Source organism: Oceanobacillus sp. M65 (genome assembly GCF_052246275.1).
GTDB classification, from domain to species: domain Bacteria; phylum Bacillota; class Bacilli; order Bacillales; family Amphibacillaceae; genus Oceanobacillus_B; species Oceanobacillus_B jordanicus.
On the sequence record NZ_JBQQCJ010000002.1, the window covers coordinates 576,713 to 807,398 of the forward strand.

The following is a 230,686-nucleotide window of genomic DNA, read 5'->3' on the forward strand; positions in this document are numbered from 1 at the left end:
TGAGTAGATAAACGTATACGCTGCCTCAAATCCAACCTCTTCAACTAACGTCATTGTTTCCTCAAATTGTTCATCTGTTTCATTTGGGAACCCAACGATTATGTCAGTTGTTAATGTCGCATTTGGCATTGCTTCACGTATTTTCCTTACAAGTTCAAGGTATTCCTCTCTCGTATACTTTCGATTCATTTTCTTTAAGATCTCACTGCTTCCTGATTGTACTGGCAAGTGAATATGATCTAGTAAATTACCACCTTTGGCCAATACTTCAATTAGACGGTCGTCAAAATCGCGTGGATGGGAAGTCGTAAAGCGCACCCGCGGAATATTAATTTTGTGCATGTCATCCATTAAGTCACCAAGACCATAGGTTAAATCTTCAAAATCTTTACCGTAGGCGTTAACATTTTGCCCCAGCAATGTTACCTCCTGATAGCCTTGGGCAGCAAGGTGACGTACCTCTTGTATAATATCCTCAGGTCGTCGACTTCTTTCTTTTCCTCGGGTCATGGGAACGATACAGTAGGTACAGAATTTATCGCAACCATACATGATATTTACCCATGCTTTGATTTTTCCTTTCCTTGCTTTAGGAAGATTCTCTATAACATCGCCTTCTTTTGACCACACTTCTACAATCTTTTCTTTGCCAAACATTGCTTCTTTCACTAAATGTGGCAAGCGATGAATGTTGTGCGTTCCAAAGATGAGATCCACATGCTGATGCTTCTTCAGTATACGGTTTACAACAGATTCTTCCTGTGACATGCAACCGCAAACACCTAGAATAAGATCAGGCTTTTCTAATTTTAAAGGTTTTAAATGGCCAATCTCACCGAACACTTTGTTTTCAGCATTTTCTCTGATGGCACAAGTGTTTAGTAGAATAATGTCTGCTTCATTTGTATCAGAAGTTGACTCATATCCCATTTCGGTTAAGATACCCGCCATCACTTCTGTATCGTGTTCATTCATCTGACATCCATATGTACGTATTAAAAATTTCTTTCCTTCACCAATTCGCTCCATGTCCTCAGGAATAGCAAAATCATAGTGAACGTTTACTTTATCCCGGCCACGCTTTCGAGCTTTATTTAAGTTAGGTGGTTCATAAGTAGTTTCAAAGTATTTTGCAAAATCAGCACTTGTTTTTTCATGTAAAGGTTTTTCCAGTCCGGATTTTCTGTCCGTGGCATCTGCCTGATTGACTATTTGCGACTGTTCTTTTCGTTGCTGTTCGTTCATTTAAAAGACCCCTTTCATGTTTCCACACCAAACTATACCTATACAATATTACAGTATAAATGCTACAAGCAAAATATACAATATTATTGAACAAAAGCGTAGAGCGACTGTAGTAAATCAACTGAGATAAAGGAATTATGCCCCTGCAAAAGGGGTATGTCGGCGTTGGCTGGCAAGGCCGATTTTAGTCCGACCTACTTTAATTTAAAAATCGATAATGACTTTCACCCTCCGGGTATAAGTGCGACTAGGCCTCTGGTTTACACCAGTCGGCAAGTCTTCTTTATCTTATGGCGATTTGCGAAGTAGACTAGTTTTTGGCGATCGAAGCTAGAGGATCAAAAGCATGGAGCACTTTTTCATCTTTTTGGCAAAGTGCTTGTATTAAAATTGTCCCACCCCATACTTTCTCCCTTAAACTATCTCTTTTAAGCTTATTTCTACCATAATAAAAACCTCCCTAAATTGCGGGAGGTAATATCGGTTATTCTATTTATCTCGGTTCTACAATAAGTTTAATGGCTGTTCTTTCTTCATTATCAATCATAATATCCGTAAATGCTGGTATACAGATTAAATCCACTCCACTTGGAGCTACGAACCCTCTTGCAATAGCTACAGCTTTTACCGATTGGTTTAGTGCACCAGCACCAATTGCCTGGATTTCCGCTGTGCCACGTTCTCTTAGGACATTCGCGAGTGCGCCCGCTACTGAATTTGGACTTGATTTAGCTGAAACTTTTAATACTTCCATTACTAGTACCTCCTTTATTTGCTATTGTAGTTCTATTGCTACTATATTCTTGGAGATGTTAGCTTATTACAGTATGGACAAATAATTCACAGATTCAAAGACTAGCCAAAAAATGGGTGATCCTCATTAATCATGATCCGTTCTACTTTAGTTGCTTTCCCACTATTCTTATCAATTGAAACAACGAATCCATTTAATTGTGTTCTTCCCTCTTTCGTAATTTCAAAACGTACCGGCATAGATGTAAGAAATCTTTTCATAACAGCTTCTCTATTTACTCCAAGGATTCCATCATATGGCCCTGTCATCCCAACATCTGAAATATATGCTGTTCCCCCTGGTAAAATACGTTCATCTGCTGTTTGTGTATGTGTATGCGTACCAACTATAGCACTTACCCTTCCATCCACATACCATCCCATCGCTTGCTTTTCACTTGTAGCTTCACCGTGAAAATCAACAAAAATAATATTCGTACGTTGCTTTGCCTCTTCAATTAAAAGGTCCATTTTTTGAAATGGATCATCTATAACAGGTAGAAAAGTGCGGCCCTGCATATTAATAACTGCTATTTCCGTACCATTTACATTCAAATAAACAATACCCTTCCCTGGATTATTTTCAGGAAAATTCGCAGGACGTATCATATATTTTGCGTCATCAATAAACTCAAAGATTTCTTTCTTATCCCATGTGTGGTTACCCATGGTAACGACTTGTGCGCCCCATTCTAGAAATTGCTTGTAAATTTTTTCTGTAATGCCCTTTCCGGAGGCAGCATTTTCACCATTGATAATTGTCACGGTCGGGCGATATTTCTCTTTTAATTTCGGTAAGTAATCCTGTACCATGTCTCTTCCCGGTGAACCTACTACATCACCAATAAATAATATCTTCATAAATAGTTCATCCCATCTCTATTAGTTATATTTAGTTTTTCATATAAACTTTCTATTGTCAAAACGTAGCCATTTTCTAATCCCTTTGGTATGAAAGGCAACTTTAATTGGCCACAACCCAACCAGATAACTTTTTACCAAACAAAAAAAGCGGTCATTGACCGCTTTTTTTGATAGGCTATGCATTATTTTGCATATTCAACTGCCCTGGTTTCTCTGATTACCGTAACTTTTATGTGTCCAGGATAATCAAGTTCACCTTCAATTCGTTTTCGAATGTCTCTAGCGATACGAACCGATTCGATGTCATCAATTTCGTCAGGTTTAACCATGATTCTTATTTCTCTTCCTGCCTGGATAGCAAAAGATTTTTCTACTCCCGTAAAGGATTCAGATATCTCTTCCAGTTTCTCCAGCCTCTTAATGTAATTCTCAAGTGTTTCACTTCTTGCACCAGGTCTAGCAGCAGATAGTGCATCCGCAGCAGCAACCAGGACAGAAATGATGGAGGTAGGTTCCTCGTCACCATGGTGGGAGGCAATTGAGTTAATGACAACTTCGTGCTCTTTGTATTTCATCGCTAATTCTTTTCCAATCTCAACATGGCTACCTTCTACTTCATGGTCAATTGCCTTTCCGATATCATGAAGTAATCCGGCTCTTCTAGCCAATGTTTCATCTTCTCCTAATTCAGCTGCAAGCAATCCAGATAAGTAAGCAACTTCTGTTGAATGCTTAAGGACATTTTGTCCATAACTTGTCCGGTATTTCAGTCGACCAAGTATTTTAACCAGATCCGGGTGAAGACCATGCACACCAACTTCAAATGTTGTTTCCTCACCGATCTCTCTAATATATTCGTCCACTTCACGTCTGGATTTATCAACCATTTCCTCAATTCTTGCAGGGTGAATTCTACCATCCTGTACAAGTTTTTCAAGTGCCAAACGGGCAGTCTCACGACGAATTGGATCAAATCCAGATAGAATTACCGCCTCTGGGGTGTCATCTATAATAAGATCAATTCCAGTTAATGTTTCCAGTGTACGTATATTACGTCCTTCTCTACCAATTATACGCCCCTTCATTTCATCGTTTGGAAGATTCACTACAGAAACGGTTGTTTCCGCAACGTGGTCTGCTGCACAGCGTTGCAGGGCAAGGGAAAGAATATTCTTCGCCTTTTTGTCTGCTTCTTCCTTCGCACGATTCTCAGCTTCCTTGATCATTAGTGCGGATTCATGCGCAACATCTTTTTCAATACGCTCTAAGATAACCTGTTTTGCCTGGTCGGTCGTGTATCCTGAAATGCGCTCAAGCTCTGTTTGCTGCTCCTGCTTCATAGCTTCCACTTTGCTTTCCATTTCTTCAATTTGTTGTTGTTTTTCTGTTAGTGACTGTTCTCTTTTCTCTAACATGAGCTCACGCTTGTCTACTGTATCACTTTTTCTGTCCAGATTTTCTTCTTTTTGCATCAGACGATTTTCTTGCTTTTGTACATCTAAACGACGTTCTCGTAACTCGTCTTCTGTCTGCTGACGAAGCTTGTGATTTTCATCCTTCGCTTCAAGAAGTGCCTCTTTTTTAGCGGCATCTGCATTTCGATGTGCCTCATCCACTATTTGTTTAGCTAAGGTTTCTGCACTGGAGATCTTAGCTTCAGCAATAGATTTACGAATCAGATAACCAACAACAATACCGACGATTAGGAGCAAAATGGAGATGATTATAAAGATAGGATTGTCCATAATTTCACCTCCTATTGCTATTAAGTTTTACAAATCATTATTGTCGGCATGTACCGTTTTCAAATGCAAAAGAACAATAATTCATATAATATAAATTATAAATTTATACATATTTAATTTTAATTGTCTATATAAGGAATGTCAAGGAAACGTCACAAACTATTTCCTTGCCCTAATAGGAAATAAAAGAAACGCTTTTATTTCTCTTACTTAATAGGAAGTAATTAGCTCGATAGAACCTCTTTTTACCACTCTCATAACTAAAATATAGCCATATAGGGAAAATACTAAACTGTAATACTCAAGCTTAAACCTTATAAAGAAAACCGGACATATTCGAATTAGCTTCGAAATATCGTCCGGCATTAGTTTAATAGAACACTACTAAATTTTTCATTTCCTGCTTACACATCAAAACTTTCCTGGCTAACCTCTTCAGCTTCTTCAGGCTCTTCATCCAACTTATAATGTTGACGGATTGCTTCGTGGATTTCAGTCGTTATGTCTGTGTTTTCCTTTAGGAATTGCTTCGCATTTTCGCGACCTTGGCCTAACCTTTCTTCATTATAGGAATACCAAGCACCGCTTTTCAGTACAATGTCCAGATCTGAACCAATATCAAGGATCTCCCCTTCTCTGGATATACCTTCACCATACATAATATCTACTTCCGCCTGTTTGAAAGGTGGAGCTACTTTATTTTTCACTACTTTAATTCTAGCTTTATTCCCCATGATATCGTTGCCTTGCTTCAATGTCTCTGCACGGCGAACTTCTAGTCTTACAGATGAATAGAATTTTAGTGCACGACCACCTGGTGTAGTTTCAGGGTTACCGAACATAACACCTACTTTTTCACGAATCTGGTTAATAAAGATAGCAGTTGTTTTTGACTTGTTAATTGCTCCAGATAGCTTTCTGAGTGCCTGTGACATAAGACGAGCTTGAAGTCCAACATGGGCGTCACCCATTTCACCTTCTATTTCCGCTTTCGGTACAAGGGCAGCAACTGAGTCCACTACGACGATATCTACTGCACCACTTCTCACAAGTGCCTCAGCTATTTCCAGTGCTTGTTCCCCAGTATCTGGTTGTGATAACAGCAATTCATCAATGTTAACACCAAGTGCTCTTGCATAGATTGGATCAAGTGCATGCTCTGCATCAATAAAAGCAGCCTGTCCACCTTTTTGCTGAGCCTCTGCAATGGCATGTAAAGCAACAGTCGTTTTACCTGAAGATTCCGGGCCATATATTTCAATAACACGTCCGCGCGGGTATCCACCTATTCCTAATGCAACATCTAAAGCAAGTGATCCACTTGGAATGGTTGCTATCTTCCTTTGTTCTTGCTCCCCAAGTTTCATTATTGATCCTTTACCAAATTGCTTCTCTATTTGTCTCAACGCCATATCTAACGCTTGTTTTCTATCGCTCACAACGTACTCCTCCTTCAGTTCTTCTATTTACATCATACATTGTTTTTTACCTTTTGCCAAGAAAAAAACGAATAAATGTTCCCTTTTTTTAATATGGTTCTTTTGGAAAAAATAGCATTTTACAGTATGAAGGCCAAGCTAGAATTAAATTAACTCCTCATACAACCTACTCAATAGTGGAATTTAAATAATTAAAAAGAAATTCTAATCCCTTTATTGTCGCCCGATGTCTTACTGAATTGCGATCACCATGAAAATGATAACCTTTGGTTTCAGAGCGTTTATTTATGTGGTCGTATATAGAAACAAAGACAGTACCTGGTTGGTGGTCCTCTATTGAAATAGGACCCGCAACTCCAGTAAATGAAATTCCAAATGAACTACCCAGCAAACCACTGACCTTCTCAGCCATCTGTTCTGCACAAGCTTCAGATACGGTCCCGTCTTCTACGAGGACTTCCTCTGATATTCCAAGTACTTTCCTTTTTACATCCGTGTCATAGCATACAATTGAACCTTTACAGGCAGCTGAAGCACCAGAAATAGAGACGAGTTTATCAGTAAACATTCCGCCCGTCAGGCTTTCCGCTGCAGCGATCGTCTTACCACTAGATTTGAGTAAATCTATTATTTGTTGCTCGATCGTTTGCTCATCGACACCAAAAAGATATTCCCCGAGTCGATCCTCTACTTGTGCTTTTGTTTGTTCTAGTAAAGAATTGGCTTCTGTTTCGGAGTTATGTCTGGCAGTCAGCCTGATTACAACACCACTTTCTTGCGCTAGCGGTGCGAGAGTAGGGTTGCTTTGATTTTGAATTAAATCATATAATTCATGCTCAAGCTGGGACTCTCCGATTCCGATAAACTTTAAGATCATTGATTTGATAACTTGCTTTTCACCAGTCAAATTCTGCAAATAAGGGAAAACAGAAGTACTGGCCAAATGCTTCATCTCTCTTGGGACTCCTGGGAGAAAAACCCATGTTCTCTCTTCATGAGTGACAATCATACCAGGTGCCATCCCAGCATGGTTTTCCAATACGCTAGCTCCTGCAAAAACTCGCGCCTGCTTCCGATTATTCGGTGTCATATTGGTTCCGCGTTTAGTGAAAAAAGCTGTTATTTTATCCATGGAAGGCTCATGTTCTACAATGTCCATACCACTCATTGCTTGGAACGCCTCTCTTGTTAAATCATCATCTGTCGGACCCAATCCCCCTGTCACAATAATCACATCTGAACGAGCATGGGCTTGGTTGAATACTGTTTTGACACGCTGCAAGTTGTCTCCTACAACAGTGTGATGGTAAACATTAAGCCCGAATAAAGCTAGTTGTTGAGATAACCATTGTGCATTTGTATTCGAAATTTGTCCGAGCAATAATTCCGTGCCTACTGCAACAATCTCTGTTTTTAATTGTTTCATCACTTCGAATCCCTCATGACATGCCAATTTTTCATGAAGTAGTCAACTCCCGAAACAATGGTAAAGAATAGTGCAGCATAAAGCATTACCGTACCAAACGGGAAGCCTATGTAGGAGAACGGGAACTGATGTAGAAGCAAAATTGCGATTGCGACCATTTGTGTTGCTGTTTTAAGCTTCCCCATGCTTCCAGCAGCAAGTACTATACCTTCCCCGGCTGCGACAAGTCTTAGCCCTGTAACTGCAAACTCCCTACTTATAATGACAATAACAAGCCAAGCTGGTGCCATCCCCATTTCCACTAATAGTATTAACGCTGCTGAGACAAGAAGCTTATCAGCAAGCGGGTCTAAAAACTTACCTAGATTTGTTACGAGGTTATGCTTACGTGCATAATGGCCGTCAACCCAATCCGTAGCAGCTGCTAAAATGAAAAGCAAAGCCGCTATGAAATCTGATACAGGTAGAGATGTTTCCCCAATATCCCAAGTGCCCCAATTAAATGGAATACTTAACAATAGAATAAAGATAGGGATTAGAAAAATTCGAGATAGCGTAATTTTATTAGGTACATTCATTCGTAAATCCTCCTATTATGTTTACTATTAGTGTAAGTTAAGTGATAAAACCCTTCCGTCAGTATAAAAGGGAAGGGCTTCTCTACAATTATTCTGTTTCCTGGTTAATTTCCAGCCAAATATCCTGACGCACTTTTGCATTCGCATCAACCGGATATTCCATCTCCACTCCATTTATCGTAATGGTTAAATTAGAGGCATTTCCGATCTTAAAGAATATGCGTTCTTTTCCACTTAAGTCAATTTCTAATGGGGATTGGTCACCGGTAAACATTCCTTCTTCAAAAAATGTCTCCCCATCTTCAGATTCTACAAGAAGCCAAGTATCGCTTGCTGCTTCCAATGTTGCTGTTATTTCATCCCCTGCGTTATCTAATGCTACAGTTGAGACAGGTGTAGATCCAGTCCCCTCTTCCACTACAGAAAAAGAAGGCTCTGGCTGATTTTCTTCCTGTTCTTGTTCATTTGTTTCTTCCTGATCCGCATCGTCAGTAGTAGACTCATCTTCATTGCTTTCATTATCTTCATTACCAGATGCATTCTCTTGTGAATTTTCTGGGTTGGTTATAATAATGTCTTCTTCCTCGCTTGGCGCATTACTTTCATCATTCCCCATGGATTGCTTAATAAAATACCATGCGGCAAAAAGGATACCTATAACAAGTATAACTGTAATAATTGTTGGCAGAATGGAAGAATGGGAACTGCTTTTCTCCGTATTTCCAGATTTCCTTGTCCGTTGCATACGAGTAAATTGTACTTCTTCTTGTTCTTCTGTTTTAGGAACTTCTTCTTTGTACTCCTCTAATAATTCATCTGGATCAAGTCCTACCGCGTTGGCATATTCCTTAATAAACGCACGTGCATAAAACTTACCAGGAAGGATTTTCATATTCCCTTCTTCAATCGCCATGAGGTAACGTTTCTGTATTTTGGTAGATTCTTGAAGACTTTCTAAAGAGATATTCTTCGCTTCTCTCGCTTCCTTTAACCGTACACCAATTTCCATATATAAACACCATCCATTTTAAAAATCAAACATTGTAAAGCCATTGTCCTGGCTAAAATCCTGCCTTTCGATAGGCTCATATGTAATTACTTCATCTTCATGGCTTCGAAGTTCAATGATGTAATCAAAATCATCTATTTTATACTCCGTCGCCTGTACAAAAATATCTGGATGCTCAACCACCTTTATAGATGGAAGCTGCATCACTTCTCGTATTAACTGCCAATGTTTCTCATTCGCTCTGTTTTTTGAAACAACACCATCAATAATGTATATATTATCGGGGTTATATTCACCTTCAATCAGTTTGCTGCGCACCGTCTGCTTTAGTAATGTGCTTGATACAAACAACCATCGCTTGTTTGCACAGACACTTGCTGCCACTACTGATTCCGTTTTGCCAACACGAGGCATTCCTCGAATACCAATTAGTTTATGTCCTTCTTGTTTATATAATTCCGCCATAAAATCGACTAATAAACCAAGTTCATCTCTCACAAACCGAATTGTCTTACGGTCATCAACATCTCTATGAATGTACTTCCCGTGTCGCACGGCTAATTTATCACGCAGTTTTGGCTTCCTGATCTTTGTCACATTAATTGTATCCATTGTTTGCAAAATTGTCTTTAGTCTTGTAATGTTTTCATCATATTTAGAGAGCAGAAGCATCCCTCTCCTGGAATTCTCCACTCCATTTATTGTGATAATGTTGATTGACAACATTCCTAGCAATGAGGAAATATCACCAAGTAACCCAGGTCGATTTATTTGGATTTCATATTCAAGATACCATTCTGTTCTCTCCATAAGATTACTCCTTAGTAAATAACTTCCTAAAATCTATCATGTCAATCCCTCTCTATATAATAAATGATTTTTACGTAAGTGAAAAGAGATTATCATCCATATGTGTAAATAAAGTTAGAAAAGTGAAAAGCGCCGCTTAGAAAAGTAGCACTGGAAGTGGAGTAAACATGGAAATTATACTCACAATAGAGGAAAAGGAAAAAGGAATTGTACTATTTCTCTACAATTCCTTTTTCTTCATTATTTTTATTTGCTTATTACTTTTGAACAAGCTTAATCATTGTGTTTGCAAGTGCTTGTTGTTCCTCTTCATTAGCAGCGTTCCATAGTTCACGCAACACAGCTTCTTCTTCATTCTTAGCTTCTACGCTTTGTGAAAGGTAATCGCCTACTTCTTGTGCTACACTTTGAATTGTCTTTTCACTCATACCCTGTTGCTGGGCCTGCTGTAATTTATCCGATAAGAAACCCTTCCAGGAATCAAAATTATCCAATACTGACATACAGATGCCTCCTTCCATGTTATACACCTATAGTATTTGATGAAAAGCAGGCTTTATACATGGAACTTGTTAGATCACCAGCCACCAGTCATATTAATAATTTCACCATGAATATAAGGAGAGTGCTTATCAAGTAAAAATGCGACTAAATTTGCTATTTCTTCAGGTTTACCAGCTCGTCGTAATGGGATCTCATCCAATATGGCTTCTCTCTCGCCCTGGTCTAGTTGTGCATTCATTTTTGTTTCAATAAAACCCGGGCTTATCCCATTAACTGATATCCCTGTTGGTCCTACCTCTTTTGCAAGTGCCTTAACAAAGCTGTTTTGTGCACCTTTTACGGAAGAGTAAACCACTTCATTGCTAGCACCTTCTCTACCCCAAATGGAAGTAATAAAAATGATATTACCCTCGTTTTTTTGAATCATAGAGGGGAGTAGATGCTTGGTAAGCAACCAAGGAGCTTTGACGTGTATGGATAACATCTCATCCATTACCTTATCCGGCGTTTGCTGGAAGACCCCATAATAGGCATGGCCCCCAGCATAAATGACACTATCTACCGAATAAGCGAGTTGGTTCATAAAATTCTGTATACCTTCTGGTTCTGCCAAATTCGCCTCGATTATATCTAAAACAGCTTCTGAATTATGCCGCCTTCTAAACTCGTGCAATCTTGCTTTGTTTTGGTAACCATGCAAAAGAAGCGTATAGCCACTTCGTACAAGTTTTTCAGCAATTGCCACTCCAATATCTCCACTTGCCCCTATAATTAATACATTCTTCCCCATTATATCTCCTTATTCTCCTGTAATCACATGTACAGCTAATTGTTGTTCTGAAATCCATTCTTTTAAGAATCCATTGGCATCTTCTAATGTAAGCGCCTGTATTTCCGGGATAATGTTAAAGAAATCAATTCCTAGCATGTGGTAATGCGTGTATTTACTTGCAATAAATTCCAAGGAGTTCATTGCTCTTAATAATTGCCCAATCTTTTTCTTTTTCATACGGCTAAAATCGTCTTCTGCCAGGTCATTATTTCTCGTAGAAAGCAACATTTCTTTCACTTTACTTGAAAAAGCTTCAGGTTTCTGTGCATTACTTCCAATAAGGGTATAACCAAAATTTCTTTCAAGGTTGGTTTCATAAAAGAAACTATCATCAATTAACTCTGATTGATACAACTCTTGATAAAAGTCCCCACCTTTAGAGAAATAATGATCCATAACCATGCTTTGCAAAAGTTCCCTTTTTAAAAATTCATTCTTCGTCAATGTAGAAACAGAGTCTTTAATCCCAATCGTACATTTGGGTACTGACACGGACATGGTTTGCCTTGCTTCTGGCTTTGCCACTTCCATCTTTTCTTCTGGAAATTGTCGTTTAATTTCATCCATTTTTTGAAATGTTTTTGCATTCTGATTGGCTTCAATTAGTTCCATCATCGAACTGGGATCAAAATTACCAGCTAAAAAGAAAATCATATTCTCCGGATGATAAAATGTATTGTAGCATGTGTATAAATCATCTTTGGTGATGGTATGAATCGAATCTACTGTCCCTGCTATGTCAATGTTTACAGGGTGTTCTTTAAACATGCTTTTAATCGTGCCCATAAACGATTGCCAATCCGGCTGGTCATCATACATCTTAATTTCCTGTGCAATGATGCCCTTTTCCTTCTCGACTGACTCCTCCGAAAAATAGGGATCTTGGACAAAATCTAATAGTGTTTCTACGTTTTTTTCAATATGATTCGTTGCCGAAAACAAATAAGCGGTTTTTGTAAAAGAAGTATAAGCATTTGGTGAAGCACCCTGCTTACCAAAGTCTGCGAATACATCTCTATCTTTTTTTTCAAAAAGCTTGTGTTCTAAAAAGTGGGCAACCCCTTCAGGAACGGTAACTGCCTCATCTGAACCTATGGGTGTAAAGGTTTGGTCAATGGATCCATAATTAGTGGTAAAGAGACCATATGTTTTTGCCATCTCTGGCCTTGGCAATAACAAAACGGTCAGTCCATTATCCATCTTTTTCGTGTATAGCGTTTCGGATATCTCCTCATAAACTTGCTTATTCATTTGTTTCACCGTCCTTGCTTGTTAACAGATAAAGAGTGTCAGCTTCCACTTTCTCAGCTGCTGAGATGACTTGTTCACGGTTTACTGCTTTTATTCCTTTGATTAACTGCTCAGGAGTTCTTTCTTTCCCAGCAAGAACCTGCTGGTAAAGCAATTCAACTAAGCCTTGCGGATGGTCCATTGTTTCTCGTAATTGATTAACAATAAGGTCTTTGGTCTCTTCCAATTCCTCGTCGGTGAAATCCCCTTTTTTCATGGCTTCTAGCTGCTCATTCATGATGTCTCTTGCCTGTTCGTAATCCTTTGGTGCGATACCACTAAATACGATTAAGAGACCTTTCTGACTCTCCAGACGCGAGGAAGCATAATAGGCCAAACTATTTTTTTCTCTAACGTTAATAAATAATTTAGAGCTCGGAAAACCTCCAAACATTCCATTAAACACCTGTAAGGCAAAATATTCGTCATCATGATACGTACAATTTGTACGGTACCCAATGTGTAGCTTGGCCTGCTGGATATTTTCCTTTTCCACCACTTCTGTTAATTCCCCAGAATTATTTTTATTAGTGGGGCTTACTTGCGTAGCCTGAGTATTCACTTGCTCACGCTTTAGCTTTGCGACAAGTTGCTGCTTTAATGTTTCTTCGTCAAAATCTCCCTGTACATACACATCCAGCTGGTCTTCTGAAATGGCTTTCTTATAATAGGTGTATAAATTTTCAGGTGTTATTTCCTCAAGATCTTCTTGGTAACCATGTACATGGAGGGCATATGCTTCTCCTTTACACATTTCATCAATTAAGCGCATGTTTGCATAACTCATTTTGTCATCTTTAATGGCATGAATCTTCTGTTTTAGTGTATCCTTCTCACGTTTAACTACTTTTTGGTTAAATGCATCATTCTCTGCATTTGGATTAAAAAGAAGTTCACTTAGTAAGGATATGCTTTCCTCTACAATTTTTGATTCATCCGGTATAAACTTCTCGTTTGGCACTTCCAAGCGGAAGCTTATAATATGTTGCTCTCCTTTTTTTGAACCATCGACCGAGAGTACAGCACCATATAAGTCATCCAATTTTCTTTGTAGTTCCTTTTTACCTGGATAGTTAAGCGTCCCTTGTTGCAAAATATACGGTAGTAATGCTCTTTTCGTGATCGTGTCTCTTTCTAGCGACGCTTTCAGCTTTACAACAATATTAATTGTTTTGTATTTCTTATTATGGATAAAATGTAAGTTTAGTCCATCTGTATGGACGACGTTTTCTTCAACAGCTTCCATCCTGTTTCCTCCCGTTCTTTTTATACGTAGCATTCTAGAGTACGTTGATTATTCTGTTCAATTTTACCAATTGTAATCCATTATAAAATAAAAAAATCTGACTTGCTACTAAATGCAAGTCAGATTTCTGAGCAGATTTTATCTGCTTCCTTTTATATATGGTTCCCCATTAGCTCTAGGAGCTTCAGAGCGACCGATAAATCCAGCCAGAGCTAGAATTGTCAGTACATATGGTGCGATTAATAAAAATACCTGTGGAACATCAGCAAGCAACGGAATTCCCGCGCCGATCACACTTAAACTTTGAGCGAATCCAAAAAACAATGCTGCGCCCATCGCGCCAAGTGGATGCCACTTACCGAAAATAACTGCTGCTAAGGCCATAAATCCTTGTCCAACGATAGTAGCGTGTGAGAAATTTAGTGCAATGGTTAAGGCAAAAACAGAACCGCCCAATCCACCAAATGCTCCAGAAATAATGACAGCCACGTAACGCATCTTCGTAACGCTAATTCCATTGGTATCTGCAGCCATCGGATGTTCTCCCACCGCCCGCAGTCTTAAACCAAATGGTGTTTTATACATAATATACCAGCAAACTAGCGCTAATATAATGGATATATAGGAGATAACATAGATACCTTCAAAGAAGATAGGCCCTAAAAATGGTATGTCTGATAAAAACCAAATATCTGTTGTGTAAAAAGGTTGAGTGACCATATCGGTCTGTCCCTTACCGTAAAATTGTTTGGTTAAAAATATACCGAGTCCTAGTGCCAAGAAATTAATAGCTACACCACTTACAACCTGATCTGCTCTAAAAGAAACAGCTGCTACAGCATGTATCACGGAAAAAATTGCGGAAACGACCATGGCAACTAGGATGGAAACCCATGGTGTCCATGGACCTAAAACATCTGTGAAAGTTAAATTAAACACAATCCCAACAAACGCTCCCATTACCATTAGCCCTTCAAGGCCAATATTAACGACACCTGATCTTTCACTGAACACTCCGCCTAGCGCTGTAAAAATAAGTGGCGCAGAGAAGAAGAGTGCTGGTGGAATAACCTGTGCTAATAACTCAATAACCCCCATCTATTTCTCCCCCTTTTTTAAACGAAGCAATACCCAGCGAATAATATAGCTTGATGCAACAAAAAAGATAATGAGTGCAATGATAATATCAACTAACTCGTTTGGCACGCCAGCTTCTGTCGGCATGTTCAACGCTCCTACCTTTAATGCACCAAAAAGAAACGCAGCTAAAATGACTCCAATCGCTGTATTCGCCCCCAATAGAGCAACAGCTATTCCATCAAATCCAAGGTTTGTAAAGCCTGAACTTACAGACATGTTACCATAGGTCCCAAGCCCCTCCATTGCTCCAGCAAGACCTGCAAATGCTCCTGATATAACCATTGCGAGGATAATATTGCGTTGAACATTCATACCTGCATATTTTGAGGCATGCTGGTTATAACCAACAGACTTCAATTCATAGCCAATAGAAGTTCGTTCAATTAAAAACCACATAATGATAGCTGCGAATAATGCAATTAAAATCCCATAATGCATTCTTGAGAAAAAAGTTAGGTTCTGCAACCATTCTGATGAAAGAGAAGCGGTTGCAGCAATTTTATCTGTTTTATCCTGATTATCAGATAGGACAGAACGAATTAAGGCATTTGAACTGTATAAAGCTACATAGTTAAGCATGATCGTAACGATAACTTCATGTACTCCTAGTCGCGCTTTTAAAAGACCTGGAATAAAGCCCCAAATTGCACCAGCCAAAGCAGCAACGATAACCGCAAATGGAAGATGAATATACATTGGTAAATCAAATGTAATACCTACCCAAATTGCTGCAAGCCATCCCACAATAACCTGGCCTTCTGCTCCGATATTAAATAATCCAGTTCGAAAAGCAAATGCTACGGCCAGCCCGGTAAGGATATATGGCGTTACTTGTCTGACTGTTTCACCTACAAAATACATATCACCAAAGGCGCCTTCCCATAATGCAGCATAGCCCTCAATAGGGTTATATCCAAACCCGATCATAATAATAGCACCGGATAGAAGACCAATTAATACTGAAATAACCGGAACCAAGATGTTAAACATTTTATTCGAGGTCATTTACAACACCCACCTTTTCTTCCGAACTTCCGGCCATCAGTAGTCCCAATTTTTGTTCGTTTGTTTCTTCAGGTTTCACATTAGCTACAATTTCACCATCAAAAACAACTGCAATCCGGTCACTTACATCAAGGATTTCATCCAGTTCAAAGGAGACTAGTAAAATTGCCCGTCCTTTATCTCTTTCTTCAATCAGCTTTTGATGAATAAATTCAATTGCTCCTACATCAAGACCTCGAGTAGGCTGTGCGGCAATTAAGAGATCAGGTGAACGGTCAACCTCACGACTGATAATCGCTTTTTGCTGGTTTCCACCCGATAGTGCACGAGCTTTTGTATAAACACTAGGCGTTCGAACGTCGTATTCTTTAATCAATTTTTCGGCTTTATCATAAATTTCTTTGTAGTTTAAAACTTTGTATTTAGAATATGGTTTTTTATAATAGGTTTGGAGCACAATGTTTTCGCCTATTGGAAAATCTAGAACTAAACCAAACTTATGCCTATCTTGTGGAATGTGTCCAACTCCGCTTTCCGTCACTTTACGGGGTGATAAATTTGTAATCGCTTTTCCATTTAACTCGATGGAGCCTTTTTGAGCTTTTTTCAATCCCGTAATGGCTTCGATTAATTCACTCTGCCCATTACCATCTACTCCCGCAATTCCAACAATTTCACCAGCACGGACTTCTAGGTTTAATCCTTTTACCATATCAACTTTGCGTGAATCCTTCACATGTAAGTTATTCACCTTTAATATTGTCTCTTTAGGCTGTGCAGGTGTTTTTTGTGTCTTAAACGAAACATCCCTACCGACCATTAAGGAAGCCAATTCATCAACAGACGTATCCGCTACATCGACTGTGCCAATACCTTTTCCTTTTCTTATTACAGTACATCGGTCACATATTTGCATAATTTCTTTTAATTTATGTGTTATTAGAATGATAGATTTCCCTTCTGCAATTAGAGACTTCATAATCTGCATAAGTTCAATTATCTCCTGTGGTGTTAATACAGCAGTAGGTTCATCAAAGATAAGTACATCTGCTCCACGGTATAAGGTCTTCAAGATTTCTACCCGCTGTTGCATTCCAACCGAAATATCTTGGATCTTCGCTCTTGCGTCCACCTTTAAACCATATTTATTGGATAACGCTTGTACTTCTTTTTCTGCTTTTCGTAAATCGATTTTCCCCATGGAGGTCGGTTCAGCACCTAAGATAATATTTTGCGTTACGGTAAAAGGCTCTACAAGCATAAAATGTTGATGCACCATACCAATACCATGGTCATTCGCGACATTTGGATCGGTCATGTTTACTGGTTTCCCTTTAACACGGATTTCTCCTTTTTCCGGGTGATATAATCCAAAGAGTACATTCATTAATGTTGATTTCCCTGCACCATTTTCTCCTAGCAATGCATGAATTTCCCCTTTTTTCAGCTGTATGGTAATATCATCATTGGCTATAATTCCTGGAAATTCTTTACGTATATTTAACATTTCAACAACATAGTCCACCAAAAATCAACCTCCTTATGAGCAGAATTATCTGAATAAAATCTTTATACTTAAAACGAAGATCGCCAACTGAAGGAGCGGGATACTACCCTTCAGTTGAAGATCTTCTTAATAGAACACGACATCATCGCATAAGTTAAATTCACAATCTTGATTTAATAGTGAAAAAGGCTGTCTATCAGCCTTTTTCACGTTTTCTATTACCTTATAATTCTTCTTCGAATGCTTTTAGTTCGTCATGAGTTTGAGGAACTGTAACATCTCCATTAATGATTTTTTCTTTCCACTCATTAACTGCTGTTGCAATTTCTTCTGTGTATGCTTCTTCATTTGTTTCAGCAATCCCGATTCCTTCATCTTCAAGTCCAAATACGAGTACTTCCCCTCCAGGGAACTCTCCGTTAAGACCTTGGTTACTTACTTCGATAACGGAAGTATCTACACGTTTCACCATAGAAGTTAATGTTACGTTGTGATCACCAATTGCACCTTCTTCATATTGGTCACGGTCAACCCCAATTACATAGATTTCTCTCTCTGGATCTTTTTGTTTTAAATCTTTAGCCTGTGCAAATACACCATTCCCAGCAGCTCCTGCTGAATGATAGATTACATCTGCTCCATCATTGTACATACGTGTTGCAATTAACTTACCATCTGCAGCAGAACTGAAGTTACCTACATATTGAATATCTACTTCAATATCAGGGTTTACAGATTTAGCACCTGCTACAAATCCTGATTCAAATTTATTAATTAATGCAGAATCTACGCCACCAATGAAGCCTAGTTTATCTGTGTTAGTTTTCATTGCTGCAGCTACACCAGTAAGGAATGAACCTTCATGTTCCGCAAAGGTAATACTCGCTACATTCGGTGCTTCTACTACTGTATCGACGATCGCAAAGTCATTATCTGGGTTTTGTTCTGCAATTTCAGCAATTGCATCTTCAAGTAGAAAACCGATTCCAAATACTAGATCATAGTCATTACGAACAAGACGTGTCATGTTTGGAAGATAATCAGACTCATCTTCTGATTGTGCATAGTCGAATCCATCTGCTTTTGATAGATCATGTTCTTCTCCCCATGCTTGTAACCCTTCCCATGCAGATTGGTTAAATGATTTATCATCAACCCCACCTTCATCTGTTACCATTCCGACAGTATAATCTGAAGAACCCTCTTCAGAAGATCCCTCAGACGACCCTTCACCTTCGCTATTACCACTCGATTTTTCATCACTTCCACCACATGCAGCTAATACAAGACCAAGACTTAGCAATAATGCAAACAATAAAATAAATTTACGATTCTTCAACATTGTTACCCCCTGTTTTCTTTAATATTGTGAAAATTAAGCGCGCAGTTATCTCGTTAACTATCACCTCCCCAAATGCTTTCTATTACGATTGGTTACATTCTTTTACGTAACACGTGGAAACTAAATACATCGGAACGAAAATAGTTTGCAGAATAGAGGACTGGTTCGTCTGTTTCCGTATAGTGCATTTGCTTTAACAGTAATAGAGATTGCTCTGGTTCACAGTTAAGAATACTGTAAATCCTTTCATGATAACTAACTGGTTCGATATAGGTTACAGCATAAGCGACACGCTTATCTGTATACTCCTCAAGTAATTGAAACAGTGAATCTTCTTCATGCACTCTCTCCAATGGAATTAAATGTGAAGGTATTTTATCAATACAGAAAACCACTGGTATATTATCGGCAGTTCTTACTCGCTCAATTTTTGCAAGAATATCAATTTGCTCAGGAGCAAATCTGTTTCTTTCTTCATCTGTTGGTTCTAAAAACTCTGTTGTCAAATATTGAGAGGCTGCCTTTTTACCTGATTGTTCAATCATATCTGTGACACTATTTAACTGTTCAATGCCAGAGGAAAATATCGGCTTTTGATTAACGAATGTTCCCACACCATGTCTTCTTGTAACAATATTATCTTCTTCTAGAATGCGTAATGCTTCCCTTAATGTTGCTCTAGATACTCCTAAAAGCTTGGATAATTGAAATTCAGAAGGAAGCTTTTGCTTTTCTTTATATTTACCGCTTTCAATATCCCGTTTAATTTCATCGATTACTTGAAGGTATAAATGCCTAGCATCGATTTTAATAGACATGAAGAGCTTCCCCCATTCTCTCCGGTATGTAAAGTCTAGAGAGTTCAGACCTCTGACGTTTGACATATCTCTCATTTATTCGAGATAAATCATACCATTAATAGAAGAATAAATAAATAGTTATAGGACAAATTCCTTAAATAATTTGCTAATAATTCGACGTTTTTCTACAATAAGCCTTTATATATCACACAAAAACCAGTTTTCAAGATGAAAGCGTTTCCTTTGTTTAGTTCACTTAACACTTTTATTACCTCGATGTTATAAGATGATTACCTTTATACTACCTTATGTAATAAGATCTTTTTGGGGTATGGCAACTAACAAAGTATATCTCCATCTAAAAACACAGCAGGTCACTATTGATAGCGCCTGCTGCTTATTTTTAATATATAAATAGATTCTACTAAGAAGATTTTTCTTCTGAATGTGTTACGAGTACTGTACGTGGCTTACTTCCCTCATATGGGCCAACTATCCCTCTGTCTTCCATCGCATCTATTAACCTTGCAGCCCTTGTGTAGCCTATTCTGAACCTTCGTTGCAGCATGGACACACTAGCGCTTTGCATTTCAGTAATTAATTGGACAGCATCGTCAAATAATTCGTCACTGACTTCTTCACGAACCTCGTTCGTATCATCTGGAATCATTTCCTCTTGATACGAAGCTTTTTGTTGATCAATACAATGATCAACTACTCTTTCTACTTCTTCATCTGAAAGAAAAGCACCTTGTACACGGGTCGGCTTGGAGGCACCAACTGGGAGAAATAACATATCACCTCGTCCAAGTAATTTCTCAGCACCGCCAGAGTCTAAAATTGTTCTAGAATCGGTTTGTGAAGAAACACTAAATGCAATCCTAGAAGGAATATTAGCTTTTATCACACCTGTTATAACATCAACAGAAGGACGCTGTGTGGCAATAATCAAATGAATGCCGGCCGCACGAGCCATTTGCGCCAAACGGGTGATCGCATCCTCTACGTCATTTGAAGCAACCATCATTAAATCTGCTAGTTCATCGACCAATACTACAATGTACGGAAGATTTGGCTGTGTATCCTCTGTGCTTTGATTAGACTTTCTTATATATTCGTTATATCCTTCAATATTACGCGTGCCCGTATCCGAAAACAACTCATATCTTCTTTCCATCTCGGAAACTACTTTTTGTAAAGCTCTTGATGCTTTTTTCGGATCTGTCACGACTGGTGCCAATAAGTGAGGGATCCCGTTATAAACATTTAATTCCACTTTCTTAGGGTCAATCATCATCATTTTAACTTCATGGGGTTTAGTCCGCATAAGAATAGTTGTAATAATGCCATTAACACAGACACTTTTCCCACTACCGGTTGCACCTGCTATAAGCATATGCGGCATTTTATTAAGCTCTGCTACTACGGCTTCTCCCGAGATATCTCGTCCAAGTGCAAACAACAATTTTGCACTTGGGTTCTGTAACGTTTTATCTACCACTTCGCGTAGGCTTACCATTGCAACTTCTTGGTTAGGCACCTCTATACCGACTGCTGATTTACCTGGAATAGGAGCTTCAATTCTTATATCCTTTGCTGCAAGGGCGAGAGCCAAATCGTCATGTAACCCAACAATTTTACTTACCTTTACACCAGCTTCAGGGTACACTTCATATTTCGTTACAGCTGGCCCGACATGAACCTTTGTGACTCTTGCTTTAACTCCAAAACTATGAAAAGTCTTTTCTAGTTTTCTAACAGTTGCCTGGATCTGAGACTTTTCCTGTTGCTGTGAGTTATTAGCAGGCTCTGCTAGCAACTTAGGAGATGGGAGTACATACTCATGATTCTCCGGCTCAGTCATTGGCATATTTCCCATAATATCGTCTACACTAGTATCTTCTTTTTCAGCAACATCCGTCTTTTCCTGAGGAGCATCCTGTTTTGATAGTTCTGAAGCAGCGTATGTAACATCAGTGAAGTCCTGGATTACCGGCTCATTTTCATATGCCTGTAACGGAACTTCTGTTACTTCATTCGTATCAAGTTCTTCGATTTCTTTATCCTGTTTACGTTTGCGTTTTGCTTCCTTATTATCTGCTGCTTTATCTTTATAGTTGCTTATCACTTGTGCTAATTTTTTTCCAAACTTGGAAAATAAATCTCCAATCGAGTATTCTGTCATAAAGATTACGCCGATTAAAATAGAAAACACGGAAACAATTTTTGCACCAACTAAGGAAAATAAATAATAGCAAAAGGTAAAGAGTAATGCTGCAACCATGCCTCCCCCAAGCATAGAGCTACTCGTCTGCCCATTTAAACTGGAAATAAAATTATCCCAAGAAGCAGCCATTATGGAGACATTACCATTTTGCACAACTTGCTCGTATGCTTGTATATGTGTCAGCAATAAGACGCCACCAAATACAATATAGAAGCCTACCAATCTTTTATTAGTTAAATCCGGATATCTTCTTTTGACAACCAGCAACACACCAGTTATGAGTAATAAAAGAGAAGCAACAAAATACCAGATTCCGAAAAAGAATCGAAATACATGTTCTAACCCACCAGGAATTGCACCGTCGCTAATTGCACCTGCTCCACTACCAAGTATTGCTAGAAAGATAAACAGTAGACCTAATAGTTCATATTTTAGTTGTTTTTTTAACTTACTGTTTCTTTTTTTTCTTTTTTTTGCCATTTTTTCACCTCTGTTCTATCACGCATTATGACGATTAAACCCCTGCCGCTTACCGACAAGGGTTATTTCTTTATTTTCTCTATTATACCATAAAAAACCTCTCTAAGATAAAATCGTTCCGGGGCTATATGAGTCATTCATAAAATCATGTGGATCAGTGGAAAGCAATTGTAACAACTGATACGATCCATCTTCTTTTTGCTCTACATACATGCTCTTCCCCTGAAAGACAACACAATGCCGATTTGCAATAGCTTCATCCTGCTGAGGAAAAATTTCTTCTTGAGACAATGGTGTATATAGGATCATTGAATCACCTGATTTTCTTCTGGTTTCGGACCTATCATTTCGTTAATCTTCTGCATAGCTTCTTTTACCCCACCAACGCGATCAATCAAGCCATACTCTACAGCATCTGTTCCCACTACATTCGTACCAATATCCCTTGTTAAATTTCCTTTGTCGAACATGAGGTCCTTAAATTTCTCTTCCTTAATATTCGAATGGCTGACAACAAAATTAATAACTCTTTCTTGCATCTTGTCTAGGTACTCAAAGGTTTGTGGTACACCAATAACCAAACCGGTAAGCCTTACAGGATGTATGGTCATCGTCGCTGTAGGTACAATGAAGGAGTAATCTGTGGCAACGGCTATAGGTACACCGATGGAGTGACCACCACCAAGTACAATGGAGACAGTCGGCTTAGAAATAGATGCAATCATTTCAGAAAGGGCAAGCCCTGCCTCTACATCCCCGCCTACCGTATTTAGCAATATAATTAATCCTTCTATTTTAGGGTTTTGTTCAATTGCAATCAGCTGCGGCAATAAATGCTCGTACTTCGTTGTTTTGTTTTGAGGAGGTAGTTGTATATGTCCCTCTACCTGACCAATGATGGACAGCACATGTATATTGGAGTCAGGAGCTTGCGGAACACTTGATTGTCCCAGCTGCTGAATCTTTTGCACCAAAGCAGAAGAGTTTTGTTGACCATCCTGATTTTGATCTTCTTTTCTACCTTCTTTATTCATTTACGAACACTCCTTATCACTAGTAACTATTCCTAGTATGAACGTAAATGAATAACTCCATGCAAAAAACAAAATACCAGCTAGGAGCTGGTATTTTGCACTACATATCGATTTTTTCTTTTAAAAGGTTTCGTTCTTCATCTGTTAACGGGAGAAGAGGAAGCCTCACACTACCTGTTTCAATTCCTTTCATTTGTAGTGCAGCTTTTACAGGTGTAGGGGATGGTGATGCAAACAAGGCACTCATAACAGGAACTAATTTCCTGTGTTTGGCTGCAGCCTGTTTTACGTCGCCGTTTAGATAAAGATTTACCATTTCCTGCATTTCATTGCCGACAATATGAGAGGACACGGAAATAATTCCATCTGCTCCAATTGAAAGCATTGGGAGTGTCATGCTGTCATCTCCGCTATATAGACTAAAATCGTCACTTGTGTTCTCAATAATTTCGGCTGCTTGATCAAGGTCACCTGTTGATTCTTTAACTGAAACAATATTAGGGATTTTACTTAGTTCAATAATCGTATCAGCGGTCAGTTTTACAACAGATCGACCAGGAATATTATAGAGCATCACCGGGAGTGTTGTGGCATTTGCTATCGTTTTAAAATGCTCATACATGCCTCTTTGATTCGGTTTATTGTAGTAAGGAGCCACAAGCATAACAGCGTCTACACCACATTTTTCTGCTTCTTTGGTTAATTGAATAGAGGCTGCAGTGCTGTTACTACCTGTACCAGCAATTACCGGGACTCGCTTTTTTACAACTTTAACTACATGCTTAAAAAGATTTACTTTTTCATCCACTGATAAAGTTGGTGATTCTCCCGTCGTTCCAGCAATAACTAAACCGTCAGTGCCGTTCTCAAGTAAGTATTCAATTAGTATGTCAGTCTGATCATAATCAATCTCTCCAGTATGATCAAAAGGGGTCACCATTGCTGTTAAAACACGACCAAATCTCATTTCTATCACCTTTCTCTTTCTTGTCTTATCTAGGATTGTTTCTGTAAACCGCTAAGCTCAAATACCTCATGCAGTGCATTTACTGCAGCTTTTAAGTCCTTATTGTTAACAAGTACCCAAATCGTTGTGTGACTGTCTGCTGATTGCAGGATCTGTACTCCGGCGTCAGTAAGTGCCTGCACAATCATGGAAGCAACACCAGGAACCCCTGTCATCCCTGCACCGACTGCAGAAACCTTAGCACAGTTTTCCGTAATTTCTGGATAAAATCCAAGTGTTTTAAGAATGTGCACAGCCTTCTCAGTATGTCTATCGGGAACTGTATAGGCTACTCCTGTTGGAGAAATATTAATAAAATCTACAGAGATTCCGGATTCCGCCATTGCTTTAAAAACTTCTGACTGCAAGCGGTACGCTTCTTCCTTGGCTTGCACTCTTATCTGAGTTATCGAGGATATGTGTGCAATACCCGTGATAAGCCGTTCTGTAACATCCATGCCTGCTTCCTGCACCCTTGATGATGTAACAAGCGTTCCTTCCTCCTGAGAATATGTGGATCTAACACGCATCGGTATTTTGGATTGCATTGCTATTTCAACTGCCCGTGGGTGAACAACCTTTGCCCCCTGGTATGCCAAGTTACAGATTTCCGTGTAGGTTACTACATCTAACGGGCGAGCAGTTTCCACTACCCTTGGATCTGCGGTCATAATACCATTCACATCTGTGAAGATTTCAATGCGCTCTGCTGCGAGTGCGGCTCCCAGGGCGGCGGCTGTTGTGTCACTGCCACCACGACCAATTGTGGTTATTTCACCATCTTCAGTCTGTCCCTGAAATCCAGCAACAACTACTACATCATGATTTTCCAGTTCCTTAATAATTCTTTCAGGATGTACTGCTTTAATTCTTGCCTGATTAAAATCATTATTTGTAATAAAACCTGCCTGCGCACCCGTTAGCGCTGTAGACGAAATATGTTGTTTTTTCAGTTCATTAGATAATACGACCGAGGAAATGACCTCCCCACACGAAAGAAGCATATCAATTTCTCTAGCAGAACTTTTCCCAGCAGGATAATTGACCAGACCCAACAATGTATCCGTTGCATAAGGGTCTGGCTTTCTACCTAGAGCTGAAACAACAACCACAAGTTTATATTCCAGCATTAATGCATTTTTTATATGTTTTACTACATGTTTTCTATTTTCTTCGGATTGGACAGATGTTCCACCGAATTTCTGAACAACTATTTGCATTGTAACACCTCAAGTACTATAGCCATTTATTTTCAACTAATGTTTCCGCAATTTGCACAGTATTCCAGGCAGCACCCTTCATAAGGTTATCGGATACGATCCACATGTGGAACCCATTCGCTAAGTCTGGATCCTTTCTAACACGTCCGACAAAGACTTCTTCCCTATTCGCTGCACTTAATGGGGTTGGATATGTTTGTGTCTCTGGATTATCTTCTAGAATAACACCCTCTGCTTCGTTTAATACTTTTTGAATATCCGCTGCAGTTAAGTCATCTCTATTTAATTCTACATACACACTTTCGGCATGCGAAGTGAAAATCGGTAAACGAACACACGTAGCCGCTACCGATAATTCGGGTGCATGCATGATTTTCTTCGTTTCATTAATCATTTTCATTTCTTCAAAAGTATAGCCATTTTCTTGAAAAACATCAATTTGAGGCAAGGCGTTAAACGCGATTGGATAATGTTTTTTATCCCCTTTTACTGGTAAGATCTCAGCGTGCATTTCTTCCTTGTTTAAATGGCTTGCTGTCTGATTTTCCAGTTCCTTATTGGCAGTCATGCCAGCACCAGATACGGCCTGGTAGGTAGATACAATTACACGACTGAGGCCAAATGCTTTTTGTAACGGTTTTAATGCTGCCACCATTTGAATAGTAGAGCAGTTAGGATTAGCAATAATTCCTTTATGATTTGATAGGTCTTCTTTATTTACTTCTGGCACAACAAGTGGCACATCTTTATCCATTCTATACGCACTCGTATTGTCAACCACAACCGCACCATGTTTAACCGCTTCTGGAGCTAGTTTCTTTGAAATAGAACCACCTGCAGAAAATAACGCTATGTCTACACCTGCGAAGCTCTCAGGTAATGCTTCTTCCACTGTGACTTCTTCACCATTAAATGATATTTTTTTACCTGCGGATCTGCTTGAGGATAAAAGCTTTACTTGATCTATTGGAAATTTCTTTTCTTCTAATAGTTTTATAATTTTTTGACCTACTGCACCTGTTGCTCCTACGACGGCCACGTTGTATGCTGCTTTATGCGACATCCCCATTTCTCCCTTCACTCATAAAAAATATTTCTCTTCTAGCTTTTTATTCTACCACAATCTAATCGATATGCGGAACAATAACAGGCTGTAGTTGTCTATGTTCCAAAGCAGCCTCTACTGTTTCGCTTAGAAGATCCATTTTGGCAACTAGTGAGTTAGGTTTTTGATATGGGTCATCCTGTCCGTATGGGATGAAGTAGATGTATTTGCTAGCCATAAGCCGCATAAGGTTAACTCCATTTAGACCAAGTGCATCATTAGTAGAGATTCCCAGGACCACAGGACTTCTATTACGCATTGTCGCTTTAGCAGCCATTAACACAGGTGAGTCCGTTAAGGCATTTGCCATCTTGCTTAATGAATTTCCCGTTAGCGGGGCAATTACCATGCAATCAAGTGGAGCAGTTGGGCCAAGTGGTTCTGCCTCCTGCATAGTGGAAATAACTCGTTTTCCTGTTATGGCTTCAATTTTTTCAATATGATCTTCTGCTTTTCCAAACTTTGTACTTGTGTTTCGCACCGTATACGTTACAATCGGCACAACCTCTGCCTTTTGTTGCATTAACTTTTCCAACTGTGGAAAAACTTGGTCATATGTGCAATGAGAACCCGTAACTCCAAAGCCAATACGTTTTCCTTCTAAACTCATAAATAATACCCCTTTTCTACTAATTTCCTATTCTTGCGTGTTTTTTTGAAGAAATTGTTTTATGACGTCCGCCAATATCCTACCCGATGTTTTTGGTGCCACAATACCTGGTAAACTTCTTGCTAAAATTGCTTTAATGCCTCGCTGCTTTGCATAATCAAAATCTGTTCCACCTGGTTTTGATGCTAAGTCGATAATTATTGCATGGGTCGGAAGATGCTGAATGGTTTTTCGATCTATAACAGCTGCAGGGATCGTATTGATCACCACATCGTACTCATTAGCATAGTCTGCCATTTTATCAAGATGAATAGCAGTTAGTGCCATTTCTGAAATTCTAGCAAGTTCAGCGCTACTTTTGGTTGCTACAGAAACCTTCGCACCCAACGCAGCAAACTTGTTGGCAATCGTTTTACCCACTCGACCAAATCCGGCAACCATGACACGAGAACCATGGATGGTATAGTCAGTATGTTCTATTGCCATCATAATGGATCCTTCTGCTGTTGGTATGGAGTTGTAAATCGCAACATCGTCTCTGTTTAATAAAGGGATTAATGAAATATCTTCTTCTGTCGTTACTTTCTTCAAATAATCACTTGAAATACCCGTAAAAATGATAGCCGTATCCTTTAATTTCCCGAACCATTCTGGCGCTATGTGGATCGTCTCATGTGAAAATACTGTTTCTACGTTTCCTGTATTATCTGTCCCTGTAATTGGTAAAATGAGGACATCAAGCTCTTCTGGTTTTAGCTCACTAAACTCCAATTGTTTTAATCCAGTAAAACCCTGTTCCAATTTATCAAAGCCGACAAGATTTATGTTCGCACCTGGAATAGCCTGTAATTGACGAATCAACTCCAGATAACGGGCGTCGCCTCCTATTACTGCAATTGTATGACTCATTATAATGAACACCCTCCAAACATCGAGTTCCTTGAATTATTTCTATATAGCTTATGAAACGGAAGAATGTTAGTGATTGGTTATTTTTAAAAAACAGGAAAAAGGCTGATACCCTCCTCTTCGGGCCAGCCTTTTTAGTGAATTTTAATTCTTATTTAATACCTTAACCGAGCCTGTTTGTGTCAATAATAATCATGTCTTCCCCAATCTTTTTTATTGCATCCCACTTAATTTTCGTTTCCTCTCCCTCTTTTTTCAAACCAAACCATTTATAATTTGGTATGATAAAGGATTCAATTTGGCCCGTATGCTCATTTATCTCGAGGTCTGTTTGTCCAAGTACTCCCAATCTTGAGCCCTCATTCACATCCACAATTTCTTTTCCACTCATATCCTTATAGCGCATTCTTGTCATCCTCTCAACTTATCGTTATTGTTCTTACATAAAGCTACACTACCGTCTTAATACGTTTATGTAGCATGCTAGAATTAACTTAATGAAAAAACACGTTAGGAAAAAGCTTATCCTTATTATTATAGTTACCGACATAAAAAAAAGAACCTATGGATTACATAGGTTCTCCTGATGGAGCAATTAGAGCACTTGAAGATGGTTTTTCAAATACGATGTTTATTACATTTCTAATCGATTCATGGTCCACAGCATCAATTTCATGTATCATGTGGTCCATCGTTCTGTGGCGTCCTAGAAGCAACTCGTTTTTACCGTTTCGACTCATTCGGCTATTTGTACTTTCCAAACTTAGTAAAAGATTTCCTTTTAATTGCTCTTTATTGTTTTTTAGTTCTTTATCGGTAATACCATCTTGAATTAGCTTTTCCACTGTACTATCAATTGTCTTCCTTAATTGCGGTAATTGATCTTTACCAGTTCCAGCATAGATAGTAAGCATACCATTATCCAAGAAAGAAGAATGATACGAAAATACCGAATAGGCAAGTCCTTGCTTTTCTCTAATATCTTGAAACAGTCGGGAGCTCATACTACCGCCCAGAACATTATTCATAATAATAAGGCTGTAAATTTGCTCATGGCCTGTTTGAAGTCCGTCATAGCCAAGGCAAAGATGCGCTTGTTCCGTATCTTTATGACGCTCAAGCTTATTGGTAAGGAATTTAGGTTTAATTAAAGAGCTTGGCTGGTGATTTGATTCATAGGAACCAAAATATCCATCTACCTTATCAATAAATGCACTATCTACATTACCTGCGATAGAAACCACAACGTTCTCTGGATTATAAGCTTCCCGCATATAGTCTCTTAAAGATTGGGGCTTAAAAGAACGCAAGTGTTCCTCTGTACCTAAAATAGGATAGCCTAGAGGATGGGTCCCATATGAAGCTGTTGCAAGCAGGTCATGCACGATATCATCAGGTGTATCTTCATACATTTTTATTTCTTCATAAACCACTTTCTTTTCTCTTTCCATTTCCTCTTCATCAAATGCAGAGTTAAAGAACATATCAGCTAAAATTTCCAACGCAAAGTCTTTATGAGTATCAATGACCTTGGCATAATAGCATGTGTATTCTTTTGAGGTAAAGGCATTGACCTGCCCACCTATCGAATCAAATGCCTCAGCTATATCTTGTGCTGAGCGGGTTTTCGTTCCTTTGAAAAACATGTGCTCCAAAAAGTGTGAAATACCGTTATTTTTCTCTGTTTCGTTTCTCGATCCAGTTAATACCCATATACCTATCGTAACAGACCTTACAGCAGGTACGTTTTCGAGGACAACCCGCAAGCCGTTCTTACTTTTGTGTTTTTCAATCAATGTACTTCCTCCTATGCTAGATATGTAAGATGAACGCCAAATTGGTTATCTTTCCGGGCTGACTAATTGTTCCATAGTACCTAGTTTATACCCTTTATCCTTTACAGAATCTATCAATTCATCAAGCCCCGCAGCCGTTGCAGCAGTAGGGTGCATTAGAATAGTTGCTCCCGGATGCAACTTACTATTCACTCGGTTAATCATAACAGATACTGTTGGATTCTTCCAATCAATCGTGTCTACCGTCCAAAGCACGGTCTCCATTTTTTGGCTGTGTGCAGCATCCACAACATATTGATTATAACTGCCACTAGGTGGGGCAAACCAAGCAGGTGTAATTCCAGTTATCGCTTTTAAAATATCATTTGTCTGGCTTATCTGTTCAACCATTTGCTGTGTAGTCAAGTTTGCCATATTAGGATGATTATAGGCATGATTTCCGATTAAATGGTTCTGATTCTTTATCATCTTCACCAAATCAACATTTTCCTTTGCCCATTTCCCCTCAATAAAGAAAGTAGCTTTGATGTTCTTATCTTTCAGTATGGCTAATATTTGGGGGACATATTCTGTTCCCCAGGAGACATTGATTAATAAAGAAACCATCTCTTTTTCCGGGTTACCACGGTATATTGGTGATGATGGCAAATCTTCTAAAGAAACCTTTGGTGCTATCTGCTTATAAACGAGTAAAGCGTCATCAAATTCTCCCTTTTCCCTCATTCGTTCATACGATTTAGTAACATCTACTTCAAGGCCATTACGCCCCGGTGTTTTCTTCCATACGTCATCAATATATGGGTCAATAGGTTCTTCCTCATATGCTTTCGCCTGCTTTTCTATTTCCTTGTATAAAGCATTATTTGGTTTTGCAGTTTGCATAAAGGTTGTACTACTTTCCATTGAGAATGGATTATAAGTAGTATTGAATGAAATCGTAACTATAATTAAAAAAACAATTACATGTATGATTTGTCGTACGTGATACATACTTACCCCCTCCTATTTCAAACTTATGTTGAAACAGGACAAGGTATGCTTAAACTATGTAAGTAGTGAGCAGTGACTTTTTTCTTTTCAAACAAAAAAAGAGAAGCAATGGCAATTGCTCCTCTTTGTTATTTGAAACAGCTGTCAGAACAGCCATCTAAAACAGGCACTATTCAATTAAGAATTTGCTTTTTCCTGTCTTTCTTTTTCCTCTTTTAATACTGCTTTTCGGGAAAGATTTACTCTGCCTTGGTTATCAACTTCCTTAACCTTAACCATGATCTCATCCCCAATTGATACAACGTCTTCCACTTTATTAGTACGTTCTTCAGCTAATTCAGAAATATGAACTAGTCCATCTTTTCCTTTAAACAATTCAACAAACGCACCGAACTTTTCAATACGTTTAACTGTTCCAAGGTACATTTGCCCAACCTCTACTTCTTTCACAAGGTCTTCGATGATCTTTTTAGCTTTTTCATTCATCTTAGCATCTGTTGATGATATAAACACACTTCCGTCTTGTTCTATATCAATTTTCACACCAGTTTCATCAATGATTTGATTTATTTGCTTACCGCTTGGCCCAATAACATCACGGATCTTATCTGGATTGATGGACATCGTAAGGATTTTCGGTGCATATTCAGATAATTCTTCTTTTGGCTCCTTAATCGTAGCAAGCATAGAATCAAGAATTTGCATTCTTCCTTTTTTGGCCTGGTTAAGTGCTTCTTCAAGAATCTCTCTTGATAAGCCATCAATTTTAATATCCATTTGTAAGGCCGTTACGCCTTTAGATGTACCGGCTACTTTAAAGTCCATATCCCCAAGTGCATCTTCCATGCCTTGAATATCTGTTAGGATAGAATAATCTTCACCAGATTTAACTAGTCCCATTGCGATTCCAGCTACAGGTGCCTTAATTGGTACACCAGCTGCCATCATTGCAAGTGTACTTGCACAAATACTTGCCTGTGAAGTAGAACCGTTTGATTCCAACACTTCTGAAACAAGGCGGATGGTATAAGGAAAGTCCTTATCAGATGGGATAACCTTTTCTAACGCACGTTCTCCTAATGCACCATGACCAATCTCTCTTCGGCCTGGCCCTCTTATAGGACCTGTTTCTCCCACACTATATTGAGGGAAATTGTAATGATGCATAAACCGTTTAGACTCTTCTAAATCAAGCCCGTCCAAGATTTGCACATCACCAAGTGCTCCCAATGTACATACACTTAGTGCTTGTGTTTGCCCACGTGTAAATAATCCTGAACCATGTGTTCTTGGTAATACATTAATCCGTGAAGACAATGGTCGGATTTCATCTATCTTTCGGCCATCTGGGCGTACTTTTTCCTTCGTGATTAATCTGCGGACTTCCGCTTTAACCATTTTATCCAGCACAGATTTAACCTGCTTCAAAATGTCAGCATCTTCTTCATTTTCATAGGACGCAAGAACATCCTCTTTCACCTTACTAATAGCATCTTCTCTAGCATGCTTTTCTTTTACCTGAATAGCTGCTATAAGACTTTCCGAAGCTTCTTTTTCTATCTTCTTAGAAAGTTCTTCATCTAATTCAAAAAGCTTCACTTCAGACTTTTCTTGTCCTACTGCTTTTACGATCTCTTCTTGGAATTCAACTAGACGAATAATTTCTTTATGCCCAAACATGATAGCTTCAAGCATAACTTCTTCAGGTACTTCATCTGCTCCTGCTTCTACCATGTTGATTGCATCTCTTGTTCCAGCAACCGTTAGTTCAATATCGCTTTTTTCTTCTTGTTCAATGGTTGGATTGATAATAAATTCGCCGTCAACTCGGCCAACGTTTACACCGGCAATTGGCTCTGCAAACGGAATATCAGAGATGCTTAACGCAATGGAAGATCCGATCATAGCAGCAATTTCTGAAGGACAATCCTGGTCAACACTCATAACTGTGCTAATAACCTGAACTTCGTTTCGGAAACCGTCAGGAAATAAAGGTCGAATCGGACGGTCAATAAGACGTGAGGAAAGGATTGCTTTTTCACTTGGACGTCCCTCTCTTTTTATAAAACCTCCCGGTATTTTCCCAACTGCATAAAGACGTTCTTCATAGTTTACGGTTAATGGGAAAAATGGCAGATCTTTCGGTTCCTTTGAAGCTGTCGCAACAGACAGAACAGATGTATCGCCATAATGCATCATGGCAGCACCATTCGCTTGCTTTGCTAATTCTCCGATTTCAACGGTGAATTTTTTACCTGCAATTTCTGTAGAAAATATTTGCTTCTCTTCTGGCATTTGTAGTACTCCTTTCAATGAAATCAAGCTCCATATGAGCTTTTGTAGCTTAGTTAATATTCATCACGGCGCTTATAGCAAACAAAATGCTAGCCGTTATAAAAAACACTCCAATTATTATATTATAGTTTATAAGCAGGAATGTAAATTTTATGTAGAAAAATCTTGTCATAATATAGTAGTTTCTTTATTCCTTTATGCAAAAACCACTTATTTATCACCAGTATCTAGGGTTAAATGAAAAATTTTTACTTATAAAAAAAGCAGGATTTCTCCTGCTTTTTGAATAATTATCGGCGTAAGCCAAGGTTTTTAATTAATTCACGATAGCGGGTAACATCTTTATTACGTAAGTAGTTAAGTAAATTACGACGTTTACCAACCATTTTCAAAAGACCTCTACGTGAGTGGTGATCTTTTTTGTGAACACGAAGATGTTCATTTAGAGTTGTGATTTCTTCCGTAAGTACAGCAATTTGTACTTCTGGAGAACCAGTGTCACTTTCATGAACCTTGTATTCATTAATAATTTCATTCTTACGTTCCTGTGTGATTGCCATATGGCGCACCTCCTGTAATTGTATTTAATCCCCATTCCCCTAGCAGTCGTCGGAGTTACGAATTGCCAAGCGATGGTTTTACGTTGTTAATACTACATGTTTTTATTTAAAAATGCAAGTAAAAGATAGTTAGAAGCAAGGTCGCTTATGAATTAAAGTACTTTCTAACTTTCTTTTCATCCTCCGCAATTTCGCTCACTAATTCTTCTACCCCGGAAAACTTCTTTTCTTCCCGAATAAAGGTATACCACTGGACTCTCAGCTCTTCTTCATACAAATCATTGTTATAATCAAAAATGTTTACTTCCAGAATCGGTTCTACCAATTGGTCCGTAAAGGTTGGTTTGAAACCTAAACTAGCCATTCCTTCATAAACTTCATTTTTATAAAGAACCTTTACTGCATAGACGCCGACCTTGGGCAACAACGTTTCATCGCTCACCGCAATATTTGCTGTTGGATAGCCAATGGTTCTGCCACGTTGCTCCCCTTTAACTACTAGACCTGTAACAGATAACGGTCTTCCAAGTAGTCTTGCTGCCTCGTCCATATCTCCTGCCTTTAGAAGATTACGAATTTTAGTGGAGCTAATCTTTTCTCCATCTATTACTACTTTATCCACTTGCGTTACGGTAAACGCTCCGGCCGCATGCTCTTGTATGGTTTGCATGTTTCCTTTTCCTTTGTGTCCATAAGAAAAGTCAAAGCCTGCTACCATATGCTTGATACGAAGCCCTTTTAGGAAATGATCCACAAACACTTGAGGAGTCAAGGATGCAAGCTCTTGATTAAACTGAATAATGTAAAGTCTATCCACCTCAAGCTTTTGCAGAATTTCTTGTTTTTCTCGAATTGGAGTAAGATATTTTACGTGCTGCACATCTTTTTTTAAAACAACAGAGGGGTGTGGATGAAAGGTAATTACGGCACTTTCCATCCCTCTTTCCTTTGCTTCTCTTACAGCTGTTTGAATGACTTTCTGATGCCCTTTATGTATTCCATCAAAAAAGCCGATGGCCGTAACCGTTTCAGGTAGTTCATTCAACACCATAGAATGTGGATATGTTAATTCAAATGTTCTCATATTCCTCACCTGCACTTTATCCGTTAAAAACACGAACGGGTTTTATTTCCATTGGTTTATCCGGATGGGTTTGATATATTGCCAATAATTCTTGGTTAAACATCATTACAAATGGCTCTTTCATTATTTTATCAGGTTTTGAGAGTTTTTGCCCGTTTCGTACTTTTATCGCTGTTTGTTCATCAACATGATAATAGTCCAGATGCTCTAGCCCTCTTTGAGCAGGCAATAATACAGATTCTGGATGCGAGACCTTTAGCTTTTCCTCAATTTGTTCAAATGTCACGGTTTCTTCCTTAGGGAAAGAAGCAACCTGTGTCCTTTCAAGATGGGCCATATGGGCCGGGTATCCTAATTTTTTTCCAATATCCACACAAAGCGTGCGTATATAGGTTCCTTTGGAGCATACAACTTCAAAGGTAATACTCTCCCTCTCCTCACATGACGAAATCTTTGAAATGGAGAAAATTTCAACCTGGCGTGTTGGTCTTTCCACAACTTGTTTTTCTCTTGCATATTCATACAGTTTTTTTCCTTTAACTTTTACTGCAGAGTACATTGGTGGTACTTGGGTGATGATACCAGTAAACGCTTTTAGCACTTCATCAATCTGATCTTCAGTTGGAAATACAGTAACAGGTTTCTCTTCTATTACACTGCCATGCGCATCTTCTGTTTCTGTAGAGACACCAAGTTTGAGCTCTGCCACATACGTCTTTCTTGTATCTGTTAAAAAGGGGACGATTTTCGTTGCCTGCCCAACACATATTGGTAAAACACCTTCTACCTCAGGATCTAACGTACCAGTGTGGCCTACTTTTTTGGTTTGTAATAATTTCCGAAGCTTAAATACACAATCATGGGAAGTCATTCCCTTTGGTTTCCACAATGGTAAAATTCCATTCATTTTCTCACCTCCAATATATACATACAACATACAGAAAGGTTTTATTGCTCCATTTTAAGCACTAAATCTTGATTGCATTAAATTTTAAAGCTTGATTTTAAGTTTTCTACGCACATGGAAAAAATCTGACTCGCAAACAAGGAGTCAGATTATCCATCAAGCTTATTTATTTAAATCACGTAGTATTGTTTCAATTCTATTTCCATATTCAAGTGCCTCATCGAATTCAAACAAGAGCTCAGGTGTTTTGCGAAGGCGAATTCGTTGTCCTATTTCGGAACGAATAAATCCTTTCGCTTTAGCAAGTCCCAATAGTGTGTCTTGTTTTTGATGTTCATCACCTAATACAGAGATGAACACTTTTGCTTGTTGTAAATCTCCCGTTACTTCAACGTCTGTGACCGTAACAAATCCAACTCTAGGATCTTTTATTTTTCTGGTCAAGATTTCTCCAAGCTCTTTTTTCATTTGTTCTGCAACGCGGTTTGCTCTTAATTCTGCCAACTTTTTCACCTCTTTAAGAAAAGCTTCATGCTTCAATTAGAAAACTACAATCACTCGTCTTACCGTACATTTTTTATAGTCCCGATGAACGAAACATCTAACAATGAAGCCTACATCCGTTCAACCGTAGTTTGTGTTCTTTCAAGTTCAACGAAGGTGTCAATAATCTTCATCACTTCTTGCATAACCTTTTCCGAATGAACGTAATCATTAGAAATGGTTACAATGCCAAGCTTTGTTCGTTGCCATAGATCGTGGTAATCAAGTTCTGTTACCGCTACATTAAAGGTGTTCTGGAGCTTTGCGAGCAACCTTTTAAGCACAGACCTTTTTTGCTTAAGCGAATGCCCGTCGTACAACATACACTCTACTTCAGCATAAACGATCATTTGCGTTCTATTTCTTCCATTACATATGCTTCAATAATATCGCCTTCTTTAATATCATTGAAGTTCTTTATTGTAATACCACATTCGTAGTTTTGTGCTACTTCTTTCACATCATCTTTAAAACGTTTTAATGCATCAATTTCTCCTTCAAAATGAACAACACCATCGCGAATTAACCGAATACCGGCATCTCTTGTGATTTTGCCTTCTGTTACGTAGCTACCAGCAATCGTACCAATTTTAGATACTTTAAAGGTTTCACGAACTTCTGCTTGACCCGTTACTTTTTCTTCATATTCTGGGTCGAGCATTCCCTTCATAGCAGCTTCTACTTCTTCAATTGCTTTATAAATCACACGATGTAGACGTACATCCACTTTTTCAGATTCTGCAGCCTTTTTAGCATTTGCATCTGGTCTTACGTTAAACCCAATAACAATAGCATTTGAAGCTGAAGCTAAAATAATGTCAGATTCTGTGATTGCACCAACACCAGTATGAATGATCTTAATATTTACGCCTTCCACCTCAATTTTTTGTAAGGAAGAAGCTAATGCACCGGCAGAACCTTGTACATCTGCTTTAATAATAATATTAATTTCTTTCATTTCCCCTTGCTTGATTTGTTCAAACAAGTCATCCAGACTAACTTTGGTTTGTTCACTTCTGTTTTCCTGGATTTGCTTTTGTTGACGGGCTTCACCAATTTGTCTTGCTTTTTTCTCATCGGTAAATACAAGGAACTGATCTCCAGCTTGTGGTACTTCATTTAAACCGGTAATTTCCACAGGAGTTGATGGTCCTGCTTCATTTACCCGTTGTCCAAGATCATTTACCATTGCACGAACACGTCCATGTGTATTACCAACTACGAGGGAATCCCCAACATGTAACATACCATTTTGTACGAGTAATGTAGCAACAGAGCCACGACCTTTATCAAGCTGTGCATCAATTACAGTACCAAATGCATTCGCTTTAGGGTTGGCTTTTAATTCTTCTATTTCAGAAACAAGAACAATCATTTCTAACAAGTCGTCGATACCTTCATTTTTTATTGCAGAAAGGTTTACAAAGATCGTGCTGCCGCCCCAATCTTCCGGGATTAGTTCATATTCGGTTAATTCTTGCATAACACGATCCGGATTGGCGCCTTCTTTATCCATTTTGTTAACTGCAATAATGATTGGTACTTCAGCTGCTTTTGCGTGATTGATTGCTTCCACAGTTTGTGGCATTACGCCATCGTCGGCAGCCACCACTAAAATAGCAATATCCGTAACTTGAGCACCTCTTGAACGCATACTTGTAAAGGCTGCGTGACCAGGGGTATCAAGGAATGTGATTTTCTTGCCATCATTTTCTACTTGGTATGCGCCGATGTGCTGTGTAATTCCACCTGCTTCACCAGCTGTAACTTTTGTATGACGGATCGCGTCAAGTAAAGTGGTTTTCCCGTGGTCTACGTGTCCCATGATCGTAACAACAGCAGGACGTTCCACAAGATCTGCTTCTTTATCTTCTTTGAGGTATTTATCAAAGTCGGTATCTTCTAAAATTATTTCTTTTTCCACTTGAACATCAAACTCGCCACAAATCAACTCAATTGCATCATCATCTAGGTCCTGATTTTTTGTTGCCATAACACCTAGGAACATTAATTTCTTAATAATCTCGGAAGCATCTTTGTTTAGTTTAGCAGCAAGGTCACTTACCGTGAGTGTTTCACTATAAGTAATGTGCTTTGGTGTTTCTTTTACTACAGGTTGTCTAGGGACTTGTTGATTCCCTTGTTGATTCCCTCTTTTATTCCCTTTTTGCTTTTTGTTATGCAGATTTGAATTTCCCGTGTTTCGCTGTTGATTGGAATTCGGTTTATTTTTCCCTTTATTCCCTTGATTATGATTCATTTTGGCTCCTGATGTATTCGATGTATTCGAATTCTTATTTTGCGCACCAGCATTAGCTGATGTCTGATTTGGTTTATCAGATGTCTTTGGTTTTGAGCTGAACTTTTCATCCAGCTTACTAACGGTATCAGCTGAAATAGTAGACATGTGGTTAGACACTTCTACCTTAATTTCTTCTAAATAATTGATGACATCTTTACTAGGTTTATTTATCTTTTTTGCATATTCATATACACGCATTTTACTCATACGTTCACCCCCGAATTTAATTACCCGAGTAACGACTGAATTTTAGTAGCAAATCCTGCATCTAAAATAGCAACAGCTACTCTTTGGGATTTTCCAATAGCATGTGATAGTGTCTCTCTATCATCCACTATTTCATATGGTACATTATATGATTTGCACTTGTCTGTGAGCTTTTTCTTCGTTTGCGGCCCTATATCGCTAGCCAACAGAATAAGCTTTGCTCTATTTTGCCGAATATCCTTCACAATTGCCTCTTCTCCCAGTGAAATCTTTCGAGCACGGTAGGCAAGCCCAATCATATTTAAGTAAGAATTATTGTTATTATTAGTCATGTTTTTTACCTTCAACCAGTTTTATTAAGTCCTCATAGATTGACGAATCTACTTCTGTATTCAGCTGGCGATTTAAAACACTGGTTTTCTCAGCTTGGCGGATGATTTCAGGATCCCTTGTTAAATAAGCTCCACGCCCATTCTTCTTTCCTGTTTCATCCACAAATACCTCGCCATCCTTATTACGTACAACGCGGACAAGCTGTTTCTTCGGTTTCATTTCGTTCGTTACAACACATTTTCGCTCAGGTACTTTTCTTTTTTGCACTATTGGACAGCCCCCTACTCGAACAAGTCTTCCTCAGTGTCTGGTAGAACCTCTTCCTGCTCTTTTAATAAGCCCTCTTCATTCGCCTCAGATTCACTCTTGATATCAATCTTCCAGCCAGTAAGCTTAGCTGCAAGACGAGCATTCTGACCACGTTTTCCAATAGCTAATGACAACTGGTAGTCCGGGACAATTACCGTGGTAGCTTTTTCTTCCTCATTAACAAGCACATCTACTACTTTCGAAGGGCTCAGCGCATTGGATACATATACTACCGGATCCTCTGACCACTCTACCACGTCGATTTTTTCACCTTTGAGCTCATTAACAATTGCTTGAACACGCTGTCCCTTTTGCCCAACACATGATCCTACTGGGTCTATTTCTGGGTCTGGTGCATGGACAGAGATTTTAGAACGATCCCCTGCTTCGCGGGCAACGGACTTAATTTCCACGATACCTTCATAAATTTCCGGTACTTCCATTTCAAACAGACGCTTTAAAAGGCCTGGATGAGACCTTGAAATATATATTTGCGGTCCCTTGCTCGTATTTTCTACTTTGGTTACAAATACTTTCAAACGGTCATGAACGTAGTATTCTTCTGTTGGCATTTGCTCTGCCTCAGCAAGCTTCGCCTCGATTTTACCAAGGTTTACATACACAAAGCGTGGATCTTTACGTTGAATAATCCCTGTCATTACATCCTCTTCGCGGTCAGCATACTCGGAAAAAATCACTCCACGTTCTGCTTCTCTAACACGTTGTGTTACGACTTGCTTTGCTGCCTGTGCTGCAATTCTACCAAAGTCTTTTGGTGTTACTTCAACTTCCACAACATCTTCAAGTTCGTAATTAGGGTCAACCTTTTTCGCTTCTTCAAGTGAAATCTCTTCTTGAATGTCTTCTACTTCCTCTACAACTACTTTTCTGGAGAAAACACCCATTTTACCCGTTGCTTCATTTAGTTCCACACGGACATTCGTTGCGGATTTAAAATTCTTTTTATATGCAGAGATCAAGGCTGCCTCCAATGCTTCTAGAAGAATACCCTTATCAATCCCTTTATCTTTTGCCAAATAATCAATCGCGTCAAACAACTGATTGCTCACGTTCTTTTCCCCCTTCTAAAACATTACAGCAAGACGTGCTTTTGCTATCTTATCGTATGGTAGTTCTACTTGTTTTTTTCTTGTTTTCACCTTGTACTCTATTGTTAAGAGATCGTTATCAAAGCTTTTTAGAATACCTTCATATTCTTTCTCGCCTTCAATCGGCTCGTAAAGTTTCACAAAGATATTGTTGTCAACATTATTTTTAAAGTCTTCTTGTGTCTTTAATGGCCGCTCCACCCCAGGGGAAGATACTTCTAGAAAATACGCTTCCTTTACTGGATCCGTATTATCCAATTTCTCACTTAATTCTTCGGAAACCTCACCACATTCCGTGATGTCTACACCGCCTGGTTTGTCGATATACACACGTAGAAACCAATTCTTTCCTTCTTTAACGTATTCAACATCAACAAGTTCCAGGTTTTTAGGTTCCAAAATCGGCCGCAATAATTCCTCTGTTGTTTTGATTACTTGAGAACTCAACATTCATCCTCCTTTATTCAGTTGTTTTGCTGCCTGTCAGCTAATTGCTGTCATTTCTGATAGTATGAACCATCATACTACTTTTCATTTGATCATACTGTAAATCAATAGAAAACCCCTGCCGAATTCTGTGGCAAGGGGGAGTTTACGCGAAGTTGAAAAGAAGTATGAAGAAAGAGTGGGCGTTTACCCACTCTTTTAACCGTTCGTATCAATACTTACCAAAAAATAGTATATCATAAAGGGAAACCTATTGCAAGATAGTGGGTACGTTAGTAATATAACCGTAATTGCTTCCTCTTAAACGAAAATTCTTTCGTCATTATCTTTATCGGAAAATAGCTCAAGAGCCTGTTGTAAATTCCCTGTTGTTTTTACTTTATCTCCAAAAGAAACATCAAACGCTACAATTTCTCTTACTATATCAGGTCGCAAGCCAGTAATAATTGTTTGACATCCCATCATCGATACACCATCAAGTAGTTTTAAGAAATGATGAATCGCTTCTTTGTCCATTTCTGCAATTCCTGAAAGGTCTAAAAGCAATTTCTCAACATGGTTCTTGCCAATTTCTACTAGAACTTTTTCTTCGATGATTCCTGCTCGATAAGTATCAATGGTGCCAATTAAAGGTAAAATGCTTATGTTATTGGAGATTGGGATAATTGGTACGGATAAGTTTTCGACGAGTTTCCGTTCCTTTTCCAGTAATTCATCCTTGTAATCAGAATAAGAGATAAAGAAGCCTTGAAAGAACTCGTCAATCAACTTATTAATTTTAATGACCATTTCATATGAATTCTCCGTAATTCTCTTCATATTATGTGCTTGCTCATATTCATACAAGAAGCTCCAAAAAGCTTTTCTTATAGCTTTAACCCATTCAAGTTTAAATGAAAGTGTAAGAGAAGTTTTTGCCCAGGCAACCCCCTCTTTTTTAGCGAAGTTTATCACATCTTGCTCCTGATTATTTACAATCATGAGAATCAGATTATAGGCATTATCCACCAAGTGAATGCCCCCAACAACCTTTATCTCCTCTAATTTTTCTATATCAATTGATGCTTCACTTAGTAATAGGGCTTCAAGTTCTTTTCTTTTTTCTATAATAAAACGCTCTAATTCATTTTTATCATTGAAAATATAACTCATACAGCTGCATCTCCTTCAAGTCTCGTATAGTATAAGCAATGTGTAAATTCATTGAATATTCTGTACTGATTATACCACAATCTCTGGCAACCACAAAAAAGAAATAGGCAGTAGCCTACTTCCTTTTTGTGGAAAGCACACAGATTACCTATCTGTAATTTCCCCATTTTTTAGTTATTAAAACAATGATAATTGATTTTTTTCTGCCATACCCTCAAGACAACCGTGGTTATCCAGATATTCTAGTACCGTTTTAGAAATTTTACTTCTTTCACGTAAATCTTCTTTTGAAAGGAATTCCCCTTCTTCCCTAGCTTTTACTATATTAAGAGCAGCGTTTGTACCTAAACCATCTACCGCGTTAAATGGCGGTAATAAGGAATCGCCATCGACAATAAACTCTGTTGCACTAGATTTATAAAGATCAACCTTATTCAAATGAAAACCTCGTTCACACATTTCCAATGATATCTCCAACACAGTTAGGAGACTTTTTTCTTTTGGCGGGGCATCATTTCCTTTTGCAGTAATAGAATCAATACGCTGTTTGATCGCAGCAGGTCCTTTGATCATCGTATCTAATTCAAAGTCGTCAGCTCTTACAGTAAAGTAAGCTGCATAAAAGAAGATTGGGTGATGAACTTTAAAGTAAGCAATTCGGACAGCCATTAGCACATAGGCTGCTGCGTGAGCCTTAGGGAACATGTATTTAATTTTTTTACATGAGTCAATATACCAATCTGGCACACCATGCTTTTTCATTTCTGTAATCCATTCATCTTGAAGTCCTTTTCCTTTTCGGACAAATTCCATGATTTTAAATGCCAAAGAAGCTTCCAAGCCTTTATGCATTAAATAAACCATGATATCGTCACGACAACCAATTACATCTGGGAGTTCACATATCCCATCATTAATCAGTTCTTGCGCATTACCCAACCAAACGTCTGTGCCGTGTGAAAGACCAGAAATAATAACAAGTTCAGCAAATGTGCTCGGTTTTGTATCCTCGAGCATCTGTCTAACAAATTTTGTCCCAAATTCCGGCACTCCTAACGTACCTGTTTTACAGTAGATTTGTTCCGGAGTAACACCTAACGATTCCGTACCTGAGAATATTTTCATGACATCAGGATCATCTGTCGGAATTGTTTTCGGGTCAATTCCACTTAAATCCTGGAGCATCCGTATTACTGTCGGATCATCATGCCCTAAAATATCAAGCTTAAGCAAATTATCATGAATAGAATGGAAATCAAAATGTGTTGTTCTCCACTCACTTTTACGATCATCTGCAGGGAACTGTATCGGTGTAAAGTCAAAGATTTCTTTATCATCTGGCACAACAATAATGCCACCAGGATGCTGACCAGTCGTACGTTTAACACCAGTTGTTCCCTGTACTAGCCTATCTACCTCAGCATTCTTATATACAAGTTGTTTATCAGAAGCGTAACCTTTGACATATCCATAAGCGGTTTTTTCCGCAATCGTTCCAATTGTACCTGCTCGGTAAACATTATCAACACCGAACAATTCTTTTGTGTAGTTGTGCGCTTGTGGTTGATATGCCCCTGAAAAATTCAAGTCAATATCAGGAACTTTATCCCCTTTAAAGCCAAGGAATGTCTCAAATGGAATGTCCTGTCCATCTTTTGTAAGGGGGATATTACAATGCGGACAATCCTTATCATCAAGATCAAATCCGCTTCCCACAGATCCATCTGTAATAAACTCATGGTGATGGCACTCTAAACAAACATAATGAGGTGGGAGTGGATTCACTTCTGTAATTTCCGTCATTGTCGCAACAAAGGAGGAGCCTACTGAACCACGAGAACCAACAAGATAGCCGTCATCGAGAGACTTTTTCACAAGCTTGTGGGAAATGAGGTAAATAACTGCAAACCCGTGCCCGATAATACTTTCCAACTCTTTCTCTAGTCGATCTGTAACAATTTGGGGTACTGGCTCGCCATATATTTTCTTTGCCCTGTTATAACAAAGGTCACGCATCTCCTGATCAGCACCTTCGATCGTAGGTGTGAAGAGACCATCTTTAACTGGCGAAATTTCTTCCAGCTCACCCGCTATTTTATTTGTGTTTTCAACGACTATTTCGTTTGCCTTTTCCTCACCAAGAAAGTGAAATGCCTTCATCATTTCAGTTGTAGTGCGAAAAGGTGTATCAGGTAATGTTTGACGGTTTAGCGGATTTCCTGCTTGAGCAGCTATTAAAATTTGTCGATAGACTTTATCGTGATCATCCAAATAATGGACATTCCCTGTAGCTACGACAGTTTTACCCAAACGGTCTCCCATCTCAACAAGTTTCTTTATTATATCTAGAATCTGGGCTTCATTTTGGACAAGATCTTTTTCTATTAAATGTGCATAGTTTGCAGGTGGCTGTACTTCAATGTAATCATAAAATTCTGCAACACTCTCCGCTTCTTCCGCAGATTTCTGCATCATCGTTTCAAAAACTTCCCCTTTATCACATGCAGATCCAAGGAGTAATCCCTCACGATATTTTTTCAAAAGCGATCTCGGTATACGAGGAACCCGGTAAAAATAGTCAATATGAGCATGGGAGACGAGTTTGTAGATATTCTTTAAACCTACTTCATTTTTTGCCATTATGGTGCAGTGAAAAGGTCGCGAGCGCTGGTAAGCATTGCCTTCTCCCATATGGTTATTCAAATGAAGATGATTTGCAATTTCTTTTTCCAAAAGCTTTTGCACTAACTTCCATAACAAATAGCCTGTGGCTTCGGCATCGTAAATTGCTCTATGGTGTTGAGTCAATTCAATATCTAAATGCTTACACAAGGTATTCAGACGATGGTTTTTAAGTTCTGGGAATAAAAATCTTGCAAGTTCTAACGTATCCATTACGGCATTCTGAGCTTTTGGATAATCTATTTTTTGCAAGCCTTGATTTAAAAAGCCCATATCGAAGCTTGCATTATGAGCAACCAAAATATCATTTCCCATCCACTTATGGAAATCTTGAAGAACACTAGATATTTCTGGTGCATCCTTTACCATGTCATCCGTAATCCCAGTCAAATCTGTGGTTGTTTGAGACAGGGGATGGTGAGGATTTGCAAAGGATTCAAATCTGTCGATAATTTCCCCATTGTGAACCTTTACTGCCGCGAGCTCGATGATGGAGTCATATACTGCAGACAAACCTGTCGTCTCCACGTCGAATACAATATAATTGGCACTTGCAAGGTCAACATCTTGTTCGTTATAGGCAATTGGAACCCCGTCATCTACGAGATTTGCTTCAACACCATACAAAACTTTTATACCATGTTTCTGACCAGCAGCATGGGCATCAGGGAAGCCTTGAACACCTGCATGATCGGTAATGGCCACTGCTTTATGTCCCCACTTCGCAGCCTGGGCAATTAAGTTACCTGGTGATACAACTGCATCCATTTGACTCATCGTGCTATGTGCATGCAGCTCTACCCTTCTACTATCTTCGGGGGCCTCATCCATACGAATCGCTACTTTTATCTCTTGAATGTCATTTGCCATCATGGCAAGCTCGTTGGTGTACATATCCGTTTGAATGCTACCACGCGCCTTGACCCACATTCCTTTTTTTACTGTATCGAATTTATCAGCATCCTCATCACCTTTTGAGAACATTTTAATTTGTAAGGAATCTGTGTAATCTGTTGCTTTAATAATGAGTAGACTTCTACCAGAGCGAAGCTTGCGTATATCAACATCAAAAATATAGCCCTGAATGGTTACACGTCGTTCTTCATCCTGGATTTCCTGCATTTGAAGAGGTTCATCCTGTATCTTATAACCTAAAGTTAGTGGACGGTTGTCCTGCTGTATTTTCTGGGTATCTCTTTTCTCTTTTTCCTGGACAGTCTTAAGAACAAGCTTCTGATCCTCTAAAGCTTTTTGCTCTTTAAATTTTTTCAATGCAGCTTCTTCGGCTTTAACTTCCGTTTCGATGGGATAATAACGTATACCAGCCTTTAAGCAAAACTCTTTAAAATCTTGGTCAAGGCGTTTTTTTAGCGCAGAACCTTCTGCTTCGTTTCTTACAGTTAACATAATCTTATTATTGTTAACTTGGGGTATTTGTTCATGAATTAGATCCTTATACGCAGGAGATATGTCTGTTTTGCTACCAACAAACTGTTTCCAGTATCCCGTAATTGTCTCTTCATCACAGTTGTTGTCTCCCGTTAAAATGGTTAATTCTGTTGTAGCTACATGTTCAAAAGTATCGTTTAATTTACCAACCAAGAGTTGATAAACCTGCAATGGCAGAACACGTTCAACAAAAATATGAAAATGCCATTTTTTTGTTTTCTTATATATTTCAAGTTTTTCTAGATAACTTTCATTAAAAAAGGCTTCTACATCTTCTACAGCTATTTGCAGCTGTTTTAAGAGTAAACGCAATTTTTCTTTTTTTGTTAAGTCCATCGTATATCCCCCTGTTACAGCTGTGCTTCATTTTTACTCCTGAACATATTTTACCAAAAAACCGTGGTAAAATCAGCGAGAACCTTTGTCAATTTAAAGACAAAGGTTCTCTCCTTTTGTTATATTAGTATTTGTTTTATAAAATAATTAGAATGTATTTTACTACGTTCAAGGTAAACTCCATTTAGTAATCATATAACCTTCGAAAGTTTTCCGTGAGCAGCTGGTGAGCTTCATTGCACGAAACACTGCAGGGAGTCACCTATGATTAGTAAATTTACATTTATAAAAATAGTCGTTGAATATCGTTCCAGGTTACGACGATCATTAGTAGCATAAGTAGTGCGAAACCGACGAAGTGAAAGATACCTTCTTTTTCAGGAGCAATTGGTTTGCCTCGGATCGCTTCAATTCCTACAAATAGTAGTCGACCCCCATCAAGTGCTGGAAGTGGAACGAGGTTAACTATACCAAGATTAATACTTAGGATTGCTGTCCATAGAAGGAAATTCATGAAACCAGTTTGAACTACCTGATCTGTAGCATCATAAATTCCAACAGGTCCAGATAGCATGTCAATGGAAACCTGCCCTGTAACGAGCATAGCAAGATTCGTTAAGATTAATTTTGTTGTGTCATACGTTTGGGTGATACCATATTTTAGTGTACCAAGTACTGATTTTTCATAGGCCAGGTTTACACCTAATTGGCCAATTGTTTCTTGACCATCTATTCCCTCAACTTTTACTGCATTAGGCGTTACAGTTAGTGGTAGCTGTTCACCATTACGTTCTATGACAATATCCAGTTCCTGTCCCGGATTTTCTCTAACAATTGTTGTAAACTCGTCCCAAGAGGATACCGACGTATCTCCTATTTGGACCACTTCATCATTCTCTTGTAGTCCTGCTGTTTCAGCTGGGCTATCTTCGAGAATTTTACCCATTTTTGCTTCATCAACAGGTGCCCCTTGGATGAGACCAAGAATGAAGAAAATTACCATTGCCAAAATAAAGTTCATCATAGGGCCAGCAAACAATTGCATTGCCCGTTTTCCAATACTCTTAGAAGCAAATTGGCGGTCGTATGGGGCAATTTGTGTCTCTTTTTCTTCCATAACAAAGAATGCTTTACGGTCTACTTCAAAGTGTAGTTTTTCATCATGCTCATCTGGCTCATAACCCTCGATAACCAAACGGTGATCCAAGTCTGCGTGTTCTATCTCGACAATCCTCGCATGGGGATGCTTAGACTTATTATCCACGATAATACGGTTTACTTTTCCTTGCTCGTTAAATTCAAGTCCAACATGGTAGCCTGGTTTTAAATCAATTATCTCTGGGTCTTCTCCTGCTACACGCACATAACCGCCAACCGGTAATAGACGTATTGTATATACTGTCTCATTGCGGGTAAAGGCAAAGATCTTTGGACCGAAACCAATAGCAAATTCTCGTGCCAACATGCCAGCACGTTTTGCAAATATGAGGTGGCCCCATTCATGTATAAATACGAGTAGCCCAAACATGAAGATAAATGCGATAACTGTGTTCAATAAAAACACCTTCCTTTAACCCGATATCAATAGATGATATTCAGGAGATTGCCATTATTTTGTATGGATGACTTTTTTAGTATACGATGGCCGAGTCATAAATATTTCTAAAATTATACAAAGCCTATGAAATGCAAGACTGGTAAAACAAATAACATACTGTCAAAACGATCTAAGATACCGCCATGACCAGGCAGTATGTCACCCGAGTCTTTTACACCATAATGCCGCTTGAACGCGGATTCTACAAGATCCCCAATTTGACCAAAAATAGAGGCTAGTACTGTTACCAGTACCATTACTAACATAGAATGATGTTGAATTGGACTAAATACATGGAATATAACTGCCACAATACATGCGAGTATTACACCACCAATAGCCCCTTCGACTGTCTTATTCGGACTGATCTTTGGCCAAAGTTTTTTCTTTCCAAATGCTCGTCCGAAAAAATATGCTCCTGTATCTGTTGCCCAAATAACAAGAAACACATACACAATCGTAGCCAGCCCATCATCTATATAATTTCTTGTTTCAATAAGGAACGAGAAACCCATTCCTACATAAATAGTCGAAAGTAAAATAAAACCTGCATGGTCGAAAGAAAATCTATTCTTTACAAGCACTGTGTAGGATAATAAAAGCAATACGACTAACATAATAACATCTGATTTATGGAAAAATGCTTCTGGTATCGAGATAAAATCAAATCCAGCAGAAGGAAGCATGAGCATCCAAAGTAATAGTATTCCCAACGCTGAAGATACAGAATACTTTCCAATTTCCCTCATTCGCATCAGCTCAATTAAGCCTATTGTAGCCATGATATATACAAGTATTTCGAATGGTAATCCACCAAAGATTACAAATGGGACAAAGATTATAAGTGCGACAATTGCTGTCAGTATTCTTTGTTTCATAACGCTATAATCACCTAAATTCCTCCGTAGCGGCGCTTACGCTGCTGATATTCATGCAGTGCTTCAACGAAAACATCCTCGCTAAAGTCAGGCCACAGCACGTCAGTAAACCAAAATTCTGTATAGGCCAATTGCCAAAGCAGAAAGTTACTCAACCTTTGCTCTCCACTTGTACGGATTAATAAATCCGGGTCGCTTAATCCTTCTGTATACAAATAATTGGAGAAAGCTTTTTCATCCAACGAATCAAGCGTAATCTTCGAGCAATCGATATCTGTCATGATTTGCTTAATAGCCTGCATGATTTCATACCTACTACCATAATTTAATGCAAAATTTAATAATAATCCATTATTATTCTTTGTTTTATCCTTTGCATACTGTACTGCTTTCTTTGTATGGGCTGGGAGTGCATCGAAATCTCCAATTGTTTCTATTCGTACATTTTTCTCCATTAATTCTGGAAGGTAAATATGTAAGAATTCCTTTGGTAGTTTCATTAAAAAATCTATTTCTGATTTCGGTCTTTTCCAGTTTTCTGTGGAAAACGCATATAATGTGAGAACTTTAACGTTATAGTTACTCGCAGCGCGTACAACTTTCATTACTGCATTTACGCCTTCCTTATGCCCCGCAATTCGTGGGAGTGACCGTTTTTTGGCCCACCTGCCATTCCCATCCATTATGATTGCAACATGGTTTGGAATATTTTCTATATCCTTATGTTCTTTATGATCATCTGTTTGTTTCGATTTGAAAAAAGGAAGTTTCATTGACATCTTATGTCCTCCGAATGCAATTGATTATCCATACCCTCACGCACATAATATATGTGTATGCGTGAATCAATACATTCTATTCAGTATAGGTGGTATGAATTATCATTATATCATTAAAAGCCAAGAGAATTATATCGGAATAAAGGAATACGTTATGTAATTTTTAAATTGAATCCTTCATTCTAATTCATCTCATACATCTTTTAGTTTTTTTTATAATTCTTTTCTATTTGTTTACTGGTATTCATTTACCTACTAGTAAACCTCCCTCCCCTTCACTATATCATGATTTAAACAGATATGATACGGGGACTACTTCTAGATATGATCCAGCATAACAGTTGGAAGAAAAGAAAAGCCCCCTTATAAGAAGAGGGCTATTACAACTTATTGAACAGAAAAGGGTATGAGTTAAACTTCCGTAATTTCTTTCTCTTTATCCTTTGCAAGTTGATCAATACGAGCAATGTGCTGGTCTGTTTCTTTTTGTACATCATCCTGTGCAGCTCGCACATCATCTTCAGTTAGATCATCTGACTTTTTCAGTTGATCATTCGCATCTCTGCGGATATTGCGAATTTGAACACGAGACTCTTCCGCATATTTTCCAACAACTTTAATTAAGTCTTTACGGCGTTCTTCCGTCAAAGCAGGAATATTAATACGAATCACATTTCCATCATTAGATGGGGATAATCCTAAATCTGCTTTTTGGATTGCTCTTTCTACTTCTTGGATCGCTGATTTATCATATGGTGTAATAACAAGCAATCTAGCTTCTGGTGCATTAACTGAAGCGAGTTGATTTAATGGAGTGGAAGCACCATAGTAATCGACATAAACGTTATCCAGAATCCCTGGATTCGCTCTACCTGCACGGACAGTAGCCAAACTTTTTGAAAAAGCCTGTACTGCCTGTGACATTTTATCCTTCATATCTTTCATAATTGACTCTGACATTTTTATTTCCCCCTTATTGTTGTACCAATGTTTTCACCTTGGACAACGCGTTTTATGTTGCCTTCTTCTGTGATTGAGAAGACAATTAGTGGAATATCATTATCCATACAAAGAGTTGAAGCAGTTGAATCCATTACACCTAAGCCTTCATTTAGCATTTCCATATAGGACAGTTGCTCATACTTCTTAGCATTTTTATTTATTTTTGGATCATCCGTGTAGACACCGTCAACATTATTTTTGGCCATTAGAATTACTTCTGCCTCGATTTCCGCAGCTCGTAACGCGGCTGTTGTGTCTGTAGAGAAATACGGGTTACCAGTACCGGCCGCAAAGATCACAACTCGCTTCTTCTCTAAATGGCGAATAGCTTTTCTTCTTATGTACGGCTCTGCAACTTGACGCATTTCAATGGAAGTCTGTACTCTTGTTGGAATACCAATGTTTTCCAATCCGTCTTGCAATGCCAGTGAGTTCATGATGGTAGCAAGCATCCCCATGTAGTCTGCTGTTGCCCGATCCATTCCCATTTCACTGCCGACTTTTCCTCGCCAAATGTTTCCACCGCCAACAACGATCGCTATTTCTACATCTAGTGCTGAAATTTCTTTAACTTGTTCGGCGACTGATTTTATTATCTTTGGTTCAAGGCCATAACCCTGTTCTCCACTTAAAGCTTCTCCGCTTAACTTTAGTACAATTCTTCGGTAACGAGCTGTTGTCATAATAACCTCCATGAATAAATAAGATTTTTTAGGGTTTCTACCACTAATAGGTCTTTGTTTGCTTTTTTGTTGCACATATAAACAACAGAAGCAAAAGAAGAGTAAAGTAATTTGGAGAAATAGGGAACAACGAGTGCTCCCTATGTGGTTTATTATTTTTTAATTTGGCTCATTACTTCATCAGCAAAGTTTTCTTCGCGTTTTTCCATTCCTTCTCCAACTTCATAACGGATGAAAGTTTGAACAGTAGCACCTTTATCAGCTACAATTTTCTTCACTTTTTGGTCTGGATCTTTAACGAAGCTTTGTTCTAAAAGACAAATTTCTTCAAAGAATTTACCAAGACGACCTTCTACCATTTTTTCAACGATATTAGCAGGTTTTCCTTCGTTTAACGCTTGTGTTTTTAATACTTCGCGCTCATGATTTACTTCTTCTTCAGATACTGCATCACGAGATACATAACGAGGGTTAACTGCAGCTACGTGCATAGCAACATCTTTTGCAAGATCTTCGTCTGTTGTACCTTCAAGTAAAGCAAGTACACCAATACGTCCACCCATGTGTAGGTATGAACCAAATGCATCATTATCTGTTTTGGTTAGAACTGTAAAACGACGTAGAGAGATTTTTTCTCCAATTGTAGCAACAGTAGAGTTGATATATGTTTCTACTGTATCGCCATTTCCGTGAAGTTCTTGTTGAAGTGCTTCTTCAACAGTTTCTGGCTTCTGGTTAACAATATGTTTACCAAGATCTGCTAACAAATTTTTGAACTGATCATTTTTTGTAACGAAATCTGTTTCACAGTTTACTTCAAGTAGTACAGCACTATTATCTACAACTTCAATGTAAGTAGATCCTTCTGCAGCAATACGATCTGCTTTTTTAGCAGCTTTAGAGATACCTTTCTCACGAAGATAGTCTACCGCTTTATCAATATCGCCTTCAGTTTCTTGAAGTGCTTTTTTACAATCCATCATTCCTGCACCTGTTTTTTCGCGTAGTTCTTTAACCATTTTTGCAGTAATTGCCATTATAATTCCTCCTTGTATTAAGTCATTTTCTAAGTTTTTTGCTTTAAAAAAGGGCGATAAAAGGCTCTTATCCTCTTATCACCCTCACCTTTTACTTGAATTTACTCTTGATTTGATTCAGCAGCAGTCACTGCTTCTTCTTCAGCCTGCACTTCTTCTGTTTCTTCGCCTTGTTTCACTTCCAAAATAGCATCTGCCATTTTAGATGTCAAAAGTTTTACTGCACGAATAGCATCATCGTTTGCAGGGATTACATAATCGATTTCGTCTGGATCACAGTTAGTATCAACGATTCCGATAATCGGAATGTTTAACTTGTGAGCTTCTGCGATAGCGATGCGCTCTTTACGTGGGTCGATAACGAACAATGCATCTGGCAATTTAGTCATTTCTTTAATTCCACCAAGGAATTTTACTAGACGTTCTTTTTCTTTTAAAAGGTTTACTACTTCTTTTTTAGGTAGTACTTCAAAAGTACCATCTTCTTCCATACGCTCAATGTCTTTAAGACGGTTGATACGTTTACGGATTGTTTGGAAGTTAGTAAGTGTTCCACCCAACCAGCGCTGGTTTACATAAAACATACCAGAACGAGTTGCTTCGTCACGGACAGAGTCCTGTGCTTGTTTTTTTGTACCAACGAAAAGTACAGTCCCGCCATTTGACGCGATTTCCTTCACGTAATTGTACGCTTCATCAACCTTTTTAACTGTTTTTTGTAGGTCAATGATGTAGATGCCGTTACGCTCTGTAAAGATGTATTTTTTCATCTTTGGATTCCAACGGCGAGTCTGATGTCCGAAATGTACACCAGCTTCAAGTAGTTGCTTCATAGAAATTGCTGACATAATATCTTCCTCCTAAGGTTTTATTCCTCCGTTCAGGTCATCTTTATATAGAGACTGTTATACAGCACCCACTATACAAATCACGGAACGTGCGTGTTTTCGTACCTCGTTCATTAATATATGAACATAGTATTTACACCAAAAGTTAATATATCATACCGTTCGCCTCTAAGCAAGTATTATTCACCATTTTTTGCATACAATTTTATAATAAGCTCAACTTCTGTCTTGCCGCAGTCCAATTGCTTTGCAATTTCGGTATTGCTTTTTCCCCTATGGTGCAATTGGAGTATCCTACTTTGCAAGGATGCTTCCACTTGATCTTCCTCAATTGGGGCTGGTGGAGTATACGATGAATTCTCTTGTTCACTGTAATCATAGTTTGCTTGAGAACGAACGGGTTCATAAGCAACTCCCTTAGGTACAGAAGTTGCCATATCTTCTTCGCTACTTATTGCTTCCTGTAATCGATCATTTTCCTCTTTTACTTCTTGAAGGTATGTTTCCAATAATGTGACTAACTCTTCTGTTTGTGTATCAGACTTTGGCTGGGATCTTTGCTTAAAAAGCTGAAATATAATAGTGAGTGTCACGATATGTAATAAAAAACTAATAATCAGTAAAAAAGATTCCATATAATTATAATTCTCCCTACTATCCGTTGAAATCTATCCTCTTTCCTAAAAAAGGGTGGTCATTTTTGTTTATAGATTGCTGTTCCTGCTCTTTCTCATTCTGTTCGGAGCTATTAGTACGTTTGTCTTCCTTTTTAATTTTCTCCGTGGTTTCAGACCTAGTCACCTGTTTTCGCTTTTCCAGTTGTTGTTTTAACTGCACTCCAGCTAAGGACTCTTGAAAATGCTGGTTCTGTTTCATTTGTTGTTCTTGCATTTTACCTGCATCCTGTGTTCTTGGCAAGGCTACCTGCATTTCTATAGAACGCCAACTCATAACCACACTTCCCTTTTTGGGAGCAATCCCTGAATTAGCTGAATAATGGATGTGTTACGATTTCGTTCTTGTTCATCTCTAATCTTACATAATGCGAATCTGACTTGATCGCTTTTTTATATTTCCCAAAAGCAATCCTGACGTTACGGTAAAGATTTTGCCTAACAGTAATGGAGGCCGTTTGTTCATTTCCTAGTGTGACTTTAACCATTTTAAGACTTTCCGTGACGGTGGCAAGTTCATTACAAGCTTTTTCATAAAGATTGCGCTGCCTTAGTTTTGTAATGCGTAATTTTGCCTCGCTTGTTGTAAGAGATGTGTTTTCCATCCTTTTACCCAGTATAGAGAGTTTCGCTATCTCATCTTCTAATTCCTTCTTTTTTCTAACTAATACTTGCTCTTTTTCCAAAGCTAGCTTGTTTATACCAAGGGAAATCTCTGTTTTTATAAGTAGTCTGTTGCCAACATCCATCGCTTCCACAAATTTACCCGCAGATACACTGCCACCAATAATATTACCTTTTTGGCAATAGACCTTTTCACCTGCTGAACAAGTACTGTGAAGAATGGAGTTCTCTACAAAAATATCCTTTTCTGCCACCACGCTGCCCTGATTAATATACCCAACTCTGACTGTTTCTCCTGCTACTACGGAACCTTCCTTCTGACCTGCAAGTCCTTCTGCAATATAAACTGTCCCACCTGCAATGATGGTGGCCGCTTCCACTAGACCATAAATTTTGATGTCTGCTGTAGCCTTAACCGAAAACCCTGAGGGGACATCTCCATGAATAATAATGGTCCCAACAAAGTCAAGGTTGCCGTATTTCATAGAAAGTGTCTCATGCACTTCATAGACTGGATAAACATGTAACGTATTACCCATTATGCTCAGTTGCCCTTCCGCTTCCGCATAGAAAGATTGGTCTTCCTGATGAAACACCACGTTTTTACCTGGTTTTAATAAAGCCGTCTTACCTGGCTTGGCTCTTATTTTCTTGTTGAAAATGTTAATTCCATCTTCCTCATTTGTAGGTGGTTTTAATGTAGCAAGCTTCTGTCCAGTTGTTGCGGCAGGAATCCGCATAATATTGCGGAAATTTGCGTTGGAATCGCGATCTATTTCCGTAGTAAAGTTAGAATGATAGACAATTTCCCCGTCTATTCCATTTATTGCTGGCTTACCTTCTGCAATCGTAATAGGAAAAGAAAGATCCTCTTTGGCTATAAGTTGTTGAAAATAAGTTTGGTTAAGTCCATAGTGAATTTGCTTCTCTTTCATAAAGGTAATTAAGATTTCCTCATCTACCTTTAATTCCCTGTACATCTCCCTATCAAGACAATCCAATTCAGCAGATAAGCCATCCTTCTCTAAAACGACTTGAAAGCATTCTCTTAATTGTTTCATCACTTCTTCTCCTTATCCTGTTTTTAAAGAACGTGTTCAAAAGGAGGATATAAAGACCGAGGTCGGCTAAAACCACAACGTCCTATTGCAACGCCGACACTAACACGTCCTATGCGTCGAAGTTCAAGGCTGCGTAGCTTTGAGTACCGGGCTTACACAGGATGTGTTGACTTCTGTGTTGTCCACAGGACGTGGACGGTTTTAACAGAAGTTCAGTAGTACCGATGTGTCATTTATACCGGACTTTCTGAACAACCTTTTAAAGCATAAGTGTTAAACTTCGACTCAGGCATATAGATGTAAGAAGAATGGTTTGTTAGTTGACAGCCTGGATTTTTTTGAGCGTACTTCTTAATTTGACGATAGACTTTTTATGAATCTGTGAGATACGGGAAGTAGTCAGGCCGAGTACCTGGCCAATTTCCGTTAAAGACAACTCATCTTGATAAAACAAACTGATCACCATTTGTTCATTTTCATTTAAACTGCTAATACCTTGTGCTAGTTCTTTCTTTAATTCATTTGAAAGAACATTGAGCTCAGGTAAAACCGTTGTTTCATCAGGTACAGCATAGCCGATTCCCTCTTTTAATTCACTTCTTCCATCTTTTGGTTTTTCTTCGATGGATAGGACATTCGCAAATAATGAATCATTTAAGATGGTTTCCACTTCTTTCACTCCCAGTCCAGCCTTTTCAGCTATCTCTTCCATTGTCGGCATGCGTTGGAGTGCTTGTTCAAGTGAATGGGTTAGCTGCTCCAGTTTTTTCGTTTTTTCACGTAATGATCTAGGAAGCCAGTCTTCTCTTCTCAACCCATCCATAATTGCTCCTCTGATACGGAAGGATGCATATGTATCAAACTTAAGATCTCGAGCTGGTTCGAACTTTTTAAGGGCATCATATAATCCGAGCAATCCAAAACTCTTAACATCATCCCTATTTACACTACTCGGCAAATGACTGGAGATTCGATCAGTATGGTAGCTTACAAGATACATATATGTTTGAATGAGTTCATTTGCAGCATCGTTATCCTTTCGGGTCTGCCAATCATGCCACAACTTTTGTTCATGAGAAGACTTGTTCACCGTCATCTTTAACTCCTCCCTCTCTATTATTAAACCAACTAGCTTCAATTAAATCTGTTGTTCCTCTTTACTAGCTTTTTTTATTTTCAATTTACTTGTTTCAGGATTAAACTCTATTGTTCTCCCCACGTTACCACCCGTATCGGCTGCGATAACAGGAATGTGCAAATCTTGTAAAATAGCTAAAACTGCTTCAGAATTTCGTGGGCCAATTCGCATAATGTCAGAATTAGAAGTGAAGTGAAACATTTGTGCCCCACCAGCCAGTTTTGCTTTTAATGCATACTTTCTAGCACCCTCGTCAATTAATTTATTAACTAGGATCGGGATGGCAGTATCTGCATATTTATAAACATTTAGCTCAGCCTGTTTTGCCAAATTAGAATCTGGTAGAAGGACGTGGGAGAGTCCTGCTATCCGCTTAACATCATCATAAATTACTACACCTACACATGATCCAAGTCCAGATGTCCTGATAACACCTGGTGCTCTTACCATATTTAAATCTGCTATACCAACTTTCACTATAGAGTTAACCTCAATCATATTCCGTAATTCCTAATGCATGAAATAACTTAGTGAGTGAAGCTGGATCAGGTATTAGCAAGAAATTCCCCTGAACACCTTTTTGCTCTTCTTGTTCATTAATCTTGGTATCAATGATGATGGCATAATCTGAGACCTGCGATAACTCTAATAACCCTACTGTCAAAATAGCACCGGCCATATCAACACTTAAATAAGGTACAGATGGCTGCATATTGATACTAGTAAAATCAGACAACGCGGATAAATAAGAACCAGTCAAAATATTACCCGCTTCCTGCAATGCAGAGATAGCAAACTCGTTGGCTGACTCCCCGAGTAAGTTCCCTTCATTACCAGGTACTATTTCATTAATCAAGAATTCCGCCTCTTCAATAGATAATATAAAATACACTGTCCCAGGTGCTTCTCCCTTTATTCGGAAAAACACTGCAGCAATTAGTTCATCAGGCCCTCCAATTAATTCCATTACTTCATCAAAACTTACCACCTTAACTGAAGGGACTTGCATATCAATTTTCTTATTAAGTAATTTTGCCATGGAGGTTGCTGCATTTCCTGCTCCAATATTACCTATTTCTCGAAGCACATCTTTTTGTACGTTGGTTAGGTTTGTAAAGTCGTTCATTTGTTAAGACCCTTCCACTCCATGTAATTCCTTCATTTGATCAACCGTTAAAACCTTCTCAAGATCAAGAAGAATGAACAATCGATCTTCCATTTTTACAACACCTTCTATATAGTCTACATCTACAGTTCCAATTACTTCAGGTGGTGGCTCGATTGCCTCTTCAGAAATATCCATTACATCATTGGCAGCATCTACGATCAAACCGACTTCCATGTCTTCCAAATTAATAATAATAATTCTAGTAGATTCATTGTATTCTGTTGCTTCGAGATTAAATCTGACGCGCAAGTCAATGACTGGTGTTACAACTCCTCGCAGATTTATCACACCTTTAACAAAGTCAGCAGTTTGAGGCACTCTAGTAATCGGGAGCACCCTTTCTATTGCCCCTACTTGCTGTACTGATACTGCATACTCTTCATTTTGCAATTGAAATATAATAACTTTTCTATTAAGTGAAGTTCCTGTTTCCATTTTTCACGCCTCCGATTTGCTTTTTATATTTTGATAATAAACCTAATTGGCAATTCTAAAAATACTTTTCGACTATGAAACAGTCTATATACTCTTATACGTTCACCAGATTTTCAAGCGTATCAGCAACCTGGTTTAATGCCACAATGTGATTAACACAGTTCGTCTTAACCGCAGATTTTGGCATTCCATAAATAACGGCTGTCTTTTCGGATTCCGCTATGGTTATTGTAGAAGTATCTTTCGTTTTCATCCTCTTAATTCCGTTAGATCCATCGCTTCCCATTCCCGTTAAAATAACGGCAATTTTGTTTGTTTGATCTAAGTCACCTACAGATTCAAACAACACATCAACAGAAGGCCTATGCCCGTTAACTGGTTCTTTTTGAGATAATTCCACAACCATCGTTATTCCACGTTTTTTAACATGCATATGGTAATTGCCAGGAGCAATATATGCTGTCCCATCCTCAAGGACTTCACCATGAACTGCCTCTTTGACATGAACTGCTGACATTGAATTCAGACGCTCTGCAAGAGACTTGGTAAAGCCAGGAGGCATATGCTGAACAATCAAAATCGGTGCTGAAAAATCAGCCGGTAGACAAGGTATTACTTGTTGCAAAGCGCGTGGCCCTCCCGTTGACGTACCAATGGTTACAATCGTTCGGCTATATGTCTGTTTCCCGTTTTGGACAGGAATGTCAGTAGATTGTATCGTAGACTCTTCAGGTTTTTCCGTAATAGATACACCAGACGCTGCTATTACTTTACTAATAATTTCTTGTGTTATCTGACCATTCTCTATCGATAAATTTCCTGAAGGCTTCGTTATAAAATCAACTGCTCCATTAGAAATTGCCTGTAAGGTTTTGTCTGCCCCCTCTGCAGTAGCGCTCGATAACATTACAACAGGAACAGGGCATTCACCCATAATGTACTGAAGTGCTGTAATACCATCCATTACAGGCATATGAATATCCAATGTTACAACATCTGGTGACAACTTTTTTATTTTCCTAATCCCGTCCTCACCATTACGGGCTGTAGCAATTACTTGAATACGTTGGTCTGATTCCAGCATATCCTTAATAACCTTACGCATAAATGCAGAATCATCAATTACCAGCACACGAATAGATTTCATAATTCGTTACCTCTCTGTCATCAGTTGTTTTAGTTTTTGTAGGAAAGTCTTACGGCCAGATTGTTGAAAATCGTGCGGTAAATTATCCGTATAATGATAGGCTAGTTGTTTCATAGCCTTACTAACAGGAGCATTTTCATTATATATAGTATAAGGAATCTGCCGAATAACGGCTTGGGATACATGCTTATCATCAGGTAATATGCCCAGTGCATTCAGATTAACCTCAAGAAAACGCCTCACCACTTCACGGAACCGCTGTAAAGCCCGTTCACCTTCTTTTGTACTTGAAGCTCTGTTCATAATAACTTTCATTGGCATGTCCGGGTTGTTGGATACGATATGTTTAATCATGCCATACGCATCTGTAATGGATGTTGGCTCTGGAGTAGTTACAACAATACATTCATCAGAGGCCAAAATAAATGACATGGTATCCTTAGTGGCGCCCGCGCCCATATCGAAAATAATATAATCATAGGAAGAAACTAGCTTATGATACTGTTCAAAAAAATAATCTCTGCTTTCTTTATTAAGTGAAAACAATTCATTCAGCCCTGATCCACCTGCAATGTATCCTAACCCCTTAGGTCCCGCTTCAATGATATCTTCAATTCTTTCATAATTTTGCAAGAGGTTAACAATTGACTTTCTTGCCGGCACTCCCATTAAAATGTCTATATTCCCCATGCCGATATCCAAATCGAATAAAAGGACACGATTTTTCTGACTAACTAACTCTAATGATAAATTGAGTGCTACATTAGACTTGCCTACACCGCCCTTACCACTAATAATAGAAACAGTTTTTGCTTGTTTTAAATCATGCGAAGATTTATCTTGTTTCAGCTTTTTGCGAAGACTTGATGCTTGATCCTCAAACATCTCGCAAACCGTCCACAATATAATCACTAATCAGCGAAGGAGACAATTTTAATAGATCTTCAGGAACGTCCTGTCCATTGGTTGCGTACGCAATTCCAGTCTGTTTGCCAAGTGAAATATTGAGAAAGCTACCATATTGTCTGGTTTCATCAGTCTTTGTGAATACTACTTCTTTGATACCAATCTGAGAAAACTGGTCATAAATGGTAGTAATATCTTCTGCTTTTGCCGTTAGAGCTAGTACGAGATACGTATCCATCTCCCACTCAGGACGAGTGGTTTCCTTTAGCTGTCTTATATACTGTTCATCTCGGAAATTTCTGCCGGCTGTATCAACAAGAATGACATCGTAATTAGCATATTTTTCAAATGCTTGCCTAAAGTCATCTGCTGTATACGCAACTTCCATTGGCACATCTAATATCTTGGCATATGTTCTCAATTGCTCTACAGCTGCAATACGATACGTATCCGAGGTTATAAGCGCAACTTTCTTCTGGTCCTCTAACATACATTTAGCTGCGATTTTAGCGATGGTTGTTGTCTTCCCAACCCCTGTCGGACCTACAAACTGTGCAATTTTCTTTGTATCCTCTATGCCTTTATATGGAAATCCAGAAAGCTCTGTCTTTAAAACCGTCGCTAAGGTGTTAACTATATCACGATAATTTACATTTTCTGGTTCTAGATCGCTTGCCTTATCCATTACTTTATCTACAAGCTGTTTGGCAAGAATTGGCTCTACTTCTTGTGCAATTAAGCCTTCATAAACAAGTCGATAGTTCATTGGATAATGACTGGTTTCATCTGTTGAGTAATGAAGCATTTTTTTTAGTTGCTTTATTTCCTCCAAGACAAGGTTATCAGAGTCTTTTTTAGGACCATCTTGCTTGTTTTCAGTTTTTGTTGTATTGGCTACTTTGTCTTGAATCATCTGGTTATTGCTTGGTCGAATTGGATCTGGATCATGTGCTGCGACCACTTCGATTCTGCTTTTTTTAAAAAGTCCTAAAAAGCCTTTGTGTTTTACCTCTTTGGAATTTAAGATAACAGCTCCTGTACCTAATTCTTTCCTTACCTGCTTCATTGCTTCTGGCATGGTTGCCGCTGTATATTTTTTTACCTTCATTGAATATTCACCACCCCTACGCTTTGTACTTGTACTGTTGGCTCCAATTCATTATAAGATAGCACTACAACCTGTGGAAGGAAACGTTCAACCAGCTGTTTCAAATACATTCTGACAGCTGGAGAGCAAAGTACAATTGCAGTCTCTTCCTGTAACGATAACTTTTCAGCTTCATTGTGCAGGGATTTTACAATTTCTTGTTGGGAATCAGGGTCCAACGCTAAATAATTCCCATGCTCTGTCTGCTGAATGTTTTCCGCTATAAGTTTCTCGACTTTCCCTGAGACAGTCAATACCTTCAACGAAGAATCATCTTCTGCATATTGCTTAGTAATCTGTGGGGATAAAGCTTGTCTTACATATTCCCCTAGTAGTTCCGTATCATTTGTTAATTTTGAGAAGTCTGCTAAGGTTTCAAAGATTACTGGCAAATTTCGTATGGAAATATTTTCTTTTAAAAGTTTTGCCATTACTTTCTGAATGTCTCCAACAGATAAAGGCTCTGGGGTAACTTCCTCTACTAATATTGGATAGCTTTCTTTTAGGTGATCGATTAATTGTTTTGTTTCCTGACGGCCTAGTAAAACATGTGCATGTTTCTTTATCACTTCCGTAATATGGGTGGATACAACAGATGGTGGATCCACAACAGTATAACCGGACAATTCTGCTTCATCTTTCACGTCTTCGTTTATCCATTTAGCAGGAAGACCAAACGCTGGTTCTTTAGTATCGATACCATCGATGTCATCATCTGCTATATCAGGAGACATGGCAAGATAATGATCGAGCAACAACTCCCCTTCTGCCACTTGGTTTCCCTTAATTTTCATCTGATATTCGTTAGGGTTTAGTTGGATGTTATCACGAATGCGAACAACTGGTATAACAATTCCTAATTCGATTGCCAATTGTCGGCGGATCATAATAATTCTGTCCAACAAGTCTCCACCTTGATTCGTATCTGCTAAGGGTATTAAAGCATAACCAAATTCAAATTCAATCGGATCCATATTAAGTAAACTAACCACATTCTCTGAAGTCTTCATAGCACTGCTTTCTGTCTGCACCTCTTCTTCCACTTCATCAACCTCCGGCTCTTCAGCCTGTTTCAATAACAAGTATCCACTTAATGCAAGCACTCCGGCTATGACTGTAGTAAGGAAGAAGTTAATTGGTGTTAAACCAAGCAAGAAGATCGTCCCTGCTGCAATAAATAATAGCTTTGGATATTGTAGTAGCTGACCTGTAACATCACTTCCAAGGTTCCCTGTACCTGCCACACGTGTTACAACTATCCCAGTTGCTGTTGCAATTAATAAGGCGGGTATCTGACTAACAAGCCCATCCCCTACAGTCAATCTCATATATGTATTAATTGCTTCTTGAAACGGCATGTCCATTTGTACCATGCCAATAATGAGGCCAAAAATAATGTTAATGAGAACGATGATTATACCAGCAATAGCATCACCTTTTACAAATTTACTAGCTCCATCCATAGAACCGTGAAAATCTGCCTCATTTTCTACCTTTTCCCGCCTTGCTTTTGCTTGCTGCTCAGAAATCAGTCCAGCATTCAGGTCGGCATCAATACTCATTTGCTTTCCTGGCATTGCATCAAGCGTAAACCTTGCTGCCACTTCTGATACACGTTCTGAGCCTTTAGTGATTACAAGAAACTGAATGATTACAAGTATAATAAATACAACGAAACCTACAAGAGGATTATCACCGATAACAAATGTACCAAATGTTTCTACGACCCCGCCTGCCTCAGCTTCAGAAAGAATTGACCTGGTAGTAGAAACATTTAACCCTAAGCGGAAAAGTGTTAAAAGCAGCAAGAGAGATGGAAATATGGAAAACTGCAATGCTTCCTGTGTGTTCATTGATACAAGTATAACGATTAGTGCAAGGGTTATATTACATAAAATAAAAATACTTAATAGCCATCCCGGTAGTGGAATGACAAGCATTACGATTATTAATATAACACCTAAAAGGACGGATAAATCACGAGCTTTCATTATTGTCTCTCCTCATTGCTTAAGCTTTTTTCTCTAGTTTATATACATACGCCAACACTTCAGCCACTGCTTTGAAGAACTCTTCTGGGATGATATCCCCGATCTCTGCTGCTTTATATAGGGCACGGGCCAGTGGTTTATTCTCTACTGTGGTTACCCCATTTTTCTTAGCAACTTCTTTTATCTTCATTGCAATATCGTCTGAACCCTTTGCGACAATGTACGGTGCGTCTGCTTTGGTCTCATCATACTTAATCGCTATGGCAAAGTGAGTCGGGTTCGTGATGACAACATCTGCGTTAGGGACCTCACTCATCATTCTGCGCGTTGCCATTTGACGTTGTCTTTCTTTTATTTTGGACTTTATTAATGGGTCCCCTTCAATATTTTTGTATTCATCCTTTACATCTTGTTTAGACATCTTCATATTCTTTTCAAAATCGTAACGCTGGTAAGCATAATCGAAAACAGCAAGAAAAAGAAGAGCAATGGTCGCTGATATAGCCATGATAACCGTTACCTGACCAAAGAAGGCTAGCGCACCATCCACCGTTTTAAACGATAGCATCATCATTTCATCTTTATTTATCCAGATCACAAGAAATGTGATGGTGCCGATAAAGACAATTTTTAATAATGATTTCAGCAATTCAACAAGTGCTCGGATGGAGAATATTCTTTTAGCACCTTGAATTGGATCTATTTTCTTCAGATCAAATTTTAAAGGCTCTGTTGTAAACAAGAATCCAATTTGCAAAAAATTAGCCGCCAACCCAGCTATTATCGAGATTACCATAATAGGCGCCAGCATTTTGGCAGCTTCAATCGCTGCACCGGTAAAGACTTGATGAACTGTGTTTTCCGTAACATCCCATTGAATGTATTCCGTAAAAGAATGTGTAAAGAAATCCATCATACTATTCTTTATCGAGCCACCAAAAACAATGAGAATAATAAAGGTAAAAAGCAGCAATATTGCTGTATTAATATCCTGGCTCTTCGCAACCTTCCCTTTCTTTCGCTCATCTTGACGCTTTTTCGGAGTTGCTTTTTCGGTCTTTTCACCTGCAAAAAATTGTAAATCAAGCCTTAGCAAGTTACGCACCCCCGAATAATTGCATCAGTCCCTGCATTGTTTGGAACAGATATGTAAATAATTTTTTAACAAGTACAATATAGAGACTTAGAAAAACGAATAAAGTTAGGAAACTTACAAGTATCTTTAGTGGAAGTCCTACTACAAATACATTTAGTTGCGGGACTGTTCTCGCTATAATACCAAGTGCGACGTCAACTAAGAACAGGCAGCCAACAATTGGTATGGCAATTTGGAAAGCGATCAGAAACATCGTATTAAACGTATCGATAACAAAATCAGCAATAGATTGGTTGCCAAATGGTATAAATGTATCTACAGGAATGAACGAATAACTATTGTAAATTCCGTCTATTAATAAATGATGCCCGTCTACAGCCAATAAAAAGAGTAAGGAAAAGATATAAAAATATTGACCCGTTAATGGACTTTGTGCGCCAGTTTGCGGATCAATAACATTAGCTATTGCAAATCCCATCTGAAAATCTATAAACCCACCAGCGATTTGAACTGCTGAAAGAATGATGTATGCAATTAGACCAATCAATAGTCCAACCAATACTTCTTTTATTAAAAGAAACAAGTACAATTCATCGAAAGTAATATCTGTGGTGCCAATTGTATAAAACATAATAAAAGCTAAAAAGAAACTAAGGCCTATTTTAAATGGTGTTGGTATAGTTCCGTAAGCAAACAGTGGCAACGTGACAAAAAAGGCTAGCACTCGAACAAAGACAAGAATAAAAACTGGCAAGCTATTAACATTAATTAATTCAAGCATGGGTTACCCTACAAACTGATTTAAATTTTGAAATATGTCGGAAGTAAATTTAACCATTTCTGTAAGCATCCATGGTCCAAAAAAAATGAGCCCAACCAATACAGCTACAATTTTCGGAACAAAAGCCAAGGTCTGTTCCTGTATTTGGGTTGTCGCTTGAAAAATACTTACCAGCAAGCCAACAGCAAGCGCTAGTATCAACAATGGGCCTGTGATTAAGAGAATGGTATACACTCCCTTTTCTGCGAGGCCTAATACAAATTCACTGCTCACCAAAATCACCTACTTTTCTTAAAATATCCAACTTAGAAACTATCCAACAGAGAATGTGTAATCATATACCAACCATCAACTAATACGAATAGTAGAATTTTGAATGGCAGGGAGATCATTACAGGTGGCAGCATCATCATCCCCATTGACATAAGGACACTTGCAACAGCCATATCAATAATCAAAAAAGGAACAAAAATCATGAATCCCATTTGAAAGGCAGTCTTCAATTCACTGATCGCAAATGCTGGAACAAGGGTTGTCAGCGGTATCTCCTGAACTGTTTCTGGCTTTTCTAGCTGTGCATAATTCATAAATAAAGCAAGGTCTTTCTGGCGTGTATGCTCTGCCATAAAGTCTTTCATCGGAGCACTCGCTCTATCATAGGCCTCATCAAGGGTTATTTCTTCATCAAATAATGGTTGAAGTGCTTCATCATACACCTCACCAAAAATAGGTGCCATAATAAAAAAGGTTAGAAATAAGGCAATACCAATAAGCACCTGATTTGGTGGCATTTGTTGCGTTGCAAGTGATGTTCTTACAAATGACAAGACTATAATGATTCTAGTGAAACTCGTCATCAATATTAATATACCTGGCGCAAGAGACAAGACTGTTAATAGAAGTAATAGTTTTACAGATGTCGCTACATTCGAAGGATCCGAACTAGAAAACATGTCTACGAATTCATTCATGTCTATCTTCCTTTTGCTTTTGCTGTTGAATCAATTTGTTGCGATTGTTCTTTAGCTTTTTCAATTCACCCGAGAAAAGATCTTTAAAATCTGATCCATCTGATTTCATAGTTGATGTTGTAGACTTTCCTTTTGATTGAAATAGATCTGCAAGAATTCCACCTGTGCCTTGCTGTGCTTCATCCTGCCTTATCAAATCTGCCTTCACATTTGCATCTGTGATTTCCTGTAAAAGTTCAACATTATCGCCCACACCAAGCAGGTAAAAACGATCCCCTAAACGTACAATTTGCACAGATTTATTTTGTCCTACTGATACACCACCAAGGCTTTCAAGAGCTCTTACCTTTGTAAATAACTTGTTTCTCTTATTCAAAAACTTTAAAAGCACATAGATAAGTGCCAATACTAATACTAAAGCAAAGAACATTTTTATAAGATCAAACAGCATGGACCCATTTTCTTCCACTTGCCCCTGTTCTACCTGCTCTTCTTGATTGTTTCCTTCTTGTTCAGTTGGGCTATTTTCTCCCTTCTCTTCTTCATTTAGCCAGTCCGTCACATTAGAAGAACTAGCAGAGACTTCGTTAGATAGAAAAGAAAAGGAGAAAATCGCGATGAAACAGATAACTAGACTTATTTTTTTAATTAACATACTCACTCGTTCCTAATTCAAAGCCTTTTGTATTGCTTCAATAACCCGGTCTGATTGAAATGGCTTAACGATAAAATCTTTCGCTCCTGCTTGGATGGCATCAATTACCATCGCTTGCTGTCCCATTGCAGAGCACATAATTATTTTTGCACTTGGATGCTTTGCTTTAATTTCCTTTAACGCGGTTATGCCATCTTTTTCAGGCATCGTGATATCCATTGTGACTAAATCAGGTTCTAATTCGTTATATTTTTCAACAGCTTGTACACCATCTTGTGCTTCCCCCACTACGTCAAAACCATTTTTAACTAAAATATCTTTAATCATCATTCTCATAAAAGCTGCGTCATCTACAATCAAGATGCGTTGTCCCATTTAAAAATCCCCCTTCAGCAAAATGTTATTTAAGTCTGCGTAACCTATCTGACTGGCTTAGGATATCTGTAACCCGTACACCAAAGTTTTCATCAATTACCACTACTTCTCCTCTAGCAATAAGTTTTTCGTTTACTAGAATATCTACAGGCTCTCCAGCTAATTTATCTAGCTCTATAATAGATCCAGCAGATAAATCCAGAATATCCCGGATCGTTCGTTTCGTTCTTCCTAACTCAACCGTTACTTTTAAAGGAATGTCCATCAACATATCCAAGTTACGATGTTCTGATTTGTTTAATTCTACAGGCTCAAAGTTAGAAAACGCTGCAGGTTGGACGGCACTATGTTGATTTGCGGTATTTCCTAACATGCTTGGATCCTCTTGATGATTTGTCTCATATTGATGTTTCACAGGCTCTTTCGTCTCGGTTTCAAAGCTTCTTTCTAGCTCTTCTACCGTCACAGCGGCTTCTTCCTCAGCTTTTCCATTGAGCAATTCATCCACCAATCCCTTTGCAAAGCTCATCGGCATAAGTTGCATAATATTAGAATCTATTAGATCGCCAACTTTGAGCTCAAAAAAGACCTTTACATAGGCATCTTCTGTAAATCTAGCTTTGGTGTCATCCTCGGGGTCCGCTAATAGTATATTGGGTGGTGAAATATCAACTTTCTTGTTGAAGACTGTTGACATGCTTGTTGCAGCAGCTCCCATCATTTGGTTCATTGCTTCCTGGACAGCGCTCAAATGAATTTCATTTAATTCCTCAGCAGGAGAAGTTCCATCTCCCCCTAACATAATATCAGAAATAATCGCTGCATCTGGTGATTTTAGTACAAATACATTTTTCCCAGTAAAGCCATCAATATAGCTTACTTCAACGCTGACTGGTTCAAAGTTAAACTCTTTTTCTAGATCTGCCTTCTGAATTACAGATACGGTTGGTGTTGTAATATCTACTTTTTGATTTAACAAAGTTGATAGTGTCGTAGCAGAACTCCCGAAGGATATGTTGCCAATCTCTCCTAATGTATCTTCTTCAATTGTAGTTAAAGACTGATGTACAGGTGAAGTGACTTCAGCATCGTCTGCATCATCTTCGCCAATCTTCAATAATGCATCAATTTCATCCTGTGACAGCATTCCATCATTCATCATCTATGTTCACCCCTTTTATTTCTTCCATTACTTGCACTGACAATTTATTTTTTAGCTTGCCAGGCTGTACATAAAATTTTGGCTTATCATTAACTTCCAGTATAAGTGGTTGATCTATTGTTTGATCTAGCCCAATTACATCATTTGGTTTAAGATTAAGAAATTGCTCAATGTTTATGTCTGTAGTCCCCAACAAAGTCTTTGCTTCTACTTTTGCTGTTTCCAAGTTCGTAGACAATTTATTGTATGCTTCATCGTCTCTTTCTTTAGTCGACGTCTGCATCCAATAGTGGACAGATAACTTTGAAATAATGGGCTCAAGCACGATATGTGGAATACAGATGTTAATTAACCCACTCGTATCACCAATAGCTGTGTTTAAAGAGACTACAACTACCGTTTCATTTGGTGAAACCATCTGTAAAAACTGTGGATTCACTTCGAATTCTTCCATTACAGGATCAATTTCTACAATAGAAGCCCACGCTTCTTGCAAGTTTACAATTGCTTTTTCAAATATTTGTGACATTAGTATCGTTTCAATCTCCGTCAAGTTGTCCACTTTATTGGCACTATACCCTTTGCCCCCGAGTATTCTGTCCAGCAACGCATAGGCAATATTTGGGTTAATTTCCATAACGATCCTTCCCTCAAGCGGAGCAACACTATATGTATTAAGTACTGTCATTTTTGGAACTGATCTTATAAATTCTTCGTATGGGATTTGATCTACTGATGCCACATTGATATTCACATATGTCCGCAATTGAGCAGAGAAAAAAGTTGTAAGCATCCGAGCATAGTTTTCGTGGATTCTGGAAATGCTGCGGATCTGATCTTTTGAGAAACGTAGTGCTCGTTTAAAGTCATAAACACGGACTTTTTTTTCTTTATCTTCTTTTTTAAGCTCTTCTGCGTCCATTTCACCTGACGTGATAGCAGACAAGAGGGCATCTATCTCATTTTGCGAAAGAACTTCATCTACCAATTAACTCACCTCCATGTTGGAGTATTACATCTATGTTTACTGCAAAATCTTATTGATTGTATAAACATCGGTAATTTTTCCATCTGTCATAACTTCATTTAACTTTGTTTGGACGGTTTCTTCTAATTCAGATAAACCTGCTTTAAAATCCTCTTCACTCAACACGGCTAACTCTTTAATAAGGATATTTTTAAGCTGGAAATCTCGTTTAGCAATTTCTTCCTTGGCATCTTTACTATCCGTTATAATCTGGAATTGAATCCGTACAAAGCTGCCGTCATCCAGATCTGTTGTTACTTCAGGTGACTCATAGGAATACTCCACAATATCATCGATCGTTTTCGCTTCACCTTCTTTTTCATCATTGAAATTAAGGATAACTAGGAAAGCTACAGCTGCTCCAACAATCAGTATTGCTATGGAGGAAAGCATCACCTTAACTAACTTACTCATTTTTACCATCACCTGCTTTATTTAATGATTGTTGCAAGCCGATTTTCTTATAAAATTCTGTTGCTAGTTCAATTACCGTCTGTTCCCTGTCTTTTACAACAACCTTTTTACCGTTTAACAATGTTATCGTAGTGTCAGGAAATGATTGAATCTGTTCGATCATTAACGCATTAAGCGTAAATGTTTCATTATTTAAACGTCTTAACTCAATCATAAAATGGGCGGGAGTGCCAAGATACGGCACTCCCTACCTCCTTATCGTTTTAGATTTACTAGTTCCTGAAGTATTTCATCCGATGTTGTAATAATACGTGTATTTGCCTGGAATCCACGTTGTGCAGTAATCATCTCTGTAAATTCTTCTGAGAGATCAACGTTCGACATTTCCAGTGAACCACTTACGATGGATGCAGTTCCTTCTGTTTCAGGAGCAACTATACCATTGTACCCAGCATTTTCACTATTAAGGAATAAGTTACTTCCGGACTTTTCTAAACCAGCGGCATTCGAGAAAGATGCAATCGCGATCTGACCAGCTTCTTGAGGGTCGCCCTCTTCATCAATATAGGAAACTGTTCCGTTGCTTTGAACACTGAAGCTTTGTGCAGTATCCGGAATACTTATATTACCGTCCATACCTTGTAGGTAATAACCTTGTGGATTAACAATAGCTCCTTCACTATCTAGGTAAAAGTTTCCTGCTCTTGTGTAAAACGTTTGATTACCATCCTGAACAACAAACATTCCGTCCCCTTCTAAAGCAAAATCCAGTGGACTGTTGGTAGTCTGTCTAAAGCCTTGTGTGTGAATGTTGTCAATTGTTCCAAGCTGTGAACCAAGCCCTACCTGGGACGGGTTAACTCCACCTCGTGTGTCAGTTGCAGCTTGTGCACCGGCTGTCGTTTGGCTCATCATATCCTGAAAGGTTACCCTTCCTTTTTTAAAGCCTGAAGTGTTTACATTGGCAATATTATTTCCAATTACATCTAATTTTGTTTGAAAGTTTTTCATACCTGAAATCCCAGCATACATAGAACGTAACATTTATCATTTCCCCTTTTTGGTTATATCGTTTTACGCTGTATCTATCCTTCAACAGCGGTTTGGCTTCCCAGAAGGGTCCAGCCTATTTATCCATCAGTATTGTTCCATTAATGTTTGTGAAAATTCGACTTGTCGCTTCCTGCCTGTTCATAGCAGTTACAACCGTATTATTTTTTGCACTTACAAGTAGTGCTGCTTGCTCTGTAATGACCAACGAATCTGTTATTCCTTTAGCTTTTGCTTCTTTTACTTTATCGTTTATTTTTTCCCATTGTTTTGTATCAATTTCAATGTTTCTCTCTTGAAGCCGCTCCGAGGCATGCTTACTAATTTTTAAACCTGTCTGTTCTGTAAGAACATCTTTAAAATTAACGTCCGATTTACTACTTGCCTGCCTTACAGGCGTCGCTACATTCAGGGCATGCTGGTGCGGCAATTGATGAATTCGATGATCCATATGCTCACATCCTTTTTTGTGCCATTATGCTTCTTCTTCCACCTCTTCGGTTGGATCACTTACTTGAATAGCAGCATCTGCGTAAATTTTGTCCCCGTTTTTCAGTTCTAAAACAGCCCAACCCTCATGCTGACTCACTGAAACCACTTGACTTGAAATCTCTTCCCCTTTTTCCCCTGTTTCTTCATCTACAGCCCGATAGCTTACTTCCTTTCCAATCATATGACTGTACTTAATGACAGGAGAAATCATTTGACTCTCTACAAGACTATCTATTGAGTTTGCCATATTCATTGTCTGCTCTAGCGAAGAAAATTGGGCCATTTGCGAAATAAACTGCTTGTCATCCATGGGGTTGCTCGGGTCCTGATTCTGTAACTGTGCCATAAGAATCTTTAGAAATTCATCTTTTCCTAAATTTGTGCTCGGTGTTCTTGCACTGCTTTGATTTTTCAAATACAATGACGGGTCTAGGTTAACGGGCATTTTTTCCACCTACACTTTCTCATTCATTAATAATTCGTGAAACTGAGTTGCAAAATCATCTTCCGCATGACTTTCTTCATCCTGCCTAGTATCTCCAGATCGATCTTGTTGTTGATCAGAATGCTGGTTATCCTGTTCCTCTTGGAGGTTTTGGCTTTGTTGAACAGCCATATCCTGTTTCTCAATCACCACTTGGTGTGGAGAGAACATATTACGTAGTTGATGAATATTCCCTTCCATCATCTCTTTTGTTGCCTGAGAAGAAACAAGTATTTTTACCGTCATTTCTCCGTTTATCTGTGTTAATTTCACCATCATGTCTCCAAGATTTTCTGGTCGTAATGAAATGGACAGCTGTGTTGTTCCATTGGATTTAGCAGCAAACTTGCTTGATTGGATTAATTGCTGAAACTGCTCCAGTAATTGTTTATCCGGTGACTTCGTAGATTGGGTAGAATTAACATGGATAACAAGCTGTTCTACCTGGCTCATTGGTCCGCTTATGACAGATGCAGTATTGCTAAGGCCCTCTGTTTTTAAAGTAGGTTGTGCGTGCTGTTGCAATGCGCTTGAAAGCCACTTGGCAATATCACTAGTGGTGACCTTTGAATCAGTGTTGTATTGATGTTTTGTAGCCATCTGATTTCGCTTTTCAAAGGATTGAATTAGATCCTTCCAGACCCCTTGTAAACTAGTACCGTCTTTTTTCATAAGGTTAAGCACCGCGTCCCCACTGTTCGCTGCGCCTGTTTTCTTTTCAAGCGAAGTCCATTGCTGCAACAGTTGTAATAATTTTGGTGCTGCCTTTTCAGCATCTTCTTTAGAAGTTATTTGCGATAAAACAGGAGCTACTTCACTTAACAGCTGAACAAATTCGTTAAATAATGGTGGTAAATTCATCATCTCATCGAGTTTCATTCCAACTTCAAGTTTTTCTTGGTTATTCTCCGATTCCATTAGGATGGTTAGCAGATCCATGAGCTTTTCCTGTTCTTCCTCGGTCAATCGAATTTTCTCTCCGTTGTTTTTCTCTTCACCAGACTGAAATATAAGCGATAAAGCAGGTTGTATAGATTTGGTCAGCGTATCCTGATCAGACGCTGTTGCTAGTTCAGTAGCCTTGTTATTACTATTCTGTTCTGCTAATAGAATCATCTCTTTTAAACCAGTTGCTTCGTTACCATGCTCACCATTTAGCATTGATTGAAATAAATCACTTCTGCTAGAGGTCTTCTCGGAGGCAGCAGGTACTTTTACAGATTGTATTTGCTGAACAAACATTCCGATTGCATTCATTAAGTTTCACCCCCTTTCAAATTATCTAGTTTCCAGCATCTATGAATATTTTTGTTAAATCTGCCGCTTTAGCTGGTTCCATTTCTGCCAAAATGGCGCCTCTTACTTTATTTGAAACTTCTTCTAATATAGAGACAGCTGTTTGATTATCTAAATCCTGCATGATTAGAGCAGCCTGTTCACTGTCCATGTCTTTAAAAGAGCTTGCGATTGTAGTTATTGAACTATTTTCTGATTCACTATCAGCCTCCACCTCAGCAGTAGCTTCATTCTGTTTATTACGATTTTCTAGAATTACCGCTTCTTCTTCTAATCGATCAATCGTTGTTTCCATATCCTGTACTTGCTGGTTAAGTTGCTCAATCTGCTCATTTTTGGCAGCCAGCTGCTCTGAAGTTTGATCTGATGTTTGTTCTACTGACTCCCCTTCTGGCGATTCTATAAGCGAGGACACAACTGGAATATTACTTCCTTTTTCCTTTACCCAGTCCATTACGTTTACTCCTGCCATACTAAAGGCAATTACCGCAATCACGACTGCAATCAATAGCGGAATTACGATTGCAAAAAGAAACCAGAGAAATGGATTCATTTTCTTTTTTTCTGTTTTTAGGTCTTTTTCCATGTCATCACCTGTTTATATGACTTAAATATTGCTGTATTGAGACTTCATCCATCGAGGATTTCTCCATTTTCTCCTGGATAGCTTTTTTCTCTTCCTGTCTCATTTCAATAATCTTATCGAATTTCTTCATTTCTACATGTGCTTCAGTAAGTAAACTCTGCTTCAATTCCATATCATTTCTCGCATTCTGAACGGCATTTTGCATGTCCATAATTTGCTTATTTAATCGCTCGATATATGCATTTTGCTCTCTTATTTTATCAAGCGTTATAGCTTGTTGAATTGCATCTTCATAATCTTTTTCAGCGTTTTCCTTCTTCTTTAATAACTGGAACATTTTTGTGGCGATATCCTCGAAAAATTCTGTTGATTGATGGTAGGCCTTTTGCGCATCATTTTTTTCTTGTTCTCGGACATTACGAATCTTTGATAAAGCTAGTATTTCCGCCATTAATTCATGCCTCCATTTAATAATGCTGTCATTTGTTCAATTGATTCGGTACGTGATAATACTTCATGAACATCCTGTTTTAAAAAGGACTGTATCTTAGGTTGATAGGAAATTGCTCTGTCGATCATTTGGTCAGTGCCCCGTTTATAGGCACCAATGTGAATTAATTCGCTATTCTCTTCATATTTTGCCATTAGCGAGCGAATTTCCTGCGCTATTTGTTTGTGGGAAGCTGCAGTAATTCCATTCATTACACGGCTAATCGACTTGAGAACATTAATTGCGGGAAACTGGCCACGCTCTGCCAGTTTTCTATCCATAACAAAGTGACCATCTAATATCCCTCTAACCGTGTCTGCTATCGGTTCATTCATGTCATCACCGTCTACCAATACAGTATAAAAGGCTGTAATGGTTCCGTTTTTGTTTGTACCTGTTCGCTCGAGTAATTTAGGAAGGGTGGCAAATACAGAAGGGGTATAACCTTTTGTAGTTGGTGGTTCTCCTGTAGCTAGTCCAATTTCTCGTTGGGCCATCGCTACCCTTGTAACAGAATCCATCATGAGGTTCACGCTATATCCCTGATCCCTGAAATACTCACTGATTGCTGTTGCTGTATAGGCACCCTTTATGCGCATTAAGGCGGGTTGATCTGATGTGGCTACCACAACAATCGATCTCTTAAGCCCTTCTGACCCTAGATCTTTTTCTATGAATTCTCGAACTTCTCTGCCTCTTTCACCAATTAGTGCGATGACATTTATATCTGCGTCACTATTTCTAGCAATCATTCCTAACAGTGTACTTTTCCCAACACCACTACCTGCAAATATTCCAATACGTTGGCCTTTTCCTACTGTAAGAAGGGAGTCTATAGCCTTCACCCCTACCTGTATTGGTTCGGAAATGGGTGGCCTCTCCATTGGATTAGGCGGAGCCTGGTCGGTTAAGTACCGGGTTAATCCTTTTGGAAGTGAAGAATGGTCCAGTTTCTCTCCTAGTGAGTCAACGACATTACCAATTAAACCTCTTCCCACTTTTATACTTAGAGGCTTCCCAGTCGATTCTACAAGACATCCAGGTCCGATTTCATTTACTTCTGAATAAGGCATAAGAATTATTTTTTCATTATTAAAACCAACAACCTCTGAGAGGATCGGAGAACGGTTCTCAGATGAATGAATATAGCATACTTCCCCTATATTGGCAGCAGGACCTTGTGACTCAATCATCAATCCAACCACTCGAAGCACTTTTCCATAACGTTTATATGTGTCTGCTTGTTCTACTGCTGATAGGTAGTCTGCGATATTCATTGCTTTTGCTCCAATACAATTTCATGTAATACTTCTCTAATTTGCTTTAACTGTGTATCAATTCCAATATCCAATTCACCAAACGGGTGCTGGATACGACAACCGTTTTCTTCAACAGTGTCCTTTATATAAATTGCGAGCTTTGTGTCATCATCCAAAATTTGTAACAGTTCTTCCTTTTGCTGGACTACAAACTCGTAATTTGCAGGATTAAGGTAAATCGATATGATAGATTGGTCCTTTAATTCCTTAATTGCTTTATTTACGATGTGTAGAAAAGAGGTAGGCTCCTCTGTGATCTTTTGATCAATTATTTTCTCAGCGGTATTTAACGCGATATTTATAATTTCATCTGTACTTTTTTCTACTGTTTGCTGAAACTCTTTCATTGCCCGTTCTGTTAACTGGTTCAACTCATCTAACTTTGTTTGGTATACCAACAGACCTTCATCTCTACCTGAATTAAACCCGTCTTGGTATCCATCGTTTTTTGCTTGTTCGACTAATTTTTTCTTCTCTTCTTCCCAGTTTAGCTTCGCTTGTTCGATCTCATCATGTGTCTGCTGTAGCATTTTGGCAGTGTTTTCCTTCACTTCTTCAAAAGTTTGTTGTGCCTCTCGAAGTTCTGCCTGCACTTGTTCTTCTGTCTCTTCTCCTGCTACTACATCATTTCGTGTTATGACTGGTTTGATTTTGATTACCTTGCCACCCGTCACGCTAGAATCAGACAATGATATCATCTCCTCCACCTCTTGCAATGACAATCTCACCTATATCTTCTAATCTTCTAATAGAGCCAACAATTCTTGTTTGTGCTTCCTCTACATCACGTAAACGTACTGGCCCCATATATTCCATCTCTTCTTTAAAGGACTCTGCCATCCTTTGTGACATATTTTTAAACACAATATCTTTCACTTCATCACTAGCTACTTTAAGTGACAATCGTAAATCGTCATTTTCAACTTCTCGTATTACCCGTTGAATTGCTCTGTTATCAAGAATTACAATATCTTCGAACACAAACATACGTTTTTTGATCTCATCAGCAAGCTCTGGATCTTGTATTTCAAGAGCATCTAAAATCGTACGTTCTGTACTCCGATCTACTCCATTGAGAACTTCTACGACAGCTTGGATTCCACCCGTTTGTGTGTAGTCCTCTGTTACAGAAGAAGAGATGTTTTTTTCTAAAACTTGTTCAACCTGTGTAATGATCTCGGGTGATGTAGAATCCATTGTAGCAATTCTTCTTGCAATATCTGCCTGCATTTCTTGTGGCAGTGCTGATAAAATTTGCCCGGATTGCTCTGAATCTAAATAAGAGAGAACAAGTGCAATTGTTTGCGGATGTTCGTTTTGAATGAAATTTAAGACTTGCTGTGGATCTGCCTTTCTCGCAAAGTCAAATGGTCTCACCTGCAAGGAAGATGTAAGTCGATTAATTATATTAGAAGCTTCCTGGCTTCCAAAAGCTTTTTCCAGAACTGTTTTTGCATACCCTATCCCCCCCTGTGAGATAAAGTCCTGAGCTACTGCAATTTGGTGAAATTGGTCTAAAACATCGTCTTTTAAAGAATTATCTACTTTTTTAACTGAGGAAATTTCCAAGCTGAGTTTTTCAATTTCCTCTTCTGTCAAATGTTTGTACACCTGAGCAGAAACATCCGGGCCTAAGGAGATCAAAAGTATCGCTGCTTTTTGCCTGCCTGTTAAGGCGCCTTTTTGTCTTACCATTTAATCCCCTCCTAATCTTCCCCGATCCAGCTTCGTAAAAGTTTCGCGAAATCTTCCGGCTTATCTTTTGCAATTTTTTCTAATTGTTTTTTACGGACATCTGCCTCTGTCTGTTCATTTTCAGGTAATTCTGGAATCTCGGCAGGTATTTCTTCTGAGATATAGCTCTCTTCTATAATTTCTTCTTCTCCACGATTACGCAACAACATAACAACCAATACAATAATAATTAGTAGTAATGCTCCTCCTGCTATATACATCCAAGACGGAATACCAGCAGATGTGGCCGCAGCGCTATTCGTTTGTTTTCCACTAAATTCTTGGAACGTGATGGATACATTTTCTCCTGGCGCAGCATTAGCTGGCTCAAATTCTGCATCAACCGTAGTGGTCACAATGGAACTTAAAATAGAAGAAATACCTTCTTCAACAGTTGTTTGTTCCTGCTGAGTTAAATATTCAACGGTTTCGCCATCGTCATTTTTAACATTGTTAACAGCTACCTGTATCCCAAGATCACGTACTTTATAAGGACTTTCTACAATCTCTCTTTGAATACGGTTGTATTCATTGTTTACTGTTTCCTTAACTAGCTCATAATCTCCGTCTTCGCCTTCTTCAACACCTTCATAATTAGCTATGTCTTCATCACCAGTTCCAGCATTCCCACCAACAGGAGGGTTTCCACTATACGTTTCTTGGATTGTTTCAACGCTAACTGGCAGACCTTCCATATTTTCCTCATCAGCAGGTTCTACAAGATTTTCCGTTCTGTTTTCTTGTGTAAAATCAATATCAGACGTTACAGATACGATTACATTTTCGCCACCTACCATAGCACTAAGCATCTGTTGTAATCTCTTTTGGATATCTCGTTCTATGTCCTTCTTAACGGATTGCTGATATGTATGTGCATCCTGCGAGCCACCAGCAGTCTGATTGTTTCTATCAAAGTATTCAAAGTACTGGTTCATAATAACGATGTTGTCCGCCGGCAGATTCGGTACTGCTTTTGACACTAAGTGGTAAAGCGACTCTATTTGGTTTCCTTCAAACTGATATCCAGGCTGCGTATTCAAGACTATGGATGCACTGCCTTCTTGTGCTGCGTCGCTAACAAAAACGGGATCCTCAGGCATATTAATCATGACCTCGGCATTTTCAATTCCATCAATCCCTTTCATTAAGTTAGCCAATTCGGTTTGCATCGCATCCAGTTTCATTACGTTAAACTCGTTGTCTGTTACTCCCCAAGATGCATTCTCACTGAAAAAGGAATAATCGATGTTCCCACTATTTGGTAAACCCTGTCCGGCAAGATCAACAAGTAGTGAATCCACTCGCTCTTCTGGAACATTTACAGTTGTTCCGCCGTCTTGTAATTCATATTGTATGCCTCTTGTATCAAGTTCTGTTTTTATTTGCCCTACTTCCTGCAAGGAAAGGTTGCTATATAATGGAACCAACCTGGACCCGGGCGACAAAAATAAGATCCCACCAATCAGTAGGATGACTAGTAATACAGATCCAAGAAAGACGCCCTTTTGTGTATTGGAGCGTTTTTTCCAGAATCCAGTTGTTTTTTCTTTCCAGTTCATTATCTTCTCTTTCATATATTCCCCCACCATGATGCCAAAATTGATTCAAACATTTACTACATTGTCTAGATTTTGTAAATTTTAAGGATTCGAAATCCATTATTATTTCTGAAATTAGAATGTTTGTTAAGAAGTACACAAGTATACTCTTGCTTTTGAAGCGAATGGACCTTAAACCTGCATCCTCATTATTTCATTGTAGGCATCTATAGCTTTACGTTGCATTTGTACGCTTGTTTCTAATGTAATGCTTGCTTTTTGTGCAGTTATCATTACGTCATGCAAATCATCAATTTGGCCATTGGCAAGTGCTTCTGTCTTGTTATCTGAAGCAATCTGGCTATTATTTACGTTATTAATTGCTGCTTTTAATGTATTTGCAAAACTTTCCTGCGCCTGTCCTGGTGATACTGCAGGTTTTGTAATCTGTTGATCCGCCATAGTTCCTAGCGTTATGTTATTTATCATTATTTAAAACTCCCAGCATAATTATTTACCGATTTCCAATGCTTTCATGAGCATACCTTTGCTTGCATTCAATGAAGTTATATTTGCTTCATAGGACCTAGTAGCACTCATTAGGTCAACCATTTCTTTTAATGGATCAACATTTGGCATTTCAACATACCCGTTATCATCTGCGTCTGGATGTGTTGGATCATATACTAATTTAAAAGGGGTTTCATCTTCTGTAATCCCAGTAACCTTAACACCATTGCCGGTATTGTTTTGCGATGTTCCAGATGCTTTATGTAAAAACGATTTAAAACTTCCGCCGTTTGGCTCTACCGTAACCATTTTCCTTTTGTATGGCTCGTATTCCCCATTTTCGTTAATTGTCGCTCTTGTAGTCTGAGCGTTTGCAATGTTTGAAGATACAACATCCATTCTAAGGCGTTGAGCAGTAAGAGCACTCGCACTTGCGTTTATTGAATTAAAAATGGACACTTATTAGCTACCTCCCTGTAAAACTTTTTGCAGGCTTCCAAACTTACCATTTATCCGATCTACTAATGCCTGATAATAGATTTGGTTTTTGGCAAGTTCTGCCATCTCCTTGTCCACATCAACGTTATTTCCGTTACTATTGTAGGATGTATTGTTATTTGTAATTATTTGGTAAGATGAATCAGAAGTACCATTAAAAGATAAGTGCTTCTCGTGAGTCTTTTTTGCTTGTACGCTCGTTGACATACTGTCGTTTAATATATCTTTGAACACTGCATCCTTTGCTTTGTAGTTTGGTGTGTCAACATTCGCGATGTTGTTTGATATAGTCTGGTTCTTTGCTGACGCGTATTGCAATGATTTTTCCAAAGTGGAAATAGTGCCTCCAAATAAGTCCATCCATTTCCCTCCTTAACCTTTTTATCAACGGTCATAAATATTAATATCCTACGAATATTGTAATTTATAAATACTGCAAAGTCTATCACTTTTCGACATTTTCCTTATTAAGAACATAATATAGTTAAATATAACTAGGTCTAATTTATCAATAAGATCGTATTTTGTTTGTTAATTTTCCATAACTTTTCTTTTTTCTCGAATTTCTATTGCTAATTCGTCGAATTTGATCGAAAACAGCAATTAATTTTTTCATTTTACAGATTATATTTACCCGCACAAAAAAAGCCCCATAAGACTAAAGTCTTACAGGGCTTTTTTGTTTTATCTTGAACGAAGTTTCTCAAGCTCAACTAGAAACTTACTGTTTAACACTTTAATATATGTTCCTTTCATTCCTAACGAACGAGATTCAATAACACCAGCACTTTCAAGCTTTCTAAGTGCATTTACGATAACTGATCTGGTGATACCTACTCGATCTGCAATCTTACTTGCAACAAGCAAGCCTTCGTTACCATTCAGCTCTTCGAAAATGTGATCAATAGCTTCTAATTCACTATATGAAAGAGAGCTTATTGCCATTTGCACAACTGCTTTACTGCGCGCTTCCATCTCTATTTCTTCGGTTTTCTCGTGTAGAATTTCCATACCTACTACTGTTGCACCATATTCTGCAAGCAATAGATCATCATCATTAAAGCTATCTGTTAACCTCCCAAGTACCAATGTACCAAGGCGCTCTCCGCCTCCGATGATCGGAACAATCGTTGTTAAACCTGTTTTGAACAATTCACGATTTTCTACAGGGAATACAGTTTGCGGACTGTCAATATCCAGGTTTGGAGTGGTCTCATGAATGTTAAACAACCCTTCCGTATATTCTTCTGGAAATTGTCTTTGTTCTAGCATATCTTTCATACGTTCATTTTCTATTTCTTGGTTTATTGAAAATCCTAATAATTTACCTCTTCTACTTAGAATATACACATTCCCTTTAATTACGTCACGTAAAGAAGCAGACATATCATTAAAATTCACCGATTTTCCTGTTGCTTTCTGTAGCATTGCATTAATTTTTCTTGCACGTCCTAATAGTTCCATTAATAATCCTCCATTCAATTGTTTGGTATTATAGTATAAATTGACTTAAGTCCTTGTTTTTAGCAATAGTACTTAGTTTTTCATCCACGTAAGTTGGGGTTATTTCAATTTGCTCCATATTAATATCAGGCGCTTCAAATGATAAGTCTTCTAGAAGTTTCTCTAAAATGGTATGCAATCTTCTAGCACCGATATTATCAGTCTCTTGATTTACCTGATAAGCAATCTCAGCTAGTCTTTCTATAGCTTCGTCCGTAAAAACAACATTTATACCCTCTGTTTGCAACAAGGAAGAATATTGTTTGAGTAAAGCATTAGACGGCTCACCAAGTATACGTTTGAAATCTTCAACTGATAGTTTATCTAATTCCACTCTAATAGGAAACCTTCCCTGAAGTTCAGGAATGAGATCACTTGGCTTTGCCATATGAAATGCACCAGCTGCTATAAAGAGCATGTGATCTGTCTTTACAGGGCCATGCTTTGTGACCACAGTTGATCCTTCCACAATTGGCAGGATATCTCTCTGAACACCTTCACGCGACACATTTGCTGTGTTATCCTGCTTTCCGGCTACTTTATCAATTTCATCGATAAAAATAATTCCGGATTGTTCTGCCCTTTCCACAGCAATTTGGGCTGCTTCTTCCAAATCGATCAACTTCCCCGCCTCTTGTTGGGTCAGAACCTTTCTTGCCTCTGATACAGGTAGTTTACGCTTTTTCTTTTTCTTTGGCATGAATTGACCAAATGCGTCTTGCATATTCATCCCCATTTGTTCCATTCCCGAACCTTGGAGCATGTCAAACATGGAAGGCGGAAGTTCCTCAATTTCAACGGAAACCATATGATCCTCTAGTTCACCTAGCGCTAACTGGTGCTCTATGCGTTTTCGTTTGTTTTTAATTTCCTCATCATTTTCTGCATTCGTTTCGCTTTTGTCACTGTCATCATTGCCAGAAAAGAGCATTTCAAAAGGATTTTTCATAGAGGACTCTTTTTTAGCCTGAGGAACAAGTAATTTCACTAATTGTTTATTTGCTTCCTCTTCAGCCTTTCCCTTAACCTCTTTCATTTTCTCTTCTTTTACCATGCGCAATGACATTTCAACAAGGTCCCTGATCATGGATTCTACATCTCTTCCAACGTAACCCACTTCTGTGAACTTGGTCGCTTCCACTTTTATAAAAGGGGCGCCCACCAACTTCGCTAACCTTCTGGCAATTTCCGTTTTACCTACTCCCGTAGGTCCAATCATCAGAATATTTTTAGGAACTATTTCATCCTTTATCGAGTCATCAAGTTGCATTCTTCTATAGCGGTTGCGCAAAGCTATTGCAACAGATCGTTTTGCACTTCCCTGACCGATTATATATTTATCCAATTGACTGACAATCTGTTTCGGAGTGTAATCAATACCCATTGTCGAAAGGCCTCCTTTTAGTCAAGCACTTCTAAGGTTATCTGATCGTTCGTAAACACACAAATTTCTCCCGCTATTTCTAAAGCTGATCTTGCAATTTCCTCTGCAGTTAGATGATCCGCTTTTCTGGCAAGCGCTCTACCAGCACTTAATGCGTAATTCCCACCAGATCCTATGGCGAGTATGCCATCGTCAGGTTCAATTACTTCACCTGTACCAGAGACTAAAAACATATTTTCTTTATTCATTACAATCAGCATGGCTTCCAGTTTACGAAGAACTTTATCACTTCTCCATTCCTGTGCCAATTCAACCGCAGCCCGAGCTAGGTTACCATTAAAAGCTTCTAGTTTTCCTTCAAATTTTTCGAATAGCGTAAAAGCATCTGCCACAGAACCAGCGAAGCCAGCTAGAACTTGACCACGAAATAATGTACGTACTTTTTTAGCCTTATGTTTCATAACAACTGCGTTTCCTAGGGTTACTTGACCGTCACCACTCATTGCGCATTGTCCTTTATGGCTGATGGCAAATATAGTCGTTGCATGCATCTCGTTTGCCAAAATAATCACCTCTTCTAATCGTTTGATTGATTATTTGCTCTTGGGTGGCTGTTCATATAGACACTTCGCAAATAATCCTTTGTAACGTGTGTATAAATTTGTGTAGAAGACAGATTTTCATGACCCAAAAGTTCCTGCACACTACGCAAATCCGCCCCCTCATTTAATAGATGGGTCGCAAACGTATGCCGTAGCTTATGGGGGTGAACATGGACTGTTAACGCAGCCTTTTCAACCATTTTATTAAGGATTAATCTAATCCCTCTCGCCGTTATAGGATTTCCACGTGCATTTAAAAAAACAGCTTCGTTCTGCTGTTCCGCCTTTTTCAACAACGCTGGGCGCCCTTCAGTTATGTACGTTTCCAAAGCGATTTCTGCAAATCTTCCAAATGGAATGTACCGTTCCTTTCTCCCCTTACCTCGAACAAAGACAGTGCCAATTGAAAAATCAATATCTTGAAGCCTCAACCCCTGACATTCACTCACCCTCATGCCTGTAGCATAGAGCAACTCAATTAATGCCTGATTCCGTTGTCCTGTCGGTTCATTAAGGTCATTAATCTCAAAGAGCTTTTCAAGTTCCTGTTTATATAAGAATCCAGGAACTGGGCTCTCGGTCCTCGGTAGGGATATGTGGACAAAAGGGTTGGAGAATAAGACATTCTCTCTTTCTAAATATTTATAGAAACTTCTCAACGTTGAAATTTTGCGGGAAACAGATCTCCGGCTTAGCTGTTTGTTATATAGCATCGTTAGATATATTCGTACAACTTTCTGGTCTACATCTCCCAGATCAGTGATGCCTTCCCCTTGCAGAAAAGCGAAAAAAATTTCCAGATCATTCTGATAATATTTCACAGTATAAGGGGACGCATTCTTCTCAATCTGTAGATAGGATGTAAATGCTTTAATTGCTTCATCAAAATTAAGCAAAACTTCACCCCATTGATTAGCGAATAAATCATATCATAGAAAATCGTGTAGTGCAATAAATTTAACAAAATTGCAACAAAATTCTGAATTACCGATTATGCAATCGTGTTTTTCAATGATTTATCCTGTGTCATAGCAAATGAATGCTTTACAAGTAAGGTTTTGACTGTCAAGGTATTACACTTACCAAGGCGTAATTATATCTGTTTCCATCTAAATAGTCAACAATCTTGCCTTGAAACAATACGAATACTTATTTTAACCAGTCTTCACCTAACATTTCACCATTATAAATGATAGTTCAGCCATTCCTTTTTAGTGAACTGGAAGGATTTTTTAGAAAATAGTCTATAGACACAATCTTCTCTTCATAATATTGCCAAATTATTACTTCAGTATTCCTAACTCATTTATTTTTTCTTTGGTTTTATCCGTTCCTAATTTATATACATTACGATAAACGGTAATAAGATGATCATCATAGCTATTTCTTTCTTCATCTGCTCCCCATTCATCAAAAGGCTTGGATAAATACTCAACTGAGTTTTTTGCATTTTTGTTCTCTTCTAGAAAAAGTTCCCGTAATTCTTCAACCTCATCATGAGTTGCCACAATTTCATATTCAGTGGATCTATCCGGTATGGACATCTCATTAATTTCCTTTTCTGTTATTTTTACGAAATAATGTTGTTTACGGTCCATTGGATTACCTCCTTTTGTTTTCTATTACGAAGGTTCCCTATTTAATGAATTTAGAAACGCCTAAAGAAAAACTGGGCTTAAACTTCATGAACCAAACAAAAAACTGCCCGTTATTAGATACGGACAGTTAAAGACCTTCTTGTCTAGGCTTGCGCTGATTCCTTATATTCACAATTTGTACATTGGATTTGTGTTTCCTTCTTACTTTTCTTTTCGACTAATAAGGCGTCACATTTTGGACATGGTCTTGAGATTGGTTTATCCCATGAAAGGAAGTCACATTCCGGAAATCGATCGCAACCATAAAAGACGCGTCTTTTTTTGGATTTTCTTTCCACAACGTTGCCTTCTTTACATTTCGGGCATTTCACACCGATTTCTTTAAGGATAGGCTTCGTGTTTCGACATTCTGGGAAATTAGAGCATGCTAGGAATTTTCCGTACCTTCCCATTTTATAAACCATCTCATGCCCACAGTTCTCACAGTCAATGCCAGCTGGCTCATCACGGATTTCAATTTTTTCCATTTCTTTTTCAGCAGTTTCTAGTCGCTTTTCGAAACCTTTATAAAATCCGTCAATAATGGTAATCCACTCGGTCTTACCTTCTTCAATTGCATCAAGGTCCCCTTCCATTTTAACTGTGAACTCCACATCAATAATTTCAGGGAAAAACTCTTCGACAAGCTCTAATACAATGGTCCCAAGCTCTGTTGGGATAAAACGTTTGTTATCAATTGTTACATAACCTCTTCGCTGTATCGTATCAAGGGTTGGTGCATAGGTTGAAGGTCTCCCTATTCCTAACTCCTCCATAGTACGAACAAGCCTTGCCTCCGTATAACGTGGTGGCGGCTGAGTGAAATGCTGATTCGGCTCAATTTCTTCTGCCATAACATTCTGTCCTTCGTGAAGGTCCGGTAAAAATTTGTTTTCTTCTTTTTTATCATCATCGGTTCCTTCCACATACACCTTCATGAACCCTTTGAACTTCACTTTTGATCCAGTAGCCCTAAATTCCACTTTATTATTTAGCATGTGAACGGTCATAGTATCCAAGACTGCGGGAGCCATTTGGCTAGCAAGAAATCGTTCCCAAATCAATTTATAAAGTCGAAGCTGATCTCTCGATAAGATCGCTTTTAACGATTTTGGATTACGTAAGGCTGAAGTTGGTCGGATTGCTTCGTGTGCATCCTGAGCTCCTTCTTTCTTTTTGGCAGGTTTACTTGTCCCCAAGTACGCTTCCCCGTAATTTTCTTCTATATATTCTTTTGCTTCCTTCTTCGCTGTATCAGAGATACGTGTTGAATCAGTACGCATATACGTGATAAGTCCAGTGATACCACCTGATTTTTTTCCTAAATCTATACCTTCGTACAATTGCTGTGCTACCATCATGGTTTTCTTCGCCCGGAAATTCAGCTTTCTGGCAGCTTCCTGTTGTAAAGAAGAAGTAGTAAATGGTTGAGATGGATTTCTTTTCCGTTCTCTTTTATTTACTTTATCAATCTTAAATGCTTTTTCATCTAGCTTACCAAGAATTTGTTTGACATCATCTTCTGTCTTTAACTCTTGTTTCTTACCATCAACGCCATAAAAAGACCCATTAAACACTTCATCGTCCTTTTTAAAGCTTCCTTCAATTGACCAATATTCCTCTGGTTGGAAGTTTTCAATTTCTTTTTCTCGATCAATTATCATTTTAACAGCTACAGATTGAACACGGCCTGCACTAAGTCCTTTTTTCACTTTTTTCCAAAGTAATGGACTGATGTTATAACCGACCAGTCTATCTAGAATTCTCCGTGCTTGTTGCGCATCTACTAAATCTGTATCAATACTTCTCGGATTTTTAAAGGATTCTTTAATCGCTTCTTTCGTAATCTCATTGAATACGACACGACACTTCGATGTCTCATCAACATTTAGAATGTGGGCAAGGTGCCAGGCAATTGCTTCCCCTTCTCTATCGGGGTCGGCCGCAAGATAGATTTTTTTAGCTTTCTTTGCTGCAGAGCGCAATTCTTTTAGTACATCGCCTTTTCCGCGTATCGTAATATACTTTGGTTTATATTCATCTTCTGTATCAACGCCCATCTGACTTTTTGGCAGATCACGTATATGTCCCATTGATGCTTTCACTTTATATTTCTTCCCCAAATAACGTTCAATCGTCTTCGCTTTTGCCGGCGATTCTACGATTACTAGATAATCTGACATTATATTTCCTCCCACAATGAGGTTACAACTAATTTAAATTGGAAATCTTCACTAATAGTAAATATATACGTTTCATTTGTCAAACATACAATTTAATGAATGGTATAACATTACCTTCTTTTTCTTACCATTATCCCTTCCATACGGAAGCTAAATGTGTCCCTTGATCGTTCCAGTCTTCTAGGATACATTGTGCATCTATTACAAGCTTTGCACCTTCTTGTATCATACGATGGCAACCTTTTGTTTGTGCCACTAATGGAGACCCTGGCAGGGCATATACTTCCCTTCCCTGATCTAATGCTTGATCTACTGTAATTAATGTACCACTCTTCTCAGTAGCTTCTATCACTAGCGTTCCAAATGTCAAGCCACTTATAAGTCGGTTACGTTCAGGAAAATGGTGTCGACTGGCTGCTACGTTGGGAGGGTACTCAGAAAGGACTATACCACTTTTACAAATTTCTGTAAATAAATCTTCATTTTCCTTTGGGTAGATATGTTCAAAACCACTACCGAGTACAGCAACTGTTTTTCCGTTTTGAGCTAATGCTACCTTATGGGCATAGGTGTCTATTCCTTTCGCCATCCCACTTATAATAACCCAGCCTTCCTCCACTAAAGGCTTCACTATAAAGTTTGTTTTTTGTTTTGCTTCACTTGTTGGTCTTCTAGTTCCAATAACACTTATGCAAGGAGAGCAAGATAACAATTCATTATTGCCGATTGTATACAAGACTAGTGGTGGGTCTTTTATTGTTTTTAACATGAAGGGGTAAGCTTGATCAAGAATGGTAATGATAGAGCATTGTGTTTTATCCTGTTTAATTTGTTCAATGAGGACGGGGTTATGAAGGTCATGATAAAGAGGGACTGCTTTTTGTTCGGGGATATGGTAAATTTGGGTTAATTCTTTAGGGGAAAGATAGTAAATCTCTTTTAGTTCCGTGTCTTTTTGGATAATATACTGCATTATACGTCTTGTAATGCCTTTGCATCTTGATAGATGTATTAACCTGTTACTGCGCCGACTCAATTTTAACATCCTTTCATGGAGAAAAAGCCCGGGAATTTCTTTATTCCAGGGCTTCTTCACTATCAAATTTTTAATGTGTTTTACACTTCTCTTTTAAACCATTTTCTTCCAATACACGAATCATGGTCTCGCCCATTACAGCAGGTGTTTCTGCAACTTGGATACCGCATTCATTCATCACGCGGATCTTTTCGTCAGCAGTACCTTTTCCTCCAGAAATAATGGCACCAGCGTGTCCCATTCTTTTTCCTGGAGGGGCTGTAGCTCCACCAATAAACCCTACTACAGGTTTTTTCATGTTGGCTTTCACCCACTCTGCTGCTTCTTCTTCAGCAGTACCACCAATTTCACCAATCATTATGACGGCTTCTGTTTCACTATCTTCATTAAATGCTTTTAGTGAATCGATAAAGTCCGTACCATTTACTGGGTCTCCACCAATTCCTACAGCAGTGGACTGACCATAGCCAGCTTCAGATAATTGATGCACGGCTTCATAGGTTAATGTTCCTGAACGGGAAACGACACCAATATGACCTTTTTTATGGATATAGCCAGGCATGATACCAATTTTACATTCTTCCGGAGTGATGACTCCAGGGCAGTTTGGTCCAACCAGGCGAGTCTTTTTCCCTTCCATATAACGTTTAACTTTTACCATATCCATTACAGGAATATGCTCTGTAATACATATAGCTAAATCTAGCTCGGCATCTACTGCTTCTAATATTGCATCTGCCGCAAATGGTGCCGGAACATAAATAACGGAAGCGTTTGCGCCAGTTTCTTCAACTGCTTCTTTAACTGTATTAAATACAGGCACGCCTTCTACTTCTGAACCGCCCTTTTTGGGTGTAACACCTGCAACGATATTCGTACCATACTCTAGCATTTGCTTGGTATGGAATTTCGCTGTACCACCAGTAATTCCTTGTACAACTACTTTTGTATCTTTATTAACAAATACACTCATACTTGTCCGTCCTTTCCATGCAAACTATTACGTTTTTATTTTACTAGAGAAACAATTTTCTCAGCGCCGTCTGCCATAGATCCAGCAGATGTAATATTTAAGCCTGATTCTTCGAGAATTTTCTTTCCTAATTCAACGTTTGTTCCTTCCAGACGAACAACAAGCGGAATTTCCAAACCAACTTGCTTAGTTGCTTCCACAACACCTTCTGCAATTACATCACATTTCATGATTCCACCGAAGATGTTAACAAAAATTCCCTTTACATTGGCATCAGATAAAATAATCTTAAATGCTTCTGTTACTTTCTCTGCTGTAGCGCCGCCCCCAACGTCAAGGAAGTTTGCGGGGTCTCCGCCATAATGTTTAATAATATCCATTGTAGACATAGCAAGTCCTGCACCGTTAACCATACAGCCAATATTTCCATTCAGCGAGATATAGCTAAGATCGTATTTGCTTGCCTCAATCTCTTTTTCATCTTCTTCATCTAGATCACGCAATTCCTGAATATCTTTTTGGCGGAATAAAGCGTTATCATCAAAGTTCAATTTAGCATCAAGGGCAAGGACTTCTCCGTCGCCTGTTGTTACCAATGGATTAATTTCCGCGATGGAACAATCCTTTGCAACAAATGCTTCATAAAGCGCCATCATAAATTTCACAGCCTTGCCCATTAATTCATCTGGAATATTAATGTTGAATGCAAGTCTACGAGCCTGATAGCCTGATAGTCCTACCACAGGGTCAATTACTTCTTTAAAAATCTTTTCTGGCGTAGCCTCTGCTACCTCTTCAATCTCTGTTCCACCTTCTTCAGATGCCATCATGACAACACGAGAAGTGGCACGGTCAAGAACCACACCAACATAATATTCTTTTTTAATATCGCAGCCCTCTTCAATAAGCAAGCGTTTTACTTCTTTACCTTCTGGGCCAGTTTGATGTGTTACTAATGTCTTTCCAAGTATCTCATCAGCGTATGTACGCACTTCATCCAAGCCTTTGGCAACTTTAACGCCGCCCGCTTTACCGCGGCCGCCGGCATGGATCTGAGCTTTTACTACTGTTACATCAGTACCTAGTTTTTCAGCCGCTTGTACAGCTTCATCAACTGTATAGGCAACATAACCATTAGGAACGTTTACACCATACTGACGCAAGACATCTTTGCCTTGATATTCATGAATGTTCATCCTTTATCCTCCCATCAAAATTCACTGCATTTCCATTGTATTAAAAAAAACGAACTTTCACAAGAATAATAGAATACTTGCAATTACAATCTTTGAAATGAAATTACGATTTATCCAATTTGCGGTCCACTCTATAGACGAAAGCAAACACTTCTGCTACCGCTTGGTATAATTCTTCTGGAATGGTTTCATTAATATTTAACTCTGCCAATATCTCTACCATGGAACTGTCTTCCATAATAGGTACATTGTGCACTTCGGCCTTTTGTATGATCGCCTCAGCTCTCATTCCTTTGCCAGCAGCTGAAACGATTGGGGCAGTTCCTTTCTGCAAATCATAGGATAATGCGGCAGCTTTTTTTCTGTTTTCTGTCATATTCGAAAATCAACTCCTTGGTACGAGCTAGGATGTGATTGTTGTCGTTTTGACCCAGTTAATTCTTCTTCTCGAACAGGCTTAAACATCACACTTGATAAATGATAATCTAGTTCGTTCAGCCCATTTTTTAAAACAGCCTGATAGTCTTTGGCTAAAGGCCTCAACTCTTCTTCACTTTGATTGTATATTGTAACGGATACATTTCTATTTTGTACCGTCATATCAATAATCGTTTGATTTAAGTTAGCTAAATCCAAATAAAACAAAACCCGACAATGACTAGAATCTATTTCCCCATCTTCGGTTTTTCTTCCTTCAAACTCTAGCTGAAGATCTTTAGCTAACCCTAACTTTTCGCCCGGGAGTTGCAAACTAGCATACAAAAAATTACCCGTATCTTGGACAGATTGTAACTGAAGACCGTTAATAAAATGAAGGAGTTGTTTGCTTTGTTCGGTTGTATTGTTATTGTGGTCTCCCTGTTGCATGAGCTGTAGGAGCACACCTTTTAAAGAGGTTTGTTCCTGCATTACCTTATTTGCCAGATCATGCTCATACGAATATCCCGTGAACGAAAGCGTGTGTTTAAGATGCTGCAAGAATTGATCCTTTGGGGATGCCGCCATCAGTAGGTTTACGTCTCGTAGCTGCTTCATCGTGACTTCTATGTTTTCCCTAGTAGTGGAAGCCGCATTTTGCAAAAATTCATATACCTGTGATAGAGCATGCCGATTGTTTTGCAGCATAGAAGATGCTGGGAAGGTAGTATTCTTTGGCAGATATGGTAGTACCGACTGGGTAAACTGCTCCTTTAACCGGGAAAAAAGTTGGGTATCTAAGTTTCCTTCATTAGCAATGGACTGGGGTAAATTATGGAAACTATTTAAAAGAAGCTTTGCATTCTGCTGCAAAGTAGCTCTATTATCTATTACAGTTTGCAGATTCCGCAACTGTGCTTCTGTGAGTTGGAAAGGTATATCTTTTTGTCTTCCACTTTGTTCAGTTGTAGTATTCGCTCTCCATGTATCAAATGTTTGGGCAGGTTCAATCGTACCTGAAAGTTTCAGTAGGTGAAATAGACTCTGATTGTTTATTCTCTCCCCCATTAACTTGCTTTCTGTTGAAATGGCTGCATGATTGCTGACTAACTTTTGTAGATTTTGGCTTATGTTTGGTTGGACATTAGCCTGATCCAATTCTGGCATAGCGCTTGCTAAACGACCTGAAAAGCTAGAATTGGATACAGACTGAAGAGCTTCCAGCACATTTTTTGTAATGGGCAAACGATTAGAAATCATTTCTACAAGCATCTTTCCTGTCAGTTGTTTATCCTTGGAACCTTCAAGAAGATGCAAAGATTGTGTGAGCTGAGGTTTTTCAAATGGAATCTTCTTTGCGATAAGCTGTTGCAGAAAATCAATATTCCGCTTGGATGCCTTTAATCCAAGCTGTTGGAGCAGGTTAAGACTATTAAGATGGTCTTGCTGTTGTAATTGCTCCCCTATCACTTTTAGTTGGATGACAGGATCTGTTGATTGCACCATAAAATGATACTTCCCACCAGCAGAGAGGGAAGCCTCTAATTGAGCAACCATTTTTTGCGATCCCAGCTGTATTTCAGCCTTATTTTCTGGATAGATCTTTAAAATACTACCCTTAATAACTTGTCCGGGTTTAATTGTATTCGGCGTTGGTTGAAGCACACGCAAACTTTGACCTGTTTTTTGAATGCCCAATGGATTGTCCTCCTATTTCACTTCTACATTACCGACCGGTGCAAAAGATTTACGATGATATGGCGTTGCCCCTTGATTGCTTAATGTCTCCATATGGTGTTTCGTTCCATAGCCCATGTTGGAAGCAAAATCATATGCAGGATAGCTCATATGTATCTCTTTCATAAAACGGTCCCTTGTTACCTTCGCTAGAATGCTGGCAGCTGCAATAGATATACTTTTCGAATCTCCTTTTATGATGGATTCAGATGGGCAACTTAGCCCTTTCAATGGCACAGCATCTACTAACACAAAATCGGCAATTGGATCCAATTGATTAATTGCCTCTTGCATAGCAAGCTTGGTTGCTTCATAAATATTCACGCTATCGATTACGTCATTATGGATAATCCCAACCCCATAGCTAATAGCATTATCTCTAATCACTTCATAATAAGCTTCTCTTGTAGACTCACTTAACTGCTTCGAATCATTCAAACCTAGTAGCTTAAAGTCTTGCGGCAAAACTACGGCAGCGGCAACAACTGGTCCTGCCAATGGGCCTCTTCCCACTTCATCTACTCCAGCTATATTTACATAACCATTATTCCGGAGTTTAAGTTCGAATTCTGACATGGCTAAAAATTGTTGTTCTAATGCTTTCGTTCTATCCTGCTTAACGTCATATCGTTTAAGCAATGTTTGAACGCCTTTGCGCTCATCCTGCCGCATTTCGGCTATCTTTTGCTCCGTTAGTTTATCTTCTTCAAATAACTGTTTTAGCAAAGCTATTGAATCTTTTTGCATACGTCTACCTGCTTTCTTCCTTATATCGGTTAATAACTAGTAAAATTGAAACAAAATGCCGTATTTCTCCACCCAAAAGCTGAGCTAATCATTTTATAAATTTTAAAAATACCCTGTTAAGCTCTAACAAAATAGGTTGTTGAAGGACAAATGAAAAAGACATGCATCCAGTAGATGTATGTCTCTATTCTTTAGGGTTCTCTAGTGTAATATTACCAAGTCTTCCTGTACGTAAGTCACGTATCACTAGATCTGACACTTTTTCAAAGTTAACGCTCCCGCCACTTTCCAAGGCTCCACGTTGTTTTCCTATCGCTTCAAAGATCTCCCACATATCCGTCATATCACGGTCTATCGGATAGCGTTCCTCTAATCTTTCAGGATAATGTTTTTGTAGATAAGAAATAACAAAAGCGACGATATCCTGCATGGAAAGAAGTTGGTCTTTGATTGTACCTATTGCGGCTAATCTATATCCAACAAGCTCATCTTCGAATTTTGGCCATAAAATACCAGGTGTATCAAGTAACTCAAAATCTTTTTTTACTTTAATCCATAATTGTTGCTTCGTAACACCCGGTCTGTCACCTGTCTTAGCAATTTTCTTGTTGGCAAGTCTATTAATCAAGGTAGATTTACCAACGTTTGGTATCCCCACAATCATGGCTCTTGATGGACGCGGTTGGATTCCTTTTTTAATAAGTTTATCCAGCTTCTCTTGTCCAAGATCTTTCGCAAGTTGAATCACTTTTTTTATGTCTGATTTATCATTTACATTAATTGCTATAGCGGGGATGGACCTTTCCTTAAAATATGAGATCCATTCCTCAGTTTGACGATTGTCTGCCAAATCCTTCTTCATAAGAACGACCATTTTTGACTTCTGTTGTAAAACTTGCTGAAGCATAGGATTTTGCGAGGATAGAGGCGCACGTGCATCCACTAGTTCCATGACAAAGTCAACGAGCTTTAATTTTTCTTCTACTTCCCGGCGTGCTTTCGCCATATGTCCGGGAAACCATTGTATTGTCATAATTATCCTACTCTCCCAATTTCATAATATCTATACGGTCAAACGGCCAGTATCGTACACTCGTTTTCCCTACAATTTGATCCATTGAAATCATTCCTAAAATACGGCTATCTGTTGAGTTCCCACGGTTATCACCTAATACTAAGACTTGGTCTTCTGGAATGGTTTTATATTCTCCTGGCAGTTCTTCCAGCTCAAAATCATTAGTTAAAATATCATTGTTATACTCTGTTAAAAAAGGTTGCTCTACAGGTTGGTCATTAACATAAAGGACATTATCTCTTACGGCAATATGTTCCCCTGGTAGACCAATCACACGTTTTATGAAATCCTTTTGATCTGAAGCATGGAAAACGACAATTTCAAAACGTTCTGGATCACCAAAACGATATCCAATTTTATTAACAATCATCTGATCCCGATCATGCAGTGTTGGGAGCATGGAAGGTCCATCCACTACAATAGGGGCAAACAAGAAGGTACGCACAATAAAAGCTAATCCAAAAGCTATTAAAAGAGCCTTCAGCCAATCCAACCACTCACTTTTTTTCTTTTTCTGCTTTCCCATCCAATCCCTCCATGCCAGGCAATCTACTATTAGTTTAATCCGACATTACGCAGATAATACAATATAAAGCCCATTTCATTCTATACTAGCAAATATGTATAATCAAAATTACATGTAAATAAGCAAAAAGGAGCTTGTGCATATTGCCAAGCTCCTTTCCAGTGGTTTTTGTTACAACAGCTGTATTCAGCTTTAACGGCGTTCTTTAATACGTGCAGCTTTACCACGTAGATTACGTAGATAGTAAAGTTTAGCACGACGTACGATACCGCGACGAGAAACTTCGATTTTATCAATACGAGGGGAATGTACTGGGAAAGTACGTTCAACACCTACACCATAAGAAATTTTTCTTACAGTAAATGTTTCACTAATTCCACCGTTTTGACGTTTGATGACAACACCTTCGAATACCTGAATACGTTCACGAGTACCTTCCACAACTTTCACGTGGACTTTTAAAGTATCTCCTGGACGAAAATCTGGATGATCCGTACGAAGCTGATCTTTTGTAATGTCTTCAATTAGTTTTTGCATCTTGTTACACTCCTTCCAAACCAATGCTCTTTCTCAGTAAATGACAGCGGAACATCGTTTATAGTACAAAAAGTCGACACTTTTAGCACAAGATTAAATATACCATAACCTTAGGTATACTTCAAGTTGTTTTGTAGCAAATCTTTCAGATTATGATTCAGAGTTTTCTTCCGAGTCTAGTTGCTTTAAGTAGAGAGCTTCCTCTTTGGATAGAACCTTATCTTCAAGTAGCTCTTTTCGACGCTCATAGGTTCGTTTCAGCGCCTGCTGTTTTCTCCACGCCTCAATTTTTGCATGATCACCAGACAATAAAACATCTGGAACCTTCATTCCTCTAAAATCAGCTGGTCTAGTGTAATGTGGATGCTCCAGTAACCCTGTCGAAAAGGAATCCTGCGGTGCGGACTCTTTGTTACCTAAAGCATCTGGGAGCAGGCGAATCACACTGTCCATCACTACCATGGCACCTAATTCACCACCAGTTAACACATAATCTCCTATGGAAATCTCATCTGTTACCAGGTGCTCTCGTATTCTTTCGTCAAAGCCTTCATAATGGCCACATATAAAAACTAAATGATCTTCCTCAGCCAATTCTTCTGCCTTCTTTTGATTGTATGGTTCACCCTGTGGGCACATTAACACAACGCGTGGCTTTGCCGTACTTTTGCTGGTAACGTCTTCCACCGCATCAAATAAAGGCTGTGGGGTGAGTACCATCCCAGCTCCTCCGCCATAAGGATAATCATCTACCTTGTTATGTTTGTTCGTTGTGTAATCCCGAAAGTTAACAAGCTTGTAGGAAAACGTCTCCTTATCATGCGCCCTTTGAAGAATAGAAGAGTGAAAGACCCCGTCAAACATTTCTGGGAAAAGCGTTAAAACATCGATATGCATTAATCAAGCAACCCTTCCATTGGCTCGATAACAACCTTTTTATTCTCAATGGAAACTTCTTTCACTACTTCATCAATGTATGGTATTAATAAATCTTTCTCTTTTGGACGCTTTATCACCCATACATCATTAGCACCAGGAGAGAGAATCTCTTTTACAACACCTAAGCTTTCGCCAGAAGCTGTCATGACATCACAACCAATTATCTCGTGGTAATAATATTCGCCACTTTCCAGTTCGGTCAATTGCTCTTCGGTAATTTTGAGATAGCCACCTTTGAAATGCTCAACATCATTAATGTTTGCATATCCTTCAAACTGAAGCAGATCAAAACCTTTGTGGATTCGATGTGCGGCTATTGTTAGAGCAACCGGTGCTGCTTTCTCTGTTACTGCGTAAACCTGGTTTCCAACTGCAAAACGTTCTTCAAAATCGCTAATCCTGACTACTTTTACTTCACCACGAATGCCATGTGTATTCACGATTTTTCCGATATTGTACATTTTTTGGCTCATTAGTACCACCTACTATTCATCAATTCTGATTACCACATTATCTTTTATTATAATGGTTTTTTCTCCTATGATCTCATCCCAATGCGAGCCTTCGGAAACTTCAACAAGAGCTTCAACTTCTTTTTCTGTGATCTCACTGCCCAACTCCAACATCTCAAGTTGTTCCAGTTTAAAATCAGCAAGTTTAATTTTTTCTTTGCGATTATTTATTTCTTGTTGAAACCTGTGACTTACATCCTGTTTGGAAGCCCTCGATTTATTCTCAAATTTTCGCTGTTCAAACAACAGTTGTTGACACTCTTGTTCAAGCCGCATTTTATGATTATAGAAGTTAGTCTGCAATGTTTCCTTGCTTTTTTCTGTGACTACTTGCTTCACAATAACTTTCGTAATAATTTTCACAATTTGTCCTCACTCTCAAAAATGATCTTTTGTTCAGAAAATCCTGAGGTGTTAAGAAAAGCTTTATCGCATTATTAATGCACGCCGACTAAGCACATAACGTAGCATAACATACTTCCTGTAGGTCACCACACGCATACTTCCTTACATGTGTAAAAAGGGAAAGGTTCCCCTTTCCCTTTACATAATATCCAAATAAATACGTTTCTTAGCGTCTGTCTTTGCAGCGTAGACTACTGTGCGTATCGCTTTGGCAATACGTCCGTTCTTGCCGATAACCTTTCCGACATCATCCGGGTGAACAGTTAAATGATAAACCAGCTTGGCCTCTTCTTCTGTCTCCGTTATCTTAATATCATCAGGATAATCTACCAATGACGAAACGATTGATTCAATTAGGGCTTTCATGATATCACACTACTTTACTGATTTTTCTGTTCGTGGAATTTCTTCATGATGCCTTCATTTGAAAATAGGTTACGTACTGTATCACTTGGTTTTGCTCCATTAGTCATCCAGCTAAGTGCTTTCTCTTCATCGATTTTCACTTCAACCGGGTTTACAACAGGATTATATGTTCCAATTTGCTCAATTTGACGTCCGTCACGAGGAGAACGTGAATCAGCTACAACGATACGATAGAAAGGATTTCTTTTTGATCCCATACGTTTTAAACGAATTTTAACAGCCATTTATTTTGCACCTCCAAATATTAATGTTTTACACAATTTTAGATTCTATCAGAAACAAGGAAGTCTGTAAAGTGTTTTTACATTACAATGTGAGATTCCTTGTGTATAAAGGCATTTTTACATAAACGGGAACTTCATCCCTTTGCCTTTTTTCCCTTTTTGCATGTTTGTCATTTGTTTCATCATTTTTTTCATTTCGTCAAACTGTTTAAGCAATCGGTTTACCTGGGAAACAGAAGTACCAGAACCTTTTGCAATCCTTTTTTTGCGACTTGCGTTCATCAGACTTGGGTCCTGTCGCTCTTTTTTTGTCATAGACTGAATGATTGCTTCTACATGAGAAAGTTGTTTCTCATCAAGTTGTGCATTTTTCAGTCCTTTCATTTTGCTAGCTCCAGGAATCATGGCCATTAAGTCATCTAATGGTCCCATATTCTTGACCTGTCCCATTTGTTCAAGAAAATCATCGAAGGTAAAGGACATTGTCCGCATCTTTTCTTCTAATTCCTTCGCCTGCTTTTCGTCTACATTGGTTTGCGCTTTCTCGATTAAGGATAATACATCGCCCATCCCAAGAATTCGCGATGCCATTCGTTCAGGGTGGAATGCTTCCAGCTGGTCTAATTTCTCACCCATCCCGGCAAACTTAATAGGCTTATCTGTTACGGCTTTAATAGAGAGGGCTGCACCACCTCTAGTATCACCATCTAGCTTCGTTAACACGACACCTGATAAATCAAGCTGCTCATTAAAGCTTTCTGCTACATTAACAGCATCTTGACCAGTCATGGAATCGACCACTAGAAAAATTTCATCTGGTTTTACATTTGCTTTAATTTCTTGCAGCTCATCCATAAGTTCATTGTCGACATGCAAACGACCTGCTGTATCAATGATCACATAATCATGATGCTCTTCCCTAGCCTTTTCAATAGCTTTTGTTGCAATATCAACTGGATTAGCTTCTGTTCCCATGGAGAATACAGGCATAGTTAATTGCTCTCCAAGTGTTTCTAATTGCTTAATCGCTGCAGGACGATAAACGTCACATGCAACGAGTAATGGGGAGCGGTTATGCTTTTTACGTAGTAGGTTCGCTAGCTTACCAGTTGTTGTCGTTTTACCTGCCCCTTGAAGTCCCACCATCATAACGACTGTTGGTGCCCGGTCAGCTACCGCAATTTTACTGTTTTCTCCACCCATTAATTCAGTAAGTTCTTCTTTAACGACCTTAATGACTTGTTGTCCAGGCGTCAGACTTTCCATTACTTCTTGTCCAATTGCCCGTTCTTTAATGCGCTTTATCAAATCCTTGACTACTTTGAAGTTAACATCTGCCTCTAATAAAGCAAGACGAACCTCACGTGTCATTTCTTTTACATCTTGCTCACTAACTTTCCCTTTACCTGTAATCTTCTTTATCGTACTCTGCAGGCGGTCGGCCAGTCCTTCAAATGCCATAGAGGGTGTCCTCCTAATCTAATTCTTTTAGTTGATTCAATTTATCAAAAAATAGCTTCTCTTCTTTATTTGCAATAACCGCCTCTAATTCATTGATTAAAGTAAGCCGCTGTTGGAACTTTTCATATAAGTGAAGCTTTTCTTCATATGTTTCTAACATGGATTCGGTTCTCTTAATATTATCATAAACTGCTTGTCTGGAAACCTCTGCTTCTTCAGAGATTTCTCCAAGCGAATAGTCTTCTAGATAGTACATTTCCATATAATTTCGTTGCTTTTGGGTCAGTAATGCCTGATAAAAATCAAATAAATAATTCATTCGCGTTGTTTTTTCCAGCATAAGGCACTTCCCTTGTTAAGTGAATTTGCTTTACATTCCATGATATCGAAGTATTGCCGGAATTGTCAAGCCATCTTCTATTCTGTTTCTTCAAGCATATCGGCAAATAAACCATAAACAAACGCGTGAGCATTAAATTCTTGAAGATCATCTATTTTTTCACCAAGACCTACATACTTCACAGGAATATTGAGTTCTTTACGGATCGCTAACACAATTCCACCCTTTGCAGTACCATCCAATTTTGTTAGAACAATCCCGGACACATTCGTTGCCTCCGAGAATGTCTTCGCTTGGTTAAGCGCGTTCTGACCTGTTGTGGCATCAAGAACGAGGAGTACTTCATGGGGCGCATTCGGCACTTCTCGCTCGATCACACGCTTCACTTTAGAAAGCTCATTCATTAGGTTAACCTTGTTTTGCAGCCTACCAGCTGTATCACATATTAGCACATCTGCATTTCTAGCCTTCGCTGATTTTATGCCATCAAAGATAACAGCTGCAGGATCACTTCCTGCCCCTTGCTTAATGACATCTACGCCTGCTCGTTCTCCCCATACTTCCAGTTGTTCAATCGCTCCTGCACGAAACGTATCCCCTGCAGCTAGAACAACCTTTTTGCCTTGTGACTTTAACTGATTCGCAAGTTTGCCGATGGAAGTGGTCTTTCCAGCCCCGTTCACACCAACGACCAAAATAACAGAAAGATCTTCTTTATCTAGTTTTAAGCCCTCAATCTTTTCGTCATCATCACCGTAATAAATTTCGACAAGCTTTTCAGAGATGACTTCCTTAATATCCTTTGTATCTTTAATGTTTTGTCGCTTTACTTCCATTTTAAGTTCTTCCACCAGATCCATAACAGTGGTTACACCTACGTCAGCAGAAATAAGAACCTCCTCAAGCTCCTCAAAAAAGTCCTCATCTACTTTTCGATAACGTGCAATTAAATCATTAATTTTCCCGGAAAAGGTTTGGCGTGATTTTTTCATTCCCTCTTTATATTTCGTAGAGACTTCTTCTGCGTTCTCGTCTTGTTTAAAACGGTTTTTAAATTTATCCATAAAACCCATGATTGTACCCCCCTTATGATTTAACTAATGCTTTCGTATCTTCAAGCCGGACAGAAACCAGTCTAGAGACGCCTGATTCTTGCATGGTAACACCATACAACACATCAGCTTCCTCCATTGTACCCTGTCGATGTGTAATCACGATAAATTGCGTGTTCTTACTGTAATGATTTACGTATTTCGCGAAACGAGCGACGTTTGCTTCATCCAAGGCTGCCTCTACTTCATCCAATACACAGAAAGGAACAGGACGCACCCTTAGAATAGCAAATAATAAAGCAATAGCAGTTAATGCCCTTTCACCACCAGATAATAAACCAAGGTGTTGGAGTTTCTTACCAGGTGGTTGCGCGATAATGTCCACCCCTGTATCCAACAGATTTTTTGGATCTGTGAGCTTCAATTCAGCATTGCCTCCACCGAACAGCTTGCGGAACACCTCGGTAAACTCTGCTTTAATTTTGGAAAACGTATCGTCAAAGCGCTTTTTCATCTCCTCATCCATTTCAGCAATAACTGCATACAGTGTTTGCTTAGCTTCCACAAGGTCTGCTTGCTGATCTGTTAGAAAGGAATAGCGCTCTGAAATTCGTTCATACTCTTCAATCGCTCCAAGGTTTACCGTGCCCAATCGGTCAATTTCCTGTTTTAATTGCTGTACATTTGCTTTGGCTGCTTCCATATCCTCTGCCTGCTCATAGGATGCCTGCGCTTTTTCGAATGTAATGGTATATTCTGTCTGTAAATGAGAAAGGCGATTTTCTAAATCAACATCAACTCGGTTAACTTTCACTTCCTGTTCATTTATCCGCTTTACTTGCTCTTGATGTGCATAATTCTCTTCTTTCAGCTCTTTATCCTTTTCCTGCAGTAATTGTGTACGTTTTTGACGTGCAGAACGCTCTGTTTGTATATCGGCTGTGAGATTTTGTTTTTCTTTGCTTTTTCGATCAATTGTGGTTTCAATCTCTTGTTCACTTTCCTCTGACAGTTCGTATTCCAATAATTCATTTAGTTCGCCAGCATAACGGTCATACTGCTGCTTTGCTTCAGATAATTGCTTTTCAACACTGTCTGACTTCTCCCGCTGATTTTTCAATCGCTCTTCCTGCTCAGCTAACAGCACTTGTTTTTCATGAAGCTCTTGTTGCATCTCCCCATGATTCTCTTTCATAATAGCTTCTTTGCTTGATAGCTGATCGATTTCCGACTGTATGTTTTCTAATGCGTTCTTTATCTGTGTCAATTCCTCTGTTAGCTTTTCTTCTCGTTCCTGGAAATGTTCTGTATCCTCATTAAACTGTTGTTTGTCTTGATCATAAATCGTTAAGTTTTCATCAAGCGTTTCTTTTTTTAATTGCAATTCACGTAACTGAGCATGTGTCTCCTGCAATTGTCTCTGCTTTTTGGATAACTCCTCTTCTTTACTAGGAAGTTTCTTTTCAAGCTTAGCAACGTTTGCTTTTTGTTCTGCAACCTGCTTTTCAAATGCAATGGTTTTCTCCTGGAAAGCAGTTAGTTTTTCTGTCATTTCTTGTAAATCTTGTTCCCGGGAGAAAAGGGATTGGTTCGTCTTCTTCTGTGCACCACCTGACATGGAACCCCCTGGGTTTACCACATCACCTTCCAACGTCACAATACGGTACCTACGCATAACCTGTTGCGCAATGTCATTTGCATCTTTTAACGTGTTCGCTATAATAACGTGACCCATCAAGTGGTTGACAGCACGTTGATATGCAGGCTCTGTAGAAACAAGCTGTGAAGCTACTCCAATAAAGCCAGGATGATTCTCAATTTTTGTTAACAGATCCTTTGAAACAAAGCGCTCTTGAATGGACTCCATTGGAAGAAAAGTAGCACGTCCATTATTTGTTTGTTTGAGCCAGGAGATTGCTCTGCGGGCAGCTTGGTCATGCTGGACCACAATATGCTGTGATTGCCCTCCCAATACTGTTTCCATTGCTGTAATATATTTCTTAGGCACATCAACAAGCTCTATTACCGCACCGTGAATATCTTGTAGCTGTTTCTCTTCGCGCGCTTTCAAAACTGCTTTTACGCCTTGGAAAAAGCCTTGGAAATCTTCCTTCATTTCCTCAAGCATTTCTTTTTTTGATTTCAATTTTTCAATATACTGATACCCTTGATAAAGCTTTGTCTGCTGTTCTTGAAACGTGTTTCTAGCATTTCGTAGCTCTGTCTTAATCGATTCGATTTCCGTTTTATGATCTTTGACGTCTTTTTCCTGTTTTTGATAATCGACTTCAAATACTTCTAGACTGCCAAGCAGTGCTTGCCGTGATTTAACAAGGTCTTGAAATTTCCCATCCTGCTTATCCTTTTTGCCGTTCATTTGTTGCATCTGTTGGGCAATGGACTGTTTTTCATTTCGTTTTGCTGCTTGCTTGTTAAGGTACTCGATGTATTCTGATTTTAAATCCTCAATTTTTTCTGCTATGTCCTCTTGGTTTGTTGTTAAATCCTTTTCTAACTGTTTAACACGTTTCAGCGTTTCTTTTCTTAATTCCTGAAGCTCATGTAAACTTTTTCGTTCTACAACCAATTGATCATGCAATGTTCCAACACGAGTAGAGGACTCTTGTTTTTGTACTTCGAGTTTTTCTTTATTCTCAGAAAAATGCTTCGATCTTTCAGAAAGCAGCTGCTTTTTCCCTTCATTCTTCTCAAGCTCTTCTGTAGCAGAAAGAAGCTGGGCTTGCATTTTTTCAATCTTGTTGTCCAACCGGTTTATTGCCTGTTGTTCTTCCTCCATTGCAGCCTCTTTTTGCTGAATGTTTCGTTTCATTTCCGTCTCAATACGTTTATCTTTTTCTACGTCATCAAGCAAATTTTTCCATTCATTATGCAAGTTTTCAATTTCGGTAATCAGAAAAGCAATTTCTTCTTGTTTTAACTTTTCCTTTAAACTCACATATTTTTCTGCCTTATCAGCCTGAGCCTTTAATGGGTTTACTTGTTGCTCTATTTCATGAATAATATCTTCTACACGATTAAGATTCTCCTGCGTTTCAGCCAGTTTGTATTCTGCTTTTTTCTTTCTTTGCTTGTACTTGAGTACACCTGCAGCCTCTTCGAAGATAGTACGTCTTTCTTCAGCCTTAGAGCTCAATATTTCTTCGACTTTCCCCTGGCTAATGATAGAAAAGGCTTCCCTACCAAGCCCTGAATCCATAAACAGATCAACAATATCCTTTAACCTACAGGCTTGTTTGTTCATGTAAAATTCACTATCCCCTGATCGGTAAACCCTTCTTGTAACACTTACTTCCTCATAATCAACCGGCAATGCTTGATCCTGATTATCAAGCACAAGGGTTACCTCTGCAACGTTCAATGCCTTTCTAGAATCACTACCTTGAAAAATAATATCTTCCATTTTAGATCCGCGCAGTGATTTAGCTGATTGTTCGCCCAGTACCCAGCGAATCGCATCTGTTATATTACTTTTCCCGCTGCCGTTTGGCCCTACTACTGCCGTAACTCCTGGAACAAAGTCCACTGAGATTCGTTCAGCAAATGACTTAAAGCCAACACTCTCCAGCCTTTTTAAATACATATACATTCTCCTATTTGAAAAACCGCGCAAAAGGTAAATGGGAAGGTTTTTAGAAACTGATATTAATATAATCTGTCTAGCATTTACCAGTTTTAAAGTCAAACTCCATATCCTCTATGCTTCTAATAGCATTGCCTTTTTACCTACCGGCTTTTCGTCCTCTTTATTGAACACGTACATTTATATAAAACACCATTACGTTACGTATTAGAAATTCATCATTGCTTTCTGTTGTCAATCGATTTTTAGGCTACTATAAATTCCCTTTATAGTGCCAGCTACCAGAATAGCGAAAGCGTCTTTTATATGCTTGTCATGTTATTATGTAGTTTTTTACCGCATTTATTTTACCACAATCATAGCATACTGACATGTTTAGAAGGAAAAAAAGGATAATGTTCGAATGTTCATTCATAGGATAATCGCAATCTTTGTACTTCAACGTGTTCAATTATGTTATGATAAAAAGAAAATGAGATAACTAATTATACGGGGTGTTGTTATGAATTTAGAAAATCCAAACAAAGAAAATATGTCTTTCATTCTAGAACAATTAGGAGAACGGCTTGATGTAGTTAACCGAGCAATTTTGGATCCGGAAGATTATGATTTGAATAAATACGATGACCTGAAACTGATGTATGAAATTGTTGTCCAAAAAGGGCGTCTAAGTGCATCAGAGGCACAGGCATTTATTGAAGAATTACGTTCCGTAAGAAAAAACTAATAAACCAGATAAAGGCTGTGAGCAAATAAATCTCACAGCCTTTTCAAATTGGATGAAAGTGCAAAGGATGCGCTTCCCGGAACGGCCTTTGCTTTACTTATACTATGGTTGATATTTGTCTAGGGCAGCCTTTGCTGCTCTTTGCTCGGCTTCTTTCTTTGTTCTTCCCTTACCTGTTCCTGTAACCTTCTCACTTATCTGTACTTCGGCTAAAAACTCCCTGTCATGGGAAGGCCCTGTTTCATCAATAATCCTATACGTAATCGTTTGATGTTTATATTGTTGTACAAGCTCTTGTAATTGGCTCTTATAATCCATCGCATGCGAAAAAGCACCTGTAGTGATTTTCGGAAAGACGTGACGTTCCAAAAAGGCTAATGCCTCTGAATAGCCTTTATCCAAATAAAGTGCTCCCAGAAATGCTTCAAAAACGTCTGCCAGTAAGGCCGGCCGTTCTCTTCCACCAGTTTGTTCTTCCCCTTTGCCAAGACGAATGAACTTACCAAAATCTAAATCCCTCGCAAAATTTACTAAGGATGGCTCACAAACAATTGCTGCTCGGAGCTTTGTCATTTCTCCTTCTGGCATTTCTTCATTTTCCTTAAAAAGATACTGTGATACACCAAGTTCAAGTACAGCATCTCCCAAAAATTCCAAACGTTCGTTATCCACAACCGTTTCATTACGATGCTCATTCACATAAGATGAATGTGTAAAGGCTTGTTTAATCAGCTCATGATTGTCAAACCGTATAGCTAATTCTTTTTCTAATTGCGCGATTTCCATTCATTTTCACCCCCTAAGTTTGTTGTTATATACGAAAGTCCCGCTAAAACGCGAGACTTTCAATTTTTTTATAATTTTTAGGTTTGTGGGACTATAAACTGTTTATGTAGTTTACAGCGTCACCCACTGTATTAATTTTTTCAGCTTCTTCGTCAGCGATTTCCATATCGAATTCGTCTTCCAGTTCCATAACTAATTCCACTACATCTAAAGAATCCGCCTCTAGGTCATCTTTAAATGAAGCTTCCATCGTTACTTTTGACTCGTCAACGTCTAAACGATCTACGATAATAGCTTTTACACGATCAAACACGTCTGCCATTCTCTCTTCACCTCCTTTCAAAGAAAGTCACTTGATTTATTACATAACCATTCCACCGTCGATATGAATGGTCTGCCCAGTAATATAAGAAGCATCTTCTGAAGCAAGGAATCGAACAACTTTGGCCACTTCTTCAGGCTTCCCTAATTTTCCTAGTGGAATCATGTCTAGCATTCCTGCTTGCTGTTCTTCGGTCAATGCATCTGTCATATCAGTTGATATGAACCCTGGAGCTACCGCGTTAACACGAATATTACGTGAAGCAAGTTCCTTAGCGGTTGTTTTGGTTAAGCCAATCACGCCTGCTTTTGCAGCTACATAGTTAGCTTGTCCAGGATTACCACTTACTCCAACAATGGATGAAACATTAATGATTTGGCCAGATTTTTGTTTCATCATCTGACGTGTTACCGTCTTAGTACAAATAAATACGCCTTTAAGATTTGTGTTAATAACCTGATCAAATTCTTCTTCTTTCATACGCATCAATAAATTATCTCTGGTTACACCAGCATTGTTGACAAGGATATCTAAGGTGCCAAACTCACCGATAACCTCTTTAACCATTTCTTTAACACTTGTTTCATTTGCTACATCTGCTTGTACCTTAATAGCATTACGGCCTATTGCTTTAATCTCTTCAACGACTTCCTGAGCTTTTGCTTCGTTACCAGAAAAATTAACGGCAACATTCGCTCCTTGTCTTGCCAGTTCCAAAGCTATTTCCCGTCCAATACCACGCGAAGCCCCGGTTACTAAGGCATTTTTCCCTTGTAACATTATGCTTCCTCCTTATACCACGAAATAAATTCATGAAGGGATGCTGTATCTTGTACAGCAAATGTCTTAACGCTTTTATCTATTTTTTTCACAAGACCACTTAGCACCTTACCATTTCCTACTTCAACAAATGCATCTACGCCTTCATTAAGCATATGGCGAATAGATTCTTCAAAGCGAACTGGTGAATATAATTGTTCAATTAATAATTCTCTAATCTTCCCACTTTCGGTTACAGGAGCGGCAGAGACATTTGCGTATACAGGGATAGAAGCATCGTTGATCTTCACTTCATCCAAGTACTTAGAAAATGCTTCACTTGCTGGTTGCATTAATGTGGAATGGAATGGCCCACTCACATTAAGAGGAAGCACCCGTTTAGCACCATGCTCTTTTAGAAGAGACGTAGCTAGCTCTACACCTGCCTGTGAGCCTGAGATAACCACTTGCCCTGGACAATTCAGATTAGCGATATTAACTGTTTCATCTTCCACTTTGGCAAGCGTTGTAGCAATTGCCTCTTCGTCAAGACCTAAAACCGCCGCCATGGTACCTTGTCCTTTAGGAAAGGCTTCTTCCATTAACCTACCTCTAGTAGCTACTAACGGCAATGCTTCTTCAATAGATAAAGCGCCCGCAGCAACTAATGCGCTATATTCGCCTAAACTGTGTCCAACAGTCATTACGGGCTGGATTTCTTCTTTAAGCAATAACGAGTGCAAAGCAATACTTGATAGAAGGAGGGCAGGCTGTGCGTTCTCTGTTTCAGTTAGTTCATCTTTTGGTCCCTCAAACATTAATTTGGACAGATTTTTATTCAGTACTTGATCAGCTTCCTGGTACAACTGTTGCACATCGGAAAACTCATCAAAGATATCTTTTCCCATTCCAACAGCCTGTGACCCTTGTCCCGGAAACATAAATGCTACTTTTTTCATACGTTATCCTCCTTATCTATTTCCATTGCTTCAATTGTTTCTTTTATCGTGTCTGTCACATTAAATTCCACCATATGGCACGCTTGCTTTATCGCATTAAATATTGCTCTGCTATTGGATGAACCATGTGCTTTAATAACAGGTGCACCAAGTCCAAACAATCCAGCTCCACCATATTCTGAGTAATCAAGTTGATTTTTCAGTTCAGTTAAATCCTTTTTCATTACACCGGCTGCAAGTTTTGTTTTGAACGATCCCATAAACACTTGCTTGAGCATAGAAAACATTGATTCAGCAGTTCCTTCGATCGTCTTTAAAGCAACATTCCCACTAAATCCATCCGTAACAACAACATCAGCTATCCCTGACAATAAATCACGCGCCTCTACATTGCCAACAAAGTTAATTGGTGCTTCCTTCATGAGAGAAAAAGCTCGTTTTGTCAGATCGTTTCCCTTGCCGTCCTCTGTGCCAACATTAAGCAAACCAATCTTTGGTTCAGCAATCCCTCTAACTTTCTGTGCATATACAGAGCCCATTATGGCGTATTGTAAAAGATGTGAAGGCTTCGCATCAACATTCGCCCCTACATCTAAAAGCAAAAATCCTTTTCCATCAAGTGTTGGAAGCGTTGGACTTAATGCTGGTCGTTCAATCCCCGGGATTCTACCAATGACAAATAAACCTGCACTCATTAAGGCACCAGTATTGCCCGCAGAGATACACGCATCTGCTTGGTTTTGTTTTACTGCTTTCGCCATTACCACTAAAGAAGCATCTTTTTTCTTACGTACTGCCCTTACTGGTTCATCATCGCTTGTTATAACTTCGGTTGTATGTACAACATCAATATTTTCGTTCGCAGATAAATATTGGTTAATTTTTGCTTTATCACCATATAACGTGATATGCAAATTGTCAATTTCAGAAACTGCTTTGATAGCACCACGTACGATTTCTTCTGGTGCGTGATCTCCACCCATTGCATCAATTGCTAATCTCATCATCTTGTTCTCCTTTGTGTCCACTAGTTTGGTACATATGGAATACACCTGTAAAAACCAGTTCGTTTTCTACAAAGCTGTTAACGTGAACAATTGACTTGCCACTATCATCTTTACCTTCTACCGTAGCCTTTGCTATCACCCGTTCTCCCTGTTTGACCTGACGAATGAATTTAAGCTCAGTTTTAACAGTTAGGGCAAGTTCATCATTGATAACGGCAACAGCAAGTGAATTAGCTTGGGCAAACAAATGATGTCCGCGCGCTATTTTATTTCTTGAAAATACAAGATCACTGCTAATATCCAAAATAGAGATAGCCCGCTGATCTAGTTCAAGGTCAATAACTTCACCAATGACTTCCTCTAGCGGTAGAGCTTTTACCGTTTCATTCCACTGATCCGTCGCAACCGACTTTATACGCTGGCGCAGTTCTGGAATCGATAACTCCAATCTATCCAGCCTAATTGTTTGGATACTAACAGAAAATTTCCTTGAAAGCTCTTCATCTGTGATAAAAGGTGTTTGTTCAATTGTTTCTTTCAGCATCCGCTGGCGTTCTGTTTTCGTTCTTCGCATTGATACACCGTCCACATCGAATTAATTACGTAGAAACTACATATTAAGACTTGGTCCTAATAGTAATATATAATACCTTGTGCATTTATGCAAGGATCTAATCTAATTTATCCGTGAGTGCAGCGTCCTTTTCCAGTATACTTTTCAGTGCAGAAAAAGCAGGATTTGTATCCAACATTCCTTGCTCGATGATTTCCTGAGCGTCATTTCGGGCAGTTTCTAAAGCACGGTAGTCATGGACCATATCAGCAACTTTAAATTCCGGCATCCCACTTTGTTTCCTACCAAAGAAATCTCCTGGCCCTCTTAATTTCAAGTCCTCTTCCGATAGCTCAAATCCATTCGTAGTTTCTGTCATAATACGCATACGTTCTTTTCCTACTTCACCCTTTGGATCAGCAATTAATATACAATAACTTTGCTTATCTCCCCGACCGACTCTACCACGCAACTGGTGTAATTGGGAAAGCCCAAAACGTTCCGCATCATAAATTACCATAATGGTTGCATTTGGAACATTTACACCTACCTCAACAACTGTTGTGGAGACAAGAATTTGGATTTCATTTCTTGAAAACTGTTGCATGACGTCATCCTTTTCATCTGTATGTAGGCGTCCGTGCATCAAACCTACCTTTACCTCAGGAGGATAAAATGCTTCCAGTTGTTGATGTAATTCTACAGCGTTTTGGATGTCTAGCTTGTCCGACTCTTCAATTAGCGGACAAATGACATAAGCTTGCTCTCCTGCTGCTACTTGTTTTTCAATAAAACGAAGTACTCTGTCTAACGTATTTTCTTTCGTCCAATAAGTCTCAATTTCTTTTCTTCCGACAGGCATTTCATCGATAACGGATACATCCATATCACCAAATGCCGTGATAGCAAGTGTACGAGGGATCGGTGTTGCCGTCATAAACAACACATCAGGGTAAAGGCCCTTTTCTCTTAACATCCGTCGTTGAGCTACTCCAAATCGGTGCTGCTCGTCAACTATGACAAAACCTAGGTTGTGATAGGTGACCTCTTCCTGAATAAGAGCGTGCGTTCCGATCACAATATCCACTTTTTTCTCTGCAATAGCCTGCAATACTTCTTTTCGCTTTTTCCCTTTTACAGAACCAGTTAATAAGGTGATGTTTGCACGTTCCCCAAACAATTGACATAAAGACTGATAATGCTGCTCTGCTAAAATTTCTGTTGGTACCATTAAAGCGCCTTGCTTTCCTGCAGTAATGGATGCCAGTAAGCAGATGGCGGCAACAGCCGTTTTACCTGAACCTACATCTCCTTGCAGCATACGACTCATTCGATATGGCGAACGCATATCGTTTAAGATTTGCCCCAATGCCTTCTGTTGTGCATTTGTTAACGGAAATGGAAACGAGTCAATAAAATCTTCAACCTGTTGTTTGTCATATTGCTGTGCATTGCCATCCGTTGCTTCCCTTTTCCATTTTCGTAAAAGTTGCATTTTAAGTTGAAAGAGTAGAAATTCTTCGTATATAAACCTCCTACGCGCATGTTTAAGAGCCAACCTATTGGCCGGAAAATGCATGGAGGTAACAGCCTGTTTTCTATCCGGAAGCTTATACGCGTTTAAATAGTTTTCTGGCAATATTTCGTCCAACTGATCTCCGTAGGCTTCTAGTGCTGTTTTCACTGTTTTTTTCAAGCGAAATGGCGTAATATCACCCTTCACAGCGTAAACCGGTTGAATTTCTGCTTGTGAAGCTGCCGGTCCTTTTTTATATTGACTTACGGTTATTTGTAGGCGATGGGCATCCCATTTTCCCACCAAGGTAACCGTATCTCCTGCATTAATCTGTTTTTTGGCAAAGGCACGATTAAACATGACCGCTTTCACAGCTATATTTTCTACCTCTAGTGTAAAGGATAAACGCGATTTCTTTTTCCCAAAGAAAGAGAGGGAAGGATCATGTACTACCCTTCCCTCAATCGTTACCTTGTCATCATGTACCAGTTCAGCAAGCGGCTTAACTTCAAACACATCAAAACGGTATGGAAAATAATACATCAAATCCTCAATTGTTTTTATATCGAGAGATGCCAGTGACTCGGCATACTTCTCACCAACACCTTTTAAAGCTTCTATAGATTCATTCAGCATATGACTAACACTTCCTATACAGACATACCAAATATTTTTTCTTTTAATAACCGTCCAGTCGGCGTATCCGCTAACCCGCCTTCCCCTGTTTCTCTTAAACTAGAAGGCATTTGCTTTCCAATTCGGTACATGGCGCCTATTACTTCATCACACGGAATACGACTTGTTACACCGGCTAAGGCCATATCCGCTGAGACAATTGCTAAGGATGAGCCTGCTGCATTACGTTTAACACAAGGAACCTCAACCAAACCTGCAACCGGATCACAAACCAAGCCCAGCATATTTTTCAGTGTCATTGCAAAAGCATCTGAAGACTGCTGCGGAGTACCGCCAGCCATTTCAACTATAGCTGCTGCTGCCATCGCACCGGCTGATCCTACCTCTGCTTGGCAGCCTCCTGCAGCCCCTGAAATAAAAGCGTTATTTGCAACAACAAAGCCAAATGCTCCCGCTGTAAATAGAAAGCGAATCATTTGTTCGCGAGTTGGGTTTAACTGCTCTTTCACAGCAAAAAGCGCGCCTGGCACACAGCCCGCACTACCCGCAGTAGGAGTAGCGCAAATTGTACCCATGGCTGCATTTACTTCATTTGTGCCCATCGCTTTACTTACTGCATCAAGCATTAAATTTCCTGAAAGCGGATTTTTTTCTTTCATATACTTTTGAATTAAAACCGCATCCCCGCCTGTAAGGCCAGTAACCGACTGAACTCCTTGCAACGCATCCTCGATCGCCTTTTCCATTACCTGAAGATTTCTTTCCATTTCCTCATATATTTCTTCACGGGATTTATTTTTCACGTCCATTTCCTGTCTTATCATGACTTCGGACAATTGTATTTCTTCCGTTTCAGCTATCTCCACTAATTCCTTTACTGTTCGAAACACGTGGATCCCTCCTTCTCGACAGACCTAGCTGTCAATTTTTGCTATTCTTACTATATGGTCAGCGCTTTCTAATTCCTTCAGAACAGCATCCTCCACATTTTGGTCTACTTCAATTACCATCAACGCTTCTTTTCCAACATCTTTACGGTTAACTTCCATATGTCCAATATTTATTTCGTATTTAGCTAATATCCTTGTAACAGAGGCTATGGCACCAAAGCGATCATTATGCATAATCAAGATAGCTGGATGATTTCCTGATAGCCTCAGATCAAAACCATTTAGCTCCGTAATCTCCACTTTACCGCCACCAATTGATATACCGACAAGCTCAAGTGATCCAGATGCATTCCCAATAATTAATCTAGCTGTATTGGGATGACTCACTGCAGCGCTATCTTCGATGAATTCAACAGTTATATTGCGTTCCTTCGCTGTTTCTAGTGATTTACTAATCCTTTTATCGTCGGCTTCATAGCCAAGTAACCCGCCTACAAGCGCAAAGTCTGTGCCATGACCCTTATAGGTCTTGGCAAAAGACTCATAGAGATGTATTTTTGCCCATGTTGGCTCTTGACCAAATAGATTTCGTGCAGCTTTCCCAATGCGAGCCGCACCTGCTGTATGTGAACTTGACGGCCCAATCATCACCGGACCAATAATATCAAAGACTGAATTATATTTCATTATCTCACCGCCATTTTAACGTATAGGTTATCGTTCTATTGTAAATTATAACAAAAAAGTGTAGAATAATCATTTGTGGATTACAGGCAAAGTACGACAGAGTAATTAGTTGAAGGAAACTTCAGCAGTACTCATCTTCCTTGCCATAATCGGGTGGGAGAGGGATGTAAGTACGATGAGGAGATATCATGGCTTTTTCGAATGAAAGACCAGATAAAAAAGAGAAACTTAGTCTTCGTACAGAAATTGTTGCTGGGTTAATTGGATATTTAACCACCGTATATATTGTTGTAGTAAATGGCTCCATTCTAAGCGAGGCTGGAGTTTCTCTGGAAGCTGGTATGATTGCCACTATTCTCGTTAGTTTTTTAGGTACCATGTTAATGGGAGTGTATGCAGGTGTTCCTTTGATCCTGATACCAGGCATGGGTATTAATGCTTTATTTGCCTACTCCATTGTCGAAGGAACCAACCTTACATTTGAAGAAGGACTAGCAGTTGTGCTTGTTGCTGGCTTGTTATTTTTGCTAACTGCTTTCAGCCGACTGGGAATACTTCTCAAAGAAGCGATACCAGATTCATTAAAGCATGGCATCACTGTTGGGCTTGGTTTTTTCTTAATTCTAATTGGCTTAGAGAAAAGTGGACTTGTGGTCAATGGTCAAAACACTATTCTAGCGTTTGGCGATTTCACCTCACCAACAGTTCTTGTTAGTTTGCTTACGTTATTTCTGGCTATTTTTCTTTTCGTCAGAAATGTACCTGCAAACTTTCTTGTAACTATGATTGCTGGCACTATCCTCGCTTCACTTTTTGGAGTCTTGGAAAATGGAAGCAATGCGCTTCATGTGGATCCGAAAGAAGTTATTTTCTTACCATCCTTTTCAGCAATCGGGGATTTGAGTTTCTGGCTGGCAGTTTTTCCTTTAGCAATCATTCTCATATTTGAAAATATGGGATTACTAAACGGGCAGCTACAAATGCTTGATAAGGAAAAAGCATACGACAAAGCATACAAGGCAACAGCCTTCTCTACGGTAGCTTCTGCTTTTCTAGGGACTTCACCAACAGTTTCGGCTGCTGAAAATGCAGCTGTCATTGCTTCAAAGGGAAGAGCTGGAATAGCAGCAATAACAGCAGGTCTGTTGTTTTTGGCAACATTGTTCTTAATTCCTTTTATTACAATGATACCAAATTCTGCTTTAAGTCCGATTTTAATTATTGTCGGTTTTCTAATGGTACAAAACATTCGACACATACGTGTAAGTGATTTGTCAGAAAGCCTTCCGGCACTGCTTATTGTAGCGATGATTCCATTCTCCTACAGTATAGCAGATGGTATGGCTTTTGGTTTTATCGCATATCCTATTGTAAAAATAGCGACTGGCAAACCAAAAGAACTTTCGATTCCTTTAATAATTATAGCAGCTCTATTCCTATTTGACTTCGTCATGAAGATTATGGGGATATAAAGATATAAATAAGATGTTTTTTATAGCTGTGGCTTATTATAATTAAAATTGTGATATGTTTTGTTTTTCTTCATAAAACATTAAAACTAAAAAAATCGCTCAAATTCCGTTTGGAAGAAGAGCGATTTTTTTTAGTTTATTTATTCGACTGAGAAAATATAAGAGTATATTGGTTGGTTACCTTTGTGTACTTCAATCTCAATATCTTCATATTTTTCTTCCACGTAACTTGTCAGTTCTTCTACGTCCTGATCTGCTACATCTTCACCTTGTAGAATGGTGAGAATTTCGTCGTCTTCTGAGATCATTTCCTGTAATAGTAATTTCACTGCTTCCATTTTTTCTTTATGTGTAGCCTTAATTTTACCATCAAGAATACCCATGAAGTTACCATTCTCGATCGTGATACCATCTATTTGCGTATCGCGAACAGCATAGGTAACCTGCCCTGTTTTCACATGGCTTCTTGCTTCATCCATTGCCTCTTTATTCCCATCAATATCCGACTCAGGATGAAATGCAAGCATAGCACTGATCCCCTGCGGAATTGTTTTGGTTGGGATAACACGAACATTCACGTCAGCTAGTTCAGCAGCCTGATCTGCTGCCATTAAGATGTTTTTATTATTTGGAAGAACAAGCACATTTTTAGCGTTTGTTTCCTTAATAGCGTTTGCTATGTCCTGCGTGCTTGGATTCATAGTTTGTCCGCCTTCAATTACAACGGTTGCGCCTAAACTTTCAAGTAGCGTCTTTATTCCTTCGCCCATTGCAACTGTTACAATTCCATACTCTGTTAGTTTCTTCTCTTTAGGCTCGGAGGTCTTGTTTCCAACAATGGCTGTGTGTTGCTCTCTCATGTTTTCGATCTTCATATTAATTAAGCTACCATAACGCTGACCAAGCGTCATACATGTGCCTGGATATTCCGCATGGATATGCACTTTTACGATTTCATCATCGGAAACTACAAGGAGTGAATCTCCGTGTTTGCTTAGCTCATTACGGAAATCCTCTTCATTAAATGGTTGTTTTTCAAGCTTTTCATCTTCAAATTTAACCATAAATTCTGTACAGTAACCAAATTCGATATCAGATGTATCCATAAAGTCTTGCGTGATCTTATGGTGCTCTGCATTAACCATATCGTCCATTTCAATTTCAGTAATATGCTCAGGCAGCTCCTCACCCTTTAATACAGAAAGGAAACCTTCATATACCGTGACTAAGCCCTGCCCACCTGAATCCACAACACCAACTTCTTTTAAAACAGGCAAGAGATCTGGTGTGCGTTTCAAAGAGGCTTTCGCTTCTGTTATAACACTCTCCATTAATTGGATAATGTCCTCTTCCTTTTCTGCCACCTTAACAGCTTGTTTTGCTGCATCTTTTGCGACAGTAAGAATAGTACCCTCTACTGGCTTCATTACTGCTTTATAAGCTGTAGAAACACCAGTATCAAAAGCCTTTGCTAGGTCCTTTGTTGTTACGGTTTCCTTTTTTTCCATTCCTTTGGAAAAGCCACGGAATATTTGGGATAAAATAACACCTGAATTACCTCTTGCCCCCATTAACAAGCCTTTGGCAAAAGAATTAGCAACCTCAGAAATATTTTCACTGTTTTGCTTCTTTACCTCAGCTGCCCCAGAGCTCATTGATAAGTTCATGTTGGTACCAGTATCCCCATCTGGTACTGGAAATACGTTTAATGCATCTATCTTTTGTGCATTATTTGATAAATGGTGCGCTCCGGCCAATACCATTTGAGCAAATGTAATGCCATCCAAATTTTTTATTGTCACTATACTTCCTCCTCTTGAAACAAAAGCGTGAGCGCTAACGAGCGTTCTGACACTTCAATTGCCACATGGAAGGTCAGTAAGTGCTAAAATCTGCTTGAAGCGCTGGCGAAACACAAATCATACGCAATTGTTCGATGCTAGCTTTTCGAATTTTTTAATTTGTTTTCTTAATCTTGTGCAACCCGTACACCTTGTACGAAGATGTTAACAGAATCAATCGCTAAACCAAGTGATTGACTAAGTGTATACTTCACCTGTGATTGTACATTATGCGCTACGACTGAGATCTTTGTTCCATAGCTTACAATAATATACATATCTATATCCAGTCTCTCATTTTCCTGGCGAACTACTACACCTTTAGAAAAGTTCTCTTTTCGTAGAATTTCTGCGATACCATCTCTAATTTGACTTTTAGAGGCCATCCCAACAATTCCGTAACACTCTATTGCAGCGCCACCGGCGATTGTAGAAATAACTTCATTTGTTATGGTTACATGACCATCATTTGTATTAAGCTCTATGGACATAACATAATCCTCCTTTAATACCTGCACAATTATATAAGCATATTCTACTACATGCCAAATCATTTTAAAAGCAGAGTTCATAATATGTAAAAATGTCCTCTATAACAATGGACGAATTACACTAATCTGTCAAGTGATTATTCTTTATATAATATAAAACAATTATTGCATTCTCTCGTGACTTATGGTAAATTGTATAAGTATGAAATGACACATGTAAACAGTAAGGAGGGATTTGCATGGCTAGAAAATGTGTTGTAACTGGACGCCAGACACGCAGTGGAAACCAACGTTCTCACGCTATGAATTCCAACAAGCGAAATTGGAAAGCTAATGTACAAAAAGTACGTATCATGGTAGACGGAAAACCTAAAAAAGTTTACGTATCTGCACGCGCACTTAAATCAGGTAAAGTAGAGCGCGTATAACTTACGTGTCATACAGAACTGGAATTGTACGATAGAAAAAACACCCTATTAACAGGGTGTTTTTTTATTGCTATAATACTAGTTTTCTGTAGATAACAGCATGTCCTTGCAAATACGTCCAACAAGAATCAAAGCATAAAGGGTACACTTAATGCTTTGAGCCATTTGTCAAAACACCCCATCCTGTTTTACAGTAGGAAACAGACCATTTTCATGGTTTACTAGCGTGCAAAAAAATCAGCTTCTGTCAATCTACTGACAAAAGCTAAAATGTTTTACTTATCCTTTTTGAACACACCAATAACCACTTTGACAAAACCACCGATAAATCTTGGGAGCTTAATAGTATAAAATTTCATGAGTTCGCCCTCCTCTTCTACATGCACAGCTTACCTTTGAATCGTATCACGACTCTTTATTAGTAATAGTATGCCTTCTGTAAAAGAAAAAGTACCAATATTTCTAATAAGTCTGTTTGAAATACATAGGGTGGATCCCCATGCTACCGTTTTATCTGATAAGGGATAATAGAAGCCATTTAACGTCAACCCTTTAATTGTTGGAGAGAAAGGGATAAACGAAATATTAGCGTATAACGCACTGTCTTCTACGGTATACTCTCCAGGTTTATATAATTCCACCAAATTGGATTGATCGACAATTATGCCATGCACGCCACTTTCAGTAATGGTATGCAGTAACTGGATGTTAATCATCTCGTGATCCAGACGGCCTCCTGTCACGCCGAAAAGATAGAGACGTTCAGGGTGCTTTTCCAATGCCTTGAGGAGAGCAAGTTCTAAGTCTGTTTCATCCTTCTCCGCCGGATATTCCTCAAATTGCTTCGCATGTAGTCTGACATGTTCTTTTTCGACTTCTGTAATAGAATCAAAATCTCCGATCGCTAGATCTATCGGAATATTATGATCCAGTAAAGCCAAAGCGCCTCTATCAGCGGCAATCCAAAAATCGATTACTTCCTTGAATGGCGAGAAATCCGGGTAGTTCTGAGGTCCATTTCCAATGATACCAATTGCTGTCATTCTCTTATTCCTTCACGGCATCTTTAATTTCTAAGATGGCTTCATGTCGATTAGTTGGATTAAAAACTGCACTGCCAGCAACCAATACATCTGCCCCAACATCTGTACATTGTTTTGCTGTCATGGCATTAATGCCTCCATCCACCTCTATTTCAAACGATAGGTTATGTGTTTTTCTAAAATCTGCCACCTGTTTAATTCGATCAACGGTAGACGGAATAAACGACTGGCCACCAAACCCAGGGTTAACTGACATAAGTAAAACTAGATCTACTTCTGGCAAAATCGGATAAAGCATTTCGACAGGTGTAGCAGGGTTTATCACTACACCTGCTTTTACACCATTGTCTTTAATGAGTTGGATAGAACGGTGTAAGTGTTGGCTTGCCTCTTGGTGGACTGTAATGATATCCGCGCCAGCATTAGCGAATGCTGGTATATAGCTGTCTGGATTCTCTATCATAAGATGGACATCAAGCGGAAGGGATGTGATTGGTCTTATAGCCTCTACAATTAGTGGGCCAATAGTAATATTTGGCACATAATGGCCATCCATCACATCGACATGAATATAGTCCGCCCCTCCATTTTCTACTACTTTTATTTCTTCTCCCAGTTTGGCAAAATCAGCTGAGAGGATTGATGGTGCTATCTTTACCATACTAATACCTCGGCTTTCTCGATTGAATTTCTTCTAAAAAAGTAAGATAATGCTTGTAACGATACGGGCTAATTTCTCCGTTTTCCACACCTTCTTTTACCGCACAGCGTGGCTCCTTATGATGCATGCAACCACGGAACTTACATGCACCTTTCCTTGAGCGCATCTCGGGAAAACAGTCACTAAGGTCTTCTGCCTCAATTTCCTGAAAATCAAGCGCACTAAATCCTGGCGTGTCAGCTACTAGCCCTTTGTTCACCTGAACCAGTTCTACATGCCTTGTCGTATGCTTTCCCCTACCAAGGCTCTCTGATATGGCAGCGGTTTTTAATAGCAACGAGGGTTTTAGTGCATTGAGAATAGAAGACTTCCCTACACCTGATTGTCCAGCAAACACTGTGACACCTTCAGAAAAATAGTCTTTAAGCGGTAACACTCCGCCGCTTGCCTTGGAGGAAACTAATTCTACCTTGTAGCCAATTCTTTCATAGTCATTCCGATAAGCTTCGATTCTCTTCTGTTTTTCAGGTGAAATCAGATCCATTTTTGATATAAAGATAATTGGCTCGATGTGCTTTGCCTCTATTAACACAAGAAATCGATCCAAAAGGGTTGTGCTAAAATCAGGTTGAATGGCAGAATTTACAATGATAGCCTGATCAATATTCGCTATAGGTGGTCTGACCAATTCATTTTCTCTTGGTTTGATCTCAATGATATAACCTTCATCAGGTGAATCAGCTTCAAATTCTACAAAGTCCCCAACAAGAGGGGTGATTTTCCTTTTTCTAAAAACCCCCCTGCCACGGCACTGTATTACTTCTTCGCCATTTTCTACTTTCACATAATAGAAACCACTTAAGGCTTTAATAATTCTTCCTTCTGACATTTAGTCACCTTCTTCATACGAAACTGTTTTATTTGTAACCACTTCATCGTCCCGTTTTATTAAGTATTCTGCTTCATCATCAGGTGCAATGACCAGTGTAAATGTAAATTCCTGATCAGCTGTAATGGTTTCTTCTCGGTACACTTCTGACAAGTCATTTTCCATGTCATCAATATAAATTTGTACCGTTTGCTCTACTGGTTCTTCCCCTTCCTCCTGCTCTGCTTCCACGCTATATGGAACTGTAAACGTTATACGATGGGTAACTGGGGGCTTCTCTCCAGGTCCAGTTGAAATATATACATTTACCGTAGAACGCGGTTCGACTTCAGAATTTGCCGGAGGATCTTGTCGTATAACTTCCCCTTCAGGTATGTCTTCAGAGTTCTCTTCAACTTTATTCATTTTAAGATTATTTTCTTCTAAATAAGCACTTGCTTCTCCTTCTGTCATACCAGATAAATTGCTAATCTCTACCAATTCTGGTCCATCACTAACTTCAAAGATAACCTTTGTTTCTCCAGGTACTACCTCACTATCTGGAGCTGGTTGTATTTGCGTAATGATCTCTCCAACAGGACGGTCGGAATGTTTCTCATAAGAGATAACCTCACTGTAATCATCTTCTAGCATTCGTTTCACCTGACTGTAGTCTCTACCTACATAGTCCTCAAAAACTTCTTTCTCTTTCCCGTCACTGACTAGAATCGTAACCGTAGACTCTTCCTTCACAGTTCTATTCGCTTTTGGCTCTGTTTCAATAACAAAGCCTTCGTCCACCTCTTCAGAAGTTGCGTATTCTCGCTTCGTATTCAAATTAGCCTTTTCGAGTTCATCTACAGCCTCTTCATACTCCAAACCTGCAACATCCGGAACTTTTACATCTGCAGGCTGAAGCCATCCAGGAATAAGAAAGAGCGCTGCCACGCCAGCTACCATTAAGAAAAATAAGACAAGTAAAATAATAAGCCATTTTTTCTTTTTCTTCGGTTTGTCTTTTTTATTTTTCTTTCCTTTTTTCTTTTTATCAGGTTTATTATTGGTTTCAGCTTTATCCTCTGCAGCATAATTTTTTGTCATATTATTTGTTTGATGGACAATTGTATCTTGACTTGAATCATGTAGCTGATTATCCGTGATAATCGGGATAGCCTTTGTCTCTTCCCCGGCTTCTAAAGGTGGTTTATATATCGCTTCATTTAATTTACTCGGATGTAACGCTGTTTCGAGTGCTTCTTCCATTTCATAGACTGTTTCGTAACGATGAAATGGATCCTTTGCGGTTGCCTTTAATACAATATTTTCCACGCTTTGCGGTACGTCTTGATTAAACCTTCGTACAGAAGGCGTATCGCTTTGTAAATGTTTTAAGGCGATAGAAACAGGAGATTGGCCTGAGAAAGGAAGCCTTCCTGTAAGTAGCTCAAATAAAACAATACCAATCGAGTAAATATCTGATTTCTTTGTTGCCATTCCTCCTCTAGCCTGCTCTGGTGAAAGATAATGTACAGAACCGAGAATAGAGTTCGTTTGTGTGAGTGATGTAGCACTTAAGGCAATCGCAATTCCAAAATCAGTTACTTTTACTTGTCCATATGTATCAATAAGAATATTTTGAGGCTTTATATCCCGATGCACAATATCATTGGCATGAGCATGTGCGATTGCAGCAGTAATTTGCTTCAAGATATCTAAGGCTTCCTGAACAGCAAGTGGTCCATATCGCTGGACATACTCCTTTAAAGTCATTCCGTCTACGTATTCCATCACCATATAAAGGATATCGTCCTCTTCCCCAACGTCAAAAATATTAACAATATTCGGATGGGATAGACTTGTTGCTGACTGTGCTTCTCGATCAAACCGTGCAATAAATTCCTGGTCGTTTACGTATTCCATTCGGAGCACTTTAATGGCCACGTCACGTTCAAGAATTTTATCTCTTGCTAAATAAACGTTTGCCATACCGCCACCACCAATAGTGTCGATTATTTCATAACGTTCATTTAATAAGTGTCCTCTTCTTAACATTAACGATCACCATCTTTCTCAGGTGAATCGTACATTACAACGATGACGGAGATATTGTCTTCCCCACCTCTAGCGTTCGCTAAACGGATCATTTCATTCTCAATTTGCTCGATATCATTATCAGCGATAATAAATCGATGTAGTTCTTCGTCCGTGACCTTATTAGATAATCCATCTGAACACAAAAGGAGGCTATTCCCCATTTCCCATCCTAGTGAAATAATCTCTGGAATAACAGTTTTCTCTGTACCTAAAGCTTTTAGTAGAACATTCTTTCTCGGATGCTGTTCGGCATCATCCTTAGAAATTTGTCCAGAACGCACAAGTTCATTAACAAGTGAATGGTCCACCGTTATTTGCTTGAACCCATCCTCGCTAAGCATATAACAACGACTATCCCCAATATTCGAAACGGTGATGAAATCCGTCGTGCATATGGCTACCACAAAAGTAGTACCCATACCTTGACACTCCTCCTTGGTAAGAGAGTGTTCATATACTTTCTGATTAATCTTCTCAACAGCAGTCTGAAGCCACCCTTCTGCTGCTTCAGGGTTGTCCAATTGTTCAGATTCCAGCCACTCCTTCTCCATTAAAGATGTTGCCATTCGACTGGCAACATCGCCTGCCTGGTGACCGCCCATCCCATCGGCTATGACTGCAAGCAACTGATCATGCTTATTATAAAACACACCGCCTGCATCCTCATTATGGCTTCTGACCAGTCCCTGATCAGTCATAAATTGACCTTTCATTATTTCACCCCTCCATCATTCACGGATCAGTATTTATAACAAGTATTACACAAATAAGTGTAAAAAAGAACATTTTTTCTAATCAAGTCACGTATTATATGTTTCTGTAATAGTTGGAGCGATTATTTTAGTTCTCTACAAACCAATATTTCTAAATACTCATTGATTAAATTCGCTTAATCCGTGTCAAAAAGAAGCCATCCGTATCTTCATCCTGCGGGAATAATTGTAGTCCATAGGACGTAATCCCTCTTGCTTCTTTTAAACTTTCTGGAAGCTCATCAAAGAAGGTCTTATCTACTGTATAAGAAGCGTTATTTGCAAGAAATGACTTCACCACACCTTCATTTTCTGCTGCATCTACAGTACATGTGCTATAAATTAACAAACCATCTTTTTTAAGAAGGGGTGCAGTGCTTTCTAATATATCAAGCTGAATATCAGCTAATCGTTTTATATCTTCTTCTTGCTTATGATATTTTATTTCTGGCTTTCCTCGCATCACTCCTAGGCCTGAGCATGGAGCGTCAACAAGAATGCGATCAAAACTTTCAAGTTCATGTGTTTCTTGCAAGCTTCTTGCATCTTGAGCTGATGCATGGATAATCGATAAACCTAGGTCTGATGCTTTGTACTCTATCCTTTTTGCTTTCTTTTTGTGAAGATCATATGCATCTATGCGTCCCTTGTTCAGCATTTTTTCCGCAATATGGGTCGCTTTTCCTCCTGGTGCACTGCAAGCATCTAAGACCTGCATACCAGGTTGTGCTTGCAATAACTCTCCTACAAGCATGGAACTTTGATCCTGAATGGTAATTTCTCCGTCTTTAAATAAAGAGGACCTTAAAATATTTCCTTTTTCCACGATTATTCCTTGTGAAGATAATGTAGAAGAGCTAACCTCGTAGCCTTCCTGTCTGAGCCTATCCATTGCTTCACTTCTTGTAATCTTCAACGGCTGGATCCTGATGGCGGTATGCTTTCTAGTTATATTTGTCTTACACATCTCTTCGACAGTTTCATAACCATAGGTAGATACCCAACGACTTACCAACCATTCTGGATGACTTGTTTCGATAGAAAGGCGTTTCACATCATCTTTTATTAAAGAAGTAGAGGGGACTCCCTTACGTTGTATCGTTCTTAAAACACCATTAACCAATGAAGCAACCCCTTTATGCCCACGGCGTTTAGCCAGTTCAACAGCTTCATGGATGATAGCATGGTCAGGGATCTTATCTAAATAAACCATCTGATAAACAGACATTCGCAGAAGCATACGTACCCATAGATCTAACTTTTTTTGTTTATCAATAAAATTCTGTAGATAATAATCAAGCGTTATCTTATATTGCATCGTCCCATACACGATTTCAGTTAGGAGTCCTTCATCTTTAGCTTGTATTTTTTGCTTCCTTAATTCATTGTCAATTAATAAATGACTGAAACCATTGTCCTTTTCAATACGGATTAATATATCGAGAACTGTATCTCTTAGTAAATAATTATTCATTTAACCACCCAATACTGTGCCTGTTTTTATTCGTTCGGCGGATCCTTGTAAATAATCTTTAACCGACATCCGTTTTTTTCCTGCTGGTTGCATGTCTGTTATCTTAATCGCTTTTTCGTCTCCACATACAACAAGGAACCCATCTTCTGTTTTTTCTACAATTTCTCCTGGGCTGCCATCATAATGTTGGTCCTGTATTTCTCCCCACCAGACTTTCATATTTGAACCTTGATAGGTTGTAAATGCTACAGGCCAAGGATTAAGCCCCCGAATGTGATTATAAATCTCCAAGCTGTTCTTATGCCAATCAATTTTTTCCTGTTCACGCTTGATATTCCCAGCAAAGGTTGCTTTTGCATCATCTTGCTTCACAGGATTGATATCACCATTAAAAAGACGTGGTAAGGTGTCCATCAATAATGTAGTTCCCACTTCAGAGAGCTTATCGTGCAAAGTACCGACATGATCCTTATCATCTATAGGTACGGATTGTTGGGTTAATATATCCCCAGCGTCTAGCTTTTCCACCATATACATGATTGTGATGCCTGTTTCTTTTTTACCTTGCATTATCGCATAATGAATTGGAGCGCCGCCTCTTAACTCAGGAAGCAAAGATGCGTGGACATTTATGCAACCAAACTCTGGACCCTCTAGCAGTGCGTTTGGCAATAGTTGGCCGTATGCTGCTGTAACAATTAAATCAGGCTGATAAGCTAGAATTTCTTCATAGCTATCTCTTAATTTCTCAGGCTGATAGACGGGAATGCCATGTTTTTCTGCTTCGACTTTAACCGGTGGCGGCGTGATAGCTCGCTTCCTCCCCTTCGGTCTGTCTGGTTGAGTTACGGCAAGCACTACCTCATACTCTGATTTCACTAAGTTATGTAAGATGGGAACGGAAAAATCCGGTGTTCCCATAAATACGATTCGTTTCATTTAGTTCCCTTCTTTCTATTTATAATATGTTAAACGTTTCTGCACCCATTAAATATGGTTTACATTAGGTGGTGTGGTTGCATGTCCACTGTAATAAGTAGTTCCCCTTTTTGGGTTTCCTCTTTAAAATGATCCATAATACTTGAAATGATTTCCCGCAGATGTGGTTCATTTTTGTATTTTATCATGCATTGGTACCTATATCTATCTTTTATCCGTGGGATTGGAGATGGAGAAGGACCTAGCACTACCGTATTATTCCTAACATTGTGAAGTAAATCTTTTACAATGTGACTTGTCGTTTGTGCTGCTGAGACTTTATTTGGATGTGAGACTGTTATAAGAGCCAAAAAGAAATAAGGTGGATATTGAAACGTCCTTCTTGTAGCCATTTCCTTCTTATAGAATCCCTCGAAGTCATACTGACTGGCAAGTTCAATACTATAGTGATCTGGTGTATATGTCTGTACAATTACTTCACCAGTAAGTTCATGCCTACCTGCCCTGCCACTTACTTGTGTCAATAACTGAAAGGTTTTCTCTGACGATCTAAAATCTGGTAAATGCAACATAGAATCTGCTGTAAGAACTCCTACAAGTGTCACATTTTCAAAATCCAGTCCCTTAGCTATCATTTGGGTCCCAAGTAAAATGCTAGCCTCTTTATTAGCAAATTTCCGCAGAAGTTTTTCATGCGACCCTTTTCTCCTCGTGGTATCTACATCCATTCGGATAATTCCTGCCTCAGGAAGTAGCTTCGTTAAGGCTTCCTCTACTCGTTGTGTTCCAGTTCCAAAATAACGAATTAAATCACTCTCACATTCCGGGCATACAGTAGGCATTGGTTCTTCATACGAACAGTAATGGCATTTTAAATGATTCGTATTTTTGTGGTAGGTTAATGCAATATCACAGTGCGGACACTCTTTAACATGACCACAGTCCCGGCACATTACAAAGGTGGAATAGCCCCGCCTGTTAAGAAGCAAAACGATTTGCTCTCCTTTTTCGAGACATTGCTCCATTTTTTCCATTAATACACGGGAAAACATCGTTCGGTTGCCAGCATGCAGTTCTGCTCGCATATCAATAATATCAACTTTTGGCATGTCCTTTTCGTTCGTTCTTTTAGATAAGGTGGCAAGCTGGTATACGCCTTTTTCCGCTCTGGCAAAGGTTTCCAATGTTGGGGTAGCACTACCTAAAACAACTGGACAATGATGGGTCTTTCCGCGCTCAATAGCAACATCTCTCGCATGATACCTAGGTTGATCCTCTTGTTTGTATGTTCCTTCATGTTCTTCGTCAATAATAATAATTCCAATATTTTCAAACGGAGCAAAAATGGCAGACCTTGCACCAACCACAACTTGTACTTCCTTTTGGTGAATGCGTCGCCACTCATCATATTTTTCACCTGCCGACAGTGCGCTATGCATGACGGCAACCTTTGAGCCAAATCGACCCTTAAACCGATTAACCATTTGTGGTGTTAAAGCTATTTCTGGAACAAGGACAATAGCCTCTTGCCCTTTGTGAATAACATCCTGAATCGCTTGGAGATATACCTCCGTTTTTCCACTCCCTGTTACACCGTGCAGCAGAAATACCTCATGTTCATTGTTTGCTATTTTTTCCTTCATCGGTGCAATGGCCCTTTTTTGTTCCTCTGTTAAATCTAATGCCGTCGTTTTACTAAATTGCTGCTGTTGATGTGGATCTCGGTAAACCTCAACCTGATTGGTCTCAAGTAATGCTTTATCAACAAGTGTTTTAATCGTACTGGAAGTCGTTTGGTATTTTTTTAAAAGTAGTTTCTTTTCCACCGGTTCAGGTTTTTCAATAAAATAAGCGAGTAGCTCGCGCTGTTTAACAGCCTGCTTTGAAAGATCCTGAAAAGCTTCTTCCATTAGGTAAGGTTCCTTTGCGGGTTGAACCATTGTGACATACTTTTTTGTTATTTTAGAATGGACCAAGTATTTTATAACAATATCTCCATCCTGTACTGCCTTTTGTAATTGATAATAACTAATGGTAGATCCTTCAAACTCCTCATAGCCTATTACATCCCTTCCAGCAAAAAGGTGCTCCATCTCTTCTGAAAGTTGTTCTTCGGTATCCCGGACTAGCTCCTTTTTATACTGCGCTTTCAGCACTTGTGGTAGCATTGCTTGTAATGCTGTAATGTAAAAGCTCACGGTATTCTTGGCCACCCATTTACCCAAATTCAGTAATTCTGTGGTCAATACTGGTGTTAAATCAAGAACCTGATCTATCTCACGAAGTTTTTTAAATTCAGATTGCGCTGCTTTTCCAACAACAAACCCCATAATTTTACGAGGACCAAAAGGAACAGTGACCCGCATTCCAACCTGGAGAATATCCAAGTATTTGTCCGGGATCAGATAATCAAATGTCTGGTTTATCGAACTGGCAGGGACGTCAACGATTACGTTCGCTATTTTCACATGGCCTCATCCTTCATATCTCTTAAGATAAGTTGAATAATCGTCTTCGCAACCTCTTTCTTCGTAGCTAAGCCAATTTCATTCTTATCCTCTTGTTTATTTACATATGTCACCATATTGGTGTCGCCTTCAAATCCAGCACCTTGTGCTGCAACATTGTTAATGACAATGGCGTCTAAATTTTTGGCACGTAGCTTTTGCAATCCATATTTTAGTGGTTCATTTGTTTCTGCAGCAAAACCAACCAGAAACTGCTTGTCTTTTTTATTTCCTAAAGACATCAGGATATCTTGGGTCCGTTCCATTTCTAGTTGTAAATTCCCACCTTGTTTTTTCATCTTTTCCGTGTAAACGTGTTTTGGTTTGTAATCTGCCACTGCTGCTGCCTTAATCACAATATCACTTGTAGCATAATGCCGATGCATTTCTTCATACATTTCCGCTGCTGTCACAACGTTAACCCGATGAATGTTTTGCTCTTTCAGTTCCTGCTCAGAAGGTCCCGCAATAAGCGTAACTTCTGCTCCTTGCGCTGCTGCAGCCTCTGCCAGAGCAAATCCCATTTTTCCCGAGGATCTGTTCGTGAAAAAGCGAACTGGGTCTACCATTTCTCGTGTAGGTCCAGCTGAAATAAGTACTTTTTTTCCTGATAGATTGCCAATCAATTCTTCATGTTGATGGTGGGTAATGGTTTCAATGATCGTTTCAGGCTCCTCTAACCGACCTTTTCCTACATACCCGCATGCCAAGTAACCGGCTCCAGGCTCTATAAAATGGTAACCCCATGATTCTAATTGTTGCATGTTTTTTCTAACGGCCGGATGTGCATACATATGTACATTCATCGCAGGTGCAATATAGACCGGCGCCTCACTTGCGAGTAGTATAGTGGAAAGCATGTCATCTGCAATACCGTTTGCCAATTTCCCGATAACATTTGCAGTCGCTGGTGCCAACAGAATAAAGTCAGCCCAGTCAGCTAAGTCTATATGGGCTATTTTGCTCGGATCCTTTTCATCAAACGTATCCGTATAGACAGGATTCCTTGAGAGAGCTTGAAACGTTAGCGGGGAGACAAATTCAACCGCGCTTTTTGTCATAACCACTTTCACGATTGCTCCCTGTTGTGTCAACTTACTAGTGAGTGCACAGGCTTTGTATGCAGCAATCCCACCGCTGACTCCAAGTAAAATCTTTTTATCCTTCATCATTTATGATACGCCCCTTCCCGACAGTCGCTACATTAGTTATAACATATACGAATCCTATTTCGCTTTTAATATGAATTGCCGCACAATGAATAAAGTCTCCTCAATAGACCATGTGAGGAGACTTCTTAAATGTTTATTCTTCCGTGATGAAAAGTTTGTCGGCCTGAACTTCTTCCAGCGCCATTCCAACAAATTTATGTGATTTAGGATTATCAATCAATACCTTGTTCGTTTCACTCATTTGCCTTGCGCGTCTTGCAGAAAGTGTTACAAGGGTATATTTGGAATTTATCTTCTCCTGTAGTGCATCAATTGACGGTTCTAACATTACAACTCATCCTCCAGTAATTTCTTATATTGTTTTGCAACACGTTCACGCTTTAAATGTTCACTTTGAATAATAGATTGAACTTTGCTTACAGCGTGTTCTACCTTGTCATTAACCACGACATAATCATAAGCATCCATCATTTCGATCTCTTTCCTTGCTTCCTTGAGACGGTTTAAAACTAAATCAGATGATTCGGTTCCACGGCTAACAATTCGATTTTTCAATTCTTCCAGACTTGGCGGGAAAAGAAAGATAAATACACCTTCCGGGAAATTCTCTTTCACTTGCAAGGCACCCTGAACTTCTATTTCCAAAAAGACATCATAACCAGCCGCTAAGGTCTGTTCCACGTACGTCCTTGGTGTACCATAATAATTATTAACATATTTAGCATATTCTAACAGCTCGTTTTGGTGAATCAGCTCTTCAAATTCTTCTTTGGACTTAAAAAAGTAGTCCACACCATCTGTTTCTCCCGGTCGACTGTTTCTTGTAGTCATCGAAATAGAATACTTCAGCTCAGTTGCCTGATCAAATAATTCTTTTCTAACGGTGCCCTTTCCTACGCCAGAAGGCCCGGAAAGTATAAATAAAATTCCCTTCTCTTCAATCAAAATTGTTCCTCCTATACAAATCCATTAATTCTCATCTGATATTTCTTCATGGCTCAGCACGCGCTGCCCGACTGTCTCTGGTTGGACAGCTGAAAGTACTACATGGTCACTGTCTGTTATAATAACAGCTCTTGTTCTTCTGCCATAGGTAGCATCAACTAATTTATTATTGTCTCTGGCAACCGTAATAATACGTTTAATCGGCGCTGATTCTGGTGAAACAATCGATATAACACGATTAGCAGAAACAACATTCCCAAACCCTATATTTATCAATCGTAGACTCAACTTGCTTCCCCCTTAATATTGCAAAACTTCTATTATATTAGTAGGCTATAAGTTCAATTCCTTATAATATAATTATTATATGAAAAAAGATAGATCAAACTCAAGCATTACTCAATATTCTGCACTTGTTCTTTTATTTTTTCCAGTTCCCCTTTTAAATTAACAACATGCTCACTTATAATGGGATCATTCGATTTAGCACCAATCGTATTTCCTTCTCGTTGCATCTCCTGGATAATAAAGTCAAGTTTTCTGCCAACGGCACTTCGCTCTTCCATTGTCTCAAGAAAATGGATCACATGGCTGGATAGCCGTGTCAGTTCTTCCGTGACATCCCCTTTTTCTCCCAATAAAACAACTTCCTGGTGAAGCCTGTCATAATCCATCCCATCTATTTCAGACAAGTGCTGCTCAATTCTATTCCAAATTCTCTCTTTGTAAGCATTTATGACAACTGGTCTCTGTTCTTCGATGTTTTGAATTGTATTTTTTACTAATTCAAGCCTAGTTCTTAAATCTTCCTCCAAAAACTTCCCTTCTGACAATCTCATTTCCTTTGCCTGCCGTGCAGCTATACGTACTGCTTCTAAAATAGGGATTTGGAGACTTTTTGCAGAAGGCTCTTGTTCTGTAACAGTAAAAATTTCAGGCAACAAGGGCAGTGCTTCTACTGATACATTCCCAGACAGGCCATATCGTTCTTGGGCCATTTTCATCTGGGACATATACTGATCCAGCACTGCCCAGTCTGTATGTACTTCCCTAGCGTTCGTTTGCCCGCCAGCTATTTGAATTGAAACCTCTATTTTACCTCTCTGAAAAAAAGATTGTATTGCTTTCTTTATTTCATCCTCCATCATCGATATCGAGCGAGGTAGCTTTGCAGTAAAATCAAGAAAACGATGGTTTACACTACGAATTTCTACATTGATGGTACCGTCCAAATATTCGGATACATTGCTTCCATAACCAGTCATACTTATTAACATGCTATCACATCCGTTATTATCCATTATACCTTGATTCACCAAAAATGAAAACAGATAATATAAAAGCGAAGAGCGCCTGCTTAAAAACGTAGTGACTGAAGTGAATCAACCAAGATAAAGGAATCACGGTGAGGGACGAACCGATGATGACTTATTGTAGGGCGATTAACGAAGTCCCCTAGTATTTGGCGCTCAGAGCTGGACGATACAAAAGCTTCGAGTGCCTGATTAAAAACCCTCTTCCTAATTAACCTCTGTATGTTCCAGATTTTTTAGGCTACAGTAGAGGATCCGTGCATCAATTAAAAACCACGTGCTCTAGTAACAGAGACACGTGGTAGCTTGTATTATTTTTTTGTAAACCCAAATAGTACAGTCGGCAGGGCGCTTAATACAATAATTAGCATCCAATCCCTGATTCCTAGAAATGTTGTATGGAAAATTGGCTGAAGAGGTTCCCAGTATATAACAACTAGCAACAACAGCAATGATGAAATTACTGCAAATACTAAGTAGATATTTTCAAAAGGATTTCTTGCAAAGACAGACTTTTCACTACGACAATCAAACACATGAATTAGTTGTGCCATAACAAGCGTTGTAAAGGCGATGGTCTGACCATAAATCAAGTTATCCGGATTGTTTTGATATGTTACCATAAAGCCAATTAATGTTACAATCCCAATGAGAATACCTCTTGTTATTATCTTATAACCAAGCCCTCTTGCAAATACTCCCTCACGCGGGTTACGTGGAGAATGTTTCATAACATCTCCTTCCGATTTATCTAGACCAAGAGCCATGGCGGGTAATCCGTCAGTAACCAGGTTGACCCAGAGTATCTGAACCGGAATTAAAGGTAGCGGCATAGCTAGGAGCATTGCAAATAACATGACTAAGATTTCTCCAACATTTGATGCAAGTAAATAGCGAATAAATTTTCTAATGTTTTCATAGATGTTTCGGCCTTCGTGGATTGCCGATTTTATTGTTGCAAAGTTATCATCCATTAAAATGAGCGATGAGGCTTCCTTCGTTACATCGGTGCCACTAATTCCCATGCTAATCCCAATATCACTAGCTTTAATCGCTGGAGCATCATTTACTCCGTCTCCTGTCATGGCAACAATGTGCCCTTTTCTCTGAAAGGCTTGTACAATTTTTAATTTGTGTTCTGGGGTTACTCTTGCGAACACATACGTATCATCAATCACATCTTCTAAATCCTCAACCGACATTTCCGATAGCTGATGTCCTTCAAGAACCAACCCATTCTCCGGTAAAAGGTTCAAGTTTTGGGCAATGGCACGAGCTGTTTTGACATGATCCCCTGTAATCATGACTGTCTTGATACCTGCCTGGTTACACTCTTCAATCGCGGCTTTTACTTCTTTACGTGGAGGATCCATCATGCCATATAAACCGATAAAGGTAAGATCCTTCTCTAGAAAAGCATTATCAAGGTTCTCATTCTTGCTTAAGGGCTTTATGGCAACAGCCAATGTTCGTAGTGCTTTCTCAGCCATATCATTTACTGCCCTATCGATATTCTCTATATCGACTGCTTTTAAAACAGAACGCCCCTGCGCATTCCCTTGATATGTCGATCTAGGTAATAATACATCTGGTGCACCTTTGGTAACCAAATAGCGCATCTGATTTTCATCTTCAATAACGACACTCATCCGCTTGCGGTCTGAATCAAAAGGTAATTCTTTTATAATGCGATACTTCTCCGTAGCGTTCACTGTTAGGCCAATCTTTCGCGCTGCAATAAGAAGCGCTCCATCTGTTGGATCTCCATCAATATACTGTTTTCCTTTTTTCACTTGTAAGGATGCATTATTGCAAAGCGACCCATAGAGCAGCATTGCTTTTAAATTCGGATAATCTTCATCCACTTTCTCTTTGTTTAGAAAAAAATCTCCTTGAAGATTGTAGCCATCTCCTGTTACATAAAGTTGGTTTCCTCCTAAATATAGCTCTTTAACAGTCATCTTGTTTTCTGTCATGGTCCCTGTTTTATCACTACAGATGACCGAAGCACAACCTAGTGTCTCCACTGCTGAAAGTTTTCGTACAATCGCTTTTTTGCGTATCATTCGTTGAACACCAAGGGAAAGTGCCACTGTAACGATTGCCGGTAGTCCTTCCGGTATGGCCGCCACAGCTAGAGATACACCTGCAAGAAACATATTATAAATAGGATGACCTTGCATAACACCAAGCATCACAACGAGTGCAGTAAGGAATAGGGCAACTACGATAAGAATTTTCCCAAGCTCCGCAAGTTTTCTTTCCAATGGTGTCATAACCTTTTTCGTGTTTGCCATTAAGGAGGCAATCTGGCCCATTACCGTATTCATGCCTGTCCCAACGACAATCCCAATTCCTGACCCTCTTGTCACTAGCGTACCCATGAAGCCCATGTTCACTTGATCCTGTGCTTCTAGCTGATCTCGAGTAATCGCTGTTGCGTGTTTCATTACAGGAAGTGATTCTCCAGTAAGCGTAGATTCTTCTGTTTCCATCCCACTTGATTTTACGATTCTTATGTCAGCAGGAATACGGTCACCACTTGAAACTTTCACAATATCGCCGACAACTACTTCCTTTGAATATATCTTTTCCCACTTTTCATTACGCAACACCGTTGCAAGTGGGGCAGAAAGTTCTTTTAATTTCTCCAGTGATTTCTCAGCTTTTTGTTCTTGAAAATAACCGAAACACCCATTTACAAGGACGATAATCATGATTGCTATGGCATCAATATATTCTCCCAAGAGCCCGGCAATTAACGTTGCCGCCAATAATACTAGAACCATAAAGTCCTGAAATTGCTTAAGAAAGATAAGCCATTTGGATGTATTTTTCTGTGTTTCCAATACATTATAGCCATATTGTTTGCGTCTTTTTTCTACCTGTTTCGTCGTTAATCCCTTTCTTGATGTTACTTGAAGCTTTTGTTCCACCCGTTCAACGTCTAATTGATACCATTTCATCGGCATTCCTCCAAATAAACCAGTAATTAGTTGTGTTTTATATCACCTAAACCATGCAGATGACTCCCCTATGTAATTAATATCTATGCAGACTTGTCCTTAAAAATGCTATAATTACTCAGGAGGTGATCTTATGCCGTTTGATGGTATTGTTACAAGAGCAGTCACAGAAGAATTGAAACATAAATTATTACCAGGTAAAATAACAAAAATATACCAACCTACCCTGACGGAAGTCGTGTTTACAATAAGAAGTCAAGGCAGTAACCATACCTTGCTTTTTTCAATACATCCCACATATGCTAGGTTTCATCTAACCGATGACAGCTACCAGAACCCTGCTGAAGCTCCCATGTTCTGCATGGTTTTGCGAAAGCATCTATCAGGAGCAATCATTGAGGATATCTCACAACAAGGAATGGAACGTATTGTAGAATTTTCTATTAAAACGCGAAATGAAATCGGTGATATCACCCACAAATCACTTGTTATGGAGTTAATGGGTAAACATAGTAATGTCATGCTTATCGATAGAGAGAAAGGGCATATTATTGATAGCTTGAAGCATGTTTCCATGTCCCAAAATCGGCATAGAACCATTTTGCCAGGAAATGAATACCAGCTCCCTCCACTGCAAGATAAATGGGACCCACTGCAAATAGATGGCGAACAATTTGTTAAGAGAATTGACTTTAATGCAGGTAAGGTAGATCAGCAGATTGTCAATACACTAACAGGTTTTTCTCCTTTTATTGCAAAAGAGTTAGTAAAAAGAGCAAACCTTGGATCTACTAAAACTTATGTTGAGAAATTTACCGAATTACAACAGCAACTTATAGAAAATAGGTACGAACCAATTATCTATCGTGGTAAAAAAGAAGAATTCCATGTCATCCCATTGTCTGCTTTCACTGGTGACACTGAAGCATTTACCACGACTAATAAAATGCTGGATACCTTTTATTCTGGTAAAGCTGAAAGAGACCGTGTAAAACAACAGGCAAAAGACCTTTACCGGTTTATAAAAAATGAGAAGGACAAAAACGTCCGGAAATTAAAGAAGCATGCTCAAACGATTAAGAAAGCGGAAGGCGCGGAGAAGTTTCAAAGGCTAGGTGAATTATTGACCGCACATATCCATATTGTGAAGCCAGGTGCCGATACAGTTGAAGTGACGGACTATTATGATCCGAATGGCGGTACCCTAACTATTGACTTAAATCCAAATAAAACAGCAAGTGATAATGCCCAAAGCTATTATAAAACCTACCAAAAGCTGAAAAAATCAAAGCAAGTTATTGAACAGGAAATTCTCAAGACAAATGAGGAAATTGCTTACTTTGACCAGCTATTACAGCAGCTCGATGTTGCATCAACAGGAGATATTGAAGAGATTCGTGAAGAGCTAAGAGAAGAAGGCTACTTGCGGAAACAAGCGAAGAAAAAGAAGCAAAAAACAAAGCAAACCAAACCTGTACCAGAATCTTATACATCCAGTAATGGGACTGCTATTTTGGTCGGGAAAAACAATAAGCAAAATGAGTATGTCACGATGAAACTAGCCCGTCGAGATGATATTTGGCTACACACAAAAGACATACCTGGATCCCATGTCATTATTCGGGATAGTGAGCCAAGTGAAGATACGTTATTAGAGGCTGCACAAATTGCAGCGTATTTTAGTAAATCGCAACAATCCTCTTCTGTACCGGTTGATTATACGCTTATACGGCATGTGAAAAAGCCGAACGGTGCAAAGCCTGGTTACGTAACATACGATAACCAGAAGACACTGTACGTCACACCAAATGCAAGCATTATTGAAAAGTTGAGAAATTCTAAAAGCAGTTCCTGATTTGGTTAACTGTAGCAATAAGAATAGAAAAAGGCTGTCGATTATGTCGACAGCCTTTTCATGTACCTTTTATTTTACGGTTGGGTTTAATTCCACATCAATGTTTCCTCTTGTTGCTTTAGAATATGGGCAAAAGTCATGCGCCGCTTCTGCTAGTTCTTCCGCTTCTTCAGGTCCAACTCCCTCAATAGAGATATTTAATTTCACTGCTATTTTGAAACCACCATCTTCAGGATCCTTTAAGAAGCTAACTTCTGCAGTTGTTTCAGAATCAATTTTCTTTTTCTTCTCTCTGGCAACATGGTTAAGCGCACCATCATAACAGGCCGCATATCCTGCTGCGAAAAGTTGCTCTGGATTTGAGCCTTTATCCGATTTATTCTTAGCTGGGTTGACCAGATTAACATCAATTAAACCATCATCTGATTTAACATGTCCGTCGCGTCCGTTTTTTGCAGTTGCACGAGAAGTAAATAATACATCGCTCATAACTAAAAACACTCCTTTTTCTTGTTCTACTGTTACTGTTCCTCTTATTAACGCCTCTTAAACATTTATAAAAACTTTTGACCAGACATTGCTCTAATAAAGTGATCTACTTGTGGTAGCTGACGTACCCCTTCTTGGTAGCAAATCCAAGTATCCCGGGTTACCGCTTCTCCTTCAGAAACTAACGGTAGATGCGGATACTGTTCCTTCATAGAATCGGATACACTTTCTGGCAAAACAGCCATCCCTAACCCCTGTTTCATTAATTGTTTGCATGTTTCGATCTGATCAACTGTAATGGTCTTCATCGCTTTTATCGAGTTTTGTTGGTAGAGCCAATTATCTACTAATTCATGCATACTATCATCACTTTTAAAAGAAATAAGCGTCCTTTCCTTGATTTCATCGGAAGGAAAGGGCTCAGAGTCAAATAGATATAACGGATCCGCGAAAAGGCGCTCACAATTACTTTCCTTCAACTTTTCTCCACGGATGATACAAACATGATATTGTTTGTGATGACTTTTTATATCTTCACTAATCCCTGTTACTAGATCTATCGCCACTTTTGGAAAGCGTGCAGTAAATTCACCTAAAATAGAAGGCAAAAAACGCTGACTAATAAGAGAAGAACAGGCAATGGACAATGTCCCCTGAACTTCTTTGCTAGAGCTTGCGAGCTTATTTTTTATTTCCTGTTCACCGTGGACAACCTGAAATGCATGCTCTAATATCATTTCACCACCAGGAGTTAATAGCAGTCGTTTCGGGGTTCGAATAAAAATGGCTTCACCAAAGTATTCTTCAATATATTTCAGCCGTTGTGTCACAGCTGGTTGTGAAATTAATATCGCCTTTGCGGTACCCCGAATGGTTCCAATTTCATTTAATTTAAGTAAGAGAGCATAATCGTCTATTTTCAATCGTTTCATCCCCTATACGATAAGTTTTATTTATCCCTTTTAATTATAAAATAATATTTTAATTATTGCATTTTTCGAGGTATATTAAAAGAACGAAAGGTGTGATGGGAATGGACAAAGAAGAGAAGAAACTTGTGCAAAAAGTGTTTTCTGAGAATAAACAAGCTTATGTTACCAGCAATACACATGCAAAGGGGGCTGATTTACTGGCAATACCAGATTGGCTCTCCCTATCAGCAACAGACAGGGTGTTGGACATTGCAACTGGCGGTGGTCATGTAGCTAGAACACTCTCACCATATGTGGAACAAATGTATGCAACAGATCTTACAAAGGAAATGCTTGCAGAAACAGCGAGACATCTTCAAAGCTTTGATAACATTCATTATATTATTGCAGATGCCGAAAACTTACCTTTCTTAAATAATACCTTTGACCATGTCGTATGCCGAATAGCTGCACATCACTTTCCTTCCCCAAATTGCTTTGTTAAAGAAGTGGAAAGGGTGCTTAAACCGGGTGGTTCCTTTTTGCTTATTGATAATATTGCACCAGAGACAGATTCCTTCGATATTTTTATAAATATGTTAGAAAAAATGCGTGATCGTAGTCATCATCGTTCACTAAAGATATCTGAATGGAAGCAAATATTTCATCGGAATCAGCTAAAGATTACGAAAGAACAAACACGTAAAAAGACACTTCCCTTTGATGATTGGCTGCATCGCACTGTACAGGATAAAAATTTGAGACAAAAGGTATCTAGCATTGTATTAACAGCAGGACCCGATATATTAAACCATTACCAGGTGGAAATTAAAGAAAAACGTATTCACAGCTTTGGCCTTGATGAATGGATGGTATTAGGCACTAAATTATAAAATGCCCGCTTAAGTAAAAGTACAACACCCTTATAAAAACACGTAAAGGATTTAAATCAGCGAGCGATATAGAATGATGGTTTCATAAAGGTGCTGACTTTTGTATGTAATACGCAAATAACCAACCTGAGAATCAGCTTATTTTGATTCTCAGGTTGGTTATACTTAAAGGTTATTTCTCCAGTCTATTAACTGCTCATGCTCTGACTTTGTAAGACGATTATCGGCTTCCATCACATCTAACAGCTCGTCATAGCCTGTTATCGTTTCTAGACATATGTTTTCTTTTTCAAATAGTTGTGCTGACTTGTTCAATCCATAGGAAAAAATGGCATGGACACCAAGCACTTCCGCTCCTTGCTCTTGTAATACCCTGGCTGTTTCCAGAGAAGATCCTCCAGTCGAAATTAGATCTTCAATTACGAGAACTTTTGCCCCGCTTGTACAAGCACCTTCGATCTGATTGCCTTTGCCATGCCCCTTAGGCTTTGACCGTACATATACCATTGGCAAATCCATTTTATCGGCGAGCCATGCAGCATGCGGAATACCAGCAGTTGCACAACCAGCAATAACATCGGGTTTCTCTGTCATCCTATCAATCATTTCCATAAAAGCCTTGGTGATTTTTCTTCTTATTTGCGGATGTGACATCGTAAGTCGATTATCGCAATAAATTGGTGATTTTATACCTGAGGTCCATGTGAAATAATCTGATGGGTTTACTTGTACTGCTTTAATATCTAGTAAATCTCTTGCCAGTTCATACGATAATACCATTGTCCCACTCCTTTATTACACGCTCATAGGCCATTTTTGGATTTACTGCTTTTGTCACACTTCTACCTACGACAATATAGTCCGTGCCTTGCTTCTTAGCAAATTTTGGTGAGGCAATTCGTTTCTGGTCATTGTCTTCCGTTCCATCCAGTCGAATGCCTGGCGTCACAGTTAAGAAGGACGTTCCACATTCTGTTTTTATTTTCTCTGTCTCATGTACGGAACAAACCACGCCGTCAGCTCCATTGCTGCTAGCAAATCTTGCAAAATGACTTACCTTCTCATCCACTTCTCCTGGGATATGTAATTCTGTATTCATTGCTTGTTTGTCCATCGATGTTAGCATGGTAACAGCGATTAACTTCGTCTTACCAGAGTTTCCAACAGTCAAGCCTTCTTTTGCCCGCTTGATCATCTCCGCTCCTCCCAGTGCATGCACATTTACCATTTCTACATCAAGCTTTGCAATATTACGCATTGCTTTCATAACAGTTGTCGGAATATCATACAACTTTAAGTCAAGGAAAATCGGATGATTATCTTGTTTTAGATATTCAATGATTTTCGGACCTTCCCTGTAAAAAAGTTCCATCCCGACTTTTACAGGGACACCAGCTAATTGATTTGTGTGAAGAAAATGCTTTGTTTCTTCCCAATTAGGAAAGTCTAGTGCTAGATAAACAGATTGGTTCATGTAAGTATCCCCTTTCCAACAACCTCTTGAACAGATGAAAATCCGTACCGTTTTAATGTTTCCGGTAATGCATCAATAATTTCTGGACACACAAATGGGTTTTGAAAATTAGCTGTCCCAATGGCAACAGCATTGGCACCAGCCAGTAAAAATTCCAGCACATCTTCTGCAGTAGTGATGCCTCCCATTCCAATTATAGGGATGGATACGTGTTGCCGTACTTCATAAATCATGCGGATTGCAACTGGCTTAATAGCCGGTCCAGATAATCCACCTGTTTTATTAGCAAGGAGAGGCTTCCGAGAAGGAAGGTGGATCTGCATGCCAGTTAGCGTATTAATCATAGACAAGCCATCAGCGCCTGCAGACTCGACTGCTTTCGCCATCGCTGTAATATCCGATACATTAGGTGAAAGTTTCACGTATACTGGGAGATTACTTGCTTGTTTCACCCGATCTGTTACACGCGCTGCCATAACAGGATCGGTGCCAAATTGAATTCCGCCTTCTTTTACATTGGGGCAGGATATATTCAATTCAAGTGCGGCAACATGATCTGTCTCATTAAAAGAGTGAGCAACGTGCTCATATTCCTCTAACGAACTACCAGCGATGTTAGCAATAACTGGAGTCTGGTAATCTCTCAAAAAGGACACCTCGTGCTCAATAATGCTCACTACTCCTGGGTTCTGCAATCCAATGGCGTTTAGCATTCCAGAAGCCGTTTCTGCAACTCTTGGCGTATGATTTCCGAACCTTGCCTCACCGGTTGCCGCCTTCATAATGATTGCCCCAAGCTTATTTAGATCATAAAATTCACTGTACTCACGTCCGAAACCAAAGCATCCAGACGCGGGCATGACTGGATTTTTTAAGTTTAGACCAGGTAATTCTACTTGTAAGGAATTCATAGATTTACCTCCTGATGATGAAAGACAGGTCCGTCTTTACAAATTTTACGATAGCCTCCATTGTGATCTGTTGGTATGACACAAGCAAAGCAAGCCCCAACACCACAGCCCATTCTTTCTTCAAGCGAAATATAACCATTTTTATGGACCAGTTCTTTTGAGACTGCTCTCAACATTGGTAAGGGGCCACAAGAGTAATAGGTATCAAAGTCTGCAATACTCCCGATTACGTCCGTTACAAATCCTTGTGACCCATATGAACCGTCATTCGTTACAATATGTGTTTCCCCGAGCTGTTTAAATTCTTGTTCATAGAATACATAGTCTTTTGTCTGAAAACCGAGTATGGATATGACTTTTTTTTGATTACCCACAAGTTTTTTTCCTAAATTATAGAGTGGTGGTACGCCGATTCCTCCCCCAATTAATAGAATCGTAGATGATTCAGGTTCCAGCGTAAATCCATTCCCAGCAGGACCTAATGCATTTATTACAGATCCGATTTGATAGTCAGCTAAATGCTTTGTGCCCGAACCATTGATCTTAAACAAGATTGTCACAGTGTTTTTATCTCTATCTACACTCGCAATGGAAATTGGGCGTCTTAACGTGTGTCCATGAATTAGCAGGTGAAGAAATTGACCAGGCTTTGCTGTCATGCTGATGAAGCTGTTTTCTAGCACCATTTCATAAGTTTCCAACGCGATCTCTGTTGAATTCTTTACGATCAATTCTTCTTTTTTCATTATAAAACAACCTCTTTTTGTTTTATTTCCGTCGCACTAAATGTTGTAGAATCAATGACATTTAAGATAGCATTTGCTGTATCCATGTTTGTGAGACAAGCGATGCCATGTTCCACAGATTCCCGGCGAATAATAAAACCATCAGACCTTGTCTGCTTACCTGAAGTCAACGTATTAATAACAAACTGTACATCCCCATTTTCAATAATTGAAAGCACATTAGGCTCGTCAGCACCAATTTTAGCTACCTCAGAAACTGGCAATCCTGCTTTCTTCACGTAAGTCGCGGTCCCTTTGGTTGCATACAACTGAAAACCAAGTTGATGAAAACGTTCCGCTATTTCTAGCATTTCTTCCTTGTCTTTATCTGCCACAGTCAAGAGCACAGCACCTTCTTGTGGAATGCTTAGCCCAGAAGCAATTAACCCTTTGTATAGAGCTTTTTCTAATGTTTTATCATAGCCAATTGCTTCACCAGTTGACTTCATCTCTGGTCCAAGAATTGTATCTACGCTGCGTAACTTTTCAAATGAGAAGACAGGAACTTTCACAGCTACATAATCATTTTCTGGTAAAATACCTGTTTTATAACCGATATCCCTTAATCGTGTACCGAGAATACATTTTGTGGCAATATTAGCCATTGTCACTCCTGTAATTTTACTTAAGAAAGGAATGGTTCTGCTAGCGCGTGGGTTAACTTCAAGTACATAGACCTCGTCATTTCTCACGATAAACTGAATGTTTATCAGACCCTTCACATGCAATGCCTCTGAAATAAGCTCTGCAGCTTTCATACATTTTGCCTTAACCGTTTCACTGATCCGCTGTGGAGGATATACGGCGATTGAGTCTCCAGAATGGACCCCTGCACGCTCAATATGCTCCATAATCCCAGGCACAATGGTCGTTTCACCATCGCTGATTGCATCCACCTCTATTTCGATTCCGGTAATGTATTTATCTACAAGAATAGGATGCTCTGTGTTCATGTTTGTCGTTTTTGCAAGGTATGCCTTTAGTTCATCTTCGTTATAGACAATCTCCATCCGACTTCCACCAATTACATAGGATGGTCTAACCAATACAGGATAGCCAATTTCATTTGCTACATCTAAAGCCTGGTCCATTTTCTTAACAGCTTTCCCTTTTGGTCTTAACAAATCTAGTTCATCTAGTAAAATTTCAAATTTATCTCTATCCTCTGCGCGGTCAATTGCTTCTAAATTTGTGCCAAGGATTTTCACCCCTCTTCTTTCAAGACCTGCAGCTAAATTAATCGCCGTTTGACCCCCAAACTGTACGATAACTCCTTCTGGCTGTTCTAAATCAATAACATGCATAACATCCTCAAGTGTGAGTGGCTCGAAGTATAGCTTGTCACTAATACTAAAATCTGTTGAAACAGTTTCCGGATTATTGTTCATAATAATTGCTTCATAACCCATTTCTTTAATGGCTAGTACAGAATGGACCGTAGCATAATCAAATTCTATTCCCTGCCCAATGCGAATTGGCCCTGATCCCAGTACAAGGATTTTCTTTCGTGGCGAGACGATGGATTCATTTTCTTCTTCATAGGTGCTATAGAAATACGGTGTTTCAGATTCAAATTCTGCTGCACAGGTGTCCACCATCTTATAAACCGGGCGAAGGCCAGCATCAGATCTTAGTTGATAAATATCATCTACAGACAGATTCCATAACCGAGCAATATGGGAGTCAGAAAAACCTAACTTCTTCGCTCTTTCTAATAGTTCAATAGACTTTGGATTATTCTCTATCTCTTGTTCCAACTTAATTAAGCCTGCTAGTTTCACAAGGAAGAAACGATCTATCTTGGTATGCTCAAATACTTCATCAATCGTCATGCCTCTACGCAGTACTTCTGCTAATACGAAGATCCGCTCATCATTTGCTTTTTTTAGGCTTGAGATAAGAAATTCATTATTCTCTTTTGTTAAACTGCTAAGCCATAGCTCTTCTGTTCCTATATCAAGCGAACGAATCCCTTTAAGTAATGATTCTTCAAAGTTTCGACCAATAGACATGATTTCTCCAGTTGCTTTCATCTGGGTGCCAAGCTTTCGGTCACCTGTTACAAATTTATCAAATGGAAAACGAGGAATTTTTGTGACGACATAATCCAATGCTGGCTCAAAACATGCATACGTCTTTCCTGTAACCGGGTTTACAATCTCATCTAATGTTAATCCAATTGCAATTTTCGCTGCTACTTTCGCTATCGGATAACCTGTAGCCTTTGATGCAAGTGCAGAGGATCTGCTTACACGCGGATTTACTTCAATAATAAAATAATCAAAGCTGTTCGGATCAAGAGCCAGTTGCACATTACACCCGCCCTCTATTTCCAAAGCGCGTATTATTTTTAAAGAGGCATTCCGCAACATTTGATACTCTCGATCACTAAGTGTTTGAGATGGTGCTACAACAATGGAGTCACCAGTATGTATGCCTACAGGATCGACATTTTCCATATTACATACAACGATAGCCTGGTCGTTTTTATCTCGCATTACTTCGTATTCAATTTCTTTGTATCCTGCAATATTTTTTTCAATCAGACATTGGTTTACTGGGGATAATGTGAGTCCACTTCTAGCAGTTTCCTTTAACTCTTTCATGTCATAACACATGCCTCCACCAGCTCCACCCATTGTATATGCTGGCCTTACAATTAGCGGAAAGCCAATCTCTATTGCAAATTCACAGGCTTGTTCTACCGTGTTTACAATCATACTATCTGGTACTGGTTCACCAAGTTCTTTCATAAGGGAACGGAATTTCTCTCTGTCTTCTGCCTGTTGAATCGCATTTAACGATGTTCCCAATAATGTAACACCATAGGCTTTTAGTATTCCAGTTTCCTCGAGCGCTACTGCCAGATTTAGTGCTGTTTGACCGCCTAAAGTTGGGAGCAAGGCATCAGGCTGTTCTTTCCGAATAATCTTCGTTAAGAATTCTACTGTTAATGGCTCCATATATACTTTATCCGCCACTGTATGGTCTGTCATAATTGTGGCCGGATTGGAATTAGCTAAAATGACGGTATATCCTTCTTCTTTCAATGACTGGCAAGCTTGTGTTCCGGAATAGTCAAATTCCGCTGCTTGACCAATTACGATGGGACCTGACCCAATCACAAGTATTTTTTGGATGTCTGTATTTTTAGGCATATGCTTCCTCCTTGTTTTTTCTCTGGGCTTCGTCAATCAATTCCAAAAACTGATCAAATAAATGATTCGTATCATCTGGACCTGGAGAGCTCTCAGGATGGTACTGGACAGAAAATGCAGCATAATGCTTATGCTTTACCCCTTCTACTGTGCCATCATTTAAAGCAATTTGAGTAAGCTGTAAATCTGTATTTGTAAGTGAAGCTTCTTTAACTGCATAGCTATGATTCTGTGATGTTATATAAGTTCTTTCTTTGTCCAAGTCCTTGACTGGGTGATTGGATCCTCTGTGCCCAAACTTCATCTTTTCTGTGTCGGCTCCACAGGCAAGTGCCAGTAATTGATGACCTAGACAAATCCCAAAGATCGGCACTTTTCCAATAAGCTCTGCTATCATGTTAATTGCTTCTGGGACATCCTTAGGGTCTCCTGGACCATTTGTCAACATGATGCCATCTGGTTTTAATCGAAGGATGTTTTCTGCACTATAGTTGTATGGCACTACTGTAATATGGCAATTTCGTTTTGTGAGTTCACGCAAAATGCCATGTTTCATTCCGAAATCGACTAGAACAATCCTTCTGCCTCTGCCTGGCACAACATAAGGCTTAATAGTCGAAGTCTTAGGCACTTGATCTGTTGGTAGCTTCTGTCTATGTAATTTTTCAAGCAGTGTTTCTACATCTTCGCTTTGATCTGCGATAATTGCTTTCATCGTACCGTGTTTACGAATTATTTTAGTCAACTTTCTTGTATCAATCCCATATACGCCAGGAATATCATGGGCCTTAAGGTAGCTATCAAGGCTTTCTTCACTACGAAAATTGGATGGAATCTCACAGGTTTCTTTTACGATAAATCCATGAATGAATGGATGGACGGTTTCAAAGTCATCTCTATTTATTCCATAATTGCCTGCAAGCGGATAGGTCATGGTTACAATCTGTCCACAATAAGATGGATCAGTAATAATCTCCTGATAGCCTGTCATCCCTGTATTAAAGACTATTTCGCCTACCATCATACGGTCACTTCCAAATCCTTCTCCGTTTAATACTGTTCCATCTTCTAATACGAGCTGCTTTTTATTCATGTTCATCCTCCTTGTAGGCAATCTTTCCTTCCGAGATGGTTAAGACTGGGACACCTTGTACTTCCCATTCATGAAATGGTGTATTTTTCCCTTTTGAAAAGAAACTGTTTTTATTAATTTTATTCTGCTTCTTTAAGTCAACTAATGTTAAATCTGCAGCTATTCCCTCTGCTATCTTGCCATAAGGTAGGTCAAATACTTCCGCTGGACGAACAGTCAACCAATCTACTAATTGTTGCAACCTACATTTTTCAGTTTGGACTAGATGGGTATATAATAGTGAAAATGCTGTCTCGAGTCCTACAATACCAAATGGAGCATCTTGGAAGCCCTTTGCTTTTTCATCCTCTGCATGTGGCGCATGGTCTGTCGCAATAAAATCTATTGTTCCATCCAATAGTCCCGCAAGCAATGCCTCTTTATCAGCTACCGCTCTTAAAGGAGGGTTCATTTTATAATTCGCGTTATCTTCCTTTACAGCCGTTTCATCTAGCAAAAGATGGTGTGGGGTGACTTCTGCTGTTACATGAATGCCTGCCTTTTTAGCATCTCTGATAACGCGAACCGATTCTTTTGTACTCACATGACAAACATGATAGTGACACCCAGCAACTTCAGCTAGTAATACATCTCTAGCGATTTGTACTGATTCACTTAGTGACGGAATCCCTGGTAACCCTAATTCCTTACTGACTTCACCATCATGCATTACCCCACCATAAACTATGGAATTGTCTTCGCAATGGGCAACAATTGCCTTTCCAGTAGCAGCAGCCTGCTTCATGGCTTGGAGCATAAAATCAGCTGTCTGAATGCCTACCCCATCGTCCGTGAAGGCAAAGACTCCTTCCTGGGACAGCTTGGAAATTTCGGTAATTTCTGTTCCTTGCAAACCTTTTGTTATTGCAGCATAAGGAAGTACTCGCACTTCTGCTTCTAACTGGATCTTTTCCAAGAGTGAATGCACAGACTGTACATCATCAGGTACAGGATTCGTGTTCGGCATGGCACAGACCGTGGTGAATCCTCCTCTAGCAGCCGCTTTTGTACCAGTCTTAATCGTTTCTTTATGCTCTCCCCCTGGCTCACGTAAGTGAATATGCACATCTATAAAACCTGGAAGAAGTAGGTTTCCCTCACAATCGATCGTTTGGTCTGCCGTAACTTCTAAACATTCTCCAACTTCAGCAATTTTGTTATCTATAATTAATACCTCATACGTTTCTTCCTCAGATGCTGACGATAGCCTTTTGGCGTTTTTCAGTAGTAATTTCATTTAATTTCCCCCACTCTCCAAGTATTTTTTTCATAATGGCCATGCGGATATACACTCCATTGTTCATCTGCTTAAATATGCGAGACCTCTCGCACTCTACCAGGGAACTATCTATTTCAATCCCTCTGTTTACTGGTGCTGGATGCATAATAATGGCATGTGAAAGCATTTGTTGCTCTCGTTCTTTCGTTAACCCATAGCGCTCTAGGTATTCTGCATAGTCCCCTTCATTGCCGTGTCTTTCATGTTGAATACGTAAAAGCATCATCACATCGCTTTTGTGTACTGCTTCATCCATACTGATATAGGGAATTGGAAGAGATTCATCGATAAACTCTGGCGCAGCACTAAATGCGACATTCGCACCAAGCCTTGTGAGCGCCTCAGCATTTGATTTAGCGACCCTGCTATGTTTGATGTCTCCTGCAATGGTAATCTGCAAACCTTGAAAACTGCCAAACTCCTGATAAATTGTTAATAGATCAAGCATGCACTGGGTTGGATGTTCTGCCTTTCCTGCCCCCGCATTAAGGATGGGAATTGATAAACCATGCTGTAGCTCTTCTATCCATTGATCCGAAGAATGTCTAATCACAAGCATATCCGCCCCAATTGCTTCAAAGGTTTTTGCAGTATCGTAGAGCGACTCTCCCTTTGTTGCACTTGAACTTTCTTGGTGAAAATCGAGTACTTCCATTCCAAGCTTTCGCTCAGCTACTGTAAAACTCATTTTTGTTCGCGTACTTGGTTCATAGAAAAGATTAGCCACAAATATTTGTTTTGAGAGAGGAAGAGGGTTTTCTTTCAGTGCCTCTGCCATTTCTAATAATGAATAAATTTCCTCTTTAGTTAACTGGCTTACCGATGTAAAATGTTGCATTTTCACAACTCCTTCACGAAATAATGACCGTAGGGTGAAAAGGATTTAGAGACATAAAAAAACCTCTTTGCAAAAGTTGCAAAGAGGTATACGTGTATTGTTATGGGTATACACGTCTCCTAAGGCAACCTTGCAGATCTCTCTGTATCTGTTTAAAGGTTTTATAAAAGCAGGATCCTCCTGCTATTTTTCGTAAATGGTTACAAGGTCTTGACCATCCGTTTCTTGTAACTCTACTGTGATTACTTCTTTTTCCGAAGTAGGGATGTTCTTGCCTACATAGTCTGCCCGGATCGGCAGCTCACGGTGCCCTCTATCAATAAGGACGGCTAACTGAATTTGTGAGGGTCTTCCTGTGTCCATCACAGCGTCCATTGCTGCACGAACTGTTCTCCCTGTGTATAGCACATCGTCAAGGAGAATAACTCTTTTTCCTGAAAGATCTACAGAAATATTCGTCCCCTTAAGCTGTGGCTCTTCATCTTCGCTTACTTTATCAAGATCATCACGATAAAGTGTAATATCCAGTTCACCAGTAGGTACGGTAATGTTTTCTATTTGGAGAATTTTCTCCTGCAATCGTTGAGTAAGAGGAACGCCACGGGTTTTTACCCCAATGAGCACGAGCTCTTCTCCACCTTTGTTTTTCTCTAAAATTTCATGTGCAATTCTAGTAATGGCTCGGTTAATTGCCGCCTGATCTAGGATTTCAGTTTTTTTCTTCATGTTAAACACTCCAACCATAGAAAAATCCCTTTCTCCATGAGGAAAAAGGGACACAGTTCAGAATGTCATTGTTACAACCGAATCCTTTTAAGCCTCACTGGACTATTTTAAAGGGTCAACTATTCATTTGGTTCATTATTACAAAGTTCGCCGTTCATGTCAATACATTTTCTCAATATAGTCTATTACATCTGCAAAGTAGGTCGGTAAAGGCGCTTCAAATTTTAGCCACTCACCTGTTTTAGGATGAGTAAACGCAAGCGATTTAGCATGCAACACTTGGCCGTTTGCATCCAATGTTTTTCTTGGACCATATTTGGGATCCCCTACAAGAGGGTAGCCAATATATCTCATGTGTACGCGAATTTGATGCGTTCTTCCTGTCTCCAGCTGGCATTCGATCCGTGTATAATCTGGATAGCTTTTTAATACTTGAAAATGCGTAATGGCGGGTTTTCCATTGTCCACCACAGCCATTTTTTGCCTATCCTTAGGGTCTCTTCCAATTGGAGCATCAACCATACCTGTTTCATGAGGAATTTCCCCATGGACGAGCGCTTCATATTTACGTTCAATTGTCTTTTCAGACATTTGTTCTGATAAATTTCTATGGGCAAGATCATTTTTAGCAATTACAAGGAGACCACTAGTATCCTTATCGATTCGATGAACGATCCCTGGTCTCTCTACACCATTTATACCGGAAAGGTCCTGACAATGGTAAAGAAGTGCGTTCACCATTGTTCCTGTTTGATGCCCTGCTGAAGGGTGAACAACCATGCCCTTCTCCTTATTCACTACTAATAAATCTTGATCTTCATACACAATATCCAATGGTATGTTTTCTGGAAGGATCTTTAATGCCTCAGGCTCTGGTATAGACCAATCGAGCATATCTCCTTCTTGACACTTGTAGTTCGCCTTTGACTCTTGGCCATTGACTTTAACAAGTCCCTTGCTAATCCATGACTGGACTTGGGACCTGGAGCTATCCGGATTAATTTCTGAAAGCAGCTTGTCCAATCGTGTACTTGCTTCAGAAGCTATTACCTCATGTTGAAATAAACTCATTGTTTACCTTTTCCTTTCTTTAACTCATCCATTATTGTAGCAATAATAATGCAAAACACACCAACTACAAGAGCCGAGTCAGCTATATTAAATATCGGGAAATCATAACCAAAGATAACAAAATCAAAAAAATCGACAACTTCCTTACGAAACAATCGATCAATAAAATTCCCAATTGCCCCACCTAGAAGAAGACTTAACGCGATTGCCAACCCACGATTTCCCTTTGCGTAACGTTGCATGTATACGATAATGCCAATTACAACAACAAGCGTTATAATATAAAAGAAAATCATTTGACCCTCTAATATGCCCCATGCAGCCCCTGTATTTCGATGGGAGGTTAGCGAAAAAAACTGATCGATAATCGTTATTTCTTCACCGTAATCCATATTTTTAACAACCAGCCATTTAGTAAATTGGTCTATTCCGATCACGATGAGCGAAATAATATAGTATATGTACATTCTTGTTCCTCCGATTCTCCAATATGTGTCCTTATTATCTTAAACGTAAATGAAGAAATTTTCAATTCAGTACTCATGCACAAAAGCGCAAGCACTCGATCTAAGGAATGCCAACTAAAATAGCCCGAACTGGTTTAACTGCAGCGATGACCCGGCTTTTCCTGGCCCATAATTTAAGGCATAACATATTATACTTTCTTATCTCAAAAAAATACTCCCCTTAGTACTAAGAGGAGTATTGAAAAACCTATGCAGTATAATGTTCCTTAACCACATCTGCACAACGTGTGCAAAGGGTCGGATGTTCCTTGTCCTCGCCCACTGTTTCGGACGCTACCCAGCAACGTTCACATTTTTCACCGGGATGGGCTTCAACAGCAACATCCACATATTTATAGGCTTTCGTATTCTCTGCATTTTCTTGCACGGCTGCTTCAGAAACAATTAAGTACTGATGTAGTGGAGCCAGTGCTTCTAATACATCTTTTGTCTCCTGATCTTTTGGAACAATGGTGATCTTCGCCTCAAGCGATTTTCCAATTACTTTATCATTCCGCGCTTCCTCTAATGCTTTTAACACATCATCTCTAACTTTCATAAAGTGATCCCATTTCTCGGATAGCTCAGCTAATTGATTATCTGTTACCTCTGGAATATCTGTCAGCTGAACACTTTCCTCATTTGTGCCTGGAATATACTCCCAAACCTCGTCTGCGGTATGCGGAATAATTGGTGTAAGTAGCTTAACCAGCGTTGTCAAAATCTCATAATATCCTGTCTGAATGCTTCTACGACGGTGATTTTCTCTAGACTCAATATATAAGACATCTTTTGCAAAATCCAGATAGAAAGAGCTTAGATCAACTGCACAGAAATTATGAATTTGGTGGAAGATTGGAGAAAACTCATAGTTCTCATAATTTGCTCTTACATCTTTCAACAAACGTTGCAAGCGTTGAAGCATATATTGATCCACTTCTTCCAAATCACTATGGGCAACACGATCTGTTTCTGGATTAAAGTCAGAAAGATTTGCTAACATAAAGCGGAATGTATTACGGATCTTACGGTAAGCTTCAGAGATTTGCTTCAAAATATCATTTGAGATACGAACATCTGCTTGATAATCAACTGAAGACACCCATAGTCTTAAAATATCGGAACCAAGTTGTTTCTGGACCTTAGATGGGACCATAACATTACCAAGTGATTTACTCATTTTCCTTCCATTACCATCCAATACAAATCCATGGCTGATGACCGTTTTATATGGCGATTTGCCAGTCACAGCTACAGCAGTAGATAGGGAAGAGTTAAACCAACCACGATATTGGTCACTACCTTCTAGATAGACATCTGCTGGACGTTGAAGGTCATCACGTTCTTCTAAAACTCCTTCATGGGATGAACCTGAGTCGAACCAAACATCCATGATATCTGTCTCTTTGGTGAACACACCTTTCGGACTATTTTCAGACGTAAACCCATCCGGCAATAAATCTTTCGCATCCCATTCAAACCATATATTCGATCCATGTTCTTTAAAAAGGTCCGAAACATGCTGAATTGTTTCATCCGTAACAATTGGAGTGTTATCCTCTGCGTAAAATACTGGGATAGGTACTCCCCAAGTACGTTGACGAGAAATACACCAATCTTCACGATCACGGACCATGTTGTAAAGGCGTGTTTCTCCCCAGTTAGGATACCAGTTCACTTCTTTAATCTCATCCAAAATGTTCTGGCGGAAATCTTTAATAGACGCAAACCATTGGGCTGTAGCACGGAAAATGGTCGGTTTTTTTGTTCTCCAATCATGTGGATAAGAGTGTGTTATAAAGCTAAGTTTCAATAGTGCTCCGACTTCTTCTAACTTTTCTGTGATAACTTTATTCGCTTCATCATAGAAAAGACCTTCAAAACCTGGTGCTTCATTGGTAAATACGCCTTTCTCATCTACTGGACATAATGCATCAATGCCATAGCTACGAGAAACATAAAAGTCGTCTTCCCCGTGTCCTGGAGCGGTATGAACACAACCTGTACCTGCATCAGTTGTGACATGATCGCCTAGCATTACAAGCGAATCTCTATCATAGAAAGGATGTTTGGCAACAATACGATCTGCTTCTTGCCCTTTAAATGTTTTTATGACTTCGTAGTTTTCCCACTCTAGTGTCTCTGCTACCGACTCCACTAGGGCTTGAGCAAGAACAAATTTTTCATTATTTGCCGCTACGACGATATATTCTAATTCAGGATGTACACTAATCCCTAAGTTTGCCGGCATGGTCCATGGTGTAGTTGTCCAAATAATAATTTTCTCTCCACCATCAAGTAGGTCTTTACCATCCTTCACTTCAAATCCTACGTAAATAGAAGCAGACCGCTTGTCATGATACTCAATTTCCGCTTCAGCAAGTGCAGACTCGGAGGAAGGAGACCAATAAACAGGCTTAAGGCCTTTATAAATATATCCTTTTTTGGCCATTTCACCAAAAACTTTAATTTGGGCGGCTTCATAATCCTTTGTTAAGGTAATATAAGGGTTATCCCAATCTCCTCTAACACCTAGCTGTTTGAACTGTGTACGCTGGCTATCAACTTGACCTAAAGCATAGTCAGCACATAGCTGTCTAAATTCCGCAATGCTAAGTTCTTTACGTTTTACCTTCTTTTTCTTTGTTAGAGCTGTTTCAATTGGCAGGCCGTGTGTATCCCAACCTGGTACATATGGGGCATAGTAACCTGTCATGGATTTATAACGCGTGATAAAATCCTTTAAAATTTTATTAAGCGCATGCCCAATATGGATATCTCCATTTGCATACGGAGGTCCATCATGCAACACAAACAAAGGTTTTCCTTTAGAGCGTTGAAGGCTTTTTTGATAGATATCCTTCTCTTCCCATTCCTCTTGGCGTTTTGGTTCTTTATTTGGTAAATTTCCACGCATCGGAAATTCTGTCTTTGGCATTAATAACGTATCCTTATAATCCATAAATGCTCCTCCTGTTTCAATGAAATAAAAAAAGCCCTCAAATCCCAAAAGGGACGAGAAGACTCGCGGTACCACCCTTATAAACTTAAAACCATAGCGATTTTAAATTCACTCGATATCCGTAACGAGGATAAACCGTTCATTACTACTCTTTGTTCGCAATGAATACTCGGGAGTGATGTTCTAGAAGTTTCTGTACTGGGCTCACACCATATTCCAGTTCGCTATAATCAGAGGATCCTTCTATACTGTCTCCGTCAACGTCTACCTATATCATTGTCCTACAATTCACTTTGTTTATGTCTATGAATTATATGTAAAAAATGTGCCGCCGTCAAGATTTAAGATTCATTTTCCGCTAATTCAAGTTCTTCTCCAATTTCAGCGTCAAAAAGCTGTTCCCAATCATCTGTCCCGATCATATCTAATTGGGCTTCAACAAGCATTTTCAAGCGTGTACGGAAAACTTTAGCCTGTTTTTTAAGTTCTTCTACGTCCATTGAGATACGTCTCGATTTACTTAATGCTTCGTTAATAATACGATCTGCATTTTTTTCTGCTTCTTTAATGATTAGCTTCGATTCTTTCGTCGCATTCCCTTTAAGTTCTTCTGCAGTTTCTTGCGCAATCAGAATAGACTTATTAAGTGTTTCTTCAATATTCGTAAAATGTCCGAGTCTTTCTGTCAGTTGCTCTACTTTTTCAGCAAGGTCCTTTTTATCTCTGATCACAATCTCATAATCTTTTATCACCTGATCAAGAAATTCATTGACCTCGTCTTCATCATATCCTTTAAACTTTCTTGTAAATTCCTTATTATGAATATCTAGTGGCGTTAATGGCACATTGGCCACCTCCTTTAAAGTAATAGCATTCCATCTGTAAAAATAATAAATAATAACAATTTTTCATTAATGCCTGTCCATCTTAATTTCGACAAAAATCGTTGTATTCCTGCAAGGGTATGATTTTATTTTAGCACAGCAATGGTTATTTTCAACTTATCTTTTTTCGTAGTTCCATTAACAGCAGCAAGTTTACTTCTTCCCTTCCCTCTTAAGGACAATAAGTCACCTTCTTGAAGACCGTACTTCCCGTCTTCAACTACTTTATAATTCACTTTCACTTGCTGTTTTGTTATGTAAGCAGTCGCATCCTTTCTGGATAGATGGTAAATCTCTTTTAGTACCGTATCTAACCGTAAAGAAGAAACAGTTTTATCGGAAAAATCCCACTGCTGTTCTGATGCCAATCCTTCAGATAAAGGTTTTTCTTCAAGTGTTACTTTGGCTTTTTTAATCATATTTAAATTCGCTCTTACAAATGGGGCTATTTCATCTCCCAAAACAATTTGCAAAATGCCATTCTTAACAGTGATATCACCGAATTTCTGTCTCTTGATTCCTAGCGACAAAAACGCCCCCATTACGTCTCGATGTTCTACAGTAATAAATTTACTTTGATATGTTGCTTGGTATAAGGTCAGCTGAAAATCTTCTATGCTTATTTCATCATAATAGGGAGCAAGAACAGCACGCTTCCTTTCAGCCTCAGCAGTACCACCTTCAAAAGAAAACTTTATATCCGAAGACTCACCACCAATAAGCATTTTCACAATCTGCTGTTCTCTAGGATCAAGAAAATCGGTAAGCCTTGGTTGAAAGTTCCTCTCAACCTGCTCCTTCCAAGAAATCACCTTATCAATAAAGGGTTGTTCATCTTTTCTAAAATGCTGATATATGTCCATATGTACCATCCTAGAATAATATCTTGTAAAATTCCCATAATCCCATTCTCGCTAAATGAATGACAAATATCCCTACGATTGGAGATAAATCAATCATGCCGATAGGTGGGATGAATTTCCGAAACTGTTCTAAATATGGCTCACAAATTTTAGTCAAAAAGCTTCCAATACTCGATTCTCTTGCACCAGGAAACCAAGACATAAAAATATAAACAATTAGCGCTAAACTATAAACATAAAGCGCTGTATCTAATAACTGAAATAATTGAAACATCTATCTACCATCCCTTTTCAAAATCATTTTCTGAAAGTGCCTCTGAAATTGTTCCAGAAACATTTACATTATCCGGTGTACAGAGAAAAGTCTCTGCCCCAAGCTTTTGTATATCTCCATTTAGAGCATATACAGTACCACTTAAAAAATCAACAATTCGTTTTGCCTGCTGATGATCCACTCGTTGCAAATTAATAACGACGGCGCGTCGGTTCATAATATTGTCAGCAATCTCTTGTGCTTCATTATAGGTTCTAGGCTCACACAGTACTACCTTTGAGGAAGCTTGCTGCATACTGGTTAGGCTGACAACATTTTGCTTCTTTCCCTGCTGAGTCTCTTTTTGTTCAGGTTCTGCTTGCTCATCATTTGGAACTTCCACATATTCATACTCATATTCTTCATCCATGGTAAAATAATTTTTTAACTTGTTTTTTATACTCATCTTTTTCACCCCACTAATTTGGTTCCGATTCGGATATGGGTAGCTCCTTCTTCAATTGCCACCTCATAGTCGTTGCTCATTCCCATTGACAAATACGCACAAGGCGCTGATTTATAATGCTTCTCTTGTACTTCTGCTTTTAGGGATGCAAGTCTTTTGAAGACCTGACGAAGAACAGTCTCGTCTTCCGTATGTGGCGCCATCGTCATTAAGCCAATTACTCGAATATTTTCATACTCACGCAACTTTTCAATAAACGGAAGCACCTCTTCTGGCAATATTCCATGCTTGGATTGTTCTTTGCTTACATTCACTTGAATAAAACAATCTATCTTTTTTTCGGTACGCTTATTAATCTCTTTAGCAAGAGAAATCCTGTCTAATGAGTGGATCACATCAACTTGATGGATAACATCTTTAACTTTTCTTGACTGTAGGGTTCCGATAAAATGCCATTTAACATCTGTCCCCTGAAAGTAATCGTATTTTTCCCTAAATCCCTCAAGACGGTTTTCCCCTAGATCGCATACACCAGCTTTAATTGCTTCCTCGGTTCGTTCTATTGTAACATATTTCGTCACCCCAATTAGGGTGATATCCTTTACTGAGCGATTACTATTTTTACAAGCATCTTCTATTCTACGATTAATTTCTTTAAGATTTGTTGCGACTTGCATGCTAACCCTTCTCCTCCTTCGCCTGAGCTAATCAGAAAAACCAATAAAACCAAGCATTCTCCCCGTTTTCCCATTATCCCTCCGATGAGAGAAAAACAGCTCGCTGTCCTCATAGGTGCAGTAATTTGTTACACCTATATTATTACGTAATACCCCAGATTGTAAAAGAATATCCTTATTTAGTTGTTTTAAATCAAGGTTAAAGCGACCATTTTGTTTTACAGTTACACTATTCGAATGGAATGGCTTCGGTATATGGGTTATCACCTGCTCGTCCACTTCATAATGCTTTTTGGAGATACATGGACCGATTACAGCTTGCAAATCGGAAGGATTCGAGCCAAGACTACAAAACCTTTCGACCATTTGTTGACCAATCCCATGTACAGATCCTCTCCACCCGGCATGAGCAACCCCTATAATATTCTGTTTGGGATCAAAGAAAAACAATGGGACACAATCTGCAAAAAAGGCAGAACACAGTACCCCCTTCTCTCTTGTCACCATCCCATCTATATTGGAGATAGAGGTGTCATAATTACTTGCACCACTTCCAGCATCCTGTTTTGTGACTGTTTTAATGTTTATATCATGGACTTGTTCTCCCACTACCCAGCTTGAAAGGGGAAAAGAAAGCTCCTCTGCTAGTTTTTCTCTATTTTCTATAACATCTTGGTAGTCATCCTGAACGTGTAAACCCATATTTAAATGTTGAAAAGGCGGTTTACTAACCCCTCCTATTTTTGTTGAAAACCCAACTGTCAATGACGGTGACAGCTTTTCCCATTTTTCAATACGTAAATAGGACCTATGTTTTGTGATAAATGGTTCACTCATGTCTTAACCTCCCCATGTTCTTGAACCATTTTACCACATTTAAATCGGTTTCAACCGTTATGGCCTGTAATAAAATGCCCTGAATAGAGTTTAGGTTCTCCAACGTTTTTCACCAAAATCACGTCAGAGCCGATCCTTACAATTTGTTCCCAATGGATAACCAACTCATCTGCTTTCCCAAAAAAACCACTCTTTTTATCTTTAATCGTCAGCACAATCGCTACAATCTTACCTCTATCCGTATCAATTTCAAGATCTGTTATATGTCCAAGTCTCTTACCATCGTCAACAATAATAACTTCTTTTACCTGCAACTCTGATAACTTCATCATTTTCAATCCCCCCAATTACTTTAAATATATGCAATACATCTAAACATTTTCATGTAAATTGCAATAATAGAGAATTAAAAATAGAAGACAATGAATGTAAGATTGGTATGGGATTACATGCACTTTTTAAGATAAAATTTTATAACCATAAAAAATCCGAACATATACTAAAGTTTTAGGCTTTAGCATAGTTCGGATCTTCAGTTGAGCTCATAATCCAACCATATTTCTTTATTCAAACATCTGTTTATTCATTTGTTTAATGGCTGCTTTCTCGAGCCGAGATACTTGCGCCTGCGAAATACCAATTTCATCTGCAACTTCCATTTGTGTTTTTCCTTGGAAAAAGCGCTTATTCAATATCATTTTTTCCCGTGCATTAAGCTGATGCATACCTTCTTTTAATGACAGTTTATCAAGCCACGTTGAATCTTTGTCCTTTTCGTCACTAATTTGATCCATCACAAATATTGGATCCCCACCGTCATTATAAATTGGCTCAAATAGAGATACAGGGTCTTGAATAGCATCCATGGCGAATACGATATCAGAATGAGGAACACCCATCTCTTCCGCTATCTCCATAGGTGTTGGTTCTTTAGATGTTTTATTAATTAATTTTTCTCTAACCTGCAGTGCTTTGTATGCAATATCTCGTAAAGATCTGGATACCCTGATTGGATTATTATCCCTGAGATACCTCCTAATTTCTCCAATGATCATTGGCACAGCATACGTCGAAAATCTTACATTATGTGATAAATCAAAGTTATCAATGGATTTCATTAAGCCAATGCAGCCGACTTGAAACAAATCATCGACAAATTCACCGCGATTATTAAACCGCTGAATAACACTTAAAACAAGTCGTAAATTCCCATTTACCAATTGTTCTCTCGCAGAAATGTCATCTTCTTGCTGCATTCTAACAAATAATTTACGCATTTCATCGTTTTTTAGTACGGGCAATTTCGATGTATCAACACCACATATTTCAACTTTATGTCTAGTCACTTTAGTTCAACCCTCCCAGATGGCGATGCTGTTCAAGGACAGTTTCTCCACCTGGAAAGCTTTTTATGCAGTACGGTCAGTGACATGCATGGTGTAAAATGCTCTTAAATCTTAGAGTGATAAGGCTAGACCATTTTATTAAATTCTTTTTTTAATCGACGAATTATTTTTTTCTCCAGTCTTGAAATATAAGACTGTGAAATTCCTAACATATCAGCTACATCCTTTTGCGTTTTTTCTTCCTGACCAATTAGGCCGAAACGCAATTCCATAATTTGCTTTTCTCGATCATTTAATTGTGAAAGAGCACTTTTTAGAAGGCTCTTATCTACATTGGATTCTAGATTTTTGGTAATAATATCATCATCTGTTCCTAAAACGTCTGATAAAAGAAGCTCATTTCCATCCCAATCAATGTTGAGCGGCTCATCGAAGGATATTTCCGATTTAAGCTTATTATTTCTTCTAAGATACATTAGTATTTCATTTTCAATACACCTGGAAGCATACGTAGCTAATTTGATTTGTTTTTCAGGGTTAAATGTATTAACAGCTTTTATTAGGCCAATTGTTCCAATGCTAATTAAGTCCTCTATATTAATTCCAGTGTTTTCAAATTTGCGAGCGATATACACAACAAGACGAAGATTACGCTCTATTAAGACTGCTCTTGCTGACTTATCCCCTTTAGGAAGTAGAATAAGAAGCTCTTGTTCCTCTTGTTTGGAAAGGGGTGGCGGCAATGCTTCACTTCCACCAATATAATAGATTTCATCCGATTTAATCCCTAATTTAATGAGTAGCTTATACCACCACAGACGAAGACGAAGTTTAACAGATTTCAATCTAAATCTCTCCTTTTTATGCAGAACTAATAGCTGCTAGTTTTATAATTTGTGGTTGCAACAGACAATGGTAACTTCCATCCTTTACCAACTCCCCAAACTGAATACCGATTAACACGTTTGACGTAACTAATTTTTGTTCACCGTAATAAACCATTAACTTTTCCGGCCTTACTGTAAAAAGAAATTCACTTTTACCTTGCACCCCTTGATATGGCACAATCTGGATAAAACGTTCCCAATCACCGGGGAGTTGTTCAAAATTTAGACCTTCATACGAAGCTTTTAATAACTGCCAGTCTTTTTCTGTAAACCAATTCTTGAGAAAGCTTTCATCACAGATGACCACAGGCTTTTTTGTGATTGGATCTGTCAATTGATTACCACTATCAATGTACCCCTGTGTAGAATAAGTAGCGTTATTCAACTGAATAGTTACCATACAGAGTTGATCATAGCGAATCTTTTCCGTTGCGTGCTTGTCCATTCGATTCTTAGTAAACCACCATATTATCGGGAACCCAACAACGACGAACATCCAGCTGACAGGGTCTCCAAATCCTCCATTAAAGGTAAGGACACTGCTTCCAGATAGTGATACAGGATTTTGAATGAGAAAGTGAACAGCTAGTAACCCACCCCCTATAGAAAAGGTAGAAAAATAGAAAATCAGCAGTAATTTCAACGTACGATAAATGGACTTAAACCCGAAGGCACTCCATATAATAAAAATGGAATACAGCACCTTTCCAACCACTCCCACAAAAAAAGATTCAGGAAAATAAAAGGTAATCGGCACCAGAAGAGAGGCAATAAATGCTCCACATATGATTCTCCATTTCTTTGTTACTTCTCTGCCTAGAGCTTGAGTTAATAGAAGTAGCATCGCATCGAGTAAAAAGTTTAGCATCCAGACAGCGTCCAAATAAATGATCAAAGCAGCTCTTCCTTTCGGATATCCTGTCATCTGGAGAGTAAATAAAAGCATGGTTGGTAGGAGTATTTAGATAGTAATGAAAGTATACCGAAGCAGCAGAGCAAAGTCTGTCACTTCTTGTATGCGTAAAGGGGCTAATTTCAACTAGTTATCGAGGAATATGTCAGGCAAACATACGTTAGTAGGAGGCAGATGAAAAAGTAAGTGAGGAAACTCTCGCTATTCTCTACTCGCGGAGGTGAACGTGCCAATAATCTAAATCCTATTATTCTATCTAGTTTAGAACCATAAAAAAAGATGAACCCTGATTGGAACAGGGTTCATCTTTTTTTATGTTAATCGAATTTAGCGATTACGGTTTCTATTTCTTAAGAAAGTAGGAATATCCAATGTTTCATCCTCTTGTTTATTAGCTCGTGGTTGTGAGGTTTCTCTCGTTGGTGCTTCCTCGTTCGCACGCGTAGCTGCATGCTGGTTGTGATTGATTACTGGACGTTGTGTTTGTTGTTTAGGTTGCTTTTCTGCTTTTTGGACAGCCTCATCAAAACCGGTTGCAATAACTGTTACAACAATTTCATCTTTAAGGTCTTCATTAATTACTGAACCAAAAATCACATTAACCTCATTATCTGCTGCAGAAGTAACTAGATCAGCAGCTTCTTGCACCTCATACAAACTCAAGTTCGTTCCACCAGTAATGTTCATTAAAATACCATGTGCACCATCAATTGAAGTTTCAAGCAATGGTGAAGAGATTGCCTTTTTAGCGGCTTCAGTAGCACGTGTTTCTCCTGTAGCTACGCCAATACCCATAAGAGCAGAACCTTTATCAAACATAATAGTCTTTACATCGGCGAAGTCTACGTTGATCAATCCAGGTTTTGCAATTAGATCAGAAATACCTTGAACACCTTGGCGTAATACATTATCCGCCTCTCGGAAGGCTTCAAGCATTGGTGTGTTTTTATCAACTATTTCTAGCAAACGATCATTTGGAATCACGATAAGCGTATCGACACTTGATTTTAGTGCTTCGATACCAGATATTGCCTGAGTCGAACGTCTTCTCCCTTCAAAAGAAAATGGACGTGTTACAACACCGACAGTTAACGCACCAAGGTCTTTCGCAATTTGTGCTATGACAGGTGCAGCTCCTGTTCCGGTACCGCCACCCATTCCGGCAGTTACGAAGATCATGTCAGCGCCCTGTAGCACTTCCTCTAACTGTTCTTTGCTTTCTTCAGCTGCTTTTTTCCCTACTTCCGGGTTAGCGCCTGCACCAAGTCCACGTGTCAGTTTGCCGCCAATCTGTATTTTCACTTCTGCTTTTGATAGATTTAACGCTTGTGCATCAGTGTTTACAGCGATAAATTCTACACCTTCAACTCCATGCTCAATCATTCGGTTTACAGCATTGTTACCGCCACCGCCGACGCCGATTACTTTTATTGTTGCTAACTCTTCCATATTTGTATCAAACTCTAACATATTCCGTTCCTCCTATATGCAAATTACAAGCGTCCCAGAAGCTCACTTTCCCTATATGTAAGGGTTCGTTTCATCTAGTCTTCATGAAGCGATCATCGAATTTAACATTAATGCTCTACAAAACTAGCACATTAATCAAAGAAATTCTTAAACAAGTTTGCTATGCTGGAATCCTTTTTCTTTTTTTCTTTTGGTTCATTATATTGAGTTTGTTTTTTAGTTCTTTTTGGCCTTTGATCTTGTTCAGGCACAATAACAGAAGGAAATAACTCTTTTCCCTGTATTTTCGCATTTCGGTATGCAAATTGCAAGATTCCTACTCCTGCAGTGAATTGCGGTTCCCGAACACCTATGTAATCAGGTATAGCTATTCGTACACTTGTATGGAACATATCCTGTGCCAACTCTAATACGCCAGGCATAGCCATTGTCCCACCTGTTAAGACAAACCCACCAGGCAATTCGCCATATCCCATTTTTCTAATCTCACGTTCCGCAAAGGCATAGATTTCTTCCAGCCTTGCTTCGATCATATCAGAGATTTGCAACTGGTTGTACGTTTGTTTCGAATTACTTCCAATTACAGATACCTCAAACGTTTCGTCTTCCTGGGCATTATTATAAAAAGCATGTCCATAATTACGCTTTACGTCCTCCGCTTCCTCGGAAGTTGTCCGCATCCCAATGGAGAGATCTTTCGTAATATTATCTCCTCCCAAGGGAATGACACTCGTTGCTGCAAGATGATCATTTTCGAATACAGATACGGTAGAACATCCGCCGCCAATGTTAATAAGCGCAACACCCATATTCTTTTCATCTTTTGATAAGGCGACAGTTCCAGCAGCTAATGGCTGGAGGCAAATATCCGCTACTTGCAGATTAGCCCGTTCTACACATTTTAAAATATTGTGGAGTACGGTTTTAGAACAGGTAATAATAGTACCTTCCATTTCCAGTCGCACACCAATCATTCCCCTTGGGTCTGTTATTTCATCAAGACCGTCAACAATAAACTGTTTGGGAATGACATCAATAATTTCTCTTTCTGGTGGAATGGACACAACCTGTGCACCATCAATTACACGGTTAATATCCTCATCCCCAATTTCTCTGTCTTCACTTTGCACTGCAACAACACCGTGACATGGCTGTAACTGAATGTGATTGCCATTAATCCCCACGACTACACGGTCAATCTGCATCCCAACCATCCGTTCGGCCTGCTCAACAGCATTGCGTATTGATTGAACTGTCTGATCAATGTCTACTATTGCGCCTTTTTTCATACCATTAGACTTTGCAGACCCTACTCCTATAATGTTTAATGAATCATTTAATACTTCTCCAATTATTACTTTGATTTTTGTAGTACCTATATCAAGGCTAACTAATATATCACTGTTGTTCAAAAGTAAGGCACCCCCTAAATTCAGCAAACTTCATCTTTGTGTTTTGTTTAAGTATTCTATAATTCTATCTGATAACATATCATTTTAAAGTAATATCCTAGAAAAAGAAATATATTATAGGTAATTCCACAAGAAATAGCTGATTCCTTTATTTTTCTGCTACTTTTTATTGTATTTTAACAAATCCAGACACTTACTATATATATTTCGTTTACCAGACTCGTTATATGACTGCAAATATAAATCGAGTAAAGTTAATCTGTAGCATCCTCACTATCCTCTTCGGAGTTCTCTTGACTCTCAGAATCGGTAAACGCCTCAAAGTAAGCTCCAACTCCAATATGAATAATCCCCTTGTTTCCCTCTTCAAGCTGGGAAACAATGGACGGATACACACTCATTTTTTCCGCGAAGTCCCTAATCGTACCATCTACCATAAAGCCATCATTCATATAGAGCATAATTTTATTCTTATTCTCGTCAGTTGGCACCCAATAAATTTCCGAAATTAATTTCAGAATATTAGTTGGTAACTTCTCAAGCTCTGCTGTCATCCTATGTAAATATTCTTCTTCCTTGAAATCGAGCAATAATGGTGCGTCCCCGTTAGAAAGTTTTTGACCAGCATCTTTTAGCACTGTGCCGTTTCCTAACACAGGATAGTAGTTACTATCTTGGGTGGCATACCCTACCCGACTTAATTCTTTTATCTCTATTTCCACAGTTCGCGGGAGCTGTCTGGAGACCTCTACTGAATCAACAATGGGATTTGCGGCTATTTCTGCGCGAATTTCTTTTTTGTTAAGGCTCCAGATATTCGTATTTGTTGTGAGACCACTTAATTCCTCTATTTCATTATCGGATAAAAATGTATTACCTTTAATCGTTATTGTTTTTACATCACTCAAAGGTGATTGTAAATAAGCAATAATTGAAATTAATAAGAAAAAAATAGAAAGGTAGAATACTAAACGACGATTCGCTTTCTTTTTTCTTGCCTGTTTCAGTTTTGGGATACGATCCTCGATTGAAACAATCTTCTTTTGGCTCATCTCCATTTCTTCCTTTATAAAAAATTAACAAAGAGTTTCGACTAGAAATAGCCAATGTTTCCTGTTACATGAATTATATCACAAATTCCTTATGGAAATGTAGTATACAATCATAGTTTATCAAGTTTTTAAGATTAATCACCTATTAATTTTTACCAGTTTTAAATCCCCCTGTATACTAACTTAGATTTTTGAATATCTACTAATATTCAATAGTACTCCAACCGAGCATAAGGTTAAAGTTAAGGAAGAACCACCATAGCTAAGGAAAGGTAGCGTGATTCCTGTAACAGGAATTAAACCAATTACCACACTAATATTAATCATTGCCTGAATGGCAAGCATAGAAATAATACCAAGTGCTAAGAAGCGGGCAAATGCATCTGGTGCATCAAGTGCTATTTTAATACCTCGCCAAAGCAATAGGAGAAACAAACCAATGACGGCACTTCCGCCAATAAAACCTAATTCCTCTCCTAGTATTGCAAAAATAAAGTCGGTTTGCGGTTCTGGTAGATAAAAGTACTTCTGAAGACTTTCCCCCAAACCTAACCCCATTAAACCTCCTGGGCCAATTGCATATAAAGACTGTATAATCTGAAAGCCATCACCTAAAGGATCTTCCCAGGGATTCAAGAAAGCGGTTATTCTACTAATTCGATACGGAGCAGATGCAATCAATGCGACAAACCCTAACACCCCAAGCCCAGCTAGTCCGAAAAAATGCCAAAGCCTTGCCCCTGCCACAAAAACCATCACCATACACGTGAGCACTAGCACCATTCCAGTCCCAAGATCAGGCTGCAGCATGATAAGTCCAAATGCCGTAAAAATAAGCATGATAGAAGGAAAAAAGCCTTTTTTAAATGAGGTAATGTATTTTTGGTTTGATGCGAGATAGGCTGCCAGAAATATAATTAATCCTAATTTCATAAACTCAGATGGCTGGATGCTAAATGCTCCAACACCGATCCAACTTTGCGCTCCTCCTCTTACCATTCCTACCCCAGGGATTAGAACGAGTAACAAAAGAACAAAACATGTGATAAGTATGATTTTGGCATACTTTTTCCAAGTTCCATAAGGTACAAGTGTCGTGACGATCATTGCAACGATACCAGCACCAGCAAATAATAACTGTCTTTTTAAGTAATACATGGAGTCATCAAACTTATAATCTGCCCATACGTACGAAGAACTATACACCATAACAATTCCAGCTGTTAATAAACCAAGTACCACAGCAATCAGTATATAATCAGGTGCGTTTGAATCCTTTATCATTTTTCTCAACAAAAAACACCCCTTCTACTTATATGAGACGGGGGTGTTATCTACCAATTTAGTTGATTAAATTTGACTGTTTAAGACAAGCCCCCTATTTCAGTCTATGCACGGCTTGTATAAACATGTCACCTCTTTCTTCAAAGGTTCTATATTGATCCCAGCTTGCACATGCTGGTGATAATAAAATGACATCTTCTTCTGCTGAAACCTGGTATGCTTTTACAACTGCATCCTCTACATCCTCAGCAAATACAATATTCGTAATGTCTGCCTGTTCGCCCAGCTTTTTCAGTTTTTCAGCGGTTTGTCCGAAGACGACCAACCCTTTTACATGTTTTAAATATGGCAAAAGCGCTTGAAAATCATTCCCTCTATCAAGCCCCCCTGCTAACAGAATAACAGGCTGCTTGAAGGATGAGAGTGCTTTTTGTGTTGCCAACATGTTCGTTGCTTTAGAGTCATTATAAAACAGCCTTTGTTTGATGTTATCTACGAATTGCAGACGATGTTTAACACCTGAAAAAGTGGTAAGCACCTTGTGAATTCCTTCATTTGTAGCACCGCGTAACTTTGCAGCTGCAATAGCCGCTAAAATATTCTCCAGGTTATGCTCCCCGACAAGCACAATATCGGCCACTGGCACAACTTTCTCTTCACGGAAATACAAATAGTCTTGGTCCATCCAAGCACCGTTAGAAAGGCGCTGTGTAACAGAGAAAGGTACCTTTAGAGAAGGAGCTTTTTCAATTGCCGTTACAATTTTAGTATCATCGGCATTATAAACGAGATAATCGGTTTCCGTTTGATTCCGAAATATATTAAATTTTGCCTCCATGTAGTTTTCCATCGTTTTATGATAATCAAGGTGTGCCTCAAAAATATTAAGAACCACGGCAATACTCGGTTTAAATCGTTGAATCCCGAGTAATTGAAAAGAAGAGAGCTCTAAGACAAGTGACTCGTCACTTTCGACGGTCTGAGCGACTTCCGTAGCAACCAACCCGATATTACCTGCTACTTTAACAGCTAAATTACTTTCTGAAAGCATTTCAGTTGTTAATGTTGTGGTAGTGGTTTTCCCATTTGAACCAGTTATCGCAATGATTTCCCCATCTGCTAATTGTCCAGCAAGCTCAATTTCGGTAATGATAGGTATGTCTCTCTTCATCGCTTCTGCCAAAATGATGTTATCATAAGGGATCCCCGGGTTTTTTACAATGATATCTACCCCATCAAGGACATGAAGGGGGTGTGTTCCTAATATCACCTCAGCACCTTTAGACTTAAGCTCTTCAACCGTTTCGTCGTCTTCTCTTGCATGCATATCATTAATCCGGACGTTTTTACTATTTTCAAGTAGTACATTGGCAGCTGCCGTTCCACTCCTGGCTAAACCAAGCACCAATACATTAGAATATGGAAAATCGGTTAGCTGCTTCAATTTAATCCCACCTCTATATATATACCAAGCGCGGCAAAAACAAGCCCGACAAGCCAGAAAGTCGTAACTACTCGCCACTCAGACCATCCGAGTAATTCATAGTGGTGATGCAATGGACTCATTTTGAACACTCTTTTACCAGTCGTTTTAAAGGAAATTACTTGAATTATGACTGAGAGTGTTTCAATGACAAAAACCCCGCCAATAATAACAAGAATTATTTCCAGTTTAGTTAAAATTGCGATAGCAGCAATTGCCCCACCTAGAGCTAAGGATCCAGTGTCTCCCATAAATACTTTAGCGGGATGAGCGTTAAACACTAGAAAACCGAGTAACGCCCCGACGACTGCTAACGAGAATATTGCAACCTCATTTTGCGGGAACCCGTACCATGCTAAAATACCAAATGCTCCAAACGCAATGGCAGCAGTTCCAGCCAACAAACCATCTAAACCGTCTGTTAAGTTTACAGCGTTTGAAGCGCCCACTAACATGACAATTATAAGAATGGCATAGCCCCACCCTAGTTCAAACTGTAATGAGGTGCCTGGGATTTGAATATATGTATCAAAGCCCTGACTCTGTAAAATAAAATAAAAAACAAGTGCGATAATTATTTGACCAGCCATTTTTTGTTTTGATGTTAAGCCAAGGTTACGCTTCATTGCTACCTTAATAAAGTCATCCAAAAATCCGAGTAGTCCATAGCCAAGCAGAACAAAAATTAAGAGCCAAAGTTCATAACCGATCCCTTCAGCACCTGCTTTTAATGCCATAATGATGGATGTGATCACAACACTAAAGACAATCATAAGACCACCCATTGTTGGTGTACCTGTTTTCTTGAGATGAGATTTTGGCCCTTCTTCTCTAATGCTTTGTCCAAACTTTAATCTTCTTAAAAATGGAATAAATATCGGAGATAAAAGGACGGTAATTAAAAATGCTATTGCAATTGTAATTAATAATATTGAAATTTTCACTACTTTTCCTCCTTGTAGATTAACCGTCCATCGGTAGTGGCTAGCTAATTGCCTCTACCATTGTTTCAAACATTAATCCTCTTGATGCTTTGAATAAAATAAGTGTTTCTTTATTTAAGTATGGTTGAAGTGCTTCGATAAGGGCTAACTTTGTTGTAAAATGCTCTATCTCAATGTCTGTTCCTTTATTTTGAAGCTCAGATGAGATCCAATTGGCACTCTCCCCATAGGTATACACAGTGTCAACAGGCGGTTCAATTGCATCCGCTACAGATCGATGCAGTTCCTCTGCATAATCACCAAGTTCTAATATGTCACCAAGAACAAGAACCTTCTTCTTAAAACCTTCCATTTGCTTTACTACTTCAATTGCTGCCTTCATGGAAGTTGCAGAAGCATTATAAGCATCATTAATAATTGCTACATCCTGTTTACCTTCCAGAAGTTGAAAACGCATGGAGGTCATTTCCAGGTCCAGCAACCCTTTCTGGATGCATTCTTGTGTAACACCCAGTTTTCCACATACAGACAACGCTAAAGCAGCATTTTTTGCATGGTGCTTTCCTGGTAGAGGTATGGTATAAGATTGACCATCCACCTCGAAGTCCGTCTTATTATGACTTATGTGGACCGAGGTAATAACATGTTCATTACCTGGCTCAAAACCACATGTCACAACATTTGCATGCTTGTGTTTGAAAGAAAGCAATGGCTCGTCACCATCCAACAATAGTATGCCATTAGTTTTCAATCCATTTTCTATTTCTAATTTTGCCTTCGCTATTCCTTCTCTAGAACCAAGATACTCAATGTGAGATTCACCAATATTGGTAATTAGGGCATAATCTGGGCGGGCGATACGTGTTAAGGTATCGATTTCTCCAGCCTGGCTCATTCCCATCTCTAATACAAGAACTTCTGTCTCCCGCTTCATAGAAAGAATAGTTAGTGGTAACCCTATGTGATTATTAAAATTCCCTTGGGTATGATGGGTCATAAAAGTGGTTTTCATGATAGAAGCCACCATATCCTTGGTTGTCGTTTTCCCATTTGATCCTGTAATCCCAATAACTTTAGGATTTACTAGATCTCTATACTTTGAAGCGATTTGCTGCAAGGTCATTAATGTATCCTCTACCATATAGACGGCAATGGAGGGATCAAGCTTCTCTGGTAATGGCTTGCCCTTGTCCCAGATCGTTGCGACTGCTCCATTCTCCACAGCTTGTTCCAAGTAGGTATGAGCATCAAAATTTTCACCTATAAGTGGGATAAACAATGCATTATTCGCATTCTTTCGGCTATCTGTCATTACTTCAAATATTTCGTATTGATTATTTCTTCCTGTCATTGGAGTGAGAAATTCCTCAAGCCAATCCGTTGTAAACAACATGGTTAAATCCCCTTTGTCTTAATGGCATGTCTTGCCACTTCGCGGTCATCAAAATCATATTTCACAAGACCAATTTGTTGATAAGTCTCGTGGCCTTTTCCTGCAATTAGAATGATATCGTCTTTTTGCGCAAGTTTTATTGCATGCACAATCGCTTCTTTTCTATCAGATATTACATCATAATCTTCTTTGTTTCTCGACAAGTCTGTTGTCATATCCTTTAGGATTTGCGCAGGGTCTTCCGTACGTGGATTGTCTGATGTAAAAATTGCCCGATCCGCATAATGAAGGGCTATTCCTGCCATTAGAGGGCGTTTTGTTCGATCACGATCTCCACCGCATCCTACCACTACATAAACTTTTCCCTCAGCAAATTCCTTGATTGTTTGCATTACATTCTCTAAAGAATCAGGTGTATGTGCATAGTCAACAATTACTGCATAGTTTTGCTTTTCATCTACAGGCTCAAATCTGCCGTTTACCCCTGTTATGCTTTCAAGCGCATCTTTAATAACAGCCAGTGGAATATTTTTTGCAATAGCTGCTGTGCTAGCAGCAAGCATATTATAAACATTGAACATTCCGATTAGCTTGGAATTAATTTCAATGTCACCAACCGGTGTTCTTAAAGTAAACGAAGTACCACCTGCATCTAAGCGAATGTCTTTTGCTGTTACATCTGCCTCTTTTTTACAAGAATAGGTTAAGACATTTTGGGCAGTGCTACGCTTTAATACGCTACTGGCTGGATCATCTTCATTTAATACTGCAAATTTAGGATGGTGTTTTGCATAAGTATTCCCTAACTGAGCAAACAAAAGACTTTTGGCACGTAAATAATCATCTATATCTTTATGATAATCCAAATGATCTTGTGAAAGGTTGGTGAAAATGGCAACATCAAATTCACAACCATGTACACGTCCCATATCCAAAGCATGGGAGGAAACTTCCATGATTGCCTGCTCTACTTCCTTATGGAGCATCTTGCTAAAAAATCTCTGTAAACTTAACGAATCTGGTGTTGTATTATTAACAGGATATGTTTCGTCACCAATTTTCATTTGAATCGTGCCAATGACTCCAGTTTTCTGCTTATTCTTGTTAAAAATGGTTTCAAGCAAGTACGTAACTGTCGTTTTCCCGTTCGTGCCGGTTACACCAATCAGTGGTAGCGTCCTCGTTGGATTATGATAAAAACGAACAGCAAGCATAGACATTACCCTGGCAGTGTCTCTAACCATTATTACTGGCACATTGGTCTTGACTGGTTTCTCAGCAATTATAGCAATGGCTCCATTTGAAATCGCCTGGTCAACAAAGTCATGACCATCCTGTGTATAGCCTGATATACAAACAAACAAACTATTTGGACTGTTAACCCTTGAATCCATTTCTATAGAATCAATCTGTATGCCTTCCAAAGAAGCACTTGCATGGTAAAAAGGTATTTCTTCTAATAATTCCTCTAATCTCATAACTAACATCCTATCATTCGTAATGTCCTACATATGTATTCTCAGTAACATTCAAATTTAAGAGGGTGTCACCACCCTCTTATTTAATTGCAATTTATTTAATGAAATAAAGGGATCGCCTAGCTATCCCCCATAAAGCATTATGCTAGATTTTTTCATGCGTAACCATTATAGCAAATTTTTTTTCGTTTAACGATCTTTTTCGGATAAATAGATCCTCATTTTAGATCCTTGCTCTACCTTTGTACCAGGAGCCGGTGCCTGATCAATAATATACTCGCCTTCTCCACTTGTTTCAATGGATAGGTTTGTCATATATTCTGCTAATTCTTCTTTCGTTAAACCAATTAAATCTGGTACTTCTACTTTCGGCTCTTCTGGCCAGAGATATTCTTTGTCCATTCCACCTGTACGTGGCTCAACTTCCATAGCCTGAAGACTATCACCAATAATTCGCCCAACAATTGGCGCTGCTACCACACCACCAAACTGGACCGTGTTTTTAGGATTATCAACTGCCACATAAACAACCATTTCTGGATCATCTGCTGGGGCAAACCCTATAAAAGAAACTACGTAGTTATTTTCCATATATCTTCCGTCAGGTCCTACTTTCTGTGCAGTACCGGTTTTCCCACCGACACGATATCCATCCACATATGCAGGCCGGCCTGTACCTTGCGCAACAACACTTTCAAGCGCGTTACGGACCTCCTCGGATGTTTCCTCGGAAATGACTTTTCTTTTAACATTCGGTTCATGTGTTTCTACAATTTTATTTGTTTTTGGGTCAATCCATGATTCAGCGAGATAGGGTTCATATAAATAGCCCCCATTTACAGATGCGGCTACTGCCATAACCTGCTGAATTGGGGTCACAGATACACCTTGCCCAAATGCAGTAGTGGCAAGCTCCACAGGTCCAACTCGATCTTCTGCAAACAAGATCCCATTACCTTCACCCTGCAAATCAATTCCAGTCTTTTCTCCAAATCCAAATTGATCGATATAAGAAAAAAGCTTTTCTTTTCCGAGCTTCTGGCCTAGAGTCACAAACCCGGGGTTACAGGAGTTTTGTACCACTTCAAGATATGTTTGATTACCGTGGCCGCCGCTTTTCCAGCAATGAAGTTCACTTCCGTCAACACTAATCGAGCCATCATCGTTGAATTCATCCTCTTCCAAGTCTACTACTGCCTCTTCTAAAGCAGCTGCCAACGTAATGATTTTAAAAGTTGATCCAGGCTCATAGGTACTCCAAATGGGTAGGTTTCGGTCAAAAATGTTGGAGTCTACATCCTGGTAATTTTCCGGATGGAAATTGGGACGGGAACTCATTCCAAGAATACCACCTGTTTTGGGGTTTACCGCTATAGCAAGCGCCCCATCTGGACTATATTTTGAAACAGCGAGATCTAGTTCCCGTTCTATAATTGTCTGTACTTTTGAGTTAATTGTGGTTTTTAGGTTAAGTCCGTCTTCTGGCGGTGTATATACATCTGCTAAACTATCCAGCCGCCTCCCCTTAGCATCTGAGTAAAACGACAGACTTCCTTCCTCTCCTTTAAGCTTATCATCATAGTAGAGTTCCAAGCCCATTAGGCCTTGGTTGTCAATACCAGCAAAGCCTAGAACATGGGAAAGGTCTTCTCCATTTGGATAATGTCTTTTAGAATCCTTTGCTAAATATATCCCATCCATATTTAAAGTTCGTATAGCAAGCTCCTGTTTCTCACTAATTTTAATTCCCTCTGGACGAAGATTTACACTTGAGGCATTTTTCGTTATATCTGCAAGCACTTTATCTTTTGAAACATCTAAAACGCCCGCCAACTTCTCTGCCGTCTCTTCTGGATCACTAATCTGTCTAGGTACTGCTACGATAGAGGGAGCTGTAACATTATCCGCTAATACCTCTCCGTCCGTATCTAGGATTTGTCCCCTCTCAGGTTCGAACACAATGTCTCTCGTCCATAGATCATTGGCTTGTCCAACTAGTTTGTCACCTATGATAAATTGAACATAACCTAGTCTAATATCAATAATACTAAAAATAAGTAAACCAAAAAGAAAAACAGTAACGATTCGTTTTTTTACAGTCACAGTGGATACGCGTTTCATTTTCCATCCCCTTTTCATAGGTAGGCTTGTATCCACTATATGATTGTAAAATTAGAATAGAACACTGTTTCATGTTATTGCTTATTCCTCTTCTTGCTCCGTTTCTCCTGCACCTTCCTCTTCTTGCTGCTCATTTGGTGGAAGCAATTCGACACTTAAGGAATCTTCTTTTTTAAGCGCAGTGCCTGCCTTAATAGATTGTGTAACGACAAATCCACTGCCTGACGTTTCTGTTTTCAACTCTAGCAAGTCAGTAAGCTGTAGCACCTCACGTAAAGACCAGCCTATGACTTTTGGCATTTCTGGATTTTCCGTAACTAGAATGACATGGTCATGTGCCAGAATACTTTCTCCTTCTTTCACACTAGCAGCAACTACTTCGCCTTTTCCTACTGCTGTAGTACGTATACCGTTTTTCTCGAGGGTCTTTTGTACGTCGCTTACGTTTTCACCTACTAACTTAGGAACCTTCATTTGCTGCGTTTCTTCTGTTTTTTCGTTATCTGGGCTTATATTCAAATAATGTAAGCCGTTTTCCATAACATTTTTAAAAATGAAAGAAACTGGGTCTGATCCTGACTCGGTTGGTTCTAATTCAGGTTGCTTAACTGAGACATACATCATTAATTGTGGGTCATCAATTGGTGCCATACCTAGGAAAGAAAAGACATGATTTTCATTTCCGCTCATATAAGCTCCGCCACCTGGTTTATCATTCGGTATTTGCGCTGTTCCCGTTTTACCACCAACGGTGTAATCGTCAAGCTTGTACATTTTTCCTGTTCCATGTTCCCCATTTACAACTGTTTCAAGTAATTTTAAAACATGGTCTGCTGTTTCCTCAGATATCGGGTTGCCCACTACATTTTTCGATTTTTCTTCAACTGTCTCACCATTACCGGGGTCAACAATTTTTTTAATCACATAAGGTTGGAGCATTTCCCCATTATTAGCAATTGCCGTAGCTGCTTTCATCTGTTGGATTGGTGTCATTGTACTTCCTTGACCGAAAGAAGAAGTAATTTTCTCTAATGGCCAATTGTAAAGGATCTCTCCCTTTACTTCTCCAGGTAAATCTATCCCCGTCTCTTTATCAAACTGAAAGGCTTTTAGATATTCCAGGAATTTATCTGGCCCAACCTTCTCCCAGGCTAATTTGGCTGCAGCTACGTTAGAAGATCGCTGGAATCCCACGTCATATGAAATCGTCCCCCAGCCTGCACCACCGTTATGGTCATTAATCGCTTTTATTTGTTTATTTGGTTGGTAGCTACCAGATTCATACCCTTCCTCTCCATTATAAACACCTTCCTCAATTGCAGCTGCCCATGTAAACATCTTAACGGTGGAACCCGGTTCAAATGGTGTGGAGACCACATCGTTATACCAGTTTTCCACATTGCTAGGATCATTAGGGTTATAACTTGGGCGGTTACTCATTGCCACGATTTCACCGGTCTTTGGATTCATGACGACAGCACTCATTCTTTCCGGACTGTACTTAGAATCTACTTGTGTCATCGCATCTTCAAGTAGTGTTTGAATTTTTTGGTCGATAGTTAAATAGATGTCATCACCGTCTTGCGGCTTTGTGACCACTTCACTTGGGTCTAGTAGCTTTTTATTGTATTTATCCCGCTGGTAAGAGATTTGACCATCAGTACCTTTAAGTATATCATCCATCACTTTTTCCATACCGGCAATCCCCTTAATTTCGTGCACAATATTGCCGTCTTCATCTTCTACTTCCGTATCTCTGGCAAATCCAATCACCTGTGATGCGAACATGCCATTTGGATAATAACGTAGCGCCTCTTCTTCAAATTTAATTCCTGGAAGGTTTTTCGCAGCAATTTCATCCTTTTTTTGTTGGGATAACTCTTTCCCGGCATTTCCGAACTCGACCTGAAAACGGTCCTTTTCTATCCCGCTCTTTAAGCTTTCCAGCAGTTCTTCTTCCTCAACATCCAATAATGGTGCTAGCTCCTCTGCTGTTTTCTCCGGATCTACCACATGCTTGGGCTCTTCCGATTCCCCAGTATAAGCTTCATCAAGAATTGCGTACATACGAAAAGTCGGTCTGTCATATGCCAACATCATGCCATTATTGTCGAAAATCTTCCCTCGCTCCGCTGCCATTGTATAAGAAGAGGTCCGTTTCTGTTCTGCCCATTCTTCTAATGAAACATCATTTATTTCACCAGTAGCCTGGATATAGAGAAATCTACCCGTTAAAAGCAAGAAAGCACCGACAAAAATAATGATGAGAATACCAGCCATGAAATGTGTTGTACGGTTTTTTTTCATAACTTTCTCTCCTGATTACTCAGTTTCATTATAGGCAGTTGTTTGTTTCACTTGTGTATTTTGTATTTTTAGCCCATTTTCTTCTGCAATTTTGGTGATACGTTCAGGCCTGCTTAATTCCTTCATTTCAAAAAGCAACCCTTCATTGGTCGTTTGCTGTGTTTGTACTGTTTTTTCTAACCTTTGCATGTCACGGTTTAATGCATCAGTACTGGATGAGAAGGAAACGACAAATATGCCAGTTGCAATTAACATTGCTCCTACTGCCGAATAGATTACTTTTTCTCCCTTTGTAATCCAACCTTGCCGTTGAACTTTTACTGCAACTTTTTCTTGTTTTTCCGGTCTTTGCTGGGTCCTTGGCTGTTGCCATTGACGTGCATGATTTGCGCTCATTATTTTTTCCACCCTTCCTCATAGTTAAATGATTCATCCCAAGCCTTTACTTTTTCAATAATTCGTAGTTTTGCAGAACGTGACCTGCGGTTCGCTTCAAGTTCTTGGTCACCCGCAATCACAGGTTTTCTAGTTATAACCTTAAATGGTGCCTCATGAGACTCTGGAACAATTGGCAGATTCCGCGGTGTAGGTTTTGCGGTGCTCCATTTCTTAAATGCTTGCTTACATAGTCTGTCTTCAAGTGAATGGAAGGTAATAACCACAATTCTTCCGTGCAAGCTTGTCATTCTTGCTGCCTGGTGCAGCGCATCATTAAAGACTTGTAATTCATCGTTTACTGCTATCCGAAGCGCTTGAAATACGCGTTTAGCAGGATGTCCACCTTTACGGCGGGTTGCAGCTGGAATTCCTTCTTTAATGATTTCTACTAGCTCATGTGTTGTTTCAATTGGCTTTTCTTCACGATGCCGTTCGATCTTACGGGCAATCTGCTTAGAAAATTTCTCCTCACCATATTTAAAAAAGATGGAGACGAGGTTTTGATAAGACCAGTTATTAATAATTTCATAAGCATTTAGCTCACTATTCTGATCCATTCTCATGTCTAAGACCGCGTCATGTTGGTAACTGAACCCTCTCTCGCCTCGGTCTAACTGTGGAGAAGACACACCTAGGTCAAATAAGATGCCATCCACTTCGTTTATTCCGTGGTCCATTAATGCTTGTTCTAGTCCACTAAAATTTGAATGGATAAACAAAATACGATCTTTATAAGCTGAAAGTCTTTCTTTGGCTGCCTGCAAAGCATCCTCGTCCTGATCAAAGGCAATTAATCGTCCGCCCTCTTGAAGCTGTGATGCAATACTTTCCGAATGCCCTCCGCCACCGACTGTACAATCAACGTATGTACCGGTAGCTTTTATTGCCAATCCTTCTATTGTTTCTTGCTTTAATACACTATAATGCTCAAACATACGATCCACCTACTTTTGTCAATTCCTTTCACATTAGCAACTAAGGGATAAGTTAAATATCAAAATCCATTAGATTCTCTGCTAATTCTGCAAAGGATTCTTCAGAGTCATTAAAATAGTCTTCCCAATTTTCACTTGCCCAGAACTCTATACGGTTTGAGACACCAATTACCACACATTCTTTTTCCAATGCTGCATAACCTCTAAGCGGCTGTGGAAGATTTATTCTTCCCTGCTTGTCCACTTCACATTCAACAGCTCCTGAAAAGAAGAACCGAGTAAAAGCTCTGGCATCCTTTTTAGTAAGTGGGAGTTTTTTTAATTTATCTTCTAATAATTTCCATTCATTCATGGGGTAGGCAAACAGACACTTGTCTAGTCCACGCGTTACAATAAATGTCTCACCAAGCTCGTCACGGAACTTGGAAGGAACGATAATTCTTCCTTTTGCATCAATGTTATGCTGGAATTCGCCCATGAACATATAGTTCGCCCCACTTTCATAAATATATATTACCACATCCCCCCACTATTCACCACTAGTTTCCCACTAATTATTAACTTTCTATAAAAAGTACAATTACCGAGCTATTTAAACAACACAAAAAAGCTGTCACAGCAAAGCTGCGCAGCTCTTCTAATGTATTAATATTATTGGTGGGTAATGGTGGGGACTATAACCATACTACAAAATGGGACTCTTTCATCGAAAGATCTTGATGGATAATGCTTTGTAAAAATTGTGTTCCATGATGGTTTAGCCAAAAAATAGGATTCCAAATCCTTTCTTGTAATCCTCCCTCAGGTCTTAATGACAATGAAATCAAATCAAATTCTTCTATTTCCCTAGCGTACTTTTCCTCTATTGTCTTGTTTATTCGGCCTTCTAAAAAGTCAATGGTATCCTGTAAATAAAGGAGATTTTTATCAGCTAAATCTCCAAGATCAGCGCGTACCACTTTCGCCGCATCACGCAATGGCTTGTGTATATCTTTGATCTTTTGCTTTATATCTACACTTAGCTCATGAATTGGCGGGTCCTGCTTTTTATTCAGCCAGTCTTGTTTAATGTCTTCTACGCCATAATTGACAGCATGTTCAACATGAATACTATATTTAGACAAAACCTTCTCCACATTCCGGTCTATAAAGGTAAAAGATAGTCGTGGCAGGACTGGAGGCATCTTCATTTGCATTGCTTTAAATGCAGGCTTTAATACCGCCCAATACCCAACCTCGCCGGGACCCCCGATAAATGCTAGTGTTGGAAATAACAGCTCTTGCATAATCGGACGGGTCACTACATTATTACTCAAATTGTATGGCTGCTTAACTGCAATCTCTTGTAGTTCTTCTGTAGTAAAACGGACTTCGTTTTGTTTACCGACCCACATATCTTCCTCGTCTTTTACAAGTAGTATTCTTTCTCCGTTTTCATGATAGAAAAGATGAGCATCCTCCTTTTCTAACTCCAAGGAGATAGAATAACCTAATTGATTTAAGTCTTCACTTGCACCGTAAACTCCCTTACTTATTTCGGGCTGCGCCTGGATAAGAGAGGTGAATTGTTTGTACTCTACTTTTCTAAGCTCCTTGTCAGCTGAATTAATAAGAACAAGTCCCTCATTAGGAAACAAGCTGTAAACGAGACGCGCAAAAAAATCTGTGAAGGATTTCGCCACATCAAGACAGGACAAAATGGTCTTGAATAGTTCCTTGGTATTCGTGGTCTCTTCCAGCTGTTCAAATAATTGATAAATCCAGGTCTCTGTTCCTTCTTTATCCAACTCAAGATCTGAAACTGATTGCTTGCCTAATGCCTGTTGAAATAACTTAAACTTTTTCATTTTAGGAATTTCTGGCACAAAAATATGGTTGATTTCAGCAAAGTCATGATCTTCCCCAGCTATCCAAAAAACAGGAATAACAGGAATATTTAGCTCCTCTTCTTGCTGCCTTGCAAGCTGAATAATAGAGACAATCTTATTAATCGTATACATCGGGCCAGTTAAAATCCCTGCTTGCTGCCCACCAATAACCACGACACTTTCTCTCTGCTTTAGTCTTGCTATATTATCTAACGAGGATTGTGGTGCGCCCCATTTGCTGTTCATCACTCTTAATAAGTCAGTAAGCTTCTCCCTATCAAACGAACGGTTTTCAAGTTCTGATAAACGTTTTTTGAAGTCATTATATGGGTGGTAATCAAAAAATCGCATAATATTCGGGTCGTTGTTACGGTAATCCTTTAGTAATTTACTTTCATTATGTATCTGTAGTGTCTCGACCTGCATAGACCCCGTGCTCCTTTTATTTCGTAATGTCCAATATGTATTGTACATAAATCCACCTTAAAATTCATGTATTCTGTTTGGCGCTTTCTTAATAGAAAAAGATTCGGTCCATCAATCCATACAAGATCAGTAAAAGGTAAAGAAAGGAAAACAGCAAAAAGCAAATACGCCACAGGAGCTTAAATGCCTTTCCCAGTATTACCTCTGTGTTATATTTCCACTGCAAATAAAGAATGATCATCAACATTAAGAGTAATACTATGACCAACATTCCGGTTGCATTGATGTTAAATAAGTGTGATAACAACACCAACATAGCAATCATATAAAATGGCGTACTAACGTTTACGGCCGCGAAAAAAGCACGCCTTTTCTGTTTATATAGCTTAACCGCACCAAGATAAATTAACCAAGTTGCCAAAAAGGGAGCAACAATAAATATACTACTGATATAAGTTATAAAGTGTATCATTATTCCATTAGTCCCTTCTGCTCTTATCTCCTGTTATTCTAACTTATATTGTAACAAAGTGCATATCTAAATGATCCACTTTCTTCCACTAAGAAAGCCAGCTCCTGTTACATATCCGGGGAACTCAGTTGCCCTTTTTATAAAGAAACTGAAAAGGAACATTATTTAATCCTTTCAATTCCATCAGAATTTTTCTATAATATAATTATACTGTAACCTAAAACCATGTCATCTCTTAAAACTTCTTTTAACAGAAGCTTAAAAAGAAACCCGAATATAGTAAACGATTACATTATGGATTGACATGGAATGGTCAGAATATCAAGAGATGATACGACACACAAAGGGGATGCTTTTTATGGAACAAAAGGTAGAGAATCTATTAATCAATTATAAAACACTTGAAAAGTTTAAATATTTTAAGGAATACGGGAACCAGGAGCTTTCCATGCTTGAGGATTTAGAAAACAAGATGGTTGAAAATTATAACGACTCACCGTTTTACGGAATCTATATTGGAGATAATCTTGTTGCAAGAATGAGCCTTTATAAAGTGCAGAAGAAATATGATGCATACTTCGAACCCAAGCAGGACTATTTGACCCTTTGGAAGCTGGAAGTTTTACCAGATTATCAGGGCAAAGGTTACGGGAAAGCGTTGGTAGAGTTTGCAAAAAGCTACAACCTGCCAATTAAAACAAACCCGAGAATCAACTCTCATACGTTTTGGGAAAAAATGGGTTTTCAAAAAGCGCACTATGACATGGAGCGTGACCTAGGTGAAAACCCGCTTATTTGGATGCCAGAAGGTGTAAAAGAAAAGGAAACCACATAAGAGGATTACACTCTATGATTCGAAAAGACATGAATGAGGATTCCATTCATGTCTTTTTTATGGGTATTTTTATAATTGCTTTGTATGAAGTAAACCATCTTGTATTGTTCTTTATTTATAGAAAGCATTCTAATTAGAAGCGCCTGTCTTCACCCAATCCCAAAGCTTCCCCATCTCTTTCCAAGCATTATCATACCTTAGTAATTGTTGGCGAAGCTGTTCATTTTCTTGCTGAAGACGCTCAATACGTTTCTCCTGCTCAAGCTTGTTACCAGGTAAATCATCCAAAAATCCAGTTCTCATCTTCTCGAGTAAAGAAATCGCTGTTTCAATTGTATCCCGTTCCGGATTACTCCCCTCAGCGTGAGCCCAGGATTGCTTCTTATCGCCCTGTTTTCTTTCCTCCTTAGCAAATTGTATAGCGTCCTGATAATGCTTCCGGATAGTTGCATTCCATCTAAATCCACATGCTGCTGATGTCCTAGAGAGCTGTTTAGCAACTTCTTTGAAAGCCTCTAGCTGTGTCTTCCCTTCCCTTATATGTCGAAGAACTGTTTCAGCTAATATGATATCTTCGTCTTGCGTCCATGCATCCTGCCGTGTCGCATTCATACCATCCCTCCTTATACGTTTGCTATCAATGTATGCAAAAAATAGGAGTGATAGAATATGATATTGCCTTTTAGCTACTTTTTTTAAAGGCTGTAAGTAAGTAACCCACTTAATTTCCATTCTTAATAGACAGCTGAATCACTAACTCATTTCAATTCATAAAGGATTCTTATTGGCATTCCATTTACAATCTAGCTTGCCTCTAGCATCAGAACCTTTTAGCAAGAGGAACAAAAAGTGTAAAGCGATTTTCTGACAAGAACCAAAGCGCAGGGCGCCCGTATTAAGGAACGCCGACTAAGTTCGCCTCGTCCTGAGGCAACGTCGGCATGACCCGGATCCTCTGGGTCCACGTAGCGAGTGCGCCTGGCCATGCCAGGTGGTTCCATGTTGCCACGCAAAGTGGCGATTTTAATGGAGCTCCCCCGCAAGAGATAAAGGAATCACGCCCCTGCAAAAGGGGTATGTCGGCGTTGGCCGGCAAGGGCGATTTTCGTGAAGTCGCATAGTTTCTGGGTGCAGGAACTAGACATGGCACATTCAGTTGTTTGATATCGATAGAACACACACATTATAGTTTCCTAGACAATAAAAAACAGGACACACATAGTGTCCTGTTTTTACGCATACTATTTATTAGCTGCTTACTACTTCTTTACCATCATATTGCCCGCATGCTTTACAAACGTGGTGAGGCTTAGTTAACTCTCCACAATTTGAACATTCTACCATGCCAGGTACGTGTAATTTCTTATGAGTACGACGTTGGTTTTTAACTTTTTTTGACGTTCTTCTTTTAGGTACTGCCATGACTTACACCTCCTTCATAAAAAGAAAACAACACAGAACAGTAATCCTTACTTGTCTTCCTTTTTATCTTCAAATAATGACTCTAGTTTTTTAAAACGTGGGTCGATCGTCTCTTCTACTGGTTTCTCAGAAACAAGTTCCCATCCCGCACCCTTAGAAGGAGCAGCATCCTGACCACTTGTATCTTCAGCAAAAACCCGAAAAGGAACCTCTAAGAGAATATTCTCCTTTATATAGGGAGTTAAGTCAAGTACCTCCCCGTCAATTGGATGAATTTCTTCCTCTTCATCATAGTAAGAGGATGTGGTAAATACCTCATCCACTTTGATCTCAAAGGGATAATCGACATCCACTAATGTACGTGCACATGGCAAAATCATCTTTCCGCTTATTTTAAATGAAACAATAATTTGTTCACCCTGCAAGAAGCACTGTCCCTGAACACGAACTGGGTTTATTTCCCGAATATCGTTGTTCATTGCTTCTAAATCTGAAACGTTCACCATTTCATCAAAAGCGAAAGGTTCACTATAAGCACTTTTTCTAATTTGCGCCAATGTTAATTTCAATGTAATCACCTCTAGGCAACAAGAGTTATTTTAAAAGAAAAATAGACTTTTGTCAACATATTTTCTTTACACATTTACTTAATAATATATCTTGAGTTAATAAAAAACAGGCTCACTATTTCGTACCAAGGAATACAGCAGACTATATTCCCATTATTCCCTTTCCTAATTGGGATAATCGTGCAGAAAGTAGCTTTTTTTGATACAATAATTACCATCTTACATACAGGGGTTGTTATAATGCAAGCATGTGGCTTAGTTGTAGAATATAATCCTTTTCATAATGGACATGCCTATCATATTCAGGAGGCTCGTAAAGCGTCGGATGCTGACTGTATCATTGCTGTAATGAGTGGCGACTTCCTCCAAAGAGGAGAACCTGCAATAATGGACAAGTTTTACCGGGCAAAAGCAGCACTTTTATCAGGCGTCGATATTGTAATAGAACTCCCCTTCGCTTTTGCAGTGCAAAGTAGTGATCTGTTTGCAAAAGGGGCCATTCATACATTACATGAAATTGGTGTATCAAGTATTTGCTTCGGTAGTGAATCAGGAAACGCATCTGATTTCACAAACAGCTATGAATACTTAAAAGGCAGTGAGAAACTTTACACTACGGAACTAAAAGCAGGATTAGCCAAAGGATTTTCCTTTCCTGAAGCTAGTCGCCATGCCTACCAGGAAATCGGCCTGTCTGAAGACAGTATGGACCTTACAAAGCCAAATAATATCCTTGGATACAGTTATGTCAAGACAATTCTTAAAAATGAATTCAAGATAGAACCCCTTACCATTAAGCGAACAAACAACGGCTATCACGACGAAGATATCACAGGGTCGATAGCTAGCGCAACAAGTATTCGCAAAGTCCTTCATGAGCACAATACCCTTACGAATCAAGTGGCACACGCAATACCAACTAGTACAATTGACCAATTATCTGAATACAAAAGCGAATCAGGACAATGGCACACTTGGGAGCATTACTTTGACCTCCTCCAGTATCGTGTTATGACGATGACTCCGGGAGAACTTGCTAACATCCATGGTGTCGAAGAAGGACTGGAGCATCGAATTAAAAAGACGGCAATGCATGCTCGCTCCTTCCATGAATGGGTAGAAGCTGTAAAAACAAAACGCTATACTTGGACTAGACTCCAACGTATTTTTGTTTTTATTCTAGCAAACGTAAGAAAAGAAGAAATTGCGCCTTTAGTTAGTAACCATAGCGTTCCTTATGTTCGTATATTAGGTTTAACAAAAAACGGACAAGCTTATCTTAACAAAGCTAAAAAACAAATGAATGTACCATTGGTTTCTAAACTATCACGCCAGGATAATCCCTTATTACAATTAGAAGAAAGGGCCAGCAATGCCTACTACAGCATACTCACTCCAGCTATTCGGCATAAATTGAAAAAACAAGAGTTAATGCCCCCACTTTTAATTAACAAATAAAAGACCTTCTCCTATTGGAAGGTCTTTTATTCTATATTTATCCCGGTGAAGCTGTGATGTTTAAGTGGGAGAAGAACGAAAACCCCCACTGATTGAAGTTTCACTTTATCTTGGCTCAAGCTTCTCTAAATAGTCTAAAGCATCTTCAAACGTGTCAATTGGAACAACTTTCATATCAGTACCAATCTCTTCCGCTGTTTCTGAAGCGACCTGATAATTGGAGTCTTCTCTGCCTTCCTCATTCGGTGCAAAGAAGATGTCCACTCCTTCTTTATCCGCAGCCACTACTTTTTTATCAATACCACCAATCCGGTAAACAGTTCCATCATAATCGATCTCACCAGTCCCCGCAATTTCGTAACCTTTTGTTATATCTTCCTCTGTCAACTGATCATATATTTCCAAGGAGAACATAAGACCAGCACTTGGCCCACCGATGCTACCACTCGAGAACTCTATTGTAGGATCAACGGAGACACTTCTATCTGTTACGAGTTGAATACCAATGCCAATTTTATTTTCAGTATCCGCGAAGGTTTGTAATTGTATTTCCTCAAATTGAGTCTCCTCATCACGTACAAATTCTACTTCTATAGTCTCATCCGCATTTTTACTTTCTACATAGCTAATGAGGTCATCCGCTTCTTTAACGTCTACCCCGTCAATTCCAATTATCCTGTCTCCCATTGCCAATTTCCCCTCTGCAGGCATGCCTTCCACAACTGAAACAACGTAGACACCATTATAGTCGATTGTAATCTCCTTGTCCGCTGCCTCATATGCCACCACGGTGGAAGCTTCCTGAGAATTTTCCATCATCTGTAGCTGTGCATGCATGTATTCATCGTCCGAAATACCTTCTGGCCTTACCTCTTCGATCGGGAGGATTTGATGGTGTGGAAGAAGCTTTGCCCACACATATTGAATCGGAGTAGCTTGTCCTCCACTTACTGTAACTAGGTGCATATCTCCTTCGCTCTGATAACCCTCTTCAACTGAAACAATTGGATTAAGAGCATCTGCTCCACCCGGTTTATAAATATAAAATGGTAATTTAAATGCAGCTATAAAGTACGCAATAATCACAACTATAATCAGGGTAATAATTTGCTTCTTTGTAAATTTCATTATAAGACTCCTTCCAGTTCCCTCTTTATTTTCCGAAAAAACTATTTTCAAAACAGCTTATAAGTGATTAATCAAAATCCTAAAACACTCTGAAATTATGACATCTAGTTTTTTGCAGAAGTTGAATTTTAAGCAGAGACGACATGAAGAACAGACCGGGCTAAAAGCACACGCCTGTAAAATAATCCGAACTATTTGCAATAAAATAGTTCGGTTTTAATCTCTTTTATATGAGTTGTTCTATCATCGCTTCGCCAAATTACGTTGCCTTCAGATCCTGACTGCACGCTGTCTGGCTCTATATGTCTTTATACTTTAAAAAGTGTATGGCATAAATCGCCTATGTATGTGCGTATATTGATATAAGCTTGTACAAGAAATCCATCAACAACTTAAATAAAGAGGCTAGCATTATTCTACTACTATCGGAAAAAGAAGTACAGAGCAAGGCTTATCACACTTAGGGGGCTTCATATTTTGAAACAAGTATTTAAAACAATAATTTTAGCCAGTATAACTACCTTTGTGGCATTTTCACTTATAGCTTTTCCAAATGACTCCTTTGAAGCAAGTATTCGAGGGCTTAATATATGGTGGGAAGTAGTTTTCCCTTCCTTACTTCCCTTCTTTATTACCTCTGAATTGCTTATTGGCTTTGGAGTCGTTCGTTTTATCGGTGTCCTATTCGAACCTATTATGCGACCATTGTTTAATGTACCAGGTGTTGGGAGTTTTGGATGGGTTATGGGAATGGCAAGTGGCTATCCAACAGGGGCAAAAATTGCTGCACGACTTCGTGAAGAAGAACAAATAACAAGAGTGGAAGCAGAACGGCTTGTCTCCTTCACAAATGCTTCTAGCCCGTTGTTTATCATCGGAGCTGTCTCCATTGGATTTTTTCATGATGCTAAACTGGGTGTTTTGCTTGCAGTCTGCCATTATGGTAGTAATGCACTTGTGGGGTTATGCATGCGTTTTTATGGAAGAGCAGAAGAAAAAAGAAACGCCACGCGCCATAAAAAGACAGAGAAGAAGTTTTCTATAAAAAGAGCTTTCTGCGAGATGCACGAAATGAGAATTAGTGATGATAGAGCCTTGGGGCAGATATTGGGAGATGCCGTAATAAACTCGATTAAAACCCTTGTTATGGTTGGAGGATTTATTATTCTTTTTTCGGTTTTGACCAAGTTATTTTTCTTAATTGGGCTATCACCACTTATTGCTATCATATTTCAATTTATCTTATCGATCTTTTCTATACCAATCGATATGGCACTTCCTCTTTTTTCAGGACTATTTGAAATCACGATTGGAGCACAAATGATTTCCCAGAAAACAGCCACTGTTCTTTCCCAAGCAGTACTTGTTAGCTTTATTATGGGGTTTAATGGGCTTTCCGTACAGGCACAGGTAGCTAGTATTCTTTCCGGAACCGATATACGATTTAAACCCTATTTTTTGGCTCGATTTTTACATGGTGCGCTAGCCAGTATTCTTACAGTGGTATTGTACATTCCTCTTTATTTGAATAAACAGACCTTTGAACTAAATGATATGCCTGTTTTCAATCAAGATGCAGAAAACAGCTGGGTTGTATTAATGACGATAATGCAAAACATTGGACCAGTTATTACACTACTCTTCCTAGCCTTGACAGCCGTTCTACTATACCGTAGATCAAGAGCATAGCATATCGCTATTTTCCTCGCACTTATAGATAATGAGGAAAGATTCGCCTATATTACACTCTATTCATCTTTTTCCATGAAAAAAGATGATCCCTCACTAGCAGGATCATCTTAAACTTGAAGTCTGTTAAGGTTACCGATATTTCTTATTGAGAGCTTCCTCAACGGGCTTCGGTACAAGATCAGACACATTTGCTTTATATTTAGCAACTTCCTTAACAATACTTGAGCTCAGAAAAGAATATTGATTATTTGTCATGATGAAAAAGGTCTCAATATCCTCCACAAGCTTCCTATTCATAGAAGTTATTTGCATTTCATACTCAAAATCACTCACTGCCCGAAGTCCACGAATAACTGCTTGGGCATTCTTTTCCCGAGCATAATCCATTAACAGACCATGGGAGTGGTCTACCGTAACATTCGGAATGTGTTTTGTAGATTTTTCTATTAACTCAATCCTTTCCTCCACACTGAATAATGGAGCTTTTGATTGGTTATTAAATACTGCCACAATGATGTGATCAAACACTTTTGCAGCGCGTTGGATAATATCTAGATGTCCTAGGGTTAAAGGATCAAAGCTACCTGGACAAACTGCCAATCTGGTCAAGGTCAGTACTCCCTTCTAATTCTTTTGTAAAATAGTTATTCCAATTGTTCCACCGTAGTTATCCTGTTTTATTAAAGTGAACTGTTGTTGGTCGAAAGGAATGCTTTCGGCAGGGTCATGCTCGCAATAAATAATAGCAGACTGGTTTAAAATGTCTAGCTTTAAACTATCACGAAGTATTTGTTCATAATCGACCTTACCATAAGGAGGGTCAAGTATTAACAGGTCAAATTTCAACTCTCTTTTCGCAGTTGCTTGAAGAGCCCGAGACGCCTCCGCCCTGTATACCTCCGTACGATCATCTAATTTTAGTAACCGTAGATTCTCGCCAATAGTATGTATCGCCTTTGGATGTTTATCAACAAATATCCCAAACTCCATTCCTCTGCTAAGTGCTTCAATCCCTAATGACCCACTTCCTGCAAATAAATCTAAAACAGAACCACCTTCAAAAAATGGCCCCATCCTTTGAAAGATTGCTTCCTTTACTTTATCTGTAGTCGGCCTGGTTGATTTTCCCGGTACAGCTTTTAATTGTCTTCCTTTATGTACTCCTGCTATTACGCGCATTTTACCACCTCTGTCCAGCAGTTCTCGAAATTAATCCTACCACACATATAAAGCGTTAGGAAAATAGAACGTTTAAGATTAAAAATAAAATCAGCTATGTGCATGTATATATTCTGTTTACTTGACCATAATAGCATATTGAGACAGCTAATGGTTAGTTTGGTTGTTTCAAAACACGGAGAAGACTTACACTTCCCCATAAGTTCTTCCTCCGGTTTCTCCTCTCCCTTTGCCTTTTTGTTTTCTATGTAGAAAGCAACGAAGGGACCTGCAGATGAATATCTGCAGGTTTTTTTTATTGATCTTTAAAATAGAACATAAAAAGCTGAATAACCCTGTTACAAGTTATTCAGCAAAATGTATTGGCTTCTCGAGATGATGATTATATACCCATCTTATAATCATACTGTTTTGCCTTGTCTGGCTTAGCATTCTCATAATTTGTTTCCACAAATGGCTTATAAGATCTTTCCACTTTTGAAACATACGACAATTTATTAAGCTTATGTTCTACCTTTTCTAGCTCTTCTTGGTTCACATAAAGCACAGCATATTTAAGACGCTTGGATGCATATAGAAAATGACCGTAACGTTTAATATGCTTTAGGTTTTTCATATGTTGGAACCAGACAATAATACCCTGGCGCATCGTTCGCATAGCTAATTCCTCACCATCTTTGTATTTTCGAAAAAAGGATCATCTGTTTAAGATGCACAGCCACAACCGCCGCCACTTCCGCAGCCACAGCCACTGTCTGACAATGCTCCACCATCTTTAGGGGCCTTAATTTGCTCGCTAACACTTAGTGCCACATGGCCACTAATCTCATCAAGCAATTTCTGAAGATTGCGTTCAGCTATTTTAAACGTAGCGACCTTTTCATTCATGTCCATCTCTCGCTTAACGGAACGCACCCTTTTCATAATATCGTTATAATCAGGATGGTATCTTCCGAATCGTTGTACATCCTCATAATGTACTTTTATATCTTTAAAAGCTTTTATAAGCCTTTGCGCTTCCTTGTCTTCATTTAATTCCTGCAGGGAGTTATTGTATGATTCCATAACATCGGAATCAAGTACCATTTTCCCCAACAGCTCTGATCGATCAAGAATATCAACATATTCTAAAGTAGCAATCATGCCTAAGCACCTCCACCCCCATTCTATCATTATATTTCATTCCTGAAAATATATTAATCCTTCATTGCGCCTGCAAATTGAAGCATCATGCCCACCATCTGCATCTGATTGCTAAATCGCTCTACTTTTTGTGGAATTGTTTTGCCATAAAATACTTTCGCTTCCTTCGGTAATTCACTTATACGGGAAGGGTCCCTAGAAAGATATCTATACCAAACAGGGTTATATCGCACAAAGCGTGCTATCTGGGGATTTTCTTCAAGGTATAAAAGACATGTCTTATCCATTATTTCCTCTCCTTAATCTTTAAACCAGCCAAAACCATTCTTTCCTACAGGTTCAGATTTTGTATCAGACTGCTTAAACTGTCCTAGTAACTCTTGAATAACGGAAATAGTATTGTTGAATGAATCAATTTGTTTTTGTACTTTATTTAAATCCATATTCTCCGTCATTTTTATTAAATTGGAGAAAAGCTCTTTGTTCTTTTCAAATGACCCTTCACCCTCATCTTGTTCTTCCTTCTTCCACTCTGTTTCTGCCTCTTTATATTCATCCCATAGTGGATCATCTTCTCCAAGTAATGCCCATTGCTCATAGTATTCCTGCCATGATCTCCCACTTTTTCTGATTTTCTTGATCAGCGCTGGATGTTTGTTAATAAACGTTTTAAATTCAACTACAGAGGGATGCAGCTTATTACTCAATCTATTCACCTCCAGCTATATAGTCATCTGTACTATATTTTATGTCCTTCTAGAGATACTGTGAAAGCGAAATTCAAATGATATCTATTTATAGTAGTTCACGTAGGCCACTACATGGCTTCACTGATTATGTATCTTAAACTACTGCAAAAATGCCAAACGATTTTTTCTTCAGCTAATGGCATGAAAGTTATCGTCCAGCATTTTGAATTGCGTTTAATTGGATTCCTTCACGTCTATTCAGGACGTTGAAGAAAGTTTTGTGTGTAGTATAAACGATAGACCCCTACCCCAAGATGGGTATAGGCATCATTTAATAAAGCTTCCCTATGCCCCTCACTATTCAACCATCCTAACATGGCAGAGGGTGCGTCAGGGTATTGTGCAGCAATGTTTTCACCAGCTGATGTATAATAAACTTCTTCAACGGCTAGTCTCTCTTTTAAACCGGAACCGTCCTGACTATAATGAGAAAAATAATTGTTTTCCGCCATATCCTTGCTGTGAGTAAAAGCCACTGAAGAGACCGAATTTTCTTCTTTCAAAACGGACCGGTCATGATTTGACCTCATTACATTTGTAATATCATAAATTTGCTTCTCCATTCCTGTTTCAATCTCTTCCCATTCCTCATTCGAAAAGGAAGGTTCATCAGGCAAATCACCTCGATACTCGAGACCATATGGTCGATGACGTAGCAATACCTCACCTGTTAGTATTCGTACTGAAGATAATTGATCAGTAAACGTGTCAAAATAAGCTTGCAGGAACAGATTGTCTGCTAATTTGATGAGCGGCCGTTTGCTTAAATCTTCCTCCTTCAATTGAAAGCGATAAGAAGAAATACCATTTTCATACGCAACCTCTGTTTCATAATCTAAATCCTTATCAAGCGTTTCTAACGCCTCCTTGACGTCTTGGCGAGATTGTCCAATCTTTAGGGGACCTATATCAATACCATCTCCTGTAGCAAAGACTGTCTGGATTGCGCCTTCCTCCACACCAAATTGTATATATTGATCCTTCTCGTCTGAATAAATCCACCACGTATAGTTGTACGCACTTTTATCTTTTCTTAATGGCTCACCAAGCTGTTCTGTTAAGTTTTCTGTATTTTCACCTATCCATTGAAAAAGTGCCCCACCATTGGTAAGAACAGGCATTTCAGGCACCACCTTAGACTTAAGCAAACTTTCTCTACCTTTTGCAAAATTATCTTCTATGTCTTTTGTGCTCGTTTCCACCGATCTATCAGATTGTTCGATAAAATAGAATCCAATCATAGCGATTAATAATAGTGCTGCAATTATACGAACGAAGCGCATAGCGACCCCTCCTATCTTGTATATTACTATCTATATGAGAAAGAAATAGAAACCATTCTTGTTTCTCTATTATTTAACACGTTTTACATGGAATAATCTATTCAAAAAAGCTACTTATTGAAAACGAAACCATTGTGATCAACATCCCTTGCAACTTATACCATTTCATACTATTATAGTTTAATGAGGACAAATATGTGAGGTGAACGAAATTGAGAATCGAAAATACTGGATTTGAAGACGTACTAATTGATTTAAAACCACTGGATCACTTAACTGCAAAACATGCTTTTGTACGTGCAGGCCAATGGGATTATGACCGTGTCACCTATGATTACAGAGTAGATTCCAAAGAAAAAAATGTTACATACTATATTCGCTTACAAGGGTATGCAACGGAAGGCGATGTAGATCGTGGTAATGCCGTAATCAAATTGATGACCCCACTGCTTGGGAAGCATTATTATCCACATGGTGTTGAATATGGTGAGAATGAAAATTTCCCAGAAAACCTAGTGGAACGCGCTAAAAGTATTGTGTTGAAAGTCAAAGAAGAATTAGATCAATATAAAAACTAATGTAAAAACCAACTACTGAATAATAGTAGTTGGTTTTTACCGATCTATGCCAAATACATTGGAAAGTTAGAAAAGAATAAACCGTCCGTAATTTATTTTTACCCCGGTGCAACCGTCCGCGTAAGATCCCCATTTCAAAACATGAAGTGAAACCGTGAGATTTTAGTGGGAGTAAACGGACGCTAACACCCCGATTCGTTCTACTAACAATCAGTGGGAGAAGAACGAAAACCCCCTCTGATTGAAGTTTCATTTTAAATCTGTTCAAAATAACGAATTAGTGCTATATTTTTAATAACCATACATATTAAGCTGTATTGAAAGGAGCTATCGTATACCGTTGCTGCGAAATATTAAAAAACACCATTGGACATTAATTATTCTTGGAATTATTTTGGTAATTGCAATTATGTTTATTTTGCCAATCTCTATTCCATTAGTGGTTGCTTTTATTACAGCACTCATTTTAAACCCATTGGTTCGCTTATTTCAAAAGAGAATTAGACTCAGCAGAAAAGCCTCTGTAACAATTATCTTCTTGCTCTTTCTTCTAATAGCGGGAGTAGCTGGAACATTTATTGTAACAAAAGCAGTAACACAGGTCGTGAATTTTGCTGAGGACGTTCCAGCCCACTTTAATAAACTAAACGAAATTTATAAAGATTGGGAAACGGATCTAGAGCAATACACAGACGACCTTCCTTCTGAATTTGTTAACCAAGTTTCAGACAGCATTGAACAGAACCTTGTTAACTTGAGTACTACTGCAAAAGAAAAGATTACCCTAGACAGAATTGCTCAGATCGTAGCACAAGTACCACAGTACTTAATCAGTCTTCTCGTATATCTGATTGCATTGTTCCTATTTATGCTTGAGCTCCCAATCTTAAAAGCAAAAACGTATAATTTAATGACAAAAGAGACCGCTGAAAAAGTATCCTTTATGAATAAACGACTTGCGAGCGTTATTCTTGGTTTCTTTAAAGCCCAGTTTCTTGTTAGTTTGCTTATTCTCGTGGGTTCCCTAATCGGTTTATTTATAATCGTACCGGAAGTAGCAATCGTGATGTCACTCATCATTTGGATTGTCGATATTATTCCTATAATCGGTTCCATAATCGTATTGGGCCCATGGGCATTGGTCATGCTACTTGCAGGAGATGTCTCAACTGGTATCCAATTATCTATTTTAGCTATCATACTGCTAGCGATCCGGAGAATCGTCGAACCGAAAGTAATGGGGCGACACATTGGTCTCTCACCATTAGCAACTTTAATTGCTATGTTTATTGGATTAAAGCTGTTGGGAATTCTCGGCTTTATAATTGGGCCATTACTTGTAATTGCTTTTAACTCAGCCAAAGAAGCAGGGATTATTAAGTGGAATATCAAAGTATAGTGTAAAAAGAAAAAGTGAGTCCAGTTAACTGGTACTCACTTTTTTATAGTCTGTTTTTATAATCATTTTCACAATAATAGATTAAGATCCTAATATCGCTTTTATCATACTGGTAGTTTCACCACTATCATAAAATATATAAAGCAATAAGTAGACCATCACTCCGGTTATTGCTGTGAAAAACCAAATAATACTTGTAACCGGTCCAATTTTTCTATGCTTCTTTATTTTCCGTTTAAATGCAAGCGTTAGTGTTACGATCCCAAATATCGCTCCAGAAGTCGCCAGGAAAATATGAAAAATTAGAAACAGCGTATAATAAATTTCTAACTCCTCTGGACCACCAAAGCTTGAATTTCCAACAAAAACAGTCCGAGACGCATAAATGATAAAGAATATTAAGGCACTAATAGCAGCTGCAATCATGGTTTTCTTATGTGTTGCAGCTTTTCCCTTCACTATAAATCTCCAACCAAATGCCACTAAAATAGCACTTAATACGATGAAAAATGTACTTATTGTAGGTAAAAAAGGCATAATTCAAAATTCCTTTCCATAATTAACTCAAATAGTCAGTATTAATAGTTTTGTGTTTCCGCTGGAATAGGGTCCACTTTCAAACTTTCGGCATTAAACCAACCATAGAAGATTCGTGCAAGAATAACCCCATACGTAATTTCTTGCATAATTTTCATGATAATACCACCCAATTGCTGATCCTCTAATGGGCTCATATTGGAAAACATCTGAGGTCCTGACAGCTGTCCACTCAAACCCTGAATAACATCTCCAGGTACACAAAGTTGCATCGCCTGTATCCAAGCACCACCCTGGGTATATGTATCAAATAACGTATGATCAGCAAATATAATTAACACACAAGCTGGTGTAATCAGTACACTATTAGCAAAGATATAGCCAATTTTAACTAAGGGTCGTAACGATTTTGCTTCTTTTAATGGTGATAAAATTGGCCACCAGACGATAAATGCAGCTACCAAAATAGTAAGTGATATTGTGGTATGTGCGATTTGCGAAGTTTTAGCAAAATCAAACACGATTGGCATGTGATAAACAGAAAATAACGTGTTAAATAATAACAGCGAAATAATCGGTTTCGTCAGCAAATTGAGTACAGGACGCACCACTGGTAAATAAACAACTTTTCTCCAAATCCACGCAGGAATCCCTTTAATTAAGAGGATAGGAAACACTAAGTAATATATAGCCATTTGTGCCATATGTGCAGAAAGCATAATATGTGTTAATAAGTCGATCGGTGATCCTTTTACAATGTATAAAAGAGCCAAGGCAGTATAAACAAATACCTGTTGTTTTCTAGTTGGTTTGTCATGCCCACCAAACCTCTCACGGTAGTGCCCTGTTATGACAAAGTATGCAATAGCTAGTCCTAACACAAACAGGAAAAAGTAAGGACTCCATAATGCTCGGAAGCCAAATATTTGAAGTTCAAGCCACATCTTTACCCACTCCATAAAGTTAAGTTTATCCCTATCATTATAACGTATTATCTAGTAAGATACACGCTTATAATGTGACGATTTTAAAACGAAAGCCTTTATAAATCCACCACGTTATACAAAACAGAGGTCTTATTAATTAACCCCGTATTCTAGTGAGGTAGATCTTGTGGTACATTATAAGCTAAAAGAAAAGGCTGGGATTTCTCCCAGCCTTTAAATATTCATCCGCTGTAAAATTATAGCCTACCACCATACGATAACACTAAGTGCCGCAATGGTTAATAAAGCAGCAAATATACCACCGTAAATCATCATGGAAGGTAACTCATGTCCTTTGTCCTTCATATGCATAAAGTAATAAAACTGAAATGCAACCTGAACGACAGCTAGGATAAGTAGCAAGGGAACAACGAACATTTTGTCGATTGCATCCGTAGCTACGATTCCAAACGCTATGATTGTAAAACCAATCATCAGCGCAAAGGAGATAAGCTGTTTTTTCATTTCATCCTTACTCTTTTGTTTGCGAAAAGAATTAACCTTATTGGTATCGATGTTATCAGCCATTGGTTAACCCACCTTTCCCATTAAGTATACAACAGTAAAGATAAATACCCAAACGACATCAATAAAGTGCCAGTATAAGCTAAAGGTATAATACTTTGGTGCGTTGTATAAATTTAGTCCTCTTTTTGCATTTCGGACCATTAATACAATTAGCCAGCTAAGACCGAAAACTACGTGGCCTCCATGGAAACCAACTAACGTATAAAAAGCGGATCCAAACGCTGAGGAACGGAAAGTAAATTCATATTCGTGAATGTAATGATAAAATTCATATAGTTCGCAAGCAAGGAAGGCCATACCTAAAAGGGCAGTGATCCCCAACCATAGTTGCATTTTTTTGAAATTGTTATTTTTCATCTGGTACATCGCATAAACACTTGTCAAAGAACTTGTCAGTAACAACATCGTCATAACGAAGACAAGTTCTAGACCAAATAAATCCGTCGTTGCAGGCCCACCAGCTGTAGAATTTCTTAGGGCAAGATACGTACCAAATAAGCTAGCAAATAGGACAGTTTCTCCGCCTAGGAAAAACCATAACCCCAAAAATTTGTTCTTACCTTCCAGTGTAGCCTTTTCAGGTTCCTGTGGCATTGTTTCTGGATTTAAGGAATGATCATGACTCATATCAGTCAGCCTCCCTTTCGAGTTCTTCTTTGTGGATATGGAAGCCATGGTAATCTTTCAGAGATCTAATTAGCATACAAATTAATGCTGTTCCCATTCCAACGAATATTGCTGCCAACCATCCTTTATGGTCAACCTGATAGATAAAACCGAATCCTGCTATGAAAAATCCAAATGACATTATAAACGGTAAGATAGAAGCATCCGGCATATGAATATCGCCAAGAGGTTCTGCTGGGGTTATTTTACCCTTACCTTCCGTTTTTTCAATCCATAATGGATCTAGCCCACGAATAAGTGGAGTCTGTTTGAAATTGTAGAATGGTGGTGGAGATGGAATTGCCCACTCCAACGAACGACCATCCCAAGGATCGGCAGGTGCTTTTTCGCCCTTCACACTTGTATAAATAATGTTAATGACAAAAATCAATCCACCGATACCCATTAGAAAAGCACCAATGGTACTTACAAGGTTTCCTGTATCCAGTCCTTGGTCTTTTAGGAAGACCCAATAACGACGAGGCATACCCATTAGTCCTAGAAAATGCTGAATAAAGAACGTTAAATGGAAACCGATAAAGAACAGCCAAAAAGATAATTTACCTAATGTTTCATTTAATATCTTACCAAAGATTTTTGGCCACCAGTAGTGCAACCCAGCAAGGATTCCAAATACTACCCCACCAACAATTACATAATGAAAGTGAGCTACCACGAAATAAGTATCATGGTACTGGTAGTCAGCTACTGCAGATGCAAGCATTACACCCGTCATACCACCAATAGTAAAGGATGGAATGAATGCAAGTGTCCAAAGCATTGCCGAATTAATAGTAATGCTTCCTCCCCACATTGTGCCTAGCCAGTTAAAGATTTTTATACCTGTTGGTACTGCAATCGCCATTGTAGCAATTGCGAAAATAGCGTTAGCAACAGGACCAAGCCCAACTGTAAACATGTGGTGGGCCCATACCATAAATCCTAAAAATGCGATTAAGATGGTAGCAAATACCATTGCCGTATAACCGAACAACCGCTTTTTTGAAAAAGTTGAGATTATATCACTGAAGATACCAAATGCAGGCAAAATCAGGATATATACTTCAGGGTGTCCAAAAATCCAAAATAGATGCTGCCAAATGACTGCGTTTCCTCCTAGCGTAACATCGAAGAAAGCCGCACCAAACATTCGGTCAAACATTAGTAGGAATAACCCTACTGTTAATGCTGGGAAAGCAAACAAGATTAATACACTTGTCACAAACGTAGTCCATGAAAATAACGGCATACGCATATATGTCATTCCTGGTGCTCTCATCGTTACAATCGTAACAAGGAAGTTAATACCACCTATTAAGGTTCCAGCACCGGAAATCTGCAGTCCCATTATGTAAAAATCAACACCATGTCCAGGTGATTGAATCGATAATGGTGCATACGAAGTCCAACCTGCATCAGGCGCTCCGCCTAAAAACCAACTGCAGTTAAGCAAGACTCCACCAAATAAGAATAACCAAAATCCCAATGAGTTTAAAAACGGAAATGCTACATCACGTGCCCCAATTTGCAAAGGCATGATGGCATTCATTAAACCTAGTAACAATGGCATGGCAGCAAGAAATATCATTGTTGTTCCATGCATTGTAATCATTTCATTATACAAGCCAGCAGTAAGGAAATCATTTTCCGGGCTTATTAATTGTATACGTATAAACAAAGCTTCAAGTCCGCCTAGCAGGAAAAAGAAACCACCAGCAAATAGATATAACTTTGCTATTTTCTTATGGTCAACTGTTGTTAGGTAATCCCACACGGCAGCAAGAAATCCTTTATTCTGAGCAGCTGCAATACTCAAATTATAAACCTCCCTTTTACATCTTCCATCCCGTATTTGTTCTGTATTCTTCTAGTTTCCTGCGCTTTCAGTGGTAATGTCAGAAGGACTTAACTGCAGTAAATATGCAGCAATTTGCTCTGCTTCTTCCTCTGAAACGTCAGGATAGTTACCAGTCATCTTATTCCCTGGTTTAACTGACTCAGGGTCCGTTATCCATTTAACTAGATTTTCTTCTGTTGGCTCAAGGTACCCTGCAATTTTGGTACGGTCACCGAAGTTTGTAAGGTTTGGTCCAGTTGCATTTGGAGAAGATCCAATAGCATGGCAAGCCACACAGCTTTTCTCTTCAAATAATGCTTTTCCATCTTGAGCTACTGCATCTTCTGGATTAGCCTCAGGATCAACACTTTGCATGTCAGAAATCCACTGATCGTATTCCTCTGGACTAACTGCTATTACTTTGAAGTCCATAAGTGAGTGAGAAGGGCCGCATAGTTCAGCACATTTCCCCCAATAAACGCCTTCTTCATGTGCTTCAAGATACATTGTGTTTACGTTCTCAGGGTTAACATCCATTTTCCCAGATATACTTGGAACCCAGAATGAATGAATAACATCTGAAGATTTCATGTTTAAATAAACTCTTTCGCCAGTAGGAATGTATAAATCCTGGCTTGTTTGCACTTCATCACCTTGATAATTAAAGTGCCACCAGTATTGGTTCCCGGTTACTTCTACATTGATGCCATCTTGTGCCTCTGATTTATCAGCTAGGTCAAAAGTTGCCACTACTGTGGGCACGGCTAAGATTAGCACTAGAATAATTGGAATTACTGTCCAAACAGTTTCCAGTGTTTTATTTCCTTCAACCTGTTTTGGAATGAAATTCTCCTGCCCCTTCTTTTTACGAAAGCGAACCAATGTAATGACATAAACGAGTAATACAATAGCTAAAACAAACGCCATGATAATTATCGAAAGAATAATTAGATTCATGGATGACTCAGCGCCATACCCTTTTGGTTCGAAAGCCGTTAGATTCTCTTTTCCGCAGCCAGCAAGAAGCAATGCCAGCATACCGAAAAGAAATAAAGGTTTTCTTTTTCCCATCCAACCTATCATTTATTTATACCTCTCTTTCCTCTTGTTGTTTCCTTATATATGTTTATTATAAAGGACAATAACTAACTAAACGGTGAATCAATGGTTACCAATACCATAACAAGGCATAGAATTGTCAAATAATTTAACGAATAAATAAATATCATATTTGCCCATTTAAGATCATTCTTCATAAAGAAACCTCTTATTGCGAGCACAAGCCAACCAATATTTAGAATGGTAGCTACTACAATAAATACAGTTCCTAATTCAGCCAAGTAAAAAGGGAGTGGTAATAAGCAGGCAATATAAATTGCAATTTGCCGTTTAGTGATCTCAAAACCTCTTACGACCGGTAACATCGGAATACCGGCTTCTTTGTATTCTTTGCATTTTTTCATAGCTAATGCAAGAAAGTGTGGTGTTTGCCAAATAAACATGATAATGAAAAAGCCAAATGGCACGACATGGAAACTTGGATCTACTGCTGCCCAACCAATTAACGGCGGTGCGGCTCCTGAGAAGCTGCCAATAGCAGTGTTTAGTGTGTACCTTCTTTTTGACCATATTGTATATAACACTACATACGTAAACCAACCCATGAAGGCAAATAAGACTGCCTCTAGTGTGGTGAACATTAACAAACTAAATCCTACAACTGAGAATATTATTCCTAGTGCTAATGCTATATTTAAAGATATGTTTCCGGTTACGGTAGGTCTCGTTTTTGTACGAGCCATTTTGGGGTCAATATCTACATCATACCAGTTATTTAGTATGCAACCACCGGCAATTACAAGTGTACTTCCAATTATCGTTAGTAGGAAAACATCCCATTTTGCCATAAAAGGGGTGTTTGTAAAATAAAGGGCTAACCAAAACCCAGTGAATACAGTGATTAAGTTTGAATTAACAATTCCTACTTTAACTAGTGCCTTTACATCAGCAAATGTAACATGGCTTTTTTTATTAGATACACTTAATGTGGCTACTTCTGGTGAAGATGTTGTCTCTATTTTATCCATTTTGTCTCCCCCCTTCATATTCCAGTTAGATGGCACTTTATAGCCATTCACTCTTTCTATCAGAGTTCTTAAATTGTAATAGACCATTATTTTTATTGTATCATGGAATGGTATAACAATCTAATAACTTCAACATTATTTTACAGTTAACAGGGTATAATTTATGTGACAATTTTATGAAACTTGTGAGAAGGCTTTCAAAAGATTACCTTTTCAAATCATTGTGAAGTTGGCTACCTATTAGCTGTTTATCACGTTAAACTATGTATATGTAAGAAAATCATCTAGTTTATTTCTAGCAAACAACGAACAACAATGCAAGGTTTTTTATTAATCCTAAGTGAAAAAACAGTCTATTCATGGTACGATAGCTATTGTGTCCGGCACCTTTTTACCTTTTTACTCCTATAGTCATTATGTCGGATTGAATTCAGGAACAATTTTCTACATATATAACAAAACTATAACTATTTTCCATAATGAAGTGGGGTTGAAAGATGATTAAAACATTAAAAAGCTTATCCCTTATAGCTACGATTGGAATGCTGCTTATCCTTCTAGGTGGTGCACTTGTAACGAAAACAGATTCTGGTGATGGATGCGGAAAGAGCTGGCCTTTATGTGAGGGTCAATTTATTCCCACCAACATTTCCTTTGAACTCGTCATTGAATTAAGCCATAGAATGGTATCAGGAATTGTTGGGATCGCTGTCGTGTTGTTAGCTGTGCTCTCATGGAGACATTTAGGGAACATAAGAGAAGTAAAGTTTCTGTCTGCTATGTCTGTTTTTTTCCTTATTTTACAAGCGTTGATCGGTGCCGCTGCAGTTATGTGGGGCCAATCTGACTTTGCTTTGGCTGCCCATTTCGGAATTTCACTTGTCTCATTCGCTTCTGTATTCCTTTTGACGCTTCTCATCTTTGAAATTGATAAGAAATTTGATGCTAGGTCATTATTTATTAAAAAGAAGCACCGTATTGAATTTTACCTACTCACTGTGTACACTATCTGTGTTGTTTATACAGGTGCACTCGTTCGCCATACGGAAGCAAACTTGGTCTGCGGGAGTTGGCCCTTCTGTACAAATGCTTCACCATTTGCTTTTAATTTATACAGTACAGAGCAATGGATTCAAATGGGCCATCGACTTGCCGCGGGTTTATTATTCCTTTGGACCTTAACGCTCACCATTCGCATGATTCGTCACTACAGGGATAAAAAGGTGATGTTCTGGGGATGGATCGCCGCCTTTTCACTTATTTCCTTACAAGTGTTTACTGGCGCTATGATAATTTTTACTGTATTAAATTTAGGAATTGCACTTCTCCATGCACTCATCATATCGTGTTTCTTCGGAATGATAAGTTATTTTGTACTACAAGCAACTAGAAGTGCAAAGTATGAAAAAGAACAAGCCAATACTTCCACAAAGAAAACCATGTAAAAAGTGCGGCAGAATCCAAATCGGATCTTTGCCGCACTTTTATATGCATATCTATTCAAACTCTATTAACAGATCATCTACCGCAATTGGATCCCCACTTGAAACATAAACTTTTTTGACTACTCCATCAAATGGAGCCTGAACAGTTGTTTCCATCTTCATTGCCTCTGTAAGTAGGAGATGATCCCCTTTTTCCACTTTATCTCCATTACTCACCATAGCTTCAATCACTGTTCCCGGCATTGTGGCGCCTAATTGTTTGTCGTTACTTTTATCTGTCTTTGGCTTTACAGCTAATTTTGATTTAATGTTTTCATCCTTGACGACAATTTCCCTTGCTTGTCCGTTTAACTCAAAATAGACAACGCGTGTGCCATCTTCTTGCGCTTCTGAAATCGATACTAACTTGACAATTAACGTTTTCCCCTGCTCTATCTCTACCTCGATTTCTTCTCCAAGATTCATACCATAGAAGAAAGTCGGCGTATTGAGGACAGACATGTTACCGTATTTTTCATAGAAAGTATAATAATCCATAAATACTTTCGGGTACAACGCATAGGAAATCATATCAAAGCTGGTAACCTGTCTTCCCAGTTTATTAAACAACTCCTCTTTAAGTTTTGAGAAGTCAACTGGTTCAAGCAATTCGCCTGGACGAACTTCAATTGCTTTTCTACCCTTTAAAATAATATCTTGCAATTTTTTAGGAAAGCCTTGGTATGGTTGCCCAATATCACCTTTGGCAAACTCGATAACAGATTCAGGGAAATCAATGGATTCACCACGTTCATATATTTCCTCTTCGGTTAGATTGTTCTGCACCATAAATAATGCCATATCGCCAATTACCTTTGAGGAAGGTGTCACTTTCACTACATCTCCGAACATATCATTTACCTGTCTAAACATCGTTTTCACTTCATTCCAACGATCTTCCAAGCCAACCGCCTTTGCCTGTTGCTTTAAGTTACTATATTGTCCTCCAGGCATTTCGTGCTCATAAATTTCTGTATGTGGTGATTTCATTCCACTTTCGAAATCCTGGTAGAAATCTCTGATACCTTCCCAATACTGGGACAATGATTCATATGCTTCGATATCCAAATTCGGCTGTCTGCTCGTCCCTTCCAATGCGTGATAGAGGGACTGAGCACTCGGCTGCGATGTCAATCCAGCCATTGAACCTGCTGCCACGTCTACTGCATCTACCCCAGCTTCTATTGCCCTGGCATACATAAATGTTCCATTCCCACTCGTATCATGTGTATGAAGGTGGATAGGTAGGTCGACGCTTTCCTTCAACGTTGAAATAAGTTGATAAGCAGCTTCAGGTTTTAGGAGACCAGCCATATCTTTAATTCCGAGTATATGTGCACCTGCGCTCTCAAGCTCTTTTGCCAGATTTTTATAATAGGTTAGGTCATATTTCGAACGGCCTTTATCAAGAATATTCCCTGTATAACACATGGCCGCCTCGGCAATTTTATCTGTCTCTCGCACTGCTTCAATAGCCGGCTTCATCCCTTCCACCCAGTTCAGGCTGTCGAAGACACGAAAAACATCAATACCAGCGTTAGCACTTTTAGCTACGAATTCATTTATAAGGTTGTCGGGGTAATTTTTGTACCCAACTGCATTACTTGCACGAAGAAGCATTTGAAATAATAGATTAGGCATCTTCTCACGCAGCTTTAAAAGTCGATCCCATGGGTCTTCTTTAAGAAATCGGTAAGAAACATCAAATGTCGCTCCCCCCCACATTTCCACAGAAAATAAATTCGGAAGTAATGCCGCAGTTGGTTCAGCAATCTGCAACAGATCCTTCGTTCTCACCCTTGTAGCGAGTAAGGACTGATGTGCATCTCGGAATGTTGTATCTGTCAACAATACTTCTTTTTGCTCTTTCATCCATTTTGCAAGTCCTTCTGGTCCCTGTTCATCTAAAATTTGCTTTGTCCCTTTTCCAGTAGATGCTTGACTGTATCCTTTAGGTATTAATAATTCAGAGAAGTTTGGTTTCTCTTTTTTCTGCATTCCTTCTATACCGTTGACCGTTGTATGACCAATATAGCTAAGCATCTTTGTTCCACGGTCCTTACGCTTAGGGAATACAAACAGCCCAGGTGTTTCATCAATAAAGGTAGTATTGTACTCCCCAGAAAGAAAGTTGGGATGTTGTATAACATTTTCAAGAAATGGGATATTTGTCTTTATTCCGCGTATCCTAAATTCTTTCAAATTTCTGACCATTTTGAGTGCAGCTTGGTCAAAAGTTAGAGCCCAAGTCGAGACTTTAACTAATAACGAATCATAATGTGGCGATATAACCGCCCCTTGGAAACCATTCCCTGCGTCGAGTCTTACGCCAAATCCTCCACCAGTTCTGTACGCCATAATTTTCCCAGTATCTGGCATGAAATTATTCAGTGGGTCCTCTGTTGTTACACGCGACTGAATTGCATAGCCGTTTGTCTTAATTTCTTCCTGAGCCGGGATCCCGATATCTGATTCATGTAAGTTCTTTCCTTCAGCTACTTTGATTTGTGTTTGTACAATATCGAAGCCAGTTATTAATTCAGTAATGGTGTGCTCTACCTGTACTCGCGGATTAACCTCTATAAAGTAATATGCGTTGTTAGTAACAAGAAATTCTACTGTTCCTGCATTAACATAGTCCACATTTTTGGATAGTTTAACAGCAGCTTCGCATATCTCCAGTCTAATTTCTTCAGTTAGGGATGTACTTGGCGCTACCTCTACTACTTTCTGATGTCTCCGCTGTACAGAACAATCTCTTTCATAAAGATGGACAATATTACCGTGTTGGTCACCAATTATTTGAACTTCAATATGTTTCGGGTTTTCTATCAATTTCTCAACATAGATTTCATCATTTCCAAATGCTGCCTTCGCTTCTGACTTAGCTCTGTCATACGCTTCATGTAATTCTTGATTATTACGAACAATCCGCATACCACGTCCGCCACCACCTAGCGAGGCTTTAATGATAATAGGATAACCATGTTCTTTTACAAAAGCTTCCACATCATCAAGTGAATTTACTGGGCCATCACTACCTGGAATTACTGGTAATCCGGCTTGTATAGCCTGTGTACGTGCCCTCACTTTATCTCCAAACATTTCTAAATGTTTGCTGGTAGGACCAATAAATATAATTCCTTCTTCTTCACAGCGCTTTGCAAACTTAATATTTTCTGATAAAAATCCATAACCCGGATGTATGGCATCAACCCCTACCTCTTTTGCCAGGTCAATAATACCTTCAATATCTAAATAAGCATCAATTGGTTTTTTTCCTTCACCAATCAGATAAGCTTCATCCGCTTTAAAACGGTGATAAGCACTTGTGTCTTCTTTCGAATATATAGCAACCGTTCGAATATTTAATTCCGTACAGGCTCGGAAGACACGTATTGCGATTTCCCCTCTGTTTGCGACTAATACTTTGTTTATCTGGTTTGATTCTGCCATTTTCTTCCTCCTCCAGTAAAATGAGATGAATTTCTTTTGCCAGTAGAGTGATCATGTGCTTGATTGTGATTAACATCTTGCTGTTCTTGTTGTTTTACTTTTTTAGCAATATTATTTAAAATCCCCATCGAAATCATTAGAACCAACAGAGATGAACCACCATAACTAATAAATGGTAATGTCACACCAGTAATCGGAAGAATTCCACTAATAGAGCCTAAATTAATAAAGGCTTGAATACCTACCATGGAAGAAACCCCCAAAGCGAGAAGTGCTCCAAAGCTATCTCGACATTTACGAGAGATAAAAATGCCACGGAGTACAATTAAGGCAAGCATTCCAATAACAATTAGTACACCAATAAAGCCAAGTTCTTCTGCAACAATAGCCATAATAAAGTCTGTGTGTGCCTCCATTAAGTACCCAAGTTTCTGGACACTCTGTCCAAGACCTTCCCCTGTTAAACCACCAACCCCTATGGCTAGATAGGATTGAATGAGATGGTAACCGTCAGTATCGGGTGTTTCAAAGGGTTGGTATGCTCCAGTAAATCGCGTTATTCTTTCATCTGTCACCATATAAGGCAACGCAAGGAGAATGATCCCTACACCCACAACTGTTAATAGCATTAAATGTTTATAGCGAATACCGGAACTAAAAATAATTGTGCTTACGATTATAAAAATAATCGAAGCAGTTCCTATATCTGGTTGCATTACAATGAACCCTAAGATGATACAGGTTAAAATCAGTGGGGGGAGGACACCCTTGCTAAAGTCATTAATATATTCCTGCTTTTTGGAATAGACAGAAGCAAGATACATAATTAACCCCAATTTAGCAAACTCAGCAGGTTGCAGGTTAATAAACCCAAGAGAGAGCCACGATCTAGCATTATTTCGAACATCTCCAAATAGAAGCACGGCTAATAATAAACCGATAATAACTAGTACAATAGGCTTCATAAGCTTATGGTAATATTTATATGGAAAAATACTACAGAAAATAAACCCGACAAGCCCCAAACTGAACCACTGTAACTGACGGAATAAGTAATATGTACTTTCATGACCCTCTACTACTGCGGTGACCATACTTGCACTATAAATCATGACCACGCCAAAAGCAGCTAATAGTAATGGTGTAATAATTAAAATAAAATCGTAATCTCTAAGTCTATGTAACATCTTGCTTCTCCCCAATATAAGGTAATGAACGCCATCGAATATTCTATCATTATAACATAATTTAAAAGTAAAGAACCATTTCAAGGGAATTGGGTAATCTAGTATAACTACAATAGATTCTAATATATTCCCATTTTGCTCAATTTTTATGCTACCAATTTAATAATAGAAAGCCTCGTTATACTCTTATAATTAAAATGGATCGCTTAGCTAGCAAAATGGTAGCTTAAAAAGTACAAAAAAACCTTGCCGGTAAACACGCAGGCAAAGTTTTATAAGTGCTCTAACGACAAAACCCTGATATTACACAGAGTTTTGTGCAGCTTCATGCAGTATATTAAGCTGCCTCTCTAGATTTTCGAGAAGTGCTTTACCTTCATCCTCGCTGATTAAGTTCAAACGCACAGCAAAATCGATCTCCCTGGAAAGTCCGAACATTTGGGTATCAAGAACTTCCTCATATAAAGGGCACTGTGGCATTGTTAGATTTTCTATTTGAACTTCTATTAGTCGCAAAATTTTATCAGCATCAGCCTTAAGAAGGGCATAGGCTTTTTCACGATGATTAACAGTCACCTCAGGCATCAAATATATCCCCTCCACTAAAAGACTTTCTTCTATATTATATTATCGTTACACCCGAAAAAATGCAAATAAAATTATATAATTTTAAACTAATAAAGTGAAATTCTTTTTTATCTCTGCTATCCTTATACAAGATACATATAAAGAGGTGAAAATAATGATTGTACCAATCAGTGGAAACGTTACCTATTCGATAACATTAGATCCTACAGTCTGGATATTTGATGATCGTAAAGTATTACTTGAGGAAGCATTTAATAAAAAGCAGGAAATACAGGAAGATGATAACGAGCTTGAAAGAGCTTCTAAGCGATGGGACAGGGAAGTCTATCAACAAAATATTAAGCCCCCTGTGAATGCAAGCATAAAAAAGTTTGAACGCGAAAAAATATTAACAAACTCTTATGTCATGCCGCTTGAAGACTTTATTGCAAACGCAGAAGCGAAACAATCAGCAGAAAGCGCTATTTTGCTAGCCGGAGATAAAGAGATTAAAATCTCTCTTGATGCACTTAAAGATAGTTATTTCTTATTTGCCGTTGACGGAAAACCATTAAAAGAAGACGGCCCCGTCCATTTATATTTTAAAGATGGTTCAAATCGCGAAGATCCAATTAAACATATTTCTAAAATTGTGATTGAATAATACAGTTTCATCCCTTCCCTTCCTTTCGGGAGTGTCTCTCACCTAAATACGATAATCAATTAATTTATATACAATGGAAATTTCCGTTGTATATTTTTTTGGATTGCAAGCAAAATAACGGTATGAGAACTATGAGGAGGAGTTAAGTTGAAGCTACCGTTTGTTCTTCTCGTATTGGGAAGTTTATTATTCACCTTCGGATGTCAGCAGACGGAAGAAGAGCCGCTTGCCTCAGAGGACGACAGCAATCGTTATATTCAAGTAAAAGATTCTGATCCCGCAGAGCAAAAGAATTTAAATAATAGCCAAATTGCAACCCATCTGGCTAAGATTGCAAGTGATGTACCAAATGTAAACGATGCTGCCTCTGTTGTTGCAGGACCCTATGCCGTTGTGGGAATTGATGTGGATAAAGATTTAGACCGTTCACGTGTCGGCACAATAAAATATTCCGTGTTAGAGGCCCTTTATCATGATCCATACGGTAAATCAGCCATCGTCGTAGCAGACGCTGACATAACTGAACGGATTCGTGGGATGGGAAACAAGATACAACAAGGTCACCCAGTACATGGAGTTGTAGATGAACTAGCCGCTATAGTGGGTAGATATATGCCAGACTTCCCAATTAACGATCATCAGCCGCAAGAACCAGATCAGAATAAGGAAATTATCCCTAAAGAGGATAAACAAAAGCTTGAAGAAATAGAAGGAGAACAATCAAATCACCAAAATGAATAGTACGACAAGACACGTCTCCCTATAAAGTGAAACTTCAATCAGTGGGGGTTTTCATTCTTCCCCCACTGATTGTTAGTTGAACGAATCGGCATGTTAGTCCGTTTACTCCTACTTAAACATCTTCGTTTTACTTTATGTTTTGAAGCGGGAGTCTTACGGACGGTTGCACCGCGATAAACTGCTACGCTTTAATATCGGCATAAGCCTGGTTGATATGAAAAACGCCGGACGAAATCGAATACCATCCTAGATGATTCGAATAATCGTCCGGCGTTTGCTTTACCAAAACTCTTTTGTTTCAGCATTATTTTTGCTGATTTTCTATCTCGTTGTTGTTTTTATGCTCATTGTAGTATTGGACTCCAAATTGTGATCCTTCAGAAACCATTTTTGCATTTTCAAATTGTGCTAAATCTTTATTACCAGATTGGTCTGGAGCTCCAGCATCTTCAAATGTTTCATCATTACTTACCATTCCTAGTTTTCCAGGAACTTTACGTACACCTTGTTTTAACTTTTCCCTGTTAGACTTATCCTTAAGAAAATAACTCGCAGTTAAACTAATTGCACCAACAGCTCCTGCAGTCGATAGCATAGTACGCTTTTTCATAAAATCACCTCTACGTTTTTATTTCTACATACCGTTTTCCCTACTTAGTATTATACAAAACATCCTCCCTATTCTTCTTCGTGATTGTCGGAATATGTTATACTATAAGGAAATGCATCATGACTTTAAGTTAGAGGTGATATACATGCAGGTAAAATGCGCTATATGTGATCAGGTAGAAGATATAGAAGATAATTCGCTTCAAGCCAAAAGGCTAAGAAACCGCCGTATCCATATGTATCTATGCGCCCCCTGTCACGAAAGGATTGGCAATAACACAAAGAAACGACTTGCAACTGGGCAATTTAGATTAAACGAAGAAAAACAGCGATCAGATGATTTCATCTAAGTAACCAGTATTAGAAAAATGCAAATACTTTTCTTACTAAAACAGCGTTGCTAAACAACATTGAATAGGAAACCAAAAATAAAAGCCAAACGGACGAGTCTTGTCATTACAATTCGACTCCGTTTGGCTTTTTATTCTTTTTCATGCATTTCGCTCGCGATGTAACCGATATCGGTAAATACCCAGCACTAGTGATACAACGATAAGGCTTTCCGTAATGGGCAATTTTAGAATACTAAAGATCGTTAATACGTAAACCCCAACCGCAAGCATAAGGTAGACAAAAATCGTTTGAAGGAGTGGTAATTTCCTAGCAAATCCAAGTTTGAATGCAATCGCACTAAAAATTAAGTTTAACAAGTAAAATGTAAAGTAAATATGATCTGCACCAAAATATTCTATGTACGTATCAAATAATATACTGAAGCTTGTCTCCATTTCTAAATCCCCCGTTAATCCCGTAAAATAGCATTTATCAAATCTATTCTATCATACAAGATCCTATCCATACATGCCAATATGGAGAAAAGTTATCCAAATAGGTTTTGAAACAAATACTTTTATCGTTTATACTATTGGAGGATAGAATAGAGGTGGAGTTATGAAAACGGTTAATTTTCCTATGTTATTACTTGCCTGTCTTGTGATCCTCATGTTTGTAGGATGCGGTGTGGCGATTGCTTTAAGAAATGTTTGGCTTATTGTGTTATTCATCTTATTAGGTTTTGCACTTATGGGATTTGGAATATCTCTAAAACGAAGAAAAAAGTGATATCCCTAGTTGGACATCACTTTTTTCCTTTCATTAAGAAATCGTTGAGAATCTCTTTTTGTACACATCGATTGCTTGTGAAGACGGAATTTTTTGTTAGCATATTAACAGGCTTTCCATCAGCGGTAGTGGTTACCCCACCGACTTCTTCCAAAATCACCATACCTGCGGCAATATCCCACGGAGCAAGACTCATTGTTAAATAGCCATCAATTATTCCTTCTGCAGTATACGCAAATTCCAGTGCCGCAGATCCATATGTACGTGTCCCGCGGACTGTTTTGACTAACCTTTGCATTTCTTTTTCATTAACCAGACGATTCTCACATAACCAGAAATGATTGAGGCTAAGAATTGCCTCTTTTAAAGGAATATCTGTCTTTAATGCCGGAATTTCTTGGCCGTTTTTGTATGCCCCTTTTGTTCGTTGTGCACTGTATAATACATCATCCATAACATCGTAAATCAAGCCAATTTCTCCAATTCCATCGTGATAAATACCAATTGAAATTGCAAAATTTCTCTTCTGATGGACGAAATTCATTGTGCCATCAATTGGGTCAATGATCCATATAGTGCCATCCATTGTGGAGAGTTCATCGCCAAACCCTTCTTCACTTAAAATAAAATGTTCAGGAAAGGTTTCTCTTATTTTACCTGCAAAAAACGCTTCCGTGTCTTTATCCATCGTGGTTACTAAATCATTTGGATTTGATTTTGTATCAATTGTCAATGGGTCGTTTATTTTAGTTCGTATGGTGCTTCCTGCTTCCAACACCCATTCTTTTGCTTGTCGAAATAACGTTTCGCGTACATCTGCGTTCATTGGGCTACCTCCACTCAATTTTAAACTATATACTAATAGTATCAAATTAAGAAGAGTGCGTCATTAGAAACGGAAATATCTCACTTTGGGATTAACTAACGTCTTCATCGTTTTCTATTTGGATTAATTGCTTTCTTAATTGTTCAAGTTTTTCCTTAGCCTTAATTACTTCCACCGTGTCCTCTGCTTGTAGTGCATCATAAAGTGATACTAATTCGTAATCAATTTCCATGCGGATTACAGGGAGCTTTTCCTGCGCTTCTTTACGACGTAAGGCCTCCATTACATATTTCACTTCTTCCACAACCTTTCAGATCACTTTTAATATATTTATGAGTCAGCCTTGTGTTTGGTTCAATAATTTTCTGAAAATCAGCTATTTACTTGATAACTTTCCCCATAATATGCTTGTTTTAAACATATGTAATGGTAATAAACAGCTCGGTTTAGAAAACTTGACTTGTTTAGACTTTTACTTAATAATAATTATTATAATCTATACTTTTATTATCCATCATAGATGAAAGAAATAAGGAGGATTTTTATGTCGTTCCAAGGGTTTGCAAGTGAGGATTTTAACACCTTTAATATAGAAGGTTTAGAGGAAAGAATGGCTGCGATTCAAGACAGAATTCAACCAAAGTTTCAAGAGGTCGGCAGTTTGTTAACAGATTACCTAGCAGCAGAAATACAAAACGAGATGTTCTTACATATTGCTAAGCATGCAAGAAGAACAGTAAACCCACCACATGATACATGGTTGGCTATCGCTGATAATAAACGGGGATATAAAAAGCATCCACATTTCCAGATTGGTCTGTTTGATGACCATGTCTTCATCTGGCTTGCTTTAATATATGAACTAGACCATAAACAGCAAATTGCCCAAGCTTTTACAGATCACTATGAGGAGTTAAAAGCTCTACCAGATGATTTCGTTGTATCCTTAGATCATATGAAAAAACAATCAATTCCATTACAAGCTTTAGAAATTAAAGATGTTCACCGTTTTCGTGACGTCAAAAAAGCAGAATTTCTTATTGGCAGACATCTTTCCCCAACAGACTCTCGTGTGACAAATGGGGATTCTTTTATCAACACAGCTAAGGACACCTTTAAGTCCTTACTGCCTTTTTATCAGTTCGCACTTAAACAACGCTAGTTAGCCAATGAAGCCTAGCAAAAACCTTGCAGACCACAATTTCGTGCTCCGCAAGGTTTTTCTGATGGACGAAAAAAAGTGAAAATGTTTATTTCATCGAGAAGAGTTCTTCATTCGTTTCTCTTGCCTTCTTCACAACTTTGTAACTCGAGTAGCCTGACTCCTTTTCAAATGCATCAAATACTTTCTTTTCCTCACTTTTTGATGGAATAATTTCTTTCAATCTACTGTATACAGCAAGGACGTTTTGCCTATTAACTTTACTTTCATACGCTTTTTCCATTAATGAGAAAAAATTAACTACATCAATTATTTCCTGTTTACTCCACGTCTCATCTAGTGGGTATTGATAGTTCATTCGATCCTCTCCTTATCGCCATTTAATTCTTATTTCTTCTGCTTCTCTTATAGTGGATTGGATAACCTCTTCTGCTGAGAGTACTTTATCAATTCTTGCTGCCCCTTGACCTGCCCAGCCAAACCCATTTTTCTCATCTCCACCAATAGCATACCTTTGATTTGCCTGCCCACTAATTAGCTCCTTTAATGCAGGATAGCCCTGTCCTCGTTCTTCTGCTTCTATTATTTGTTCTGTCCAAGGATTTCGTAATGCCCTGGCAGGCGCACCAAGAGAACGTTTAATCACAACTGTCGACTGCTCATCCGCATGAAGTATTGCTTGTTTATAAGCCATATGTGCATCCACACACTCTGTTGTGGCAATAAACCTTGTTCCCATTTCAATACCTTCAGCCCCAAGCGCCATTGCCGCCATCATTCCCTTGCCATCCACTATTCCACCAGATGCAACAACCGGGATGGAAACATGCTCCCTTACATATGGAGTTAGCACCATGGTACCTACGTCTCCCCGCCCCAGATGCCCCCCGCCTTCCTGTCCTACGACCATAACTACGTCTGCTCCAAGTTCTTCTGCCTTCACTGCTTGTCTTTTAGCTGCAACTAGAACGAGTGTCTTAATATTCTCCCCTTTTGCCTTGTTAAGTATGTCTTTGGGATTACCTCCCGTAACACTAAGTACAGGTACTTTTTCTTCTAAAACAACATTTAACATGTGTTCATAGGCTCGCCCATGTTGGCCTATAGCAAGATTTACACCAAAAGGCTTATCAGTTAGACTCCTAACTTTTTGTATTTCTTCACGAAGGCGATTTTCATCGGATAAACTCATTGCAGTTATTTGCCCAAGACCACCGGCATTAGATACAGCTGCAGCAAGATCCGCATAGGCAAGATAGGCCAGTCCGCCTTGGATAATTGGATACTTTATCCCCAATAATGAGGTTACCCTTGTTTGCCATTTCACTTCCCCCATCCCCTTTCCTTATATACTTTTTATACTACCATTACTTACATGGCACTGTGAAAGAAAACGAAGCTAGTATTTAACAGGTAAATTTGCTATAATACGTTAGCTATTTTATTTTAAAATGAGGTGCACCCCTGTGAAAGATCAGACAAGAACCCCACTATTTACTGGGTTATTAGAACATATTGAGAAACATCCAACACAATTCCATATTCCTGGCCACAAGCAAGGTAACGCAGCGGAGCCAGCTTTTCGCTCCTTTCTTGGTGATAATGCCTTCAAAATGGATTTAATTAATATAGAACCACTTGATGACCTTCATCATCCAAACAGTATTATAAAAGAAGCGCAAGAGTTAGCAGCAGATGCATTTGGCGCTGACTATACCTTCTTTTCTGTTCAAGGGACTAGTGGGGCCATTATGACTATGGTTATGAGCGTGTGCAGTCCAGGGGATAAAATAATTGTTCCCAGGAATGTTCATAAATCTGTGACGTCAGCAATTATATTTTCTGGCGCTGTACCTGTTTTCATTCACCCTGAATTAGACCCTATACTCGGTATTTCTCATGGTATTACACCGAGAGCAGTAAAACATGCGCTGGAAGCACATCCAGATGCAAAAGCAGTTCTCGTAATTAATCCTACGTACTTCGGTGTTGCAGCAGACCTAGAGTCCATTGTAGAAATTGCTCATTATTACGAAATACCTGTGCTAGTGGATGAAGCACATGGAGTCCACATCCACTTCCATCAGAGCCTTCCGCTTTCTGCGATGCAGGCTGGTGCTGATATTGCAGCCACAAGTGTACATAAATTAGGTGGCTCATTAACGCAGAGTTCTGTACTTAATTTACAAGGGAATCGAATTTCCCATGAACGTGTCCAGACAATACTTTCTATGTTAACAACAACGTCCACTTCCTACTTATTAATGGCATCTCTCGATACAGCAAGAAAGCAATTAGCCACAATGGGCCATTCGCAGATTGACCGATCCATCAGCATGGCAAATAGGGCTAGAATGTCCATTAATGAACTGCAATATATATATTGTACAGGGAAAGAAATTCTAGGTACGGAAGCAGCGTTCAGTTTTGACCCAACTAAATTAATTATCTCTGTGAAGGATCTTGGAATCACAGGGTATGATGCGGAGGTATGGCTAAGGAAGACTCATAATATAGAGGTAGAACTATCAGATCTATATAATGTTCTATGTATTATTACACCTGGAGACTCCGAACAGACGATAGAAAAGTTAATTTCAGCGCTTCAAGAATTAGAAAAATCGATGCTTCCTTTATCTTCAAAAAACGAAGTCAAGGTTACGATTCCGGACATTCCATTATTAGCTTTAGCACCACGCGATGCTTTTTATTCTGAAACCGAACTTATTCCATTTTCAGAGGCTGCTGGCAGAATAAGTGCTGAATCTATTATGGTGTACCCACCAGGCATACCTATTTTTATCCCTGGAGAAATTATTACCGATGAGAATATTGCCTATATATGGAAAAATATCGATGCCGGTTTACCTGTTCAAGGGCTACAAGATGAAACACTTGAGACTATCCGAGTGATAAAAGAATACAAAGCATTTAATTAAAAAAACCCGCATACATTAGTATGCGGGTCTGTATTATTTAATAAGCAATCCTTAAATAAGTATGCGCTTTCTTTTTATTCTGCGTTACATCCTTGGCATGTGCCATACAGTGTTGTTACTTTTTCCCCTTCAAAGTGTTCAATAATCTCCTGACAATCCTGACAAATAATTGTACCCATAGGATCAGCTCCCTCTCCAATTAAATGTTGTGTAACAATTTAATTATAATATGTCACAATTAATTTATCAAGCCTAATTAGTATGTAATAATTAAAAGATTTAACTAATAAGAATATTTAGATTTGTATCTTTTTCTCCTGAAAGGACAATAAATTCATTTCCTCAAGTTGGGCAATTTTCAAAAAATATAAATACAGGTTACCAACCTTTCTGGTAACCTGCTAAATGTTTAATTTGTATTCTTTTCTGTTTGGATTAAGTCTGGATCTACCATTTCATAGCCTTTGTCACGAAGTCCCTCGATAATATCCCCTAAAGCATCTGAGGTCCAATCTCTATCATGCATGAGCAGATTTGCACCTGGTTTTAACAGAGAATAGTCGACACCAGCTTCCGGTCCCTCTCCAGAAATCATGGCCTGCTTTATTTTCTCCACATCCTCATACGGTTTGAAATAATCATACCCATATGTCCAATTCATTTGAGTCATCCCTTCCTCTTTGACTACCATTTGAGAATGATCAGTGTTTATCCCATGAGGGGCACGGAAAAAGGTAGGACGTTCTCCAACGATCTCCTCAATTCGATCACTTACACTAACAATTTCCTCTGTCTGTTCCTCTTCTGACAAAGTGGAAAGGTCAGGATGGCTATAAGTATGGTTCCCAATAGGAAAACCCATCTCGTGAATTTTTTTCAATTTTTCTGCGCCTTCCTCCGTCTCAATAAAGTGACCATTCACAAAAAAGATGGCACTAGCATTATGCTCCTTTAAGGTTTCTGCCATTTTAATTGCATTTTTATCTGGTACATCATCAATTGTTAATAAAACTACTTTCTCATTTGTATCTCCGCTATCGTCAAGCGGGACGATAGAAGATGTCTCGGAATCTACTTTATAAATTGGTTCCTTTACTGTTTCTTCCTGCTCTTCTGTTCTCGCGGTTGACTCATCCTCTGTATCCTCTTCCTCTTTACTATTGTCTTCTTGATTGTTACCTTCCTGCTCTTGCTTACTATTCTCCTCTTGGTCCCCATTTCCAGATTCATTACTGGTTTCTTGACTATCGTTACAAGCCGCTAAAAAAAGAAAAGAAACGAATAAAATCCCTATTATAATATGTCGCATTATGTACCCTCCTGCTGAACTATTTTGATTACTCTATTATAAAGTATTAAATCAGGCCATTACAATTCTTTTCTCTTTCCGGTTATTTTGTGTTTCATCCCCCAGTTAAAGGGTATAACGTAAAGTCGACTATAATTTTTCTTTTAGGGAATATTATGTTTAGGTTTGAAGGATATTAAGGAATGTGTTTTAATACTTAATTGTGTGCCTACATAATTATTATTTAAAAAAATATAAGAGAGGGGAAAATATGAAAAAAGTATCGAATGTTTTTTGGATATCCGCAATTGTCACAGTATTATTTATAATATGGGGAATTATTCCACAAAGTGTGCTACCCACTGCAAATCTCGACAATATAACAAGTATTATCCAAAGTTACCTTGTCGAGACTTTTGGTTGGTTCTATCTACTCACCGCAACAGGCTTTCTCATCTTCGCTATCTATTTAATCTTTTCAAAATATGGAAATATAAAACTAGGACGGCCTGGAGATAAACCTGAATACGGATACCTCACTTGGTTTGCTATGTTATTTAGTGCAGGTATGGGGATTGGACTTGTATTCTGGGGTGCAGCAGAACCATTATCACATTTCCATGAACCACCATTTGGGGATGCGGAGACAAGTGATGCTGCAAAAACGGCGTTACAGTATAGCTTCTTCCATTGGGGATTCCACCCATGGGCAATTTATGCAACCATTGCTTTAGCCCTTGCTTATTTCAAATTCCGTAAGCAATCTCCAGGGGTAGTAAGTGCCATTTTAGAACCACTATTTGGTGAACGCATCCGTGGAAAGTGGGGAACGCTTGTCGACTTTATCGTAGTCTTTGCTACAGTATTCGGTGTAGCAACATCGCTAGGGTTTGGTGCAATCCAAATTAGCGGCGGTTTAAGCTTTTTAACTGGTATGGAGCAATCTATATCGCTTCAATTAATTATAATTGGGATCGTTACAGTACTTTATATGACTTCGGCCATGACTGGCTTAAATAAAGGGATTAAGTATTTAAGTAATGCTAACTTAATTCTAGCTTTCTTATTGATGGTATTCTTGTTATTCGCAGGACCGACAACGTATATATTAAATCTATTTACTAACACATTAGGTAACTATATTCAAAACCTTCCAAGCATGAGCTTTCGAATGACACCATTCAACGAAGACAATACAACTTGGATCAATGGTTGGACCATTTTCTATTGGGCATGGTGGATTTCTTGGGCGCCTTTTGTGGGTACGTTTATTGCACGTGTATCTCGTGGGAGAACTATCAGAGAGTTTGTTCTCGGTGTGCTGTTAGTCCCAACTATCTTTGGTGCACTTTGGTTCACTGTTTTTGGAGGATCAGCCATAAACTTAGAGTTTTTCCAAAATGCAAATATCCAAGCAGATGTAAATGCTATTGGTACAGAGGCAGCATTATTCTCTGTATTACAACATTACCCTTTTGCCACGGTTATGACCATCATCGCTATTTTGCTGATCACAACTTTCTTTATAACATCAGCAGATTCAGCAACATTTGTATTAGGAATGCAGACAACAAATGGCAGCCTATACCCACCAAATATTGTGAAGTTCATATGGGGTCTATTGCAGTCTAGTGCGGCGGCAGTACTCTTATGGCAAGGTGGACTAGAAGCCTTACAAACTGCTTCCATTATAGCAGCCTTTCCTTTCTCAATAATCATGATCTTGGTTGTAGCCTCCTTAATCAAGTCATTTAGAGCGGAAGCAAAGGATATTGACTTTACTAAGAAGAGATAAAGTGAAACTGCAATCAGTGGGGATTTTCGTTCTTCCCCCACTGATTGTTAGTGGAACGAATCGGGTTGTTATCGACCGTTTACTCCCAATTAAACATCACTGTTTCGCTTCATGTTTTGAAGTGGGAGTCATACGGCCGGTTGCACCGGGATAAAGAAACTTCTTCCCTCTTCTTTTATACTAGTAACTAGCTGTTAATCTCACCTTATAAGCAATATATAGCCGAATGGTATCGAAACCTGTTGGGAATACCCACATAAGCTTCGAATCGCCATTCGGCTTTTATTTGGGGTTAAACAAGCATCATGACTGGAAATGGTAGTATAGCTTCACAGAGATGATAGTTTCACCAGGTTTCTTCTAAGGCTAGCTGCTCTAACTGATCAGTTACTATCGCAATAAACAGCCATTATCGGCTAATTGAGAGCTATACAAGGGGATGAATATACTAGAAGCCATAATAATAAAAAGGCTGCCTCAGAAGCCGTATATCGACTTCTGAGGCAGCCCTCTTTTTAGCCTACGTAGTGTCTACGCAAGATCCTTATTATTTCATCATATGAATTGGTGTTCCCATTGCAAGCTCTGCAGCTTCCATAGTTATTTCACCTAAGCTTGGATGTGCATGAATAGTTAGTGCAATATCTTCGGCAGTCATTCCTGCTTCAATTGCTAGGCCAACTTCAGCAATCATGTCACTTGCATTCGGACCAGCTATTTGTGCTCCGATTACAAGTCCATCTTCTTCTCTTGTAATAAGCTTCATGAAGCCATCACTATCATTTAGTGAAAGCGCACGGCCATTTGCTGCAAATGGGAACTTAGCAGCTTTAACTTTATAGCCCGCATCTTTTGCTTCTTGTTCAGTTAGACCAACTGAAGCTAATTCTGGATCTGAGAATACAACAGCTGGCATTCCGATATAATCGATTTCAGCTTTTTCTCCACTGATAGCTTCTGCAGCAATTTTTCCTTCGTAAGACGCTTTATGGGCAAGCGGCATACCTGGAACGATATCACCAATCGCATAAATGTTTTCAACATTTGTACGGCATTGCTTATCAATTTGCACAAGGCCACGGTCGTCCATTTCAATACCCACTTGCTCAAGACCAAGCTCCTGCGTATTAGGGCGACGCCCTACAGTTACGAGTACGTAATCTGCATCGATTTTCTCTTCTTTACCATTCACTTCATAAGAAATAGTTACGCCATCTTTTGTTTCTTCTACACCTTTAGCCATAGCCTCCGTGATGATAGAAACATTTTTCTTTTTCAAGCGTTTTTTAACTACTTGCGTCATTTGTTTTTCAAATCCACCAAGAATATCTTTTGTTCCTTCTAGGACTGTAACTTCAGTACCGAAGTTAGCATAAGCAGTACCTAATTCAGTACCAATGTAACCTCCACCAATTACTACCATTTTCTTAGGAATCTCTTTAAGATTTAGTGCACCAGTAGAATCCAGTACACGATCAGAGAATTTGAAGCTAGGAATTTCAATTGGTGTTGAACCAGTTGCAATAATACAGTTGTTGAATGTATATGTTTGAGAGTTTTTCTCATCCATTACTTTAGCTGTATTTTTGTCAACGAAATACACTTCACCATTAAGAATGTCTACTTTGTTTCCTTTTAAAAGTCCTTCAACACCAGAAGTCAGCTTGTTTACTACACTGCCCTTCCATTCTTGAACTTTTGAAAAATCAACCGTTACGTTCTCTGTTTTAATACCAAGTTCTTCGGTACCATGAGCATGCTCTGTAAGATGTCCAGCTTGGATTAGAGCCTTCGAAGGAATACATCCAACGTTTAAGCAAACTCCACCAAGAGCTCCTTTATCTACTATGGTAACTTTTTGGCCTAGCTGAGCAGCACGGATGGCAGCTACATAGCCACCAGGTCCTGCTCCAACTACTAGTGTGTCTAGTTCAATCGGGAAATCTCCTACTACCATAATTTACGCCTCCATCATAATTAATTGTGGATCGCTTAGCAATCGTTTGATTTGATTTAGAGCCAACTGTGCTGTTGCTCCATCAACAATACGATGGTCAAAGCTTAATGATAATGCAAGTACAGGTGCAACAACAATTTCTCCATCTTTTACTACTGGTTTTTCAGCAATACGACCAATTCCAAGAATAATCGCTTCTGGATAGTTTAGAACTGGAGTGAACCATTGTCCACCAGCTGAACCAATATTAGAAATTGTATTAGAAGCACCTTTCATTTCATCAGGAGCAAGTTTACCATTACGAGCTTTTGCACCAAGTTCATTAATTTCTTGTGAAATGGCGAAGATTGACTTACGGTCAGCATTCTTCACAACTGGTACTAACAAGCCTTTTTCTGTGTCTGCCGCAATACCGATGTTGTAATAATGCTTCTGTACAATCTCGTTTGTGTTCTCATCTATATAAGAGTTCAAGATAGGGAACTTCTTAGATGCTGAAACAAGCGCTTTTGCAACATATGGTAAATAAGTTAATTTAATTTCTTGCTCTGCTGCAACAGCTTTGAATTTCTTACGATGTGCAACAAGTTCTGTAACGTCAACCTCATCCATTAGTGTAACATGAGGTGCTTTTGTTTTGGAATTAACCATCGCTTTTGCAATTGACTTACGAATACCGCTCATTGCTTCACGAGTTTCTGGGTATTCACCCTCTGGTGCTGCCTGTGTTGCAGGTTTTTCAGCTTTTTCAGAAGTAGCTGGAGCCTCAGATTGAGCAGACGGCTGATCACCATTTAGATATTGATCAATATCCTCTTTTAGAACGCGACCGTTTTTCCCAGAACCTGTTACTTCTGTAATATTAACATCATTATCACGCGCATGCTTTCTTACTGAAGGCATGGCAATAATACGTTTGTCACTGCTTTCCTCTTTCTCATCTGATTTAGCAGTTTCTTTTTTCTCTTCTTTTGGTGCTTCTTCTGTCGATTCTTCTTCAGCTGATTCCTCATCATCAGAAGATTCATAGCCTTCTGCATCAAATGTAATTAGTTTATCTCCAACTACTGCTACAGTTCCTTCTTCAACATGAAGCTTTGTTACTTTACCTTCTACTGGAGAAGGAATTTCAACAACTGCTTTATCGTTCTGTACTTCACAAAGCACATCATCTTCTTTTACTTCATCGTCTACACTTACAAACCATTTAACTATTTCACCTTCGTGAATACCTTCACCGATATCCGGCAATTTGAAATCATATGCCATTATAACTACCTCCTGTTCACTTATTTAGAAATTCAATACAGTGTTTACTTTTTCTACGATGTCATTATGGTTAGGTAACCAAACTTCTTCAGCTGCTGAGAAGGAGTATACTGTATCTGGTGCTGTTACACGTAATACAGGTGCTTCAAGATGAAGAATGGCTCTTTCTTGAATTTCAGCTACTACATTAGCACTTACACCAGCTTGACGTTGTGCTTCTTGAACCACTACAACACGATTAGTTTTCTTAACGGATTCGATAATAGTATCAATATCAATTGGAGAAACAGTTCTCAAATCTATTACTTCTGCAGATACGCCGTCTTTTTCAAGTTCTTCAGCTGCTTTAAGTGAAGCGTGTACCATTGCGCCGTAAGAAATTAGTGTAACATCTGTACCTTCGCGCTTTACTTCTGCTTTGCCGATTTCCACTGTATATTCCTCTTCCGGAACTTCTTCACGGAAAGAACGATATAGTTTCATATGCTCTAAGAATAGTACAGGGTCATTATCGCGAATTGCAGCAATTAATAGACCTTTTGCATCGTATGGATTAGATGGAATAACCACTTTAATTCCTGGTTGTTGAGCAATTAAACCCTCTAAAGAATCAGCATGCAATTCTGGTGTGTGTACACCTCCACCGAATGGTGAACGAATTGTTACAGGTGCAGTATGGTGTCCACCTGAACGGTAACGCATACGGGCAAGTTGTCCGCTAATTGAATCCATTACTTCGTAAACGAAGCCGAAGAACTGGATTTCTGGTACTGGACGGTAGCCTTCAAGAGCAAGTCCTACAGCTAATCCACCAATACCTGACTCAGCGAGTGGTGTGTCAAATACACGTTCTTCGCCAAACTCATCCTGCAACCCTTCAGTAGCACGGAATACACCACCGTTTTGACCAACATCTTCACCAAATACAAGCACATTCTCGTCATTTTTAAGTTCTGTACGCATTGCATCAGTGATTGCTTGAATCATTGTCATTTGTGCCATGATTTACTTCGACTCCTTTTCTTTGTATTCTTCCATTTGCTCCTGCAAATTGTGTGGAAGTTCTTCAAACATATTTTCAATGAAGTCCGTCACTTTTTGTTTAGGATATTCATCTGCTTTTTTAATAGCTTGTTTAATTTCATTTTTTGCTTCTTCAATTACTTTGTTTTCTTCTTCTTCAGACCAAATTCCTTTTTCTTCAAGGAATGTACGGAAGCGTACAAGTGGATCTTTTTTCTCCCACTCATTATCTAGATCTTCAGTACGGTAACGAGTTGGATCATCACCAGCCATTGTATGTGGTCCATAACGGTAAGTTAATGTTTCAATTAACGTTGGTCCTTCACCATTGATCGCACGATCACGAGAATGTTTAGTAACAGCATAAACAGCTAGCACATCCATCCCGTCAACCTGAATTCCTTCAATTCCAGCTGCAACAGCTTTTTGAGCAAGTGTTTTAGCATTTGTTTGTTTTTCAACTGGTACAGAAATCGCAAAATAGTTATTTTGCACAAAGAAAAGCGCTGGTGCTTTGTAAGCTCCTGCAAAGTTAATTCCTTCATAGAAATCACCTTGAGAAGTACCACCATCACCAGTGTATGTTACAGCAACAGCTTTTCTACCGCGTTTTTTAATACCAAGTGCTACTCCAGCGGTTTGAACGTACTGTGCTCCGATTATAATTTGAGGGCTTAATGCATTAACGCCTTCTGGCATTTGGTTACCATGGAAATGACCTCTGGAAAATAAAAATGCCTGGTATAGCGGAAGACCTTGCCAGATTAATTGAGGTACATCACGGTACCCTGGAAGAATGAAATCATCTTTTTCAAGCGCAAATTGACTTCCAAGCTGCGAAGCTTCTTGTCCTGCAGTTGGAGCATAGAAACCAAGGCGTCCTTGACGATTTAGTGCAATAGAACGTTGGTCAAGTATGCGTGTGTAAACCATTCTGCGCATTAATTCTTTTAATTCCTCATCTGATAGATCAGGCATATCATCTTTGTTGACAATCTTTCCATCTTCATTAAGAATCTGGAACATTTCGAACTGACTTTCAACACTTTCAAGTACGTGTTTCAAAATAGTTCACCTCTTCCTTTCTTATATCCTTTTTAAATAATATTGTCCTTACTAGCCTACCCAAAACATAAAAAAACTGTACAAATTAACTAATAATCTTGTACCCTTTTTCATTTTCTTATAATCTTATGTTTAATTTATCTTTCAAACTGTTACAGTTGGGCCATGACATTTATTAGTACAATAATTATTATAATTAAATACTAGCCTAAAATGTCTATTTGGTCAAACACTTTGTTTTGCCTAGCAAGCTGAGTATTCTCCAAGGTAATACTGAAAAAAGGATAGCTTTTGAAGAAACCTTCTCGACCCTTCCCATATAAGCGAATCCCACCATTAAGTCATACGAATTCATAAATAGAAACTGTTATATTTCAGAACGAAATCTGTATTAATATCTAGTTGAACAGGTGTAAAGCAAAGACATAGAGTCTGTTTAAAAACGTAGTGGTTAGGTTAAATTATTTGTGATAACGGAAACTCAACTCATCTTGACTTCCATTCACTAAATATACCTACCCTTGAGAATTGCAAAAACCAGCAAGCAATTTTTTCATTTTCTAACACATAAAAAAAAGAACTGATAAAATCAGTCCTTCTTTATAATGATATGATATTATTCAGATTCACTTTGATCTTGCTCTTCTTGTCCTTGGTCTTCATTTTTGGACTCAGCGTCTTCATACTCTACTTCTATTTCTGCCTGAGAATAAAACTCTTTCTTTAAATCATTATAAGAAGCTGTGCTTTCATTAAATGATTCGTTTGCACTTAAGACTTGTTCATAACTCTCATTTATAGTGTTGATGTGATCTGTAAGTTCTTCCTGTTCCGTACTTTCATCTTGCAACATTCCATACAAATCTTTCTCTTGTTGAATGGCAGTAGCATATACTTGGTAAAGTTTTTCATATGCCGTAAAACGGTCCATCATGGTAGAATACATATTTTCTGCCGTTTCCTTTAACTGCTCGTCCTCGATTTCTGCGATCAAGTCCTCTGTTTTTTGGAATTCCTCTTTTGCAGAATTGATGCTATCTTTCTCAGCTTCAAGTGCTTCCTCTCTTTCTGTCACGACCTCCGTGGCCTTTTCAGAAAGCTCTTTAATCTTATCCATCTCATCTGTTCCCAGTTCAATAATCTGACTGTATAGGTCTTGTTCCTGACGTTCAAGTTCCGTAATGTTGCTCTGTTGCTCCTCAAATCCTTTTTCCTGGGCTACAGCCTCTTCTAAATGTCCGTGAATTTGCTCTTCAGTCGATTCGCTGCTACAGGCAGATATGATGGCAAGCAAGCCTAATAGTAATAATATAGATGCTTTTTTAAATGGCATCGGCTTATTCCCCTCTCAATCTTGATGTATGCCCCCAAGTATAACATAAAACATGTGAAATCTCTGGTGAAAAACTTTGAAAAAGAGTGATCCAGTCAAACATTATGATCAAATGTTACAAGTTATGATAAAATAAAGCACGAAAGTTATATAGGTTAGATGGTATGTTAAGTTTAGCATGAATTATCTCGTTAATTATGAACAACCATATTACGATAGTTTCTATAGGCATACTGGCAAAAAAACCTGACTTAAACCTATTTTCAAATTAAATTTGCAGGCAGGAGTGACCAAATATGATTACAATGAAAGATATCGTCCGTGAAGGACATCCTTCTTTGGAAACGTCAGCGGAAGAAGTAAAAACTCCCCTTCAGCAAGAAGAACGGGAGTTGCTTGAAGAGATGCTGACCTTTTTAAGAAATAGCCAAGATGATGAAATAGCAAGAAAGTATGATCTACGAGCTGGGGTTGGGTTAGCCGCACCACAACTGGGGATTAATAAGCGTCTTGTTGCTATTCACTTTGAAGACTTTAATGGCAAACTATATAGTTACGGTCTAGTAAACCCGAAAATTGTTAGCCATTCTGTTGAAGATGCATATCTGTCTTCAGGTGAAGGTTGTCTTTCCGTGGATAGAACCGTTGAAGGATATGTGATCCGTCATGCAAGAATTACAGTAAAAGCAACTGATATGGACAACAATCCATTGAAGCTTAGACTTAAAGGATATGCAGCAATCGTATTCCAGCATGAGATTGATCATCTAAACGGAATTATGTTCTATGACCGAATAAACAGCAAGAACCCATTTTCGGCACCAGACAACGCAAAAGCAATTGACTGAATGACCCAAAACTAGATACGAGCGAAAAAGCCGAACTTTATCAATGGTTCGGCTTTTTTAAATAGATGATACAAAATAAGGGCCATTTAATGATGAAAATACTCCGGTATATGTATAAGAAAGTGCGATAGGTGAAAAATAGAATATATCATGCTAGCAAGCAATTCCAAGTGAAATAATAAATATTTTTCCAACAAATAACGTATTTTTATTTCAATATTCCTCAACTCGTACTATACTATAACTAAGAGGGATTGGATCGGTAGAACGTTTTTGTTGCTTTTCTTAATATTCGAAAGGAGCTGCATTCGTATGTTAAAACGCCTGAAAGAAAAGCTCAAGAAACGCTGGAAAGACTTTTTAGGCCAAGGACGTGTACCTACAACTTGTAAAAAAGACTACCATTGAGGTTTCCCAATCACAGTGTAAAAAGGTACAATATCTAATATGAATGCTACGGAAATAACAGATGCCTCTGATTGTCATATTTACGGAATGATAGCTTTTATCGGCTATCAGGCAATCAGAAATACAAATAAAATAAAAAATCATGAAGAAAGATCATGTAAGGAGAGATGAGATTGATTTATAAAGTATTATACCAAGAATTAAAGAATGAGATTCCAGTTCGAGAACGCACAAAGTGTGCATATGTAGAAGCGGACTCTGTCCGAGAAGTTCGTTCCAGTTTAAATGAGAAAAAATTCAACATTGAATACATCCATGTTCTAGACGAGGCACATTTAGAATATGAAAAACAATCTGAAACCTTTAAATTGGAGAACGCTTAACACATGAAATTTGTTAAGAATGACCAAGCAGCAGTTTTTGCACTTGGCGGATTAGGTGAAATCGGAAAGAATACCTATGGTGTACAGTTCCAGGATGAGATTATTTTAATTGATGCTGGAATTAAATTCCCAGAAGATGAACTATTAGGTATTGACTATGTTATTCCTGATTACACGTACCTTGTGCAAAACCAAGATAAAATTAAAGGATTAATCATTACACACGGACATGAAGACCATATTGGTGGAATACCATATCTTCTCCGTGAAATTAACGTGCCGATTTATGCAGGGAAACTTGCACTTGGATTAATCAGAAATAAACTGGATGAACATGGACTATTAAGAAATGCAAAATTAAACCCAATTCAAGAAGATGATGTTATAAAATTCCGTAAAACATCTGTAAGCTTTTTCCGTACAACACACAGTATCCCTGATTCCTATGGAGTAGTCGTTAAGACACCTCCGGGAAATATTGTACACACTGGTGATTTTAAATTTGATTTCACACCTGTCGGGGAACCTGCAAACCTTTCCAGAATGGCAGAAATAGGCAAAGAAGGCGTACTTTGCTTACTTTCTGATAGTACTAATAGTGAAGTACCTGGTTTTACGATGTCAGAAAAGGTAGTCGGGGCTAACATTCATGATATTTTCAGTAGAGTGGATGGCAGATTAATATTTGCTACATTTGCTTCTAATATCTACCGTCTCCAACAAGTTGTAGAAGCGGCAGTTAAGCACAACCGTAAAGTTGCTGTTTTTGGCCGTAGCATGGAATCGGCAATTAATCTCGGGCAGGAGTTAGGCTATATTCAAGCGCCCAAAGATACGTTTATTGAAGCGAATCAAATAAACCGACTTCCTGCAAATGAAGTTACGATTTTATGTACCGGGTCACAAGGTGAGCCTATGGCTGCCCTCTCACGTATTGCGAATGGTACACACAGGCAAATTCAAATCATTCCTGGTGACACTGTTGTATTCTCTTCTTCACCAATCCCTGGAAATACAGTAAGTGTTGGTAGAACGATTAATAAACTTTACCGTGCTGGAGCAGATGTAATTCATGGGAAACTAAGCAACATCCATACCTCAGGTCATGGTAGTCAAGAAGAACAAAAACTGATGCTAAGATTAATTCAGCCAAAATACTTTATGCCAATCCATGGTGAGTACCGTATGTTAAAGGAACACACCAAGCTGGCAGAATTATGTGCTGTAGATCAAGATAATTCCTTTGTAATGGATAATGGAGATGTACTTGCACTAGGTAAGGATAATGCTATTATTGCAGGTAAAATACCTTCAGGATCTGTTTACGTAGATGGAAGCGGAATTGGCGACATTGGAAACATTGTATTACGTGATCGTCGCATCCTTTCTGAGGAAGGTTTGGTAATCGTTGTTGTTAGTATTAATATGAAGGAGTTTAAGATCTCTGCAGGTCCTGATATTATTTCACGTGGATTCGTTTATATGAGAGAATCAGAAGACCTTATTAATGAAGCGCAGAAACTTGTCTCCAATCATTTGAATAAAGTAATGGAACGTAGAACAACACAGTGGTCTGAAATTAAAAATGAAATTACAGATACCATTGCACCATTCCTTTATGAAAAGACAAAACGTAGACCAATGGTTCTACCGATTATAATGGAAGTTTAATTAATATGCGAAAAGCCCGGGAATTGTTCCCGGGCTTTTTCATATAAATAGTCAGCGAAATTAATCTAACTTAATCTTCGATAACAAGATTTTTCTCAAAACGAGAAATATCCTTGTCTGAACCTATTACAATTAGCACGTCCTCTTCTACAAGAACATCCTCGGCAGCAGGAGACACATTAATGTCCTTCCCTTGCTTAATCGCTACAACGTTACAGCCATAGTTCGCACGAATATCTAGATCAATCAACGTCTTGCCAACCATTTTCTCACCAGCTTTCACCTCTACAATACTATGATCATCTGAAAGCTCCAAATAATCAAGTATATTATTGGAGATTATATTATGGGCGATTCGTTTCCCCATGTCTCGTTCTGGGTGAACAACATTGTCTGCCCCAATTTTGTTGAGGATTTTTTCATGATAATCATTTTGTGCTTTCACTGTAATTTTCTTAATGCCTAGATCAGTAAGAATAACAGTAGTCAAAATACTTGCCTGGATATTATCTCCAATAGCTACAATAACATGGTCAATATTTTTAATACCTAACTCTTTTAATGAAGCTTCATCCGTAGCATCTGCGATTACCGCATGAGAGGCTATATTTTTATATTCATTGATTTTATCTTCATCATTATCAATTACCAGTACTTCCATTCCTTCCATGCTTAATTCACGGCAAATACTTCCCCCAAATCTTCCTAATCCGATTACTGCATAATCACGTTTCATTATTTTTCCTCCATCACTCAACTTTGTCGATATAGCTATCATACATGATGAATCGAAAAAGGAGCAACCTCTTTTCGAGTTGCCCCTTCCAATTTTACATTGCATCAAGCATTTGGAACTGAGATTTCACCAATCCAAAGTACTCTCCACGCTTAGCCATCAATTCCTCATGGTTCCCGTTTTCGAGCACTTTACCATTTTCAAGTACAAAGATATTATCCGATTCTCTAATTGTAGATAGTCGGTGCGCAATAATAATAGCGGTTCTACCCTTAAGCAACCTATTTAACGCCTTTTGTATTTTCACTTCTGTTTCAGTATCTATACTTGCTGTCGCTTCGTCTAAAATGAGGATAGTTGGGTCCGCTAGAAGTGCTCTAGCAAAGGAAAGTAATTGTCTCTCCCCTGCTGATAAGATACTTCCTCTTTCTTCAACTTCGGTACCATATCCTTCTCCTAACCGCTGAATGAAGTCATCTGCTCCAACTACTTTAGCTGCTTCCATAACTTCCTCATCCGTTGCGTTAGGATTACCGAAACGGATATTTTCCATTATAGTGCCCGAAAAAATAAAGGTATCCTGTAAAACAACACTGATTTTTTGACGAAGGCTATTAATTTTAACGTCTCGTAAATCATGCCCATCAATCTTTACCACCCCTTTAGTAGGGTCGTAGAATCTACTGATTAAGTTAGCAATAGTCGATTTTCCACTCCCTGTATGTCCCACAAGAGCAATTGTTTGGCCTTGCTTGATATCAAGGGATATTTCATGGAGAGCAATTCTACCTTCTTCGTAAGAGAATTCCACTTTATCGAATTCTATATGCCCCTTCATTTCTTCAATGTTATAAGAATTTTCCTTTTCGTCGACGTTTGGCTTTTCATCAAGAAACTCAAAAATCCTTTCCGAGGCCGCCATTGCCATTAAAAGTTGATTATACATTTGCCCGAGACGTGAGATTGGTTCCCAGAACATACCAAGGAAAAAGGCAAATGCTACAAACGTTCCCAGTGCTATTCCGCCATTCGCTTCACCAAGTAATATAAGATGTGCTCCGTAAGCAATTAATATTACTGTACCAATTGCATTACACATCTCAACGAGTGGTCTAAACATCGCACTCTTCTTTGAAGCACCACGAAAACTTTCAAAGAAACCGTGGTTCACTCCGTTAAAATATTCCCCATTCTCCTTTTCTTGTGAAAAAGATTGTGTGATTCGCATTCCTTGGAGACCCTCATTTAAATGCGAGTTCATCCTGGATTGCTGAATGCGCACTTCTTGCCATGAGCGGCGAATGTTTCTCCGCAGTTTTGTAGAAATATAGAACATGATCGGCAATATAACCATGATAGCAAGTGCAAGCTTTGGACTTAATACAAATAAGATAACGATAATGCCGATTAATGTCACAACATCCATTAGCAGGTTAATGATTCCATTTGTAAATAATTCCTGTAATGAATTGATATCATTCATAATTCTTACAAGAATTGATCCCGCTGATCGCGAATCAAAAAAGCGATGTGATAAACGTTGCACATGAGAAAACAAATGTTGTCTAAGGTCATAAATAACATTTTGACCGAGAATATTTACCCACTTAATTCGGAAAGTGTTTCCTACAAAGCTTAATAAATAAAGAAGGCCGATGCCAACCACGAGATAAGTTAACATTGTAGTATCCTTGTTTTTTATGGCAATATCAATCGCAACCTTACCAATTAAAATTGGTACAGTTAGTCTAACTGCGGTAGATATCATCATGGCAATGATCGCCGCAGGTAAATAATTTTTCGAATATGGTTTCAGATAGACGAGCAAACGCATCATCTGTGTCCAGTTAAATTGCTTTTCAATTGCCTGATCAACCGTATAGTGAAATCGCGTTAGATGTCTGTTTTTATCTTTAGCGTTACTAGTATTCGCCATCGAATCCCCCCTTTATATTTGTACGGTTCCCAGAATTGCTTCCCGGTCCTGGTATTGAATATCATATATACGTTGATATGTTCCGTTATTTGAAACTAACTCCTCGTGTACGCCTCGTTCCACGACTTTTCCATCTTCAAGTACTAATATTTCATCCGCATGCTTTAGAGAAGATATCCTGTGCGCAATAATGAAAGAAGTCCTTCCCTTCATTACTTCCTTAAGGGCCTTTTGTATTTTAAATTCTGTCTCCATATCCACTGCTGAGGTAGCGTCATCTAGGACGAGGATGCTTGGATCCACACAAATAGCACGAGCAATGGCAATACGTTGTTTCTGGCCACCTGAGAGTCCCATCCCCC

230 protein-coding genes and 1 other annotated feature (2 of these 231 cut by a window edge) are annotated in these 230,686 nt (G+C 38.8%); of the genes, 21 read left to right on the top strand and 209 right to left on the bottom strand.

The features are described 5' to 3' along the window. The 107 genes from miaB to smc form a co-directional block, all read right to left on the bottom strand. Window positions 1-1,245, bottom strand: partial view of a tRNA (N6-isopentenyl adenosine(37)-C2)-methylthiotransferase MiaB gene (miaB, locus tag ACTWPF_RS10540; RefSeq protein ID WP_443149137.1) — the 5' portion only. 327 nt of this gene lie to the left of the window's left edge; 1,245 of the gene's 1,572 nt are visible here — the first part of the coding sequence; its start codon is at window positions 1,243-1,245; its stop codon lies off the left edge, out of view. A 493-nt stretch (window positions 1,246-1,738) separates the two neighbouring features. Continuing rightward, the gene (locus ACTWPF_RS10545) at window positions 1,739-1,999 is read right to left on the bottom strand and encodes a stage V sporulation protein S (RefSeq protein WP_036572979.1); all 261 of its coding nucleotides are present in this window, start codon (window positions 1,997-1,999) and stop codon (window positions 1,739-1,741) included. A gap of 101 nt (window positions 2,000-2,100) precedes the next feature. Further along, window positions 2,101-2,898 carry a TIGR00282 family metallophosphoesterase gene (locus tag ACTWPF_RS10550; protein ID WP_036572980.1) on the bottom strand — a complete coding sequence of 266 codons (798 nt, stop codon included), beginning with the start codon at window positions 2,896-2,898 and terminating at the stop codon, window positions 2,101-2,103. Window positions 2,899-3,083: 185 nt separating this feature from the next. Then, a complete protein-coding gene (rny, locus tag ACTWPF_RS10555) occupies window positions 3,084-4,646 on the bottom strand; it encodes a ribonuclease Y (protein ID WP_106896711.1) in 1,563 nt (520 codons plus the stop codon). A 404-nt stretch (window positions 4,647-5,050) separates the two neighbouring features. Next, entirely contained in the window at window positions 5,051-6,085 is a 1,035-nt protein-coding gene (recA, locus tag ACTWPF_RS10560; protein WP_106896710.1) for a recombinase RecA, read from the bottom strand. A 166-nt stretch (window positions 6,086-6,251) separates the two neighbouring features. Beyond that, window positions 6,252-7,511, bottom strand: a complete 1,260-nt coding sequence (locus ACTWPF_RS10565; RefSeq protein WP_443149253.1) for a competence/damage-inducible protein A — start codon at window positions 7,509-7,511, stop codon at window positions 6,252-6,254. Next, entirely contained in the window at window positions 7,511-8,089 is a 579-nt protein-coding gene (pgsA, locus tag ACTWPF_RS10570) for a CDP-diacylglycerol--glycerol-3-phosphate 3-phosphatidyltransferase (RefSeq protein WP_036572987.1), read from the bottom strand. Before pgsA ends, ACTWPF_RS10565 begins: the two co-directional genes overlap by 1 nt. Before the next feature lie 88 nt (window positions 8,090-8,177). Beyond that, a complete protein-coding gene (locus ACTWPF_RS10575) occupies window positions 8,178-9,098 on the bottom strand; it encodes a helix-turn-helix domain-containing protein (RefSeq protein WP_443149138.1) in 921 nt (306 codons plus the stop codon). 18 nt (window positions 9,099-9,116) lie between these two features. Continuing rightward, on the bottom strand, window positions 9,117-9,908 hold the full coding sequence (locus ACTWPF_RS10580; protein ID WP_036572989.1) for a DUF3388 domain-containing protein: 792 nt from the start codon (window positions 9,906-9,908) through the stop codon (window positions 9,117-9,119). Window positions 9,909-10,165: 257 nt separating this feature from the next. Beyond that, entirely contained in the window at window positions 10,166-10,411 is a 246-nt protein-coding gene (locus ACTWPF_RS10585) for a DUF3243 domain-containing protein (protein WP_106896707.1), read from the bottom strand. A 74-nt stretch (window positions 10,412-10,485) separates the two neighbouring features. Further along, window positions 10,486-11,202, bottom strand: a complete 717-nt coding sequence (gene ymfI / locus ACTWPF_RS10590) for an elongation factor P 5-aminopentanone reductase (RefSeq protein ID WP_443149139.1) — start codon at window positions 11,200-11,202, stop codon at window positions 10,486-10,488. 9 nt (window positions 11,203-11,211) lie between these two features. Continuing rightward, a complete protein-coding gene (gene yfmH, locus ACTWPF_RS10595) occupies window positions 11,212-12,495 on the bottom strand; it encodes an EF-P 5-aminopentanol modification-associated protein YfmH (RefSeq protein ID WP_106896705.1) in 1,284 nt (427 codons plus the stop codon). Next, entirely contained in the window at window positions 12,488-13,780 is a 1,293-nt protein-coding gene (yfmF, locus tag ACTWPF_RS10600; protein ID WP_106896704.1) for an EF-P 5-aminopentanol modification-associated protein YfmF, read from the bottom strand. The genes yfmH and yfmF overlap by 8 nt, the downstream gene beginning before the upstream one ends. A gap of 138 nt (window positions 13,781-13,918) precedes the next feature. Next, a complete protein-coding gene (locus ACTWPF_RS10605; protein WP_443149140.1) occupies window positions 13,919-14,878 on the bottom strand; it encodes an ABC transporter permease in 960 nt (319 codons plus the stop codon). Then, window positions 14,879-15,925 (bottom strand): ABC transporter permease, encoded by a 1,047-nt coding sequence (locus ACTWPF_RS10610; protein ID WP_106896702.1) that lies wholly within the window; start codon window positions 15,923-15,925, stop codon window positions 14,879-14,881. It lies immediately after the preceding gene. Continuing rightward, window positions 15,912-17,450: an ABC transporter ATP-binding protein gene (locus ACTWPF_RS10615; RefSeq protein WP_106898515.1), complete on the bottom strand. Its 1,539-nt coding sequence runs from the start codon at window positions 17,448-17,450 to the stop codon at window positions 15,912-15,914. Before ACTWPF_RS10615 ends, ACTWPF_RS10610 begins: the two co-directional genes overlap by 14 nt. A gap of 205 nt (window positions 17,451-17,655) precedes the next feature. Continuing rightward, window positions 17,656-18,771 (bottom strand): BMP family lipoprotein, encoded by a 1,116-nt coding sequence (locus ACTWPF_RS10620; RefSeq protein ID WP_106898514.1) that lies wholly within the window; start codon window positions 18,769-18,771, stop codon window positions 17,656-17,658. 95 nt (window positions 18,772-18,866) lie between these two features. Further along, a complete protein-coding gene (locus ACTWPF_RS10625) occupies window positions 18,867-19,592 on the bottom strand; it encodes a GntR family transcriptional regulator (RefSeq protein ID WP_106896701.1) in 726 nt (241 codons plus the stop codon). A gap of 406 nt (window positions 19,593-19,998) precedes the next feature. Next, on the bottom strand, window positions 19,999-22,281 hold the full coding sequence (locus tag ACTWPF_RS10630; protein ID WP_106896700.1) for a DNA translocase FtsK: 2,283 nt from the start codon (window positions 22,279-22,281) through the stop codon (window positions 19,999-20,001). A 102-nt stretch (window positions 22,282-22,383) separates the two neighbouring features. Further along, on the bottom strand, window positions 22,384-22,590 hold the full coding sequence (locus ACTWPF_RS10635; RefSeq protein ID WP_238019206.1) for a YlzJ-like family protein: 207 nt from the start codon (window positions 22,588-22,590) through the stop codon (window positions 22,384-22,386). Further along, the gene (locus ACTWPF_RS10640; RefSeq protein WP_036573000.1) at window positions 22,587-23,315 is read right to left on the bottom strand and encodes a ClpP family protease; all 729 of its coding nucleotides are present in this window, start codon (window positions 23,313-23,315) and stop codon (window positions 22,587-22,589) included. The genes ACTWPF_RS10635 and ACTWPF_RS10640 overlap by 4 nt, the downstream gene beginning before the upstream one ends. A 100-nt stretch (window positions 23,316-23,415) precedes the next feature. Beyond that, window positions 23,416-24,282 (bottom strand): 4-hydroxy-tetrahydrodipicolinate synthase, encoded by an 867-nt coding sequence (gene dapA, locus ACTWPF_RS10645; RefSeq protein ID WP_443149141.1) that lies wholly within the window; start codon window positions 24,280-24,282, stop codon window positions 23,416-23,418. Window positions 24,283-24,311: 29 nt separating this feature from the next. Continuing rightward, on the bottom strand, window positions 24,312-25,541 hold the full coding sequence (gene dapG / locus ACTWPF_RS10650) for an aspartate kinase (RefSeq protein ID WP_161464442.1): 1,230 nt from the start codon (window positions 25,539-25,541) through the stop codon (window positions 24,312-24,314). A gap of 16 nt (window positions 25,542-25,557) precedes the next feature. After that, window positions 25,558-26,604 (bottom strand): aspartate-semialdehyde dehydrogenase, encoded by a 1,047-nt coding sequence (gene asd, locus ACTWPF_RS10655; RefSeq protein ID WP_161464441.1) that lies wholly within the window; start codon window positions 26,602-26,604, stop codon window positions 25,558-25,560. Window positions 26,605-26,665: 61 nt separating this feature from the next. Continuing rightward, complete coding sequence (gene dpaB / locus ACTWPF_RS10660; RefSeq protein ID WP_106896695.1) at window positions 26,666-27,256, bottom strand: dipicolinate synthase subunit B; 591 nt, start codon at window positions 27,254-27,256, stop codon at window positions 26,666-26,668. 27 nt (window positions 27,257-27,283) lie between these two features. Further along, complete coding sequence (gene dpaA / locus ACTWPF_RS10665) at window positions 27,284-28,165, bottom strand: dipicolinic acid synthetase subunit A (RefSeq protein WP_106896694.1); 882 nt, start codon at window positions 28,163-28,165, stop codon at window positions 27,284-27,286. A gap of 163 nt (window positions 28,166-28,328) precedes the next feature. Next, window positions 28,329-28,571, bottom strand: coding sequence for a YlmC/YmxH family sporulation protein (locus tag ACTWPF_RS10670; RefSeq protein ID WP_036573009.1), 243 nt, complete (start codon window positions 28,569-28,571; stop codon window positions 28,329-28,331). Between the two features lie 163 nt (window positions 28,572-28,734). After that, complete coding sequence (locus tag ACTWPF_RS10675; protein WP_443149142.1) at window positions 28,735-29,961, bottom strand: M16 family metallopeptidase; 1,227 nt, start codon at window positions 29,959-29,961, stop codon at window positions 28,735-28,737. Window positions 29,962-30,006: 45 nt separating this feature from the next. Next, window positions 30,007-30,951 (bottom strand): polysaccharide deacetylase family protein, encoded by a 945-nt coding sequence (locus ACTWPF_RS10680; RefSeq protein WP_443149143.1) that lies wholly within the window; start codon window positions 30,949-30,951, stop codon window positions 30,007-30,009. 177 nt (window positions 30,952-31,128) lie between these two features. Further along, a complete protein-coding gene (pnp, locus tag ACTWPF_RS10685; RefSeq protein ID WP_238019213.1) occupies window positions 31,129-33,246 on the bottom strand; it encodes a polyribonucleotide nucleotidyltransferase in 2,118 nt (705 codons plus the stop codon). 290 nt (window positions 33,247-33,536) lie between these two features. After that, on the bottom strand, window positions 33,537-33,806 hold the full coding sequence (gene rpsO, locus ACTWPF_RS10690) for a 30S ribosomal protein S15 (RefSeq protein WP_042223730.1): 270 nt from the start codon (window positions 33,804-33,806) through the stop codon (window positions 33,537-33,539). A 145-nt stretch (window positions 33,807-33,951) separates the two neighbouring features. After that, window positions 33,952-34,890: a bifunctional riboflavin kinase/FAD synthetase gene (locus ACTWPF_RS10695; RefSeq protein WP_106896690.1), complete on the bottom strand. Its 939-nt coding sequence runs from the start codon at window positions 34,888-34,890 to the stop codon at window positions 33,952-33,954. A gap of 16 nt (window positions 34,891-34,906) precedes the next feature. After that, a complete protein-coding gene (gene truB, locus ACTWPF_RS10700; protein WP_443149144.1) occupies window positions 34,907-35,797 on the bottom strand; it encodes a tRNA pseudouridine(55) synthase TruB in 891 nt (296 codons plus the stop codon). Between the two features lie 162 nt (window positions 35,798-35,959). Next, window positions 35,960-36,301, bottom strand: coding sequence for a 30S ribosome-binding factor RbfA (gene rbfA / locus ACTWPF_RS10705; RefSeq protein WP_106896688.1), 342 nt, complete (start codon window positions 36,299-36,301; stop codon window positions 35,960-35,962). Between the two features lie 110 nt (window positions 36,302-36,411). After that, a complete protein-coding gene (locus tag ACTWPF_RS10710) occupies window positions 36,412-36,690 on the bottom strand; it encodes a DUF503 domain-containing protein (protein ID WP_106896687.1) in 279 nt (92 codons plus the stop codon). After that, entirely contained in the window at window positions 36,687-38,849 is a 2,163-nt protein-coding gene (gene infB, locus ACTWPF_RS10715; protein WP_443149145.1) for a translation initiation factor IF-2, read from the bottom strand. The genes ACTWPF_RS10710 and infB overlap by 4 nt, the downstream gene beginning before the upstream one ends. Window positions 38,850-38,869: 20 nt before the next feature. Continuing rightward, on the bottom strand, window positions 38,870-39,181 hold the full coding sequence (locus ACTWPF_RS10720) for a YlxQ family RNA-binding protein (RefSeq protein ID WP_238019222.1): 312 nt from the start codon (window positions 39,179-39,181) through the stop codon (window positions 38,870-38,872). Continuing rightward, window positions 39,174-39,452 (bottom strand): RNase P modulator RnpM, encoded by a 279-nt coding sequence (gene rnpM, locus ACTWPF_RS10725; RefSeq protein WP_238019341.1) that lies wholly within the window; start codon window positions 39,450-39,452, stop codon window positions 39,174-39,176. Before rnpM ends, ACTWPF_RS10720 begins: the two co-directional genes overlap by 8 nt. An 11-nt stretch (window positions 39,453-39,463) precedes the next feature. Then, a complete protein-coding gene (gene nusA, locus ACTWPF_RS10730) occupies window positions 39,464-40,561 on the bottom strand; it encodes a transcription termination factor NusA (RefSeq protein WP_106896684.1) in 1,098 nt (365 codons plus the stop codon). Window positions 40,562-40,576: 15 nt separating this feature from the next. Further along, window positions 40,577-41,047, bottom strand: a complete 471-nt coding sequence (gene rimP / locus ACTWPF_RS10735; protein ID WP_106896683.1) for a ribosome maturation factor RimP — start codon at window positions 41,045-41,047, stop codon at window positions 40,577-40,579. A gap of 300 nt (window positions 41,048-41,347) precedes the next feature. Continuing rightward, on the bottom strand, window positions 41,348-42,199 hold the full coding sequence (locus tag ACTWPF_RS10740; RefSeq protein WP_238019224.1) for an STAS domain-containing protein: 852 nt from the start codon (window positions 42,197-42,199) through the stop codon (window positions 41,348-41,350). 177 nt (window positions 42,200-42,376) lie between these two features. Next, a complete protein-coding gene (locus ACTWPF_RS10745) occupies window positions 42,377-46,666 on the bottom strand; it encodes a PolC-type DNA polymerase III (RefSeq protein ID WP_443149146.1) in 4,290 nt (1,429 codons plus the stop codon). A 283-nt stretch (window positions 46,667-46,949) separates the two neighbouring features. Next, the gene (rseP, locus tag ACTWPF_RS10750; protein WP_443149147.1) at window positions 46,950-48,221 is read right to left on the bottom strand and encodes an RIP metalloprotease RseP; all 1,272 of its coding nucleotides are present in this window, start codon (window positions 48,219-48,221) and stop codon (window positions 46,950-46,952) included. A gap of 113 nt (window positions 48,222-48,334) precedes the next feature. Further along, window positions 48,335-49,141: a phosphatidate cytidylyltransferase gene (locus tag ACTWPF_RS10755; RefSeq protein WP_238019230.1), complete on the bottom strand. Its 807-nt coding sequence runs from the start codon at window positions 49,139-49,141 to the stop codon at window positions 48,335-48,337. A 14-nt stretch (window positions 49,142-49,155) separates the two neighbouring features. Then, window positions 49,156-49,920, bottom strand: a complete 765-nt coding sequence (locus ACTWPF_RS10760) for an isoprenyl transferase (RefSeq protein WP_106896678.1) — start codon at window positions 49,918-49,920, stop codon at window positions 49,156-49,158. 411 nt (window positions 49,921-50,331) lie between these two features. Beyond that, window positions 50,332-50,880, bottom strand: a complete 549-nt coding sequence (gene frr, locus ACTWPF_RS10765; RefSeq protein WP_036573038.1) for a ribosome recycling factor — start codon at window positions 50,878-50,880, stop codon at window positions 50,332-50,334. A gap of 2 nt (window positions 50,881-50,882) precedes the next feature. Beyond that, a complete protein-coding gene (gene pyrH / locus ACTWPF_RS10770; protein ID WP_106896677.1) occupies window positions 50,883-51,605 on the bottom strand; it encodes a UMP kinase in 723 nt (240 codons plus the stop codon). Window positions 51,606-51,757: 152 nt separating this feature from the next. Then, window positions 51,758-52,642 (bottom strand): translation elongation factor Ts, encoded by an 885-nt coding sequence (gene tsf / locus ACTWPF_RS10775; protein WP_106896676.1) that lies wholly within the window; start codon window positions 52,640-52,642, stop codon window positions 51,758-51,760. Window positions 52,643-52,743: 101 nt separating this feature from the next. Next, window positions 52,744-53,490 carry a 30S ribosomal protein S2 gene (rpsB, locus tag ACTWPF_RS10780; protein WP_106896675.1) on the bottom strand — a complete coding sequence of 249 codons (747 nt, stop codon included), beginning with the start codon at window positions 53,488-53,490 and terminating at the stop codon, window positions 52,744-52,746. Window positions 53,491-53,669: 179 nt separating this feature from the next. Continuing rightward, window positions 53,670-54,125, bottom strand: coding sequence for a DUF6115 domain-containing protein (locus ACTWPF_RS10785; RefSeq protein WP_106896674.1), 456 nt, complete (start codon window positions 54,123-54,125; stop codon window positions 53,670-53,672). 19 nt (window positions 54,126-54,144) lie between these two features. After that, the gene (locus ACTWPF_RS10790; RefSeq protein ID WP_106896673.1) at window positions 54,145-54,441 is read right to left on the bottom strand and encodes a hypothetical protein; all 297 of its coding nucleotides are present in this window, start codon (window positions 54,439-54,441) and stop codon (window positions 54,145-54,147) included. A 34-nt stretch (window positions 54,442-54,475) separates the two neighbouring features. Beyond that, window positions 54,476-55,849, bottom strand: coding sequence for a DUF342 domain-containing protein (locus ACTWPF_RS10795; protein WP_106896672.1), 1,374 nt, complete (start codon window positions 55,847-55,849; stop codon window positions 54,476-54,478). Window positions 55,850-56,165: 316 nt separating this feature from the next. Then, window positions 56,166-56,945: a FliA/WhiG family RNA polymerase sigma factor gene (locus ACTWPF_RS10800; RefSeq protein ID WP_106896671.1), complete on the bottom strand. Its 780-nt coding sequence runs from the start codon at window positions 56,943-56,945 to the stop codon at window positions 56,166-56,168. Between the two features lie 42 nt (window positions 56,946-56,987). Beyond that, complete coding sequence (locus tag ACTWPF_RS10805) at window positions 56,988-57,485, bottom strand: chemotaxis protein CheD (protein WP_106896670.1); 498 nt, start codon at window positions 57,483-57,485, stop codon at window positions 56,988-56,990. Continuing rightward, window positions 57,478-58,113, bottom strand: a complete 636-nt coding sequence (locus ACTWPF_RS10810) for a chemotaxis protein CheC (protein WP_106896669.1) — start codon at window positions 58,111-58,113, stop codon at window positions 57,478-57,480. The genes ACTWPF_RS10805 and ACTWPF_RS10810 overlap by 8 nt, the downstream gene beginning before the upstream one ends. A gap of 3 nt (window positions 58,114-58,116) precedes the next feature. Next, window positions 58,117-58,590 (bottom strand): chemotaxis protein CheW, encoded by a 474-nt coding sequence (locus tag ACTWPF_RS10815; RefSeq protein WP_238019251.1) that lies wholly within the window; start codon window positions 58,588-58,590, stop codon window positions 58,117-58,119. 94 nt (window positions 58,591-58,684) lie between these two features. Beyond that, a complete protein-coding gene (locus ACTWPF_RS10820; RefSeq protein WP_443149148.1) occupies window positions 58,685-59,737 on the bottom strand; it encodes a protein-glutamate methylesterase/protein-glutamine glutaminase in 1,053 nt (350 codons plus the stop codon). 6 nt (window positions 59,738-59,743) lie between these two features. Beyond that, window positions 59,744-60,622: a MinD/ParA family protein gene (locus ACTWPF_RS10825; protein WP_443149149.1), complete on the bottom strand. Its 879-nt coding sequence runs from the start codon at window positions 60,620-60,622 to the stop codon at window positions 59,744-59,746. After that, window positions 60,615-61,751, bottom strand: a complete 1,137-nt coding sequence (gene flhF / locus ACTWPF_RS10830; protein WP_443149150.1) for a flagellar biosynthesis protein FlhF — start codon at window positions 61,749-61,751, stop codon at window positions 60,615-60,617. The genes ACTWPF_RS10825 and flhF overlap by 8 nt, the downstream gene beginning before the upstream one ends. Further along, the gene (flhA, locus tag ACTWPF_RS10835; protein WP_106896664.1) at window positions 61,748-63,781 is read right to left on the bottom strand and encodes a flagellar biosynthesis protein FlhA; all 2,034 of its coding nucleotides are present in this window, start codon (window positions 63,779-63,781) and stop codon (window positions 61,748-61,750) included. Before flhA ends, flhF begins: the two co-directional genes overlap by 4 nt. Before the next feature lie 19 nt (window positions 63,782-63,800). Then, a complete protein-coding gene (gene flhB / locus ACTWPF_RS10840; RefSeq protein ID WP_249226103.1) occupies window positions 63,801-64,877 on the bottom strand; it encodes a flagellar biosynthesis protein FlhB in 1,077 nt (358 codons plus the stop codon). 1 nt (window position 64,878) lies between these two features. Continuing rightward, window positions 64,879-65,658: a flagellar biosynthetic protein FliR gene (gene fliR / locus ACTWPF_RS10845; RefSeq protein ID WP_106896662.1), complete on the bottom strand. Its 780-nt coding sequence runs from the start codon at window positions 65,656-65,658 to the stop codon at window positions 64,879-64,881. Window positions 65,659-65,661: 3 nt separating this feature from the next. After that, entirely contained in the window at window positions 65,662-65,931 is a 270-nt protein-coding gene (fliQ, locus tag ACTWPF_RS10850; RefSeq protein WP_036573055.1) for a flagellar biosynthesis protein FliQ, read from the bottom strand. Window positions 65,932-65,963: 32 nt separating this feature from the next. Further along, complete coding sequence (gene fliP / locus ACTWPF_RS10855; RefSeq protein ID WP_036573056.1) at window positions 65,964-66,629, bottom strand: flagellar type III secretion system pore protein FliP; 666 nt, start codon at window positions 66,627-66,629, stop codon at window positions 65,964-65,966. Then, on the bottom strand, window positions 66,622-67,284 hold the full coding sequence (locus ACTWPF_RS10860) for a flagellar biosynthetic protein FliO (RefSeq protein ID WP_443149151.1): 663 nt from the start codon (window positions 67,282-67,284) through the stop codon (window positions 66,622-66,624). Before ACTWPF_RS10860 ends, fliP begins: the two co-directional genes overlap by 8 nt. A 12-nt stretch (window positions 67,285-67,296) precedes the next feature. Further along, complete coding sequence (locus ACTWPF_RS10865) at window positions 67,297-67,659, bottom strand: response regulator (protein ID WP_238019262.1); 363 nt, start codon at window positions 67,657-67,659, stop codon at window positions 67,297-67,299. A 25-nt stretch (window positions 67,660-67,684) separates the two neighbouring features. Further along, on the bottom strand, window positions 67,685-68,821 hold the full coding sequence (gene fliY, locus ACTWPF_RS10870) for a flagellar motor switch phosphatase FliY (protein ID WP_238019263.1): 1,137 nt from the start codon (window positions 68,819-68,821) through the stop codon (window positions 67,685-67,687). Then, window positions 68,811-69,809 (bottom strand): flagellar motor switch protein FliM, encoded by a 999-nt coding sequence (gene fliM, locus ACTWPF_RS10875; protein WP_106896659.1) that lies wholly within the window; start codon window positions 69,807-69,809, stop codon window positions 68,811-68,813. Before fliM ends, fliY begins: the two co-directional genes overlap by 11 nt. 36 nt (window positions 69,810-69,845) lie before the next feature. After that, window positions 69,846-70,262 carry a flagellar basal body-associated protein FliL gene (gene fliL / locus ACTWPF_RS10880; RefSeq protein WP_106896658.1) on the bottom strand — a complete coding sequence of 139 codons (417 nt, stop codon included), beginning with the start codon at window positions 70,260-70,262 and terminating at the stop codon, window positions 69,846-69,848. Beyond that, window positions 70,255-70,476 (bottom strand): flagellar FlbD family protein, encoded by a 222-nt coding sequence (locus tag ACTWPF_RS10885; RefSeq protein ID WP_106898513.1) that lies wholly within the window; start codon window positions 70,474-70,476, stop codon window positions 70,255-70,257. Before ACTWPF_RS10885 ends, fliL begins: the two co-directional genes overlap by 8 nt. Window positions 70,477-70,517: 41 nt before the next feature. Further along, the gene (flgG, locus tag ACTWPF_RS10890; RefSeq protein WP_106896657.1) at window positions 70,518-71,306 is read right to left on the bottom strand and encodes a flagellar basal body rod protein FlgG; all 789 of its coding nucleotides are present in this window, start codon (window positions 71,304-71,306) and stop codon (window positions 70,518-70,520) included. Window positions 71,307-71,388: 82 nt separating this feature from the next. Next, a complete protein-coding gene (locus ACTWPF_RS10895; RefSeq protein ID WP_443149152.1) occupies window positions 71,389-71,763 on the bottom strand; it encodes a TIGR02530 family flagellar biosynthesis protein in 375 nt (124 codons plus the stop codon). Window positions 71,764-71,787: 24 nt separating this feature from the next. Next, window positions 71,788-72,249: a flagellar hook assembly protein FlgD gene (gene flgD, locus ACTWPF_RS10900; RefSeq protein WP_106896655.1), complete on the bottom strand. Its 462-nt coding sequence runs from the start codon at window positions 72,247-72,249 to the stop codon at window positions 71,788-71,790. Between the two features lie 9 nt (window positions 72,250-72,258). After that, the gene (locus tag ACTWPF_RS10905; protein WP_443149153.1) at window positions 72,259-73,545 is read right to left on the bottom strand and encodes a flagellar hook-length control protein FliK; all 1,287 of its coding nucleotides are present in this window, start codon (window positions 73,543-73,545) and stop codon (window positions 72,259-72,261) included. 25 nt (window positions 73,546-73,570) lie between these two features. Next, the gene (locus tag ACTWPF_RS10910) at window positions 73,571-74,170 is read right to left on the bottom strand and encodes a MotE family protein (RefSeq protein WP_443149154.1); all 600 of its coding nucleotides are present in this window, start codon (window positions 74,168-74,170) and stop codon (window positions 73,571-73,573) included. A 4-nt stretch (window positions 74,171-74,174) separates the two neighbouring features. Beyond that, a complete protein-coding gene (gene fliJ / locus ACTWPF_RS10915) occupies window positions 74,175-74,621 on the bottom strand; it encodes a flagellar export protein FliJ (RefSeq protein ID WP_106896652.1) in 447 nt (148 codons plus the stop codon). Then, window positions 74,621-75,937 (bottom strand): flagellar protein export ATPase FliI, encoded by a 1,317-nt coding sequence (gene fliI / locus ACTWPF_RS10920; RefSeq protein WP_238019266.1) that lies wholly within the window; start codon window positions 75,935-75,937, stop codon window positions 74,621-74,623. Before fliI ends, fliJ begins: the two co-directional genes overlap by 1 nt. Further along, window positions 75,934-76,668: a flagellar assembly protein FliH gene (fliH, locus tag ACTWPF_RS10925; protein ID WP_443149155.1), complete on the bottom strand. Its 735-nt coding sequence runs from the start codon at window positions 76,666-76,668 to the stop codon at window positions 75,934-75,936. Before fliH ends, fliI begins: the two co-directional genes overlap by 4 nt. Continuing rightward, window positions 76,661-77,674, bottom strand: a complete 1,014-nt coding sequence (gene fliG, locus ACTWPF_RS10930) for a flagellar motor switch protein FliG (protein WP_036573075.1) — start codon at window positions 77,672-77,674, stop codon at window positions 76,661-76,663. The genes fliH and fliG overlap by 8 nt, the downstream gene beginning before the upstream one ends. A gap of 11 nt (window positions 77,675-77,685) precedes the next feature. Continuing rightward, window positions 77,686-79,287 carry a flagellar basal-body MS-ring/collar protein FliF gene (gene fliF, locus ACTWPF_RS10935; protein WP_238019270.1) on the bottom strand — a complete coding sequence of 534 codons (1,602 nt, stop codon included), beginning with the start codon at window positions 79,285-79,287 and terminating at the stop codon, window positions 77,686-77,688. Window positions 79,288-79,443: 156 nt separating this feature from the next. Next, on the bottom strand, window positions 79,444-79,740 hold the full coding sequence (gene fliE, locus ACTWPF_RS10940; RefSeq protein ID WP_106896648.1) for a flagellar hook-basal body complex protein FliE: 297 nt from the start codon (window positions 79,738-79,740) through the stop codon (window positions 79,444-79,446). Window positions 79,741-79,761: 21 nt separating this feature from the next. Further along, the gene (gene flgC, locus ACTWPF_RS10945; protein ID WP_036573078.1) at window positions 79,762-80,220 is read right to left on the bottom strand and encodes a flagellar basal body rod protein FlgC; all 459 of its coding nucleotides are present in this window, start codon (window positions 80,218-80,220) and stop codon (window positions 79,762-79,764) included. A 3-nt stretch (window positions 80,221-80,223) separates the two neighbouring features. Further along, window positions 80,224-80,619, bottom strand: a complete 396-nt coding sequence (flgB, locus tag ACTWPF_RS10950; RefSeq protein ID WP_443149156.1) for a flagellar basal body rod protein FlgB — start codon at window positions 80,617-80,619, stop codon at window positions 80,224-80,226. Window positions 80,620-80,943: 324 nt separating this feature from the next. Continuing rightward, window positions 80,944-81,723, bottom strand: a complete 780-nt coding sequence (codY, locus tag ACTWPF_RS10955) for a GTP-sensing pleiotropic transcriptional regulator CodY (protein WP_106896646.1) — start codon at window positions 81,721-81,723, stop codon at window positions 80,944-80,946. A 28-nt stretch (window positions 81,724-81,751) separates the two neighbouring features. Next, on the bottom strand, window positions 81,752-83,146 hold the full coding sequence (gene hslU / locus ACTWPF_RS10960; protein WP_106896645.1) for an HslU--HslV peptidase ATPase subunit: 1,395 nt from the start codon (window positions 83,144-83,146) through the stop codon (window positions 81,752-81,754). A gap of 17 nt (window positions 83,147-83,163) precedes the next feature. Next, window positions 83,164-83,709, bottom strand: a complete 546-nt coding sequence (hslV, locus tag ACTWPF_RS10965; RefSeq protein WP_106896644.1) for an ATP-dependent protease subunit HslV — start codon at window positions 83,707-83,709, stop codon at window positions 83,164-83,166. 14 nt (window positions 83,710-83,723) lie between these two features. Beyond that, the gene (gene xerC, locus ACTWPF_RS10970; protein WP_106896643.1) at window positions 83,724-84,644 is read right to left on the bottom strand and encodes a tyrosine recombinase XerC; all 921 of its coding nucleotides are present in this window, start codon (window positions 84,642-84,644) and stop codon (window positions 83,724-83,726) included. Window positions 84,645-85,031: 387 nt separating this feature from the next. Then, complete coding sequence (locus ACTWPF_RS10975; protein WP_106896642.1) at window positions 85,032-85,346, bottom strand: hypothetical protein; 315 nt, start codon at window positions 85,344-85,346, stop codon at window positions 85,032-85,034. Between the two features lie 143 nt (window positions 85,347-85,489). Then, complete coding sequence (gene topA, locus ACTWPF_RS10980) at window positions 85,490-87,568, bottom strand: type I DNA topoisomerase (RefSeq protein WP_106896641.1); 2,079 nt, start codon at window positions 87,566-87,568, stop codon at window positions 85,490-85,492. A gap of 130 nt (window positions 87,569-87,698) precedes the next feature. Continuing rightward, window positions 87,699-88,604 (bottom strand): DNA-processing protein DprA, encoded by a 906-nt coding sequence (gene dprA, locus ACTWPF_RS10985; RefSeq protein ID WP_443149157.1) that lies wholly within the window; start codon window positions 88,602-88,604, stop codon window positions 87,699-87,701. A 70-nt stretch (window positions 88,605-88,674) separates the two neighbouring features. Further along, window positions 88,675-89,577, bottom strand: coding sequence for a succinate--CoA ligase subunit alpha (gene sucD, locus ACTWPF_RS10990; RefSeq protein WP_161464705.1), 903 nt, complete (start codon window positions 89,575-89,577; stop codon window positions 88,675-88,677). Between the two features lie 35 nt (window positions 89,578-89,612). After that, a complete protein-coding gene (gene sucC / locus ACTWPF_RS10995) occupies window positions 89,613-90,773 on the bottom strand; it encodes an ADP-forming succinate--CoA ligase subunit beta (RefSeq protein ID WP_036573087.1) in 1,161 nt (386 codons plus the stop codon). Between the two features lie 103 nt (window positions 90,774-90,876). Beyond that, window positions 90,877-91,149 (bottom strand): EscU/YscU/HrcU family type III secretion system export apparatus switch protein, encoded by a 273-nt coding sequence (locus ACTWPF_RS11000; protein ID WP_443149158.1) that lies wholly within the window; start codon window positions 91,147-91,149, stop codon window positions 90,877-90,879. After that, window positions 91,146-92,888: a hypothetical protein gene (locus ACTWPF_RS11005; protein WP_443149159.1), complete on the bottom strand. Its 1,743-nt coding sequence runs from the start codon at window positions 92,886-92,888 to the stop codon at window positions 91,146-91,148. The genes ACTWPF_RS11000 and ACTWPF_RS11005 overlap by 4 nt, the downstream gene beginning before the upstream one ends. Window positions 92,889-92,900: 12 nt before the next feature. After that, complete coding sequence (locus ACTWPF_RS11010; protein WP_443149160.1) at window positions 92,901-93,674, bottom strand: ribonuclease HII; 774 nt, start codon at window positions 93,672-93,674, stop codon at window positions 92,901-92,903. A gap of 184 nt (window positions 93,675-93,858) precedes the next feature. After that, window positions 93,859-94,707: a ribosome biogenesis GTPase YlqF gene (gene ylqF / locus ACTWPF_RS11015; RefSeq protein WP_238019287.1), complete on the bottom strand. Its 849-nt coding sequence runs from the start codon at window positions 94,705-94,707 to the stop codon at window positions 93,859-93,861. Between the two features lie 7 nt (window positions 94,708-94,714). Further along, window positions 94,715-95,275, bottom strand: a complete 561-nt coding sequence (gene lepB, locus ACTWPF_RS11020) for a signal peptidase I (protein WP_106896636.1) — start codon at window positions 95,273-95,275, stop codon at window positions 94,715-94,717. Between the two features lie 192 nt (window positions 95,276-95,467). After that, complete coding sequence (gene rplS / locus ACTWPF_RS11025) at window positions 95,468-95,812, bottom strand: 50S ribosomal protein L19 (RefSeq protein WP_036573097.1); 345 nt, start codon at window positions 95,810-95,812, stop codon at window positions 95,468-95,470. A gap of 150 nt (window positions 95,813-95,962) precedes the next feature. Beyond that, window positions 95,963-96,709 (bottom strand): tRNA (guanosine(37)-N1)-methyltransferase TrmD, encoded by a 747-nt coding sequence (trmD, locus tag ACTWPF_RS11030; RefSeq protein ID WP_106896635.1) that lies wholly within the window; start codon window positions 96,707-96,709, stop codon window positions 95,963-95,965. Continuing rightward, window positions 96,709-97,224 carry a ribosome maturation factor RimM gene (gene rimM / locus ACTWPF_RS11035; protein WP_443149161.1) on the bottom strand — a complete coding sequence of 172 codons (516 nt, stop codon included), beginning with the start codon at window positions 97,222-97,224 and terminating at the stop codon, window positions 96,709-96,711. The genes trmD and rimM overlap by 1 nt, the downstream gene beginning before the upstream one ends. A gap of 12 nt (window positions 97,225-97,236) precedes the next feature. Then, window positions 97,237-97,626 (bottom strand): YlqD family protein, encoded by a 390-nt coding sequence (locus ACTWPF_RS11040; protein ID WP_036573100.1) that lies wholly within the window; start codon window positions 97,624-97,626, stop codon window positions 97,237-97,239. Window positions 97,627-97,806: 180 nt separating this feature from the next. Continuing rightward, a complete protein-coding gene (locus ACTWPF_RS11045; protein ID WP_106896633.1) occupies window positions 97,807-98,034 on the bottom strand; it encodes a KH domain-containing protein in 228 nt (75 codons plus the stop codon). Window positions 98,035-98,048: 14 nt separating this feature from the next. Then, on the bottom strand, window positions 98,049-98,318 hold the full coding sequence (gene rpsP, locus ACTWPF_RS11050) for a 30S ribosomal protein S16 (protein WP_036573102.1): 270 nt from the start codon (window positions 98,316-98,318) through the stop codon (window positions 98,049-98,051). Window positions 98,319-98,435: 117 nt separating this feature from the next. After that, entirely contained in the window at window positions 98,436-99,779 is a 1,344-nt protein-coding gene (ffh, locus tag ACTWPF_RS11055; protein WP_238019293.1) for a signal recognition particle protein, read from the bottom strand. A 13-nt stretch (window positions 99,780-99,792) separates the two neighbouring features. Continuing rightward, window positions 99,793-100,119 (bottom strand): putative DNA-binding protein, encoded by a 327-nt coding sequence (locus ACTWPF_RS11060; protein ID WP_161465454.1) that lies wholly within the window; start codon window positions 100,117-100,119, stop codon window positions 99,793-99,795. A 77-nt stretch (window positions 100,120-100,196) separates the two neighbouring features. Beyond that, the gene (ftsY, locus tag ACTWPF_RS11065; protein WP_443149162.1) at window positions 100,197-101,192 is read right to left on the bottom strand and encodes a signal recognition particle-docking protein FtsY; all 996 of its coding nucleotides are present in this window, start codon (window positions 101,190-101,192) and stop codon (window positions 100,197-100,199) included. Between the two features lie 13 nt (window positions 101,193-101,205). Then, complete coding sequence (smc, locus tag ACTWPF_RS11070; protein WP_443149163.1) at window positions 101,206-104,772, bottom strand: chromosome segregation protein SMC; 3,567 nt, start codon at window positions 104,770-104,772, stop codon at window positions 101,206-101,208. Between the two features lie 502 nt (window positions 104,773-105,274). Here smc and ACTWPF_RS11075 point away from each other — a divergent pair. Then, a complete protein-coding gene (locus ACTWPF_RS11075) occupies window positions 105,275-105,499 on the top strand; it encodes a DUF1128 domain-containing protein (protein ID WP_106896628.1) in 225 nt (74 codons plus the stop codon). A 102-nt stretch (window positions 105,500-105,601) separates the two neighbouring features. Here the strand turns inward: ACTWPF_RS11075 and rnc are convergent, their stop codons facing one another. The 9 genes from rnc to sdaAB all read right to left on the bottom strand — a co-directional run bounded on the left by rnc (window position 105,602) and on the right by sdaAB (window position 113,614). Further along, window positions 105,602-106,285, bottom strand: a complete 684-nt coding sequence (rnc, locus tag ACTWPF_RS11080) for a ribonuclease III (protein ID WP_106896627.1) — start codon at window positions 106,283-106,285, stop codon at window positions 105,602-105,604. Window positions 106,286-106,376: 91 nt separating this feature from the next. Continuing rightward, window positions 106,377-106,607, bottom strand: coding sequence for an acyl carrier protein (gene acpP / locus ACTWPF_RS11085; RefSeq protein WP_036573112.1), 231 nt, complete (start codon window positions 106,605-106,607; stop codon window positions 106,377-106,379). Between the two features lie 39 nt (window positions 106,608-106,646). Next, window positions 106,647-107,387, bottom strand: a complete 741-nt coding sequence (gene fabG / locus ACTWPF_RS11090) for a 3-oxoacyl-[acyl-carrier-protein] reductase (protein WP_443149164.1) — start codon at window positions 107,385-107,387, stop codon at window positions 106,647-106,649. Next, window positions 107,387-108,325: an ACP S-malonyltransferase gene (gene fabD / locus ACTWPF_RS11095; RefSeq protein ID WP_106896625.1), complete on the bottom strand. Its 939-nt coding sequence runs from the start codon at window positions 108,323-108,325 to the stop codon at window positions 107,387-107,389. The genes fabG and fabD overlap by 1 nt, the downstream gene beginning before the upstream one ends. Beyond that, window positions 108,322-109,329 carry a phosphate acyltransferase PlsX gene (gene plsX, locus ACTWPF_RS11100; RefSeq protein WP_443149254.1) on the bottom strand — a complete coding sequence of 336 codons (1,008 nt, stop codon included), beginning with the start codon at window positions 109,327-109,329 and terminating at the stop codon, window positions 108,322-108,324. Before plsX ends, fabD begins: the two co-directional genes overlap by 4 nt. Next, window positions 109,313-109,906: a transcription factor FapR gene (fapR, locus tag ACTWPF_RS11105; protein ID WP_106896623.1), complete on the bottom strand. Its 594-nt coding sequence runs from the start codon at window positions 109,904-109,906 to the stop codon at window positions 109,313-109,315. The genes plsX and fapR overlap by 17 nt, the downstream gene beginning before the upstream one ends. A 97-nt stretch (window positions 109,907-110,003) precedes the next feature. Continuing rightward, window positions 110,004-112,037, bottom strand: a complete 2,034-nt coding sequence (gene recG, locus ACTWPF_RS11110; RefSeq protein WP_443149165.1) for an ATP-dependent DNA helicase RecG — start codon at window positions 112,035-112,037, stop codon at window positions 110,004-110,006. A 14-nt stretch (window positions 112,038-112,051) separates the two neighbouring features. Beyond that, a complete protein-coding gene (gene sdaAA / locus ACTWPF_RS11115) occupies window positions 112,052-112,927 on the bottom strand; it encodes an L-serine ammonia-lyase, iron-sulfur-dependent, subunit alpha (protein WP_106896621.1) in 876 nt (291 codons plus the stop codon). Between the two features lie 24 nt (window positions 112,928-112,951). After that, the gene (sdaAB, locus tag ACTWPF_RS11120; protein ID WP_106896620.1) at window positions 112,952-113,614 is read right to left on the bottom strand and encodes an L-serine ammonia-lyase, iron-sulfur-dependent subunit beta; all 663 of its coding nucleotides are present in this window, start codon (window positions 113,612-113,614) and stop codon (window positions 112,952-112,954) included. Between the two features lie 188 nt (window positions 113,615-113,802). Here sdaAB and ACTWPF_RS11125 point away from each other — a divergent pair, with 188 nt between their 5' ends. Further along, entirely contained in the window at window positions 113,803-115,086 is a 1,284-nt protein-coding gene (locus ACTWPF_RS11125; RefSeq protein WP_106896619.1) for an NCS2 family permease, read from the top strand. A gap of 140 nt (window positions 115,087-115,226) precedes the next feature. On the opposite strand, the gene ACTWPF_RS11130 is transcribed toward ACTWPF_RS11125, so the two are convergent. Further along, window positions 115,227-116,888, bottom strand: coding sequence for a DAK2 domain-containing protein (locus ACTWPF_RS11130; protein ID WP_106896618.1), 1,662 nt, complete (start codon window positions 116,886-116,888; stop codon window positions 115,227-115,229). A gap of 167 nt (window positions 116,889-117,055) precedes the next feature. Further along, a complete protein-coding gene (locus ACTWPF_RS11135; protein ID WP_036573128.1) occupies window positions 117,056-117,418 on the bottom strand; it encodes an Asp23/Gls24 family envelope stress response protein in 363 nt (120 codons plus the stop codon). Window positions 117,419-117,657: 239 nt separating this feature from the next. Between ACTWPF_RS11135 and rpmB the strand changes: the two genes are divergently transcribed. After that, window positions 117,658-117,846: a 50S ribosomal protein L28 gene (rpmB, locus tag ACTWPF_RS11140; RefSeq protein WP_010649390.1), complete on the top strand. Its 189-nt coding sequence runs from the start codon at window positions 117,658-117,660 to the stop codon at window positions 117,844-117,846. A gap of 275 nt (window positions 117,847-118,121) precedes the next feature. On the opposite strand, the gene spoVM is transcribed toward rpmB, so the two are convergent. The 15 genes from spoVM to ACTWPF_RS11215 all read right to left on the bottom strand — a co-directional run bounded on the left by spoVM (window position 118,122) and on the right by ACTWPF_RS11215 (window position 134,580). Beyond that, window positions 118,122-118,205 carry a stage V sporulation protein SpoVM gene (gene spoVM, locus ACTWPF_RS11145; protein WP_036573131.1) on the bottom strand — a complete coding sequence of 28 codons (84 nt, stop codon included), beginning with the start codon at window positions 118,203-118,205 and terminating at the stop codon, window positions 118,122-118,124. A gap of 30 nt (window positions 118,206-118,235) precedes the next feature. Further along, window positions 118,236-118,889, bottom strand: coding sequence for a thiamine diphosphokinase (locus ACTWPF_RS11150; RefSeq protein WP_443149166.1), 654 nt, complete (start codon window positions 118,887-118,889; stop codon window positions 118,236-118,238). Between the two features lie 4 nt (window positions 118,890-118,893). Continuing rightward, a complete protein-coding gene (rpe, locus tag ACTWPF_RS11155; RefSeq protein WP_443149167.1) occupies window positions 118,894-119,550 on the bottom strand; it encodes a ribulose-phosphate 3-epimerase in 657 nt (218 codons plus the stop codon). A gap of 1 nt (window position 119,551) precedes the next feature. Beyond that, on the bottom strand, window positions 119,552-120,439 hold the full coding sequence (gene rsgA, locus ACTWPF_RS11160; protein ID WP_106896615.1) for a ribosome small subunit-dependent GTPase A: 888 nt from the start codon (window positions 120,437-120,439) through the stop codon (window positions 119,552-119,554). Beyond that, complete coding sequence (gene pknB / locus ACTWPF_RS11165; protein ID WP_443149168.1) at window positions 120,440-122,470, bottom strand: Stk1 family PASTA domain-containing Ser/Thr kinase; 2,031 nt, start codon at window positions 122,468-122,470, stop codon at window positions 120,440-120,442. Then, on the bottom strand, window positions 122,470-123,225 hold the full coding sequence (locus tag ACTWPF_RS11170; protein WP_443149169.1) for a Stp1/IreP family PP2C-type Ser/Thr phosphatase: 756 nt from the start codon (window positions 123,223-123,225) through the stop codon (window positions 122,470-122,472). The genes pknB and ACTWPF_RS11170 overlap by 1 nt, the downstream gene beginning before the upstream one ends. Before the next feature lie 166 nt (window positions 123,226-123,391). Then, window positions 123,392-124,738, bottom strand: coding sequence for a 16S rRNA (cytosine(967)-C(5))-methyltransferase RsmB (rsmB, locus tag ACTWPF_RS11175; protein WP_443149170.1), 1,347 nt, complete (start codon window positions 124,736-124,738; stop codon window positions 123,392-123,394). After that, complete coding sequence (fmt, locus tag ACTWPF_RS11180) at window positions 124,739-125,677, bottom strand: methionyl-tRNA formyltransferase (protein ID WP_106896611.1); 939 nt, start codon at window positions 125,675-125,677, stop codon at window positions 124,739-124,741. Window positions 125,678-125,736: 59 nt separating this feature from the next. Beyond that, window positions 125,737-128,145 carry a primosomal protein N' gene (priA, locus tag ACTWPF_RS11185; protein WP_443149171.1) on the bottom strand — a complete coding sequence of 803 codons (2,409 nt, stop codon included), beginning with the start codon at window positions 128,143-128,145 and terminating at the stop codon, window positions 125,737-125,739. Beyond that, window positions 128,142-129,356 (bottom strand): bifunctional phosphopantothenoylcysteine decarboxylase/phosphopantothenate--cysteine ligase CoaBC, encoded by a 1,215-nt coding sequence (gene coaBC, locus ACTWPF_RS11190; protein ID WP_443149172.1) that lies wholly within the window; start codon window positions 129,354-129,356, stop codon window positions 128,142-128,144. The genes priA and coaBC overlap by 4 nt, the downstream gene beginning before the upstream one ends. 133 nt (window positions 129,357-129,489) lie before the next feature. Further along, the gene (rpoZ, locus tag ACTWPF_RS11195) at window positions 129,490-129,684 is read right to left on the bottom strand and encodes a DNA-directed RNA polymerase subunit omega (protein ID WP_106896608.1); all 195 of its coding nucleotides are present in this window, start codon (window positions 129,682-129,684) and stop codon (window positions 129,490-129,492) included. Continuing rightward, on the bottom strand, window positions 129,684-130,301 hold the full coding sequence (gmk, locus tag ACTWPF_RS11200; protein WP_106896607.1) for a guanylate kinase: 618 nt from the start codon (window positions 130,299-130,301) through the stop codon (window positions 129,684-129,686). The genes rpoZ and gmk overlap by 1 nt, the downstream gene beginning before the upstream one ends. Window positions 130,302-130,325: 24 nt before the next feature. Next, on the bottom strand, window positions 130,326-130,589 hold the full coding sequence (remA, locus tag ACTWPF_RS11205; RefSeq protein ID WP_036573161.1) for an extracellular matrix/biofilm regulator RemA: 264 nt from the start codon (window positions 130,587-130,589) through the stop codon (window positions 130,326-130,328). Window positions 130,590-130,696: 107 nt separating this feature from the next. Continuing rightward, the gene (locus ACTWPF_RS11210) at window positions 130,697-131,578 is read right to left on the bottom strand and encodes a YicC/YloC family endoribonuclease (RefSeq protein WP_443149173.1); all 882 of its coding nucleotides are present in this window, start codon (window positions 131,576-131,578) and stop codon (window positions 130,697-130,699) included. A gap of 347 nt (window positions 131,579-131,925) precedes the next feature. Continuing rightward, window positions 131,926-134,580: a cation-translocating P-type ATPase gene (locus tag ACTWPF_RS11215; RefSeq protein ID WP_443149174.1), complete on the bottom strand. Its 2,655-nt coding sequence runs from the start codon at window positions 134,578-134,580 to the stop codon at window positions 131,926-131,928. 133 nt (window positions 134,581-134,713) lie between these two features. On the opposite strand from ACTWPF_RS11215, the gene ACTWPF_RS11220 reads away from it, so the two are divergent. Beyond that, window positions 134,714-136,435, top strand: coding sequence for an Rqc2 family fibronectin-binding protein (locus ACTWPF_RS11220; RefSeq protein WP_238019320.1), 1,722 nt, complete (start codon window positions 134,714-134,716; stop codon window positions 136,433-136,435). Window positions 136,436-136,504: 69 nt separating this feature from the next. On the opposite strand, the gene ACTWPF_RS11225 is transcribed toward ACTWPF_RS11220, so the two are convergent. After that, complete coding sequence (locus tag ACTWPF_RS11225) at window positions 136,505-136,924, bottom strand: organic hydroperoxide resistance protein (protein WP_036573171.1); 420 nt, start codon at window positions 136,922-136,924, stop codon at window positions 136,505-136,507. 65 nt (window positions 136,925-136,989) lie between these two features. Then, window positions 136,990-137,847, bottom strand: a complete 858-nt coding sequence (locus ACTWPF_RS11230; protein WP_106896603.1) for a LysR family transcriptional regulator — start codon at window positions 137,845-137,847, stop codon at window positions 136,990-136,992. A gap of 110 nt (window positions 137,848-137,957) precedes the next feature. On the opposite strand from ACTWPF_RS11230, the gene ACTWPF_RS11235 reads away from it, so the two are divergent. Then, complete coding sequence (locus ACTWPF_RS11235; protein WP_443149175.1) at window positions 137,958-138,728, top strand: class I SAM-dependent methyltransferase; 771 nt, start codon at window positions 137,958-137,960, stop codon at window positions 138,726-138,728. Between the two features lie 165 nt (window positions 138,729-138,893). On the opposite strand, the gene pyrE is transcribed toward ACTWPF_RS11235, so the two are convergent. From pyrE to ACTWPF_RS11420, 37 genes are all read right to left on the bottom strand, one after another. Continuing rightward, window positions 138,894-139,508 (bottom strand): orotate phosphoribosyltransferase, encoded by a 615-nt coding sequence (pyrE, locus tag ACTWPF_RS11240; RefSeq protein WP_443149176.1) that lies wholly within the window; start codon window positions 139,506-139,508, stop codon window positions 138,894-138,896. Beyond that, window positions 139,492-140,202, bottom strand: coding sequence for an orotidine-5'-phosphate decarboxylase (pyrF, locus tag ACTWPF_RS11245; protein WP_161464908.1), 711 nt, complete (start codon window positions 140,200-140,202; stop codon window positions 139,492-139,494). Before pyrF ends, pyrE begins: the two co-directional genes overlap by 17 nt. After that, on the bottom strand, window positions 140,199-141,113 hold the full coding sequence (locus ACTWPF_RS11250) for a dihydroorotate dehydrogenase (protein WP_443149177.1): 915 nt from the start codon (window positions 141,111-141,113) through the stop codon (window positions 140,199-140,201). Before ACTWPF_RS11250 ends, pyrF begins: the two co-directional genes overlap by 4 nt. Beyond that, window positions 141,110-141,862: a dihydroorotate dehydrogenase electron transfer subunit gene (locus ACTWPF_RS11255; RefSeq protein WP_443149255.1), complete on the bottom strand. Its 753-nt coding sequence runs from the start codon at window positions 141,860-141,862 to the stop codon at window positions 141,110-141,112. The genes ACTWPF_RS11250 and ACTWPF_RS11255 overlap by 4 nt, the downstream gene beginning before the upstream one ends. Beyond that, window positions 141,859-145,056 carry a carbamoyl-phosphate synthase large subunit gene (carB, locus tag ACTWPF_RS11260; RefSeq protein WP_443149178.1) on the bottom strand — a complete coding sequence of 1,066 codons (3,198 nt, stop codon included), beginning with the start codon at window positions 145,054-145,056 and terminating at the stop codon, window positions 141,859-141,861. The genes ACTWPF_RS11255 and carB overlap by 4 nt, the downstream gene beginning before the upstream one ends. Then, entirely contained in the window at window positions 145,049-146,149 is a 1,101-nt protein-coding gene (gene carA / locus ACTWPF_RS11265) for a glutamine-hydrolyzing carbamoyl-phosphate synthase small subunit (protein ID WP_443149179.1), read from the bottom strand. The genes carB and carA overlap by 8 nt, the downstream gene beginning before the upstream one ends. Continuing rightward, on the bottom strand, window positions 146,142-147,425 hold the full coding sequence (locus ACTWPF_RS11270) for a dihydroorotase (protein ID WP_443149180.1): 1,284 nt from the start codon (window positions 147,423-147,425) through the stop codon (window positions 146,142-146,144). Before ACTWPF_RS11270 ends, carA begins: the two co-directional genes overlap by 8 nt. Beyond that, window positions 147,379-148,305 (bottom strand): aspartate carbamoyltransferase catalytic subunit, encoded by a 927-nt coding sequence (locus tag ACTWPF_RS11275; RefSeq protein ID WP_238020894.1) that lies wholly within the window; start codon window positions 148,303-148,305, stop codon window positions 147,379-147,381. The genes ACTWPF_RS11270 and ACTWPF_RS11275 overlap by 47 nt, the downstream gene beginning before the upstream one ends. A gap of 183 nt (window positions 148,306-148,488) precedes the next feature. Beyond that, window positions 148,489-149,031, bottom strand: a complete 543-nt coding sequence (gene pyrR / locus ACTWPF_RS11280) for a bifunctional pyr operon transcriptional regulator/uracil phosphoribosyltransferase PyrR (RefSeq protein WP_106896593.1) — start codon at window positions 149,029-149,031, stop codon at window positions 148,489-148,491. A 159-nt stretch (window positions 149,032-149,190) separates the two neighbouring features. Continuing rightward, a complete protein-coding gene (locus ACTWPF_RS11285; protein ID WP_443149181.1) occupies window positions 149,191-150,102 on the bottom strand; it encodes an RluA family pseudouridine synthase in 912 nt (303 codons plus the stop codon). Further along, window positions 150,099-150,569, bottom strand: a complete 471-nt coding sequence (gene lspA, locus ACTWPF_RS11290; RefSeq protein WP_161465308.1) for a signal peptidase II — start codon at window positions 150,567-150,569, stop codon at window positions 150,099-150,101. The genes ACTWPF_RS11285 and lspA overlap by 4 nt, the downstream gene beginning before the upstream one ends. A gap of 247 nt (window positions 150,570-150,816) precedes the next feature. Beyond that, window positions 150,817-153,570 carry an isoleucine--tRNA ligase gene (gene ileS, locus ACTWPF_RS11295; RefSeq protein ID WP_443149182.1) on the bottom strand — a complete coding sequence of 918 codons (2,754 nt, stop codon included), beginning with the start codon at window positions 153,568-153,570 and terminating at the stop codon, window positions 150,817-150,819. A gap of 46 nt (window positions 153,571-153,616) precedes the next feature. Beyond that, window positions 153,617-153,840, bottom strand: a binding site (T-box leader). A 71-nt stretch (window positions 153,841-153,911) separates the two neighbouring features. Further along, the gene (locus ACTWPF_RS11300) at window positions 153,912-154,415 is read right to left on the bottom strand and encodes a DivIVA domain-containing protein (RefSeq protein ID WP_036573211.1); all 504 of its coding nucleotides are present in this window, start codon (window positions 154,413-154,415) and stop codon (window positions 153,912-153,914) included. Window positions 154,416-154,540: 125 nt separating this feature from the next. Then, window positions 154,541-155,317: a YlmH family RNA-binding protein gene (locus ACTWPF_RS11305; RefSeq protein ID WP_443149183.1), complete on the bottom strand. Its 777-nt coding sequence runs from the start codon at window positions 155,315-155,317 to the stop codon at window positions 154,541-154,543. Window positions 155,318-155,327: 10 nt separating this feature from the next. Then, window positions 155,328-155,591 (bottom strand): YggT family protein, encoded by a 264-nt coding sequence (locus ACTWPF_RS11310; protein WP_036573217.1) that lies wholly within the window; start codon window positions 155,589-155,591, stop codon window positions 155,328-155,330. Between the two features lie 4 nt (window positions 155,592-155,595). Continuing rightward, the gene (locus ACTWPF_RS11315; RefSeq protein ID WP_036573219.1) at window positions 155,596-156,036 is read right to left on the bottom strand and encodes a cell division protein SepF; all 441 of its coding nucleotides are present in this window, start codon (window positions 156,034-156,036) and stop codon (window positions 155,596-155,598) included. 5 nt (window positions 156,037-156,041) lie between these two features. After that, window positions 156,042-156,713, bottom strand: a complete 672-nt coding sequence (locus ACTWPF_RS11320) for a YggS family pyridoxal phosphate-dependent enzyme (RefSeq protein WP_106896587.1) — start codon at window positions 156,711-156,713, stop codon at window positions 156,042-156,044. A gap of 27 nt (window positions 156,714-156,740) precedes the next feature. Beyond that, window positions 156,741-157,550, bottom strand: coding sequence for a peptidoglycan editing factor PgeF (gene pgeF / locus ACTWPF_RS11325; RefSeq protein ID WP_443149184.1), 810 nt, complete (start codon window positions 157,548-157,550; stop codon window positions 156,741-156,743). A 50-nt stretch (window positions 157,551-157,600) separates the two neighbouring features. Then, complete coding sequence (locus ACTWPF_RS11330) at window positions 157,601-157,882, bottom strand: YlmC/YmxH family sporulation protein (protein ID WP_036573228.1); 282 nt, start codon at window positions 157,880-157,882, stop codon at window positions 157,601-157,603. Between the two features lie 231 nt (window positions 157,883-158,113). After that, complete coding sequence (sigG, locus tag ACTWPF_RS11335; protein WP_036573231.1) at window positions 158,114-158,896, bottom strand: RNA polymerase sporulation sigma factor SigG; 783 nt, start codon at window positions 158,894-158,896, stop codon at window positions 158,114-158,116. 125 nt (window positions 158,897-159,021) lie between these two features. After that, window positions 159,022-159,741, bottom strand: coding sequence for an RNA polymerase sporulation sigma factor SigE (sigE, locus tag ACTWPF_RS11340; RefSeq protein WP_106896585.1), 720 nt, complete (start codon window positions 159,739-159,741; stop codon window positions 159,022-159,024). Between the two features lie 16 nt (window positions 159,742-159,757). Beyond that, the gene (spoIIGA, locus tag ACTWPF_RS11345; protein WP_106896584.1) at window positions 159,758-160,678 is read right to left on the bottom strand and encodes a sigma-E processing peptidase SpoIIGA; all 921 of its coding nucleotides are present in this window, start codon (window positions 160,676-160,678) and stop codon (window positions 159,758-159,760) included. Between the two features lie 345 nt (window positions 160,679-161,023). Further along, window positions 161,024-162,166, bottom strand: coding sequence for a cell division protein FtsZ (gene ftsZ, locus ACTWPF_RS11350; protein WP_036573236.1), 1,143 nt, complete (start codon window positions 162,164-162,166; stop codon window positions 161,024-161,026). Between the two features lie 131 nt (window positions 162,167-162,297). Next, window positions 162,298-163,578: a cell division protein FtsA gene (gene ftsA, locus ACTWPF_RS11355; protein ID WP_106896583.1), complete on the bottom strand. Its 1,281-nt coding sequence runs from the start codon at window positions 163,576-163,578 to the stop codon at window positions 162,298-162,300. A 254-nt stretch (window positions 163,579-163,832) separates the two neighbouring features. Further along, the gene (locus tag ACTWPF_RS11360; RefSeq protein ID WP_443149185.1) at window positions 163,833-164,630 is read right to left on the bottom strand and encodes a cell division protein FtsQ/DivIB; all 798 of its coding nucleotides are present in this window, start codon (window positions 164,628-164,630) and stop codon (window positions 163,833-163,835) included. Between the two features lie 183 nt (window positions 164,631-164,813). Next, window positions 164,814-165,914, bottom strand: coding sequence for a stage V sporulation protein E (gene spoVE / locus ACTWPF_RS11365; RefSeq protein WP_106898511.1), 1,101 nt, complete (start codon window positions 165,912-165,914; stop codon window positions 164,814-164,816). 94 nt (window positions 165,915-166,008) lie between these two features. Then, window positions 166,009-167,358, bottom strand: coding sequence for a UDP-N-acetylmuramoyl-L-alanine--D-glutamate ligase (gene murD / locus ACTWPF_RS11370; protein ID WP_106896581.1), 1,350 nt, complete (start codon window positions 167,356-167,358; stop codon window positions 166,009-166,011). Next, a complete protein-coding gene (gene mraY, locus ACTWPF_RS11375) occupies window positions 167,355-168,341 on the bottom strand; it encodes a phospho-N-acetylmuramoyl-pentapeptide-transferase (protein ID WP_106896580.1) in 987 nt (328 codons plus the stop codon). Before mraY ends, murD begins: the two co-directional genes overlap by 4 nt. A gap of 40 nt (window positions 168,342-168,381) precedes the next feature. Continuing rightward, a complete protein-coding gene (locus ACTWPF_RS11380; RefSeq protein WP_443149186.1) occupies window positions 168,382-169,734 on the bottom strand; it encodes a UDP-N-acetylmuramoyl-tripeptide--D-alanyl-D-alanine ligase in 1,353 nt (450 codons plus the stop codon). A 2-nt stretch (window positions 169,735-169,736) separates the two neighbouring features. Then, window positions 169,737-171,212, bottom strand: coding sequence for a UDP-N-acetylmuramoyl-L-alanyl-D-glutamate--2,6-diaminopimelate ligase (locus ACTWPF_RS11385; RefSeq protein ID WP_238020864.1), 1,476 nt, complete (start codon window positions 171,210-171,212; stop codon window positions 169,737-169,739). Between the two features lie 189 nt (window positions 171,213-171,401). Beyond that, window positions 171,402-173,333 carry a stage V sporulation protein D gene (locus ACTWPF_RS11390; protein WP_443149187.1) on the bottom strand — a complete coding sequence of 644 codons (1,932 nt, stop codon included), beginning with the start codon at window positions 173,331-173,333 and terminating at the stop codon, window positions 171,402-171,404. 81 nt (window positions 173,334-173,414) lie between these two features. Further along, window positions 173,415-175,640 carry a penicillin-binding transpeptidase domain-containing protein gene (locus ACTWPF_RS11395; protein ID WP_443149188.1) on the bottom strand — a complete coding sequence of 742 codons (2,226 nt, stop codon included), beginning with the start codon at window positions 175,638-175,640 and terminating at the stop codon, window positions 173,415-173,417. Between the two features lie 15 nt (window positions 175,641-175,655). After that, window positions 175,656-176,036: a cell division protein FtsL gene (gene ftsL, locus ACTWPF_RS11400; RefSeq protein WP_106896575.1), complete on the bottom strand. Its 381-nt coding sequence runs from the start codon at window positions 176,034-176,036 to the stop codon at window positions 175,656-175,658. Beyond that, a complete protein-coding gene (gene rsmH / locus ACTWPF_RS11405; protein ID WP_106896574.1) occupies window positions 176,036-177,013 on the bottom strand; it encodes a 16S rRNA (cytosine(1402)-N(4))-methyltransferase RsmH in 978 nt (325 codons plus the stop codon). The genes ftsL and rsmH overlap by 1 nt, the downstream gene beginning before the upstream one ends. A gap of 52 nt (window positions 177,014-177,065) precedes the next feature. Continuing rightward, window positions 177,066-177,497 (bottom strand): division/cell wall cluster transcriptional repressor MraZ, encoded by a 432-nt coding sequence (mraZ, locus tag ACTWPF_RS11410; protein WP_036576323.1) that lies wholly within the window; start codon window positions 177,495-177,497, stop codon window positions 177,066-177,068. A gap of 190 nt (window positions 177,498-177,687) precedes the next feature. Then, on the bottom strand, window positions 177,688-179,307 hold the full coding sequence (bshC, locus tag ACTWPF_RS11415) for a bacillithiol biosynthesis cysteine-adding enzyme BshC (RefSeq protein WP_443149189.1): 1,620 nt from the start codon (window positions 179,305-179,307) through the stop codon (window positions 177,688-177,690). 88 nt (window positions 179,308-179,395) lie between these two features. Then, on the bottom strand, window positions 179,396-179,779 hold the full coding sequence (locus tag ACTWPF_RS11420; protein WP_443149190.1) for a DUF3397 family protein: 384 nt from the start codon (window positions 179,777-179,779) through the stop codon (window positions 179,396-179,398). Window positions 179,780-180,137: 358 nt separating this feature from the next. On the opposite strand from ACTWPF_RS11420, the gene ACTWPF_RS11425 reads away from it, so the two are divergent. Next, entirely contained in the window at window positions 180,138-180,614 is a 477-nt protein-coding gene (locus ACTWPF_RS11425; protein WP_106896571.1) for an N-acetyltransferase, read from the top strand. A gap of 129 nt (window positions 180,615-180,743) precedes the next feature. Here ACTWPF_RS11425 and ACTWPF_RS11430 read toward each other — a convergent pair whose 3' ends face one another. From ACTWPF_RS11430 to ACTWPF_RS11440, 3 genes are all read right to left on the bottom strand, one after another. Further along, window positions 180,744-181,226 carry an RsfA family transcriptional regulator gene (locus ACTWPF_RS11430; protein ID WP_106896570.1) on the bottom strand — a complete coding sequence of 161 codons (483 nt, stop codon included), beginning with the start codon at window positions 181,224-181,226 and terminating at the stop codon, window positions 180,744-180,746. Between the two features lie 636 nt (window positions 181,227-181,862). Further along, window positions 181,863-182,036, bottom strand: coding sequence for a 50S ribosomal protein L32 (gene rpmF, locus ACTWPF_RS11435; protein ID WP_036573267.1), 174 nt, complete (start codon window positions 182,034-182,036; stop codon window positions 181,863-181,865). A 47-nt stretch (window positions 182,037-182,083) separates the two neighbouring features. After that, entirely contained in the window at window positions 182,084-182,605 is a 522-nt protein-coding gene (locus ACTWPF_RS11440; protein WP_443149191.1) for a YceD family protein, read from the bottom strand. 240 nt (window positions 182,606-182,845) lie between these two features. Between ACTWPF_RS11440 and ACTWPF_RS11445 the strand changes: the two genes are divergently transcribed. Next, on the top strand, window positions 182,846-184,063 hold the full coding sequence (locus ACTWPF_RS11445) for a nucleotidyltransferase (RefSeq protein WP_443149192.1): 1,218 nt from the start codon (window positions 182,846-182,848) through the stop codon (window positions 184,061-184,063). Between the two features lie 105 nt (window positions 184,064-184,168). Here ACTWPF_RS11445 and ACTWPF_RS11450 read toward each other — a convergent pair whose 3' ends face one another. Further along, window positions 184,169-185,191, bottom strand: a complete 1,023-nt coding sequence (locus tag ACTWPF_RS11450) for a SepM family pheromone-processing serine protease (RefSeq protein WP_106896567.1) — start codon at window positions 185,189-185,191, stop codon at window positions 184,169-184,171. A 477-nt stretch (window positions 185,192-185,668) separates the two neighbouring features. Here ACTWPF_RS11450 and ylbJ point away from each other — a divergent pair, with 477 nt between their 5' ends. After that, window positions 185,669-186,880: a sporulation integral membrane protein YlbJ gene (gene ylbJ, locus ACTWPF_RS11455; protein ID WP_106896566.1), complete on the top strand. Its 1,212-nt coding sequence runs from the start codon at window positions 185,669-185,671 to the stop codon at window positions 186,878-186,880. 132 nt (window positions 186,881-187,012) lie between these two features. Here ylbJ and coaD read toward each other — a convergent pair whose 3' ends face one another. The 7 genes from coaD to ACTWPF_RS11490 all read right to left on the bottom strand — a co-directional run bounded on the left by coaD (window position 187,013) and on the right by ACTWPF_RS11490 (window position 191,237). After that, window positions 187,013-187,492 (bottom strand): pantetheine-phosphate adenylyltransferase, encoded by a 480-nt coding sequence (gene coaD, locus ACTWPF_RS11460; protein WP_036573289.1) that lies wholly within the window; start codon window positions 187,490-187,492, stop codon window positions 187,013-187,015. Window positions 187,493-187,507: 15 nt separating this feature from the next. Beyond that, window positions 187,508-188,062 carry a 16S rRNA (guanine(966)-N(2))-methyltransferase RsmD gene (gene rsmD / locus ACTWPF_RS11465; RefSeq protein ID WP_161465526.1) on the bottom strand — a complete coding sequence of 185 codons (555 nt, stop codon included), beginning with the start codon at window positions 188,060-188,062 and terminating at the stop codon, window positions 187,508-187,510. A gap of 382 nt (window positions 188,063-188,444) precedes the next feature. Continuing rightward, window positions 188,445-188,720, bottom strand: coding sequence for a YlbG family protein (locus ACTWPF_RS11470; protein ID WP_042223881.1), 276 nt, complete (start codon window positions 188,718-188,720; stop codon window positions 188,445-188,447). 47 nt (window positions 188,721-188,767) lie between these two features. Continuing rightward, window positions 188,768-189,205: a YlbF family regulator gene (locus ACTWPF_RS11475; RefSeq protein ID WP_106896563.1), complete on the bottom strand. Its 438-nt coding sequence runs from the start codon at window positions 189,203-189,205 to the stop codon at window positions 188,768-188,770. Window positions 189,206-189,258: 53 nt separating this feature from the next. Continuing rightward, window positions 189,259-189,492 (bottom strand): YlbE-like family protein, encoded by a 234-nt coding sequence (locus ACTWPF_RS11480; protein WP_106896562.1) that lies wholly within the window; start codon window positions 189,490-189,492, stop codon window positions 189,259-189,261. A 12-nt stretch (window positions 189,493-189,504) separates the two neighbouring features. Further along, a complete protein-coding gene (locus tag ACTWPF_RS11485; protein WP_443149193.1) occupies window positions 189,505-189,912 on the bottom strand; it encodes a YlbD family protein in 408 nt (135 codons plus the stop codon). Between the two features lie 236 nt (window positions 189,913-190,148). After that, window positions 190,149-191,237, bottom strand: coding sequence for a CAP domain-containing protein (locus tag ACTWPF_RS11490; protein WP_443149194.1), 1,089 nt, complete (start codon window positions 191,235-191,237; stop codon window positions 190,149-190,151). 212 nt (window positions 191,238-191,449) lie between these two features. On the opposite strand from ACTWPF_RS11490, the gene ACTWPF_RS11495 reads away from it, so the two are divergent. Together ACTWPF_RS11495 and ytvI are read left to right on the top strand one after the other, a co-directional pair. Further along, window positions 191,450-191,815, top strand: a complete 366-nt coding sequence (locus tag ACTWPF_RS11495) for a YugN family protein (RefSeq protein ID WP_036573307.1) — start codon at window positions 191,450-191,452, stop codon at window positions 191,813-191,815. 340 nt (window positions 191,816-192,155) lie between these two features. Then, the gene (gene ytvI / locus ACTWPF_RS11500; protein ID WP_106896559.1) at window positions 192,156-193,214 is read left to right on the top strand and encodes a sporulation integral membrane protein YtvI; all 1,059 of its coding nucleotides are present in this window, start codon (window positions 192,156-192,158) and stop codon (window positions 193,212-193,214) included. Window positions 193,215-193,295: 81 nt separating this feature from the next. Here ytvI and ACTWPF_RS11505 read toward each other — a convergent pair whose 3' ends face one another. The 7 genes from ACTWPF_RS11505 to cyoE form a co-directional block, all read right to left on the bottom strand. Then, window positions 193,296-193,751 carry a DUF420 domain-containing protein gene (locus tag ACTWPF_RS11505; RefSeq protein ID WP_106896558.1) on the bottom strand — a complete coding sequence of 152 codons (456 nt, stop codon included), beginning with the start codon at window positions 193,749-193,751 and terminating at the stop codon, window positions 193,296-193,298. Between the two features lie 41 nt (window positions 193,752-193,792). Beyond that, entirely contained in the window at window positions 193,793-194,695 is a 903-nt protein-coding gene (ctaG, locus tag ACTWPF_RS11510; protein WP_443149195.1) for a cytochrome c oxidase assembly factor CtaG, read from the bottom strand. A 246-nt stretch (window positions 194,696-194,941) separates the two neighbouring features. Beyond that, window positions 194,942-195,265, bottom strand: coding sequence for a cytochrome c oxidase subunit IVB (gene ctaF / locus ACTWPF_RS11515; RefSeq protein ID WP_106896556.1), 324 nt, complete (start codon window positions 195,263-195,265; stop codon window positions 194,942-194,944). Between the two features lie 3 nt (window positions 195,266-195,268). Continuing rightward, window positions 195,269-195,892, bottom strand: coding sequence for a cytochrome (ubi)quinol oxidase subunit III (locus tag ACTWPF_RS11520; RefSeq protein ID WP_106896555.1), 624 nt, complete (start codon window positions 195,890-195,892; stop codon window positions 195,269-195,271). Between the two features lies 1 nt (window position 195,893). Next, window positions 195,894-197,747 (bottom strand): cytochrome c oxidase subunit I, encoded by a 1,854-nt coding sequence (gene ctaD, locus ACTWPF_RS11525; protein ID WP_106896554.1) that lies wholly within the window; start codon window positions 197,745-197,747, stop codon window positions 195,894-195,896. 51 nt (window positions 197,748-197,798) lie between these two features. Then, a complete protein-coding gene (coxB, locus tag ACTWPF_RS11530) occupies window positions 197,799-198,851 on the bottom strand; it encodes a cytochrome c oxidase subunit II (protein WP_106896553.1) in 1,053 nt (350 codons plus the stop codon). Between the two features lie 62 nt (window positions 198,852-198,913). Then, window positions 198,914-199,855 (bottom strand): heme o synthase, encoded by a 942-nt coding sequence (gene cyoE, locus ACTWPF_RS11535; protein ID WP_106896552.1) that lies wholly within the window; start codon window positions 199,853-199,855, stop codon window positions 198,914-198,916. Window positions 199,856-200,352: 497 nt separating this feature from the next. Here cyoE and ACTWPF_RS11540 point away from each other — a divergent pair, with 497 nt between their 5' ends. Next, window positions 200,353-201,300 carry a COX15/CtaA family protein gene (locus tag ACTWPF_RS11540; RefSeq protein ID WP_106896551.1) on the top strand — a complete coding sequence of 316 codons (948 nt, stop codon included), beginning with the start codon at window positions 200,353-200,355 and terminating at the stop codon, window positions 201,298-201,300. Between the two features lie 51 nt (window positions 201,301-201,351). Here the strand turns inward: ACTWPF_RS11540 and pyc are convergent, their stop codons facing one another. The 3 genes from pyc to ACTWPF_RS11555 form a co-directional block, all read right to left on the bottom strand. Further along, a complete protein-coding gene (pyc, locus tag ACTWPF_RS11545; RefSeq protein ID WP_443149196.1) occupies window positions 201,352-204,795 on the bottom strand; it encodes a pyruvate carboxylase in 3,444 nt (1,147 codons plus the stop codon). After that, window positions 204,774-205,982: a putative lipid II flippase FtsW gene (gene ftsW, locus ACTWPF_RS11550; protein ID WP_106896549.1), complete on the bottom strand. Its 1,209-nt coding sequence runs from the start codon at window positions 205,980-205,982 to the stop codon at window positions 204,774-204,776. Before ftsW ends, pyc begins: the two co-directional genes overlap by 22 nt. 303 nt (window positions 205,983-206,285) lie before the next feature. Then, window positions 206,286-206,567 (bottom strand): YlaN family protein, encoded by a 282-nt coding sequence (locus tag ACTWPF_RS11555; protein WP_036573332.1) that lies wholly within the window; start codon window positions 206,565-206,567, stop codon window positions 206,286-206,288. 157 nt (window positions 206,568-206,724) lie between these two features. On the opposite strand from ACTWPF_RS11555, the gene ACTWPF_RS11560 reads away from it, so the two are divergent. After that, complete coding sequence (locus tag ACTWPF_RS11560; RefSeq protein ID WP_443149197.1) at window positions 206,725-207,213, top strand: hypothetical protein; 489 nt, start codon at window positions 206,725-206,727, stop codon at window positions 207,211-207,213. A 147-nt stretch (window positions 207,214-207,360) separates the two neighbouring features. After that, window positions 207,361-207,954 (top strand): YhcN/YlaJ family sporulation lipoprotein, encoded by a 594-nt coding sequence (locus ACTWPF_RS11565; protein ID WP_106896547.1) that lies wholly within the window; start codon window positions 207,361-207,363, stop codon window positions 207,952-207,954. 304 nt (window positions 207,955-208,258) lie between these two features. On the opposite strand, the gene ACTWPF_RS11570 is transcribed toward ACTWPF_RS11565, so the two are convergent. Further along, the gene (locus ACTWPF_RS11570; protein WP_443149198.1) at window positions 208,259-208,564 is read right to left on the bottom strand and encodes a hypothetical protein; all 306 of its coding nucleotides are present in this window, start codon (window positions 208,562-208,564) and stop codon (window positions 208,259-208,261) included. A 145-nt stretch (window positions 208,565-208,709) separates the two neighbouring features. Between ACTWPF_RS11570 and ACTWPF_RS11575 the strand changes: the two genes are divergently transcribed. Then, window positions 208,710-208,913 (top strand): YlaI family protein, encoded by a 204-nt coding sequence (locus ACTWPF_RS11575; protein ID WP_036573340.1) that lies wholly within the window; start codon window positions 208,710-208,712, stop codon window positions 208,911-208,913. Window positions 208,914-209,054: 141 nt separating this feature from the next. On the opposite strand, the gene ACTWPF_RS11580 is transcribed toward ACTWPF_RS11575, so the two are convergent. Next, window positions 209,055-209,351 carry a YlaH-like family protein gene (locus ACTWPF_RS11580; RefSeq protein WP_106896545.1) on the bottom strand — a complete coding sequence of 99 codons (297 nt, stop codon included), beginning with the start codon at window positions 209,349-209,351 and terminating at the stop codon, window positions 209,055-209,057. A gap of 163 nt (window positions 209,352-209,514) precedes the next feature. On the opposite strand from ACTWPF_RS11580, the gene ACTWPF_RS11585 reads away from it, so the two are divergent. Further along, complete coding sequence (locus tag ACTWPF_RS11585; RefSeq protein ID WP_159033242.1) at window positions 209,515-209,685, top strand: DUF5325 family protein; 171 nt, start codon at window positions 209,515-209,517, stop codon at window positions 209,683-209,685. A gap of 16 nt (window positions 209,686-209,701) precedes the next feature. Here the strand turns inward: ACTWPF_RS11585 and ACTWPF_RS11590 are convergent, their stop codons facing one another. Both ACTWPF_RS11590 and ACTWPF_RS11595 read right to left on the bottom strand, forming a co-directional pair. Beyond that, complete coding sequence (locus ACTWPF_RS11590; protein ID WP_443149199.1) at window positions 209,702-210,511, bottom strand: inositol monophosphatase family protein; 810 nt, start codon at window positions 210,509-210,511, stop codon at window positions 209,702-209,704. 91 nt (window positions 210,512-210,602) lie between these two features. Next, window positions 210,603-210,806, bottom strand: a complete 204-nt coding sequence (locus ACTWPF_RS11595) for a hypothetical protein (protein WP_106896543.1) — start codon at window positions 210,804-210,806, stop codon at window positions 210,603-210,605. A 249-nt stretch (window positions 210,807-211,055) separates the two neighbouring features. On the opposite strand from ACTWPF_RS11595, the gene ACTWPF_RS11600 reads away from it, so the two are divergent. Further along, window positions 211,056-211,673 (top strand): YktB family protein, encoded by a 618-nt coding sequence (locus ACTWPF_RS11600; protein WP_443149200.1) that lies wholly within the window; start codon window positions 211,056-211,058, stop codon window positions 211,671-211,673. 88 nt (window positions 211,674-211,761) lie between these two features. Here the strand turns inward: ACTWPF_RS11600 and ACTWPF_RS11605 are convergent, their stop codons facing one another. Together ACTWPF_RS11605 and ACTWPF_RS11610 are read right to left on the bottom strand one after the other, a co-directional pair. Continuing rightward, complete coding sequence (locus ACTWPF_RS11605; protein ID WP_106896541.1) at window positions 211,762-212,031, bottom strand: UPF0223 family protein; 270 nt, start codon at window positions 212,029-212,031, stop codon at window positions 211,762-211,764. 12 nt (window positions 212,032-212,043) lie between these two features. Next, the gene (locus tag ACTWPF_RS11610; protein WP_238020829.1) at window positions 212,044-213,000 is read right to left on the bottom strand and encodes an NAD(P)H-dependent flavin oxidoreductase; all 957 of its coding nucleotides are present in this window, start codon (window positions 212,998-213,000) and stop codon (window positions 212,044-212,046) included. Window positions 213,001-213,139: 139 nt separating this feature from the next. On the opposite strand from ACTWPF_RS11610, the gene ACTWPF_RS11615 reads away from it, so the two are divergent. Next, window positions 213,140-214,612: an aminotransferase class I/II-fold pyridoxal phosphate-dependent enzyme gene (locus ACTWPF_RS11615; RefSeq protein WP_443149201.1), complete on the top strand. Its 1,473-nt coding sequence runs from the start codon at window positions 213,140-213,142 to the stop codon at window positions 214,610-214,612. A gap of 74 nt (window positions 214,613-214,686) precedes the next feature. Here ACTWPF_RS11615 and ACTWPF_RS11620 read toward each other — a convergent pair whose 3' ends face one another. Further along, window positions 214,687-214,791 carry a GapA-binding peptide SR1P gene (locus tag ACTWPF_RS11620; protein WP_081779346.1) on the bottom strand — a complete coding sequence of 35 codons (105 nt, stop codon included), beginning with the start codon at window positions 214,789-214,791 and terminating at the stop codon, window positions 214,687-214,689. Between the two features lie 230 nt (window positions 214,792-215,021). Further along, complete coding sequence (locus ACTWPF_RS11625; RefSeq protein ID WP_443149202.1) at window positions 215,022-215,921, bottom strand: polysaccharide deacetylase family protein; 900 nt, start codon at window positions 215,919-215,921, stop codon at window positions 215,022-215,024. Between the two features lie 250 nt (window positions 215,922-216,171). On the opposite strand from ACTWPF_RS11625, the gene ACTWPF_RS11630 reads away from it, so the two are divergent. Next, window positions 216,172-217,695 carry a glycine betaine uptake BCCT transporter gene (locus ACTWPF_RS11630; RefSeq protein ID WP_106896537.1) on the top strand — a complete coding sequence of 508 codons (1,524 nt, stop codon included), beginning with the start codon at window positions 216,172-216,174 and terminating at the stop codon, window positions 217,693-217,695. Between the two features lie 547 nt (window positions 217,696-218,242). Here ACTWPF_RS11630 and lpdA read toward each other — a convergent pair. From lpdA to ACTWPF_RS11655, 5 genes are all read right to left on the bottom strand, one after another. Beyond that, window positions 218,243-219,652, bottom strand: a complete 1,410-nt coding sequence (gene lpdA, locus ACTWPF_RS11635; protein ID WP_036573366.1) for a dihydrolipoyl dehydrogenase — start codon at window positions 219,650-219,652, stop codon at window positions 218,243-218,245. Window positions 219,653-219,655: 3 nt separating this feature from the next. Then, window positions 219,656-220,921, bottom strand: a complete 1,266-nt coding sequence (locus ACTWPF_RS11640) for a dihydrolipoamide acetyltransferase family protein (protein ID WP_443149203.1) — start codon at window positions 220,919-220,921, stop codon at window positions 219,656-219,658. Window positions 220,922-220,945: 24 nt separating this feature from the next. Next, complete coding sequence (locus ACTWPF_RS11645; protein WP_042223925.1) at window positions 220,946-221,923, bottom strand: alpha-ketoacid dehydrogenase subunit beta; 978 nt, start codon at window positions 221,921-221,923, stop codon at window positions 220,946-220,948. A 3-nt stretch (window positions 221,924-221,926) separates the two neighbouring features. Next, window positions 221,927-222,970 (bottom strand): pyruvate dehydrogenase (acetyl-transferring) E1 component subunit alpha, encoded by a 1,044-nt coding sequence (gene pdhA, locus ACTWPF_RS11650; protein ID WP_234368495.1) that lies wholly within the window; start codon window positions 222,968-222,970, stop codon window positions 221,927-221,929. 655 nt (window positions 222,971-223,625) lie between these two features. Next, window positions 223,626-224,342: a YkyA family protein gene (locus ACTWPF_RS11655; protein WP_238020823.1), complete on the bottom strand. Its 717-nt coding sequence runs from the start codon at window positions 224,340-224,342 to the stop codon at window positions 223,626-223,628. A gap of 296 nt (window positions 224,343-224,638) precedes the next feature. On the opposite strand from ACTWPF_RS11655, the gene def reads away from it, so the two are divergent. From def to rnjA, 3 genes are all read left to right on the top strand, one after another. Then, the gene (gene def, locus ACTWPF_RS11660) at window positions 224,639-225,190 is read left to right on the top strand and encodes a peptide deformylase (protein WP_106896533.1); all 552 of its coding nucleotides are present in this window, start codon (window positions 224,639-224,641) and stop codon (window positions 225,188-225,190) included. A gap of 581 nt (window positions 225,191-225,771) precedes the next feature. Beyond that, window positions 225,772-225,981, top strand: a complete 210-nt coding sequence (locus tag ACTWPF_RS11665) for a DNA-dependent RNA polymerase subunit epsilon (RefSeq protein WP_106896532.1) — start codon at window positions 225,772-225,774, stop codon at window positions 225,979-225,981. A gap of 3 nt (window positions 225,982-225,984) precedes the next feature. Beyond that, window positions 225,985-227,652, top strand: a complete 1,668-nt coding sequence (gene rnjA, locus ACTWPF_RS11670; RefSeq protein ID WP_106896531.1) for a ribonuclease J1 — start codon at window positions 225,985-225,987, stop codon at window positions 227,650-227,652. 70 nt (window positions 227,653-227,722) lie between these two features. Here the strand turns inward: rnjA and ACTWPF_RS11675 are convergent, their stop codons facing one another. The 3 genes from ACTWPF_RS11675 to ACTWPF_RS11685 form a co-directional block, all read right to left on the bottom strand. Continuing rightward, a complete protein-coding gene (locus ACTWPF_RS11675) occupies window positions 227,723-228,388 on the bottom strand; it encodes a potassium channel family protein (protein WP_036573381.1) in 666 nt (221 codons plus the stop codon). Between the two features lie 94 nt (window positions 228,389-228,482). Next, a complete protein-coding gene (locus tag ACTWPF_RS11680) occupies window positions 228,483-230,324 on the bottom strand; it encodes an ABC transporter ATP-binding protein (protein ID WP_443149204.1) in 1,842 nt (613 codons plus the stop codon). A 12-nt stretch (window positions 230,325-230,336) separates the two neighbouring features. After that, window positions 230,337-230,686, bottom strand: the final stretch of a protein-coding gene (locus tag ACTWPF_RS11685) for an ABC transporter ATP-binding protein (protein ID WP_106896529.1). It continues 1,402 nt past the right edge of the window; the window shows 350 of its 1,752 coding nt (coding positions 1,403-1,752); its start codon lies off the right edge, out of view; it ends in the stop codon at window positions 230,337-230,339.

Coding starts and splice junctions, on each gene's coding strand:
- hslU (WP_106896645.1), bottom strand. CDS start 83,146: ATGGGTATTGATTACACTCCGAAACAGATTGTCAGTCAATTGGATAAA.
- ftsL (WP_106896575.1), bottom strand. CDS start 176,036: ATGAGCGCAAATCATGCACGTCAATGGCAACAGCCAAGGACCCAGCAA.
- ACTWPF_RS11395 (WP_443149188.1), bottom strand. CDS start 175,640: ATGAAAAAAAACCGTACAACACATTTCATGGCTGGTATTCTCATCATT.
- ACTWPF_RS11330 (WP_036573228.1), bottom strand. CDS start 157,882: ATGATGAAGTTATCAGAGTTGCAGGTAAAAGAAGTTATTATTGTTGAC.
- ACTWPF_RS11680 (WP_443149204.1), bottom strand. CDS start 230,324: ATGGCGAATACTAGTAACGCTAAAGATAAAAACAGACATCTAACGCGA.
- ACTWPF_RS10805 (WP_106896670.1), bottom strand. CDS start 57,485: ATGATTGAGGTTAACTCTATAGTGAAAGTTGGTATAGCAGATTTAAAT.
- ACTWPF_RS10710 (WP_106896687.1), bottom strand. CDS start 36,690: ATGATCGTTTATGCTGAAGTAGAGTGTATGTTGTACGACGGGCATTCG.
- carB (WP_443149178.1), bottom strand. CDS start 145,056: ATGCCTAAAAATACAGACATCCAAAAAATACTTGTGATTGGGTCAGGT.
- ACTWPF_RS11675 (WP_036573381.1), bottom strand. CDS start 228,388: ATGAAACGTGATTATGCAGTAATCGGATTAGGAAGATTTGGGGGAAGT.
- ACTWPF_RS11470 (WP_042223881.1), bottom strand. CDS start 188,720: ATGCGAACGATGCGCCAGGGTATTATTGTCTGGTTCCAACATATGAAA.
- rsgA (WP_106896615.1), bottom strand. CDS start 120,439: ATGTCAGAAGGAAGAATTATTAAAGCCTTAAGTGGTTTCTATTATGTG.
- lpdA (WP_036573366.1), bottom strand. CDS start 219,652: ATGGTAGTAGGAGATTTCCCGATTGAACTAGACACACTAGTAGTTGGA.
- lepB (WP_106896636.1), bottom strand. CDS start 95,275: ATGGGAAAGCAGAAAAAGAAAAAAAGTGAGTGGTTGGATTGGCTGAAG.
- ACTWPF_RS11075 (WP_106896628.1), top strand. CDS start 105,275: ATGAATTTAGAAAATCCAAACAAAGAAAATATGTCTTTCATTCTAGAA.
- truB (WP_443149144.1), bottom strand. CDS start 35,797: ATGAATGGAATTTTACCATTGTGGAAACCAAAGGGAATGACTTCCCAT.
- rpsP (WP_036573102.1), bottom strand. CDS start 98,318: ATGGCTGTTAAAATTCGTTTAAAACGTATGGGATCAAAAAGAAATCCT.
- ACTWPF_RS10755 (WP_238019230.1), bottom strand. CDS start 49,141: ATGAAACAAAGAATACTGACAGCAATTGTCGCACTTATAATCTTTGTC.
- ACTWPF_RS11360 (WP_443149185.1), bottom strand. CDS start 164,630: ATGAGCCAAAAGAAGATTGTTTCAATCGAGGATCGTATCCCAAAACTG.
- ACTWPF_RS11045 (WP_106896633.1), bottom strand. CDS start 98,034: ATGAAAGCCCTAATTGAATCAATCGTTTCGTCATTGGTAGATTATCCT.
- ileS (WP_443149182.1), bottom strand. CDS start 153,570: ATGGATTATAAGGATACGTTATTAATGCCAAAGACAGAATTTCCGATG.
- ACTWPF_RS11620 (WP_081779346.1), bottom strand. CDS start 214,791: ATGGGTACAATTATTTGTCAGGATTGTCAGGAGATTATTGAACACTTT.
- ACTWPF_RS10815 (WP_238019251.1), bottom strand. CDS start 58,590: ATGGAAACAGGAACTTCACTTAATAGAAAAGTTATTATATTTCAATTG.
- pdhA (WP_234368495.1), bottom strand. CDS start 222,970: ATGTTCCAGATTCTTAATGAAGATGGAAAGATTGTCAACAAAGATGAT.
- carA (WP_443149179.1), bottom strand. CDS start 146,149: ATGAATAAAAAGCAGCTCGTATTAGAAGATGGAACAGTATTAAACGGA.
- ACTWPF_RS11585 (WP_159033242.1), top strand. CDS start 209,515: ATGAAAACGGTTAATTTTCCTATGTTATTACTTGCCTGTCTTGTGATC.
- fliR (WP_106896662.1), bottom strand. CDS start 65,658: ATGCTTGAATTAATTAATGTTAATAGCTTGCCAGTTTTTATTCTTGTC.
- ACTWPF_RS10580 (WP_036572989.1), bottom strand. CDS start 9,908: ATGGAGAGAACAGAATGGTATCTTGAATATGAAATCCAAATAAATCGA.
- rny (WP_106896711.1), bottom strand. CDS start 4,646: ATGGACAATCCTATCTTTATAATCATCTCCATTTTGCTCCTAATCGTC.
- ACTWPF_RS10885 (WP_106898513.1), bottom strand. CDS start 70,476: ATGATTGAGTTAAGACGTTTAAATAATGAAACATTTACGCTTAATGCG.
- ACTWPF_RS10745 (WP_443149146.1), bottom strand. CDS start 46,666: ATGGACTTAACAAAAAAAGAAAAATTGCGTTTACTCTTAAAACAGCTG.
- ACTWPF_RS10575 (WP_443149138.1), bottom strand. CDS start 9,098: ATGGAAATTGGTGTACGGTTAAAGGAAGCGAGAGAAGCGAAGAATATC.
- fliJ (WP_106896652.1), bottom strand. CDS start 74,621: ATGGCGGAAATACTAGCTTTATCAAAGATTCGTAATGTCCGAGAACAA.
- fabD (WP_106896625.1), bottom strand. CDS start 108,325: ATGAAAAAAGTAGCATTTATGTTTCCGGGACAAGGGTCACAGGCTGTT.
- ACTWPF_RS11170 (WP_443149169.1), bottom strand. CDS start 123,225: ATGAAAGGTCAATTTATGACTGATCAGGGACTGGTCAGAAGCCATAAT.
- ACTWPF_RS11285 (WP_443149181.1), bottom strand. CDS start 150,102: ATGAGTTTATTTCAACATGAGGTAATAGCTTCTGAAGCAAGTACACGA.
- ACTWPF_RS11480 (WP_106896562.1), bottom strand. CDS start 189,492: ATGGATAAGACATGTCTTTTATACCTTGAAGAAAATCCCCAGATAGCA.
- ACTWPF_RS11520 (WP_106896555.1), bottom strand. CDS start 195,892: ATGAGTCATGATCATTCCTTAAATCCAGAAACAATGCCACAGGAACCT.
- spoVE (WP_106898511.1), bottom strand. CDS start 165,914: ATGATAAAGGATTCAAACGCACCTGATTATATACTGATTGCTGTGGTA.
- frr (WP_036573038.1), bottom strand. CDS start 50,880: ATGTCAGAGTCAATTATGAAAGATATGAAGGATAAAATGTCACAGGCA.
- pgeF (WP_443149184.1), bottom strand. CDS start 157,550: ATGAGTGAACCATTTATCACAAAACATAGGTCCTATTTACGTATTGAA.
- pyrF (WP_161464908.1), bottom strand. CDS start 140,202: ATGAACCAATCTGTTTATCTAGCACTAGACTTTCCTAATTGGGAAGAA.
- flgG (WP_106896657.1), bottom strand. CDS start 71,306: ATGTTACGTTCTATGTATGCTGGGATTTCAGGTATGAAAAACTTTCAA.
- ACTWPF_RS10860 (WP_443149151.1), bottom strand. CDS start 67,284: ATGTTAATTAAAAAAATAAGTCTAGTTATCTGTTTCATCGCGATTTTC.
- sdaAB (WP_106896620.1), bottom strand. CDS start 113,614: ATGAAATATAATTCAGTCTTTGATATTATTGGTCCGGTGATGATTGGG.
- mraZ (WP_036576323.1), bottom strand. CDS start 177,497: ATGTTCATGGGCGAATTCCAGCATAACATTGATGCAAAAGGAAGAATT.
- ACTWPF_RS11060 (WP_161465454.1), bottom strand. CDS start 100,119: ATGCTGGAAAAAACAACGCGAATGAATTATTTATTTGATTTTTATCAG.
- ftsZ (WP_036573236.1), bottom strand. CDS start 162,166: ATGTTAGAGTTTGATACAAATATGGAAGAGTTAGCAACAATAAAAGTA.
- ACTWPF_RS11320 (WP_106896587.1), bottom strand. CDS start 156,713: ATGCAAGTCGCAACAAATCTTAAAGAAATTAATCGTAGAATAGAAGAT.
- rpsB (WP_106896675.1), bottom strand. CDS start 53,490: ATGTCAGCAATTTCTATGAAGCAACTACTTGAAGCTGGTGTACATTTC.
- ACTWPF_RS11235 (WP_443149175.1), top strand. CDS start 137,958: ATGGACAAAGAAGAGAAGAAACTTGTGCAAAAAGTGTTTTCTGAGAAT.
- ACTWPF_RS11135 (WP_036573128.1), bottom strand. CDS start 117,418: ATGTCCATAGAGCTTAATACAAATGATGGTCATGTAACCATAACAAAT.
- rsmB (WP_443149170.1), bottom strand. CDS start 124,738: ATGAATAATTATTTACTAAGAGATACAGTTCTCGATATATTAATCCGT.
- rplS (WP_036573097.1), bottom strand. CDS start 95,812: ATGCAAAAACTAATTGAAGACATTACAAAAGATCAGCTTCGTACGGAT.
- ACTWPF_RS11225 (WP_036573171.1), bottom strand. CDS start 136,924: ATGAGCGATGTATTATTTACTTCTCGTGCAACTGCAAAAAACGGACGC.
- ACTWPF_RS11275 (WP_238020894.1), bottom strand. CDS start 148,305: ATGCAACATTTTACATCGGTAAGCCAGTTAACTAAAGAGGAAATTTAT.
- ACTWPF_RS11640 (WP_443149203.1), bottom strand. CDS start 220,921: ATGGCATATGATTTCAAATTGCCGGATATCGGTGAAGGTATTCACGAA.
- lspA (WP_161465308.1), bottom strand. CDS start 150,569: ATGTACATATACTATATTATTTCGCTCATCGTGATCGGAATAGACCAA.
- acpP (WP_036573112.1), bottom strand. CDS start 106,607: ATGGCAGACGTGTTTGATCGTGTAAAAGCTATTATCGTAGATCGTTTA.
- ACTWPF_RS11390 (WP_443149187.1), bottom strand. CDS start 173,333: ATGAAACGCGTATCCACTGTGACTGTAAAAAAACGAATCGTTACTGTT.
- ACTWPF_RS11540 (WP_106896551.1), top strand. CDS start 200,353: ATGATTAAAACATTAAAAAGCTTATCCCTTATAGCTACGATTGGAATG.
- bshC (WP_443149189.1), bottom strand. CDS start 179,307: ATGCAGGTCGAGACACTACAGATACATAATGAAAGTAAATTACTAAAG.
- fmt (WP_106896611.1), bottom strand. CDS start 125,677: ATGAAACGAATCGTATTTATGGGAACACCGGATTTTTCCGTTCCCATC.
- ACTWPF_RS11315 (WP_036573219.1), bottom strand. CDS start 156,036: ATGAGTATAAAAAACAAGTTAAAAAATTATTTTACCATGGATGAAGAA.
- tsf (WP_106896676.1), bottom strand. CDS start 52,642: ATGGCAATTACTGCAAAAATGGTTAAAGAACTACGCGAAAAAACAGGT.
- ACTWPF_RS11125 (WP_106896619.1), top strand. CDS start 113,803: ATGGCTTTTTCGAATGAAAGACCAGATAAAAAAGAGAAACTTAGTCTT.
- pnp (WP_238019213.1), bottom strand. CDS start 33,246: ATGCCAGAAGAGAAGCAAATATTTTCTACAGAAATTGCAGGTAAAAAA.
- ACTWPF_RS10825 (WP_443149149.1), bottom strand. CDS start 60,622: ATGTTTGAGGATCAAGCATCAAGTCTTCGCAAAAAGCTGAAACAAGAT.
- ACTWPF_RS10760 (WP_106896678.1), bottom strand. CDS start 49,920: ATGTCAATGAAACTTCCTTTTTTCAAATCGAAACAAACAGATGATCAT.
- rnc (WP_106896627.1), bottom strand. CDS start 106,285: ATGGAAATCGCGCAATTAGAAAAAGAATTAGCTATACGGTTTGACAAT.
- recG (WP_443149165.1), bottom strand. CDS start 112,037: ATGCTGAATGAATCTATAGAAGCTTTAAAAGGTGTTGGTGAGAAGTAT.
- flgB (WP_443149156.1), bottom strand. CDS start 80,619: ATGGACTTATTTGGAGGCACTATTTCCACTTTGGAAAAATCATTGCAA.
- infB (WP_443149145.1), bottom strand. CDS start 38,849: ATGAGTAAAATGCGTGTATATGAATATGCAAAAAAGATAAATAAACCT.
- ACTWPF_RS11600 (WP_443149200.1), top strand. CDS start 211,056: ATGTCGTTCCAAGGGTTTGCAAGTGAGGATTTTAACACCTTTAATATA.
- flhF (WP_443149150.1), bottom strand. CDS start 61,751: ATGAAGGTAAAAAAATATACAGCGGCAACCATGCCAGAAGCAATGAAG.
- trmD (WP_106896635.1), bottom strand. CDS start 96,709: ATGCATATCGATGTTTTAACGCTTTTCCCAGAAATGTTTGACGGGGTC.
- fliP (WP_036573056.1), bottom strand. CDS start 66,629: ATGAATGAATTCGTAGACATGTTTTCTAGTTCGGATCCTTCGAATGTA.
- fapR (WP_106896623.1), bottom strand. CDS start 109,906: ATGCGAAGAACGAAAACAGAACGCCAGCGGATGCTGAAAGAAACAATT.
- ACTWPF_RS11655 (WP_238020823.1), bottom strand. CDS start 224,342: ATGCCATTTAAAAAAGCATCTATATTATTACTATTAGGCTTGCTTGCC.
- dpaB (WP_106896695.1), bottom strand. CDS start 27,256: ATGAGTTTAGAAGGAAAACGTATTGGCTTTGGAGTTACGGGTTCTCAT.
- yfmH (WP_106896705.1), bottom strand. CDS start 12,495: ATGAATAAGCAAGTTTATGAGGAGATATCCGAAACGCTATACACGAAA.
- ACTWPF_RS11000 (WP_443149158.1), bottom strand. CDS start 91,149: ATGACAGAAAACAGAAAAAAAGCTGCCGCATTATCCTATGATTTGCAG.
- ACTWPF_RS11270 (WP_443149180.1), bottom strand. CDS start 147,425: ATGAAATTACTACTGAAAAACGCCAAAAGGCTATCGTCAGCATCTGAG.
- ACTWPF_RS10630 (WP_106896700.1), bottom strand. CDS start 22,281: ATGGCAAAAAAAAGAAAAAAAAGAAACAGTAAGTTAAAAAAACAACTA.
- ylqF (WP_238019287.1), bottom strand. CDS start 94,707: ATGACAATACAATGGTTTCCCGGACATATGGCGAAAGCACGCCGGGAA.
- ACTWPF_RS11570 (WP_443149198.1), bottom strand. CDS start 208,564: ATGAAAAAGCGTACTATGCTATCGACTGCAGGAGCTGTTGGTGCAATT.
- flgD (WP_106896655.1), bottom strand. CDS start 72,249: ATGCCCGTTAACCTAGACCCGTCATTGTATTTGAAAAATCAAAGCAGT.
- ACTWPF_RS11420 (WP_443149190.1), bottom strand. CDS start 179,779: ATGATACACTTTATAACTTATATCAGTAGTATATTTATTGTTGCTCCC.
- ACTWPF_RS11575 (WP_036573340.1), top strand. CDS start 208,710: ATGCAGGTAAAATGCGCTATATGTGATCAGGTAGAAGATATAGAAGAT.
- ACTWPF_RS11425 (WP_106896571.1), top strand. CDS start 180,138: ATGGAACAAAAGGTAGAGAATCTATTAATCAATTATAAAACACTTGAA.
- rimM (WP_443149161.1), bottom strand. CDS start 97,224: ATGAGCCAAAAAATGTACAATATCGGAAAAATCGTGAATACACATGGC.
- fliE (WP_106896648.1), bottom strand. CDS start 79,740: ATGATAAATAACATAACGCTAGGAACTATGGCGGATCAACAGATTACA.
- ACTWPF_RS10545 (WP_036572979.1), bottom strand. CDS start 1,999: ATGGAAGTATTAAAAGTTTCAGCTAAATCAAGTCCAAATTCAGTAGCG.
- ACTWPF_RS10795 (WP_106896672.1), bottom strand. CDS start 55,849: ATGAAACAATTAAGAGAATGCTTTCAAGTCGTTTTAGAGAAGGATGGC.
- pyc (WP_443149196.1), bottom strand. CDS start 204,795: ATGGCAGAATCAAACCAGATAAACAAAGTATTAGTCGCAAACAGAGGG.
- ACTWPF_RS10680 (WP_443149143.1), bottom strand. CDS start 30,951: ATGTATCACGTACGACAAATCATACATGTAATTGTTTTTTTAATTATA.
- ACTWPF_RS11250 (WP_443149177.1), bottom strand. CDS start 141,113: ATGAATTCCTTACAAGTAGAATTACCTGGTCTAAACTTAAAAAATCCA.
- coxB (WP_106896553.1), bottom strand. CDS start 198,851: ATGATAGGTTGGATGGGAAAAAGAAAACCTTTATTTCTTTTCGGTATG.
- ACTWPF_RS10670 (WP_036573009.1), bottom strand. CDS start 28,571: ATGCGCTATAAGGATATGAGTGGAAAAGAAATTGTGGATGTGAATGAG.
- ACTWPF_RS11220 (WP_238019320.1), top strand. CDS start 134,714: ATGCCGTTTGATGGTATTGTTACAAGAGCAGTCACAGAAGAATTGAAA.
- ACTWPF_RS10610 (WP_106896702.1), bottom strand. CDS start 15,925: ATGACCTCGAATAAAATGTTTAACATCTTGGTTCCGGTTATTTCAGTA.
- ACTWPF_RS11625 (WP_443149202.1), bottom strand. CDS start 215,921: ATGCGACATATTATAATAGGGATTTTATTCGTTTCTTTTCTTTTTTTA.
- ACTWPF_RS10910 (WP_443149154.1), bottom strand. CDS start 74,170: ATGGAAAAAGACCTAAAAACAGAAAAAAAGAAAATGAATCCATTTCTC.
- rpoZ (WP_106896608.1), bottom strand. CDS start 129,684: ATGTTAGAACCGTCAATTGATGCACTACAGGAGAAGATAAATTCCAAA.
- rpmF (WP_036573267.1), bottom strand. CDS start 182,036: ATGGCAGTACCTAAAAGAAGAACGTCAAAAAAAGTTAAAAACCAACGT.
- ACTWPF_RS10565 (WP_443149253.1), bottom strand. CDS start 7,511: ATGAAACAATTAAAAACAGAGATTGTTGCAGTAGGCACGGAATTATTG.
- pgsA (WP_036572987.1), bottom strand. CDS start 8,089: ATGAATGTACCTAATAAAATTACGCTATCTCGAATTTTTCTAATCCCT.
- ACTWPF_RS11305 (WP_443149183.1), bottom strand. CDS start 155,317: ATGGACATATATCAGCATTTTAGAAAAGATGAACAACCCTTTATTGAT.
- flhA (WP_106896664.1), bottom strand. CDS start 63,781: ATGAAAGCTCGTGATTTATCCGTCCTTTTAGGTGTTATATTAATAATC.
- ctaG (WP_443149195.1), bottom strand. CDS start 194,695: ATGTGGCTTGAACTTCAAATATTTGGCTTCCGAGCATTATGGAGTCCT.
- def (WP_106896533.1), top strand. CDS start 224,639: ATGATTACAATGAAAGATATCGTCCGTGAAGGACATCCTTCTTTGGAA.
- ACTWPF_RS11150 (WP_443149166.1), bottom strand. CDS start 118,889: ATGACAGCAATTGGTATCATTGGAAATGGACCTCAGAACTACCCGGAT.
- ymfI (WP_443149139.1), bottom strand. CDS start 11,202: ATGGGGAAGAATGTATTAATTATAGGGGCAAGTGGAGATATTGGAGTG.
- ACTWPF_RS10790 (WP_106896673.1), bottom strand. CDS start 54,441: ATGAGTTGGCGTTCTATAGAAATGCAGGTAGCCTTGCCAAGAACACAG.
- pyrE (WP_443149176.1), bottom strand. CDS start 139,508: ATGGTATTATCGTATGAACTGGCAAGAGATTTACTAGATATTAAAGCA.
- plsX (WP_443149254.1), bottom strand. CDS start 109,329: ATGAGATTAGCAATTGATGCAATGGGTGGAGATCACGCACCAGAAGAA.
- ACTWPF_RS10585 (WP_106896707.1), bottom strand. CDS start 10,411: ATGTCAGTATTGGATAATTTTGATTCCTGGAAGGGTTTCTTATCGGAT.
- codY (WP_106896646.1), bottom strand. CDS start 81,723: ATGGAACTATTAGGACGTGCAAGAAAAATTAATGCAATGCTACAGAAA.
- ACTWPF_RS10820 (WP_443149148.1), bottom strand. CDS start 59,737: ATGAAATCTATTCGTGTGCTGGTAATTGATGATTCTGCATTTATGCGT.
- ACTWPF_RS10810 (WP_106896669.1), bottom strand. CDS start 58,113: ATGAACGACTTTACAAACCTAACCAACGTACAAAAAGATGTGCTTCGA.
- ACTWPF_RS10635 (WP_238019206.1), bottom strand. CDS start 22,590: ATGATCCTATATACACCATTGTCTCAAGAAGAAATTTTTCCTCAGCAG.
- ACTWPF_RS11505 (WP_106896558.1), bottom strand. CDS start 193,751: ATGCCTTTTTTACCTACAATAAGTACATTTTTCATCGTATTAAGTGCT.
- sucD (WP_161464705.1), bottom strand. CDS start 89,577: ATGAGTGTATTTGTTAATAAAGATACAAAAGTAGTTGTACAAGGAATT.
- dpaA (WP_106896694.1), bottom strand. CDS start 28,165: ATGAGTCATACAATTGCAGTAATAGGAGGCGACGCCCGTTATCTGGAG.
- pyrR (WP_106896593.1), bottom strand. CDS start 149,031: ATGAAGAAAAAAACTGAAATCCTAGATCAGGCGGCAATTAACCGAGCC.
- ACTWPF_RS10975 (WP_106896642.1), bottom strand. CDS start 85,346: ATGGACCGTAAACAACATTATTTCGTAAAAATAACAGAAAAGGAAATT.
- ftsY (WP_443149162.1), bottom strand. CDS start 101,192: ATGGGTTTTATGGATAAATTTAAAAACCGTTTTAAACAAGACGAGAAC.
- ACTWPF_RS10800 (WP_106896671.1), bottom strand. CDS start 56,945: ATGACGGTGAACAAGTCTTCTCATGAACAAAAGTTGTGGCATGATTGG.
- fliG (WP_036573075.1), bottom strand. CDS start 77,674: ATGGTAAGACAAAAAGGCGCCTTAACAGGCAGGCAAAAAGCAGCGATA.
- ACTWPF_RS10640 (WP_036573000.1), bottom strand. CDS start 23,315: ATGAATAAAGAAGGTAGAAAAGAAGATCAAAATCAGGATGGTCAACAA.
- ftsW (WP_106896549.1), bottom strand. CDS start 205,982: ATGTTACATAGACTTAGAGATTACGATTTTATTTTAATTATTACACCA.
- sucC (WP_036573087.1), bottom strand. CDS start 90,773: ATGAACATTCATGAATATCAAGGCAAAGATGTCTTGCGTCAGTATGGT.
- fliI (WP_238019266.1), bottom strand. CDS start 75,937: ATGAATATCGCAGACTACCTATCAGCAGTAGAACAAGCAGACACATAT.
- ACTWPF_RS10895 (WP_443149152.1), bottom strand. CDS start 71,763: ATGGATCATCGAATTCATCAATTGCCGCACCAGCATGCCCTGAATGTA.
- rpsO (WP_042223730.1), bottom strand. CDS start 33,806: ATGGCAATCACACAGGAACGTAAGAATGAAATTATTAATGAATACAAG.
- ACTWPF_RS11645 (WP_042223925.1), bottom strand. CDS start 221,923: ATGGCACAAATGACAATGATTCAAGCAATCACTGATGCAATGCGTACA.
- cyoE (WP_106896552.1), bottom strand. CDS start 199,855: ATGGATAAAATAGAGACAACATCTTCACCAGAAGTAGCCACATTAAGT.
- rnjA (WP_106896531.1), top strand. CDS start 225,985: ATGAAATTTGTTAAGAATGACCAAGCAGCAGTTTTTGCACTTGGCGGA.
- ACTWPF_RS10785 (WP_106896674.1), bottom strand. CDS start 54,125: ATGGAATCTTTTTTACTGATTATTAGTTTTTTATTACATATCGTGACA.
- rsmH (WP_106896574.1), bottom strand. CDS start 177,013: ATGTTTGAGCATTATAGTGTATTAAAGCAAGAAACAATAGAAGGATTG.
- asd (WP_161464441.1), bottom strand. CDS start 26,604: ATGTCGCATAAAGCAGCATACAACGTGGCCGTCGTAGGAGCAACAGGT.
- fliF (WP_238019270.1), bottom strand. CDS start 79,287: ATGAAAGAGAAGATAATGAACTGGAAAGAAAAAACAACTGGATTCTGG.
- ACTWPF_RS11605 (WP_106896541.1), bottom strand. CDS start 212,031: ATGAACTATCAATACCCACTAGATGAGACGTGGAGTAAACAGGAAATA.
- dapG (WP_161464442.1), bottom strand. CDS start 25,541: ATGCAAATAGTTGTTCAGAAATTCGGTGGAACATCTGTCCAATCCGAA.
- pyrH (WP_106896677.1), bottom strand. CDS start 51,605: ATGACAACAGCTCGTTACCGAAGAATTGTACTAAAGTTAAGCGGAGAA.
- ACTWPF_RS11210 (WP_443149173.1), bottom strand. CDS start 131,578: ATGTTAATAAGTATGACTGGTTATGGAAGCAATGTATCCGAATATTTG.
- ACTWPF_RS10605 (WP_443149140.1), bottom strand. CDS start 14,878: ATGGGGGTTATTGAGTTATTAGCACAGGTTATTCCACCAGCACTCTTC.
- ACTWPF_RS11630 (WP_106896537.1), top strand. CDS start 216,172: ATGAAAAAAGTATCGAATGTTTTTTGGATATCCGCAATTGTCACAGTA.
- rsmD (WP_161465526.1), bottom strand. CDS start 188,062: ATGCGCGTAATAGCAGGAGTACATAAAGGAAGACAATTAAAAGCTGTA.
- spoVM (WP_036573131.1), bottom strand. CDS start 118,205: ATGAAATTTTATACTATTAAGCTCCCAAGATTTATCGGTGGTTTTGTC.
- ACTWPF_RS11385 (WP_238020864.1), bottom strand. CDS start 171,212: ATGAGATTAGAGGAATTATTAGAAGAAATACCTTTTTACCATGCAAGT.
- ACTWPF_RS11590 (WP_443149199.1), bottom strand. CDS start 210,511: ATGAACGCAGATGTACGCGAAACGTTATTTCGACAAGCAAAAGAATGG.
- ACTWPF_RS11475 (WP_106896563.1), bottom strand. CDS start 189,205: ATGATTGCTACTTTAGAATATGTTGATATTCTTGATCGATCAGAGCTG.
- coaBC (WP_443149172.1), bottom strand. CDS start 129,356: ATGATGAAGGATAAAAAGATTTTACTTGGAGTCAGCGGTGGGATTGCT.
- smc (WP_443149163.1), bottom strand. CDS start 104,772: ATGTATTTAAAAAGGCTGGAGAGTGTTGGCTTTAAGTCATTTGCTGAA.
- ACTWPF_RS11490 (WP_443149194.1), bottom strand. CDS start 191,237: ATGCGCTTCGTTCGTATAATTGCAGCACTATTATTAATCGCTATGATT.
- fliY (WP_238019263.1), bottom strand. CDS start 68,821: ATGATGAATGATGGAATGCTGTCACAGGATGAAATTGATGCATTATTG.
- ACTWPF_RS11310 (WP_036573217.1), bottom strand. CDS start 155,591: ATGTTTCAATTATTTCAGTTATTAGATACAGCGCTTTATGTTTATAGT.
- rpe (WP_443149167.1), bottom strand. CDS start 119,550: ATGGTAAAGATAGCACCATCAATCCTCTCAGCTGATTTTGCCAAACTG.
- ffh (WP_238019293.1), bottom strand. CDS start 99,779: ATGGCATTTGAAGGACTGGCCGACCGCCTGCAGAGTACGATAAAGAAG.
- ACTWPF_RS11380 (WP_443149186.1), bottom strand. CDS start 169,734: ATGTTGTTTACAACGGATTGGCTTGAGGAATTTCTCACTCCAATGACA.
- ACTWPF_RS11555 (WP_036573332.1), bottom strand. CDS start 206,567: ATGCCTGAGGTGACTGTTAATCATCGTGAAAAAGCCTATGCCCTTCTT.
- ctaF (WP_106896556.1), bottom strand. CDS start 195,265: ATGGCTGATAACATCGATACCAATAAGGTTAATTCTTTTCGCAAACAA.
- ACTWPF_RS11445 (WP_443149192.1), top strand. CDS start 182,846: ATGCAAGCATGTGGCTTAGTTGTAGAATATAATCCTTTTCATAATGGA.
- fliL (WP_106896658.1), bottom strand. CDS start 70,262: ATGAGTAAGTTAGTTAAGGTGATGCTTTCCTCCATAGCAATACTGATT.
- ACTWPF_RS10550 (WP_036572980.1), bottom strand. CDS start 2,898: ATGAAGATATTATTTATTGGTGATGTAGTAGGTTCACCGGGAAGAGAC.
- ACTWPF_RS10720 (WP_238019222.1), bottom strand. CDS start 39,181: ATGACTAATAATAACAATAATTCTTACTTAAATATGATTGGGCTTGCC.
- pknB (WP_443149168.1), bottom strand. CDS start 122,470: ATGTTAAGAAGAGGACACTTATTAAATGAACGTTATGAAATAATCGAC.
- ACTWPF_RS11450 (WP_106896567.1), bottom strand. CDS start 185,191: ATGAAATTTACAAAGAAGCAAATTATTACCCTGATTATAGTTGTGATT.
- rpmB (WP_010649390.1), top strand. CDS start 117,658: ATGGCTAGAAAATGTGTTGTAACTGGACGCCAGACACGCAGTGGAAAC.
- ACTWPF_RS10695 (WP_106896690.1), bottom strand. CDS start 34,890: ATGAGAACATTTGAATTAACATATCCACATTCTATGGTGTTGAATGAA.
- ACTWPF_RS11010 (WP_443149160.1), bottom strand. CDS start 93,674: ATGCAAAAAGATTCAATAGCTTTGCTAAAACAGTTATTTGAAGAAGAT.
- ACTWPF_RS11560 (WP_443149197.1), top strand. CDS start 206,725: ATGATTGTACCAATCAGTGGAAACGTTACCTATTCGATAACATTAGAT.
- yfmF (WP_106896704.1), bottom strand. CDS start 13,780: ATGGAAGCTGTTGAAGAAAACGTCGTCCATACAGATGGACTAAACTTA.
- ACTWPF_RS11580 (WP_106896545.1), bottom strand. CDS start 209,351: ATGGAGACAAGCTTCAGTATATTATTTGATACGTACATAGAATATTTT.
- ACTWPF_RS11430 (WP_106896570.1), bottom strand. CDS start 181,226: ATGAATGCGACACGGCAGGATGCATGGACGCAAGACGAAGATATCATA.
- ACTWPF_RS10905 (WP_443149153.1), bottom strand. CDS start 73,545: ATGAATGCAATCGGAATGTTTGTTCAGCAAATACAATCTGTAAAAGTA.
- topA (WP_106896641.1), bottom strand. CDS start 87,568: ATGTCAGATTATCTAGTAATCGTAGAATCGCCGGCAAAAGCGAAGACG.
- ACTWPF_RS11215 (WP_443149174.1), bottom strand. CDS start 134,580: ATGAAATGGTATCAATTAGACGTTGAACGGGTGGAACAAAAGCTTCAA.
- dapA (WP_443149141.1), bottom strand. CDS start 24,282: ATGAGATTTGGTCGTGTTTTAACAGCAATGGTGACCCCTTTTGATCAT.
- fabG (WP_443149164.1), bottom strand. CDS start 107,387: ATGTTACAAGGGAAAAATGCCTTAGTAACCGGGGCTTCGCGTGGTATT.
- ACTWPF_RS10740 (WP_238019224.1), bottom strand. CDS start 42,199: ATGAGTTATATTTTCAATGATAAAAATGAATTAGAGCGTTTTATTATA.
- ACTWPF_RS10865 (WP_238019262.1), bottom strand. CDS start 67,659: ATGGGACAACGCATCTTGATTGTAGATGACGCAGCTTTTATGAGAATG.
- ACTWPF_RS10625 (WP_106896701.1), bottom strand. CDS start 19,592: ATGTCTATTAAAATCGATGCTAGGCATTTATACCTTCAAGTAATCGAT.